Consider the following 230,686-nt stretch of genomic DNA (forward strand, 5'->3'; position numbering starts at 1 on the left):
AAAGTCTCTGTTATTGGTAATGTGCGTGCTAATGGTATTGTAAATGCTCTCATAATAATACCGCTGCACAGCTAGCATAAACACAAACTCAACAAGCACCAGAGCGAGGAAAACGACAATAAAGTAGTGTAATACGATTTGCCGCGTGATCCCCTTTTTGATCATTGATCCCGGCCCTTCCATTTGTACCCGTGACCCCATACAGTTTGCAGGTATTCAGGCTCAGAAGGATTGTTCTCAATTTTTTGACGTAGACGACGGATGTTAACATCAACAATTTTGGGATCACCCATATATTCTTTGCCCCACACATGGTCCAGTAGCAAGTCACGGCTCAGCGGCGTATTTTCTTTTTCCAGGAAGAACTGAATTAAAGAAAATTCCGTAGGTGTTAGTTCAATGGCTTCATTATTCTTTTTAAACTGTTTGGAGATCAGATCCAGTGAAAACGGCCCCGATTGGAACGTTACTTTAGCCGCAGTTTCACGATGTACATTGACACGACGAAGAAGTGATTGAATCCGTGCAATCAGTTCAGTCGGGCTGAAAGGTTTGCTTACGTGATCGTCTGCCCCTACTGAAAGAGCGTATACTTTATCCTGCTCCTGAACTTTGGCTGTCAAGAAAATAATACCGAGCCGTTCGTTCGTTTCACGAATCCGTCTGCATACTTCAAACCCATCAATGCCAGGAACCATAACGTCCAGCAGTGCAAGATCAATATCGGGTACAGATTGCAAAATGCGTAAGGCCTCATGACCATCGCCCGCTTCCAGCACTTCGAATCCATTTCTTTTTAAATTAATGACGATAAAACTGCGGATAGATTCTTCATCCTCAAGAATAAGTACTTTACTCATCAAGTTCTTCCTTTCTATTCAGCTGAGAAGTTTTTACTTAATGCATCCTTGCCCGCCTCAGATTGTGCAACACGCGATGCAATCACCCGATCTTTTGTTCGAGTAATTTCCTTCCAGCTCTTTCCCTTTTCAAGATCCCACTGAGAAAACGTGAAATATTTGATTTCGGCCACGGTTTCATCCGTTTTGATCATCTTAAACCGAATGTATTTTTCCTTCTCCGATTTGGTGTCAATCGTGATCTTGCCATACCATTCCGGCTTTAAGTTCAAATGGAACAAATCCGCATCATCCCGGAACTGGAACGACACAAACTTTTTCCCCTCTTTGCCATCCCACTGGTAGAATGTATAAAACCACATGCGCGAATCGAATACGTAGTGCTCCCAACCTTTTGGTGTTTCTTTTAATCCAAACTCAATAATACCATCATTATTCACATCACCGCTTAAAATTTTGTCATCTCTGTACGTTTGATCCGGTGATTTAAAAGCACTAACAAGTTTATTGTCTTTCACATACATGATCTGTGTAAACGAACTGCGATCATCCAGATCCGCATCAAGTACGATCCCCATTTTTCCGTCAGCGATCTCACCGCCAAGAGCGTTATACACTTCTTTAACCGTATAGTCAGTAACAACACGATCCATTTCCTTAAAGCTGTCATCCTGATACTGATACAAGGCTATGCTGGCAAAACCACTGGCGTTTAGCGAAACAACAACAAAATCACTCTTGCCATCTCCACTTAAATCCAGCGCGTTACCCTGCATATCATCGATAATGACCTGATTGTAAGGCACGCCGCCCAGCACTTGTTCCAAGACTCCGCCTTTATATGAATATGCCGTTAAGGCTTTCTGATCCTGCAAGCTGACACCTACGATAATGTCCGGGTTCCCATCATTCGTAATATCCATTACTTTGAATGATTCCAACTCATTGCCCGGTACATCAAACGTCAGTTTTTTGACCCAGGTTCCCCCCTGCTCTTCCAAAATCATACCGTGGATACGTACATTCTCATTAGGCGTCTCGTAGAAAACAATGGCCTCGCGAATCCCGTCACCGTTCAGATCTTCCACACGAATCATGCTGGTATTGCTCATATCTTTGGGCCGAATCAATTTACTTTCAGGCGGTGTTTCCTTCTGCACAATATTATACAGTTTCTCTTTGTCCGTCGACATCATCGGCGGCTTCATTAGAAGCTTGGGGTCACTGATCACGGTACAGCCACTTAGCACGGTTCCGAGCAAAACAGCCATTGTACCTGCTGCCATGCAGCGTCCCCATCGCGAATTAAGCAATTTCATCACTCTTTTCATTAAGCACTCATTTTAAATCTGATTTTTCTCCTGCTGTGTTAATCTCCGTCCTCGTATATCAAAAGCGATCCGGCCTTCTGCGATTCCCCAGATTCGCGAAGCATGTTTCTCTGCTAGTTCAATCGGTAACACGGCAATGACCGTAGCTCGTTCCTCTTCACACAATTTGCGTAACGTTTCCAGCACGGCATCAGCCGTATGAGGATCAAGTCCAATGACAGGTTCATCCGCCAACACAACCTTGGCACCATGAGCAAGCGCCCTTGCAATAGCAACACGCTGCTTCTCGCCGCCGCTCATTTTTTCAGCAAGCTGATGCGCTTTATCCAGTAAACCTAAACCTTCGAGGTGGTCCATCGCTCCCATGTAGTCATCCGAACGCACCATGCCCGTTGCCATCCTCCATAATGGAGTTTGACCAAAACGCCCGATAAGTACATTCTTCAGCGCCGTTTTTCTGGGATATAACTGTGGGTTCTGTTCCAAGTATGCCCATTCCCGCCGAATTTTCTGTTTACCGCTCCAGCCTTCTTTCAAAATATCCATGCCGTCAACAGTAAAACGCCCTGAATCCCACGTCTCCTTCATCGCCAAACATTTCAGCAACATGCTTTTGCCGCTCCCGCTGGAGCCGACTACCGCAATCATTTCCCCTTGTTGCATATCAAAACGAATATCACGTAGAATCGGAATACGATCCGCTCCAACGGATTTACTCAAGTTCTCCACTCTGATCATCGCGATGTCTCCTCTTGTCCATGTTTTTCCCTACTACTAGTGTACTCGGAAATGGACATCAATTTCCATGCGAACACCAGCTTCTATTTTAACACAAATTCCGTTTCGCGTTTACGCCGAAATAATAGTCCTGTAACACCAAAAATGAAATACAAGCAACCAAGCATCGTAAACATACTGCCAGGTGAAACCCAGTTGATCAACTGACCTCCCAGATTCGGTGCCACGATACTTCCGATCGTAAAGTGAAAGGACGCTACCACATTGGCTGCAGGTAACAAAACTTTAGGTAAAATATCTGCGGCATAAGCGAGTCCCAGCGAGAAAAATGAACCTACGAGTCCTCCGGCGATAAGCAGCAGTACAAGTGTCAGCCAGAAATTCGTACCCGCCAAAGGAACTAGCATAAATGCTAAACCGCCACCCATTCCGGCTATCATAAGAATTACTTTTCGACCATATCGGTCACTTAATATGCCGAGCGGAAGCTGCAGGAACAGTCCACCAATCCCTATAAAAAGAAGCAAAGAGGCTATCTGATCCGTATCATATCCCACACGAAGTCCGTAAACGGGAAAGTTGCTGTTCATGCCTGCTTCCATATAACCGTATAAAAGCGCTGGCAACAATGCATACCATGCCCAAGCGAAACTGCGGCGAAAACGTCGTTCCGGCAAATGAGCATGCTCTGCTTTTTCCGGCTTGGTGTCCGGAAGCTTCATAAGAACCAGAAGAAGCACGGCCGCCATGCCTGCAAACAGCACCAAAAACGGAACAACATCACCAAAAGCGAGCAGCTTGATTCCTAATGGCCCAATACTGAAACCCAGCCCATAAGACATGCCATAAAGGGAAATATAGCGCCCTCGCTTCTCAGGCGTAGTGACTAACAGCACCCACAACTGGGCTGCATAGTGTAAAGCGCTGTCTCCGATGCCAACAACCAGGCGTAACACAAACCATATTTTAATATCAGGAAAATACGGGAACAGGATCAAGGGAAGCATAACCAGAATCAAGCCGCCAACAATCAATTTTTTGAATCCCAACGCTCCCAGTAAACGTTCGGCTGCCAGCGTCATGGCAAATGAGCCAATGTAGAGCGCAGCAGCATTTAACCCGTTTACCCCGGGAGAAACGCCTTGCTGTTCTAGAAAAATGGATAATACGGGCAGCAACAATCCCTGACTGATCCCAGCTGCAACGATCACGGTAATCAAAATTAGATAATTAAGAGTTGAGGGTGATATTTTAGATTTAAACGTCAGTGCCAAGATATTTCATTCCTCCTGTAAGCGCAAACAAAGAAAAATCGCCATCGCTGACGATCTTTAGGCTGTTATTTATATGGGTATATACTTTCTTCACAAATCGGGGCTATGCCCTGGACTTGAACATTATAGTGGACAACGCCCGGTAAAACAAGCCATAATAGTACATAAGTCGCTGTGTATATCTAGATGTGACGGGAGGATTCTGCATCATTATGGCTTATCACGTTAAAATTGATGTTTCACCGATATATGAGATGCTCAACAGCTTTTTAGTTTACGTCACGAAAAAGTGGATTCAGCATCTGGACATTGGTCCTGAATGGATTCTGGACGTTGAGCGCAAGCTAAGTTCCAACGTGCGGGCTGCCCTTGCACCTGCCGCTACGTGGCCTTTTGACGATTTTGATGTCCTATTCGCCTGGGCAGCATATCAAAATAATACTTTGGAGAATCAAGACTTTCTGGACATGCTCACAGAGCTTTCGACTGACGAATTATTTGCGCGCGTATCCCCATTAATGCCTGAACTTACAATAGAAGAATCGACACGTATTCGGAACAGCTACGTCCCATTACTGCGACTATGGGATCAGCACTATTGCCGGAACATTAGCGAAGATCATCGGGTATGGCTCGAAGAAGATGCTGAAGAAAAACGCATTCTGCTTGAGAAAATGGGCCCTGAACTGTTAATCGAATATGCCACTGCGGGTGTTATTGTGGAACCCATCGCTGGTTTAAACGAAGTGATTCTGTTCCCAACGGTGCATAACCGTCCTATTAATATGTACTGTTTCTATGAAGGTATGATGATTATTCAGTATCCGGTAGATATACCGGAAGAGAGTGAAGATGAGCCGCCAACGTGCTTGCTAAGATTCACACATGCATTGGCAGACCCGGAAAGACTTCGCCTGTTAAGATACGTCTCAGACGAACCGAAGTCACTCTCGGAGATGTGTGAAGAGCTTGGTAAAGAACAAGATCCTGTGAAAGATCAGGTCACAGCTCTTCGAATCGCAGGGCTGCTGCGCACACATTTGCTAGGAAGTAATCGTAAAGAAAAATATAGTATCAGACCTGACGGAGTATCTGAATTGAATATGTTTTTAGAGTCCTACATTCGCATCTAAGGGATAATGGAAACAATATGATATTGATGAATGACTCGCAACAAGCGTAGGCAAGGAGTGAACTAGCTTTGACCTTATTAAAACAACATATCTTGTTTGACCTTGATGATACACTAGTGTATTGCAATAAATATTTCAATCTTGTTCTGGGAGAGTTCTTTGAGAACATGCAACAATGGTTTGACGGACATGCCCTGACTACACAACAGATTCGGGAGAAACAACTCGAAATCGATGTGACTGGCGTGAACAAAGTTGGGTTTGCAAGTCACCATTTCCCACAGTCCCTGATTGATACGTATCGATATTTTTCTCAGAAATATGCGCGTGCGACATCACCCAAAGAAGAAACCTATTTGAGCAAACTGGGCATGAGTGTCTACACCCAGGAAGTTGAGCCGTATCCACATATGGTAGAAACGTTAGAAGAACTAAAATCGGCTGGGCATTCTCTTTATTTGTACACTGGCGGTGAGACCGTTATTCAGCAGAGAAAGATTGATCAGATGAAGCTCTCCATCTATTTCGATGATCGAATCTATATTCGTCAGCACAAAAATATTGAAGCACTGGAAGGCATCCTGTCCAGAGGCCCGTTTGATCGGCAAGCAACCTGGATGATTGGCAACTCGCTTCGCACAGATATTATGCCTGCCGTGAATGCCGGAATTCACAGCATCTATATCAAGCAGCCCAATGAATGGCAATACAACATTGTTGAGCTGCAACCGAACCCCGAAACGTCCATGTATACCATCACAGCACTGGAAGAAGTTCCTAAAGTTATCCACGAGGATATACAGCAAAAGCAACAAAAAAGAACCCTGGGTTAAAGGGTTCTTTTTTCTGTCCACTATACTTGTACCGAGCAATGATTAAGCTTCCTGTTTCTCCCCGGATAATTGACCCGTAACTACATCTTTTAAAATAATTCGAGCTTTCACCGTGCTTCCATCCTTGCGTTTGAACGAGAGAACTTGCGTACTCCCCTTCTCTACCAAAGACCTCAGCATCGTACTTGTTATTTTTTTGCCAGCATATTCTTTCCAGACAACAAACGTACATCCCTCTTTGAAACGTGAACAGCCATAACCCTTCTTGCCCTCAATAATATTTCCGGTGCAGCCAGGTGAAGGGCATGGAGCAAGCACTTCCCGTGCGCCAGAACTTGCAGTGCCCGATTGTGCAGTTGTACCTGCGCTTGAAGATGTGTTTGCTGTTGAAGACCTGGACGTTTTACCACTACTGGTTGCCTTGTTACCTGCTTTGTTACCAGTTCCTCTCCCTTTCCCCTTACCCTTGCCTCTCGCATCTTCACCAAAGGCATCAGCAGCAGCGGGAGCCTGTACACGCACTTTTTCAATGATAGATAACGTGAATTTCTTGACGTTTTCCATGAACTTGTCCTGTCCTGCTTCACCTTTAGAGATTTGATGTAACCGACGCTCCCATTGTCCCGTCATCTCAGGCGAAGTCAGCAAATCTACACCGGCACGGCGAATTAATTCAATCGCTGTTCGTCCCTTCAGCGTCAACTGCATCTTTTTACCTTGCATCGTAATGTAACCTACATTTTTGAGACGTTCAATTGTAGCCGCTCGTGTAGCCGGAGTTCCCAGACCGCTGTCCTTCATCGCATCACGTAGTTCTTCGTTTTCGATCTGTTTACCTGCACTCTCCATAGCTTTGAGCAATGTGCCCTCGGTATAACTTTTGGGCGGTTGAGTAGCTTTTTCCTTAAACTCACTCTTCGCACATTGAACAGGCAACTCAGGCTGTACAGCGAAAGCCTTGTCCGTCCATTCCTCTGCTTCCTCTTCCTCGTTGCTGTTTTTCTTTCCTTTTTTCTTAATCGAAGCACCTTGTTCTTGATCGCCAGAACCAAGCACTACTTTCCAACCGATGGATAATAGTTCTTTTACAGACGTCTTGAACTGATGTTTCTCGACCTCCGTAAGTACCGTATGCTGTTTATATTCGGCGGCGGGATAGAAATGAGACAGAAAACGTCTCACAATTAAATCATAAATATTTTGCTCATCCTTGGACAGTGTCCCTGGTCGTTTCAGTGTTGGCAAAATGGCATGGTGGTCTTCCACCCGGCTCGGATTGCAGACCCCTTTATTATTTTTGTGCACCAATTCCGGCTTTGCACCCAAAGCTAGCTCACGGTACGTTCCGTTTTTGAGCAGATTCAGCGTTTTGTGCATGCCTTCAATGTTCTGCTCCGTTACGTAGTTGGAATTTGTACGCGGGTATGAGATCACTTTATGTTTTTCGTACAGAGCCTGAGCAATATCCAGCGTTTTTTTCGCGCCGTAGCCAAATTTTGCATTCGCTTCACGCTGTAAAAGAGTTAGGTCATACAACCGGTATGGATACTCCTTGGTTTGTTTGGCTTCATATTTAATAATCTGACCTGTCTTACCCTTCACACTGGTTGCAATAGATTCTGCTGTTTCTGCATCCGTGAGTTTATCCCCTTGACGAACGCCGCGGTATTCAACATTTTCCTGCCGAAACCAGGCCGCCACTTCATAGAAGGTCTGTGACTGGAACGCCTCAATCTCGATCTCACGATCATAGATGAGCGCTAACACGGGTGTCTGCACACGTCCAACAGACAGTAGTGCGTTATGCCTTGTTGTAAATGCCCGTGAAGCATTCATGCCAATCAGCCAGTCCGCTTCACTGCGTGCCCGGGCAGCATAAGTCAGATTTTCGAATTCTGCGGCATCTTTCAATCCATCAAATCCACGCCTTATACTTTCAGCTGTCAAATCCGATATCCATAGACGTTTTACAGGCTGGCGCAGCTTCAATTGTTGCTGAATCAGGGCAAAAATATATTGCCCTTCTCGCCCAGCATCACAAGCGTTAACGATAGCTGAAGCGCGCTTTGCAAGTTCTCCGATGATTTTGAGCTGATCCTTTGTCCGCGGATTCGGTACAATTTTGAATTGATCCGGAATGATCGGCAAGTCCGCAATATTCCAGCGTTTGTATTTTGAATCATAGGCATCCGGTTCAGCCAGTCCAAGCAAATGCCCAATCGCCCAGGTGATAATATACTGTTCACCTTCCAGATATGTGCGATTATTTTTTGCTTTTGGTTCTATGACGGCGGCAATGGTTCTCCCCATATCGGGCTTCTCCGCAATAACCAGTGTCTTCATCCGTCCATCTCTCCTCCTAAACCGCCAGTATGACGGCAAAAAGGGGCCTTCCGCCGACGGAAGCCCCTGCTTCTGAAACTTATTATATCAGATTTTGGATTCAAGAGCACCTATCCGGGATGAATTAACCGGCTGCTGGCTCATCAAGCTCATGTTTTTGTCTGCATTCTTTACACACACCTTGAAAATCAAGTCGATGGTCGGTCACAGCAAAACCATACTGACGCAACACTTGTTGCTCCAAACGAAGCAGTCCATCTTCCATAATTTCTTCCACACTGCCACATTCCGTACAGATCAAGTGATGATGATGGTGCGAGCCGTCTGTGCTACGCAAATCAAAGCGTGCAGCTCCATCACCGAAGTTAATTTTCTCTACAACCTGCAGGTCACTGAGTAGCTCCAAAGTGCGATAAACGGTTGCGAGCCCAATCTCCGGAAACTTATCTTTCACCAGAAGAAACACTTCCTCCGCACTAAAATGATCCTTCTCATGTTCCAACAGGACACGTACCGTCACTTCACGTTGTTGGGTTAGCTTATATCCTTTATCAACCAATTGGCTTTTAATTTGATCAATTTGCTCTGAAATGGACTTGTCCCGATTACTTGCCATACGGGTGCACCTCCGTTATATGTTATGTTACCTATCTTTACTTAAACGTATCTACAATCATGTACTCAATTCAATGTCATGTTTAGACAGCATCATCAAAGTTAAAATTCTATTTCCCATTATGAATCAATCCGACTTCAATCTTATTTATAATAATTATAATCTAATAATAAGTCTTTATCTTAGAAAATGCAATGCTCTTATTCACATTGTCATCGGAAATTAAAAAATTTAAAGAAAGTTTATTGATCAAAATATATAGCAAATACCCCTCGCATATACGAGGGGTATTCATCGCTTTGTTTATAATGTAAATACTTTATGATGTAAATTAAGAAGACAGAAAGATTGAACAATGGTACTGGTTTATACCAGTACTGTTGCGCCCATCAAATATTTATCCACTTCACGAGCGGCTTCACGGCCTTCATTGATAGCCCATACGACTAGACTTTGACCACGGCGCATGTCACCTGCTGCAAATACTTTATCTACGTTCGTGTTGTATTTGCCATAACGCGCCTTCACGTTCGTGCGGGGATCCGTTTCAAGTCCCAACTGCTCAACCAGCGTTTGCTCCGGTCCGTCAAAACCGATCGCAATCATTGCCATCTGCGCAGGGAATACACGCTCTGTACCTGGAACTGGCTGATAAATCTTGCGGCCTGTCTCATCGACAATACGTTCGATTTGAATCGTGTGCAGTTCTTTGAGATTGCCCTCTTCATCACCCACAAATTTGGTAGTCATGATGGAGAATTCACGTGGATCTTGACCAAACAACGCTTTGGCTTCTTCTTGTGCATAATCCAGTGTGTATACGTTCGGAAATTGTGGCCAAGGATTATTAATTGGATCACGCTCAAGCGGAGCCTGAGTATGCGTACCGAATTGTGTGATCGTGCGACATCCGTGACGCAGCGATGTAGCCACACAGTCAGAACCTGTGTCCCCGCCACCAATTACAATGACATCTTTATCCTTTGCAGAAATGTAGTTGCCATCCTCCAGGTTAGAGTCCAGGAAGCTTTTGATGCTTCCATTCAGGAAGTCCATCGCATAGTGCACACCTTTCAGGTCAGCACCTTCAATGTTAAATTCACGTGGCTTGGTTGCACCGCCACACAGAACAACAGCATCATAATCATTAACAAGTTGCTCAGCCGGAATATCTTTTCCGATCTCTGTATTCGTAATAAACTGAATTCCTTCAGCTGCTAGCAGGTCTACACGGCGTTGCACCACTTTTTTATCCAGCTTCATCGTTGGAATTCCATACATTAATAATCCACCGACACGGTCTGAACGTTCATATACCGTTACCGTATGTCCAGCCTTGTTCAATTGAGCCGCTGTTGCAAGTCCCGCCGGACCTGAACCGACTACAGCTACACGCTTACCTGTGCGTTTCTCCGGTGGCTGTGGTACAACCCAACCTTCTTCGAAACCTTTTTCAATAATAGCTTCTTCAATCGTTTTGATCGTTACAGGCTGACCAATCAGGCCCACTGTACATGATCCTTCACAAGGAGCTGGGCAGATACGGCCTGTAAACTCCGGAAAATTGTTCGTTTTGTGAAGACGCTCCAGCGCTTCCTTCCACAAACCGCGATAAACGAGATTATTCCATTCTGGAATCAGGTTATGAACCGGGCAGCCTGACGTACCGCCAGTCATATCTATACCTGTATGACAATAAGGGGTACCACAATCCATGCACCTTGCACCTTGTGTTCTGAGTTCTTCTTCAGCCATATGTTTATGAAACTCTTCCCAATCCTTGATGCGCTCCGCTGGCTCTCGATCGGCAGGGAGCTGCCGTTTGTATTCCATAAATCCAGTAGGTGTAGACATCTTACGTTTCCCCCATCCGTTCTTGTCTTAATCCCTTCATGCGTATGGCTCTATATGAAATGGATTACTCTTTTACTTGAGTTTTTGTCTATTGTATCACAAAATCTACTCAAAGATATTTCAATTATAGTAGCACTTACGACATTGAATATTAAATGGATTATCCGCATAATTATTTGTATTTTATACATCATAGCGTTCAACTGAACGTATGGTCAATAGCTTAAATTTGGTCTTAAACCAGAGTATAATGTTTTTTCACAAGCGAAAGTTGAGAATAAAAAAAGCGATAACGTCATATAAATGTAAGATAAATTGTCATTAAAATCAAGCTTTTTAGTGAAATTTATACTCATTTACGAAAATAAAGCTCAATTTAAAGCTTTACAACGTTGAATCCCTACAGTTTTTAGACTATTCGACCATAAACGAATGTTGATCCAATGTATATTATGCAAAATTCACCAGTGAATGTGTCATATTGATGTAATGGAATACGATTTGAAATGATTGTTCACAATCAATACAAAACATTATATTAAAAAAAGACACTGCTCACGGAAAATTCCTGTGTTCAGTGTCTTTACATGTTTTTCTAACGTTTACGCTCGTAAAACTCGAATGTAAAAGGATATACATTTTTCTCATCCTGCTCGCCTTCGATCTGCTTCTTTAACTCCCACTCGCTCCAGTCCACTTCCGGGAAAAACGTATCTCCCTCAAATTGCTCATGAATCTTGGTGACGACAAGCCGATCCGCAAACGGTAGAAACTCCCGATATACCTGAGAACCTCCAATTACGCAAAGTTCTTCACCTTGAGCAGCCTTCAGACCTTCTTCAATCGTATGTACGATCTCTGCTTGATCCGCTCTATAATTCAAGTCTCGAGTCACAACAATATTACGACGGTGAGGGAGTGGCTTGCCGCCGAATGATTCCCACGTATTACGTCCCATAATTATCGTCTTGTTTATCGTTTGTTGCTTGAAAAAAGCCATATCTTTTGGCAATCGCCAAGGAAGAGAATTATGATGTCCAATCACACCATTCTCCCCCATTGCCCATACCAATTCAATACTCAAAGGCCGCACATCCCTTTCATCGAATACGTTATTGTGTTTATACTGCAATCGGTGCTTTGATACCTGGATGATGTTCATAATTTTCAAATTCAAAATCTTCAAATTTGTAATCAAAAATCGAATCAGGCTTACGTTTGATCACCAGCTTAGGCAAAGCAAAAGGCTCGCGCTCTAGTTGCGTTTTCACCTGCTCCACATGATTGGAATAGATGTGCACATCACCACCAGACCAGATGAAGTCGCCCACTTCCAGATCACATTGCTGTGCAATCATATGTGTCAGAAGTGCATAACTGGCTATATTAAACGGTAAACCAAGGAAGGTATCCACGGAGCGCATCGTCAGCATACAAGATAGTTTACCCTCAGCCACATAAAACTGAAACGCAAAATGACAAGGCGGTAATTTCATGTTGTTAATTTCGGCTACATTCCACGCACTCACCAGATGACGGCGGGAATCGGGATTATTTTTGATTGAATCCACTACAGCAGCGATCTGATCTATTTTCTCCCCGTTCGGCGCTTCCCATGTCCGCCATTGTGAGCCGTAAACCGGTCCAAGATCGCCATTTTCATCTGCCCAGTCATCCCAGATCTTCACACCATTTTCTTTCAGATAAGAAATATTCGTATCCCCACTCAAAAACCATAGCAACTCATGAATAACGGATTTGAGGTGAATTCGTTTGGTTGTTACAAGTGGAAAACCTTTCGATAAATCATAACGAAGCTGTCGGCCAAACACGGATTGTGTGCCCGTTCCGGTACGATCTCCTTTGTGAACCCCGTTATCCAATATATCTTGTAATAAATCGAGATAGTTTTTCATGTTGGTATCTCCTCGCATCTCTATATATGTTTCGCACTCATACCCATCTGGGCCACAGACTTCGAGAGGTCTGTTCATTACTAAAGTGTACCACAATTGAGTACTAGGAAGAAATGAATTCGCTAAACAAGTTGAGGCGTGTATGCTTCTATCATTCTATGGACACCGATATCTTGATCTTCTCAATTACAACTCAAAAAAAAGAGACAAGCAACGCAATTAGCGCCACTCGTCTCTTTCGAATCTACATATAATGCCGGACGAATCCGATGCTTCGATGATCTTAACGGGAGATGATGTGGATCGGGTGACCCATTACCAATTCCGCTGCTTCCATCACGATTTCGCCCAAAGTTGGGTGAGCGTGAATAGTAAGCGCCAGATCTTCCAACGTTGCGCCCATCTCGATTGCAAGACCAAGCTCAGCAATCAAGTTGGAAGCTTCCAGACCAACGATTTGGCAACCCAATACAAGGCCACTTTCTTCGTCAGCAACGATTTTCACGAAGCCTTCTGCATGGTTCAAAGATACTGCACGGCCATTACCCGCGTAAGGGAATTTACCTGCTTTTACTTTGTAACCTTTTTCTTTTGCTTCTTTCTCCGTGTAACCTACGCTGGAGCACTCAGGATCTGTGAATACAACAGCTGGCATACATTTGTAGTCTACTACAGATGGTTGTCCAGCGATTGCTTCCGCAGCCACTTTACCTTCATAAGAAGCTTTGTGTGCCAGAGCAAGACCAGATACGATATCACCAATTGCGAAGATGTGCGGGATGCTAGTGCGACCTTGGTGGTCAACCTTAACGAATCCGCGCTCATCAACGTCAACACCGATCATGTCCAGACCAAGTTCTCCGTCTGTATTAGGACGACGTCCTACAGTAACGAGCAGGTAATCTGCAGTTACTTCTTTGGACTCACCATTTACAGAATATTTAACAGTTACATCTTTATCCGTTTGCTCAGCGCTTTCCGCTTTTGCACCCGTTACGATTTCGATGCCTGTTTTCTTCATGTTTTTAGCTACAAGGCTAGTCATGTCTTTATCGAAACCTGGCAGTACCGTATCCAAACCTTCGATGATTGTTACTTTAGCACCGAATTTGGAGTACATTTGACCAAGCTCAGCGCCGATATAACCGCCACCGATTACGATCATGCTTTTTGGTACTTCAGGCAAGTTCAATGCTTCTGTCGAAGACAAGATGCGTCCGCCGAACGGGAAAGGTTTCAGTTCGATTGGACGGGAACCTGTTGCAATAATTGCATTTTTGAACTTGTAACGTGGTGACTCGTGATCGTTAAAAACACGCGCTTCGTTTTCGTTGATGAACATACACTCACCGTTAAAAACTTCAACTTTGTTGCCTTTGAGCAAACCAGCTACGCCGCCAGTCATTTTCTTAACAACGCCGTTTTTGAATTCTTGAGTTTTAGCAAAATCTACTTTTACGTTCTCGGCGGAGATACCGAAAGCATCGCCGTGAAGAGCAGACTCATATTGATGTGCAGCAGAGATCAGAGCTTTGGATGGGATACATCCGCGGTTCAAACATACGCCGCCCAGCTCGGATTTGTCTACGATCAATACGCTTTGGCCCAGTTGTGCAGCACGGATGGCAGCTACATAGCCGCCAGGTCCTGCACCAATTACTAATGTGTCGATATTGAGAGAAGCGTCGCCTACTACCATATCTTACACCTCCATAACAAGCAACTCAGGGTTAGCGAGTAGCTGTTTAATGTAATTCATAAAGTTTTGTGCTGTTGCGCCATCGATGATACGGTGGTCGAAGCTCAAGGACAATGCCATTACAGGTGCTGCAACAACTTCGCCGTTTTTGATAACCGCTTTTTCGCTGATGCGTCCTGTACCCAAGATAGCAACTTCTGGGAAGTTGATGATTGGAGTGAAGAACATACCGCCAGCAGAACCGATGTTACTGATGGAGATTGTGCTTCCTCTCATTTCGTTCGCGCTCAGTTTACCGTCGCGTCCACGAGCTGCCAGATCACGAATGGAATCAGCGATCATCCAGATGGATTTACGATCAGCATCTTTGATTACAGGAACGATCAGACCGTTGTCTGTATCTGTAGCGATACCGATGTTGTAGTATTTTTTGTACACAATTTCATTTGCTTCTTCATCAATCATTGCGTTCAACGCCGGGAATTGACGGGAAGCTGCAACCAATGCTTTAACGATAAATGGCAAGTAAGTAACTTTTGTGCCTTTTTTCTCTGCAATTGGTTTCATGCGTGTACGGAATGCAACCAATTCCGTTACGTCCACTTCGTCCATGATAGTAACGTGCGGTGCAGTGTAAGCCGATTTAACCATTGCATTGGAGATCGCTTTACGGATACCTTTGAATGGTACGCGCTCCTCTTCAAGACGTTGATCAGCTGTTGCAGCTGCAGGTGCTGCGGATTTTTTCTCTTCTTGAGCCGGAGCGTCGGAAGATGCCGCTGCGGAAGAACCGCCACCATTTTTAAAGGATTCTACATCTTCTTTGGTTACTTTACCGTTGTTGCCAGTACCGTTAACCTGAGCGATGTCTACACCTTGCTCACGAGCAAATTTACGAACGCTTGGCGTAGCCAAAACGTCTTTTGCAGGAACTGCAGGAACGCTGTTGTTGCCGCCTTCTTGAGCTGCATTGGAGCTGGAAGCTGCTGCGGAAGAACCGCTAGTGTCTGCTCCACCTTGTGCTGCGTCTTTCTCTTGTGCACCTTGGTCCTCAGCGGGAGCGTCGTCTTGCTCAGGCAGCTCGCCTTCTGCATCGATAACCGCTACAACTTCACCAACGTGGCAGATTTGACCGTCTTTAGCGAAAACTTCAGTTACTGTTCCGTTTACCGGACAAGGAACTTCAACAACCGCTTTGTCGTTCTGTACTTCCATGATGATATCGTCGTCAGTTACTTTGTCCCCAACTTTGATGTGCATCTTGATGATTTCGCCTTCGTGAAGGCCTTCGCCCAGTTCAGGGAATTTATATTCAAATTTAGCCAACTGAAAAACCTCCTTGATTATTTGCTCCATCCTGAAAACAACCCTTAGCTCCACAAACTAACTGTTACTGCGAGTGCAAATAACTGTCAATCAAGGGGCTAATGGCTGTTTACAGTGCAGCTGCGCTGCGATGTGAATCACCATACTGCGCCTTGCGGCATGTCAGATGATTGATATTAGAAGTTCATGACTTTGTTAACCGCAGCAACGATACGCGCCGGGTTAGGCAACCATGTATCTTCGATTTGTGCAAAAGGATATACTGTATCCGGGCCAGCTACACGCAGAACCGGTGCTTCCAAGTGCAGGATTGCCTTTTCATTGATTTGCGCAATGACTTCAGCTGCAACACCTGCGCTCTTTTGAGCTTCTTGTACAACAATTGCACGGTTTGTTTTCTTAACGGAAGCAACAACCGTATCGATGTCGATCGGGCTGATCGTACGAAGGTCGATAACTTCAACTTTGATCCCTTGTTTTTCAAGTTCTTCTGCAGCTTTTACAGAAGTATGAACCATCATACCGTAAGTAACGATGGTAACATCGGAACCTTCACGAACAACGTTCGCTTTACCCAATTCAACAACATAGTCTTCTTCAGGTACTTCTGCACGGAAAGCATGGTACAGGTTCAAGTGTTCCATGAAGAATACTGGATCGTTGTCACGGATGGAAGCGATCATCAAACCTTTCGCATCGTAAGGATTAGAAGGGACTACCACTTTAATACCCGGAGTTTGCGTGAGCAAACCTTCCAGAGAGTCTGTGTGCAATTCTGCCGCTTTTACACCGCCACCAAATGGTGTACGGAATACGATCGGAGAATTGTATTTACCGCCAGAGCGGAAACGCATACGAGCAGCTTGAACCACCATTTGGTCAAGGGCTTCGAAAATAAAACCTACGAATTGAATCTCAGCTACCGGACGGAAGCCTTGAATACCCAAACCTACAGCCAAACCGCCGATTGCGGATTCAGCCAGTGGTGTATCAAATACACGCTCTTCGCCAAACTCTTTTTGCAAGCCTTCCGTTACACGGAAAACGCCGCCTACATTACCAACGTCTTCACCGAAAAGCAGAACGTTAGGATCACGTTTCAACTCTACGCGAAGCGCATCACGAATTGCTTCTTTCATGTTCAATTGTGCCATTTGCTTCATTTCCTCCTTAAACATTGACAGTTCACATTTGAATTCATACATGTATACCGAGACACCAGTGCCGGCGCCGGATGTTTATGCTTTATCGGAAAAAACTTATTGGAAATCAGCTTTTTGCTCTTCCAAGTGCTTAGGCGTTTGTTCGAACATGCTGTCGATCAAGCCTGAAATCGTCATTTTCTCGGTTTTTTCCGCTTTTTTGATCTCTTCGTTCACTTTTGCTTTTGCTTCTTCTTTCACACGTGCTGTATCTTCTTCAGTCCACAGACCTTTTTTCTCCAGATATTTAGCAAAACGTGCGATTGGATCTTTTTCGCTCCACTCAGCCTCTTCTTCTTTCGTACGATACTTGGACGCATCATCAGAAAGGGAGTGTGGACGGAAACGATAAGTTACCGCTTCGATCAAAGTAGCGCCTTCTCCGTTACGTCCGCGTTCAGCAGCTTCCTGAACCGCTTTGATAACAGCGAAGATGTCCATACCGTCAACTTTAACACCTTTGATCCCTGCTGCTACCGCTTTGTGAGCGATGGACAGAGCTGCTGTTTGTTTAGCAAAAGGAGTTGTGATGGCATAACCATTGTTTTGTACAAAAAAGATCACTGGCAGTTTGTAAACACCAGCGTAGTTCAGACCTTCGTAGAAGTCACCTTCGGAAGATCCGCCATCACCTGTGTACGTGATAACCACTTGTTTTTGTTTCTTCAATTTGTAACCCATAGCAATACCCATTGCGTGCAGGATTTGTGCACCAATGATGATTTGCGGCATCAATACGTTAACGCCGTCCGGAATTTGTCCACCATGTTGGTGTCCACGGGAGTACAAGAACGCTTGATAAAGAGGAAGTCCGTGCCACACGAGTTGCGGAATGTCGCGATAGCCTGGAGCGATAAAATCTTCTTTTTCAAGAGCAAATTCACTACCTACCATTGTAGCTTCTTGACCAGATACTGGGGCATAGAAACCAAGACGACCTTGACGGCCGAGGTTTACTGCACGGTCATCCCAAGTACGGGTAAATACCATGCGATACATAATTTCTTTTAATTGATCGTCGGAAAGCTTAGGCATCATGTCTTTGTTAACAATTTCGCCGTCAGGAGACAGCACGGACAGAGCTTCTACATCCTCCGTGTATACTTCATAAGGAACCTTGCTCATTTTTTTCTTCACCTCAACAAAAAATTTGAATATCAAGTTCCGCTGTTATATTATTATTATACACCTGTTTCACTGCATACGTCAAAGAAATCCGTAATATTTTTATGTTTCCTTTTGGATTGTATGTATAACAGGGGTTTAATATTGGTATAACAGCATAATACATGATTGCGTGTTTGACCCATCCCCGCACCAGGTTAATCTTACCGTATTGCGCGGGTGAATGCAAAAATAACCCGGAAAGGTGACGTTTTATGACGGATTCCCGCTATTTGAAACGTACAATTGTTAAGGAAGAGATTGAAAGCCGTTATCTTGGCGAGAAACGAACCTTGCGTATTTATCTTCCCCCAGGCTACAACGAACTTCTAAGCTACCCTGTCGTTTATTGTCAGGATGGTGAAGAGTTTTTCAATTTTGGCCGAATCGCTACCACAGCTAACCGCATCATTCTCGATGAAGGTGCAGAACCTTTCATTATTGTAGGGGTTCAGGTAGACGTCTCTGTAAGGACTCAAGAGTACGCTCCGTTCGGCAGCCGGTTTGAAGCTTATACGAAGTGCTTTGCAGAAGAGATTATTCCCTATGTAGAAGAGAAATATCCTGTAAGACGCTCCCCGCAGGAACGTGTTCTTGCTGGTGATTCATTGGGAGGCAGTGTTTCATTGCATCTTGCACTGAAATATCCTGAGTTGTTCACCCGCGTTATCAGCATGTCTGGTGCCTTCTACTCCGCTTCTCAGGAAATCTATGCTGCAGCCGAAGACTTGTCATGGTTGTCGATCTGGATGATTGTTGGTTTGCAGGAGACGGCCTTTGAAGCCGATACCGGAACGTATGATTTTGTACAGCTGAGCCGGGATACTCGTGATCTGCTGGAGAAACGTGGTGCTCTCGTCTCCTACCAGGAAAAAGACGGGAATCACCAATGGGGCTTCTGGCAAAAGGAACTGCCTGATGCCTTGCTTTACTTTTTACAAGAAGGTTAATAGAAGATTGTCTCAAAAAGTTAATGCAGGAATGGCTAAAAGGTTCTAGCTACAATTAAATATTTCGTTGAACAGGCGGCTGCATAGCCGCTTTTCTTTTTACGATTTTTTGGACAACACGTTGTTAACGCTTACATTCATTCCCTGAAAAAGAAGCAGGAGTTCTAATTCGTTCCGTTCCTGCTTCTTTGCCATTTCACCAATAATAATGAGCTACTCAAGCTTGGCTTGTATTTTATCTAATTAAAATCAGGTTAAAGGATGATCTTCTTGAATTCTGTTCAGCAAGACATCGCAACCTGCATTCACCAGCTCGTACACTTCTTCAAAGTTCCCTGTGTAATACGGATCAGGCACTTCTCTCAGCTTTTCGTTCGGCAGCAAATCCATGAACTTGATAATCTCTGCCTCTTCTCCACCTGGCAGGCTACGTACATTCTCTGCATTAGAATTATCCATACATATAATGTAATCAAATTCAGTGAAGTCTGCACTCACAAATTGTCTTGCTGTCATGTTGGCATAAGAGATTTGATAACCATCAAGCAACTTACGGGTACCCTCATGCGGAGGTTTGCCCACATGCCAGTTGCCTGTACCAGCCGAATCAATCCGAATCTGTTCGCCAAGCCCCTTCTCCATCACTTTATGACGCATTACTGCTTCCGCCATAGGGGATCTGCAAATGTTACCGAGACATACAAATACAACGTTAATCATGATAAGTTACTCCCCCTTGCTCAAAGTCCCTTGAATTACGGATGGTGCATGTTGCGGAATAAGTTTCTCCGGCTTCAAAACGACGGTTTCGTTAGGCGTCAACGAGCGACGCGGCAGCTTCCATTTGTAGTGCACGGAACACATCCGGAAAAAGACAACTGTTGCAAAACAGATCAGCAAACCGATGTTCGTTGTAAACCAGCCCATTCCGATGGCAAACCCCGCTGCCATTGCCCATACCGCATAGATCTCATCACGAAGAACAAGTGGTTTACGTCCGGCAAGAAGATCCCGAATGATTCCTCCGCCAATTCCCGTCAGTACAGCTGCAACGATTACAGCACTGATGGGATGACCCATATTAGCCGCATACAATCCGCCCTGAATTGCAAAGGCAGCCAGTCCAATTGCATCAAACAAAGCTTCAGTCCGTTTCCAGTGACTGATCCACTTCAAGGGCAATACAAAAGCAACAGCTACAGAAACCAGCGCAAGCATGATTAACGAGCCCTGACTCCATAATGTTGTTACAGGCACGCCAATAAGCACATTCCGGATCACTCCGCCTCCGAATGCTGTCACAAGCCCAAGTACCAATACACCCAAAATATCATATTCCTCTTCCATAGCTACAAATGCACCGGACATTGCAAATGCGATCGTACCGATAATGCTGAATACTTCAAAAATGTGTAAGTCCAACCTGTTCAAACCTCACTTTTCAAGTCATCTTCATGTCGCTCTCCCCATTGTATCCGCGAGTACGGAAATTGTGCAACCACATTTTGTCGATTATACTGGTTTGGTGTATAGTTTTATACCTTAGCTCAGGATTTCGCTTCAAATATAAATCAAATGTTTTCCCTCTATAAATAAGGAAGGATGAAATAGAATGGATTATAAACGGATTGTCATCTTCACCGGCGGCCAACTCACGCAGGAATTCCTTCAGGAGATTCAACCCGATGACGTTGTCATTGCGGCAGATCGTGGTGCCTTATATTTAATTCAACATGGCATCAAGCCACACATCGCAGTAGGCGACTTCGATTCGATAACAGAAGAAGAGCGCGAGATTGTAAACAGTAATAGTATAGAATTCATTGCTTGTGATCCAATCCATAAAGATCTGACAGATACCGAAATGGCGTTTGAAACCGCTCTGGATCATGAACCCACTCATATTCTCATCTTTGGTGCAACGGGCACACGAATGGATCATACCCTGGCGAATGTCCATATCATGGTTCGTGCTATGCAGCATCATATCTCTTGTGCGTTGCAGGATGAGCATAATTATATGACGCTGACCACCTCAAGTGCCGTTGTCGAGCAACGCGGTTATACCTATGTATCTTTGCTGCCATTAACGCATGAGGTCACAGGGATCTGCCTTGAAGGATTCATGTATCCTTTGGATCAAGCCACTATACGTATGGGACAATCTCTAGGGATCAGTAACAAGCTACTGGACCAATCAGGCACAGTAACGATTGATAGCGGCCTGCTGCTCATTATTCAGAGCAAAGACTGAACACTAAAGTGCGAATATAGTAAGGGATTCAAAAGAGTTACGGGGTCAAAACCTACAGCTCAACGTTCAATTATTACTTTTTTGTAACCAGTTATTTTGTGTTCTAAATCAACTCAAATGAAAAAATCCCCTTGATAATCAAGGGGATTTTTGTTTTTTATCTATTTCTCTATTCGTCAATGATTAATTTTTTGACATTTTTAATCGTATTTTAATAATCACATCTAAACCACTGCCCTATCAGCCTTTTCGCTTATGTATCCAATTTCTAGGGTGTTACAAACCTGTTATACTCGCTCTAGCAACTTAACGAAAACGAATTTTGGAGGTACTAACTACATGAAAACAAACTTCTTCATCCAAAAGGCCGTAACCGTCGGGTTGTGCGCTACACTAGGTTTTGGAGCTGTATTAATGACAAATGCACCTGTTGCACAAGCCGCAACGGCATCCGTATCAACAGGACAGCAAATTGTAAACTATGGTAAAAAATTCACTGGAACTCCATATAAATTTGGTGCTTCAACAACAACAACCAGATACTTTGACTGTTCTTCTTTCATGAAGTACATTTTCAAAAAATATGGTGTAGATCTTCCGCGCACTTCCGTACAACAATCCAAAGAAGGTAAATTCGTCTCTAAAGCCAATCTTCGTGTCGGTGATATGGTGTTCTTCTCGAGCGGCAGCCGCTCTACGGGATCTAACATTACTCACGTTGGTGTGTATGCTGGAAACGGAAAAATTCTTCACACGTACGGCTCTCCAGGTGTAACGCTGTCAGATCTGAACTCCGGTACGTGGAAAAGAACGTACATTACAGCTCGCCGCGTCCTGTAGTCTATCTGTCCCCATATAACCTAAAACTGACGACCGGATCAATCGATCCGGTTTTTTTCATATCATCCTATCTTTAATTACCCGAATCAATCCTGGATTTAAACAGGAGAATGGTGGAATATTTAATCATTAGCTATCTACCAGCATATAACCTATCCCTCGAACCGTCTGAATCAACTTCATCTCCCTGCCTCTATCCACTTTCACCCGCAGATGTTTAATGTAGACATCGACAACGTTCGTATCCATGGCAAACTCATACCCCCATACCTCGCGTAAAATATCTCCCCGTGTGCACGCTTCATTTAAATGCAAAGCTAAAAACTCCAATAATTCATATTCTTTCGGAGTCAGGTTCAGATATTGTCCTCCACGGCTCACTCTTCGCGAACGCAGATTAAGTCTGAGGTCTTGAACTATAATGATTTCCTCACCTTCATGGGAAACACTTGCAAACAACCGAAGTAGGCTGCGAATTCTCGCAAGCATAACCTTCCAATGAATAGGCTCCTCCATTACATCATTCGCTCCAAAATCAAGCCAGTCAATAACCCGTTGCGGCGAAACTTCAGGAATAATCACCATTAAAGGGGTAGATGAAATTGAATTCATCCATTTCTTCAATGTTATTTTATCCTGTTCACGCTGATGCACGTCCTCAAACTCTCGCTCCACCAAAATAATCAAATGCGGACGAACAACCTTAAAATCCACTATGTCGTTTAATTCAAACCATTCTACACGCTTCACCTCATAGCCCGCTTCTTGCATGATGCGCTCTATACTTCCCACTAATTCCCCAGTACCAACTAATATGATCGCTGTTTTCATCGTTTCTCACCCGGCCCGTCTGGTTTCCGTTGCTACTTGGCATGGATTGTACCGTTAGGATGCCTTAAAAAGAAAAAGTCCATCCCCGAGGGGAACAGACTTTGTCCATGAATGAGTTTTAATATTTCACATGATTGACTATGGTTTAGCCGAAATACCGATGAACCAACGTACGTGCCTCCGACGTATCTTTCGTGCCGTGAACAAGCACACGGCCATCCTGAAAAATGACCAACCGATGTTGGCCTACTGTGAATGACACCAAGAAAGGATTCATTTCCACCTTTCCTTCACCAAGCCGTTCCAATCGCTCTGCTGTCTGCGGAAGGTCCAGTTGCATGCGACGTGCAGGACGAATCTGAACAGTATCCCTACCACACAACACATCGGTTTTCTCCAGGTTGGATGCGGAAAGAAACGGATACGTAGCTGCCGGGCTACATGATGCACATTCTTGCTTTTTCGCCCCATCTACATTAATGGATATGTACTCGTTCCTCCACACATCAAATGACAGCAATTTACGCCGAAGAGCAGCTCTGTTACCACTCAGCAGTTTCATTGCTTCCGCTGTCTGATTGGCCGTCACCATCTGCACCGCTTGAGGAATGATCCCCGACGTATCACAAGTATCCCCACCAAGCGGCACTTCTCCTAATAGGCAGTTCAAACAAGGTGTATCACCAGGCAAAAACGTATACGTAATACCATAGCTACCCACACACCCTCCATATATCCATGGAATGTTGTGTTTCTGTGCCATATCATTAATCAGTAATCTAGTATCAAAATTATCCGTTGCATCCATGATCAAATCGGTGTGCCCAACTAGTTCTTCGAGTTCATCCACTCGCACATCCATCACTTTGGCTTGAATACGAACGGTTGAATTAATTGCTGTTAACCGTTTGGCAGCCGCCATCGCTTTTGGCATGCGTTCAATCGCATCCTGTTCAACATAAAGTTGTTGCCGCTGGAGGTTACTCCACTCCACATAATCCCGGTCTACAATGGTAATTTGCCCGACACCGGAACGCGCTAAAGTTTCTGCAATACCCGTTCCAAGTGCCCCGGCTCCGATAATTAAAACTTTGCTGTCTTTCAGCCTCGCTTGACCTTCTTTGCCGAACGGAGCATATCGTTCCTGTCTGGAATAACGATCCCTCTGCTCCGCATGATGTAACTGATCTGTCATGTATGAACCATTCCTTCCACCGGACTGCTTGCTGCTGCATAACGTTTCACAGGAATCATGCCTGCAGTGTACGCCAGTCTGCCCGCTTCAACCCCGAGCCGCATCGCTTTTGCCATAACCACAGGATCATCTGATCCAGATACAGCAGTGTTAAGCAACACACCGTCTGCCCCGAGTTCCATGGCATAAGCGGCATCTTTGGGAGACCGTAACCCTGCATCTACAATAACAGGAACTGCTGCTTGTTCTATAATGATTTGGAGATTATAAGGGTTGATGATGCCTCTACCAGCTCCAATCGGTGAAGCTCCCGGCATGACTGCATGTACACCAAGTAACTGGAGCCGTTTAGCTAGAATAACGTCGTCCGAAATATAGGGCAACACGGTGAATCCTTTTTCAAGCAACATGCTACAAGCCTTGTACGTTTCAAGCGGATCAGGCAGTAACGTTACTCCGTCACCGATGACTTCGACTTTTATCATATCACAAAGCCCCGAAGCCCGCGCAAGTTCAGCGATTCTTACGGCTTCCTCCGCAGTCGAAGCACCCGCTGTATTGGGTAGCAACGTATATTGGCTTAGATCCAACGTATCTAAAAAGTGCTGCTTGCCCGCCGCCTCCAGATTTAGACGACGTACAGCAAAGGTCAGCACTTGGGTACCGGAGGCTTCCACGGCCATGCTCTGAACTTTCATATCGCTGAACTTGCCTGTTCCAAGCAGCAACCTTGATTCAAACGAGTATTTACCAATCGTTAACATCTTTTAACCTCCTCGGTTTTAACCAATTCGCAACCAACAACCACTAAACCAACACGAAGATTCAACTCTCGCCCGTGAAATCCGTTGCTTAGCCCCCTCCGACAAAATGAACAATCTCAATCCGATCGCCTTCTCTTAACGTTGTTGTTTCATGGTGCTCTTTGGTCAAAATATTGCGATTCAACTCAACTACCACGGTTTTTACTTGCAAGTTGAATGATTGCAGTAATTTGTCAACACGATTTAACCCGTCGTCAACCTCCATCTTTTGGCCGTTCACAACAATGTTCACAACATAGCCTCCCTTCTGTTCATTCGGTCAGGCGATAATGCCTCAATCCCAATCTCTTCAGCACTCTTGCCATCTAGCATATCTGCGATCCAGCGACCTGTTATTGCACTGAGCAATATTCCATTACGAAAATGTCCATACGCTGCATACAAGCCTGAAATCCCTTCACATTTGCCTATATACGGCAGTCCATCAGGGGTGGAAGGTCTTATACCTGCCCATGCCCGCACAAAGTCCGCCTCCTTGATTCCCGGAACCCAATAACTTGCCGCTCCAAGCAATCGTTGCACACTATTTACCGATACGCTGTGATCTTTTCTTCCTGGCAAACTGGTTGCACCGATCCACACCTCTCCGTTTGCTTTCGGAACAATATAGACATCTTCTGCATATACCGTGCGATCGGGTCTATCTCCAGCCTGATCTGTAGTAAACCGAACGGCCATAATTTCACCTTTCACCGGACTTGAAGGCAAAGCGACCCCTACTTGATGCATGAGTTGCTCCCCGTGTAAACCAGCAGCTATGATGATATGTTTGCAACACACCTCTCCCTTAGCCGTTTTAATCCCTTGAACACCATGCTTATCAACGATCAGCCGAACATCTTGAACTCCTTCTAAAATGCGGGCACCCATCATTTCAGCTGATCTCGCATAAGCTCTTGTCAATGACACGGGCAACACTTCGCTCTCCAATGATCGGTAATAAGCGCCGTACGTATCCCGATTCAACCACAACGCTTCTCGTTGCACTATGCTTCGATCCCACCAAAGTTGCTGCACTCCGGAAGTGGTATTTCGTTTATCCTTGTATTTACTTAGATCACCGTATGAACGAAACGGTGTGATAAATCCGTTGCGCCGTAAGCCAAGATCCATTCCTGTTAAAGCGGATATTTGCTCTTTGTGCTTATGAAGTAATTCCCTACTGTCATATGCGGCTTGTGCCATGAGTGGATGAGCAAAATCCTCACTATCTGCTGCCAGCATGCCGGCAGCTGCACATGAAGCTCCGCTAGCAATTTCCGACTGCTCAACAAGCAGTACTTCCTGACCTCGGGATGCCAGTTCAAAAGCAATCGCACAGCCTATGACTCCACCGCCCACAATGATTGTTTCTGCATGAAAGGTTTCTGGTTTCTTAGTTGAAGTTTCGGATAGCGATAGCCGCTTAAACTTATCTTGTTCACACGATGAGTCGATCACTTCCTCGGGTTGACTCGGTCCTCTCTGTACCATTTTGTCATCTCCTTGTTTGAACAACATTCCGATCTTATTAGGTTGGCGTCATTTCCAACTTTTTGATCGAGAAACATTCACTTCACCGCTTCCACAGCCTGTTTAAGAAGCGCAGCAGCATGAGCAGGGTTTGCATGTTTTAACACACTTGAGATCACAGCAGCACCCCTGGCTCCCGCAGACCTGACGGCCCGAATGTTATCCGGCTGAATCCCCCCAATTGCAATAACAGGTACCTTGACACTGGAGCACACTTCCGATAACACATCTAATCCCCTCGCTACAGAATCCGGTTTGCTTGCACTTGCGTACACATGCCCAAAAAAAAGGTAATCCGCGCCATACTCTTCGGCAATTGTCGCTTCATGCAACGAATGCACCGATATCCCCAATCTAAGCTGCAAATTATGCCTGATTTCCGTTGTTTTCGTTAATCGTGCTCTTTCCAGCATGGCCTGACTCCAATGTATCCTTTGAAAAACATCACCAGGAGCAGTGCTTTTCGCGCCATTAATTACAATACGGGATGCCGGAACACCAGACTCTACCATTAACTTTGCCCAGTTGTAACGTTCATACAGGGGAAGGTGTTTTTCCCGGATATGAATGTAATGTACGTAAGGCCAAATTTCCTTGGCTGCCTTCAACATGGCTACTTGTTCACCTTTATTCGTGGATATGACATGCAGCTCAAAAAAGGGATGATCTTGTTCGCGCTCTAGTCTAAACGTTGGTTCAGATCTCTCTGTCCGATTGCGCCGCTGGCTTGTCGACGATTTGCGTGATTCATGTGCTTCATCCTCAAACATTACGGTATTCATTCTCGTTCTCTCTCCTTTCAGCTACAAGCTTGCAGAAGTGGCAATGACAAATATAAATCAAAAAAAGCCACTCCCGTAGGGAGTGGCTGCGTATAAACTAAGGTTCAGTTCAAGAGCAAGCGTGTGACAAATACCTGGTAAACAGTTAATAGTTATATCTATATCTATTAGTTACAACTATAGCTGTATGCTCGATATCGAAACGCTTGGCATTACGGTGTAATGACATCCTATTTCAATTACTACCGTTTTCGCTGAAACGCGCCACTTCCCTACGCTGGTATGATCCAGATCAGGTGCAAAGGGTCCGGAATCGCATTCTTCCATCTCAGCCGCATCGTGCGGCCCCCCTAGTGTTCATATGAAGTTGTAGCCTATATTACCACAACCGGTTTTTTTTGTCATCGTGCTTTTTCGGACCACTCTTCTACATCCCACGTTTTGGTGACCCAGCCTTCATAAAAATCCGGTTCGTGCGATACAAGTAAAACGGTTCCTTTATATTCCTTCAGCGCCCGCTGTAGCTCAGCCTTCGCCGTTACATCCAGATGGTTTGTCGGCTCATCAAACAAGACCCAGTTGCTCTCACGCATCAATAGTTTGCACAAACGGACTTTGGCTTGCTCCCCCCCGCTCAGCATGTTAAGCGGACGAGTAATATGCTCATTTTTGAGCCCGCAACGTGCAAGATGTCCTCGTACCTCGTTCTGCGTTAGATGTGAAAACTCGTTCCATACATCATCGATCGGTGTAATATTCCCGGCTCGCACTTCCTGTTCAAAGTATGCCGTCTCCAAATAATCTCCAAGAAACGTTTTTCCGCTTATTGGCGCGATTTTACCCAAGATCGTTTTAAGCAGTGTTGATTTACCTACCCCATTACACCCCACAATCGCGATCTTTTCACCACGTTCAATCGTCATGGTCATCTTAGGTAGTAATGGGTACGTATAACCGATCTCAAAATCAATACCTTCAAAAACGGTTTTGCTACTTGCGCGGGCATCCTTGAACTTAAATGTTGGTTTTGCTGCTTCGTCTGGTCGATCAATTCGCTCGACCTTTCCAAGTTGTTTTTCCCGGCTTTTCGCTCGACCAGAGGTCGAAGCTCGAGCTTTGTTGCGTTGAATGAAATCTTCCTGCTTTTTGATATACTCCTGTTGCTTCTCATAGGCATCAATATGCTGTGCTTTCTGCATATCTGCCATTTCAAGAAATTTCTCATAGTTGGCCGCATAACGCGTCAATTTTGCAAATTCCAGATGATAAATGACATTAACCACTTCATTCATGAACTCTGTATCATGGGAAATCAATAGAAAAGCATATGGGTAGTCTTTCAAATATCTAGTTAGCCACTCAATATGCTCTACATCCAGATAGTTTGTCGGCTCATCCAACAAAAGGGCAGTGGGTTTCTCCAACAACAATTTTGCAAGCAGGACTTTCGTACGTTGTCCACCACTGAGAGCCGCAACATCTCGATCAAGGCCTATTGCATTTAATCCCAAACCGTTTGCCATTTCTTCCACTTTCACATCGATCAGATAAAAATCGCCCTGTTCGAGCTGTTCCTGAATATCGCCCATTTCTTCAAGCAACTGCTCAAGTTTGTCTGAATCGGCATCAGCCATCTGATCGGTAATTGTCATCATTTGCTTCTCCAGTTCCAGTAGCGGCAGAAAAGCATCTTTAAGCACATCACGAATGGTCTTGCCTGGTGTTAACTTCGTATGTTGATCCAAATAGCCATATCGAACTTTTGGCGTCCATTCCACTTTACCGCTATCCTTAAGCAATTTTCCGGTGAGAATATTCATTAGGGTTGATTTTCCGGCACCATTAGCTCCAACCAGACCCACTCGTTCTCCAGCAAGCAGACGAAACGAAACATTTTTAAATAACGTACGGTCTCCAAAATTGTGACTGACGTTCTCTACTGACAATAAACTCATAAGATGAGACTGCTCCTATCTATTTACATTACTTTTAGCTCACGTTCCAAAACCCTATTTTAGCACAGGTTTAGCCTTTTCTGAAAGTAATGACACATGGGTGGAGCAATCATATTCGAAATAACCTCTGGCGGCCGCCTGCTTTGCAGTTGTAAACACCTCTTCAGCACGAAAACCGGGGTTACAGGTGGCAGGATAATGATATTTAATGCTTGTTGCGGGGTCAATCCCGCCAATGATCGCCGTTTTTTTGACCAGCCGACCTCCACCAATGGCATAATTGTTAATCTTCTGATCTCCTACAGCGATACCCTGTATAAAAGCCATAATGCCCGTATCATTGATCGAATTGTACCAATCTTCCTGCGAGACCAAAGGCATCGTGAATACATAAGAGACACCATTTCTCCTGGCAAATTCATTATGTCGATTGATTACATCCGCAAGCTCGCTCTGTATCCGGGTCACGATCCGGCTGCGCCGCACCTGTTCAAAAGTTGTAGATTCCTGAAGCAATGTTATCGTGGAATTCCCGGCTAGCTCCTGCTGAAACCCTTCGATCCATTCCCCTGCACCAGCATCATAAGCATGCACATAACCGTCAAGTGTGAAATTAATGCTATTTCCGTCTGAATCTGAATATGTATAAAGTTTTTTGGGACTCCATACATGTCTATAAGAGTTTTCCAACTCCCCGGTCATCTCGGCTTCTTTGGCAAAAATGTAGTAACCATCGTAATCCAGAACTATAATTGCTGGAATATAATCAAACATATGTTGAATTGCTGCCTTGTCCTCCTGTATTCCCATGTTTAATGCCATCGTTTGGGTAAAGGTAGTCAATGCCAGTTCCTTATCCGCTCTAACAAACTTGGCAGAATCATAACCTGCTTCAGCATGTTGTTTTTCATTCTGGTGCATGACCGAGCCAGCATCCATCACTGCGGTTTGTAACGCTGTTTTGTAGCGATAAGCCAGTTCATTGGCTTCTTGCGCATCTTGCGCATGAAACGAGAGGATATAAAATAACGGAAAGAAAATGAGAATAAATACGATAGAAAGCTCAGTAATCTTCATTCAGTACCATACCTCCATAAGATGCAAAAACCGCAGAAGCCTGAACTGTACCTTGTAACCATTCTCGTATCATCATGGAAGGTGTGCGGTTGGTACTTTTAAGACTCACGGTGAAGAAGTCACCCATATTGAGCGTATATCTGCGCCCGGGATCATTGACGGACAATGTGCTAGAAAACGGATATAACCGCTCCTGAATCTGTGACAAGTAGTATGCATCATGGACAACCTCGTATGTACCCGTGAAGCTACTCTGAATCATCGGATCTGAATACTGTGGGACATATTTTTTGTGTAAATGTTCCATGGATATGTCATAGTTGTTGCCCGTTTGGGCTAACTGTTCTTGAAACTCCGCGAGCATTCGAGGTGAGATATATCCCTTGGTGCGGACAGCATCCACAAATCTTATGACACTCTGAGTCGCTGTCAAGCGTGCTATATCATCCTGACGTTCAGCAGTCTCGGCTGCAGGATACACATAGAGCAGTAAAACGGCAAGCAATACCGCAAACAATTTGGATACTGCATTGATCACGGTCTCTGTACCTCCTTCCTAAAAGAAAGCTTTAACAATTCACCGGATGCACTTCGGTTATATTCAGCTCGATAATTCCCATCCAGCTCAACCGGAATCATAGCTGATCGATGTTCAAGTGGATCAATCACATACTCATGACCGTCTAACTCAACATGAACCCCTGTACCTGTCATTTGCCGCACCGTATGAAGAACCTCAGCTCCGGTGTATCCGACAAAACCACCTGTAAGAAGTGTCGTATGAACTCTTCCTTCCATAGCCGCATTTGTTTTCACCCTGTCATTCAAGGCTTCGTTTAAAATACGGATATTCCACTGCCCGTACAGGCAGGCTGTCACAAAAAGGACAACCGCCGTACAGAACAGCATCATATGCTGTGTGTTCCGGGTCATATTCAACCAGCTCCAGTCAGGATTGCTGGAATATCAGACCTCTAACCACATTGGATCGGTCTTTAACGATAATGGCCTTAAATTTACCGCTTGGATTAACGTATTGATTTTCCTTTTCACTCATCGTCTGATTAATACTACCTACCTTGTCATCAGGTGCAATGACAGAACCATAGTCCGGGTTATTAACATCCTGAGAGATGTTAAGCTGATTACCGTACCACTGTCCGCCTTTGTTTTTACCCGTAATAACCTGGATGCCAAACTGGTCCTTGTCCGCATATTTACGTAAAGCGTTAGTCACTTGTGATCCACTGATGGTTGTTCCGTCATATACCGTGAACGCTGCCTGAGAAAGCTCGGTTTGAATATCAGCAAAGTTATTTTGCGCTGTTTTGGTTGCCTCCTGTGCCGAAATAAATAACAATACTACGATCGTAATCAAAGCAATCGTCAAAAATATCCCCGCTGCCACCTTTAAAGCGCTTGATGCATTATTCATACGAAATACCCTCCTAAAATGTTATGAATGATTGTTTTTCAGTTCTTCGTAAAAGCCAAACGCTAAAGTTTCTGGATTTGTTCATAATAGATGTTCATTTGTACAAAACTCATGCCGACCAGCGGAATAACGAGGTACATGAAAATCAGAGCATACATGGGCGTGAAACCAATCGTCCTTCCCCATCCAGCCTTGATATCAATGATTTTGCTGTACTCCTGTTTGCGCTGTTCAAAATAAAAGGCCAGCATGCTTTCTAGATCATCAAAAGCTTCGCGAATGGATATTTTACCTAAAGCGAGCTGCAGTTTATCAATTAAACGTTGAAATTCAGGTAAGCCTACTTCCTCTTTTAATTGTTCAAGAGCTTGTTCAGGACCATGTTCGAAGTGCAACAGACACTTTTGCAGCGGTATTTTGAAAATAACAGCGAACCGGTTGAGCCATTCCACAATCTCCTCGACAGACATCCGTTCCATCTCTCGCAAAATCGAAATGACTGTCTGAAATTGATAAATTTCATGCCTCATATCGAGCCTTCGCATCTTACGCTGGAACCACATAAGCCAGATGGGCAGATTATAGCCCCCTATCCCTAAGAACAGTGCCAAAACAACCTGCCACCAGCGCATATACTGGTTGTTATATGCTTCTATTTTATCTGTAATCCGCTGAATTGTTGCTGTCTGAGCGTCGTGATCGAGCTGGACTGGTGCAAGTTGCAACAGCGCATCGGAAATCTCTTCGAATGTGGCTGCCTGCTGCATCTTAACATACGCCATAACCGCACCATCCAGCTCCGTCTTCTCTCGGGCCACTTTCAAATCTACTTCTGACATTGCACCAAACATGCGATCATCCCTGATTGGATCGTGCAGTATGTGATTACGTTCGACATGATGTAGTAAAAGAATCAAGCCTATGGTCAGAATCAGACAACTTGCGAATAGCAATAATCTGCGTATAGCTAACCATTCATATTTTAACTCAGTACCGCTCTCCCGCATTAATCTGATCGTCTGATTGTAAGGAGTTGTTCCTGGTTTGGCTGCAAAGAGCATCGCCAGCCTCCGCAAAAAAATATGCTTATACAAAAAACGATCCAGTCTGGATTGTTTCTTCCCGGAGCGGTAGCGGGTTTCATCATATTGCTGAAGACGCTGTAATAGCAAGTAAGCAACAATGATGATAATGTATATGGATATTTTAGTGATAAAACCAAGTTTGCTACGATAAAAATCATCCATCGTCGGGAAACTGACCCGAGCCCAACGCTCAATTGGCCCTGTAAAGAGTACAGGTACAAGAGCAATCACGTTTAACCCTTGCAGCAGATAATCAAGCCTGTCACGCCTTAATATCTCCAGGTGTATCTCCTGAGTAAGATTACCTATACCTTTCAGATAGATGGAGCCCTGATCCTTCACCTTATCTCCAAACTCCATCACCATATACGATACACCGGCAAAACCTTTGAGAAAACGGTTTGGCGCCACTTCATAATATCGTTCAAGTGCTTCATTGGGGTCGGGAGAAGTCAACGCTTCATAGATTAGCCTGCCCTGCTCGGCGGCTTCACCTGTACCTGCTTCGGACGCTTCATAGAGCGCTTCCTCAACCATGCCATGCTGATGATACCGGTGTCTCACATCGGCAAACAACTCTAACATTTGCACCAGTAGTTTTTTCTCCATACGACTCAGGCACATATCTAACACAAGACTGTTCAGCACGGTAGCACACAGCGTAGCCAGAAGAATAAAGGTGATACCTGGCTGTAACCAAAACAACACCGTACTTACACTTCCGTACCCGCCCATAATAATCAGAACAACAGTCATCGTGACTCTGCGAAGCGCTGGTTCATCACTGGCATAACGATATGAGATTCTTTTTTGCACTTGCAAAATATACGTGGAAAGCAAGGGTATCTTCATACCGACTTGATATGCCTGCAACAGGAAACTTCCCCAATCTCTATACTTCTTGCCTTGAAAATTCACGATTTTCCCCGCAGCGTACATCGAGGTTGACTCTCTCTGCCTCAGCATACGAAGAATGGTCAGCGTGATGACTAAACCAACTACACAAAAACCGACTACAACCAACAATAGCCATTTAATGCTCATAGGTTTCACCCCAGTGTTGTCCAATAAACCGCCCAAACTTCTCGGCATCTGTTAACGTCATCTGCTCCTGCATGTCTTCGATGCTAGAAGCCGAGATCGGAGCAGTAGCCACATATTTCCCTTGGCGATACTGTACGACATTTCTAAATGTGAACCCCGCCCTTTCTTCCATACTTTCCGCTTCACGGGAATGGGGAATACATTCAGTAATCCGCTCAATATATCTGTGGCCCTCTGCATCTTTTTTCATATGAACATCAAAGTTAATGACACTGACAACCTGTTCTTCGGCAATATGTTCATGCTGAAACATGCCTGTTTTAAGTAATGAATTCCGGAGTGAAAACACCAGATCACGGAATGTCTTGGCGTGATGCGTAAACAGGGTAAACAAACTCGCCACCTGTGACATCTGAATCATCCAGGCAGCCACCTCATCACTCGCAACCTCACCAAGAATGTTTACTGTCCCATCTGTTTTTTTCTGTAAATCCAGTCCCTGCTGACCCGATATATGTTCCGTTTCCCGAAAACTCAGAATGTTACGGCGACTGTATATCCGTCTTAATTGCAACTCAAATGCCATCTCCTGTACACGCAAAGTATAGGAAGCATAGATATGTTTCACCATCGCCATCAGCAATGTTGTTTTACCGGAGCCCTGTGCACCGGTTACTGCCGTGATCCGACTACCTTTCATCAAATATTGCAACAGTTCTATTGGTAATTGTGCGTTGTTACCTGTGATCAATTGTTCAAGGGAGGCGTTGGGAATATCAAACTTCCGAACAAAGAATGCCCAGGATTCCGCAAAAGGAGGACGCACAACGACAACACGTGAGCCGTCTTTCATCTCATTCACTTTATAACCACTTGCTTCCGATAATTGACCAGGATAATTGTATTTATATATGTTCTGACACACTCGTTTCAACTCCCGGATACTGCCAAAGCTTAAGAAAGACAAATGAATAGACTTCCCTTTATAAAAAATCCATACACTCTCCATCCCGCTTAGCGGTTCCTCGTTATGATCATCCTCAAAAGCATGTTCCAAAAAATCATTCCATGAAGCCGGTACATGATTTCCCGTATATGGCAGTATTTCAAGAGCTCCGCTGACTCCGCCGCTGACACCATCGATCCGTTGATCTCTGATTTCATCCACTACAGAGAACCCTTTATATTCTTGATATATACGCTGCACGATAATTTCTACCTTTTCTCTGAATCCCAATTCCCGGTATTCACAATCAAAAACATGCTGGATATCTTGATCGGAAATATAGTAACTTCCACCATCTTCTGAGCCTTCTTCCAATCGGAGTTTACCTAAATCATAGGTATCAATCATTCTGGAAAGAGCATCTACCCCAAATTGCTCACGGTATAAATAAAAGATGATCTCGAAGCGGTCTTGCACGCTTAATCGTTCTGGTTCAGCAAACATCATCACTTCGTCGACGTTGGATTTATTCAAACCAATACTTCGTGTCAACAAGTCACTAATCAGGTTTTTGACATACGTCTTGTCACTGATGCTTCCTGATACACAGCTTTTGAGCGCCTTTCTCATCTCAGCTCGTTGATTGATTCTGCGGCGATACTCTTCTTCATGTAAACCGGCATCGGCAAGCTGGCTATGGCTTATTTCATGCAATGAATTTTTCACTTGTTCAATCAATGTCTCAAACGTAAAGTACTCTTGCTCAGGTATACGTTCATTTTTTTCCCGGATATAGGCTCGATATTTGAACCACACATACCATATACCTGTAATTAGAATCATTGTTATGAATATCGCATTCCAGACCACTAGAGATTCAGGCTCCCCTTTCCAGCCTCTTCAGCACAGTACGCATGCCCGTACCATCCATAATCAGGCGAGCGAGTTCAGCCATAGCTGAGGCAAAACTCCCTTTTTGAACTTGTTTTTTCTCAGTCAGACTCTCCAGTTGCAAGTATCTGGCGACATCTCTGCGGTTGATCGCATCCAGATACCCGGTCGTATACGGGACTGCGGAAAGACTTCCCTTGTATCTAAAACCACGCTTTATATTGGAGAGTGTAGCACGAGAATGTGAATCATATTTATTAATAAGTACATGTAGCTTCCGTTCCGTTATTTGTTCAGGCAGGATCTCTTCGAAAAAGTGTTCCAGATGCCTCATATTCTGATTCAGAACAACGACAACAACATCAGCCTGCTGCACAATAAGCTGTGAATCAACATGAGATTGCCCTGCATCCAGAAGCACAAGATCATAACATTGATTAGCAGTCTCCAGCAGTTTTTTTAACAACTCCTCTTTTTCACTCACAGAGCGCTCCTTTCTATACACGCTCCCAGTCAGTAGATCAAGCTGCTCTTTCAACAGCGGTTTGGTGTAATCTTTCAGGTTGTGCTTGTTAAGGCTACCACTAATAAACAGCCGTTCGACAGCATCCCAACCATTTTCTTCAAAAGAATACAAGACATCGGCTGAACTCTTCTCATCCTGAAATATGCCTGATTCTACACCATAATTTGCCGGACCTGTGTTGACAAGCAATACTCTGGCTCTATACTGGAATGCTGTCGCATAGGCACTCATTAATGCACTTGAGGAACATCCCGTTTCAGCAAATGGACTCCAAAAAGCAATCGTACTCATGCCCTCATCCTCCCCGCTTCTTTGATCGCACGGCGGCTGCGAACGCTCTCCCACCCGGTCAGTTGTTCCACAACACGACATAAGGATTTTTTGTAATTTCTGGACAGTGGGCCGAGATTCACACGGTGATAATGTTCATTTTCAAGCTTGACCGCAGCACTCAGTTCATCCCACGGGAGGATCAGGGACTCTCCAGTCCAACGAAAGGGGCCACCCTCAAGGTAGGCCCACAGATATTGGGCTTCAAGTCTACAATCCACTCCATTAATCAGCATTCGTTGGAAAGCCAGCTCTTCAGGAAGCTCATGCTCGTTGAATAACTGTTCCAGCCACCCTTTCCCTCGTTCCAGATTATATCGTTCATAATCGCTCACCCATACGCGAACTTCTGCGGTAATCCATAAATGACGTGAAGCAAAGTGCAAGGTCTCGATGTCATATAACACATAATCATAATTGTCCAGACTTTCACCGCTAATCTGCAAATGGTGTTCTACCGCCATTGAAGTAACAAAATGACATGCAATATCAAATCCCTCAAATTCCACAACTCGTAATGATTGCTGATGATCTCCGACACCGTATCCATATTTTTGTTGCAACGTACCGTCCACTAAGAGAACCCGCTTACCTGTTGAAGCAAGTATTTTACTCAGATATAACATCAGATCATTTTTCTCACATAATCCTGCAAAAATCCAAATGTGCACTGATCAGCGCCCCTCAATCTCAATTAAATGTTGTTATAAGAATTAATGATTTAATGCAAATTACTCATTTCCCGTCAGCAATTGCTGTTGCTCGTTCAAAGTTGAAGATTCAATAGCGTCCGGTGCCTCTCCCGTGTGATCTGTTCCCCTATTGCCTGATCCGTCGTTCCAGATCGTTCCTTGATGCTCAGATGAATCTTGAACTGTTGGCCTTTTATTATACGTAACAGAAGACTGTGCCACATCTTGTTCGACACCATTAGATGGGGCTGACATGGAGGCAGCGAGCGAACTTTCGAGTGAACTTCGAACTTGTCTCGATAATTCCTGCTCGGCATGACGAACGATGTTCGGATCACTCTCCAGTAGCTTTAACACTTCGGAATTGGCTGGATATGTCGGAATAGCTGCTGTCTGAAATTGTGGTTCTACATAGGTTAGAGCGTAGATTGAAGCTTTATGTAAATAGGCATCCACGATTGCACTGGACAACGACAAAATTTCTTCTTCTGTCATCGTAATCCATAGTGTTGCTGCGTTTAACCGTTCCACCTTTTTCTTGGACAAGAGAATGTAGTCTTGACCTGTAGGAAACTGAATACGTACGTCGATCATGTCTCCTTTGGCTAGCGAAGATGGTAGCAATACCACTTGCAACTCGCGATTTCTTAAATCAGCCGATGCAGGTATTCCCTCATATACCATCTCCGTTGTAATCGCCGTTCCTTTTTTAAGCTCAATTTTAGCTGAATGCCCTTCCAGCTTCTGCGAACTAGACCATAGATTGCGTGGAGCCTGAGCATCCGGTATCGCAATCAGTTTCAGATCCTCTGGTGAGATAAGTTCTCCCGCTTCGATATCCCTGATGGTTACCCACCCTCGGGCACCAGAATTCCACTGTTGCAACAATTCCGCTTCTTTCTCCTCATACGCTGACAGATAACGGGCCTCCATAGCTGATCTGACATCCTCTTTGGTACTCAGCTGATATACCACATAACCTCCAAAAATCATACCGACAGCTCCTGCTCCAATCAGTCCTGCATAAATCAGTTGACGACTTTGTTTTCTTAATTTGGACAAAAGAGGCTCTCCTTTCCTAATCTCCTCTACTCATGTACTTTTTAAGTGAAAAAAATGAACGTTTTGGGGTCTGCCTTACCATTAAATGCCCTAGAATTTGTGAGAATACCTTATCCATATGAACATCCTTGTCAAATGGGTCCAGTTGCAGTGGTAATCCATATACGTGGGATGTATCCAGTGTTCTACGTACACGCTCCACTGCGTCTGTTGCGGCGAGCGGAAGGCAGTATATCCATTTCTCACGGGGAAAGCGATAATGCGTGCGTACAAAAGCTCCAATCTCCGCTTGTTTCCATTCTGCACCAGAACCAATAATGATAGGCAGATCTGCACGCAAAAGCTCCTCTAATCGATTCTGATCATGTCCGCTTCCTAGATCCATCACAATAAATTGATAGCTGCCGCCCAGCAGGGATAAAATATCGGCCCGGCCAGACTGCTTCCAATAATGCACGCCATCCACCGCAAACTGCCTGCTTGATGCTACAGGTTTACCACCTAGCGCAATATGCTGGATACGTGTAAATGATTGAGAGCGAGGCGACATTTCGATCACCGCGACCTTAAAGTTCTGCCTCTCCAGATAATGGCTGATCGCTATAGCTGTATGAGTAACACCAGCACCCGCTGAAACCCCGGTAAGAGCAATCACTCTCGTGCCCCCGCCAAGCGTTAGCTGTTGATCTACAGGCGAGGACATCATTCCCGGTATTCGAAGCAGCTCCTTCCTCACCTCATTCGCCGTTTGAAACCTTTCATTCACGTCATATCGTAGCAATCGTCTGACAACAGGGGCGTATGTTCGCGGGACATCACTCCGTATAGAACTTTCTACGCCTTGAATCCATTCGGTGTAAGCTCCACTCGTCATTAGATACAGCATCAGGGCTCCAAGACCATATAGATCTGAACGGGCATCCGTTTGTCCGGAACCATATTGTTCTGGTGCCGCAAATCCGGCAGTCCCGAGTTTAACCGTATCTTCAGCAAGATGCGTCTTATAACTGCGGGCAATGCCAAAATCAATCAAGCGCACTTCATGCTCTGGTGTAATCATAATGTTGGACGGCTTCAGGTCTCGGTAAATGACAGGAGGATCCAAGTTATGCAAATAACTTAGAACATCCAGTAATTGAAGTACAAATTCCATCAACTGTTCCACCGGAACTTTACCCCGGCACTGTTTGAAGTAGTCGCTCAGCGTTAACCCTTCAATATATTCCATGACAAGGTACGTATAACCGTCATCGTCAGGAGCAAAAAAATCAACAATCTGCGGAAGTCTCGGATGCCGAAGTGATGTCAACAGAGCCGCTTCTCTCTTCATACTGTCTTCATAGGGCATCTTCGTGACACTTTCCTTCACAGCCCAGATCTTCCCTGGCAGCTTCAAATCCTCTGCCTCATACACATGGCTCATTCCTCCTGAACCAAGAATCGATAGGATGCGATATCTTCCTCCCAGCAGGCTCCCGCGTTCCAGCCTCGCCGGATGTCTCATAGGTCTACCTCCTTCCAAACAACATAAAAAGGGAAAGCTTCACCGATAATGAGCACACTGGAATTCCAGTCATGCTCACTTCGGGATGCTTTCCCTCAAATTTATTGTTGTTATGGTTAATATTGGTATCATTATAGTACACATAATCAACCGTTGTAAAGCAGAATATTTTATAAGTTAAATGACTTAATATTTAATCATATATAATGTGATCTCTTCACGATTATGAAACAGCTGCTTTGAACGCTGAATCTGCATCCGTGAACGCTCAAACGTATCGATCACTTCTTTTATAAGCGCAAGTGGTTTTTTGTGAAGCAATTTCACCGTAACAATGGCTGTCCCGCCGGATTTGAGACTATACAGAAGGTCAGATACCAGTCTGCTCATCAGCTTCGGACTCCAGCTCATATCACATACAAGCAGATCGAATTCACCTTCGCGGAAACGCACATCGCCTGCATTTTTTTTCAAAAACGTCAATTTAGGTGAAGTGAGCAAGGTTGCATCCATCTTTGCCGGGTCTACTGCTGTTACCTCAAGCCCGCGCTCAAGCAGAAATGATGTCCATCCCCCAGGTGCTGCGCCAATATCAAGTGCCTTGTGAAACGAAGTAAAATCAATACCAAACGTTTGCTCCGCTTCAAGCAACTTAAACTTGGCTCGTGAGATTTGTCCTTCTTCCTTTTGAAAACGGATCGCTCCACCACTCCAGTCGGACAGATTCTGTTCCGGTCTGGATACACCTGCATATAACATATCTTTAGCAGCAAATACCGAAATGACATATTCCGCATCCCGAATAACCCATTCACAGCCCAGATCACCCAGTTTTTCCGTCAGCATTTGTTTCAATGAAGCTGCGTTTTCGCCCCAAAAAGAACTCTCCGTTTTGCGAGTTTGCATGACTACTTTAGCCCCAGACAATTCCTTATGGTTCAGAATAAATGCAATCAATTTCTCCAGAGACTGCTCCATATCCTCTGTATTCTCCTGAAATTGAACAGGCTGGATGTGACGCAAAAACGTTGGAGATTCTTGCAGAAGTCTAATCGAGACTTCTTCCTCTGCAACTGGTAAACCAGCCAGTAGAATCTCACCTGGAACCAGCACCGTGCTCTTCACTGCTCCAAAAGTGCGGCGCAGTTCCTCCTGCGCATAAGGTGCAAAGCCGTGATTGGCCGTGCATATAAAACGGGAAAAGTCTGTTTCTCCCGAAAGTGATTGTGTACTCAACTTGTGTTACCCTCCAGAACGTACGTGTATCCATGGACGATCCTCATGCCACTGAATTTCCACCGGAATATCATACGTATGCTTAATTGTATCTTCTGTTAAAATCTCATGTTTTGGCCCCGCCGCAGCAATGCGTCCATCACGGATCAATGCGACATGAGTAAACAACGGCACGATCTCTTCCACATGATGGGTGACGTACACCACCGTCATATTCCGCTGGCGCAGACGATCAATCTCAATCAGCATCTTCTCACGTTCATACAGATCAAGGCCAGCACAAGGCTCGTCCATAATAAGCAGCTTTGGTTCAGCCATTAACGAACGTGCCAACATGACTTTTTTGCGTTCTCCCTGGGATAACGTTCCCAGCGGGTGATTTGCCAGTTTTGCGAAACCCATCTCCTCCAGCAGCTGCATCGCCTTTGTTTTCACTTCATCTGGAATCGTCTGATAAAAACGCAAAAAGGCATAGGCTCCTGTAGCGACAACCTCCCATACCGGATCACGTAAGGTCAGTTTTTCAATCAATGTTTGGCTGATATAACCGATCTCTTTGCGAACCTCCCGGACATCGCATTGCCCGTACACATTACCGAGCACTTCAATGCGTCCCGAACTTGGAAACATATATCCATTCATCATTTCCAGCAGTGTAGTTTTACCTGATCCATTACGCCCCAGGATGACCCAATGTTCGCCTGGTTCAATGCGTAAATGAACGTTATCAAGTATCTGATTTTCTTCGCGACGAAGCGAAATGTTCTCCATCACTACAACACTCATTTTAACACCGCCTTCCGAATCTCATTGAGCAGATGCTCAACCGAGTTCATCCGATAGACCATCCTTGGTACATCTTGGTCACCATCAAATAACATTAAAGCCGGTACACTCGAAATCTGAAACTGCTGCACAAGCTCCGGAATATCATGAATATTCATCTCATATAAAACACCTTCTGGCAACATATGCTCAGCGACCTCCAGCATACGACGTGCCGCTGCACACGTTCCGCATAACGGAGTATATATAAATACCGCTTGAGGCAACCCTTCCCATACACCGCGCATTACCATTTTAGACGTAATCGGCTTCATAACTTTTCAGCCTCCGCAGCCACTCGCAACATGACTTCACCTGTCATCGGACCGTTATGAATTATAACGGAATCAGGTTTGTTGCTATACAACATCTCGTACATCTGGCGTTTTCCGTACATACTCGACGTATGTAAATAGATCTCACGTGGATAGAGCCCTTCCCGTACAATCGCTGCAGCTACTTCACCGCCATTCATCGAATCCGGCCCCAGTTCATAGTCCAGTGATAGAATGTCTACTTCGCCGTCTCGCAATAACAAAAGGCATTCCTCAGCATTGGTAGCCAGAACAAACCCTTTTGGACAAGAACGATAGTCATCAAGAAAAACATGCATCGTCTCCGCACCTCCCCACTTATAACCAGGAACGCATGAGCTGTATATCTTCACGGTGCGTCCCATCTTCTCCAGTTTCCGTCTCCATTACAACAACCGTTTGCTGAATATAAGGCGATTGTAGTAGTCTCTGCAACGATTTATAGCCAATATGTCCTTGACCGATTCTCGCATGTCTGTCTTTGTTCAGACCGGATGCATATTTGGAATCATTAAAATGAACAGCCGCCAAGTTATTCCAATATCCCAGCTGACTGCCTTTCTCCAACAAAACGGCCTCATATCCGGCCTTCCACATCCCTGAAGCAAAAGCATGACATGTGTCGAAACAAAATGCAATATGCTCAGGGAATCGACTCAGCTTGCGAATCTGGATCATTTCCTCCATCGTTGTGCCCATGGGTCCATGATCCCCCGCCTGATTTTCGAGCAAAATCTTGGATTCGCCTTGCCAACCTTCCAGTGCAGTGTCCAGACAGTGAATCAAATTACGATACCCCTCTAGCCGATCTTTCGTTTGAATATGGCCAAAATGAACAACGGTTCCAACAGAACCGCATGCATCAGAGATTTCAAGATCATTGCGAATCGATGAAACAATAGCATGAAACCCCGCCTCTCCACGGGTCATGCCTAGTGCCGGATTCGTAGGATAAGGTGAGTGAGCAATGGATGCTAAACCATGTTCTCCACACCAGTCCCTGCACAGTGCAGCATCTTTATGATCAAGACTTTTCAGACTAAGACTGCGCGGATTTTTCGGAAAATACTGAAAAGCCGTCGCTCCCATCTCATACGCTCTCTTGGCCGCCTGTAAAAGTCCACCTTTAGTGCTTACATGTGCGCCGATGCCGGTTTTAGGCCTCATGCTGACATTGCGGACAGAAAAATGCCTTTTTGCCCGTAATTTCTACTCGTTCAATCGTTCCCCCGCAGCGAGGACAAGATTCACCCTCCCGGTCATAGACCCGGCACTGCTCGTCGAACTTTCCTGTTTTGTTGTCACCTTGCATTAGCGGCATTTCCATATAACCGCCCTCGTTTGCAGCCTCACGCAACACTGATTGCATAGAATGATACAATCGCTCTGTCAGTTCAGTTGAGTTCGCGATGTTCTGCGTTTTTGAGCTTGGTCTAAGTCCCGCAGCGAAGGCAATTTCATCCGAATAGCAATTGCCGATACCAGCGATAATATGTTGATTTACCAAGGTGGTTTTGAGTGTCCCCCGACGACCTTTGAGTAGCGCACCAAAACGTTCTTTGTTCATCCGGCGATCTAGAGGCTCCGGACCCAAATCGGACATAGCTTCTTCCGTTTCCTTGGAAGACATCAGATGCAGATAACCAAGACGCAGACCGATGAAGAACAGAATGTGTTCTCCGAATTGAATTTCTACCTGTGTGGTGCGGTTAGGACGCTCGTCCTCTGTCCCCCAGAACAACATGCCACCCAGCATAAGATGCAACACAAGACGTTTGCCGTTTGCAAGGTGAAAGATCAGATGTTTAGCGCGCCGTTCTACAAATATAATCCGATTGCCTGTTAACTCATTGATGAACACATCAGCAGTCGTATTGATCGTCTTTTCACGGTTCACAACTACCCCTGTTATCGGCAAATCAAGTATATGTTCGGACAATAACGTCCTGTAATTTTCCATTTCGGGTAACTCTGGCATTCTTTATCTACTCCTTCTTGGAAACATGTTCAGCCTTTTCGACTAACCATGCAGTCAGTGTATGCAAATCTTCAAAAACATGATCTGGACGTGCTTTCACGGCCTGAATATGTCCATCCATATTTTCATGTGTAGTAATACCTGTCAGAACAAGTATCGTTTCACAACCTGCTGCCACGCCTGCAGCAATATCCGTGCGCATATTATCTCCGATAACAGCCACTTCTTCCGCCTTCAAATTCAGCCGACGGATGGCTGATCTCATAATAATGCTTGAAGGTTTGCCGATCACCGTTGGTTGCACGCCCGTCGCTGCCTCGATGGCAGCTCCAATCGTACCCGCACCGGGCGTTAATCCATCATCAGCGGGAAGTTGAAGATCCGGGTTAGTCATAATAAACGTAGCTCCCCCATTGATCCAGCGGAGTGCTTTTGTTAATGTTTGATAGGAAAAATCACGGTCAATACCTTGAATGACAACATCTGGCTCAGCCTCCGTCAGAATTAAACCCGCTTCTTCAATGGCGTGTACTAGCCCGCGTTCCCCAATACATGCCACCTTCGCGCCGGGAGAATCTGAGGCAACGTATTCAGCCGCGGCCACCGCAGAGGTGCATACCTCGGAAGCATCCGCTTCTATCCCCATGCCATTCAAATGATCGGCTACACCTTGAGGTGTACGGGAAGAATTATTGGTAACGAACAAATAAGGTACCCCCTGCTTTCGCAACGTGCGAATGAGCTCATCGGCTCCATCAATACGATGCCTGCCATGATACAACGTACCATCCAGATCGATCAGATAGGCCTTAATCATACATTGCACTTCCTTTCTTCATTCTGTTAACATTTCATCCCCTTAACAAAATTAGGCGATGCAAACAAACCTTTATACTATGTATTCAAGCATGTAGGATGGTTCAGCCTCATAAGAAAGAAGCACACAACAAGTCGAACTGGATCGAACACGGACGGTTTGACTCGCGCGCCTTCTGTACAAGCTTGTCATTTCCTGCGCTTTCCCGGAAAATAATTCAGAATATTTCCCTGCTCATATTGCCCATCCTACACGGTTTTTGAACAGATTGCAAAAGGGACCTCGGGAATATTTCCCCTCAGTCCCGTCTCACTCGCCGGTTGTTAATATGGCCTGCGTCCTGAATCAAGCTTTTTGCTTTATTGCGAGGAATGGCCTTTCCCATGAACCACAGGAATCAGTTGGTGCTCGCTCGCAAGCCTTGTGTTCGGAAAGATGCTCATCGCTTCTTCGAGTAGTGGCTGAAGTTGTTCCTCATCCTTATATCGGGAGCTGAAGTGAGTCATAATGAGTTGACCCACATTCGCCGCTAGGGCCGCTTCTGCCGCTTGTCTGGACGTACTATGATAGTACTCATGAGCTGTATCGGCCAGATCGTGCATAAACGTCGCTTCATGAACAAGAACGTCAGCGTCCTGAGCCAGAGGCTTCACGTTTTCGCAAGGACGTGTATCCCCCAGAATCGTAATCACCATTCCGCGTTTCGGCGATCCCAAAACATCCTCAGGACGTACTGTTTCACCACTGTCTAATGTAATCGTCTCTCCGCGCTTTAACCGCCCGAACAACGGGCCTGGTTTCAGACCGTAAGCTGCTAATTTAGCCGAATCGAGACTACCAGGGCGATCTTTCTCGGTAATCCGATACCCGTAACTGTCGATACGATGTTCAAGTAAGGCAGACTCTACAGTAAAGCTGTCATCTTCAAACAGAACACCGCCAGTATGCTCCACAATATTCAAATCATAATTCAGACGAGATTGGCTAATCTCCATCGTTGTTGCAATCATACGCTCCGTCCCTGGCGGTCCATACACCGTAAGCGGAGTCGTTCCACCCTGATACGCTCTGCTGGACAGCAAGCCAGGTAATCCAAACACATGGTCACCATGCAGATGGGTAATAAATATTTTTTCCAATTTGCTTAGTTTAAGCGGAGAACTTAAAATCTGATGCTGTGTCCCTTCCCCGCAGTCAAACAACCACAGCGCTCTGCGCTCATCCAACATGCGTAGTCCAATGGACGTTACATTCCGTTGCAGCGTAGGTACACCAGCATTAGTTCCCAGGAAATATAGTTCCATTCTGGATCGCACCTCTTTCTGTTGCCAGCAAAAAACCTCCGACCATGCGGAGGGCTTGCCTGAACAACTTATCAATTTATGCTTTTTCGACGTTAAAATATTTGGCCTGCGGATGACTAAATACCATCGCGGATACCGACGCCTCAGGTTCCATCATGAAACCTTCCGTCAACTCTACTCCGATATCCTCAGGCTGCATCAGCTTGAATAACGGGCCCTGATCCTCCAGATCCGGACAAGCCGGATATCCAAAGGATACTCGAATACCCTGATAACGTGCCCCATGACGCTGTTTCATCGTCATATCAGCCGGGTCCGGGAAGCCCCAGATGTCCCTCATCATATGATGCACACGTTCGGCCAGTCCTTCCGCCACTTCCAGTGCTACAGACTGCAACGCATGTGAACGTAGATAATCCCCTTGATCTTTCCATGCCGTTGAAAGCTCGCGCACACCATGTCCCGCAGTGACAACGAGGAAGCCCACATAATCCATTTCACCGGATTCAACCGGCTTCAGGAAGTCGGACAAACACAGGAACGGCTCCACCTTCTGACGTGGGAACGTAAAGGTATGCAGGATGTTGCTCGTATTTTGCGGATCATAAATGATGACGCTATTGCCGCTCGACTGCGCCGGGAAGAAACGATACATCGCATGAGCCTGAATGATTCCGTCACGAACCGCTTCCTGCATAATGCCATCGACGACCGCTTTCAAATCGGTTGCCTTCTGATCACCCGCAGCGAGCAATTGCTCTACTGAACCACGAAGTCCCAAATGATGCCCGAGCAGCATCTGCATGTTCACATAAGGCAGGATGTGTGATAACGGGTAATTCCGCAATGTATGACGATCTAAATCAGGTGGTACAAGCACAGGATGATCAGCTGAAATGGCCGAGCGTTCTACCCGGGTTAACTCAGGTAGTGCTTGAACCTCTCCCGCATTGGAAGCATCGGCTTCTTTTTCCGCATCCATCTCTGCTTGCATGGCTTCCCGTGTCACAGGATTCATCAGCTTATTGGCCAGATCCAAACCATCCATTGCATCCTTCGCATAGACTACCATCCCGTTATATTCAGGACGAATTCGGTTTTTGGTAAACTTACGAGTCAATGCCGCTCCACCTACCATAATTGGCACATCAATGCCTGCAGTGCGCAGATCCTGAGCGGTAAGAATCATCTGTTGAGCAGACTTAACGAGCAAACCTGAGAGGCCGATGGCATCCACCTTTTCTTCCCTATAGGCTTCAATAATACGCTCTGGTGGTACTTTTATACCCAAATTAATGATCCGGTAACCGTTGTTGGACAAGATGATCTCCACCAGGTTTTTACCGATATCATGTACGTCCCCTTTAACGGTAGCGAGAATGATCTTTCCTTTGACAGAAGTTTCGTTCTTCTCCATGAACTGCTCCAAATAAGCGACGGAAGCCTTCATCACTTCTGCACTCTGAAGAACCTCCGCTACAATTAACTCATTGTTGTTAAAGAGACGCCCGACTTCTTCCATGCCGCGCATCAACGGACCGTTGATGACTTCAAGCGCTGTATATTTGGCTAGAGCTTGCTCCAGATCGGGCAACAAACCCTCTTTGCTTCCTTCAACCACATAAGATGCGAGACGTTCTTCTAATGAAAGGTTCGAGATTTTTTCTTTCTTCTCTACCTTTTTGTTACGGAATGCCGCTACGAAGGCAGCCAGCGTATCATCGTTTGTATTATATAAAAGCTCTTCCGAGAGTCTGCGTTCTTCTTCTGGAATGGACGCGTACCGTTCCAGCTTCTCGGTATTCACGATGGCATAATCCAGACCTGCTTTGGTACATTCGTACAGGAAAACAGAGTTTAACACTTCACGGCCTGCTTCAGGCAGACCAAAGGAAATGTTACTAATACCTAGAATCGTATGACACTGAGGTAACGCTTCTTTAATGATACGTATACCTTCAATCGTTTCTTTCGCAGATCCGATGTACTGCTCATCCCCTGTACCTACCGGAAAGACCAGTGTATCAAAAATAAGGTCTTCTGGCTTCAGCCCGTATTTGTTAACTAGTAAATCATAGGAACGTTTGGCTACTTCAAGCTTGTCCTCGCGGCTGATCGCCTGACCACGCTCGTCAATCGTTCCGACAACTACCGCTCCGCCATATTTATGCAACAAAGGTGTTACCATTTCAAATTTCTCTTCGCCATCCTCAAGGTTAATGGAGTTAATAATCGCCTTCCCTTGAGAATATTGAAGCGCCGTGTCGATAACCGAAGCATCTGTCGTGTCAATCATCAGCGGAACCTTGACCTTTTTGACCACAAGTTCAAGGAACTTGATCATATCCTCCGTTTCCTCACGGTCAGGATCCTGTACGCAGACGTCAACGATATGTGCTCCGTTTTTCACTTGAGCCCGGGCAATTTCGGAAGCCTCTTCGTACTTGCCCTCGACAATTAGCCTTTTGAATTTACGTGAACCTAGCACGTTGGTGCGCTCACCAACCATATATGGACGATTATCCTGTTCGACATATACCGGTTCAATTCCCGACAATGCAGGCGGATGTGTTCCGTTCAATTCTCTTGGGGGGTACTTGGCGAGTGTATCACGCATGGCCCGGATATGTGCTGGCGTGGTGCCGCAGCATCCACCTGCAATGTTTAACCAACCCTGTTCTGCAAAAGCGCCGATCTTCTGCGCAAGTGAATCTGGTGATTCGTGATAGTTACCATTCTCGTCAGGCAGACCTGCGTTTGGATAACAACTTACAGCTACAGATGCCATGCCGGACAGAGATCGAATATGGTCACGCATGAACTCCGGACCTGTCGCACAGTTTAGTCCAACCGAAATTGGGTTAAGGTGTTCTAGGGATATATAAAAAGATTCAATGTTTTGACCAGCTAAGGTCGTACCCATCGGTTCAATGGTTCCTGAGATCATAAGAGGCAGCTTAATACCGCTTTGATCGAACGCTTGCTGAATGCCAATACTACCTGCTTTGACATTAAGAGTATCCTGTGAGGTTTCAAGCAGTAGCGCATCAACGCCTCCCTCTATTAAAGCGAGGGCCTGCTCGAAATAACTGTCCACCAGCTCTTGGAATGTCACCCCGCCAGTCACAGACAGCGTTTTGGTTGTTGGTCCCATCGCTCCGACCACATATCGTGGTGACTCCGGTGTGGAAAAACGCTCTACCGCAGCTTTGGCAATTCTGGCTGCTTCGAGATTTATTTCACGTGCACGATCTTGAATATCGTATTCAGCAAGAACAACTGAAGTTGCACCGAATGTATTGGTCTCAATTAAATCGGCACCAGCTTCCAGATAATCTTCATGAATACGTTGGATCAAGTCTGGACGGGTAAGCACCAACATTTCATTACATCCATCCAGATCATCGCCGCCAAAATCTTCGCTGGTCAGATCCACTTGTTGAATCATTGTCCCCATTGCGCCGTCGAGGATTAATATTCGTTGTTTTATTGCATCGTGTAGACTAAGCTTATCCAATATCTTCACCCCCGCAAAACGTTAAATCTTAGTTTAACAGAAACTTACTTAATGTGAAAGATCGGTTTTGCTCCCGAAAGGTCTCGAATTTGCAGGAATGAAGCAGAAATGTGAATCGACAAATTTTGAGCAATCCGATATAATATCACTTAATCCAAGTGGAAAAGAGGGAAAGCGCATGGCTGAAATTGTTATCCGAAATACGAACGAACGAATCACTGGAGACGAGAACGTTCGAAATTTCTTGAACAAATATGATGTATTATATGAGAAGTGGGACGCTTCCAAATTAAACACTGAACTGCAAAACAACTTCGGTTTAACGGATGATCAAAAACAAGAAGTATTAGAAACTTTCGATTACGAGATCAAAGACCTGGCAGCACGTCGCGGTTATCAAATCTGGGATGTCATCACTCTTTCCGAGCAAACACCAGACATCGAAGAGAAACTGGCCAAGTTTGAAGAAATCCATACGCATGCGGAAGATGAAATCCGTGCAATTGTTGCGGGTAAAGGTATCTTTGTTATTAAAGCAACCGATGATACAGGTTACTTTAATGTAGAATTATCTCCAGGTGACGTCATTTCCGTTCCTGAAAATACACCACATTTCTTTACTTTAATGGAGAACAAACAAATTATTGCGGTTCGACTGTTCATCGAAAAAGATGGCTGGATCGCCGATCCGTACCCTGATCCAACGTTTATCAAAAACGCCTAATACATTGATCTAATGCTTCTGTACTTAAAACGGGACGAACAGAGCTGGCTTCGTTCCGTTTGTTTGTGTTCTACCTATTTTTTCTGTAATTCCTCTGATAAAACGTAAAAAGCACCCATAAAAGTCTTCACCAGATAAACCAAAGTTCAGGTTTATCCCAATGCCGCTTTTGAAGGTGCGATTTAGCCAAGCAGAAAAGGATTTGAAATGTTTTAAGCTTATTTTGTTTCTTCGATTAATTGGAATAATCGTTCTGTAAAAAGCATTTCTTTTTGATGTATAGCATGAAGGATTCGAACACATTTGAGAACGCTTTCATGATTAAATCTTTGAGAATATACTGCTTTAGTAGAGATTGCTCTTAGATTTGTCCAATCGTCAATAATTCCATCCAATAGAGTATTGATTACTTCGTCTGCTTTCTCGGCAATCTCAGGATTATGGAGAAAAAGAACTGCTAATCTGTACTTTTCGGAACATTTTCTATAAATGGTACTACTTAACGTTTCAATGATGTCTTCATTTTTTATGATGTCTTCATAGTGCTCAGCTAACGATTCTATACTTTGTAATCCTTCCATTATCTCACTCTTATAGTTTAGCATAACATGTTTATACTTGTTGAAACTTTCCTTATATATTTCTTCAATATTCCCAGCATCCGTATAGGTAGAATTGAGTGTGAATTCCAAAAAACGAGGCTGATTTCCCTCTATATATTCACTCATGCAAGCTTGTCTGATTTCCTCAAACGGTACTGTGTACTTTTTATACTCCGTTATGTCATCAATAATATAAACCTCATTCGTTGATGAATTAAATCCATAAACTAAAACAGGGTGCGGCCCATGTTGTTTAAAATAGTACAATTCCCGTCCTCTCTGATAATATAAATCAATATAAATTGCAACTGGATTTCCTTTTGCAAGAGATGTTCTGATTTGTGATTGTAAATTTTCCGTATCAGGTAGCATAGGATTCACAGTAATACCAATCTCGGCTAATACTTCATCTAAAATTTTAAAATTAACTACTTCCAATTTGAAAAATCCGCGATCTTTGATCTTGTTTTTATCAAATCGGTAAATAGTTACGAAATTATTAATGATTGAAAATGTATCTTTATGATAATAATCAGCTATCGTTAATAGGGAATTATAGCTACAATTTAAGAAGGGATAGTCGCTTTGGGGAAACATCTTTTTCATGCCTTTGAAATATTCGAAATCGGGAAGAGATACCACATTATCCATATCAAATTTGCCTCCAATCAAAGAATGAGTGCTCAGTTACGAGATCAGAAGTGTGAAGGTAAGATCATTAAATACTGATCTACTAAGTGCCATTGTAATTTAATTGCACATAATTTTTCTCGTGGTCAACGCGGAGGCAATCATAGATCCTTTGAAGAATAGGAATTTTATAAGATAGCTCTAAATCCTTAACATATAAACAGTCAGTTGTAATGCCTCCCTTCGAGTTCTCTTTTGGCAATTATATGTTAATCTTTTTGGAGATATTTTTCAACAAAATTTTCCATGTCAGAATATACATAAAATTAAATAAAACCATTTTATGGTAAAACAAAAGCAATCTTCACTAACAACGATAACTATCGTTGTTAGTAAAGATTGCTTGAAAAATTGTTTCAAATCAGGCACAGATTTAAAAATTAGCAATTAAACCTTCTATTTCAGACAAAGATTTGATTTCATGATCGGGCGAGTAACTTTCATTGTTCGTTTTGTTCTCCCGGTTTATCCATACTGCACGAATACCTGAAGACAGCGCACCACGAATATCTGTTGTTAACTTATCGCCAACCATCATGCTTTCTTCTGGCTTCACACCTAGTCTGCTTAGAGCGTGCTCAAAAATGGACGGATCGGGCTTACCTTTCCCGAAGCTGCCAGAGATAATAATCTCATCAAAGAAAGGAGATAACTCCGGAACGCCATCAAGTTTCTCTTGCTGTAAAGCAGGACACCCATTAGTCAAAAGCAACAATTTGTACTTTCCTTGCAGATGACGCAATGTTTCCATCGTTTCTTCATAAATATGAGGTCTCGATCTACGTTCTGCTCCAAACTGCGAGGCCAAGCGCTCTGCAAGCACTTTTTGATCTACACCCAGCTTTAGTAAACCACGGCGCCAAGATTCTTTACGATAAATTGGAGCCAGTTGTTCAAGCTGACGAAACTCCGGTTGTTCTCCACCCGTGAAGTTCGCCCAGAGTCCTTCGAAAGGATTAATTCCAATCATTTTGGTAAAAGGGAACGTTTCGTAAGATTCGTATAGTTCACGTGCTTCGTTACGAACAGCCTCTTCCAGTGCCTCAGCATTAACTCCTGTTTCTGCTGCCGCAATTAGACAAGTTTCATGAAAGGCTTCTCGAACACTCCGTTCGTCCCATAATAAAGTATCATCCAGGTCAAACATAATCGCTTTCAGCGCCATTCCGATCATCTGCCCCTTTACACGTTAATTACTTATCAATCGTTTCTACGGTAATTTGATGTGCTTTTGCAAATTTCAGCAATCGCTCAGTGATTGCCTCTGTATCGTAACGATTTAACAACTTGGTGAAAACCCATCTTTTCCCACGACTATTGTGTTCAATAACAACAGTTCCTGGCTCAAATCGGAACTTGATAATATCGTCAACCCCGATGGATCTCTCACGATTCCCCTTCGTTGTAATGATCCGATTGCTGCTGATTTTAACGTAAGGACGGCGAAGCATAAAAATGACGGCCAAAAATACATAGAGTAGCATGGTGACCCAGTCCCAGGTTGTCATCGGTTTTTGTACTAAAAAAGTACTCATGAACAGATACAAAAACGCCAAACCAATTAAAAAAATGGGGAACAAAAGGCTTCTGCCTTTATAAATATCCTCACCTGGATTTCCTGTGATTGGTTGACCGCTCTTTTTACGTTGCTGATTCAATTGCTTCGAATTTTTCCGAACCGTTCTCTCGAACGAACGCCGCGACATGTGAATCCCCCTTATGTGTCTTGTATCGGCTTACATAAATATATTGCAAACCGATATTCCCCCTTATAGTAAGCATCCTCAGATAACATGAAGAAACCTAAATATCATAACGATATGTTTAGGTTTCATAAATTAATGTTTGAGTTTGCCTTGGTGGCCTTGCCCTTTGTCATCGTCAACAATCTCAATTGAATCGAGTTGCTGTCTGAAGTTGTTACGAATGTTTCCCAGATAAACCTCTCTTAATTTGGCACGTTCAACAAGTTCTTCCTCTGACAGTCCAGTGGATTTCTGCTTGCGAGCCAATTCGTTAATACGTGCTACCAGACTATCTATATCCAAGCTTGTCCCCTCCAAAAATACAAAGTCATATTAACTTTGACATGATAAAGGCAGCTTGTCAAGTTGGCACGCAATAACCCAAGGTGATCAGCATTTTATTTCGTAAACTGAGGTAATATTAGAACTTGTCCTGTCTGGATTGTTGCTGATTCAAGTTGGTTTACTTTTTTGATTGCTTCTATATATACACGTGTATCCATCGCTGTTGGTTTATGCTCCAACGATATACTCCACAACGTTTCTCCCTGGGATATAACAATCTTTCCTCCAGGTAATAAACCATTCTCGTTACCGGCAAAGACAGTTAGAACCGTACTGCATCCAATAAATATAATTAATGAAGCAATCACCAGTTTAATTAATCCCTTAGAAAAATTAAAACGTGCCATGAACGTTCTGAATTGCCCTATGTTAGACTTAACAGATTCTGAATTTACTGGTTCATAAATGCTCTGATACGTAGAATATCTCATTCGATCCGCCTCCAAACGTTTGTTCCTATCTCTTGGAATCAATATAACACGAACGTTTGTTTTGTTCAAGATCTTTTTAGAACAATTGTTCGCTTTTTTTCAAAAAGATAGAACGTCTCTTATCCAAATCGATAGTTCTCATAAAACCACTCAGACCCTCTTTTTCAACAAATTAATGGGTTAGACACGAAAAATATTGAAATATTACGATTTCTTTAGAACTTATGTTTGTACGAACGGAGGTTCTATGTTATAATTTTCCCAAACGTTACTAAAATGGGGTTGATACGGTATGTCGAAGATATCCAGCAGGCAACAGGCTATCCTGGAGTTTATACGAAATGAAGTCCGTTTGAAGGGGTATCCTCCTTCCGTAAGAGAGATTGGCGAAGCCGTTGGACTGGCTTCCAGTTCCACAGTGCATGGACACTTGGATCGTTTGGAGAAGAAAGGGTTAATTAGACGTGACCCAACCAAACCAAGAGCGATTGAATTGTTAAGCCAGGAAGAGTCTGAGCATTCTCATCAGTTCGCCCACAGCGTTGCACGAATACCGGTCGTGGGTAAAGTTACAGCTGGTGTGCCGATTACGGCAACAGAAAATATTGAAGACTACTTCCCACTTCCTACACACTATGTGGGAGAACAAAAAGTGTTTATGCTTTCCGTTGTCGGGGACAGTATGATTGAAGCCGGTATTGTTAATGGAGATTATGTAATCGTGCGTCAGCAACAAACTGCTGACAATGGTGACATTGTCGTGGCCATGACTGAGGACGATGAAGCAACAGTGAAGACCTTTTATAAAGAAAAAGATCATATTCGCCTTCAACCGGAAAATGCTACCTTTGAACCGTTACGGCTGAAACACGTTAGTATTTTGGGTAAGGTCATTGGTCTTTTCCGCGATATTCATTAATGCATATTGATTTATTAAATTGTTCATACGTTATACCCGATAGAATTCGAAAGAGGTTGCCCTGATCAACAGGACAACCTCTTTCTTTTGATTTAATAGATGGAGCATAGCACATACTAATATATCACTCTATTAAAAATATGCGCTAAACTAGAATTTATTTGGTACGTTTCAGAATGCTCTTGTGATGTGAGAATACTTCAAAACTTTGTTTTCCATGGTAAGACCCCATGCCGCTCTCTCCCACACCACCAAATGGCAAATAATGCGAGGTCATATGAGATAGAGTCTCATTAATACAGCCTCCACCAAAAGAAACCTTATTCAATACCTGCTCCTGTAAAGTTTCATTCTCAGTAAATAAATACAAAGCGAGTGGTTTAGGCCGACGAACAATTTCATCGAGCATTGGATCCAGCTCACCATACGTAAATACCGGAAGAATAGGTCCAAAGATCTCTTCCTGCATTACTGGTGAATCCCAATCAATATCGCCTAGAATGGTCGGTTCAATCATAAGCTGATCCCGATTGGAACGCCCTCCCATTAAATTCTTGCCATTCGTGAGGAAAGCGGACAAACGATCAAAGTTACGTGCGTTAACAATATGGGGAAAATCTTTATTTTGCATTACATCATCCCCAAATTTATCACGAACCTCCGCTCTGATTTCCTTAATTAGTTGATCACGTACCTGTTCATCTACTAATAAATAGTCCGGTGCAACACAGGTCTGACCTGCATTCAGAAATTTACCACGCACAAGACGTTGTGCTGCCAGTTTCAGATCAGCATCCTGATGCACAATCGCCGGACTTTTACCGCCTAACTCTAGCGTCACTGGAGTTAAGTGCTCTGCTGCAGCTTTCATTACTATACGACCAACCCCAGTACTACCAGTGAAGAAAATATAATCAAATTTCTCATTGAGCAGTGCTGTACTCGTTTCAACCTCCCCTTCCATAACAGCAATGTACTCCTCAGGATATGTTTCATGGATGAGATCGTAGATCAAACGAGATGTAGCTGGCGTAAGCTCAGAAGGTTTGATAACTGCACAGTTCCCTGCCGCAATCGCACCGATCAGCGGCCCAAATGCCAGTTGAAACGGATAATTCCAAGGCGCAATAATCAGAGCAACTCCATAAGGCTCAGGGTAAATCGTACTAACCGCGTCCGGGATTGCCGAGCTCGTTGGAACGTTACGTGGCGCAGCCCACTCACGCAGATGTTCCAGCGTATAATCCAGCTCACCCAGTACTATGCGAATCTCCGAGCCATATCCTTCTGCCTCTGATTTATTAAGATCAGCACGGAGCGCATCCAAAATGCGCTGTTGGTACTTCTGAATCCCTTTTCTCAAGTTTTGCAAAGCCTGAATCCGATACTCCACCGGTTTAGTCTGCCCAGTATTAAAAAACGTACGTTGTGTAGTTACAAGTTGTTTCGCTTGTTGTTCCAAAAATATCATCTCCAATAAATTTTTAAAAATTATATTGTATAAAATCAAATTAATTATATCTTTTATATATGAAACTATCAACATATATCTGAAACAAAAATATGTAAAAAGACAAAGAGAGTCATGATTACGAATAGTTCCTAGTTATTTTCATTGATTGTTTGTTCCATAATCTCTTTTATAAATTTTTCATATGTTGAATTTATCACCTTTTTTAATCTGAAAATTTTTAATTAGTTTAGTTTCGTATTCCTATAGAGTTATCAACGATATAACTATTTATATTTCTGCACAAAAAATAAATCATCTCCTCTAATTTATGTAATGATAAAGCTTATTTTTGGCTCTTATTTTATCTCCGTATATAAGGGACGTAATCTGAAAATAAATCTAGTAAACCATGTTACATATGTCATTATTTTACATTGAAAAATATGGTATTTTTAGAGAGTAAAGTTTTATAAATGCATTACAAATCTTAGGAGGTATTTATATGAAGAAGAAATTGTATTCATTTGGAGCTTTAACTGTTATTGTAGCAAGCATCGCTGTTCCAACATCATTCGCCACCGCTTCACCTTCTTCTCAAGATTCGTTAACTTCACAAAGTATTACGATTCAGGCAACCCAGAAATATGTGAGATATTCAGATGTAAACAATAAATATGGAAATGCGAGTTATGTTCCACAGACCTATACTTATGCTGATGGTGTTTGGTATGGAAGACTAACATTAACATCTACTACCTATTCTAACGGGTTATATTACGGAAACTATGAGGGTTACGTAACTAAGATGGAATGATTTACTCCTTTAGAATAAATTCATTATCATAATAAAAGGGAGCGAAGATTGAATGATGAAGAAATTACTTGCTGGCTTATTGGCTGTATCTGCATGTTTTTCAATTGGTTCTACCTCCTTCGCTGCGGATGTCGGTATTTCAACAACGATTTCATCACTATCGGAAATTTCTCAGGTGACAGCGCCTCAAGCTTTTTTTGAGCGAGACATTTACCTAAAAGTAGGCCAACCAGGTCAATGGTATAGCGGCTACACTTATGATGTAATCTATAGTGATGGCGCTTGTGATATTGGCCCTGATTTTTTAGTTACCCCTATTCGACCAGGGCTTACTGTTGCAAGTGCAAATCATGGTACTTATATCATACTTTTCAAGTTTCATGTGAGTTATTAATTCATTAATGAACTAATACAAACTCGGTGAATTTATTTTAATTCCACTGTTTCGAGTTTAACAAAATAGCATAGGCACTGTTAGAAAGCTCACAGTAGTGTAAATTAAATGCAAAATAGCGTTCTCATAAAAGAGCGCTATTTTGCATTTTTCCTGAATTTTATTTAATGCGGGCATTTTGTGGGCACTTTCATTTTATTTCACCTAGGAATGATTTGCCCACAAAAAAAGAAAAACCCCTTACGCCAGATGGCGCAAGGGATTCGGGCATTAATACAACGTGATATATTGATCGCGTTCCCATTGGTGGACTTGTGTGCGGTACATATCCCACTCAATTTCTTTTAGCTCGTAGAAGTGAGCCAGGGCGTGGTCGCCGAGAGCATCACAGATCACTTCGCTGCGGATCAATTCGTTCAATGCTTCTTTCAGGTCAGCTGGCAAGCTAGGAATGCCTTCTTCCACACGCTCTTCTTCTGACATGATGTAGATATTGCGATCAATCGGAGCTGGCAAGGAAAGCTCGCGTTTGATTCCGTCCAGACCTGCTTTCAATAAAACAGCCAAAGCCAGGTAAGGGTTAGCAGCCGGATCTGGGTTACGCACCTCAACACGAGTACTCAGACCACGTGAAGCTGGGATACGGATCATTGGGCTACGGTTACTTGCAGACCATGCTACGTAACACGGTGCTTCGTAACCTGGCACAAGACGTTTGTAGGAGTTCACCGTCGGGTTCGTGATTGCTGCAAACGCACGAGCATGCTTCAGCGTTCCAGCCATGAAGTGACGTGCAGTTTTGCTCAGTCCCAGTTCGTCCGACTCGTCAACAAATGCGTTCTCATTACCACGGAACAAGGATTGGTTACAGTGCATACCGGAACCGTTCATACCGAACAATGGTTTTGGCATAAATGTAGCATGTAATCCATGCTGACGTGCAATCGTTTTAACAACGAGTTTGAATGTTTGAATCTGGTCTGCCGCTTTCAATGCATCCGCATATTTGAAATCGATCTCGTGTTGACCAGGAGCTACCTCATGGTGAGAAGCTTCGATCTCAAAGCCCATCTCTTCAAGCGTAATAACAATGTCACGACGACAGTTTTCACCAAGATCTGTTGGTGCAAGGTCGAAATAACCACCTTGGTCATTCAGTTCATTCGTTGGATTTCCTTTTTCATCCGTTTTGAACAAGAAGAATTCCGGTTCAGGACCGACGTTAAAGGAAGTGAATCCCATTTCTTCGGCTTCCTTCAGGTTTCGCTTCAAGATGCCACGTGGATCACCTGGGAATGGGTTGCCATCTGGCAGATATACGTCACAGATCAAACGTGCGACGCGATTATCGGATACCCATGGGAAAATAAGCCAAGAGTCAAGATCCGGATAGAGGTACATGTCGGACTCTTCGATACGAACATAACCTTCAATGGAAGAACCATCAAACATCATTTTGTTATCCAAAGCCTTCGTTAACTGGCTTACAGGAATCTCAACGTTTTTAATCGCTCCCAGCAAGTCGGTGAATTGCAGTCGAACGAATCGTACGTTTTCTTCTTTGGAGATGCGGAGAATGTCTTCTTTTGTATAACTCATGATTCCTCTCCCTTTCTTATCTGCGTATTTGGCTTGCATGTTATATTTGTACATTAGAATGTGCCACGGGTCAAGGAGTCTGACATCAGAAGTTTGAAATTTACCTTACCCGCCTCGTTAGGTGAATCGATTACTTTTTATTAAAAAACCGAGAAAGTTCACCTTGGATAAGAGAAACTTGACCTGGCCTTTTGCCTGACACCAGCTGTTGCTTCAGCAAACGGTGCAGTTGTGTATCGGACAGCTCTCTGCGCTTAACTTCGGTATCCGGTGTAATCACCGTAGCTTCTTCAGACTCTTTTGAAACTGGATTCATCACTTGCTTAATGCCTGCAATGTTAACTCCCTTTTCAATGAGAGCTTTGATCTCTAGTAATCTCTCAACATCGTTAAAGGAAAACAAGCGCTGATTCCCTGAAGTTCTTGCAGGAACAATCAGGCTGTGCTGCTCATAATAACGAATCTGTCTCGCGGACAGGTCGGTAAGCTTCATTACGATACCGATCGGGAATAAGGCCATATTTCTGCGGATTTCGTCGCCCATGTTCATCAACCTTCCAGTCATCTATTCTTGACCCTATTGTACATTTAGTTGTTACAAAGTGTCAATGACGTGTTAGATAAACTCACAATAATTTGCGATCTTTCATCGCTTGTAATGCCATCAAAACGCCATATTTAACATGAGAGTACGTTAACCCCCCCTGCATATAACCGATAAAAGGCTCTCGAATCGGCGCATCGGCGGATAACTCCAAACTTCCTCCTTGAATAAACGTACCTGCCGCCATAATGACAGGATGCTCATAACCGGGCATATCCCAAGGCTCAGGAACAACATGGCTATCCACAGCAGCTGCCTGCTGAATGCCTTGTACAAAAGCAATTAAATGCTCAGCTGAACTGAATTGCACCGCCTGGATCAAGTCAGTACGCGGCTCATCCCACGCAGGCTTGGTCACAAATCCGGATTCAGCAAACATCGCCGCTGCAAAAACACTTCCTTTAATCGCTTGACCTACAATGGTCGGAGCCATGTAAAGTCCTTGGTAGATGCCTCGCGTTGTCCCCAGCATAGCCCCTACCTCACCACCAATGCCAGGTGCAGTCAAACGATATGCTGCCAGTTGTACATAATTCTCTTTACCACATATGTATCCTCCGGTTTCTGCTAGCCCACCACCAGGATTTTTAATCAACGAACCTGCCATCAAGTCCACACCTACTTCTGTAGGTTCACGTTCCTCCGTAAATTCGCCGTAACAATTATCCACAAATACGATAACGTCTGGTTTCAACACTTTAACACGCGCCACCATATCTGCAATCTGTGCAATTGTAAACGAAGAACGCCAGTCGTAGCCACGAGAGCGCTGAATACCTATAACCTTCGTTGCCGGAGTAATAGATTTTTCCACCGCTTCCCAATCTACTTGTCCTGCCTCTGTCAGTGCAGTTTCAGCATACCCAATCCCAAAATCACGGAGAGATCCTGTTCCGTCACCAGGCTTGCCAATTACTTTATGTAATGTGTCATAGGGCTTACCCGTGATGTACAACAGTTCGTCTCCTGGACGCAATACGCCAAACAGAGCGGTACTTATCGTGTGTGTTCCTGAGGCAAAATGAGGACGCACCAGTGCAGCTTCTGCACCAAACACATCCGCATATACCTCATCGAGCACCTCACGCCCACGATCGTTATATGCATACCCCGTGGAGCCTGCAAAATGAAAATCACTTACTTTTCTGCGTTGAAAAGCATCGATAACCTTCCATTGATTGTGATCAACAATACGATCAATTTGTTGCAACTGCCCTTCAATCTGACGCTCCACCTGATGTTGCAGTTCTACAATATGTGAATCAAACCTTGCCATCTTGCTTCATTCCCCTTTTATAGCACGGAACTGACGCATTCGAATCAATTCTCGTGTCAACGTATCACATTAATATGTCATGAATATTACAGTTCGATGAAATCTTCAAGTAGATATGCAAATTTCTCATATTCACCTTTTTGCAACTCAACTTGATAGATGACGTCATTCTCATCATATTCCGTTCCTACAACATCACCGATTTTGTAGAGTACAGATGTCAGATCCCCACGTTCTGCCGGGATTCGGAACCGCTTCGTGTCACCTGTCAGTTCAGCCTGAATCAATTCACGAACCTTGATCAAGTCTAATTCATCAAGTGCACTTATTTTAATATGTTTTTTATCCAAAGGAAGCATTTGTAGTTGTTCTGGCGTGCAGGCATCTTTTTTGTTATACAGCACAAGCTGAGGCTTGTCCCCTGCACCAAGTTGCTGCAGAATGGCATGAACTGTATTCATCTGATCGTCACGCATTTCGGATGAAGCGTCTACAACATGTAAAATCAGATCAGCCTCATTCACTTCTTCCAGTGTCGCGCGGAAAGCCGCAACCAGATCGTGAGGTAGGTTCTGAATAAAACCAACGGTGTCCGTCAGTACAATTTCTTTACCACTTGGCAATTCCATCGTACGTGATGTTGGGTCGAGTGTAGCAAAAAGCTGATCCTGAATATATACATCCGCAGCGGTTAACTGCTTCAGCAGTGTTGATTTACCTGCATTCGTGTAACCTACTAAAGCAACTTGAATAATCCCCGTTTTTTTACGACGCTCTCTATGCAGTTTACGATGACGTGTGACTTCCTCGAGGTGACGTTTTAGATCATCGATTCGTCCTCGGATATGACGACGGTCTGTCTCCAGCTTGCTCTCACCAGGACCTCTTGTTCCTATTCCGCCACCAAGTCGTGACAGGTTTTTACCATGCCCCGACAAACGCGGTAACAAGTAGCTATGCTGCGCCAGTTCGACCTGAATGATTCCTTCTCGTGTACTCGCACGTTGCGCAAAGATATCCAGAATCAGCTGTGTACGGTCAATGATCTTCAGATCCAAAGTCTCTTCCAGATTTCGAACCTGCGCACCAGACAACTCCTGATCAAAAATAGCTGTCGTTGCTCCCAGCTCGTCCGCAACCAAACGCAGTTCTTCCACTTTACCTTTACCAATAAACCATTTCGTATCCCTTGTTTCCCGGTTCTGGGTTAATACACTGAGAACTTCAACGCCTGCCGTTTCAGCCAGCTTCACAAGTTCCTGTAATGAATACTCATGATTAATCCCTGAACGCTTCACTTCATCGGTAACCAGACTGACCAATATTGCTCGGTCTTTTTTGGTTGTATCTGTATCGTGCGTACCCATTGTCATATATATACCAACTCCCCTGCTCCGTATAAATACATTAAACCACGAAATGCCCGTGGCATGGTTAAAGCCGAACCGGTTAGCCCGGCCGGCTCTGTTAAAAGGTTATTATCGCTTACTTTCGTTCAAACTTCAAATCCTCTGTACGAATAGTCATTAGTTCCAGCTTACCCGGACTTCCTTCCGAGTATTGTTCCAACAAACGAACAGCTTGATGCCGGATTGACCTCTCAATTGCATTCCTTACATACCTAGCATTACTGAAAGCGTGCAACGAATCATCCTTTTCCTGAAGAAGATGCTGCTTTAACTTGAGTATAGTCTGCGGCATTAAAATATAATCACGCTCTTTGGCCATAATCTCAGAGATTTGAATCAACTGGTCAATCGTATAGTCTGGAAATTCAACCTGGATCGGAAAACGGGATGGTAAACCCGGATTCGTTTGTAGAAAAAAATCAATTTCCTCCGAGTATCCGGCTAATATCAAAATGAACTGGTTTTTGTGATCCTCCATTGATTTTACAAGTGTGTCGATGGCTTCCTTGCCAAAATCCTTCTCCCCGCCCCGAGCCAAACTGTACGCCTCATCAATAAACAGAATACCGCCAAGGGCTTTCTTGACCAAGTCCCTCGTCTTCTGTGCCGTATGACCGATGTATTCCCCTACAAGGTCAGCGCGTTCTACTTCAATGAGATGACCTTTACTCAGTACGCCCATTTTCTGAAACATTTTGGCTACGATTCTGGCTACTGTTGTTTTGCCCGTTCCAGGGTTACCTTTGAAAATCATATGATATACGTGTGCACCGCTAAGCAGACCTGCCTCGGAGCGCATTTGCGCAATCTGAAGAAATGCATAAATCTCGAACACTAGTTCTTTAATGTTTTCGAGTCCAACCAGCTGCTCCAGTTCACCCTGAATCTCCTGAAAATGAGCATGCTTTGTTATACTTTTGGCCGCTTGTAATGAGGTTGCTTCATCTTTAGCGAGAATTTGAGGTTCCTGGTTACGTAATACCACATTAATTTGTCTGGATGGTCTGCCTCCCGGTTGCCCTCCTGCAGCCATGACCCGTCCGTTCATTCGCCATCACCTCTATTTTATCGGGCTGATCTCTCCTGATTATTAATGTATTCTATCAGGTGTCCAGATATTAGAAGGATGTACAATAAAAGTTCTGGCCAGAACAATTCGTTTCGTTTTAGACCTGGATATTTTTGCGAAACTCACCATTCTCAAATAACGTTTGTCTATGCTTCAGTGATAACTGAAAGTATGGGAACACATGAGCATCAATGGCATGGAGCAGTTCCTTCGCCGTTTTATTCGCGAGATCATAATCTCCGGTTGTAATATGTTTCCGTGACAAGGCATCCTCAAGCTCATCCTCATCTAGCAAAAAGATTTCTCCGTCCTTAAGCACAACTACGTCCAAGTAGAGATCATCAAACCAGGGAACGCCCTGATCCGTAATTCCCTGGCTACGGCAAGTGTCGATGTACCATTCTACAATCCGCTGCTGATCATCAAACATCGCTGTAACCACAAAGTGTTCTCCCTTCGGATAATACTGAAGCCAGGAATACCCCTTGTCTGCGATACAAAAAGTTGTACCTCCATACGTCTTCCACAAAGGTTCTTTCAAATCCTGTATGGTATACAACGTGATGTAGCCTGTAAAAATTTTGGACTGCACGAACCGGCATGTAAATTGTCGGTTCGTAATCCGGCGCCAGTTTGCGCGATCCCCGAATTTCCGTTTCATACGAACCCCTCTTTGCCGACTGCAGATGTATGATCTGCATTTTGGATTGGTGAACATTTATACGTCTGCTAGAGAACAATCGCTAAGAATAGGCTCTATACAACGTATTACGAATAGCTACAGCTTACCATATTTAAAGGATACACTCAAAACTAAGCTTGTTATGTCGCTATTCATGGTTCACATGGTCTTGAATATTGAAGCACACCCTCTCTTATACACATATACAACAACAAAAAAAAACTGCTTCACCGGCGAACCGGGAAGCAGTTTAGAGAAAACAAATATACTATCGTGAATTACAATTCTTATCCTCCCGAACCGGATTGAGGTGTAGAAGGAGCTTCTGTTCCTCCGCCGTCTCCACTGGTTCCACTATCCGGAGTAACGACTTGACCCGGTGTACTCACTCCACCTTCACTTGAGCCGTCACTTCCAGGATCGGTGGTTCCTTGGCCTGGCGGGGTACCGCCACCATCCGGTTGGCCATTGCCAGGACCGGATCCACCATTGTTGCCGTTTCCGTTGTTGCCGTTATTTCCAATACCATTATTGCCATTGTTGCCATTCTCGTTTCCATTGCCATTGTTACCATTCGGGTTGCCATTATCGCCCCCGCCATTGTCCGGATTATCCGTGTCTGGTACTTCAGGATCAGTACCTGTTCCAGGGTCTGTACCCGGATCTGGCTGCTGTGGATCAACCTCCTGCGCTTCAATCATAAGCGAGACGGTATTCGATGGGCTGGTCTCCTGTCCGGAAGCCGCATCATAGGCCGTTACATAATACTCGTAGGTCAGCCCCGGTAGAGCACTTAAATCCTGCGCATTCGTTGTTCCCACAGAATCAATTAGATGGGTGAACTGAGCTTCCGAAGTCTCTTTGCGATAGACACGGTATTGTGTGTTCGCGTCGCCTGTTCCCGTCCAACTGAGGGAAACAGTCTGTGCAGAAGGATCATAGGATGCATTCAATCCGCTAACCGATAATGCAGGCTGCTCTGGTTGCTCCACAGGTGGAGGTGCCTGACCTCCATCTGGCGTTTTGAATTCCTTCACAGGAACACCTTTTAAAGCATCGCCCATAACTTTGGCAAAAAACGCTGCAGATAGCTTACTGCTGTTCTTCAGCATATGTTTTGCATCCGGATTGTCATAACCCATCCAGACAGCAGCGGTCCACTCCGGTGTGTAGCCAACAAACCATACGTCACGGTTCGAACTGTTTCCAGCGATGCCACTTTGCACGGTTCCCGTTTTACCGGCTACCGGTCGATCCAGACGAGCAGAGCGTCCGGTACCGTCATTAACTACGTTTTGCAGCATCTGTGTAAGTTGGTATGCGTTCTGTTCGCTCATCACACGTTTGGTTTCTGACTTATCATGTTTATAGGTTGTTTTGCCTGAACTATCCTTAATTTCTTTAATGGAGTAGGCTTGCTGATACTCTCCAAGGTTAGCAAATGAGCTGTAGGCTTGAGCCATCTCCAGTGTATTGGTACCTTTACTAAGACCACCCAGAGCAATGGCCAGGTTTTTATCCTGGTCGGTCAGCTGAATACCTACACTTTTTGCAAAATTAACTCCGGTATTGACCCCGATCTTATCCAGTAACCATACAGCAGGAATATTTTCAGATTTCGTAATCGCATCCGTCATACTGATCGTGGAAGAATATCCATGCAGGTTGCCTGGACAATAGTTTCCGAAACACTGCTTCTGATTGCTCAGCTGTGAGTTCGCACTGTATTGCCCTGTCTCCAGCGCCGGAGCATAGGATACAATCGGTTTAAATGCTGAACCTGGCTGTCTTCGGCTTTGCGTTACACGACTATAACCTTTGGTTTGGTAATCACGTCCGCCTAATAAGGCAACAAGGCCGCCATTTTCATGATTCATGATGACCATTGAACCTTGAACCTGTTGATCATCCTTGCTGGCTTCAAACAAACTGTCGTCCGAGAATGCACTTTCCATAGCGGTCTGAGCCTGCGCATCCATCGTTGTATAGATTTTGAAACCGCCGATATTGAGATCATCTTCCGTCATACCCGTTACTTGCTCAGCTTCACGTAGAACGTAGTCAATAAAGGCTTGATATTTTCTATCTTTCTCGGGACGTTTGTAGTTGTAATTAATTTCCTTAGCTTCATCCATCTCCGCTTTAGAGATGTAGCCTTGCTCATACATTAGTTGCAGAACAACACCACGGCGTGCCTTGGAATCATTCGGATTGCTGACTGGATTGTAAGCCGATGGTCCTTTTGGCATAGCTGCCAATGTCGCAATCTGCCACAATTTTAATTTATTCAGATCCGTAACCCCAAAATAAAACTCTGATGCTGCCTTGATCCCGTAACGTTGATGACCAAAGAAAATTCGGTTCAGATACATCGTCAAAATTTCATCTTTGGAAAATTTACGTTCCAGTGCCATCGCAATCGATACTTCGGTTGCTTTACGGAAGAACGTTTTGTCACGCGACAGGAACATATTTTTGGCAAGTTGTTGAGTTAGCGTACTACCGCCCTCTACCATGGAACGTGCCATAACGTCTTTGACTGCCGCACGACCGATTGACCAAATATCTACGCCCTGATGATCATAGAAGCGTTTATCCTCTGTTGCCACAAAGGCTTCCTTGACCAGTTTCGGTATATCATCAGATTCCACAGGTTCCAGCTTTTTAATTGACAGTTCGCCCATAATGTTACCGTTGCGATCATAGACCTTTGACGTTTCATTAATTGTTGTTTTATCCATGTTGGCTGTAAGCAGACGTTCACCACTAATTAAAATAAACAAATATCCGCCTAGCGCACAGAATATGGCGACTGCCATGGTGAAAAATAAAGTCCATCCAACGCGTTTCCCCGTAATTTTTTTCTTTTTAGAGGTCTTTGGTTTCGCTTTTTGATTTGACTTGTTATTGGTGTTGCGATTATTAGACCTCGATAACGGATCGTTTGGCATGTTACCTCCTGACTCCCTTTCAGTTGCATGTTTTCTATTTCTCTGACGAACGAAAGCATATATTAAACCTATTTTGCCCGGAATGAAAAGAACAACCCTTATTAGGTTGTTCTGTTTCAATACCTATACTTGTAGACGAAATGGTGTGTGAAAAGGTTTCGGATTTTTTTAAGCTTCGCCGCCGTTGTCTTGCTGCATCAGCGATACGCTGCGTTGCGGCGTGAACGTGGAGATGGCATGCTTGTAGACCATTTGCTGGCGTCCGTCGCTGTCAATGACGATCGTAAAATTGTCAAATGCCTTGATCGTCCCGCGGATTTGGAAGCCATTGGTCAGATAGACCGTAGCCGGAATGTTTTCTTTCCGCAGTTGGTTCAAGAACGTATCTTGGATGTTAATGGACTTGTTCATTAGCCGTACCCCCATTGGTTCATTTGAATTCGTAATGTAAGTATGATTCAATATCGCTGAGTAGCTTTCGTGCTATTATATCATGAACAGTTTCATATAATCCACAAAAACCCCTTGTCCCCTTTTTCGCGTCTCTTTGAGGAGAGGCTTTAAAATTAGAAGACTTATCCATTATACACTGCCTTATAGATTTGCAAAAGAGGAACAAATTTCGTGTAATAACCGTATAACAAGGCTACATCATACAAGTTTTATTTCGTAATCAAGTGTTAAGTAACATCACACAACCGGTAAATAGCTCCATATACAAACAACTATTTGCTCTATGAAAATGTTGCGTTGGAGATTGATTAACAGACCTGATGCTCTTAACTTCGATCTCAAAACTAAATATTCGAATGATGATCACTTAAATTTTATCCTGAAATTAGCGATTTGAATCAGATTGAGAAATCTCTTTTTTTCATATACGGATAGCAACCGAAATAAAAATAAAAAACCTCCAGCTTTTCAACGAAAAGTAGAGGTTGTGTCTGACTAAGTTTAATTCCATGTATGTGTAATCAATTCACTTACTTGCTTATACTGGCCTTCGAAATTTCCGGTGTCCGTCATGTCCATCCACTGAATATCTTTCATATGACGGAACCAGGACAACTGACGTTTAGCAAAACGACGTGTATCCCTTTTAAGCCACTCTACTGCAGCATCCCAGCTAACCTCGCCTTGCAAATATGCGGCAATCTCCTTGTATCCCAAGCCCTGCATAGAGATATGGCCTCGCGCGACTCCGCGATCCAGCAACGCTTTTACCTCATCGACCAGTCCTTGCTCGATCATCAGATCGATTCGCTCTTCGACTCGTGCATATAACTTCTGACGATCCATCGTCAAACCGATGATGAGCAGATCATAAGGAGACTCTTTTTTTTGAACAGCCAGTTGATCCGACCATTTCTCTCCTGTAAGATGGAAGATTTCGAGCGCACGCACAATTCGCCGCTGGTCGTTCGGATGAAGACGATCCGCACTAGCTGGATCCACTTCCCTGAGCCGATCATGAAGTGCATGTGCCCCATGCTGCTGAGCATATCTGAACTGCTCTTCCCTGAATACTTCATCTGAGCCACTGTCCGAGAATTGAAAACCATAACAGACCGATTCCACGTACAAACCCGTGCCGCCCACAATAAAAGGCAGTTTACCCCGTGCATGAATTTCAGGAATCAAACGTGTGCAACTTTCCTGAAATTCGGCTACAGAGTACGGATATTCCGGCTCATGAATGTCAATCAGATGATGGGGAATGCCCTTCATTTCTTCCGTCGTTATTTTCGCTGTGCCGATATCCATCTCACGATAAACCTGCATGGAATCTCCCGAAATGACTTCACAGTTAAAAGCCTGTGCCAGCTCAATGCTCAATCTTGTTTTGCCTACAGCTGTCGGTCCAACTAGCACCAGCAACTTTGGTTTTGTTTTAACTTCCGGTCTCAACATTAATCACTCCGTACAAGGTTTTTGCATTGGCCCGATCCAGCACCTGGAATCCAAGCCTTTCAAACTCTGCGCTGCCGCGTTTTTCTTTCATGACCACACGCTTGCGGGCGACTCTCTTCGCCTCTATAATGCTCTCTTCCGCTAATGCATGGGCATTTGCGTAGTTCCGTAAAGGCTTAATTGCACTTGAATCCATCATCGGCTCACGAAACATCGGATCAAAATAAACCGTATCACAGCTATGGTCAGGCAATGAACGAAGCAATTCCAGATGATCCTGATTTCGAAGCTCGATGCGCCTGAAAGCCCCGTCTATGGAAGGTTCATTACTCTCATAATGGGACATGCCATCAAGTAAAAGTGTATAGAGTTGCTCGGAGCTTTCACATGCAATCACACGCCCTTGAACACCTGTCGCCACCGCAAAAACGAGTGAATCCGAGCCCAGTCCTGCGGTACAATCCACAACTGTGTCTCCTTCGCGTACAGCACCTGCTTCAAGCATTGGATCAGGTTCTCCCCTTAACACACGTTTGGCACGTACGAATCCCATACTCGGATGAAATTCAAGTTCCGACGCATCTTTCCGGAACAAGCGCGCTCTCCCTTTCAGCACCACCAGAATGTCTTGAATTCCATATTGCTCAAGCATTTTGGGCAGAGATGTTCTGTTGCGCGCTACATAGGTGCCGCCAGTCGCAGCAGCCAATGCACGCGCACGTTCCACCAGAGAGGCCGCCTCCTTGTCACCCGTTGTTATATACATAATATCCCCCTATAAAACTACATCACTCGTTTAAATAATTTTTCCAGATCATAAGTGGAAAAGGAAATCACAATCGGTCGCCCATGCGGACAAGTATATGGCTGCCGGCATGAACCCAGACGCTGAATCAACACTTCAGCTTCTCGATCGGTAAGCTTTTGATTCGCTTTAATGGAAGCTTTGCAGGAGCACATAATCGATGCGGCTTCACGCATTTTAGCCACATCAATACTTCGTTCACTGAGCACCCATTCCGACATTTCCTCGATAATGTCTTTTTCGTCCCCTTTAGGGAACCAGTAAGGATGAGAACGCACACGGAAAGTTTGGCCGCCGAAATGCTCCAGATACACCCCCGCCTGTTCAAACCAGGAGATTCTTGCTTTTAACTTTTCTGTCTCGGAAGGAGTGAATTCAAGGGTAATTGGCAGCAGTAACTCTTGCGAGGCCTGAGCCGGATTTCCAAACTTCTCATAATAGTACTCGTAGTTCACACGTTCGTGAGCGGCATGCTGATCTATCAAAAACAGACCTTCATCGTTTTGTGCGATCAAATATGTTCCATGATGCTGACCAATCAAACTAAGTTCGGGGAATGCAGGCATGGAAGGATCTGAGTGCATAGCAGCTGAAAGCTTGGCTGGATCAGGCATAGAAGTCTTTTTCCAGCTTCGTTCTCCTTTTTGAGCTGCTGAATCATACGGAGCACGGCTCTCCCTTACTGGAGAGCTGTAGGATGGTGAGCGATATGCTCCTGTTTGACTCTGCGCAGCATCTCGGGTTCCAGTTTTACTCGCAGCGTTCCCTTTACCGGTATTAACCTCTGCGCTTACGTCCGCATTCTCCCTTGATGGTTCATCGGAATTTACAAGTTGACGTTCAGTCATATTGCTGTTCGAATTTAAGCTCGTAGCTACACCTTGCTGCTCAACATTCGTTTCTCCGTCCGGTCGAATATGTGGCTCACCCAGTCTAGCATCAGGCAGATTAGAATTCCTCAAACCCTTTCCTTGCTCAATCAGCGCACCGTTCCACGAATCTAGCGATTCATAAACGGATGCGGATTCTGGAGGTGCTTCAGGCAAAGGAGCCGATTGCAACAAAGTAGAAGGATTCTGCTGTAATACTGGCTCTGACCCATTACCTGCGCCTGTTCCTTTACCTGTTTCAAGTTCCGCCGGAGCATCCAGATCGGAATGATCTTCTTCTAAAACTTGTTTACCGAGCGGGCCTTGTTGACCGTATCCTTCGCTTACACCCTGCTCTTTCACAGGTCCACGAGGGAACAGAAACTGTTCCTGAATAAATGAACTGTCATCTCCACGTCTAATCTGCTGTTTTCGTACTTGTGGAATTAGTACCTCTTGCCTTAATATCCCACGCAGGGTGGTTTCCACAAACTCGTATAGTTCCGCCTCTTTGCTAAAACGAACCTCCAGCTTCGCCGGGTGAACGTTCACGTCCACAAGTGAAGGGTGCATCTCCAACTGTAACACCACGAGCGGAAAACGGTTAATAGGCAACAACGTATGATAGGCTTTCAGAATCGCCTGATTTAACCCATAGTTACGAATATATCTTCCATTCACAATCGTTGACATTCCCGCACGGTTCGCACGCGTCCACTCCGGTAGACTGATCAGGCCGCTGATCTTGTAATCCAGATTTTCTCCCTCAATAGGCAACATCGCTTTAGCCGCACTCGTACCATAGATCGCCGCAACCACTTGTAACAGATCACCATTACCCAGCGTTTGCAGTAACGTATTCTCATTGTGCCGGAGGGTGAACGAAATATGTGGATGCGACATCGCCATGCGATATAACACATCTGAGATATGCCCCAGTTCGGTTTGAATTGTTTTCATATACTTTAATCTTGCAGGTGTGTTGTAAAATAACTCCTTCACCACAAACTCCGTCCCCTGTGGTGATGCTGCGTCCTCGTGAGTGCAGAGCTTGCCGCCTTCAATCACGATTCGTCGTCCCCGCCCGTCGTCTCCACTAGCGGTCAGCACTTCCACCTTGGAGACGGCTGCAATACTCGGCAGCGCCTCTCCGCGGAACCCGAGACTTGTGATCTGAAACAGATCACGTCCGTGGGTTATTTTACTGGTCGCATGGCGGTAGAAAGCTGTCTCCAGATCATCCGGCTCTATGCCTGAGCCGTTATCCTTTACCCGAATGCGAAGCAGACCGCCTTCCTCCACCGCCACTTCAATCTTGGAGGCCCCTGCATCCACTGCATTCTCCAGCAGTTCCTTTACGACAGATGCAGGCCGTTCAACGACCTCACCCGCCGCAATCTGGTTGGCAATATGTTCATCAAGCACATGGATTTTCGCCACAGATTCTCCTCCTCCCGGTTACTCAGGATAATTGCTGTGCCTTCATTTTAAGTTCATTCAAGATTTGCATCGCCTGCAAAGGCGTCATATTCATCACATCAATTTCTCTCATATGACGAATCAGTTCACGTGCAGGTTTATCTTCCACGATAACTGTTTTGGTAGGTTGCACAGTTGCTGGCTGCTCGTCGTCGAAGATCGACAGCTGGACTACCTCATGTTGTCCATGATTGGATAGATCCTTCGTGCTGGACCTGTCACTACTAGCATTACCATATCCTGCCGTCGTCTCCTCAGAAGCGGCCTTCTCTTCTAACGTTACCGTCCCTACTACCGTAGCAAGTTCACTTTGAGTTCGTTCCCGAATGAGCTTGTCCTCCGCAGAATTCGACGATTCCAAACGAGTCGCCGCCTGCAACTCTGACAACTGTCTGGATGATGTTCTGCTTTCACTCGCACACTCACTGCCAACCGCCACCTGTGACGCCGCTTGTTCGAATCCATGCAGTAGTCCGTTTGCACGCTCAATAATGCTATCAGGGAGACCCGCAAGCCTTGCACAATAGATGCCGTAACTGCTACTTGCCGCACCAGGAATCAACTTGCGCAGGAAGTTTACTTTGTCACCGCTCTCCTGAACCGCCATCGAATAATTTGCCAGCTTGTCCAGACTTTCCTCCAGATGAGCCAGCTCATGAAAGTGGGTGGATACAAGAGCTTTACAGCCGATCACGTCATGTACATATTCAATGACCGATTGTGCTATAGCCATGCCTTCACTGGTGGAAGTCCCTCGGCCCAACTCATCGATGATGATGAGACTGCGCGGCGTTGCTTTTTCGGTCATGACCTGAATATCAGCCATCTCCACCATAAACGTACTCTGACCGCCGATCAGATCATCCGCAGCACCGATCCGTGTGAAGATACGATTCATGATCGGAACTTCAGCTTGACCCGCAGGGACAAAACAACCAATCTGCGCCAGAATCGAGATGAGTGCAACTTGTCTCATGTACGTACTTTTACCAGCCATATTCGGTCCGGTAATCAACAGAATACGTGCCTCTTCCTCAGTCATCGCAGTATGGTTCGCAATAAACGCCCCATCACGCATGACGGCCTCTACGACCGGATGCCGCCCTTGCTCGACGACCAGATTATATCCATCCGTCAACACGGGACGCACAAAGTTACGCTCTGCACTAATCACTGCAAATGATTGATATACATCAATCTCAGCGACCTGCTCAGCAAGCTTCTGCAACCTCGCAATCTCCTGGTTCAGACGATCACGTAGCTCTGCAAACAAGCTGTACTCGATATCGACCATTTTGTCCTGGGCTTCAAGAATGAGTGTCTCCTTCTCTTTCAGTTCAGGTGTAATATATCGTTCCGCGTTCGCAAGTGTTTGTTTGCGCTCATAACGTCCTTCCGGAAGTGAAGCAAGATTCGATTTAGTGATTTCAATATAATAACCGAACACCTTGTTGTACCCGATTTTCAGCGAGCGGATGCCCGTTGCTTCACGTTCTCTTGCTTCCAGCTCGGCAATCCAATGTTTACCATTTACCGAAGCTTCCCGAAGCTCATCCAGACGGGCGTGGTATCCTTCGCGTATCAGACCCCCGTCTTTAACCGACACGGGCGGTTCGTCCACGATAGCCTGTCCAATCGCATCACGCAAATCAGCGCAATCATCCATCATTTCAGCGATATGCTGGAGCGTTACAGACGAAGATGCCGCACAGTGGTGGCGCAGACTCGGAATTTTGTCCAGTGACGATTTGAGCGCGTTCAGGTCACGACCATTCGCATTCCCAAAAGCAATTCGTCCCACCAGACGTTCCAAGTCATAGATGTCTTTCAGCTCAGCTCGCAGATCCTCACGCAGAATAAACTGGTTATACAACGTATCTACTGCTTCCAGTCTTTCATTGATCTTCCCTTTTTGCAGAAGAGGCTTATCGACCCAGCGCCGCATCATACGGGCACCCATGGACGTCTCCGTACGATCCAGCAACCACAGAAGCGAGCCTTTTTTGGAACGTTCACGCACCGTTTCAACCAGTTCCAGATTACGGCGTGTAAACGGGTCCAGAATCATATAATGATCTGGCTCATACGTAGAGATTTGTGTCAATTGTCCAAGCGAGCGCTTCTGCGTTTCGCTTAGATACGAGAACAGGCGTGCTACACATGCCTGACGCTCCGGCTCCAACCTTGCCCATACCGACTCGCCAAACTGCTGACGCACGAGGTCTTCCTTGCTTTTAGTCCATGCGGTGTAGACTACCGGACGACCAATCGGAGATGATTCGGATTCTACGAGCTCCAGCAGAGCCGCATCTCCCACAAGTTCAGACGGCTCATAGATGCCAATTTCGTCCTTAAGCCACTCCTTGGAATATGGAACTGAGGTGACGTACAGTTCTCCCGTAGACAGGTCACAGGCAGCAAGAGCGAGCGTGTTTTGGTTACCGGTTAGACATACCATATAGTTGTTGGATTTGTCCCCCAGCGTCTTGCCTTCCATCACCGTTCCGGGTGTAACGACACGAACAATCTCGCGGCGTACCATGCCTTTGGTAACTGTAGGATCTTCCATCTGCTCGCAGATGGCTACTTTATACCCTTTCTCAATCAGACGCTGTATGTAATTTTCAGCCGAATGATAGGGCACACCGCACATCGGAATTTTATCGTCTGTACCTCCGTTGCGTGCGGTTAACGTGATCTCCAGTTCTCTTGCCGCATTGATTGCATCATCAAAGAACATTTCGTAGAAATCACCTAGTCTGAAAAAAAGAAATGCATCCTGCGCTTCGGCTTTCACTTGCAAATATTGTTGAATCATTGGCGTATACTGAGCCATGATATCCATCCACCATCCGTTCCTATGATGTCAAAAAGATATGTGTCCTTGGAAGGCAATAAGGCGGTAAGGCACCAAAAACGCACCTCCGCCTTATGTTTGGGTTATCTACCTGTTCCTTCAAGGTTATATTGCTTCATATCTTACGAATCTTAACGTATTAAAAAGTCCTACATTTCATTATAACAAAAAAATGTCGCTTCTTCATGAGCCTGCCCGAATATTCCAAAGTTTACGGATATCCCGGCTCTCATCCCAGGTGTGCCCACGTTTGAATTGCCGCATCAGGGGCGCCGCATATCGTTCATATCGAGCATATCCGCTCAACTGTTTCAGATCATCCATTAGTGAAGGGATATATGTCATCATAACGTCCCGCTGTCCTTCATAAAACGCAGAATGAACCTCCGTCTTCAATAGGGGACGCTGTTTTAATTGATCGTAGCTACACGCAATCAGACCTGCAAGAGCAACGACCCCTTTGGCCACAACCGGAGAAACTAGAAAACTCGGCAGTGTCCGGTATTCGAATCCACCATAGGATTTCAGGCGAAAGTCACCTAACGTTCCGTACTTGGGTCTTCTTCCTGACCCTCGCGGATCTTGCAACACTGCCAGTGGCAGCGCCAAATAATTATCCAGCGCACGCAGTAACCCCCCGGTTAGTTGCAAGCCACTAAAATGAATATGACCGCCCAGCGGCAATCCTCGTTGCGGCATCCCACCTGCCTGCCAGATCAAAGAGGAGTCACTGATGCTGCGTGAAGCAACCGTGAAGGCTCGCAACAGATGCGACAACAACTCACGCGGTTCTGCACTTGGGGCAGGACGAAGCTCGGCAACGGGGTACACCCGTCTGCCACCGATCGTTACTGAATCACAGCCTGCGATCCCCGTACGTTCGAGAAAACGAGAGGCAGGTATAATTTTGGACTCAGGCATCTGTACCAGAAGAAATTCTGGGTCCATGCCGAGCACAGGAACTCGCTTCTCCTGCCGATCCCGGTTTAATAACGTCTGATGTTGCTGCCAGCTTTCCCTATAAAGCAGAGAAAGGTCTGTTACACCTTTCCAAGGGTCGGGATGAACCGAAATGACTGCACACCCGCCATTACCCGAAGCTTCCAAACGGACAGCCCCATGATCTAGACCTAGTGTATACAACGTCTTGATCGCAAGGCGCTCTACCCGTTTATAAACAGAAGATGCCGCTTCACGATCCAGTTCACCTTCTTGTCTCGCTCCCATTCCGCTGGTATCTCTGCGTATAATTCGAATCGCCTGAAGACAGCTGATATGCACGTCATACCGTACACGTAGCCCCGCTTCTCGCTTACGTTGCTCACTCGCGGACAGCACTTCGATGCCTGCCTGCTTTAATCGCGTTATCCGTTCGCCAGAGCTCAGACGTGTATACGCTTGAACCCCCTTCTCGGCTTCTTCCATGACGTCCATTCCGTTCCTCCTTTCGCCATGTTTTTGCTTATCAAAAAAAAGACCCCGCAGCTGCGAAGCCTTCCCGTTAAACTCTTCAGGCACATGATCAGGCTCGTCACAACCCATTTTTTGTACTTTATGAAAGAAAGAGGGCTTACGCCCTCTTCACCGCACCTTATGATGCATATGATACCTTAGGTTATGAACATTTACTTTTGCTTTTCGGATGGCGGTTTACAACTCATCATCCAGCAGGTCTGGATCGAGATCATCATAATCTCCATCCGCGCTGCCATAATCATAATCCTTGTCTTCGTAATCACCGCAGCCATCCGTGCACACCTTGACACAGACTTTTGTTTCAGCTACAAGCTCTACAGCGAATTCCCGCTCAACCCGGATAATTACGCTGCCGCCGCCCGCGGACACGGTGGCTTCCACACAGCTAGGCTCCTGCGTTGCATCCGCAGATACCTCTACTGTGGAAGTCCGGTGTTTCGGGTCCAGATAGGACAAAGGCACATGTTCTACATACGATACCGTCTCTTTAGCTACATCTGTCTGCGAATTTTTGTCGTAGGAATACCAAATGTTGATATCGTAAGTACCAATAACTTCAATCCCGTCCCCCGCTGATACGGCTTCATACTGGTGGTTGATAATCCAAGCCCCCAAAATACTGGTCGGACCATTGGGCGGAGTCACGGTATGTGTTACGGTAGAGAACTTACGACCTTTGCCGCAGATCGCCTTCGTGATAATCTCTCTACATTGATGTTTATGACTCAATGACATCTTTAAACCTCCTCCATACAATCATTCACTACAAGTGTATGCAGGACATCCGTCTAGGGTGACAACTATTTTCTATGATTCGTTTACAGATTGGGAGCGATCCGAGATTGGAGAAGGCGCTTTGTCCTTCTTGGCGATTTTCAGATACATGGAGAGCTCGCGACACAGCTGGAGAATAGCGGAACGCATCTCGAATTCTTCCCTTGTATCTGGTAATTCCATTTGTCTGAATTCTTCCTGCACGTCAGCAAGCAACTTTTCCGTTCGTCCCGTATACGATTCGGTCAACACGTCCTGACTAAGCTGGTCGAACAGCTCCGCCACCATCTCGGCATGCGGCATTTTCTGATAGACCTGGGATACAAGATGCATCATGTGCTGTATAGAATCCAGTTGGGTTTTACGCATATAAAAGTACACACTCCAGCCCTCATTCGGATGAATGACCTGGTTCTCCAGTGAACGTTTGGCCGCTTCAATTCCGCCGAGTACGGCTTTATCCGCTTCAATTAATTCTTTGCCTGCCCATACTTCATTGGGGTTACGCAAGGTTGTGGCGAACTCTCGGAAAATTTTCGAGAACAATTCGTCAATCCGTTTGCGTATCCGGAACATCTGTGGATCAGCCGCCGGCATATACGCCAGGTTCACGACCATCGCTGAACCAAGGCCGATCAAGAGCAGCGCAATCTGTACAAGAATGACATGCACATCCATCTCTCCACCGCTAAATACCCGAAACACCACGACTGAACCCGTCACAATGCCTTCCTTAAAGCCCACCCGAACAATCACCGGAAAGGCCGTTAGTATGTATACGCCCAGTACCCAATAATGGAAGCCGAGAAAGTGAAAAAGTACACTTGCAAACAAAAGGCCAACCACGGACGCAAAAAAACGTGCCGATATCGTTCGAATACTCCTTTTTCGTGTAACGTCCACACCCAAAATCGCAAGCAAGCCTGCTGACGTTGGTCCTGGCAAACGGCACCAGTCCGCAATCAATACAGCCATCAGTGCTGCGATTGCCGTTTTAATAACTCTAAACCCCATTTAATATTCCATCTCCTCTAAGCTGTAAAAAAGTTCGCGGCCCGTATTGTCGCCTGTTTAGTATGACTCAACCGGTTACAAACTAGACGACATCAACCGGCATGCAAAAACATGCCGGTCACAGAAACATGCCACGAAGAAGAAATACTTCCCTTTCAATTGCGGTAAAAACCTGCAACCGACCTATACTCATCCCATGTGTTTCTGCCCGGCATGAAGGTTTTCCTTCCATCAAATATCCTACTTGATTTTACAATTGGGGGCAACGTGACACCTCTTGTGAAATTGTATACATATGATGAATACTTGTAAAATGGCTCTGTCAGTCACTTTTCATTTTCGAGCTATGATCTACGACCAGACGATAGTAACTTGCGTTCTGCATATACAACCAGTTGATACATCGCGGTAGCTACGACTGCAATAATGAGCAGGCTTGATAACACAAGTGTGAAGTTGAACACCTGGAATCCGTAGATGATTAAATATCCCAGACCCTGTTTGGCGACCAGAAACTCACCGACGATGACCCCAACCCAGGCCATACCCACATTGACTTTTAAGGTAGATACAATTGTGGGGAATGAAGCAGGAAACACAACCTTGGCAAAAATTTCGGAACGTTCACCGCCAAACGTGCGAATAACCTTCACATAATTGGGATCCACTTCATTAAAGCTGTTGTACACAACGAGCGTTGTAATGATGACCGTAATAGAGAGGGTTGTCATCACAATGGCTGTAAATCCTGCCCCGAACATGACGATAAAAATCGGACCGAGCGCGACCTTAGGCATGCTGTTGAACACAACCATATAAGGATCGAGCACTTTGGACAAAAAAGGAGACCACCAGATCAGAACAGCAAGCAACGTTCCGACAAGTGTCCCCAGTAAAAATCCAACGACCGTTTCACCTACGGTTACCCCGACATGTGCCCATATTTCGCCGCTGACGACATCCTTGCCAATCTGAGCAAAGATTTTACTCGGATAACTGAAGAGCAATACATCAATCCACCGTAATCTGCCCGCCAGCTCCCAGAGTAAAAACATAGCGACTAACATGGACAGCTGAACCGCAAAAATATGTTGCCGCCATCTAACCATCTTACGATGATGGTCACGATGGAGTTCTTCCAACCAAATTTCACGTACTTCCTGCTTTCCTTGATCTGGAATTTTCTGACTCACGTATCTTTCTCACCTCCTCCAGACTGAACAAGTTCATCCCAGAGTGACTGGAACAACTCATTAAAGCCTGCCTGCTCCCTTGCATGGAAAGGCTGTGCCAGCCGAATCTGTTCAGGAATATCGAATTCACGCCGAATGCGTCCGGGGTTGCGGTCAAGTACGATGACCCGGTCGCTGACTGCAATAGCTTCAGACAAATCGTGTGTGACCAGCACGGAAGTTTTGCCATACTGTTTTAACGTATCCGATACAAGATCTTCCAGTTGTAGTTTGGTTTGATAATCCAAGGCCGAGAACGGCTCATCAAGCAAGAGTATCGCAGGGTCTGTGGCCAATGTTCGAACGAGGGCTACCCGTTGCCTCATGCCACCCGACAATTCAGAGGGGTACTGCTCTTCTGTCCCGCCAAGTCCCATACTAACGAGAAGTTCACGGGTACGCTCTCTGCTCTGTGCGTCCAGATTTCCTGTCAACTCAAGCCCGATCAGTGCATTATCCAGAATCGTCCGCCAGGGGAACAGATAGTCCTGTTGCAACATATAACCCATATTGGCAGAGGGACCTTGAACATGCTTGCCTTCGACTTCAACCTTTCCCCGAGTCGGTTTTAGCAGTCCGGCGATGATCGACAATAACGTTGTTTTTCCGCAACCACTCGGTCCCACCAGACTGACGAACTCTCCTTGTTTGATCTCCAGATTCAAATCCTCGATGACGAGTGATGCTTCGCGTTCACTGACATACACTTGAGAAATATTGTCCAGTCGAATTACGTTCCCGGAATCAGGCATTGCTCCTCACTTCCTTCCCTGGAGCGCCTGTTCTGCAAAAGACGGATCAACAATGGTGTTCAATTCAACCCGCTCTTTTAATTCTCCGGCAGCGCTCATGACATTCAGCAGATTGTTCCACTCATCGCCATCAATGATCGGATCTGTGGCATACGTGCCTTGTTCCTTATACCGGCTTACGCTGCTGGTCAGAATGGCAGGATCAATGTCTTTGAAAAATGGGGTGATCACTTGTGCAATCTCCTCCGCTGTATGAGAATCTACCCAAAGTTGAGCCTTGTGCAATGCATTCGTGAATTTTTGTACAAGTTCTTTGTTTTCGTTCAAATAACTTTGTTTGGCCATAAAAACCGTATAAGGCAGATGCCCGCTTTCCGTTCCGAACGATGCCACCACTTTCCCTCGGCCTTCCTGTTCAAAGATCGATGCCTGTGGTTCAAATAGTTGAACATAATCCCCTGTGCCTGAAGCAAAGGCAGAAGCAATATTTGCGAAATCCACATTCTGAATTAGTTCCAGATCACTGGACGGGTTAATTCCATGTTTGTTTAAGACAAATTCCCCGGCCATTTGAGGCATACCGCCTTTTCTCTGTCCGAGAAATACACTCTGCCTTAATTGTTCCCAATCAAAGCTGCCCTGGGCATTTCGTGCGAATAAAAACGTTCCGTCCGTCTGGGTGAGCTGAGCAAAGTTAATGACCGGGTCTTCCGCCCCCTGTTGATAGACATAGATGGACGTTTCTGCACCCACCAGTGCGATATCCACTGAACCCGCGAGCAAAGCCGCCATCGTTTTATCTCCACCAGCCGTTGTTTGGATATCGACTTCAAGCCCTTCTTCTGCAAAAAAACCTTGAGCCGCGGCTACATATTCCGGTGCATAAAATACAGAACGAGTCACTTCACCAATCGTAATCTTGGCTTCATTCTCTTCCTTATTGCAGCTCGTCAGCGCTACAATGAGAATCAACAAAATTACAATCCCCCGGACAAACCATGGCGTATATTTCATTCGATTTCCCTCCTTTTCTGAGTTCAGCAGTTTCTCTTTACTATGAATATGCCGAGGCCCAGTAAAAGGTTAAGAACTTGCACACAAAAAAAGGTCAACCAGAATTTTCTGGCTGACCTTCATTCAGACGCTTTATAATTTATAAATCTCAGCATACTTGGCTTCCAAATAGTCTGCCAAATAATCCGGATTCAGTTCTTCACCTGTCACTGCAACTATGAGTTCGGAAGGGGTGCGGCTCTTACCGTAGCGATAAATCTTGTCTGTAAGCCACTCTTTGATTGGAATCAGATTCCCTTCTTCAATCAGACGATCCAGCTCCGGCATCTCCCGACGTAACGTATGCATAATCTGTGCAGCATACATATTGCCTAAAGAATAAGAAGCAAAATAACCGAAATCTCCACCGGACCAGTGTACATCCTGAAGCACACCCTCACCATCGTTGGTTGGCAGAATTCCGAGGTATTCCTTGTATTTTTTATTCCATGTTTCTGGCAGATCCTTCACTTCCAACCCTTCATTATAAAGCATTTTCTCAATCTCATATCGAATAATGATATGCAGATTGTAAGTCAGCTCGTCTGCTTCAATCCGGATCAGAGAACTCTCCACCCGGTTTATTGCACGGTAGAAATCTTCCAGCTTCACTTCGCTCAGCTGCGGGAAATGCTGTTGTAAATCTTTATAATAACGCGTCCAGAACGGTAAACTGCGTCCAATCATATTTTCCCAAAGACGGGACTGGGACTCGTGGATCCCCATCGATGTGCCTTCGGCAAGAAGCGTACCGGCGAGACTTTCATCAATATTTTGCTCATATAGTGCGTGTCCGCCTTCGTGCAGAGAACTAAAGATTGCACTGGTTACATCATCCTGTAAATAGTTCGTCGTTATTCGAACGTCACCGGGATTCAAACCTGTAGCAAATGGATGTACACTTTCGTCAAGACGGCCTGCTTCAAAGTCATATCCCATCTGTTCCAGAATAAACAGACTGAACTTCTCCTGCTGTTTGGTGTCAAAAATTTGACTCAGAAAATCAGTATTAGGCTTATTCTCCGCCGCATTGATTTTCTCTTGTAGTGGAACGAGACGCGCTTTGAGGCGGGCGAATACAGCATCTACCTTTTCCACCGTCAATCCGGGTTCGTACATGTCGAGTAGTGTATCATACCTTGTATCCTTGACACCCCAATAGTCAATAAACTCCTGTTTAAGTTTCACGATGTCGGTGAGATATGGAGAGAATCCGGCATAGTCACTGTTATGTTTGGCATCTTCCCAAGCCGTCTCCGATTTGGCAGTAAGTATGGTGTACGCCTGAACTTTCTCAGGTGGAACCGACTGACTGCGATCATACTCCTTCTTGCACTCCTCCACTTGGCGGCGGTCGGTGTCTTCGAGTTGCTCCAGCACATCCGGCTCAGTCAACGTATCTAGATAAGCTTTCATCTCAGCGGAGGTTTGCAGTTTGAATGCCTCAGTAGAGAGCAAGCCCAACGTCTCCGAGCGAGTTGGAACGCCTTTTTTCGGTGCTCCTGTGCGTAAATCCCAGTGAAGCAAACCAATGGCTTCGTGATAACTTTTTATTTTACGGGCCAGAATAAGGAAAGATTGCAAATGTTGCTGTGTTTGTTTGTCCATGGTTACCGTTCACCTCTTCAAAAAAAATTTGTACACCCTATTGATGATACTTTTTGCATTGCGTATAATCAACTTTTGACAGAAGTATAATGCATTATGCTTCTAAAATAGGGATAGCGCGGTCTACTGACTGCGTTGCTCTAATTAATCAAAGGCGTGTAGGACAAGCTGCATCTCATGCAAATGGCCGTGCTCGTCGTATTGGATAACAGGAGGCAATGGACATGAACAACATTCAAGAGATTTTGGCTTACAACAAATCATTTGTCGAGACTAAAGAATACGAGAAGTATACGGCTAGCAAGTTTCCAACCAAAAAGATGGTCATCATCACTTGTATGGATACCCGTCTTGTAGAGATGTTGCCTAAAGCGATGAACCTGAAAAATGGCGATGTAAAAATCATCAAAAATGCAGGTGCAATTATCTCCCAACCTTTTGGTAGTGTTATGCGTTCTGTATTGGTTGCTATCTATGAATTGGGCGCCGATGAGGTGCTCGTGGTAGGTCATACAGAATGTGGTATGGCTTCCCTGCATGCCGAAACAATGATTGGTCACATGACAGAACGTGGAATTTCCGAAGAGGTCATGTCTACGCTTGAAAATTCCGGCATTCGTCTGCAAAAGTGGCTGCGCGGGTTTGATAGTGTTGAAGAAGGGGTAAAAGGAACTGTGGACGTGATTAAAAAGCATCCATTACTTCCTCCCAATGTACCTGTTCACGGTATGGTGATTGACTCTGCCACAGGCGAGCTTGATCTTGTCGCTGACGGGTATGGACAACAGGCATCTCTCTAAAATGGTTTGGAGTGCGGACCTTCTTGGTTCGTACTTTTTTTTGTCTAAATTAAGGCAGTTATCCTGTCAGGTTGTCAAACCATACAGTTTCAGTGTACACTTTTATGAAAGCGGTCAACGAAACAAAACAAGGGTTGTTTCGTTGGCCCAGCCCTAATATTAAGGAGACATGTGCATGAACATACTTTCCTACGGATTGCTCGGGCTGCTTACCCGCGAGGAGTCTTCCGGTTATGATCTGATGCTGAAGATTCAGCCGCATTGGCAGGCCAAACACAGCCAGATCTACCCGCTCCTGTCCAAGATGGAAAACGATGAGTTACTCGCCTCCCGCTGGGTACAACAGTCTGACAAACCGGACAAAAAAATGTATGCAGTTACGGAAAAAGGCATTCAGAAGTTACTGGAGTGGATGATTACTCCGGTTACGGCGCCCGTTACGCGCGATGAATTTAATCTTCGCATTCTCTGTGTAGGTATTGCCGAAGATGGCAGCATGAGACGCATTCTGAACGAGCGTAAAAGCTGGTTCATGGAGCGCATACGGTATTTCGAGGATTTGAAATCACGGATACCACAGGATAATCTTCGAGTAGGCAACCGGGATTTTGGAAGCTACATTTTGGTGCAAAAAGGGTTAATGCATGCCCAGACGGGGTTGGAATGGTGTCATTGGGTCACCCAGCTTCTCGATGGTCAAGCGGCTATTCAAGACCCGAGTCCAAGTATTTCAGAAATTTAAATTAATTTTGAAACGTTCCAGCAGGTTGACCCGTATTACTAGAGTAAGGCCCATTTTGGGGAGTTAAACAAATTTATTCAGGGGGTTACGATCTATACAATGAAGAAAAAATTCGGAATTAAACATCTAATGATGGTTTTTATGGCATTCACACTACTGTTCGCAACGGTTGGTGTTACGAATCCGGACAGTGCTGATGCAAGACGAGGCGGCGGTGGGTTCAAATCCGGTACGAAGAGTTACACGAATACCCCTAAGAAATCAGACAATAACGTAAGTCAGTCCAATTCCCGTAACAATTCCAATACTGGCGCAGCGGCAAATAACCGTGGTGGATTCTTTGGCGGTGGCGGCGGCTTCATGAAAGGTATGATGCTGGGTGGTTTGGCCGGTATGTTGTTCGGCGGACTGTTTGGCGGTATGGGAGCACTGGGTAACATTCTTGGATTGCTCGTGAACGTAGCAGCAATTATGTTGATTGTTATGCTGGCTATGGCATTGTTCAGAGCCATTACAAATCGCCGTAAGCCTGCTGCGGATGGTCGTTATGACCGCCGTGACGATCGTGATGATGATCGTAACAGAAACGGACGGTACTAAGCTCTATGGTTCTAAGTATGGATGAGATTGTGAATGCCATTTGCATTCACATGGCAGAGCGTAAAGGTGTGCGTCCTACGGACGTAAATGTGGAGTTAAGCTGGGAAGAAGATACAGGTTATTCCGCAGAAGTCTGGATTCAAGGTCGCAGTCAGTTCCTGGTAGAATCCAATATGATCGAAGCGATTCTTCGCTACTTGCACAGCGAGTACAACATTCGTGCGTATCGTGAAGATGTTACCTTGGATCTGGATGAAGAGATCACTGCGATTGTCAATCAACATTAAAATATGGCTAGCTTCTAGCTTGTTATACAAAAGACCGTCTCCCCTCTGTCATCTGACAGCATGGGAGACGGTCTTTTTGGTTGCTTGATTTGCAAATAACTATGATTGAAGCTTAACCAGGCTGTAGTTCTTTTTACCTTTACGGATGATGATAAATTTTCCGCCAATCGCGTGCTCTGCAGATACCGTAAATTCAAGATCGGTTATTTTTTCGCCGTTCATAGAGATGGCACCCTTGGTCACATCCTCACGAGCTTGGCGTTTGGAAGGCTCCAAACCAAGATCCACAAGCCAGTCTACAATATTTTTAGCTTCACCGTCTGTTTCGTATGTTGGCATTTCCTTGAAACCCTGCTCGATCTCATCTGCTGTCAGGGAACGAATATCTCCGCTGAACAAAGCTGCTGTAATACGTTTTGCCTGCTCCAGCATCTCTTCGCCGTGAACGAACTTGGTCATTTCCTCTGCCAAGGCTTTCTGTGCTTCACGTTTATGCGGCTCTGTCTCCACTTTCTCAGCCAAGGCTTCGATTTCTTCTTTGCTCAGGAATGTGAAATATTTCAAGTATTTAATCACATCCCGATCATCTGTATTCGCCCAGAATTGGTAGAATTCAAACGGTGTCGTTTTATTCGGATCAAGCCAGATCGCACCACCAGCTGTTTTACCAAACTTTGTACCGTCCGACTTCAGCATCAGTGGGATGGTCAAGCCGTAAGCTTTCGATTCTGAGCCTTCTTTTTTACGAATCAGATCCAGACCGCTCGTAATATTACCCCATTGGTCAGATCCACCAATCTGTAGTTGTACATCCTCCGTTTGGAACAGGTGAAGGTAATCTAGTGATTGCAGAATCTGGTAAGAGAATTCCGTGAATGAAATTCCGCCTTCAAGACGGCTTGCTACGACATCTTTTGCCAGCATGGTGTTCAGGTTAAAGTTTTTCCCGTAGTCACGCAGGAACTCGATAACGTTAATCTTATGTGTCCAGTCATAGTTATTAACCATGCGAACCTGATTGTCGCCTTCGGTAACAAACAACTTTTTCATCTGTGCCGTTAACGCGTCTACATTCTCTTGCACTTGCTCCAACGTCTGCAAAGAACGTTCGGACTGACGACCACTCGGGTCACCAATCGTACCCGTTGCGCCGCCTATAAGAATTACCGGACGGTGCCCTGCCAATTGGAAACGTTTCAGCATCATAAACGGAATTAAGTGTCCGATATGCATACTGTCACCTGTCGGGTCTACACCGCAGTACAGGGAGATCGCTTTGGTCTCCGTCAGTTCACGTAGCCCTTCCGCATCCGTTTGTTGATTAATGGCGTCGCGCCACTGTAGTTCGTCAATAATGTTCATTGTAATAACCCCTTTTCATCATCAAAATTCAGGCATGACTTACGTTCTATATAAGTTGAACCAAGGAATTTACACCGTCCACTTCGATGACAGAATAACCCTCCAATCGCTGTTATCCCCAGATTTTTTTGGTTCCCATTCCCAAAGGGGAAAATCCGGTGATAAAGGCGAACACTTCGCTTTTTCAGGTTTTTTCTGTCCTCTCCGTTAAAGTGTAAAATTAGTTCAACTTATCTGGAACTAACATTGCAAGTGGTATTTTGGACACAAAAAAATCGCCGCCTTGTCTTCACAGACACAGGGACGATTAGAATAACCGTGGTACCACCCAATTTGCATGGACAACCTCTCCGAACATTCATATGTTCAAGAAATAGCGATCCATACCACTTTCAGCAAGTTATCGTTTGCCCATCCGCTTGGCATTACCCAAGTACTCCAGAGTGTAATTCGCAGCCCTTGTATGTATCAGGTTCCATCAACCCCTGACTTTCTGTAACAGGGACAAAGCCGCTACTGCGCTCTATCAACGTAATTCATGTATTTAATTATAGCCAGTATAGCGAAACGTTCTGCACATTGCAAGCGCAAGTATTCAAACCATCAACAAAACTATAACCTGATCCGTAGCTCGTCATGGTAATGAGCGTAAGCCTTCTCCGCAACCTGATCTTCGTTATTCCAGAGTTGCTGGTCCAGCTCATCCAAACGTTCTTCTTGCTCCGTCTCCAGATATTTTGGGATCTCCCACAACCCCGTTAGTCTAGAATCGTTTTCCAAATGCTCAAAACAAGCATACTGCTGCTTCACATTACTCAGAACCTGGTTTGCCCCGATCGTTTCAAGTGCCTTGCATGCGAACTTATAAGCCTCTTCTCCCCAGTTGCAGAAGAATTGTATAAAACCACCATTATAGACATCTGCCTCAAACAGCCACAACGCTGCAATCTCTTGTTCCGTCTGGGAAAGCGCAGTCCATCCTTGCGCAGACTGGTTCTTTTTTTCCACAAAAGTCAATGCGTAATCATACCACACATCCTGAATGTCCCGTTCGCTCATATCAAGATTTCCCCTTCCTGGGTTGAACCGTTTCCAGTTCCCGGCGTTTACCCTCTTGATGCCAAGTTAAATATGGTTCACCGATCCTTCGAAAAGCTGCCCGTACGTTGTCTTCGATCTCTTGCCACACTTCACTTGTATAATCGAGATGGGTGTTAACGTTATCGACACCATACTTCTTAAGCAGGCTTACATGGGCGGCTGTAAAAATCATATCTTCCAGCAACCAGTAGAGGACCTCCTCCACGTGCTTCAGCTTTTTAATCAGGGACGGTACACCGCGTTCATAGATTGTAACAATATAATGTCCATCGCCTATTTCGACATAGGGTGCACCTTCCCATTTGAACGACTCTCCCAATCGGTTCACATAACTTTCCATCTGTTCCATCGGGTAAGAAGTGCGTGATAACAATTCAAGGAGTTGCTGAGCTAGCTCCTCCATGCTTAACAGATTTGACACAAGATTCACCTTCCTTCTCTCTAACATCTAGGGTGTGAGATCAACCTCATATAATCGATTATAACGGCTAACAATGAAAAAGCTGCCTCTCGGCAGCCCACACCTTTTCCTCTCAGGTTCACAGAGAGGTTAAGTCCCGCAAAATGTCTTATACGAAGGGTCACAGGACACTGGCATTGCACCAAATACTTCCTGTTCAGGAGTATACGCATAAGGACGCTGGAGAATATCCAGCAAAGGCTGGATCAAACTGTAGTCCCCGTCCTGCTCTGCTCGCTCCAGTACTTCTTCTACCTTCTCGTTCCGCGGAATCACTACGGGATTGTTTCGTTTCATCTGTTCCATCACTTCATCGCTGGATTCCGGCTGTCTAACTAATCTGTCTTGCCAGCGTGTATGCCACTCCTTGAAGTCGGACTTGTCACTAAGTGTGGAGGTTTCCAGTTTATTCAGAGTCAATGTCACAAACGTATTTGTGTAATCTGCAGCATGCTTTTCCATCAGATCGAGCAGGTCCTTAATCAAGGTCTCATCTTCCGCTTCTTCCGTAAACAAACCGAGTTTGGCTCGCATACCCGTTAACCAGTGATGATGATAGTGCTCCGAAAATTGTGCAATGGCATCCTGAGCGATTTGAACAGCCTGCTCTTCATCTTCATGTAGCAACGGCAGTAAAGTCTCAGCAAAACGAGCCAGATTCCACCCCGCAATGTATGGTTGATTGCCATAAGCATATCGGCCTTGTCTGTCAATTGAGCTGAACACTGTCGCTGGGTTATACGTATCCATAAAGGCACAGGGACCATAATCAATCGTTTCCCCGCTAATCGCCATATTGTCCGTATTCATGACCCCGTGAATGAAACCTACGTGTTGCCATTTTGCAACAAGCTGCGCCTGAAGTTGGATCACTTTCTGTAGGAAGTTTAGATAACGCTGTTCGTTACCCTCTACTTGCGGGAAATGGCGACGTATCGTGTAGTCCGCGAGTGCACGTAAATCCTCTACCGAACCAAATTGGGCTGCATACTGAAAAGTTGCGACTCGAATATGACTGGACGCGACTCGAGTGAGAATAGCCCCCGGACGCTCTGTTTCACGATAAATGTTCTCTCCCGTGGAGACAACGGCCAGGCTGCGTGTCGTCGGAATTCCAAGACCTGCCATGGCTTCACTGATAATGTACTCCCGAAGCATCGGGCCTACGGCAGCACGTCCATCCCCACCGCGGGAATATGGCGTACGTCCTGAACCTTTTAACTGAATATCAACGCGGTTCCCTTGAGGAGTAATCTGTTCACCCAGAAGCAAAGCGCGTCCATCCCCAAGCATATTAAAGTTACCAAATTGATGACCTGCATATGCTTGTGCAAGGGGCTCCGCTCCGTCTGGTATGTGATTACCCGCAAAAATAGCTGAACCTTCGGGGCTTTGCAACACATCTGCATTTAACCCCAGACTAATCGCCAGTGTTTGATTAAAAATGATCATGTCTGGAGACTGGACAGCCACAGCTTGCTGTCTTGTATAAAACGTTTCAGGCAGTTCTGCATAACTGTGTTCCAGATTCCAGCCTGCGTTTAAATCGTTTTTTTCCATGGGTCACACTCCTTCTCCTAACAAAGAAATTCCTTTGTTTATCTTCATGTAGCATTTGTGGACCCATGCTCATTTATGTCATCGCATGGAAATTCCAAAGTGTAAACAGTTTTCGCTTGACGCAATCATCCGAAATGAAGCCAAGCATTCGTTGCTCCTTTTATTTCGCAGGGATCGGGTAATCTGTCACAATCACGTTCTCAATCCAGCCATCCAGAGAGGATACGAATGCCTGATGTGCAGGGTGCGGACCGTATGCTCGCAAGGCTTCCTGATCTTCAAATGTCACTCTTAATCCAAGGGTAAATCCTTGAATACGATCAGTTTCCTCCGTTACATTCACGCCAGCCGTCAGATCAACAATTCCAGGAATCTGATCCTGTAACGCAAGCAACTGAGCTACAAACTCCTGTTGCTTCGCAGGTGTGATTTTATCGTTAAATTTAAAAATAACCAAGTGTTCAAACATATTATCCCATCTCCTTATCCATTGGAGGAAAATCTTACATTAAGTCTCATTCTTATTTTAAATTAAACCTAAACTGAACTCAAATAGATGTTCTCGATTCACCGCTCCGGTAAAATAAGCAATATTGTTCAAGAATTCAGCCTCAGGTGCACGTTATAATCACCTAAACATACCAGAAAGAAGGTGCATCATGAGTCGCGAAGTGTGGCTCTTACATTTCGGAGAGCACGGCGAGAGGCAAAAACCGCAACGTATTTTCGGCAAAATTACGTCGCAACACTTAAATCACTTCTAGTTTAGAAGTTACGTCATAACGTCACGATGTAAAAAACACGATCCCTAACAAACGGGGTCGTGTCTTCTGCGTCCTTTTCAAATAAGTAACTTATACGACAGAGCTGGGGCAAACTAATCACTACTCATCCACCGCTTCGTTATGATCTAGCTGAGACATAAGTAACTCCAACTCCTGTTTCTCCAGATGTCTCCACTCTCCCCTTTTCAACCGTTCATCCAGTGTAATGTTCATAATCCGAATTCTCTCCAGCTTTAAAACCCTGTACCCCAGCGCTTTACACATTCGGCGGATTTGCAGATTAAGCCCCTGTGTCAAAATAATTCGAAAAACGTTCTCGTCTTGCCTACACACCTCACATGGTTTGGTAACCACATTCAAAATCTCCACACCTTGTGACATGGATTGAAGAAATGCATCAGTGACCGGCTTGTCCACGGTGACGACATATTCTTTCTCATGATGATGCTCCGAACGCATCATTTTGTTCACGATATCTCCGTTATTGGTGAGTAAAATCAACCCCTCTGACGCTTTATCCAACCGGCCGACTGCAAAAATGCGTGAAGGATAATTCACAAACTGAATGATATTGCCCTCAATATGTTCAGCTGCCGTGCATGTAATGCCAACGGGTTTGTTCAGAACGATATACACGGCCTCAGGATTCCGCTCTGGAATGCGCTCCCCATCCATCAGCACGATGTCTCCTGGTGCAACCGTATCTCCTTTTACACATACCCTGCCGTTGATTGTAATTCTTCCGGCTGCAATGCGACGAGTCGTTTCCCTGCGGGAGAAGTGCCCCGTCTCACTTATGTATTTGTTGATTAACATATTTCACCGCTTCTCATTATTTAATCTGTATATTCAGCCGTTCTTTCATTCCTTTGATCAATCATTCCGTCTACTTTAAAGAGCGCTGAACCTCATCTTCTCATGAAACGAAAAGTGACGCAACAGAGTCATCTTTGACATAAATCTTGTGATCGGACAGGATGAACCAAAAAAAGAATGACCCCGCCAAACTTTAACATAATTTTACAATAAAAAGCTTGTACAATTTCAAAAATATGGTATAAGTTAAATATAAAATAAACATTTATTTCAATTTATAAAAATGTTATCCACTTCGAGGAGGTAGACATTTGAAAAGAATATTCGTTTTAAGTTGCGGCTTCTATCTGTTGATTGGCATAACCAGCGTAGTACTTGGTGCGCTTCTACCCGTTTTATTACCTCATTATGAGCGCGGTTACAGTGACGGGGGATTTCTACTATTTTTGCAGTTTCTCGGGTTTCTTGTCGGTGTACTTGTGTCACCGTCCATGACGGGTAAAATTGGTCGAAAATGGATGCTCACCCTTGCGTTAATCTGCATTATTGCAGCTTATTTGCTGCTCGGATGGTTGCCTTCGTGGAACGTTCTGCTTCTGTTGACCATTATTGTGGGGTTTGGCTCAGGCATCATCGAACCTTCCGTTGGCGCCTTCACTATCGAATTCACAGAAAATCAGAAAGCGGTAGCCATGTCCAAGCTGGATGTATTCTTCGCCCTGGGCGCACTTCTCATCCCCGCGGCGGCAGCTCTGTTCATCTGGTTGGGCCAGTGGCACTTGACGTTCTTCACGGTTGCTGCCTGCGCGCTTATCCTCATGGTTCCATGGGTCACCATGCCTCGGCCTGCCGCACAATACCTCGAACAGGCTGGAGAAAACACGACACAACAGGGGGCAAACAAAGCCAGTTATTCCAAAAAACATCTGGGGTTGCTCTCCCTCTTCGTTGTCTTTTTCTTTGTTTACATGGGACTGGAGCTTGGACTGATGAATTTCCTGCCCTCCATTCTGGTAGAACGTTTGGAACTGAAAGAATCTATCGCCTCCCTAAGTGTATCCATTCTGTGGATTGCCATGATTGTAGGACGCCTGTTCTCTGGCAAAATCGCTGAAGCCGTCAATTATATGCCTTTCTTGATCTGGAGCACGATAGGTACATTGCTGTTTACGGTATCTATGGTATTCGTGTCCGGTCAATGGGTAACATATGGGCTAATCTTTGGAACAGGATTATTTATGTCGGGTTTATTCTGCATCGCACTCGTCTATGCGAATGTGCTGATTCCTGGCATGACTGAAAGGACAACGAGTATATTGATTGCCTCCGGCGGTATTGGCGGTGCAACGTTACAGTATCTCACGGGATGGAGTATGAGTGCATGGCCGATCGTCGGCACCATCATGATTTTAGCGGGATTTTGTATGCTTTTATTGCTGACATTGATCCTCTCCCACCTGTGGAACACTCGGAATGAATCGTTGAGCTCTGCATACCCGCATCAAACCAAAGAAATATAACTTGTAAGGCTTACAGACTTCCACACTTGAAAGGGGGGATGCCCAAACCATCCGGAATGTCATATTGTTCACCTAGCTAGTACACTAAACTATTGGAGGAATCCGAATGCAAACTTTAACCAATAACCGCTTTACAGTCGGAAAAGGGATTAAGTTGATTGACGATGCAGGTGTGGAATATCTAGATGGCGTCTCGGGTACGTTTAATCTGTCCTTGGGATATAATCATCCACATGTAGTCAATAAAATTCAGGAACAAGTCGGCAATCTTACGCATATGTCTTCCTCCTTCACGGAACCTTACGTCAATGAAGTATTGGAACACTTGATTGAGTATGCTCCGAACAATATCGATGCCGGATGGATGCGGGATATTACCGGGTCTACGGCCAATGAGTGCGCAACTAAAATTGCCCAGAAGTATACAGGATCAACGGACATCATCAGCTTGTACCTTTCTCATCATGGACAGACCCAATTCGCAACGGGCATCTCAGGTAATGCCTTTAGACGCAAGCGTTTTCCTAATTCGTCAGCCCCTAATGCGGTTCATGTACCCGCACCATATTGTTATCGTTGCCCGTTCAAAAGTGAAAGTAGCGAGTGCGGATATCAATGTGTTGAAGCGATATCTGATGCTATAGAGTATGCCAGCTCAGGCTCGGTTGCTTGTATGATTATTGAGCCTATTCTCGGAAATGGCGGCAACATCGTTCCACCGTTAGGATATTTCAAGCGCCTTCGCCAATTATGTGATGAGAACAACATGCTTCTCATTGCTGATGAAGTCCAAACGGGTGTCGGACGTACGGGTACGATGTTTGCTAGCGAATTATTTGATATCCAGCCCGACATGATTACACTTGCCAAAGGCCTTGGCGGTATTGGTGTACCTGTAGCTGCAGTTCTGATGCAATCTCGATTAAATGTACTGGAAAAACATGAGCATTCTTTTACCTCGGGCAGTAATCTCATCTCGGTCACCGCTGCCAAATCCACACTGGAAGTGGTCTCAGAACCGGGATTTTTGGATACGGTCAAACGAAAAGGTATTTTGCTTGGCGGACTGCTACACGAGCTCGCTCTGAAATATCCTGGCATCGGAGAAGCCCGCGGAGTGGGACTCATGTGGGGACTTGAAATCGTGGGTGATCAAAATGAGCCAGATACTCCAAAAACCAATGCGATCATCGACCGTGCCTTTGAAGATCAACATTTGATTCTACGCAGTTCACGGTACGGCTTTGGCAACGTCGTTAAAGTACGCCCTTCTCTGACAACGACCGAAGACGAACTGGTTGAGATTGTGGATCGATTGGATTCTGTCCTCGCCAGCGTTCATTAATGATCGGAAGTTATTTTAGCGTCGAAAGTAGTTTGAAAAAATGTAGTTCCTACAAAAAAAGGAGGTTCCATCATGCTTGCATTAGTATATAAATCTGCGTGGGATGTCGCACTTGAGGAACGACCTGTTCCCGAAATTACCAGAGATAATCAGGTGCTTGTGCGTATACGGGCAACCGGGGTCTGTGGAACAGATTTAGGCATTGTTAGCGGAAAATATCATGCGATTCCTTCCGTCATTCTTGGACATGAATCCGCAGGTGAAGTAATTGCTGTCGGCTCCGCCGTCACCACACTGCAACCAGGAGATCGTGTCGTGATCGACCCTACATATTACTGTGGTCAATGCGAGATGTGCAGAACAGGAAGGCAGAACCACTGTACTCACAAGTCCGTTACGGAAACGGGAGTAAGTGCAGATGGCACGTTCACGGATTATTACGTGACAGAAGATCGCTTTTTATATCAATTAAAAGATCATGTTAGTTACGAAGAAGCCACTCTAACCGAGCCGCTAAGCTGTATGTTGACAGGCATTAACCAGATTCACTTGTTGCCGAATTTCAGAACGATTATTCTTGGGGCCGGACCCATTGGCATCCTATACAGCTACGCACTCGCTTCCAAAGGCGTAACGGGAAGTCTTGTCGACATCTCGGAAGAACGCTTAGCCATTGCAGGCTCTATAGCACCAGACCGCTGGCAAGTTCATTCATCTTTTGAGCAGGCCATTGCAGACATCGCTCCGACAACCGGACAAGTCGATATGATTGTAGATACCACTGGTGTAGTAGGCACTCAAGTACTGTCACAACTCGCTAGTGGCGGCTATCTGATGCTGGTTGGTTTACGGGATGGAAATACGTCATTTAACCCGAAGGAAGTTGTGGATCGCAGCCTGAAGATTATCGGCTCTATTGATTCGCTTGGAACGTTTGCCACCGCACATTATATGATTGAACAACAGATTATTCCTGCCAAAAAAATTATAACCCATTCTTTTCCGCTGGAAGATTATGAAGAAGCATTCCGCACACTTGGATGCGATATACGGGGACGCACCTTACAAGCCTCCTCTCATGCCATCAAGGTTGTACTGCAATCCAATTAATTCGTTTTTCGTAGCTTGCTGGAATGCTGAATAAAAAGCAGTTACACTAAAACATATGAGACATCATTCAGAGGAGGAATGCAGCATGACAGCAGATCAAGTGGCTGGACGTCTGGACAGGAATCAGATGCAGGATGAACATCGTCATCTTTCTATTCAAGGGGTCATTTTTGATATGGATGGCGTTCTGATCGACAGTGAACCGATTTATTTCGAGATAGAGCGGAGTTCATTTGATCATTTTGGGGCAGCCGTGACGTTGGAAGAACATCATTCTTTTGTCGGTGTCACGCTAGAATCCATGTGGCAACAAGTTATCGACAAATATCAGGTCAAGGTGCCGCTGGAAGAGATTCTTGCGTATCATCAACAGCATGTCATGGAAAAGATGTTAGCTCATGCCAAGCTTGTGGCTATGCCTGGGGTAGAACGGTGGATTCGCTGGCTACATGAGCAACACATCCCGATTGCCGTTGCTTCCTCATCCCCTCGGGCACTCATTGATCTAATCATGGAGAAAACGGGATTAGGGCCTTACTTTGAAGTACGCATGACAGGCGAAGAGGTTGAACATGGCAAACCGGCTCCGGATATTTTCCTGGCCGCAGCCGAGCGAATCGGTGTATCTCCGGCGAATTGTCTGGTTATAGAGGATTCTCGCAACGGTGTTCAAGCCGCCAAAAGTGCAGGAATGCGTTGTATCGGATATCATAATCCGGGGTCAGGCAATCAGAATCTGTCCAAAGCAGATGTGCAAATTTCCAGCTATGATGAGCTATGGACATTGAAAGATAATCTGCCTTTTGAGAACGTAGCACCGGACTTACCAAGATCAGTTTAATATAGATTTTGATAGAGATGATTCTGGTAAGAAATCTGTTTATTTATTAATTCATGCTAACTGACTTTATCGGGAAAAACAAACGTGAAGCCGTTCCAATTCTTTCGAATTGAAACGGCTTCACGTTCTGCTTGCTGCATGTTTTGTGAAACAAAACATCTTGATCTTCATCCCGAAAGGGATTATACCGAAATATCAAAACTTCTGCCTAGATTGGGGTGAGGAGCCGAGGCTGACTTCAACATCTCGGCCATCTGCTGACCTTGTTGCTGTGCCATGTCTTTGGCCATTGACATCACTTGCAGACTTGCTGCTTGTGCCACCGAAGCTTGACTCATAGCCGTAGATAATGCTGCGATATCCATTATGTACGCTCCTTTCGCCTCGTCTTATTATTCGTGTCCCTCTTCATATATCGGTCAAAGAAAGGCAAATGTTATACGAGATTCAATAACGTATCAAAGTTATTCATCAGTCATATCCTCCTACTGCTTCAGGCAAAGCTTCGTAAGCATCTTTAGCTTCAACGATTTCATGAATATATTCCCGTAAATCTAATAGTTGCTTTGCGTCACTTGTGATCTCACAGGATTCGTCCGACCATAACCAAGTCTTCGTTTTCCCATCCACCGTAATGTTCCAGCTTTCAGTCATATACGGGATTTGAGTACAATTTGAAGTTATCGATCCGACATCTCTCATCTCCATCACATTCATTTCATACATTTTCGTATAGATCCTACGCATTTCTTCCATGGTTAGCCTGATTGCGGCCACCCCAGTTCCGTTTTGAACCAGATCCTTACGAACCTGATCAATGTATTGATTTCGTTTTTATTGGCCTCCCCATACCCGTAACGAACTTTAAAATTAAAATCTGCGGGCATTTCTCTAGGCATAACTTGAACATGAGCTTCAGCCACTGGTCTGGATTCTGCCACACAACCAGTAATCAGGCACATGATTCCAATGAACAGTACAGCTATACGTTTCATACAGCACCTCCCAACTCTATTCCCATCATATATATGGACGGAAAAACGTTCATTTGAGTTGCTTAAACAATACAAAAAGGAGTAGTTAGTAACTACTCCTTTGTTCAACAAATGCTGTTAAGTTCGTTAATCATCAGCCAAGATATGTGAATACGCCATCTGTTTCTTTGGCTCTTAATGTAACTTTAACGCCCAACTGCTCTGGCTGGGGATATACCTTTTTGATATCTGCGATCATCTCTTTTACCATTGCTTCGAGCTGCTCAAGCGTGATGTCTTTAGATACCGTACGTATTTTCAACAGCTCATGTTTTTGAAAAGAGCCTCCTCCATCTTGCGTGTTTTCCTGACCCCAAGCACTAAGTTCAAATTCCACTTTTATGCTCTCAGGCATGTACTCTACTCTCCTCTCTGGTTCCATACAAGTAACCTTACGCCTCTATTAATCCATATTTCACAAAACTGTGATACAATCCGTCTTCTTTCACCGAATCCGTAATATCATCAGCAATAGCTTTCAGCCCAGGCTTCGCATTGCCCATCGCAATCCCTACAGCACAGAACTCCAGCATCTCGGCATCGTTCATGCCATCGCCGATGGCCAACGTATCATCTCTCGACATTCCCAGATGCTCTAACAGATCAGCAATCGCAATCGCTTTGTGAATTCCCGGAATCATCAATTCTCCACTACCTTCTCCGAAGACAGGCACGGTACACTGAATTACTTCAAATTTGCCTTCAAACTCCTGTTTAATTCGTTCAAAAGGAACCTCCGAGCTTTCTAAAAAACAAACTTTGTTGACGTCATCTTTATACAGATCGGCTTCGCCGTAAGTTAATCCTGCAATAAACGGATGAGGTTTTGTTTCCTTTTTCTCCCGTGCAATTGGATCATTCTCGATATCTCCATAGATACGCCGTTCCAAATGGGATTGAAGATTACTGCTTGCGTACAATGCCGAGTTGGATTCAAGATAGAAATCAATGCCGTGTTCATTGAAGAAATCGACCATATGACGAACATCTTCTGCCGTTACTTTTTTATGATATAACACGTCAGAGCCATACTCCACGTATCCGCCGCCTGCTCCAATCAATCCGTCAAAGCCTACTTCCCAGATCGAATCATAGATCTCAGCCTTAGAGCGGCCTGTGCATAAATACAGCAGATGTCCATTCTTACGCGCTTGTTTACAAGCCTCTTGAGCAGACAATGGGATATTACCGTCATCGTCTACCAACGTGCCATCAATATCAATAAATACGATTTTTGGTTTTATGTTGCTCATCTGTTATTCCCCCAGTTGTATTCTCTGTCTGCAACCTTACGTTTTACTGTACTACGCGTTCCGAGGTGTCCGTTGATCAATCAACTTTTCTAGAAATTCTGTAAAACAATCCGCATACACTTCAGGCTCTCCATTAAAGTAATCTAAACGCATCACCTTGAATTCTCCGCGTGCATCAGCCATTCTTGTATCAAAATAGTAATATTCATCCTCATCCGGGATAAACAATTCCAGCTTGCCTTCCTGCTTTGCCTGTTCGGAAACCATTTTAACGCCTTTGTGTGGGCCAGTTTCTCAATCAGACTTGTGTACATTCCTACATCTCTCCGATCTAATGTTGATGGGTTTATCCATATGCACGATTTGCCATTCATTTTGCTCTTCCGTAATAAATGTAAACCCTTGACGCTCCCAGAAATTCACGGCTCCTGGCAGAAAACGATGGGTATGCAAATATAACGTTGTATACTGCATTTTAGTCACGATCCGTTGCAGTTCTTGTACCAATCTTGAACCAATGCCATACCTTCGGTAGGCAGGATCAACGTAACATTTTACAATCTCAGCTGCGGTATGAGCCGAGTAACGACCTTCAATAACCTGAATTCGCCCATCATAAGGAACAATACCAATCGAACCGATAATACCTGCTTCATCCGATCGTGCAATCACAAAAACAGTATCATTCCGGTTCATGTAATATTCGTCGAACTGCTCAAAATCCTTAGGCAATACGCTATGACTCATCATCGGAAATACTTCACTACGCACACGCATAGCAAAATCAATCGCTTCCTGAATCTCATAGGATCGAACAGGTCTTACTTCGGGCTTCACCTGATGTTCTGTCAACCATATCACATTCCTTATTTTCTTTTATAAAATACTTCTCTTCATCTTAACGAATTCTTATAAACCTATCAATTAACTATATTCAAACCTATGAATCTATCTGTACTCACGACCAATTTGGAAGCAAGCCCGCGCATTTTCATAGATTCCGCATAGGATAAGGCGTGTCAGAATCCAATATGGAAAGGGGTAAAGCCGATGTGGTTATGGTTAGGCATCTTGGCCGTTTTCATTTTGATCTCCACCTGGCTCACCCTTCGTTATATCGACCAAAGGGAAGCAAATACATTCGATCCTCACACCCCACATCAACTGTTACTCAAGTTCAAAGAAGGTACAACCCCTGATCAGATGCACACCCTTCATCGAAAAACGAAATGCAAAGTCGCTGAAACCTATGAAGACCTCGGGTGGTACCGAATCGAATCTCGCAAAAAAATGCACAGGATGCTCAAGCAGTACAAGGATCATGATCTCATTGAACATGCACATCCCAACTATCTGGTTGAAGCTTCATTTATACCCAATGATCCCTTCTTCCCTTATCAGTATAATCTCACCAAAATCAATGCGCCTGCTGCATGGGATATCACTCAGAGTAACAGCTCGATTAAAATTGCCATCATCGATACGGGTATACAGTTGAATCATCCTGAACTTGCATCCAAGCTCTTGCCCGGTTACGATTACGTCGATTATGACAACATCCCTGAGGATGGAAATGGCCATGGCACCCATGTTGCTGGCATCGCCGCTTCCATTACCAACAACGGTGTTGGGATTGCGGGCACAGCACCTCTCGCTTCCATCGTTCCGCTTCGTGTGCTCGACAACAACGGCCAAGGGACGATTGGTAACGTGGGCAATGGGCTTGTTTTTGCAGCCAATAACGGCGTTCAAGTGATCAATCTGAGTCTGGGTGGACCGACAGGAGATGCTTTCCTTCAGGCTGCCGTTCAGTACGCATGGGATCGGGGAGCTGTCATTATTGCAGCAGCAGGTAATGACAATACGTCATTTCCGATTGTTCCAGCATCGTATGCTAACGTCATCGCTGTTGCATCCACTAACTCATCCGACCTGAAATCGAATTTCTCCAATTACGGTTCTTGGGTGGATATGGCTGCACCGGGTGATACTATTCTCTCCACGTACCTTGGTGGATCGTACGCTTATCTTAGTGGAACATCAATGGCCGCTCCGCAAGTTGCTGGCGTGGCTGCTTTACTCGCATCCCAAGGCAAAACGAATGCCCAAATTCGGGATGCCCTATGTTTCGCTTCAGACCCTGTATCGGGTTCAGGCATCTATTGGACGTACGGGCGGCTGAATGCCAATCAAAGTGTGCAAGTTCCTTAACGATGCGTGTGTTCATTTACCGCTAACCTATTAGGTTGACCCTTGTTTCCTTATATTTCATAGCAATATGCAAATAAAACGATGGAGCTTCTACAAGATAGAGCTCCATCGCATTTATAGAAATGTATTTGGTTTTATAGTTTTGCAGCCCAAATTTCGATTTCAATCTTGATCTCAGGCAGACCTAACTCTGTAATATATCCAATCGTCATTGCAGGATAATCATGATCGAATAATTGCTCCCATTCGCTGTACAGGTAATCCCAGTCTATTTTCTCCGTTGCCCACACATTCACTTTTATAATATGTTCAGCATGCAAATCTTCGGATTGCATAACGGTTTTGATATTGTGAAATGTATTGGTGACTTGTTCATTCAACGTATTCGGAAATTGACCATTCACATCTACGCCAACCTGCCCTGATGTTACAAACAACTCTGCATTTCTCGGAATTTTTGTGATATGCGTATAATTCCCTACAGGGGGTGGCATATTGGTTGGATTTTTTCTCGTAATTTTTTCATTTGTCATGTTCATTACCTCATCATTCCTAAGATTTTTCTACGGTTTTTCATTATTTAGATCTCCATTCGGGCAGACTTGTCCCGTGTTTTGGATTCTAGAAAAATACCGCAGTGGAGTATCCATATCCTGAAGATATAAACGCAAGTGATTTTTTCTTCATGGCTGATGACTCCCCCTTCTTAGTTGACAAGATTTTCTACATCTATAAATTATAATAAAACTCATAACGCGAGTCAAACGGACGTCAAGCCATTGATTCCTTATCAAAACCAAAAACAATCCCGTGCGAACGGGACTTTTCTTGGTCTAGAAATATTTTGCGCCATTACTTGCAATAACCTCTTTGTACCAATGGAAGCTTTTCTTTCTTACCCGACGAAGTGTTCCGCTTCCATCGTTATTTCTGTCTACATAAATGTAGCCATACCGCTTCTTCATCTCACCCGTACCTGCGCTAACCAGATCAATGGGACCCCAACTGGTGTATCCGATCAGTTCTACACCATCCTGAATCGCTTCGGCCATCTCAGCGAAGTGGCTATTCAGATACTCAATGCGATAGTCATCTTCAACCGTGTCATTATCCAGCAACACATCGGTCGCACCGAGTCCATTTTCGACAATAAACAACGGTTTGCCGTAGCGATCATGAAGCTGGTTACACGTAATACGAAGCCCTTTGGGATCAATGGTCCAGCCCCATTCGGACGCTTGAAGATACGGATTCTTCACCGATCCAAACACGTTGCCTTCGGTGGAGTCCTTCAACACTTCAGGATCAGCACTTGTACAGCGGCTTGCATAATAGCTAAAACCAATGTAATCCACTGTATGATGCTTCAAAATTTCGGCATCTTCCGGTTGCATCTCAATACAGATATTATTCTCTCTGAAGAAACGTTTGGTATAACCCGGGTACTCTCCTTTGGACTGTACATCAATAAAGAAGAATGATTCCCGGTCTTTATCCATCGCTTTCCACACATCATCCGGATGTGAACTGTAAGGGTACACCGTACCCGCGGCCAGCATACATCCAATCTGTGCACTCGGAATAATCTCGTGACAAGCTTTAACAGCTAGCGCACTTGCAACCAGCTCATGGTGAGCCGCCTGATACAACACTTGCTCTTTGTCCTCACCTTCCTGAAGCACGATCCCCGCACCGATATAAGGCAGATGAAGCAGCATGTTGATTTCGTTAAATGTCATCCAGTATTTCACTTTATCTTTGTAACGAGTAAACAGTGTTTTGGCATAGGTTTCGAAAAAGCCGACCATCTTGCGGTTTTTCCAGCCACCGTAGTTCTTCACCAAATTCACAGGTACATCAAAGTGACATATGGTCACGACGGGTTCAATATTGTGTTTTAACAGTTCATCAAAGACATCATCATAAAACTGAAGCCCCGCTTCATTCGGCTCTGCATCATCACCGTTCGGGAAAATCCGTGCCCAGGCTACCGAAAGCCTGAGGCACTTGAATCCCATTTCTGCAAATAAAGCAATATCTTCCTTGTACCGATGATAAAAATCAATCGCGTCATGTGAAGGATAGAATTCTCCTTCTTTGGGTTCAAACGAATCCAGATTACCCAGCGCAATCGGAAAACGATTGGCTCCAATCGGGATCAGGTCAACCGTAGTTAACCCTTTCCCCCCTTCAAGATAAGCACCTTCCAGTTGATTCGCTGCCGTTGCTCCTCCCCAGAGAAAATCATCTGGGAAGGCCTTCTTTTTTTCAACCATTTGAATAATTCCTCCTATTCATCATAGGCATTTATGATCCAGTTCGATCCGTTCAAGCACGTATTAGTTCAGTACTGTCAGCAGTTTATCCTGCTCGTTCACAGTCTGACTTTTAGTAGGGACAACGTCGAGATAACTGGAAGTATTGGTGATGATTACCGGGGTTACGATCTCGTATCCCGCATCTTTAATCGCTTGCAGATCAAACTCCATGATCAGATCACCTGCATTGACACGGTCACCATCTTTGACATGTGCAGTAAAGTGTTGGCCTTTCAATTGCACCGTATCTTGACCAATGTGAATCAGCATCTCTACACCATCATCTGTAACAAGACCAATTGCGTGTTTGGTACGATACACGGTTTGCACAACACCTGTTATCGGGGACACAACTCTACCACTGGTTGGACGGATGGCAATGCCTTTACCCATATGTTCTCCTGCAAACGTAACATCGTTAATTTCTTTCAGTTCAACCACTTCACCAGCCATTGGGCTAACGATTTCATAACGGTTATTCGGGTTAGGATCAAGTACAGGTGCCGGAGCGGCTGTTTTTTCAACTGGATCTTTGAAGCCCACAACATAAGTCAAGATGAAACCAAGAATGAATGCGATAATTGTAGCTGCTACAACCCAGAAGAATACGGAATTCATTCCTTCTGTAGGGCTTACATAGCTCGGATAACCGAAGATCCCTAGACCACCAATGATGTAACCTTTCGCTCCGAACAAACCAAGGATACCTCCACCAATACCACCAGCAATACAGCTCATGATAAATGGTTTTTTGAGTGGTAGTGTCACACCGTAAATCGCTGGCTCAGTTACACCGAAGATACCGGAAATGAATGCAGGTGCACCGAGTGTTTTGACTTTTTGGCTTTTCGTTTTCAGCATAACCGCCAGCACGGCACCGATCTGAGCAAAGGAAGCTGCAAAAGAAAGTGCCAGAATCGAATCATAACCAAGCGTTGCAAGGTTAACGAATACCAATGGAACGAGTCCCCAGTGGAGTCCGAACAAGACGAATACTTGCCACAAACCACCGATTACAAGACCTGTAAGTAACGGACTCAGTCCGTAAATGGAAGATGTAAATGCACCTAACAGTTGACCTGCCCATGTCGCAATCGGGCCAATAACCAAAAATGTAAGGGGTACAATAACGAGCAACGTACAAAATGGAACCAAGAAGTTACTGACTACTTTAGGCATAACTTTTTTGAAGAAACGTTCAATTTTAACCGCGAAGAACGTGGCGATAATAATCGGGATAACGGATGAGGCATAATCCATCAAAATGACCGGAATACCTAGAAACTCTATCCGGATCGGTGATTCAAACAAAGTGCCTGCAAACAAAGTGTACATTGGTTCCCCAGCGCGTATTCCCGCAAGTGTCGGGTAGACTAACGATGCACCGATGGCCATACCGAGGAACGGGCTTCCACCGAATTTTTTAATGGCTGTGTATCCAAGGAAGATCGGGAAGAAGTAAAATAAACAATCTCCAATAGCGTTTAACAACGCATACGTACCTTCCGTATTATTAATCCAACCAAGGGACACGAACATCGCCGTGAAACCTTTGATCATCCCTGTTGCTGCAAGCAATCCGAGAACCGGAGTAAATACACCGGAGATCATATCGACAAAACGGTTAAACAAATTGCCTTTTGGACCGGAGTCTGCATCATCCGCATCGACTTGACCCTCAGCAGACAGATTGCCTACTTTAACCACAGCTTTATAGACGTCCGGCACTTCGTTGCCGATTACGACTTGATATTGTCCTCCGCTCTGCATAACGGTAATTACACCAGGCATATTTTTCAGTTCTTCTGTTTTGGCTGCGCTTTCATTTTTCAGTTTAAAGCGCAATCTCGTTACGCAATGGAATACACTGTTTACGTTCTCAGGTCCACCAACCCGTGACAGAATGTCTTTTGCTAATTGATCGTAGTTGCTCATTGTCATTCTTCCTCTCTAAGTATACTCCCCATGCTTGTGAAACAAAGAAAACCTGAACTACTGAACAATCACAACGTACCGGAGATCCGGAAATCAGTCATGTTATTCAGCAATTCAGGTTTTGCCCTTAACGGTTGCAACCCTGTAAGGCTGTACACATTGATATTTGATTATAAACTGCAAGCACATTGATTCATCCTCAAACCTTGCGGCCCGGCATTGCCTGATTGAACAGTAACAATCCGTCCGGATAATGTATGCGCTTACTTCCTGACATCATCATAGTACATCCGCACTATGTTTGCAAGCACTTTTTTATTATTGGTTAATCGTCATGATTATTCAGAAGTTGCATTGACCACTCGCTCAATATGAATGGTTAAATACATCATTTCTTCGTCAGTCAGTTGATAGGTGTAGTTATTTTCAATGAATTTTTTAATTTTAACAGAGCACTTATGTGCATCCGGGTATTTTTTCTGAATCATCTGGAACAATTCATCATCATTGTTGCTCTTATAGTGTTTCCCTTTCACCATCCGCTGCGCGAAATACTTCAGGTGTGTAACAAAACGAGTATAGTTCAACGCATTCTCATCAAAGTCTATTTTAAAGTGATATTTAATAACGGTCAGAATCTCCTGCATCACCTGCGTCATGCTACGTATATTAGGCATCTCTTCGTTAAGTGCTGCATTCACAAAATGCAATGCCATAAATCCGGCCTCATCCTCCGGCAAAAGCACTCCAAATTGATCACAAATCATATTTAACGCTTCAAGACCCACTTCATACTCGTCTTTATACAACTGCTTGGTTTCCCATAACAATCCATTCCGAATCGGAAGATTGTTGCGGTACCGCTCAATGGCAAAATGAATATGGTCCGTCAAATGCAGGTAGATACTCTCATTCAACTTTTTACCGAGCTTCAGCTTAGCATACGCGATAATTTCTTCGGAGACCTTCATATATTCAAGTGGAATGCTGGCAATTAATGCCTTGAAGTTTTCCTGAATATCTTCATTCTGTAAAGTAAAGATCTTGTCAACATGCTGGTCAGAGATCAGATCACCCGCCTTTTTTTGAAAAGCGATACCTCGACCAATAACAATAACTTCCTGTTCATCTTTGATGGCGACTACCGCATTATTGTTTAACACCTTCTCGATTCTCACTTCATCACTCCAATATACAGAAAAAGGCAAACCATACCTGCGCCTTGAGGTTACTGGACATGCCCTTATCTCTTCAATGTGAACTATATGTGCGTTCATGGTATTACATTTCACTGTTTTATGCAACTAGAAAACGCTAACAGCTCTGATGAGTATTATGTTTTTCTATTTTTGCTGTCCCGCTCCAATTCCGCCTCAATCTTACGATTGATAACCTCCATTCTCTCGGATGAGATTCGATCTATATCTTTGTATGCCTGATCCGCCTCGTAATCTTCTGACTCTTCCTTTGTCATTAATTTCAGATGATTTTTGATCGCCTGAATATCTTCACGCATATATATCGTCTGTCTGTATTGATCTATAACAACAGCAAAGACGACACCACCAACGATGATTGGGCCATAAGGAAACAAAATACACAAAACAACGCCTACTAGTAAAAGCATAAAAAAATACATGCGTATCCCCCTGTTTAGTAGAGTATTTCGATTTTGGCTGAATATTCTTAAGCAAGCTGGTCAGATGCATCAAACTACAAATTAAAATGTTGCCGAATCCATTGCGCCGTTTGCTCAGCACTTTGATTTGTATTATCTATTCGAAGATAATGCTCATGTTTAACTTCTCCCGGTTCGGAATTCAATCGGTATTTTCTTATACAATCCAATAATTCTCCCTCAGACCAAGCAATGTCTCTTTTGGTTGGTTTATGAAGTAAACGATTGGCGCTTTTGTTCCGTTCCAGTCGTTCTGCAACGTTCGCTTCTAGTTCTACATAACATACTTCCGCACCTTTGGAAACAAACATATCGGTAAGATGACGAATATATGCATGATCTTGCTCCACGTCAAAAGCCCATACAAAAGTAAAAATAAGACCCGGAAGCTCACTCTGAGCAACTGCACGAAAAATCTCCTCCCGAAACAATCCTACAAGTCTCTTCCCCTCTGAAGTGCTATAGCTAAAATAGGGGGATACAAGATCGATCGTCATATGATTATGAAACAGCTTCAGATCGGTGATCTTCTCCAGTTCCTGTCCAACGGTCATTTTACCAACTGCTTGCGGTCCAAAGATAATAATTAGTTTCATTGGTTCCTCCACCTAAATGTAATCGGATGTGACTCCTTAAACAGTATATATTTAATCTATTTTTCCATTCATTTCTTTTTAAGGGTATTCTATTATCTTATCTTTCTTATGGCAAATAAAAAAGAGATTTCAGAATCTCCTTGTTAAAGGGAAGAAATCTCTTTGTACTTTTTAACATATTTTATTAAAATAATGAACATATAATTACCGTCCGATGAGAACCCATCCCCATTTTAGTCGACGTAACCCCATCGCGCAGAGCCACGAAAGCAACAATGCTGCGATAAATGATAATATAACGCCGAGGCTGAAATGACGGGCAAAATCGTCTGTAAGCACGTGTCTCCAGACCATCAAAATTAAAGGATGAATTAAAAAGATTCCAAATGCAACTGTACCCAGAGAATCTGTGAAGCGTGACACTTTGTATTCGCTTCTGCGCCCTCTTGTACCTACTTTTTCACTCACAACCAAGAGCACGAGACAAGCAGATAGTGTAAATACATTTCGCACAATAAATAGCACGCTATACATTAAAATCGGCCATTCGATTAATGTTGTTTTAATAATGCCTGAAGCGTACATCGAAATCGCTGCTCCACTTATAAGTGACACCAGCAGCACATAGCGAAGACGCATCATTTTTTTCATTAGCCATTCGAAGCTCAGTCCCATCCATGCTCCAAACCCGATCACAATCAAATAACTTGGCAATAGACTCCCTGTTCGTTCGAAGTGAAACTTTACATTCAACACGTAAAACAGCGCTTGCGCTGCAATAAAATACAAAGGTAAATATTTTTTAAACCAAGGTTGCTTTGTTAGGTACAGTATCCATGGAAAAACGATATAAAACTGAAGAATAATGAGAAAAAAGTACAAATGCGTATGAGCGGTACCCAGGGCCAATTGCTTCACAAACTGTATACTGTCTGCCAATGGTTCCTTTCCTACAGCAAGTTTCTTGATGACGAAATAGATCAGTGACCATGCGACATAGGGCACAAATATATAGAACATTCGCTTCTTGTAAAATGAAACGATCCAACCCTTCTCATTCAGCTTCGCACTGTAGTTATAAAAGAGAACCAGCGAGGATAAAAACAAGAAGGCAGGGACTGCAAATTGCAAAAACGTATTCCAAAAGTAAAACAGGTCATGATCCCATGTATTTTTGGGATAATGCGCAACAGCAGTTGATGTTGCATGGATTGCTACAACTGCCATAATCGCGATAGCACGATAGAGATCGAGATACTCTATGCGCCGTGGGCGATTAACCGGTGGACTCATACATATAACCTCACTTGTGTCTAAAATAGAAAGATAGTCTCCGGCAATCCAGATTCCAAATCTTATTTTAATCAGCTAGCGAGTAGATTACAATCTTAATTTGTAATATATTCATATTCAATAAACAAGGTTTAGTTAAGCTCACCATCTTCCGTCATCATCCTATAGGTGAAACTATATTTCCCAGAGCCTACAGTTATAGCCACTTCTGTGCCTGAGTTGTTCAAAAATGGATATTCAGCAGATTGATGAATCAGACTGCCGTTCTCCCTAATCGTATGACGATCGGCATTTGGCAGATGTACTTCCGCTCTCGTATTGGCAGGAATCTGAATACAGAGTTCCATTTCCCCATGTGTCTGTCGACGCCAGCCAGACTTCACTTGGCCATACATACTCTCAAAACTCGCCTCTGCCCATTCCAGTCCCGGACCTGGATATGGCTTGATATAAACCTTCTTAAATCCGGGCTGCTTTTCATCAGGCTGAATACCTGCTACATAACGATACAACCATTCTCCTATAGCACCATAGGCATAATGATTAAACGAATTCATATCAGCACTCCACAGGCTCCCATCCTCTCTCATGCCATCCCAATGCTCCCACACGGTTGTTGCTCCCTGCGTCACCTGGTATAGCCAGGACGGATAATCTTCCTGCAACAATAATTCATAGGCTAGATCATTCCTGCCCATATCACTTAATACCAGATTCAAATAAGGTGTTCCTACAAAGCCGGTTGTAAGATGATTCTGTGTTTCTTTTAATAGTTCAGTCAATTGTGCAGCAACACGTTTAGAGGCTGATGTCTCCAGCAAATCAAACTGTAAGGCGAGCACATGCGCTGTTTGTGTTGGAACCGCTAGTCTGCCTGCAGGAGTGACATATTCATCTTGAAATGCCTTGACAATATTTCGATGCAGTTCATCATAAACCTTAACATCTTCCAATTTACCGAGTGCAGCCGCAGCTTTACGAGTCAATGAAACGGAGTATGCATAAAATGCAGTCGCGACATAATGAATGTCCGTCGCCCCAACGTAACTGCCTGGCTTGGAATCCAGTGCAAGCCAATCCCCGAAATGAAACCCTGTATTCCAGAGGAAGACATTCTCTCCCTGATCATAAATATACGCAATCCATCTCTGCATACTTTCATATTGCTCCTTGAGCAATCGCATGTCCCCATACATTTCGTACATGACCCATGGACAGATCACCGCCGCATCTCCCCAAGCAGATGAGGAATGACTTGTCTCTCCCCAGCCTTCAGGGATCAAGCTTTTCAGATCTGGGACAAAAAACGGCACGCTCCCATCTTCTCCCTGTTCCGCTCGCAAATCCCGAAGCCACTTCGTAAAAAAGGGAGCTGTATTCATCAGATAAGCGGAGGTTCTAATGAACATTTGCGCATCTCCTGTCCATCCCAGCCGCTCATCCCGCTGCGGACAATCCGTGGGCACGTCAACAAAGTTCCCTTTTTGTCCCCATAAAATATTGTGATGGAGTTGATTAACCAACGGACTGGAGCAAGAGAAGTGGCCCGTGCGTTCCATGCTGGAATGAAGGACAACTCCCGTAAACTGATCTAAAACAACCTCTTCCGGGAACCCAATTAATTTTACATAGCGGAATCCTTGAAAAGTAAAATGAGGTTCATATGTCTCCATCCCTCCTCCTTTGAGGGTGTAATGTATCCTTTGTTTGGCAGCACGAAGATTATCGATATAAAAATTCCCGTGGTGATCTAATATTTCGGCATGGTGCAGTTCAACCGCCCGCCCTGCATCCCCCTCAATACTGAATCTCACCCAGCCTACCATGTTCTGTCCCATATCGAGTACCCGATCTCCTTGCGGTGTTGTCAGTAAAGCTATGGGCTGTAGTTGCTCTATCTGCATGACAGGTACATTCTCTTGCGCAACGATGATGTCCTTCGGATAGGAAAGGACCTGAGCAGGTAACCATGTACCTTGAGATTGATCCCCCCAGTCGCTCTCCATACGCGCATCATAGGTTTCTCCCATATAAATGTCTGACATGCGAATGGCACTTGGTGCAGTAGACCACTCCTCATTCGAGCCGATGATCTCTTCCGAGCCATCAACATATCGAATGTGAAGCTCCATCAGTAAAGCAGATGTAGAACCGTAATTCTCTCGTTCAATTTTCCAACCAAGATGCCCTAGGTACCAACCATCTCCAAGATAGGCTCCAAGCACATTTTCTCCAGTCTTAAGCTGATGAGTCACCTCATAAGTCTGATATTGCAAACGCTTACTATAAGTCGTCCAACCTGGCGTAAAATAATCCTCACCTACCCGGGTATGATTCAAATGTAACTCATACATTCCAAGTGCCGTAGCATAAATGGTTGCACGTAGAACAGGTTTCACAATGTGAAAGAATCTTCTCATGCGTGGACAGGATGACTCAGGTTCACGAGATCTGTTGGCTGTAATCCACTTTCCGGTCCAATCGGTGCTGAGTTCCATGCGTCCCATCTCAAAATATGCGGCGTCAGACCACCCTGAGGAATTTTCAAATGCATCCCAAACTTGAACCCGGTAAAAATACCGTGTTCGAGCAGCCGGTTGAAAACCTTTGAGCTCGACATGAACAGACTGATCTGATGTCAGCTCTTGTGAATCCCATATGATGACTGCAAAATCAGGTGTGTGAGATAGCTGAACATGATAAGACGCCTGTATACAATTCCTACGATCTGATTCCAACTTCCAGCTCAGTCGGGGCGATTTGACATCCAGACCAATTGGATTCAACCGATATTCACACCGAAGGTCACTGATCTTTAACATATTGTGATCATCCTCTCCATCATGGCTTCCCTTGGTAGGTTACGATATAATTATATCGATTCCAGGGTGTGAATTATCCGGTAAAACGGACTCTTTTACCCCCTTATACAGCCATCTGTGGGAAGGAGAAACGGTGTATGAAAAGGTCTGTAGAACTATTGAAAAGCGAGACATTCCTGAACCGTCCACTACAGTTATTCGTTAATCGCTGCTTTGAGAACTTTATAATGCCCTTTCACACCCATGATTTTGTTGAATACAGCTATGTTGCCGAAGGTAGTGGGTTTCACCACATCGGTGAAGATATTGTACCTGTCAACAAGGGCATGTTATTTGTCATTCCTATCGGAATCCCTCACGTCTTCCGCCCCGTGAGTACAGATGCAACAAAAACACCCTTGGTCATCTATAACTGCTTGTTTAACGCCGAATTAATACAATCTTTGAGACATATTCTTCGGGATGAGGACATTATGCAACATCTGATGGACCTTGAGCAAAATCGGCAGAAGTATATCTCCGTGACAGATCATACAGGACGTTTGGAAGAATTAATGCATCAGTTATACCGTGAATTCTCCGTTCCCGGACCAGGTTCACTTGCGATGTTAGACACACTGGTTAGCCAATTAATTATCATGACTTACAGACAGGATCAACAGAAGAAGTGTATGGACTCCACTCCACATCCCCCTATGTTTCATGACATGGAAGCCATTCTTCATTACCTCAGGCAACATCTTGGCGAACGTATCCTCATGAGTGATTTGGTTCAGTTATCGCGGTGGAGTGAGAAAAAGATTGGAAGAATGTTCGTCCGTTATACCGGGCAGACATTTAGATCCTATGTACAACATCTACGCATTCAAAGAAGTTCTGAGCTGTTAAAGCGATCGGACCATAAAGTGGGTATGATTGCTGAAATGGTTGGTTATCAGGATATGGATTCCTTTCATGCTGCCTTCAAAAAAATAACGGGTGACAGCCCGCTAGCCTATCGCAAAAAATCCAGAGTATGACTTCTGCTCTGGATTACGGTAGTATTTTTTAATATTAAATATGAAGACCTGAAGGCAGCAACATCTCATCGATGTACAGCTTCGCATCTTTCCAGGACGACATTAGAGGAAAGCCATACTGCTCACGATGTAGTCTGTTCCACGGATGCGGAATACAGATTACTTTCCGACCACTTTCCACAGCCGGAATCAGATTATGTGGCCCATCATCGATTAAAAGATCAAATGTGAGCAAGTTTTTGCGTTTACACGTAATGAATTGCTCCAGTTTAATAAACGGCATATGTAGTTGCAGCCAATTCCACTTTTCATTGACCGTTCTCGGTTCCGCTGCTGTAACAATAATAAGATCATATACCTCGTTTAACTTGCGCATCTCTTCTACCACATACTCGTCATATAATTCCAGTTCTTCGAACAGACCAGGACGCCCGTAAAACACCTCATGTGTACTATCAGGGTGACGCAAGTGCGTTGTATCCCAGTCGACCATATCTTCATATTGGAGAGGGTGCGTCGGGAAACTCCTGTTGTTATGGTATATAGCCCGTTTAACCAATTGACAAATCGTGTCATCCATATCTACGGCAATAATCGATTTTCTCATTTTCATTCCTCCCTGATACGAACACAGTATATCATCTCATCCGGGACTCAGTCATTCATTTTCATAGGAACAATCCGAAAAAGGCTCTGCTCCGTAGCAAAATTCTACGAAACAAAGCCCTTTAAGTTCGTTCTAGGATCAATCCATATCCTCGCCGTTTGAAGCAATTACTTTTTTATACCAACCAAAACTTTTTTTCTTATACCGGTTCAATGTCCCCTGTCCGTTATCATCCTGGTCCACATAGATTACACCGTATCTCTTGGACATTTCCGAGGTGGACGCACTGATAATATCAATAGCTCCCCAGTTGGTATACCCCATTAGATCTACACCGTCCATAACCGCTTCCTTCATTTGTGTAATGTGTTTACGAAGGTAGTCAATCCGGTAATCATCCTGAATGGAGCCGTCTTCCTCGACTTTATCTTTCGCGCCGAGTCCATTTTCCACCACAAATAGAGGTAGCTGATAACGGTCGTACAGCTCTTTCAGCGCAATACGCAGCCCAACCGGATCAAGCTGCCAGCCCCATTCCGTACGCTCCAGATTCGGGTTTTTGATCGTACTGTATAAGTTCCCGCCCGTAACACCGTAATCCTCAGGATTCACCGCAGACACCAGGGAAGTATAATAACTGAATGAGATAAAATCTACCGTATGCTCACGTAGTATTTGCTCGTCTCCTGGCTCCATAACCACGTTAATTCCATGATCTGACCAGTAACGAGTCATAAACGCCGGATAACTCCCTCGAACTTGTACATCCGTATGCAAAAGGTTGAGTTCATTGTCGATTTGAGCTTGCAGCACATCTTCCGGATTGGAGGTCGCCGGGTAATGGATCATACGGGCCAGCATACATCCAATCTGGAACTCTGGATTAATCTGACGCGCTCTCTCGGTCACCAAACTACTGGCTACAAACTGATGATGAAGCGCCTGATAGGACGCCTGCATAACGTTATCCACCCGATCCTCGATGATGCCTCCACCTGTAAACGGCTCGATAATCGTGGTATTGATCTCGTTGAACGTCAGCCAGTATTTTACCTTATCCTTGTACCTTGTCATGACCGTTTCTGCATATCTCACAAAATGATCAATAACCTCACGACCTGCCCAACCATTATATTTCAGTACAAGCGACATGGGCATCTCGTAATGAGAGAGGGTTACCAATGGCTCAATATTGTGCTTTCGAAGCTCGGAAAACACCTCATCATAAAAACGAAGTCCTTCTTCGTTTGGCTGCTCATCATAACCGTTCGGGAAAATACGCGGCCAGTTGATGGACAGACGGAATGTTTTGAAGCCAAGCTCGGCAAACAGGGCAATATCTTCTCTGAAACGATGATAAAAATCAATACCATATCGTTTCGGATAACCTTCCGCACTGTGATGTGCCATCGCTTTCTCAACCTTGGCAGTTGTGACATGCATCAATTCCCGCAGATTCGTGTAGTCCTTCTTTTCAAAATAAGGAACCATATCTGCCGTAGACCAGCCTTTACCGCCGACATCAAACGCCCCTTCGGCTTGATTGGCAGCAATCGCTCCGCCCCACAAAAAATCTTCTCTAAACCCTTGTCGATTGTTCATATCGATCTCTCCTTGTTCACAGATTTGCTTTCAATGCCTTCTCACCCATTTGCATATTTCCAAGTTGTATAGGCATAATCTCTTTATAATCGGCTGTATTGGTCACAACCATAGCGGTGGTTATGTCATATTCCTTCGCAATCTCATCCAGTTCAAAGGTTAGCAATAAATCACCAGCTTGCACGCGAGTCCCCGTTGCTACATGGGCTTCAAAGTATTGTCCGCGTAGTTTCACCGTGTTGATCCCAACATGAATAAGAAGCTCCATACCCTCATCACTGCGGACAACAATCGCATGTTTGGTTTTGAATACGTTCATCACCGTGCCCGTAACCGGGGACACCAGTTCACCCAAAGTAGGAACAAACGCCACACCTTTGCCCATCAATTCATCACCAAAGGTCGGATCATTCACTTCTTGCAACGGGATGGTTCTGCCTGTCATCGGAGCATAAGCGATAGCATCACCCGTGGGTGCAGGGACACCAAGATCCTCTATGTTGACAGGCGCATCAACCATGTTAGCCTTATCTGTTGATGAGGTAGCGTTAGAAGCACCTGGAGCGAATTGGGCCAGCGCCTCTGCATCACCCTCTTCTTCCTTAATCCCGAACAGAATGGACACTATCGTACCTACAACAAAAGCGATAATCATGCCTCCGAAGGAATACAGGAAGGTCTGTCCAACAAGGGACGGTAACCCCGGAAGTCCGCCATTCCCCGCGAGTACATAAGCTTTAGCGCCAAAAGCCAAGGCGAAACCGCCACCTACTGCACTACCGATCATCGCAGCGGCAAATGGCTTTTTATATTTCATATTAACCCCGTACATCGCCGGTTCGGTTACACCCATCAGGGCCGTGAAACTCGTGGATAAGGCCACGGTTTTGAGTTTTTTATCTTTAGCACGGAAGAATACACCGAGTGTTGCACCAGCCTGACCCATATTGGAAATGAACGTCAGAGGTAGGAATTTGTCAAAACCAAGTGTAGCAATATTGCTGAGAATAATCGGTACTAGAGCGTAGTGCATACCGGTCATGATAATCAGTGCCATGGCACCGCCAAGTACGATACCAGCGATCAAACCACCTTCGTTCAGTAGCCAGTTAATCCCACCGGACAAGCCATTACCAACAAATGTACCCAATGGACCAATCGCAATCAGTGTGACAGGAACCATCACCAGGAGCGTAATCAGTGGCACAAGCAAGAGTTTGAGCGCTGCAGGGATGATTCGATCCACCCATTTTTCAACATAAGACATCAACCATACCGCCAGCAAAATCGGAATAACCGATGAAGCATAGCTTACCGCTGTGACCGGAATGCCTAGAAATGCAACCTTTTCTCCGCTGGAGAGCAAGGCCCCCATGTCGGGATACATCAAGGCTGTACCTAGTGCAATCGCTACGAATGGATTACTGCCAAACTTGCGCGCAGCGCTGACTGCAATCAGCAGTGGCAAGTAATGGAACACACCATCACCAATCGCGGACAGGATACGATATGTGTCTGTACCAGCGGACATCCATTCCAGTGAAACGAACAGGGCCAGTAACCCTTTTAACATACCTGCGGCTGTTATGGCCGGCAGCATGGGAGCAAATACACCAGCAATCGTTTCGAAGATGTTCAGGATTACATTTTTACTTTTCTCCGGCTTAGCCTGCTTGTTATCTGCGTTTTGCTGAATGGACGGTTCTTCCTTCACCATCGCATCAAATACTTTGGACACATCGTTACCGATAATGACCTGGAATTGATCCCCCGAAATGTTAGTACCCATCACTTTGTCCAGCTGTTTGAGCGCGCCGTTGTCGACTTTCTCATTGCTCTTCAGATCAAAGCGCAGCCGAGTAACACAGTGATACACCGAATTAATATTGTCTTTTCCACCAACGGCTTTGATGATTTGCTGTGCCGTGTCTTGATGTTTCATCTTCATTTCCTCCTTAATTTCCCCATAAAAAATACCCGAACAAAAATACGCAGATGTACCTGCATACTTTCATTCGGGTATTGCCTGATTAAACAGTAACAAGCCCATAGCGTTTAGGAAAACGTTACGTTTCCCGTTTTGTTTTCATGAGACGCTCCAGATGCAGGGTAAGGTACAGCTGCTCCGAGTGAGTCATATCGTATTGATAATTTTTATGGATAAATGTCTCAATCTTGCCGATACATTTGAAGGTCTCCGGATAGTTTTTCCGGACCACCTCATACAGATACTCCTCCGCATCATCATGAGTCGAATGTGTAATGACTCGCTGACAGAAGTATTTTAGATGTGTGATAAAACGGAAATAGTTCACGCTATCCTCATCCAGTTCGACATTAAAGTGATATTTGATAATGTTCATAATCTCCTGCAGCAACTGCATCAGATGTGTAACATCATTCATGGAGTCATTGACTTCCGCATTGATGAAATGCAGTGCAATGTTACATATTTCATCTTTAGGGAATTCGATATCCAGTCTTTCCTTTAGCAAGGTCAACGCCTCTTTGGCCACATCGTATTCTGCCTTATAGAAATGTTGCACTTCCCACGAGAGCGGATTGCGCGTAATCATTCCCTTCTCCAACCGCTGAACAGCAAAATGAATGTGGTCAGACAAGGAGACATAAATCCCGTCACTAATCGTTTTACTCAGCTGTGTTCGCGCCAACGTTACAATGTCATCGGTTGCCTGCAGAATCTCAATTGGCACTTCAGCAACGATGGATTTGAATTTCTCATAAATCGATGTATCCTGAAGACGAAACACCTTTTCAATTCGCTCTTCGTCAATCTCATCGCCAGCTTTAAACTTAAACCCGATACCCCGGCCGAGGATCAGCAATTCCTGATTTTTATCATCCACTGTGCTGACGATATTGTTATTAAATATCTGTTTAATAATCATAATGGACCCACCTGGTTTATTTTGAGACATAAAAAAGGGCAAAACCAAAATAGAAATAATAAAATCATTTCCATTGTGGTTTTGCCCGCTTTACCGGTAACAAGCCTCGCAAATAGTCTAGCATAAGCTGAAAACGGTGTCAACTAAAGGCATAAAGTAAAAATTTAGAGTATGCAACATTTTCCTTTTCATCCACGTTAATAGTGTATCCAACTATATATATCTAATGCAATCACAATTACATTTACGTAACAGGAGGAATACGTCTTGAAAAAATTGATCTCGATCACCGCAACGGTCACATCCATGTCACTATTATTATCCATTGCTCCCGCCGCTTGGGCAGAATCAAGTCCTACTTCCGTAGTTCAGGATGTTTCGAATTCGCTGAATCTCGATCCAAAAGTGACTGAACAATTAACCGATGCCATCACAGCACTGGCTGGAAAACAAACGATTCAATTCACATCGGCAGACACTGCATTTGATGATTGGGTTGTAAATAGCACATTAACTGGCGCAGCCGAGGCTGATGTCACTCAAAATTATAATTCCAAAAAGGCAAAAGTTACTTCTACCTTAATCAATTATAAAGCGGATGATCTTAACAAAGTATTGGATCAAGCTTTATACAACAAAATACAATTGTTCCTGAAGTCTTTCGATAAAGACAACAAATTTAAAGCGGATGCCTTCTGGCGAGTTAAACAAGATGTAAACGACAGCGGACTCAAAAACTACTGGGTGATCTGGGGACAGGACCAAAGTTTATACGTCGATGTGGATCATAACAACAAATTGTCAGCAAGCATTCAATATAACCTGAAAGATGCACGAGCTGCGCTTACGAACAAAGCCCGAAACTCACTCAAAACCCTTGGCATTGCATCCGTTAAGGCATTTGATTATGCACTTCTTACCAAAGAAAACAAAGATACGCTCTGGATTTACAAGGATGACAGCAGTGTGAACTCTGTGCACATTGGAAGTAGCACCGGCAAAGTGTGGAAGGTAGACAATGAATTCGGCAAGGACTGGAACAATGATGCAGATTTCAAAAAGTCTTTTGCCAAACCTAAGCTAAGCAAAAGTAAAGCCCTCTCTGCCGCGGCTCCCAAAATAAAATCAATTTTTGGACTTCAGCTGAAAGGATATAGCGTTCGTATACAGGATAACCAGTACACCTTTACAAAAAAAGGAGCCACCACCCTCATCGGTAAAATCAATAAAAAAGGTGCTTTTTATTCGTTTGAAGCCATTCCCGTGAATGGAGTAAGGAACTAACGGTACGTTTTGTAGAAAAAAGCTTTGTAGGAAAAAGCAAAGAAGCCCCTTCTACCACGAAGGGGCTGTTTTTTATTGCGCAAAGGTCACGTTAATCTGCACAATCTCGGAACGACTGCTTGTCCGGATTGGCGGTCCCCAGAAACCGTATCCTGAGGTTACAATCGAGTGCATGGAGCCCTTTTGCAGATAACCCCAATCATTTTCATAGATCGCTTGAGTTATAAATTGAGCCGGAGCAATCTGTCCCCGGTGGGTATGGCCCGATACGACTAAATCTACTTTGTTCTTCTCGGCAATATCCAGATCGTACGGCTGATGATCCAGCATGATTACGGGCTGATTCAGATCTGTATTTTGCATAAGCGTGGCTACGTCTGCCCGATCTTCTTCCGTTCGGTCTTTCCGTCCGATCAACGTAATTTTGTTATCCAGTACGATCTTGTCATCATACAGCACCTGCATATTGCTTTTTTCCAATGCGGCGATCAGATCCTGAATAGGTCCATCAAACTTGTCATGATTCCCCAATGAAGCATATACGCCATAAGGAGCCTTGATTTCACTAATAATGTCGGCAATGCCACTCTTCTCATACATCGCCAGATTGTCATCGATTAGGTCACCCGGATATAAAACGAGGTCTGGCTTGAGGGCGTTGATCTCCTCTACCATCCGTCTCGCATGAGCTGGACCAGATAACAATCCAAAATGCATATCCGCAGCCATGACAATATTCAGCTTGTCGATGCCTTCCACCTTTTTATCAATCTGAATGTTATATGGTCTGACGACTGGACTGTACGCGTTGAAAATTCCGTATCCCATTGTAGAGATAAGTAAAACCAGCGTAACTACACCCGCCCATTTATGAGCGTGATGTCTAGGAATTCGCGTCAAACGCAGAAGCCACAACGTCAGGTGTACTACAGGTAAGATGAGCAATAATAGCGAGAAAACCGCCAGCCAATAGGAACCGATGACACCGAGAAACGAAATACTGCCAAATATGCGTGCCAGAATAAAGGAAGCCGCTAGAAAAACCAGTGCTACGATATACAACCAGCGAAATCTGGTTGCCACTACGGGTTTCATCCAACTCCAGCCGCTCCAGCCTATGTAGAAGACTAATAATCCATATACGAGCAAAAACAAAATACCTACGAGTACAAACATGCCTGGCCTGACCTCCACCTTCAAAAAGTTATGTACTGCAATTTTAACGGATACATTTCCGTCTGAACCAGTATAACGTAAATGGAGGTGTCTCAGCATCTTTTACAGACTCCAGATAGGTACATTTTATTACAATTTGATGATGTTTAAATTTTTGAAGAGTTTCTCCCTCTTTATTATCAACCATACATACAGAAATTTTGCCAAAATAAAAAACACCTCCGCAACCCTCCCCTGAGTAGACTCAAAAGGATTGTTGCAGAGGTGCTTATATTTTAAAAATTACTCGTTGGTATCCATCCATTGGAAGTGGAATGAACCTTCTTTGTCCACACGTTGGAACGTGTGTGCGCCGAAATAGTCACGTTGTGCTTGCAGCAAGTTTGCTGGCAAACGCTCTGTACGGTAGCTGTCGTAGTAGGACAACGCGCTGGAGAAGCCTGGTACCGGAATACCTTGTTTCACCGCAGCGGATACCACTTCACGCCATGCATCCTGGTAGGATTCCACGATATTTTGGAAGTATGGATCAAGGAGCAGGTTTTTCAGGGCTGCATCTTTGTCGTATGCTTCCTTGATGTTTTGCAGGAACTGTGAACGGATAATGCAACCGCCGCGGAAAATCATCGCGATGTTGCCGTATTTCAGATCCCAGCCATATTCGTCGGATGCGGCACGCATCTGTGCGAAGCCTTGAGCGTAGGATACGATTTTACTTGCGAACAGCGCTTTGCGCACGTTCTCGATGAATGCTTTTTTGTCACCGGAGAATGCTTCTGCCTTAGGTCCGTTCAGGATTTTGCTTGCAGCGATACGCTCGTCTTTCATCGCCGACAAGAAACGGGAGAATACGGATTCCGTAATCATGGACAAGGGTACGCCGAGATCCAGCGCGCTCTGGCTTGTCCATTTGCCTGTTCCTTTTTGTCCAGCGGCATCCAGAATGACATCAACCATCGGTTTGCCTGTTTCCGGATCGTATTTGGAGAAGATATCCGCTGTGATCTCGATCAGATAGCTGTCAAGTTCACCTTGGTTCCACTCTGTGAAGATTTCATGTAATTCTTCTACGGAAACGTTCAGTACGGATTTCAGCAAGTGGTAGGCTTCACCAATCAACTGCATGTCACCATACTCGATGCCGTTATGCACCATTTTAACGTAGTGTCCCGCACCGTCAGGCCCGATATACGTACTGCACGCATCATCGCCTACTTTGGCAGAGATTGCCGTCAGGATCGGTTCTACAAGCTCATATGCGCTTTCCTGACCGCCTGGCATAATTGCAGGACCTTTCAGTGCACCTTCTTCACCACCGGATACACCTGCACCGATGAAACGGAAACCTTTGGCTTCCAGCTCTTTGCTACGACGCTGTGTATCAGGGAAGTACGCATTACCGCCATCGATAATGATATCTCCTTGATCCAAATGAGGAAGCAATTGCTCAATCGTAGCATCCGTCGCTTTACCCGCTTGTACCATGATCAAGATTTTGCGTGGTGATTCCAAAGAAGCTACGAACTCTTCGATGGAAAACGTTCCGATCAGGTTTTTACCGTCTGCTTCTTTCAGAAGATCATGTGTTTTCTCCGGTGAGCGGTTAAATACCGATACCGAGAAACCTTTACTTTCAATGTTAAAAGCCAGGTTTTTCCCCATTACTGCAAGTCCAATGACACCAATCTGCTGTTTACTCATTATGTCCTCCCGAGACTCCATGATTTATATATATTTTGATAAACCTTTTCCACACGTAACGCTGTTATTGTACTGTTTTTTTCCAGTCTGCTGCAAATTTCTCCATGCCTTGATCTGTCAGCGGGTGTTTGGAGATTTGTTCAATGACTGCAAATGGAACTGTTGCAATATGTGCTCCAGCCATCGCTACACGTGTAACGTGATCCGGATGTCTCACGGATGCAGCGATGATCTGTGCATCGAGATTATGTGTGCGGAACAGTTCAGCTACTTTGGCTACCAGTTGTACGCCGTCTTCGGAGATATCGTCCAGACGTCCCAAGAATGGAGATACGTATGTTGCACCTGCACGAGCCGCAAGCAACGCCTGATTCACAGTGAAAATCAAAGTCACGTTTGTTTTTACACCTTTTTTGGTCAAGTAACGGCAAGCCTCCAGACCCGCAAGCGTCATTGGCAATTTAATGGTGATGTTTTTGTCATTGTTGTTGATTTTGATCAATTCGTTCGCTTGAGCAATCATTTCTTCAGCAGTCAGCGCATCTGGCGTTACTTCAGCGGAAACAGACTCCACTTCAGGCACAAGCTTCAGAATTTCTTCGATGCGGTCTTCGAATTTCACGCCTTCTTTGGCTACCAGGGAAGGGTTAGTTGTTACACCAGACAATACACCGATTTTGTACGCTTTTTGAATGTCTTCCACGTTAGCTGTATCGATAAAAAATTTCATGATTAAATAACCTCCGATTAGTTTGATTTTTTAAGTTGTTTTGAATTAAATGTTGCCGTTAACTGCGATCGGTACATCGCTGTCTTGCTCAGAAATCAGTTCACTTGGTTCATCAAACCACCAATGATGACCTTCTGCCTCAAGCATAGCATCCGACTCCGCTGGTCCATAGCTTCCTGCCGGATATAAGTGAAGTGGTAGCAGATTTTCAATGAATGCGTCCAGAATCGGTTGCACCCAAGCCCAGGATAACTCAACTTCATCCCAATGTGCAAAAAATGTCGGATCACCATGCAGCGCATCGCGAATCAAGTTCTCATAAGCTTCTGCCAAATCTCCCTGATTAGGAGCAAGATCAATATGAACGGGTTTGAATTCCCCTTTATTTTCAGGATCACTTGCGTTCAGTTGCAGTGTCATGCTTTGATCCGGGCTCATCTCAATCACAAGCAGGTTCGGCTTCGAACCGTTGTTCTTGATCAGGTGGCCTTGGCCTGAAGGTTCTTTGAACTCAATCACGATTCGTGTTGATTTCTCCTTCATTCTTTTACCCGTACGGATGTAAAACGGAACACCTCTCCAGAAGAAATCATCAATTTGCAGCTTCGCCGCAATAAATGTGTCATTCATCGTGTTCTCGGCAACACCTGGTTCATCTGTATAGGCATGTACCGGTTTTCCTTGAATGCTGCCTGCAGCGTACTGTCCACGAATGATGCTTGCGCCAACCGTTTGCTTCTGCAGCGGTTGAATGGATTCCATAATATGTTTTTTCTTCTGGCCCACATTTTCGGAAGTGCTGTTATATGGAAGTTGAATCGCCATCATCATAAGCAATTGCAGCATATGATTTTGGAACATGTCACGCACAGCACCAACATGATCATAATAGGATGCGCGTTCTTCAACACCTACAGTCTCATTCGCGGTAATTTGCACGTTAGAGATGTAACGGTTGTTCCAGAGAGCCTTCATAATCGGGTTGCTTTGATGCAGTGTCTCCAGTTTCTGAACCATCGGTTTACCGAGGTAGTGGTCAATCCGATAAATCTCTTCCTCTGTGAAGGATTCACTCAGCTTGCGGTTAAGGTCACGTGCTGACTGCAAATCATGACCAAATGGCTTCTCGATGACGAGACGTTTCCACCCTTGCGTTGAACCAAGCCCGCTTGCCTGAATATTTTCAGCGATCGGTTCGAAGAATTCCGGACCAACCGAGAGATAAAACAAGCGATTGGATGGGATGCCCAGTTCAGCCTCTCTTTGCTCAACCAATTGAAGTAACTTTATATAATCTTCCTTATGTGTGATATTCAATACACTGTAACGAAAAGCTTTTACAAATGATTTGACGGATTCATGATCTCCTTGACGTCTGGAGAACTCATGCAAAGATTTTTCCACTTGAGCTTGGAAAAATTCATCCGACCATTCTCTGCGGCCCATGCCGATCAGGGAGAAGGTTTCAGGAAGCTTTTTCTCAAGGTACAGATTATATAGGGCAGGATATATTTTTCTTTTGGCTAAATCTCCAGTAGCACCAAATAAAACAATTGTTGTTGGTTCCATCTTACCGTGCTCCTTCCAAGTAACTCTGGTTTCTTTGTTGTAGTTACACTATAATACGTTTTATAGCTATACAAGTAATTAATATATTTCACAGGAGCTATAGACGATATCTATGACAACAAATTACGAATTATATAAAGTCTTTTACTGGGCTGCCAAAACAGGCAGTCTGACCCAAGCCGCCAAAGCCCTTTACATCACACAACCTAGCGTCAGTCACGCGATCAAACAGTTGGAAGACAGCTTCGGACTCACTCTTTTCTATCGTAATTCCAAGGGGGTTGCGTTAACCCAGGAGGGTGCCAGCCTGTACTCCTATATTGAACAATCCCAGATTCTCATCTCCCTTGCAGAAGAAAAAATGGCTGCGCTAAAAAATCTGGATAACGGGGAACTTCGGATTGGCGGTAGCGACTCCCTCTTCAAACATTACATGTTATCGTATCTGGAGGAGTTTCACATTCAATACCCTAATATCAAGTTGCATCTAAGCCACGGAACGACACCGGAAGTCATTACGTTTCTAAAAGAAGGCAAAATCGATCTTGGCGTTGTCCGTATGCCCATCGTTGACCCACAGCTGGAAGTACGGGAGAGCATTCAACTTAAGGATTGTTTTGTCGCCGGTGATCGATATGCCCAGTTGAAGGGAAAAGTGCTGACCCTAGAACAGTTGCTTGAACATGAGCTCATCCTATTTTCCCGGAACAGTCGGGTTCGTATGGCCATCACAGAACTCTTCAATCATTACAATTACACGTTAAAACCAGAGATCGAAGTTGGTAGTGTTGACCTCCTGATTGAATTTGCTCGCCGCGGTTTGGGGATCTCCTATGTCACTCGAGAATTTATCTCCAAAGAGCTGGAAGAAGGCTCTCTCTTCGAGATTCAGCTTGACGTTCCTCTTCCTCCATCTCATGTAGGCATCATGACAAAACGCAATATGCCGATCTCTTCGGCCGCGAATCACTTTATGGACTTGATTTTCAAAGGACAGGCGGATTCGAGAACATGATCCGTTGAGAACAAGATAAAGAGCCTCAAGGCCCTGCATGCAGGATCTTGAGGCTCTTTATCTTCTTTATTTTAAATAAATTATAGTGATTACTGAATGAAGTGAGTTCTTTAACTTTTAATGGCTGACTAGATAGGAAGCGTCCAGAATGAGAGCCACTTTACCGTTCCCCAGAATGGTTGCACCAGATAGGTGATTCATTGCTCCGAGATACGTTCCAAGCGACTTAATTACCACTTCCTGGTTTCCGATGATCTCATCCACTGCATAAGCTGAGATTTTATCAACGGAGCGCACAATAACGAGTGGAATCGTCTTGGACTTGCGATCTTTACGCGGGTACTGCAATTTGTCACACAGCCGGTAAAAAGGCACAATACGTCCGTGATTTAGAATAGACTGCTGTCCCTGAATCATCTGGATCTCTTCGGGTTTAATGCGCACGATCTCCGCTACGTTGTACATTGGCAAAATCAATACCCTTCCAGATACATTCACCAGAAGCCCTTTGATAATGGCTAAGGTGAGCGGTAACCTAATCGTAAACGTTGTTCCGATACCAACCTCTGTATCAATATCTATGATGCCATTCAACCTTCCGATCTGGCTTCTTACGATGTCCATGCCAACACCTCGACCAGATACATCGCTAACGGTTGAAGCCGTAGAGAACCCTGGTTCAAAAATCAGATGAACGGCTTCCTGTTGATTTAAACGAGCCGCTTGCTCTTCAGTTATAATGCCTTTTTTCAATGCGGAAGCTTTGATTTTCTCCCCATCAATACCCTTACCATCATCGGAGAAACGTATGACCACATGATTTTCCTCGTGGTATGAGGTCAGTTTGATTCGTCCTTTGGAAGGCTTGTTCTGTTGGGCACGAACCTCAGCACTCTCAATGCCATGATCTGCACTGTTCCGAATCAGATGGATTAACGGATCACTGAGTTCTTCGATAATCATGCGATCCAGCTCAGTCTCTCCGCCTTTAATAACCAGTTCAATATCTTTGCCAAGCTTCTGGGACAAGTCCCTAACCAGCCTCGGGAACCTGTTTAATAATTGCTCGATAGGCAGCATTCGCGTTTTCATAACGCCATCCTGAAGTTCCTTGATGACTCTGCCCATATGATCGGACACCCCGCCAATACTTTGAATCACTGAGGAAGGCTCCTTGCGTGCACCGGAACGGCTCAAATCTGCAAGAGAGGTCTGATCGATAAGTAGCTCACCGACGAGATTCATCAAATGATCCAGACGCTCCACACTTACGCGCACGGTGGGCTGGGTCGACTTCATTTTATCTTCTTGAAGAGGTACTGACACGTCAGGTTTTTCGATTGCAACTGTCAATTCAGTCTCTTTTATTTCAGTTGTTACAGCAACCTCTTCTGTCCCCAAAATGTACGGACCTACATCAATGCTTTGAATATCAGAGTCCCCGGATAGCGCACTCTCAATCTGAGCTTGATCCAGAGAAGATGCTGTAACGATCACAAACTCGTTATAGTGCGCCTCTCCCAGTTCCTCATCAAGACCCTGCTTTTCAATGGATGTGGCTAGTACACTGCCACATACATCTTCAACCCGTTTACACAAAATATGATATCTAGCTGCTTTCATCAAACAATCTGAGCTTAATACAATGCGAATGGAAAAAATCTGCTGACCTGGTTCAAGTACTTCATCGAACAGATTCGACTCCATAGACTGTAGAACGGGTGACTTGGGCTGCTGAGCCAAGGCCGGTTGATGAATCATGTCTTGTATTTCTTTAACCACTGCACGGAAATCAGTAAAACTTTCGCCTTGCACGTATTGATCCCTAAGCACTCTCATGGCATCCAACGAACGAAAAAGGGTGTCAACGAGTTGTGCGGTAATTTCCGGTTTCTTGGATCGCACCCATTCCAATGCATACTCCACTTCATGTGTCAGATCACTTAATTCACGAAAATCCATAGTCGAAGCCGAGCCCTTAATCGTGTGAGCCGCCCGAAATAAGGTCTGCACAAGTTCCACAGAAGGTGAAAGCTCAAGTGCAAGCAAGGACTGATCCATCCGTTCCAACTGATCATTCAGTTCTTCGATAAATATGTCGCGATAGGCGGACAAATCCATCATTGGTGCATTCCCTCCTAACCGCCCAATATTTCATCCAGTTTCAATATACCAACCAGACTATCTCCCTGTTGGCCCACACCCTGAAAAAATATCTCAAGGTTGCGTCCATGACCTCCAGTAGGCGGATGTATTTCCGAATAAGTTGTGACTTTGCTGACTCGATCTACAATTAAACCGATATACTCATCTTGATAACGTACCACAATGATTCTGGTCGCCCGGGTAGCCGATTCGTCTGGCATGCCAAGCAAATTACGCAGGCTCATGACGCAGACAACTTTACCACGCAGGTTCATAACTCCTTTGATTTCGGTACGACTAAACGGAATATCGGTAATACTTTGCATTTTTATAATTTCATGAATTTCTTCGATTCGAATGGCACAGGTCTCTGCGCCAACAGATAATTCGATATATTGTTCTTTCTGAAGTGAAGACATCGTTTCACCCTCAATTCGTTATTATGACTGGGTTTTGAAAGCAGACGCAGATACAGACAATTCTTCTGCAAGATGTGCCAGTGATTGACAAGTGGCCGCCGTTTCTTCCGATGCCGCCGCAGATTCCTCACTGGATGCAGAAATCGACTCTACCGAGCTCATCACCTCAGCAGCTTGTGCCGCCTCTTCCTCACACGCAGCCGCGATTTCATTGACTTTCTGAGAAGAATTATTCACCATCTCAATGATCTGATCAAAGGCTTGTCCTGTTTTGGATGATTGCTCTACACTATCCGAAACGGCTTGCACGCTTTGTCTCGTATTCTCCTGCATCACTTTGATAATTGTTGTGATTTCCTTGGTCGCTTCACCACTACGTTCAGCTAGTTTGCGAACTTCATCAGCTACTACTGCAAATCCTCTTCCTTGCTCCCCTGCACGCGCTGCTTCAATCGCTGCATTCAATGCAAGCAGGTTCGTCTGTTCAGCGATATCATCAATCACTTCAATAATGTCGCCAATTTTGCGTGAATCTTCTTCGAGCTTCGCCATTTTCATATTCACGGCTTGCATACCTTCCAGAGAAGTCTGCACAACATGACCGCCTTCACGTGCCGTTTTCACTGTATCATTGGACAACTCAGCGGCTTCTTCAGCACTTGCAGCTACAGAGTTAATAGCCAGAGACAATTCCTTAAACAATTCGGAGATGTTTGCTGCTTCACTCGATTGACTTGTGCTTGTACTTGCAATTTCCTGTGTACTTGCCGAGATCTGTTCAGATGATGCTGCAACGCTCTGTGAATTCATGACAATGTTATTAATTAACTCTCTCAGATTGTCTACCATGCGATTAAGCGCAAAGGCCAGTTGCCCAACCTCGTCTTTTGAGGAGATATCAGACTTGAGGGTAAGGTTTCCGTTAGAAACTTCTGTAGCTAGACCAAGCATAGCCATTAGAGGTCTGGAGATGGAACGGGAGATCACAAATCCAATGATAATACTAAAAATAATCGAACCAATGACCAAAGCAACGGTAACTGTGAATGCACTTGAGTAAGCCGTTTCTGACTTGATATTATTCTGTTCCGCCAATTTCACATTCAATTCCACCATTTCACCCATCGTAGCGAGGGCTTCATCACCAGGAGGTTTGAGTGTATCTTTCAAGAAAACGATAAATCCTTGATCGTCATCACTTTTTGCCAGCTCTATACCTTGCTCAAAGATTCGCATGTAATTTGAGTACTGTGTATCGAATTTGCTAAGGAGCTCAGTTTCTTCGGGGGTCGTTGCCAGAGGACGATAGCCTTCAATTTGACTCTCGATGTTACCTTTAATGGTATTAATATTATCGACAATACGAGTTTGCTCTGTGGCATTTTTCTCAAAGTTGAGATCACGAATGTTAACCCGCATCCTCTGGTAATTCATTTGTGCTCCGCTCAATTCTTTTACTGAAATCAGATTGCTGTTATACATTTCTTTCATGTGCTCATTGGTACTTCTAAGTGTCGTGATTGAATACACTCCCAGAATCGCAAGAATCAGAGATACTACCAAAAATGCTGAGATAATCTTTGTTGCTGTTTTCAAGTTGCCAAACCACTTCATTTTATCTCCCCCTAAGTTTCTTCGTGTCCAGTTATGTAAATAAAGTTTGCTAATCCATTCTATGGATCGCTCTCCAGACAACATACGATGTATTTCGACAGAAATATTAGAAAACTGAATAGATAAATTTTATTTTTGCAAACTTTCATTTTTATGTAAAATTTTTATGATAAATAAGACTCTTGTGTTTATATTATTAAATACTATTAATTTAAATTTAATAGAATAAATATTCATATTAACGAAATTTATATATACATTTTTGTACATATCTCTTTTTTTGATGATGTGCGCTCAATGTTATCTTTTTTACTTGGACCTATATGTTAGTTCATAGTTCTTTGGACTAATTCATATGATAACTAATCGAGATAGTTCTACTCACCTGTTCAAAATATGTAATAAACACGACTTAAGACTAATAATAAAATTAAAATACATGATTCAATTGAACTAAAAAAACAATCAAATTCACTATACAGGAGTCTGATTGTTTTCTAGATTCATATGCAATTTTTAAGTTCCTTTGATTCAATCGAAATACGATTTATTCATATTATTCCATCTGCTCCAGCTCTGTCAGACGGTCTTTGATTCGCTGTGGAATAAGTTCAAACAGCTTGTCCCATGTCATAAACATCTCCGGTCTCAACAAATACTCTTCAAACTGCATCGAGGGTACAAATGCTTTGGTTTGCAGATATTTTTTGACACGGGCATCGATCTGTTCACTGGTTTGAAAAAACGGTTCAAACATTTCATTTACAAGCAAGCCATCACATCCTGCCTGGGCGCCTGCTGCACTATACAGATTGGGCAACAATTCAAATACAACCGGTAATGGTGAAAAGGCATGCTTCCCCGGCTGGGAGTACAGACACACATGATGGCCCACCAGATTAACTCTATCTTTTAACAGCCCTCTTAATACTCTCCCATGAAAGCTCGCTTCGCAGTCCACGACCTCTCCATCATGTCCTACATACACCCATACATGCTCCATCTCATAGAGATGCCCGATCTCGTAATCCCACCATATTGCATATTCAATAACATACTTTACTGCTTCAGTAGGAAATTGCACCTCTCTGCGAAAAGATGGGGACGGCCCAGAATGCTCAAGCACGGACACGCCAACGAAATCCGGATAAAAAGGTTCATTCTGATCAAACATGATTACTGGTGCATAACTTAACGCTGTTTCCAGCCACTCATTTTTAGCAATAGTCATAGAAGAAGCCCCCGTTTTTCATTGTTGTTATATCTATTTGCATTATCATTATTGTTATACCTATACTAACAGAGATAGGGTCAATGGCGTCAACTTATGCAACTGTAAAAAACCTGCAACGAGATTTACGTAGCTGCAGGTTCGGGCATTATATTCGGTTAAGACAGGTTAAACAGCCCTGATGATTTCAGATATTAACGTTATTCCCTTATCGCCTTAGAAGCCTTGGAAGCTTGAACGGAGGTATCCGAAACGTCTGTTCCGCAACCCATATTAGGGCCAAGAATGGCATCATTTTGAATGGAGGCAACCGCTTTGGCATAGGCTTCTTCATCCAGACAATATGCGCGGTGAGCCACCTCTGGCGGTGTAGCGGCAAGAAAATCTGCGCCAAATACAATATCCGGTGTCGGTTGATCAAATATGGTCAGCACATATACGCCATCGGTCTCCGCAACAAACCAATGAAACCAACCTTTTGGAAAAACAACCACTTGCCCTGGCTTCAAACGATATGTTATCCGTTCACGTGTGAACGGATTGAATACGGAAGCCGTAATCTCACCGCTGATTACCACAACCATCTCGGTTACATTCGGGTGCCAGTGAGGCTGCACAATAATGCCTTTACTCAGATAGACATTAAAAAAACCATTCTCAATCGTCGGCAACTGCTCTCCAAACAACTGAGTGACGTAGTTGCTTGGATCTCTCCGGTAATTCACCACAGCGTTGGAATCTGCGGCCAGCGGAACATTAGGCGATTTCAAGATCGGATTGATCATCTGTTATATTCTCCTCCTTGGGCAAAAATCTCGTTGTTGTACTGTATGCTGGAGAATCATGAGATAATACTGTATCCAAGCTATGAACGTTTATTGAGGCAATCCGTTCTTGCTAATTATAATAAGAATCCTAGTATGTACTGAACCTGAAATGGAATTTTGTGAGATTTAGATGATATAATTTGGATACTGAAATGGAGCTTCATTTTCTCATTGCATTCTCTTTACGTTGAAAGGAGTTTATTATGTTTCCATCCATCGGGGATATTTATTGCGTTTATGATAAGCTAATGCAGCAATATACGGCATGTCAGATCACTGCTTTGAAAGAAACGGAAGATAAAAAACCACGTCAACTAGCCGCGATACTGCAATTGAACTGGTCTGGAGATCAACTCCCAACGAAGACTGAGCTTGACGTGATGAAACCGCTGATCTGCAATTACTATTTTTGGAATGGTACCCTAGAACATAACTATGTACAAGCGGAGGTTCCTGCATCTTATATTTTTGTCGGCAACCGCCCCCCCTTAATTACCGAAGAATCACGAAGTTACAGTGCGGGTTGGCCTGCCGGAGAAAGCCTGTATCGTCAGCGTCAATGGGAACTCATCGATGTAAGGCGCAGAGCTCTTTTTAAACAAGCAGCTAATGACCACAGTGAAATCATCGCCTGCGGGATTAAAACGCGACGTAACACCAGCACAATTCGTAACTTCTTTCCCACCTCAGCTGACGATGTGGCTGAACTTAAAGCACTCCCGTGTTTAACTCATATCGAGATGAATGGATACCATGAAGCTATCATCCCTTTTCTGAAAGAAAATCCCTTCGTTTATGAACTCCACGCACAGAACCATGGGCAACGTATACTGAATTTCAGTCAAACGCAGTTGACCAGGCTTGTTGTGGATGCCAGCGGAGTCGAAAAAATCATACCGGGTGACAAGATAAATTTTCTAAGTCTCACCGGAGAGATTAGTCCAAACCTTCTTATTGATGCCAATGCAGAAGGAAAACGGCTGACCTTGAGCATAGCGGAAACCGTTCCAGCAATTCGCGGTCTTTCTCGTTTAAGTAGCCTTCAATTGCATAAAGTCAAGGAGCTTGATATTGAATCTGTCGTTCAAGCATATCCTGAACTTTCCGAATTACGCTTGTGGGGTAACCCTGGGACGGTATCGGGTATTCAGTCCATTCAACATCTAAAATCTTTGCAAATGTTCAGCACAAATGATCTATTTGGCTTCGATGGGGAACAATTCCCGGATCCAGAGATGTTACCGGAGTTGCACACGCTTTGGATGAGTAGTCTGCCGGCAGATGCTTCCAAGTCAATTAAAGCTCGATATAGAAAAGTGGCTGAAACCCGAATCGATCTTGATATCACTCAGCCTCGTAAACCGGAATGGCTCGCAGAAAATCTGAACAATCCGTTTCGGGATTGGGACGGCAGGGAACAGATCAAGGCAGTACATGCCAAAAAAGCCGCGCAGTTGTATAAACAATCGTTGAAGCGGATTCGTGAATTGAGCCAGAGAAATGATTATGAAGACACACTCTCCGATCAGCTCATTTCTTTCACTCAGGAGTATACACAGACGTTTAATCAAATGGATGCCAAATCGCAATGGATTGAGACGATTGAGCGCGAAGAGATTGCCGGGGCTCTTGAGGGCTTGATCGATCAATTAGAGGAGCAGTTGGAAATTAACCAGTCCGGGTCCTTCAAAATTAATCGAGAGCACTTATACGAGGTTTTCGATCAGACGAGAGATTTTTAGAGCAGAGTATAAAAATAATACGGATCTGCCTATCGTTCTGATGTCCCAAGATGCGGACGGCACACCGAAATATTGCGGCGATTCCGAGTATGTGGCTTATCTTACCGAACTCGGCGCGGCAGCGATTCTTGGCAGACGTATACCTCGGTTCCTCAAGTAGAACTTGCACTCCGGTCATTGCCGGGGGGTTTTTTTTATGATTCAGGTTTTTTCATCATTTAGCTTGCTTGCTTATAGGGATAAAGAGATAATAGAGCGTACATATTTGGAAACGGGAGGATGAATCTTTGAAAAAAGAGATTAAAGGTCTGCTCGTTCTGCTCCTGCTGTCGGGTCTGTTCGGAAGTTCGGGTATACGACCGGCAGAAGCTGCGGAAACCGGCAAACCGTCTTACAACGTCGGAACGAACATTTCGATCAAAGGTCTGGGCGGCGAACTTCATTATTTGGGCAGCCGTCCGGACGGCGTTTTCTATCTGGGGACTTCCGGCAACGGCACGCGCAATTCACAAGGAAATCGGTTGCGCAACTACGTGCTCGCGGTCAATCCGAACACGTCGAAAGTCCTCTGGAAACATGCGGTCTATGGAAGTTTCGGCTTTCAGTTGAAAAACAGCTTCGTGATGGAAGACGGCCGAATTTACGGAGCGATCGGCTTTAATCCGCGGCCGATGTCGAGCGGGACCAAATTCTATGCGCTGAACGCCGCGGGCAAACAAGAATGGGAAGTCGTGGTCAACGAATTCGCTTACCTTCACGGCTTCGTGAACGGCAAACTGCTCGTCTACAGTTCAGACGCGGCTTACGCGATCGATAAACAAGGCAAGATCATCTGGACAAAAAAAGTCCCAGCGTCTTCCGGCGCCGAGTACAAAGTAATCCAACATCTGTATGACGGCGGCTACGTTCTCTCAAGCAGCTCCGGACGTTATCATCTCGCTGAAATCACGGACTGGAACATGAAAACGCAGGTTCGTTACGTTATCCCCGAAAACAGCAGGCTGCTTAAAGTTAAACCTTTCGGCAAAGACCTATATATCGCGCATATCGAACTATCGAACAAAAAGCAGCTTCTAGTCGCGATCGACGCCAAAAGCCAAGTTAAATGGACACGATCGGTCGACCCAACTACCGGCGACTTCTCGATCTTGGACGGCAAGCTGATGTTCGCGAACAATACCGGATTCTATGTGTTGGACAACAAAGGAACGACCGTCCGTCATATTAAGGTTGACTTGCTGCCGAACGTTTACTCTTACGAGCTGGAAGCCGATAAAGACCGGATTGTCCTGCGTTCGTCTATTCTGTCTTATCCGCTGGATAGTTATTTGCGCGTCTACGACCGCAAAACGTTCGTACTTCTCGAAACGTTAGATAACCCTTCGCTGCGTATTCAGGATCCGGCATCGAAAGAATCGGAAAGTGGCAGTTATTATGAAGCTCTGTTCTATGTAGGGCATCAGCTCTATGCTTCGATCGACGGAAGTCTCAAAAAGCTGAATCCGATCAAAGAGTAAATAGCTAAAACAGCCGAACGAACGCCCAAGAGCGAATTCGTTCGGCTTTTCTTTTCATCGTTTTTCGTTCAGCCCTCTATTCTTCCAACAAATATTGCACGTCCCTGCCATCCTTCGGATAAACGAACAGCATGTCCGCGAGCTGAGAAGCTTTCAAGCCGTGCCGCATCGCGATCGCGAAATAATTGATCAGATGCTCGGCTTCTCGTCCATGCGTTTATACGTATACCAGCTGGACATGTCCACAAGGTTCACTTTGATCTCCCGCCGTGTCGCCCTAATTCAAAAAACGTTCGATGTAAATCTCGGGCTCGTCCAGAAATTGTTCGAATGTGCATAATGTACCCTGCTCCTGATGTTCAATATCGGCATATCCTATCATCTTTTTGCTCGGATTCCAGACGATGAGCATATGAGAGTACTGATCCAGTTCAGAGGATAAACGCAGCAGTTTCTGCCTGCCCATCTTCAACTCCACTGTATCAACGAATGAAAAGAATTCTATGTAACCAACGCCAGCGGGAGAGCTCGGCAGATCCATTCGACGTGGCCCTTCGGTCAAAAAACGGATTAATGTCTCTGGAAGTTTGTATGATTTTAGCGCATGCAGCTTATTGCTCAGATTATGGAACTCCTCCGGCTCGTGTGATTTCAAGTATTCAGCCATTTCATTATTTTTCTGACTGACCGCGATTGTATATGCCCGCTCCCCATCCGTCTCCTGCAGGGTCACATCTGCACCTTGTTCTACCAGATATTTGACCATCCGCATACTATTCTGGCGTGCAGCCACGGTAAGCGGTGTCGCCTTGTACGGATAAACCATATCCGGCTCATTGTAGTTGATGTCCACACCCTCATTCAACAGGTATTGGACCATTTTCATATCATGATCCGATACTGCTTTTCGTAACGTTTTGCCGCCATATGTGCGAAGGTCCAGCCCAAGCTCGTGCAGCACTACGATATTCTTTTTGTTTCCGTAGTATGCCTCGTCGTATGCACTTGATTTTAACCGGCTTAATCCGTTCAATTTCGCTCCCTGCTCAACTAAATAACGAATTATATCTGCTCCGCAGTAGCGCGCCGCATATAAAATAGCTGGATGGTCTTTGGCATTCAATTCGGCACCTCGATCCACCAGTAGTCTCACTATCTTCGCCTTGTTGCATATCAATGCCAGGTCTAGCGGACGAAGCGTACAATTTTCGCTCAAAGCTATGTTTTCTTCTAAGTCCATACCCTGCTCTATGTACGTTTCAACGCTGGCCACATCTTCTTGATAGATTGCGAGGGCTAGGTCAGGCAACGTTTTGAACGTCCCTTGATTACCGATTTTGTACATAAGATTGGCCTCCTCTGCAATGATAATAATGAAATTCATGTTTGTTGAGCTACCCCAATGAATATGCTAACATAGTGGGCAACCCTTTGGAATCTACATCCTAAATAACAACGAGCACAGAAAGGACACTATGAATTCCTCAAACCTTCATCATACATTGCAACACATCATCCCCCCGCTGGACCTGCGGAGCTGTCTGGTCAGTGTGCGTGGAGAAGTCGTTTACAAATATTATCGGAATGCACAGGCTGAGACAGATATCGCTAAAATTAATTCATGTACCAAGAGCATCATCTCCGCGCTCGTCTGTATCGCCATGGATCAAGGGCTACTGCCCGGGGCGGGCACGCCCATTTCTACCTTTTTCCCGCAACTTACTTCTGATCCTGACCCGCGTAAACCAGCGATTACTCTGGAGCAACTACTTACGATGACAGCCGGATTCAATTGGGACGAGTTTGGCGGACAAAATTCGTTTCCACGGATGACACGTACGGATCACTGGGTCAATTTCGCTTTAGAACAGCGTTTGCGACATGAACCCGGCACACATATGGAATACAATTCGGGAGTTTCCCAGATTTTGTCTGCAATCCTGATGCAACATGTAGACATGAGTGTAGCGGCGTATGCTGAGCGTTATCTTTTTGGCCCACTCGGCATTCAAAATTATGAATGGGAACAAGATCCCCAAGGTGTGCACACGGGTGGATTTGGCCTGAGACTGCTGCCAACCGACTTGCTCAAATTCGGACAACTCTATCTTCAGGAAGGCAAGTGGGAAGGAAAACAGCTTATGTCCAGCCAACTCGTCAAACGTTCGACGCAGCCCTTCATCACAGTTTCTCCGCCTAACCATGGCAGTTACGGCTGGCACTGGTGGGTGGACCAATATGCAGGTCAACATCTTGACGATAACTCGGCACCTCAACCTACGGATTCAGAGCGTCACAGACCACTACAGTATTACTATGCGAGAGGCTTCGGTGGCCAGTATGTATATGTTGTTCCCGAGTTGGAACTTGTGACCGTGCTGACTAATGACAAACGCAAGAAGGAAAAGCCACCCATCGACGTATTCCCCAGATTCATTGTGCCTGAATTATGGAAGCTAGCTACCTTTTCCGAATAAATTTACAATGACTCGAAGAGAGATATTTCAAACATATACCCTTGCCTGGATTGCGTGATCGTTAAACGGAAAGGCAAGGGTACTCCGACATTAGGAATTCACCTGCTACGGCGTTCTCCCTCTGTCCGTTTCTAGGCAATGGTCTACGATCCCCAATTATTCAGCCTCATCACTCCTTTTACGCCATTGCTTCCTCTACAGCCAACGTTATAGGATAAGGCCCTGACTCCTGATTCGATATAACCACAAGTTGAACCTCATGCTGTGGATATACGCCAGACATAAACGAAACACCTGGGTCAAAACCCATGACATGCGTTTTAAATATCTCTTTTTCACGTAACTCCAGCCATATCCCCAAACCATAAAATTCCTCGTCCTCATCGTGCGCGTAGGGTGTCAACAGATGCCGTGTCATCTCCTCACCTAACAACGTGTGTCCCAGCAGAGCATCCCAGAAACGGATCATATCTGGTGCAGTTACATAAGCTCCACCATCTGCTCCACCTTGAACGGGGATCGAAAAAATATTACTAGTCCATGTCCCGTCGTCAGCATCGATATAACCAATAGCCGTATTACGCGGAAGCTGATCTGTCAGGAAATAACCTGAATCTTGCATGCCGGCTCGTTTAAAAATATGTTCCTCCACGTATGTGGTGAACGTCATGCCCGTGTATTGCTCCACAATGAGTCCGAGTACGATAAATGCCGCATTGTTATAATGAAACTTCTCCCCAGGAGCAGACTTCATGGGCAGATGTTGAAACATGGGCAGAAAATCACGGAGCTGTCGCATCGCATACACGGGTCTGTCTTTCCACAATGCTGAAAAATCATCCATCACGTCCTCATCAAAATAATCAGGTACGCCAGAAGTATGGGTTAGCAATTGGTGTACTGTAATCTCTGAATCCCATGCCGGAAACGTGAGGTTTAGGACATCCTTTAATTTGGAGTCTAACGTAAAATGTCCTAGTTCAATCAACTGGCCTATACTTACAGCTGTGAAAACCTTACAGCCCGACGCGATACCAAAACGTGTATTCACATCATTCAGAAGCTCATCACTACGGTTCGCGTACCCTCGCACGATCTGAAAAAGAGTCTCCCCCTCCTGTTTGCACAGCACAACACCCGAAAAATCCTTTTGTTCCATAACCTCTCTGACGTTTTCCGTGATCTTTACTGCATCCAGCATATCGAATCACCTACCCTTTCTTATCATTGGTTTGTAAACTGCGTTGATCTGGTCCAGACCCTCTCGCATTCAGCAAATAATATAACGTGAGATAGATGGTAAGAAGAAACGTTCCAAAGAACATACAAAACGCCAAGGAGGGCCGACTAACACTTTCGTGCATCAGTCTAATTAACAACTCGCGATTGGTTAATGCATCCCAACTGTTTAACCGATACACTCGCCCAAGCAAAACACCATAACTGCCAAGAGCTGTTCCAGCCAGTACAAATATCCATGACGCCGCACGCCCCAAACGGTCATAGACGACTTCCTGAATCTGATACATCGATAGGAAGCCAATCAGCAGTCCTGCCCACACAAACATCAGTACAACCATCAGATCATACCAGTAGTGGAATGCCGCGCCGTTTCCCGAGAAATACCTTGAGCTCCTTGACGTCAAATGCAATAAATCCGTAACGATATAAGAAGAGTTAGGGAAAAACAATAGCCACATCATCGCACTTGGTACGGCAATCCATGCAGCTCCTTTCCACTTCAGACGGCCCAAACCATAGGTTAGGGATGAGAATGCAAATGGAATCCAGCCCAAGAACAAATTCCAGATCAGGAAACGGAAATACCGCTGATCCAGCCAATCGGCCGCTATGTAATACAATCCCAGCGTAATAACCGTAACTGCACTAAGAAAAACAAACATGTGTACATAATTCAGTTTTCTCAAAACGGTTAACCTCACTTGTGTTGAATTCAAAATTTCATTTTATTCATGGCATATATTTACTATTCTTGAAATCTATTAGATCATACCATGTATAACCATAGAATCAAATTTGGAATAGATAAACTAGAGTTGATCAAAGATCAAAACGCGTAAAAATAAAAAAAACGACTGTCCTTTTTACAGGATCATGTCGCTTAATTGAGAAGTTACATTTAAATACTTCATTCACATTTTAGTTCATGATTGTATGGTTGCAAGCTTGTCTGGATTGACAATAAGATATACGCCATGAATTCGCTTCCCTGAAGCATCCATTTCCAAACATAACACTTCAGTGACCTGCCCATCTTTAAATAAAGCGAGTTGGAGCTCGCCGTTAATGAATGCAGGCTGCCATACTCTTTCTCTTAACGAACGAAGCACGCTAGGAGAGGTAAGGATGGCGAGCACACCCTTATGTACATGCATTGTTCGCATAATGGTGCGCACTACGCCGCCACCATCCGCTGTAAATACAGGCTCATCTGTCAGCAGCTCCAACATAGCTGAAACGTCATGTTGTAGAAATGCCGTGGTGAAACGGCTAAGCACTTCTTTTTTTGTTTTCCAATTGGCGCTCGCGTGCTCCATCGCTGGAAGTTGTTCAGGCAAATTTCGTTTGGCACGACTGTAAATCTGTCGACAGTTGCTTTCTGTTTTCCCCAGCCATCCCGCAATCTCAGAATAGTCATGCTGAAAGGCTTCGCGTAGCACAAAAACTGCCCGTTCCAAGGGTGACAGACGTTCAAGCATCACCAGATAGGCGTACGAAATCATTTCTTTTTGCTGTATCGCTTCCTCTGGCGTATTGACTAATTCATGAACACCAAGCGGCTCGGGAAGCCATTCCCCGACATAATGCTCCCTCTGGTTACGAGCAGAATTTAACAGATTCAAACAGCGGTTCACGATGAGTTTTCCGATATAAGACTTGGGTTGATGAATATGCTCATTCGTCAACCTATGAAGTCCTGCAAAGCAGTCCTGTACGATATCTTCTGCCTCGGTCACACTGCCCAGCATACGATAGGCGATGGAAAAAGCATAATTTTTATACAGTATATACAATGCACCAGCATCCAGAGAAGACGTTTCCGGTATATTTTTTGGTTGATTAGCATCAGAATTAAGATTCGACTGCATAGGATCGCCTCCTCTGGCTTGGTTTGTTTAGCATTTATTTTTCTCGTTTATCTCTTTAGTTAAAACAACCGGGGTACATGCCTGTCGTAATGGCTATGCGATTCCAACTATTAATCGAGTTGATTGCCATAATCAGGTTAACGATTTCAGTTTCGCTGTAGTATTCACGAACTTTATTATATAGCTCAAGCGGGACCCCATGCTCCGAAATTCGCGTCACAACCTCGGCCAATTCAAGCATAACACGTTGTTTCTCCGTAAATATAGGCACTTCGTGCCACACACTCAGCAAAAGAATATGATCCCCATAATCGCCAAGCTTCATCAAGTCCTTCGCATGCATATCTATACAAAAGGCACAGCCATTGATCTGAGACACACGGATTTTCAACAGCTCATATAACACCTTATCTTCAAATTGCCCGGATACATGTTGCTCCATCGCCATCATGGCCTTGAAAGCACCAGGGTTTGCCGCTCTGTAGTTCATACGTAAATTCATATTCATTCTCCTCCATCTTCTGATCTCATTTGGTCTACATACTGAAGACAAACAACACATAAAATTTGTGACATCTTATGAGAAAAAATAATAAAAAACAAAAAAGGCGCTCTGAATTGAACGCCTTTAACCAGAAATACATAGGGGAGTCTTATTCAATTCAATTTACACTTTATCATCCGAGTTCAGTTGTACCGGGAGTTCGCTATAGTATGGGCACCCTGGTTCGTGGACAATACGCGGATCTACCCACGTACCCCAATGTGGGAGACGATTTACATAAGGAGGCATATTGGGTTGCATATTAGGGTTTACATTCGACTCGATGTTGGGTTGAATATTAGGCTGTAAGTTCGGTTGCACATTCGGTTGAGCACTAGGTTCGATCTTGGGTTCAATATTGGGTTTGATACTAGGTGGGATATTAATTGGTTGGATGTTTGGCCCTATATTAGGCATGTGGTTGGATGTCGGTGCAACCTGCGTTTTACAATCTGTAGGCGGGCCGATAATCACCGTTTTTTTAATCGGAGCCAAGGCTTCCTGTACTTTGTGTTCATCCAGACAATAGGTATGAGCCAGCACATTCGCAGGTGTCAATCGTAAAATATCAGAGCCGAAGATCGCTTCAGGCACAGGTGCATCAAAGATCGCGAGCAGATGTGTGTGATCTGCCGTCGCCACTTCATAGTGCCACCAACCTTGAGGTACGTTAGCGGTTTGCCCCCGTGTGATCGGGAAGTGAAGCAGTTCGTTCGTGAACGGGTTAATGTGGGAAACGACCGCCGCACCGCTGATGCAATATACAAGCTCGGTCGCGTTTTGATGGATGTGAGGTTCAACGACATTGCCTGCACTCAGAAAAATATCCAATAAAGAGGTGTTGCCCAACGTATTGAGCTGTTTAACCGAAAGTGCATTAATATAATTATGCTCATCTTTCTTGAAAAGCGGATTGTTGCTCAGATCATACGTAAACTGCGTAGTCGGTAAAGTGAAATCCATGTACGAGGTTGCCAAAATAAAACGCCTGCCCTTCGCTCTCGGTTTAGGTGGTACCCTATACCTCAGCGTATGCCCAGCGCCCAGATCGGTGAGCCCATTTCGACCGGGCTAAGTTGCTGTGTCAGCGAGTGAAGAATCCGCATAGGCTGATATCATCAATCCAGACATTGGAGGCTTGTGATATGTCATATGTTCCAGGTTCATCATCAACCCAGCAATCTGTAGGCTATCCTTATCCTTATTATCCGCCACCGCCACCCCCTTACCCTTATCCATACCCCTATCCTTATCCACCGGTAGTGCCATTTCCTCTTCCTTTTCCTATTGGGGGATTTGGACCATGGTGGCATGGTGGTTATCCAGGACATTATCCGGGATATCCGGGAGGCCCTCACGGCGGCGGTCCAGGAGGACACGGGGGCCATGGCGGACCGGGCGGACCCGGTGGGCCTGGAGGCCCCGGCGGATTTCATGGTCACCGTTTTTTTCAGTGGTAGACGGAAGCCTTTACGTTTTAGTCAAAAAGGCAGGAGCTATTCATGTAGCTCCTGCCTTTTGGCTATTTCATCTTTTTATATCCATAGTGGTGTACAACGAATATCAAGGGCCCTAGTATTCAATCTCATCCATTAGGTTCAAATTGCGGTTAGACATACGGAGAAGCTCCGTAAACGATGATGTAACGTAATAAACAAAGTCCGGATCATGCACATACATAATAATCTGTCCGTATGTCCCCGCCTCTGCTGGATCAAAATCAAACATCAAGTAGAGCGAACCTCCAGCCATTGTGGCAAAAGGAATCCATGATTTATGGAACAAATACGGTTTGATCTCAGGATCTAACTGGCGAATCTCTTCATTCCCGTAATGCTCCTCCAGCTTCTCGTCCACATCACAGAAATATTGTTTGGTCTCGACTATCTCATCAAGTGACATTAGATAGAACGGTTGACAAGACCCCTGCTCTACATCCCCCGGGTACAACATATGCAGACCATAACCACTGCCATCCGTATGGCGGTAAAAAGCACGGAAATCAACGGGCAGACGGACCCCGTACTGTTTCTCGAACTGATCCAGTTCCGCCTCGGATGCTCCTGCCAATTGAAGATACGTGTCATACAATGACCGGATCTCTTCATCTTGTATTTTCCGGTCTAACAGATGGTTCAGTTCTATCCGTAGATCATTGATAACCGTATCCACTCCAGACTTCATATCCCGTCACCTTCTCCTTTCTGCACACTTCGGTCCAACACATATTGTTCATATCCCCAGAACGCCTCTTGTTCATCGCCGCCTTCAATCAGGATCATAACTGCATACGAGAACAGATTAAGCCATTCCTCCATCACTGCAACCTGCTCATCTGAGATGAGTTGGTTACTGCGAAGCATACCCTCCGGTTCTACAGCCCAAGCCCTCGCCAGATGATTAATGCTCCATAGGCAAGCAATTACTTCCCGATCCAATGCTGCATGTGAAAGATCTGGAGCGAGCGTGCGTAATATGCGTATTAATTCATGGAAGTTCTCTTCAATTAATTGACCGCGAAACGGACGTAAGCTACCGAGAAAGCCATGTTCCATTTTCGGATGATTCACATCATCGTGAGCAAAGGCATGATATTTTAACAATATTATAGCCTCTTTACTTTCCACCCTCATCATCCTTTAGCAAAATCAAATTCATTCATTCAAGGCCTGCCAGTCTATGCTACCAGCGCAGCGGCTCCTGTTCACGCCATAATACGTAACGCTCCCGTTCACGCAACGTACCTGTGCCAATTCCGTATTCGTCCATCCGTTCCGAACCCAGATCAAGGATGTGCAACATACCGCCATATGTTCCCACAGCAAGCTGAGACTGCTCAGGTGACACAGCCAGAGAACAGATCGTTGAGCCCACAAAATGGCGCCATAGCTCTTGTCCTCCGCGGCTGATGCAATACAAATAACCGTATGCATCACCAATCACCATTCCTGCCTCCATCTCAATCATGGTATACACACGAGCATTCTCTTCCATAATAGGCCACTCTTCATCCTGTTTACGATTAGCAATACTGTCTAGCGGAACTTGAATCGTTACTCCATTGTAAAAATGGCAGGCATTAAACCAGACAACTTGATTGTCCTGACTGAATGCCGCACAGTGCGGATAACTCGACTCCGGCTTCACCTGATACGTCTTGTTACTTTCCCGATCCAGCACCGTATGGCTACTCATCTGGCTTCCCCAGGCAATCCAGCGCTCATCCGAAGATACTGCGGTATGTCCCATAGAAAGATGGGTGTCTTCATATTCGTACTCCTGAATCTCCGCCACATCGGGATGAAGAATGACCACCTGTTCCCGCTCTATCAGATAGATGCCGTACCGGGATTGAAGCAGCAGCGCCTGTCCTTGATCCATGGGGATCAGCTTTTCAATCGTGTTCTCGGGATGTATCGTATCTGCCAGGGATTCAATTTCAGGCAATTGAGCTTTGATTCGATCTTTGATCTTGTCCCACGGGTAGTATGCGACTTGCTCCCCTTCCAGCTTGCGGTCTGGTTCACGAATGACGCGAATACCTTCATGACTCGCCAGAGCTACGTAAGCGCCGCCCGCTGAATAGCCTACCATGGTGTAATCCGGACTACACCACCATCCCTGCTGATCCATCGTATATACCTGCCCGTTATTCGACAATACTCCTGTATTACAGAGCATCGTATCCTCATTCAAGTAACCTACAACTTGCACGGCCTGCATAGAATCCTGAAAATGATTGCTCAGCGGCCACGTCGCCGCAGGTAATTCTTCTCGAAGACGCTCCACCTCACCTTGAAGATTAGCCTGTTTTACCAATTTCATCACTTTGGAACTGAGCGAATGCCGGGCATCATCTGCCAGTTCAGATTCATCCGGATGCTCTCCCTGAAGAATTCTATGTACAAATGCATTTACATCGCTGGCATACCGCTTGCCTTCCTTACGCCACTGTTCTGCAATTTCTGTATCCAGCCAATCCATAAAATCTCCTCGCCCTCTGCTGTTCTCTATTCCAATGCAGTGCAATGATGTGCCTGCAAAAACTGTTGTATCGCCTGCACCTGCTGCTGCGCTTCTTGCGCCTCCGTTGCATGATTATTTTTTTCATAAAATAAAACTATTTCGCGCTCACTCGCCATATTAAAACGAACATACCCGCCAATCATGGCGCTGAACAGCTTGCATGTATATTCATTATCAATGACCAGATCCCATGAAAAGTGCGACTGACATAGACTTGCCAGTTCTTTCATCGATATTCCGTTCTCTTTTCCTGTAAAATGATAAAAAATATGTTGCCGCTCCTGATTCCACGGTTCGAAATACGCAGGTCTGAACGGCTCGTCCCTGTGGTAATAACCGCAGTAGATATGGTCAAGAATATCAGCGAACGACGCCTCATTCGACGGCCACACCGTAATCTGATCATCATGCCGCGGGAGCCAGATCAGACCTTCCACATCTGCATGAACAACTAGGAAATCGCCATCTATTGAACTTCCAATGCTAATGCACTCTTCCAATTGGGGCTGGCTGATGACCGTTTCGTCCTTATGCTCCCAGAGATCATATGCTGCAAATGATTTTAAAACCTCAGGATCGGGACGCTGAATGTTTATCCAGCCTGAATACGTTCCTTCCCCGTATTGTTGCATCCAGCGTTGGTAAGCCGACGGCAGGCGAACGGATTGCGCTTGCTGCATCTGCTCTAGTTCCTGATGAGAGACAAGCTTTAACATACGAGACACGATATACATTCAGCATCAGCTCCTAACATTAGAATCATCAAATTCATAAGATGATGGATAGACAAAACACATTAGGCCAACTCTTCTTGTACAATTTCAGTCTCTACGCCTTTGCGATTACGAATGCGGATGGCAAAAGCATCATAACCATTACGCTTTACTTCATTGAAATGCACTCGTTCACCTGTAATCAGCTCATACGTCCCATCTGCCTCCACATCCTCGCCAAACTCTTCATCCCATGGCACGTTGTAATATGCCGTCAGAAATACTTCAAATGTATCCTCACCCTCAACGTCGAGATATGGACGAAGCGTCCTGTTGCTCAATTCTTCCTGGGGATACGTCTCACACACCATCGCATCATAACCATGCTTCGCTGCATCAATAAGTAGATAACGTTCCCCAGTAACCGTGTGTTCTGCATAAACCAACAATGGTGTCATATCATGCCACATAATCAGATCATCTTCATCCAGGTCACCATAATAAAAAATATGAAACTGATCATGTCCATCGCCGGTTTGTAATTTTCCTTGCCATTTCACTTCATGTGTTTTTTCTGCCGCCACGCTCTTTGTCAGCCCTTGCAGATATACAGGTCCATGCTCTACACCATACATATTCATCATTTTGCCTCCACTTTGTTCATTCGAATTGTGACAACCTTATGCTCATCATCCACGGTCAATTTTACATCAATGCCCAGCTTTTCACGAAACAACGCCGTTATATTCAGGTAGGGATCACGTGCGGCTTCCATGCCGCGATTGCTAGTCCTGCTCATGCCTTGATGAATGATAGACTTCACCAGCTTATCGTCCCCTTTACCCGTTTGTTCATAGGTATAGATTATCTTTCCCTCACGGTCTAGCAGCGTGATTACCGTAACAAAGTCATTCGCATTGGTATATTTGTTTTCGCTTCGCACATACACATGATCGCTCTGCGAGTAATCGATTTGACCTGCTAAATACGGGTTGTTTCCCCCCGGTTGAACCTCGTACTCCCTATAAGCCAATTGAAACAAATATTGCAGGCCACTCGTGTCAATACGGTAATACAGCTGGCGGTCGTCTCCTCGTTTGTCCATTGCTGTATATCCGTTGATCAGCGGCCATGTCTGATAAGATTTACCTTCGACATCCACAGCAACGGCGTAGCCTGATAACACCTTTTCTTTTTGAAATACACCATACGTCTGCATAATAAAATAAGCAGGTATGCACATCATGGCAAACACAAACAGAAAAACACTAAATTTAATTCGCTTATTCATCTTTTTTCCCCTGTTCCTGATGATAATCATTTATCTGAAGTTATGCTGCATCTTCGTTAACACGCGGGTTACAGCTTCCCTGTTCTTGGCCTCCTTGATGTAGACAGGAATACTGTGAGATGCAGTCTTCTGAGATCTGCCTCCATATTTCACACGTAAATCAGCCGATACATACTGCAGAAGATAATTGAGATGTTTCCGATTGACCGCCCAGATCTGTTTGCCTCGAATGTGGTCCAGAAAATAGAGTTCCAGACCAAAAAGCGGGTCCCTGCCCTTTTGAATTTCGTTGTAATAACCTCGACTGACCTGCCTTTTGTGCAGTGTAGCTCGATTGTTCGCCCCGCAGTGTGGACATGTAATATGGACTAGCGGATGAGGTGTCATCTTCTCATCGGTTACCAGCACCGTAAACCACCGCTCACATACTGTACAATATCCCTTAGCTGCATACTCGTAGTCAGCTTCTTTGACTGCATGAGCGTAGCACTGACTACATCTCCACTGCACTTTTCCATTAGAGCGTTCTATGTAAGCGTACCCGCCGCATTCTGGACATTTGACTTCAACTCGCTCTCCCCGGTAAAGCACAGAATAAAAGCTGTATTTGTATGCCCCTTCGTCTTCGAAACGTTTCACATTCACCCTCTCCTTTCATTGAACCTTACGCTGAAACAGTCGTTTATCCCACATTGTTCCAAATGAGCCGTTAATAAAATTATATGAAACTCTTTACCCAAGCACAACAAATGCTGGCACATTGTCTAAAAATAACGCCCTTGGTCCTACACAAATGTGTGCTTCATCACACCGATGATCCCATCGATATCGTAATCTGGACTTAGGAGATTCCTGAAATATTACTTGCACAAGTTCGTTTTTGTGAAAATCATCACTTGCTAATTGAAAGGTTGTGAATCTATGCTCTCGTTTCCCAACATTTATAAATACACGCTGATCCTGACCATCTTTACTGCTGCACTCTCTCATTGCAGTTCGACAAGTCCAATTCAGCAGAGCCAAAATGAAGAAGCCTTTTCAAGCACTGCACCCAGCCAGCCGCCCGTTGATCCGGTTATTCGCAGAGATGGCCAAACCGTATATATCGAAATGACCTCACAAGTGACAGATATTGAAATTTCAAAAGGAGTCATCTATAACGCCTGGACGTTTAATGGAACGTCACCTGGCCCAGTCCTGCGTGTGAAGGAGGGCGACACGATCGTTTTTACGTTAAAAAATAAAGATACGCGCATGAATCACTCGATGGACATGCATGCTGTACATGCTTCTCCGAGCAGTAAATTCATTGATGTCATGCCGGGGGAAGAAGGTACTTTCACTTATCCGGCCTCCAATCCCGGCGTATTTATGTATCACTGCGGTAGTAAACCAACCCTAGCTCACATTGCCAACGGCATGTACGGCATGATCATTGTTGAGCCCAAAGCAGGATATCCTTCGGATCACCTCGTTGATCGTTCGTATACCCTTGTGCAAAGCGAATGGTACAAAGAGCACGATTACAATTCATTTGTTAACGGGGAACCCGAGTATGTTGTTTTTAATGGCAATACCTTTACTTTGAAAGAACATCCCTTACTGGCCAAAGTAGGAGATACCGTGCGCATTTATGTCAGTAACGCTGGTCCAAATGAAGTCTCTTCCTTCCATGTCGTAGGGACGATTATGGATCGTGTATACAAGGACGGCAATCCAAGAAACATCGAGTATGGTATTCAGACCGTTATGTTACCTGCCAGCGGAGGCGCAGTCGTTGAATTTACTGTCACCGAGGAAGGCGACTATCCCATCGTAACCCACCAATTCAAACATGTAGACAAAGGTGCTTCTGCCGTACTCCGTGTCACGAAAGATGGTAAAAATCACGGTGGTAAGACCATGGCTCATTAATTTAGAAAGCTCATGATTGAAAACAATATGATAGATACAATCTGAAAGTGTACTACATCAAACTATCCATTTCGGAAATATAACGAGGTGACTACAAGATGATCTGTGACCATCAGAAAAATGATCCCTGTTTCACCAAAGTTTCGCTTTTTCAGCATTTGGATCCTGCGGACGCTGCATTACTGACCTCTATTCTCCATACCCGCAAATATCATAAAGGCGAAAATATCGTTCAAGAAGGCGAACGTTCGGATACCCTTTTTGTGATCCATCAAGGCAGTGTAAAGCTGTCCAAGTATAATGAGAATGGCAAAGAGCATATTATCCGCTTTCTGTTCTCCGGCGATTTTTTCGGACAGCATTCGTTGCTTCATCAGACACCGCATCAATCGAATGCGGAGGTTCTTGAGACCTCGTCGATATGTTCTATCCGCAAAGAGGATTTCGACCAATTACTTGAGCAAGACCCCAAACTTGCTTACCATTTCCTGCTTGCCATCACCCGTCTGCTCAATGAGACCGACGAGTGGAACAGCTCCCTCAGCGCTATGACGACGGAGCAAAAAATTGCAAAGCTTCTTCTTGATTTCCATAACCGGAATCATGCCAACCCTGAGATCCGACTGCCTGTTTTCAAAAAGGATATAGCCTTGCTCTTAGGAATTACTCCAGAGACGTTAAGCCGGAAATTAAACATAATGCAACATCAAATGCTGCTTCAAGTAAACCGCAATGAGATTCGGATTCTGCAGCTACAGGAGTTGAAAGATATGATCTCCTGATCGATTCGTCTGCTTGCATATGTAAACTATTTAACCCAGGTTGTGAGTATCGTCACAGTGAACGTCTGATTTACAGTATAAAGTGAATAACAAGAAAAGAATTTTCAGGAGGCTAACCTTATGACGACTACCGTTGTTAAATTGGACAAACAACTCATTATGCATAAAATGCAGGAGCTATGCTCCCTATTGTTACAGGATGAAGGCTACAAAGAGATGCGTGAGATGATCGACCAATTTGCCGCAGATGAACAAGCGACAGAGCAGTATGAACGCTTTATGGAGAAACATCAGGCACTCGAAGAGAAAGAACGTCAAAATATGGAGTTGCTCGAATCCGAGATCAAAATCTATGAAGAAGAAGAACGTGCGCTCTACGATCATCCGCTGATCCGCAGATTTATCTATGCACAGCGTGAATTCAGCCAATTGCATCAGCAGATCAGCAACTATTTTACTAAATCCGTTGAATTAAATCGTCTGCCCGAAGCCAAAGAACTGGGTAAAGAAGCTTGTGGCTGCGGCGGAAGCTGCTCGGGTCACTAATTTCTACTTAACTTTTAAGCAAGATCAAGCTACAAGAAAGAGTATCCTTAACTCAGAATGGCTCTGAGGGGATACTCTTTTTTCGATTATATATCCAGCAGTAAAGAAACCAGTAGTCCCATCGATGCGATTAACCCTACTACAGGGCCCCCTTCTTCGAAAGCCTCAGGCATCATCGTCGAACAAAGCATGGCTATAATGCCTCCTCCCGCAAAAGCACCGATCACTGCTCCCATCTCCTTCGGAAGTTGCTCCAGAAACAGATATCCGCCTAAAGCGGCAAGTGCAGAGATCAGTAATACACCAAGCCACATCAATAGAATTTTGCTTTTGCTATATTTACTATTCTTCAGTCCCACTGTACTCGATAACCCTTCAGGAATATTGCTGACAAAGATCGATACCACCAGCACCGCACTGACACCATTACCTGCCAGCAAACTGGCACCCAGCATGATGGACTCGGGAATGGCATCCATCACTGTACCTGCGAATATGCCAAGCCCGCTTTGCTGGCTTGAATCCTTCTTGCTGGAACGTTTCCGATTGGACCCGCCTTTGGCCGAGATGAGCCAATCAAACAGGGTATATACCACAGCTCCTGCGGTAAAACCGATAGCGGTTGGCAACATGCCCCCATCATTCAAGGCGTCTCCAAGCAGCTCAAACGTTGCTGCACCAATAAGCGTGCCTGTTCCAAATGCCATAATCCAACCGATAACCCTTTTCGGAATCTTCATGAATAAGGCGGCAAGCGCACCGATTACAACCGCTGAGGCAGAGATGCCGCCCCACATCAATGCAGTCCACATTAGGGTAGCCCCTCCCTTGTTCCAGATTGTTTTACCTCCCATTAACCCGGGTTGACAGAATAAAAACAATCACATGGTTCAGTGGACTTTATTTTCACGAAATAATCGCTTAAACGAGCCCTTCTGCTCTGTAACATTCATCATCATTTCGTGTCAATCCAATGACGTGTGACCTATATCACCTGATGTGGACTTAAATCACGCTATGATAAAATGATGTCATTTACAGCAGGATGAACCAGAGCAGGAACTGTACCGCTCCAATGATCTCGATGATCCCTACCTTCATGGGACGCAGGGTTTGACCTGCATATCGAAATGCCCGCGCAGCGGAATAAACGTAAGCCAGCCCCATCCATGGGTACCCAACGATAGCCGGAATAAATAGCAGTATAACATGCACAAGACGTGACAACCTGATCCAGCGAGGATTGTTGCGTTCCCGAAAGACGGATTTCACAAAGAACGTGCTTCCTGTAAAATGTAAAAAGGAAAATAATACTACGATCAACATCCCATAATCCCATTTACCACTGCCGACTAAATAAGCTGCTGCCCCGCCCAGGGAGAACACCAGCATCGCACAGAGATCATTCGTGAGAGATCTTTCGGCCTTATGTCTCACATGCCAGATGTTCACCAGAAGCAGTCCTACGAGCATAGGACCGAACCATAATAACGATGATTGACCAACAACGGCCGGGATGAGACAGACCAAAGCTACCGCGCCGTATATGGCCGCCCATGTATACAAGCGGTGCCGATTCGCGTTACGTTTGAGCGATTGTAGTAAAGGATATGCGGTCAGATATAGCCCAAGCCAGGCTATGAAGAGAGGCACATGAAGCCACTGTGGGCTGCTTGCCACCACACCGACGAGAAAAGGTACACTGACCATCGCCCACCCACCGTGCTCATGAGGAATAACGATTGGTTTTAAATTCGTACTTGCATTGATTTTCAATTCAATCATAACCTCCTATCCGATTTACCATTACAAAATTAGAGCTTTAGAGAGGATGAACTCTTATGACCCGGGTAAATAAAGAAAACGCAGCAGAATTTCTGCAGCAATTCCCTATTTTTCAGGATCTCAGTCCCGAAGAGTTGAAACAGGTTGAAGAAATCGCCATATCCCGCAGCATCAGTAAAAAAACAGTCATTTTTAGTGAAGGTAGTGAAAAAGAAGCGGTGTTCTTTATCCGCACCGGTATTGTCAAAGCGTACAAAACGGACGAAAACGGACATGAACAGATTGTCTCCTTTCTCAAAACAGGCGATATGTTCCCACATACCGGATTTTTCAATGCTCATCCATATCCTGCTACCGCTGTTGCGATTACGCCGACAAGTCTGCTAGCGATCCCCGTCCGGCATTTTGAACGACTTATGCTCAGCACACCTTCGATTGCCATCAAAATCATGCGTGTACTCGGCGATAAAATACGCGAATTACAAGATAGATTACAAGTGCTTTCGGGTCAGGATGTGCGCAATCGTGTGCTCTCCTTTCTTCTCATGCTGGCAGAACAGCACGGTCAGCAACAAGCAGATAAGATCATCATCAATCTGCCCATGACCCACCAGGAATTTGCCAATTCCATTGGAACGACTCGGGAAACGGCCAATCGATTGCTGAACCAGCTCTCCAAAGATGAGTTGCTTGAGGTTGATCGCAGTCGCATCATCATTCATAACCTGCAAGCGTTGAAGGAACAACGAGACGCATGAGCATAACGATAAACGCCGCATGCATTTTGCTTATTCTTACTTTTTTCTTCTTACTTCTTACCTCTTCTTCTATCCGAGTATGGAGACTGCCACTTGTGCAAAAAGAGACCTTAACTACTGTAAATCAAGTTAAGGTCTCTTGCTGTATGTTGGATCACTTTTTTAAAACCTGTTCCGTTTATGTGATTTGCTCAGGCAATCGTAAGATCGGGTTTACTCATGTCACTGAACATACCGGCGTAATATTTGACTTCCCCAGCTTCATTACGAATCGCTGTAATACTAAGCCATTCCTGATAGACCTCACCGTTTTTCTTCCGGTTCCAGATCTCTCCCTGCCAGTATCCTTTGTCACGCAGTTCCTGCCACAACTGATCATAGAACTTTTTATCCTGCTTGCCTGATTTCAACATGCTTGGCTTCTGCCCTACCGCTTCTTCAGCCGTATAACCTGTAACTGCCGTGAAGGCTGGATTCACAGAACGAATAACACTGTTCGTATCTGTCACCAGAATCGCTTCAATTGTATTCTCCAAAATGCTGGCAGACAGTTGAAGTTTCTCCTGATAGAACATCCAGATGACAAGCACGAGACTTACCAGTGCAATCTGGGATAACGCCATGAATCCAATCGCATAATGCCCTGTCATACTGTACAACAGTGTCAGCATCAGTGGAGGGAAGAAACCACCCAAACCACCCATAGCTGAGATCATACCATTCGCGATACCCGCTTGTTTGACGAAATACATTGGCACTAATTTGAAAATCGTACCGTTGCCTGTCCCTGCGCAAAGCGCTACAGTCAGACAGCCCACTGTATAGATATAGAAGGATGGCGCGAAAGATAACACAATCGCCGCTACTGTCAATCCGCCAAATACAAACATTAATATTTTGAACGGATTAAATTTATCACCCAGCCATCCTCCAACTGGACGCATGATTGTTGCGACCAGGATAAATCCTGCGGTGCGAAGTCCGGCATCAACCTTATCCATCTGGAAATTGGTTACGAGGAAGTTCGGCAAGTAGACGGTGAACGCCACGAATGAACCAAACGTTAGGAAATAAAAAAGACACAAGAGCCACAGTTTATTATTGCGTGATACGTCTTTTAGCTGCTGCATCAGAGGAAGGGTGACACGTGTTTCTTTTTTGTCTCCCAAAACAAAGTTGAGTGCCGCCATACCAATTAAAAGAATACTGTAAAATAATACGGTTTTGGACCAACCCACCTGGGCAGCAACCAAAGGAGCTCCAAACGCCGAAAGCGCCGTACCCAGGTTACCAATACCATAGATCCCGTTAACAAAACCGTGACGCTCTTTGGGATAATACTTCGGTAATGAGGTTACGCCAACAGAGAACACCGCTCCACCGATCCCGAGGAAAAATCCCCCAATGATCAGATCACTGAAAGATGTTGCACGGCTTACCCACCATACGGGGGCGAGTAACAATACAAAGCTGATCATGAAAATGTTACGTGCCCCGTATCGGTTCGTCCAATACCCAATCGGAATACGGGCAATCGAACCGATCAATACTGGAATCGCCGTTGCCCAGGCCAGCTGTGATGACGTAAGTACGATGTCTTCTTTAATGAAAGGCATGAGTGATGACAGAATCACCCATACCATGAAACCGAGAATCAGACTTGCGGTTTGCAAGGGCAGTTGAACTTTACCTTTTTGCTGCATTTACATCGCCCTTTCCTTTTGTTGTTCTTGATTCTGATTCGGATACACGGCTCCGTCTCTTCTGCGATACAGCACGTAGCTACGTCTGAGATATCCGAGAGGCATACTCAGCATGTGAACGAGACGTGTGAATGGGAACACACAGTACAGCACAAATGTAAGTAAAATATGAACTTTGAAGTTCATTGGCACAGTCTGCATTAGAGCCGGATCAGGTTGGAAGACCAGAAGCCCACGCAGCCATGGATTAATCGTCGTACGATAATCAAACCCACTGTGGTTTACCGCATTAGCGGATGTTGCCAGAATGCCAGTTACAATAACAATGATCAACATGGCGAGGGCTAACCAATCGCCAACGCTGCTTGTCGCGCGCACTCTACGAGCCGTATAGCGGCGTACCAATAGAATAACCAAACCGGCAAATGCAATAATTCCTGCCGGTAATCCGCCGAACACAGCGCCCATATGATAGGCTTCGTCACTCAGACCGATCCAGTGGTAAAATTCGATCGGTACAAGCAAACCGGCAATATGTCCGCAGATGACGGCGAAAATGCCGATGTGGAAGAGTAAACTTCCCCATCGCAGCAACCGTTTCTCCAGCATCTCACTTGACTTGGATGTCCAACTAAACGGATTGGTTACATATCTCCAGATGGTCGCTGTGATACAAAACACGATGACCATATACGGGAGAGCACCCCATAACATGAATTCCAGTGTACTCACCGACTGCCCCTCCTCATCAGCTCAACGATCTCGTTCAGACCGCCAAGCGGTTGTTTCTGTTCTTCTTTGCTTGGTTCAGGTACGTCCGAAACAGACGGCTCGGGCATCACCTGTAACATCAGCGTAAGGAGCGGCCCGTACGGACTGTTTTGTCCTGCAATGCTTTCGGTCATCGATACCAGTGCTTTATGGCAACTGTCCAGAACTCCAATGGCATCCTGCTCCGGAGCCTCGGCAATGAATTCAAGCACCATGGGCAAGTAATCCGGGAGTTCGGTAGCTTCCATATAGAAACCAGCCGCTTCATATCTGCGTTTCAAATCAATCAGTGCTGGCCCGCGATCCCTCTCATCGCCATGCAAAGCATACGTCAGATAGAGATTCGATTTTTTATCAAAGTCAAAAGAACGAACATACGCGTCTTGCCACCGTATGGCATCTAGAGCCTGAGCACTACTGATGAAGGTTAACACGGTCTGCTTCACTTCTTCATCAGAGATCGAAAGAACAGCTTCCTGTACCCCTTGTAATCCCTCTCTCCACTCGGTATCCGGATATTGCAGCAGATAGGAGATCAGTTTGCAGACCATTCGTCTTGTTTCCGTGTCGTACACCGGCTTTACGATTGGTTCTGGATGTATATCAATTGTCATCGTTGTTGTCTCCTCTCCTATGAGAATACGCCGCAAGAACCCGGGCCGCCTGCGAAGTCAAGACCGCAGCTGCCTTGTTCACTGAAGAGATCCGCCACTTCCTCACGGTGAGCTGGCGGGATCACAAAACGATCATCGTATTTCGCGATAGCGAGCAGACGATACATATCTTCAACTTCCTGCGCACTCATGCCTACCATATCCAGCAGGTCGGACTCACTTGTTTTGCCGGTTTGCTGGTTACGCATATGAATACGCATGACAGCCATTTTGCGCAGTACTTCACGAATACGTCCTGTATCTCCAGCAGTAAGCAGGTTCGCCAGATATTCAACCGGAATACGCATGTTATCAATCGCCGGGAAAATATCGTTTGCTTCGAGCGAGCTTCCTTGGCCTTCTACCCGGTTCGTGATCGGGCTCAGCGGCGGAATGTACCATACCATTGGCATCGTGCGGTATTCAGGGTGCAGTGGCAGTGCGATCTTCCAGTCAATCACCATTTTGTAGATCGGGGACTGCTGCGCTGCTATAATCCAGTCCTCTGGAATGCCTGCTGCCCGTGCTTCACGGATGACTTCAGGATCATTCGGATCAAGGAAAACATCCATTTGTGACTCATACAGATCCTTTTCATTCTCAACCGATGCTGCCGCTTCAATGCGGTCTGCATCATACAGCATCAGACCGATATAACGGATACGCCCAACGCAAGTTTCGGAGCAGATCGTTGGCAGACCCGCTTCAATCCGCGGGAAGCATAGTGTACATTTTTCGGCTTTGTTCGTCTGCCAGTTGAAATATACTTTTTTGTAAGGACAACTGGATACACAGAATCTCCATGCACGACAAGCATTCTGGTCAACCAGTACGATACCGTCCTCTTCCCGTTTGTACATGGCACCTGATGGACAAGAGGACACACAAGACGGGTTCAGACAGTGTTCACAGATTCGCGGCAGGTACATCATAAATACCTGTTCAAAATCCATTTTGATCGATTCCTCGACACCTTTCATGTTCGGGTCTTCCATCCCCGTTATATGAGCACCGGCGAGGTCATCTTCCCAGTTTGGACCCCATTTGAGGTTCATGTACTCTCCCGTGATTTGGGATTTCGGTCTTGCGACCGGCTGGTGTTTTTTCTCCGGACTGTTGGTCAGTTTTTCGTAATCATAAGTCCAAGGCTCGTAGTAGTCGTCAATCGTTGGTTGATCCGGGTTGTGGAAAATGTTAAGCAAACGTCTGGCACGTGTACCGGATTTCAGCTCCAGCTTGCCATTTTTCATCTCCCAGCCGCCGCGATAACGCTCCTGATCCTCCCATTGTTTCGGATAACCGACACCTGGTTTCGTTTCGACATTGTTAAAATACATGTACTCTGCACCTGGACGATTCGTCCAGGTGTTTTTGCATGTAACGCTGCATGTATGGCATCCGATACATTTGTCCAGGTTCATGACCATACTGACTTGTGCTTTAATCTTCAAGCCAATCCACCTCCTGCAGTTTTCTAATGATGACGTTCAGGTCACGCTGGTTGCCTGTCGGGCCATAATAGTTGAAACCATAACTTAACTGGGCGTAACCACCGATCATATGTGTCGGTTTCACGTGAATACGAGTCGGACTGTTATGCGTACCACCGCGTGTCTGTGATATTTTCGTACCCGGAACATTAATATGGCGATCCTGAGCGTGATACATAAAGGCTACTCCTCGCGGAATACGGTGTGTAACTACTGCTCTGGCCACAACGACCCCGTTACGGTTGAAACATTCGATCCAGTCATTGTCCACCAGGCCGGCGTCCTCAGCATCTTCATGATTCATCCAGATCGTTGGACCACCGCGGAACAACGTCAGCATTGGCTGTGCATCATAGTACATACTGTGAATGGACCACTTGTTATGCGGTGTCATGTAGTTCAGTACGATTTCTTTGCCGCCCTCGATCGGACGTTTGCTGTTTGGATGGAACGGTGTATGTTTCAGAATCGGTTTGAAGGTCGCCAGCGTCTCACCGAACTCACGCAGCATCGCATGGTCGATATAAAACTGTTGTCTGCCCGTCAATGTCCGCCATGGAATCAGACGCTCTACGTTGGTTGTAAACGGTGAATACCGCCGTCCGCCTTTTTCCGATCCGCTGAATGCAGGTGATGTAATGACTGTTTTCGGTTTTGAAGTAATCTCATCAAATGTGAAACACTCCTCCGAGCGCTCTTCTGCCAGATCCTTCAAGTGCAGTGCCGTCTTCTTCTCAAGTGACTCCCACGCACGTACAGCCATCTTGCCGTTTGTGGTGGTAGAGAGCGTCAGAATTGCTTCAGCAACGTTGCGATCTGTACTCAGATCTGGACATCCTTGTCCAATACCATCTTTTCGGTTAACACCGAGAATGCCTTTCAACTTCTCATACTCCTCGGTTGCAGACCATGAGATCCCCTTCGTACCAATCGGTTTATCCTTCACATTAGGTCCGAGACTGATCATTTTGTTGTAAACCGCAGCATAGTCACGTTCTACCACATGAATATGCGGCATCGTTTTGCCCGGAATAGCTTCACATTCTCCAGCACTCCAGTCTTTGATCTCACCGTACGGCTGCGCGAGTTCATCCGGTGAATCATGCAGCAACGGTGTAGTCAAAATCTCCTTCTGCGGTCCGTCGAACTGCTGTGCAGCCATGTCGGAGAACACACGAGCAATCTCCTTGAACGTATCCCAGTCGGAACGGGATTCCCATTGTGTGGCTACTGCCGGGTTGAATGGATGCACAAACGGGTGCATATCCGTACTGCTCAGGTCGCTTTTTTCATACCATGTGGCTGCTGGCAGTACGATATCGGAATACATTGCTGTACCCGCCATCCGGAAGTCCATGTTGACCATAAGATCCAGCTTGCCTTCCGGAGCATGTTCCACCCACTCCACATGCTCTGGACGAAGTCCCAGATCATCATCATTCAACAATCCGTTCGTAGCACCAAGCAAATGCTTCAGGAAATATTCATGTCCTTTGCCTGAACTTGAGATAAGGTTGGCTCTCCAGACAAACAGCACACGCGGGAAGTTCGCCGGGTCATCAGGCTGTTCAATGGAAAATTTCAGATTTTTATTTTGCAGTTCGGATGCCACGTAAGCTCCGATCTCTTCATTCGTTTTTGCTCCCGCATCCAGTGCATCCTGATGCAAATCAATCGAGTTCCGGTTAAATTGCGGATAAGACGGAAGCCAGCCCATGCGTGCGGCCATAACATTATAGTCAGCAACGTGCTCGAAGCGCGGATCACCCTCAAGTGCCGAGGTCAGCTCTCCGACCTTAGTCTCCTCATATCTCCATTGATCTGTTGCAAAATAGAAGAAGGATGTGCCGTTTTGCAAACGCGCAGGTCCACTCCAGTCACGCGCAAACGCAATTGTCTGCCAGCCTTCCGCTGGACGTAGTTTCTCCTGACCTACATAGTGAGCCCAACCACCACCGTTAACCCCCTGACAGCCTGTCATCAATAGCAGGTTGATAATGGCACGATAGATGACATCCGAGTTGTACCAGTGATTGATCCCGGCACCCATAATAATCATAGAGCGACCTTGTGTATCCACGGCATTTTGTGCAAACTCACGTGCGATCTGAACGACGGTATCCCGGTCAACCCGGGTGATTTTTTCCTGCCAAGCAGGTGTAAATGGTTTATCCTCTTCCGCTTCTAGAACGACTCCTGCAACGATTTCAGTAGAGTCTGCTGAACGCGTCATTTCACGATCAACCCCATACTTCGCCAGCACGAGATCGTAAACCGAAGTAACCGTAATCCAGCGATCATCAACCCAGATGCGGCGAACCGGGATTTGACGTTCCATTACGTGACTTCCTTCGTCATCGAAGTAAGGCAGTTGCACGGTTACGAGATCATGGTGCACACCGAGCATGGAAAGTCTTGGATCAATCGGCTCGCCGGTATCCACCTGCTCCATTTTGAGATTCCATGTACCTTCTTCACCCCAGCGGAAGCCCATACTACCTTTTGGAATCGCATAGGATGCCGTATTTTCGTCATATACAAGGGTCTTCCATGCCATGTTGTTGCCCTGGATGCCCAGGTCTTCCCCTAGCAAGAAACGGCCTGCAATGTTTGCGCCATCCTTCTCTTCCACAATCAACAGATTCGGGAAGTCCGTATATTGCTTCGCATAGGACATGAAGTACTCCGTAGGATGATCCAGATAAAATTCTTTCAGGATGATGTGCCCCATTGCCATGGCAAGCGCGCCATCTGTACCTTGTTTTACGGACATCCATGTGTCTGCAAACTTCACATATTCCGCATAATCCGGACTGATGGATACCACTTTTGTCCCTTTGTAACGGGCTTCAGCGAGGAAGTGGGCATCCGGTGTACGGGTCATTGGCAGGTTGGAACCCCAGACCAAAATGTATCCTGAGTTGTACCAGTCACTACTCTCCGGCACGTCTGTCTGATCTCCCCAGATTTGCGGGGATGCCGGCGGCAGATCCGCATACCAGTCATAGAAACTGAGTAGTGGTGAACCCACCAGAGACAAGAAACGTGATCCGGCAGCATAACTGACCATGGACATCGCTGGAATCGGGGAGAACCCAATGATACGGTCGGGGCCGTAATCTTTGATCGTATGAATCATGGAAGCAGCAATAATCTGTGTTACTTCGCCCCATGATGCACGAACCAGTCCACCTTTACCGCGTACCGATTTGTATCTCTTCACTTTGACCGGATCATTCGCGATACTTTGCCATGCTTTTACTGGATCGCCATGAGTCTTCAGGGCCTCACGCCACATTTCCAGGAGCGCACCACGCACGTAAGGATGTTTCACACGTAATGGACTATATAGATACCATGAGAAGCTTGCTCCGCGCGGACATCCACGCGGTTCAAAATCAGGCATATCCGGTCCGGTTGATGGATAGTCCGTCGCCTGTGTTTCCCATGTCACGATGCCATCTTTCACATAAATCTGCCAGCTGCACGAACCCGTGCAGTTCACGCCGTGTGTGGAACGCACCACTTTATCATGCTGCCAACGACGGCGATACACATCTTCCCAGTCCCGGTTAACCGGGGACATCTCACTCCAGCCTTCCGCGTTTTTTTCACGTTTGGCAAAATACTTCAGTTTGCCCATCCAGGGCATGCTTTTGCTGCTCATTGTTGTCCTCCCACAATTGTGACCTGTTGATGCGATTTCGTACCCGAAATGAGTTCGAGATTGAACTGCATTCGAAGCTCTATTTGAAGCACTTGCTGCTCTTCCTATCCTCCGATCTGCGACATATGCCGCAGCGTAGGGGTTCCGTTAATCTGCTGCCCTTTTAAGGCTTTTACCATGTCATGAGTTTCGGGTTTGGAGCCGAGCGCTTTGTAAAATAAATCCTGAACCGCCTTGTTATCACCAACGAGTGATCGAACATTGTACTCATCCGACCAGTACAGACAAGGTTTAATGTTACCGTCAGCTGTTAACCGGAGCCTGTTGCAACTGCCGCAGAAATGACTGCTGACTGGATGAATCAGGCCAAACGTTCCAGCGGCTCCAACGATCCGGTAACTATCTGCCGGACCATTACCGTACACATCCCCGCAGCTTTCGTAATTCCAATTGGCTCCACAAGTGTTCAGTACATGTTCAAGCGGCAAATAACCCGACTTCCAACCCGTTCCGCTGTCTCCGATGGGCATGTATTCAATAAAACGAATATCGATCGGTTCCTCCAGCGTCATACGTAAAAAATCCTCTACCTCATCGTCGTTTACACCCTTCATCAGGACAACATTTAGCTTAATGGGCTTGAATCCAGCCTTCTGACTGGCTTGGATGCCCTCCAGCACACGTTGTACCTTACCGCCCCGTGTAATACGCGCAAATCGCTCCGGCTTGAGCGAATCCAGACTAATGTTCACGCGTGTCAGACCTGCAGCTTTCAGCATCTCGGCATGAGCTGCCAAAAATATGCCATTGGTTGTCAATGCAATGTCTTCAATCCCTGGAATAGCGGATAACATCGCAACCAGTTGATCCAGCCCCTTGCGAACGAGAGGTTCTCCGCCAGTCAATCGCAGTTTCCTTATGCCTAGCGGAGCAAGTGCCTGGACAATCGATGTAATTTCTTCATAGGACAAAATGCGTTCTGTCGGTTCAAACTGCATTCCTTCTTCCGGCATGCAATACACACACCGCAGATTGCAACGATCCGTAACGGATATACGCAAGTAATCGTGCACACGTCCAAAAGGGTCTATTAGTTTTGATTCCATACACGTACCTCCTTTCTCTCGGGTGCTGTCATGACATCGCTAAAGGAGAACACTCGCTTCCTCACATGTATTGTCAATCATGGGCTAAGCATAATGATGTCTGGCTTTGCTAACTGTGCAAAATATCACAAGAACTGAAACATAACGCACAGTTGCACATTTATGAAAGCTCCGCAAGCCTTTTCCGAACAGGATTTCAGTCCAAATAAGGCGAGATTATGACAAAAATAAAGGTGTGAGCAGGCTCACACAGCCCCGCTGTCTGCTTTTCTATAATCAAGTTGCAACACCACACTAATCCCAATTTGGAGGAATGACCCATGAACACATACGCTGCAACCATTAATGCCACAGAGTATCCACCTCATTTGAAACATAAAATTATCTTTGAAACGTTTGAAGCTCTTCAGCCTGAGGAAGCGATGTTACTCGTTAACGATCACGATCCAAAACCGCTCCGCTTCCAGTTTCAATCGACACATCCTGACGGCTTTGACTGGGAATATATCGAACAAGGTCCTATAACGTTTCAGGTCAAAATCACTAAACGATAGATTGGAGTTGAACGGGAATGGCGCATGTTGAAATCATGAACGAGACTACACTGCGTCTGACGCTGGGACTCGAAGATGCTGTATCCATGATTCAGATCGCTCAGCGTGAGCAGGCAGCCTATGCACAGGAGATCATTACGATTTACGAGAAAATGCCCGTGTTCGAATTCACTCATTTCTGCTTTTATGCCTATGACAGTGCGAGACTGTTTGAGCGTGTGCTTGAGATGGACCCCAAAACCTATCTCTCCTTCTCCCTGGATGCACCTGATTCATTCTTCTATGCCCTGTACGGAGGCATGGCCGCTTTATATGAATCTTCGATCAAGCTGGTTCAGCAGACGCAAGCAGCTACGGCAATCAGCACCGAAACGGATGTGAACGTTCATGCTTGAAACCGACGTTAATATTGTTGAACTGGACGTACGCCCTCATCTGAGCAAAAAACTGGAGCCTTTTCAGCTCATTATGGATACCGTTAAAGAACTGAAACACGAAGATGTATTGGTCCTGCATGCGCCGTTCAAGCCGACTCCATTGCTTGGCATTCTGAAAATGAAAGGATACTCCAGTACATCGGAGCGTCTGGAATCCAATCATTGGGTGACCACATTTGTGCATAAAAAAAATAAAACCGCTGCAGAGAAGATTTCTGAGGCGGTTCAATCCAATACGTTGGCTCGAACTGAATTAACTTCATCGTCGATTGAGGATTCGGGTTCAGAGGATGCCATGAATTCCTGTGAAGGGCAACCTCCAGCAATAGCTGAAACTTCGACATCCGAGGTCTTGTCAGATGAGCCCATAACACAGGAACTGAAAGAGCCAACCATTGTACTGGACAATCGCGGACTGGAGCCGCCCCAGCCAATGATGCGCACATTAGCTGCACTTGAACGTTGCAAACCGGGAGAAGTTGTACTTATTCATAATGACCGCGTACCCGTTTTTTTGATCGAGGAACTGAATCAGCTCGGTTGTCTCTACAGCGTTGAGGACCAGACGGATGGCACAGCCAAAGTCAGAATTGAAAAAGGGTAAGGGGGCGAAAGCCATGTCCAGGTTGCCGTTTCTTTTTATCATCACGGGCATCGTTGGATTTGTAATGTATCACGCCTTTTCCTTGCTCTCATTGACAGGCTGGCTAGGTGATGAATTAAGGGGACCCGAAGGCTGGTTTCATGCGCATTTGTTCGTACTCGGATGGGCCACCATGCTGGCGATGGGTGCCGTTTATCAGTTGATACATGTCATTTTACAAACGAATATATATAGTACAGTGCTTGGTTACTGTCACTATTTCTTGTTCACCGTCGGTGCTACAGGCATGTTGATTGGTTTTATTCGCACAGATGTAATCTGGATTGCAGGTTCAGCAACGCTTGCACTATCCGGCATTTTGTTATTTGGCTTGAACATGGGTATCACCCTCTACCGTGCTTCCATATGGAACCCTGTAACGATCAGTGCAGCGTGTGCCTGTCTGTACCTTGTACTTACCGGTTTATCGGGCATGCTGATGGGACTGAATTTTGCTTTTGGTGACTGGAATGGTCTGCATCAACGATTGTTTGGCGCACATATCTGGATGGGAACCCTTGGATGGTTTGGCATGTTAATTACCGGGTTCAGTTACAAAATGCTGCCGATGTTTTATTTGTCCCATGATTTCTCTATCCGATTGCAAAAGATGATTCTGGTCCTGTGGAATGCTGCTGTTATTACAGGAGTGATCGCATTCCTGACAGGTATCCAAGGTGGCTTGCTCTGGTTTGCGCTTTTGCTTTTGACAGGAGCATTAATCTGTTACGTATACCACCTGGAGCAAATTCAGGAGAAACGGCATAAAAGCAACCCTGGCCCCGGAATCCGCTGGACGGTCTATGTAAGCCGTGCCTTGCTCGTATATTCCATGGCTCTGTTAATCTATAGTGCGCAAGATGTAGAGCTACTCCTTGATTCACGCGTTGTGCTTCTGACTGGCTGGGTATACCTTGGAGGCTGGGTATCTCTGACGATCCTCGGGTATGCTTCCAAAATTGTGCCTTTTCTATGGTGGACCCACAAATACGGCAAGCTTGCCGGACGTCCTGGCACTCCACTCATGGCTGGCATGTTAAGTGAAAAAAGGATCAATCATGGAATACTTGCGATGGTCGCAGCCAGTCTGCTCTTAGTCAGCGGTATTCTGATTAATTTGGCGGAAGTGATGATGGTTGGCGGAACATTACTGTCTATGATCTCTATCGTGTATATTTCAAATATAGCCTTGGTATTCAGACGTTAACAAGATGGATTGGAGCGTGGAAAAGATGGAACAAACCTCACATTTACTCGAGTATTTAAAAGAAGTATATGACCCGGAGCTTGGTGTCAACATCGTTGACCTCGGCCTTGTGTATGAAGTAAAGGAAGAACCTGAGCGCATTCAGGTGCGAATGACGCTGACTACGCCAGGATGTCCGCTGCATGACACCATCGTTGGTGCGGTGAAATGGGTTTTACAAGAAAATACCGACAAAACCGATATTGACGTACAGGTGGTATGGGAACCGCAATGGTCTCCGCAGCTGATGTCCAGAGAAGCCAAAGAAATGCTCGGATATTTTTAAACAGGTGTTTATAATTAAGGATGTCGGCACAAGGATATATGTCCAAACAACTCTGTCTGATGAACATCAATACCCGAAAAAACGTACCCAAGCTCTGATCCAGTCAGGCCAAGGTGCGTTTTTGTATGTGTTCCTTTTCACACGGAAAGGAGAGGCACTTCACCAAAGAAAAAGAACTCCTCGCGGAGTCCCCATTCCCTATTATTCATCCGGCTCTATCGGATATTAGATATCCTTGGCGTAAGAAGCTTCCGGCACTTTATTCAATACCACGAACAAACGAACTTCCGCATCACTTGTGTTATGGAACGCGAATTCCGTCTCTCCTCCGCAGGATACCACATCTTCTGCCTGAATCTCATGCTCTGTTCCGTCCAGAATCAGTGTGCCCTTGCCTTCAACAACAAGCAACGTGAGGTCTGCACCGGGATGTTTGTGAACGGGAAGCTGTTGTCCTGGCAGAAAATGAAGCATGAAGGTTACACCGCCTCCTTGTTGAAACAACACCCGTTTCGTGAAACGGTCTGTACTGTATGCTTTAACTTCTTGTAATGACGTGATACTCATGATCATCATCCTCCTGTATTTGTTCTGGTTATGTATTCATCTTAACGCGAAAAAACCTGCAACTCCTTGATTCAAATCAAGAAAATGCAGGCGTGAATTCAGGATTTACATTCTAAAATATCACTTGTTTTATATATCAGTAAATACAATTACAAATACCAATACCAATACCAATACCAATACCAATACCAATACCAATACCAATATAGTATATATCCATATTATAATAGAAGAAACTCATTCATATTACCAATTGTCCTCTCTTTTCCGCCAAACCAATCGTTGCGTGCACACCCGAGTTAAATTCCAGAAAATCCTGCTCCACCCCGTCACTGAAAATAACTCCATCCTCCGGCATTTGTGAAACAATGTGAAGGGGTTGCTTCGCATGAATCTGTCCAAACACGAGATTTGCCGCCGTGGTTCGACTCGGGAACGGTTCACGTACCGTAAAATATAAATAAGGGGAATCCCACGAAAACTCGTTCTTGTTCAATCCTCCCTCAGAAGCCGTTCCTCTTAAATCAACTGATCTTTCATGACTAGTCAATTGCTGGTGCTCCCCCCTGCTCACATGTTGCCAAGCCGCTGAACGGACAATACCTGAAGCACCAGCCAGCACACTCTTAAACCATCCGGTTGATCCCATGCCTGTAGATACAATAATACCGCTGGATGATTGATTTTCAGTGGAGGCTCCCAAACGCACTTCATAACGGGCAGATACATGTGTCTTCCGACCAATAAAGAGATCATTGACACCGTACAGCACCTGCCCGTCATTCAGCTCAACTTTGGCAAGGGTGACTTCCTTAAGCGAGCGCTGTCTACGTATCACGTCTGGAACAATGAAGCTTAAATCCTCCACTGTAAAAGGTAACAGCACCCCGTCCCACCGCATCGGATCTGGATTTACGCCGATAAGCGGCTGCTCGGTAACATATTTCAACGTATTGGCAACCAGACCATCCTGTCCGACCACTACCACAATATCTTGCTCTCCAAAAATAAAGTTTGGCACATGCTCTCGGTCAATCATCTGAACACGTCCAAGTTGACTCAGTTGTTGCTGAGCAAGCTGTATCGATTGCTTGTAACGGCGATCTTCCTCGACGTAATCGCTAAAGTCAGCACCAAGACGTTCAATGTAAAACTGAGCCTGCTGTACAGTGTTGTAACGTACAATCAATTCCTCCAGCCGGGTTCTGCGCTTAACCAAAATTAATTTATGCTCACTCATGGGTTCATTTATCTTAACCATCTGTGATTCCACCTCCCGCTTTCCCTTTGACTTAAGGAAAACCATTATTGATTTTTTTGGTTTTTTTGAATTTTTGAACTTGTCTCACTTGTCTCACTTGTCTCACTTGCCCGACTCACCAGATTGACTTGATTATCTGACACGTTTTGACTAACTCGACTGGATCGTATAAACCGTGTTCTGGAAGCGGATAGATTGGTTTGTTTCCCCCATCCAACAATCATCGTGTTGCCCCTCCCTTACCTCTTCCTTCTGCTGGTGCCATCAGACCCTGTAGCAGATCTGGTGAGATATTCAGTTGCCCGATTTTGCCAGCATTCTCGGCCAGTTCCTGGAACGCAAGTGCAATCAGTTTATCCGAATTCATGCCCATATTGGCCATGGCCTGTAATACGTTCGGCTGTACATGCTGAAGCGAATTCATGACTGCTGCAATCTCATACGCTTTGGCATCCGCTTCCGCATTCTGATTCGCAATGGTGAGCTCGATTAACTGTTGCTTGCGCTCTTCCATCGCGGTATTAAACTGGAGCTGCTCCTGTTCCATCTCGTTCTGCTTCTGTTTCACCGAGCGTTCGGCCTGTAATTGGGTTTCCCGAATCTGTTGTTTCTTCGTCTCCACCGCAATCTCGGTATTCAGTTCATTTTCTTTCACACGGCGTTCCTGCTCAATGGAAGCATTGCGCCGCACATATAAAGCTTCGTCGGCCTGCTTCAGAATTTCTTCCCGCGCCTGTGCTTCCAGCGCACGCATCGTTTCCTTATTAGGCAAAATAGCCAAAATGGACAGATTCATCAGCTCTACGCCCAGCTTTTCCAACTCTTCATGTTGTGCGACCTCTCGTTTCATGTTGCTGGCAAGCCGTTCGCTGGATTGAATCGCTTCTTTTAACGGCAACTGCTCCAAATATTTCTTCGTGAGCACTTTTGCTATGGTAATCACCCGCTGATCCAGCTTGTGAGGATCGTCAGACATATATTGATTTTTGCGCAAATTGTACGTGTAATTCAGGCTCTGTGTAATCTTGCTGTAATCCATAATGCGATAGCTAAGCTGTCCCTGTACGGTAACCGTCTGATAATCCGCTGTAATCTCTTCAAACATAAACGGCACATCCACCGAAGAAACAGGCAATACAACCACCGAAGTCGTCGGCTCATAATAATAAAAAGATAAGCCCACGCCTTGGCGCTGTACCTTGCCGTTCTTCACTTTCATAACATATTCACTCGGCTGAAACTTTACAAATCGGAATCCAAACATAGCTCATTCCTCATTTCTTAATATTGTCGTTTTGATATTATCGAAATGATAACAAATGATTTTTATATTGTCAATACGACAATATTGATTTCCGATCAACTTTTGTATGACAAAAAAAGACCGAATCATGGATTCGGCCTCTTTCTTCACTACATGTCATTCACTTTTTTACGAATTCCAGTCACCGTTTTTTAATATAGTCGTTCCAGCAATCTCGCTATTGCAACGGCACCTTGCGCACGATTAGCGGTTTGTTTCGGAGCAAATGTGCTATCAGGCAAGCCGTTTAATACACCCAGTTGCGACATGAATGCCACGGCGTCTTTGGCATAATCGGCAATATCTGCTTGATCTCTGAACTTCACCTGACCCGTGTTTACAGTAGCAGAGTTGTTATTACGTTCTGCTGCTTCCATAGCTCGATGTAACATAACACCCATATCCTGCCGGGAGATGAGATCATTCGCACCGAATGTTCCGTCGGCTCTGCCCTGAATAATGTTCATTGCAAGACCTGCGCGAACCGCATCCGCATACCATTGATCTGACTTGACGTCTGTCGGTAGTTGGGTAGCCGAAGAATCAGTGAGATTTGTTTGGCCAATCCCTTTAACGAGCATCTGTAAAAATTGGGCACGGGTGAGTTCACCCTGCGGTTCAAAACGTGTGTCACTCATTCCTGCAATGATGCCTTTGCTATAGAGATGTTGAACCTCTTGAATTGCCCAGGCATGTTGCTGCAAGTCGGTTAACGGCACTTCAACATTCGTAATAACGTAACTGCCTGGCTTAGACGGCTTGAACGCCATCGAAGCTGTAGCCTGCTCATACTTCGTATAAGTGACCGGGTGTAGTTCACCGTTTGTTGAGATGGAGTTGACGACCATGACCGTATGATCTGTTTTGACAGGTTGCACATCGGACAAAAACACTTCAACGGTCTTGTCAGTCCACTGGATTGACTTGTTATTGAGCATCATCTGCACATCAACTACAGGATGATTGCCCATATTGGCTCGCTGGGTATCGTTCACTTGCGCAGCTGAGCCTTCCGCCACGACAACGTCAAACGTACCTGTGTTCTCTGCAATCGTGAGCGGCAGAGACCGAAGCGGGATCCGGACTGTCGTTTTGCCTGCAACCACCTCAATAGACTGCACTTCCTCCGAACGAATCCATGAAGAGAGCTGACCTGCTGGTACTTGGAACTCCACTGTTTTGGAACTGTCTGGTACATCGGCCACCAGTTTCAATGTACGTTTACCTGCGTTCATTGATTTCAAAACCTGAGCAAGATCAGCCACACTTGGGTGCACCGCATATACACCATCTCCTGTTGCCGTTCCTTTTACAGTAATGGAACCGCTCGCAGTTTCGCTCCCAGGTGTTGGCTGCGGGGTAACTACCGGATTGTTCGTAATTATTGAAGGTGCCGATGACCCGGAGGGATTACTTGGCTGAGATGGTTGCTCGGTGCCCGGACTGGTCGTCTGACGTACCAGTTGCGCAATGGCTTCCTTCAGAAGTTGATCCGTATTAATGAGTTCTTTTTCTGAAGCTTCCGCATCCAGAACAAGTTGCCGAGCTTGCCCCAGTACTTTGCTGAATACAGTCCAGCTCGCAGTCGTGTAGTCCGCTTGTTTCAAAGTTTCCGCAGCTGCCACTGCAGATTTTAATACGGTTTTGTCAGCCGGAACGGTACCATAAGCCTCAAATTCCATGAATCCAACCCATGTCGGTCCAGCGGTAATCGTTACACGAATATAACGTCCCTCGGTTCCCTCCGGGAGAATATGACTTGGGGAAGTGGATACTACAACATCACTTGTCGTATCAACGACTTTCTTGAAATGCTCATTATCATCCGATATATCAATTCTGTATTTAATCCCACCGCTCCACATCGACATTTCGATTTTACGGAGATTTGCAACGTGTTTAAGATCCACCGTCCACCACGGATTCTCATTCGGTTTCCGCTCTGTTCCCCAGGACGTATTTGGATTATCGTCGATCGCACCTTCCGGCGAGTTGTCCTTATCACCGCCATTTCCTGCACTGCTTGAAGCTATAGCTTTTTTACCTGTTGTTAAGGCATCCAGCTTTATTAGCTCTCCAAAGGCTTGTTTCAAAGTATCCAGCCCTGCATTCACATCAGACTGTTTAGCTTCCGCATTGTCTCTGACTTGAATAGCGGCCTCTAGCGCCTGTTGCAAAGCAGACCAACTACGACGTGTATATGAAGCTCCATTCTCCTGTTGCATCAACTGAATGTAATTATGCAGTTTTGTTTTATCCACGTTAGACATGCCTCTTATGGCTGCTTCAAGACGCTCTACCGCTATATTCGCATCTGTCTGTGTAGCTCTTGGGTCATCCACAACGGATTTTGCATATTCCAGCGCTTGACCTAACACAGCCCAAGTTGCTGCCGACCAGTCACTCTGCTGATACGTCTCAGCTTTTACAATTGCCGCTTGGAGAGGTTGAAGGTTCGGTGTAATCACGCCAAGCTCTGACATAACACGTTCCAGAGATGTTTTCGCTGCATTGGTTTCCTCTTGACTTACACCGCCCGGTGTATAGGCCTGAGCATATACATTTTCTGCTGCGGAGATTGCCGGAGCCAGACTGCCCCAAGTTTCTGATGTGAAATCAGTTTCTACCAGCGATTTCGCTCGTGTCAGTGCTGCTGCCAGCTGCTGCCGGTCTGTCGGCACCTGTTCAAGTCCTCTTTTGTACACATCGAGAGACCATAACGCTCTTCCCTCATAGGAATGTCCACCATTTGCGGGATACTCATCGTAATCAAACATGCCCTGGTTCTCCCAAGCATCGCCTTCGGATGCAATCCAGCCTACACCTGCCGGAATCCATGCCGGCTCCCAGTAGAAGAAACCTGCCCCGCGATTATTCGGTACATCGGCAATCAAATCCATGATGCCCGCGATGGCATCGTATTGACCTTGCTCCGTTGCAGGGAATGTTGCTCCCCCTTGAAAGAGCGCCTGATCCGACCCGATAATATTTCCATGTGCGTCCCCGTTTTTATAAGTGAACGGATAGGATGTTTCTGCAATAATCACGTCCTTACCAAACGCTGCTGAAACTTCGTTCATCGTTTTCTGCACATCGGCAAATGTACCGTGCCAGAACGGATAATACGATAGTCCAATAATGTCATAATCGGAGTCAAGTCCTTGTTTTTTCAACTCATCAAAATACCATTTGAATGTCTCTGCCTTGCCACCTTCAGCCAGATGAATCATGATCTTCGCCCGATCAGCTGCATTAATATTTCCTTCAACTGCTCGAACCCCATTAATTCCCTGCTTCAGCAAAGCAGCATTTTCCTTAAAATTCACATCGCTGCTCAATCCATTGAGTAGACCACTGTTGATCTCATTACCGATCTGCACCATATCCGGCATGGCTCCCGCCTTCTTCAGATCCCCAACGACTTCCACCGTATAATCGTACACCGCTTGCTTAAGCTCTTCGAAACTTAACTTTTCCCACGCTTTCGGTCTGAGCTGTTGACCTGGGTGCGCCCACTCATCAGAGTAATGGAAATCAAGCAGCACCTTTAACCCCTTTTGCTTCGCGCGTACTGCCATGGTAATGACGTCAGCCTTATCATTAAAACCGCCTGATTTTTGTGGGTCATTCCACAAACGCAGACGCACATAATTGACACCGCGATCCTTGAGGATATCAAGCAAGTCCCGCTCGGTTCCGTTGCTGTCCAAATACTTCCCGCCCTTAGCTTCAATCGCCGTAAGAGTCGAAATATCGACGCCCCTCACATAATCGGAACGATACCCTTGTACAACAACCGTTGCTTCAGGCTTTTTCTCAGTCCCATATACGGTACCCGTTACAGAGAATGATCCTGTTTTTTCATATTGTGATGGATCGATGCGGTCCCATGTGACAGGAACGAGACCAGACTTCCCATTTTTAAAATTGGCTTTGATCTCCTCAGGCAGAACTGGTGCACTTCGTGGAAGTGTATTAGCTTGAATGAGATCAAAATCGGTAATATTAGCTGGTTCCATGCCCTCCGATTCTCCCCACACTTTGAATTCCAATATTTGTGGCCACGCTCCGGCCTCTTTATAAAAAGAAATGTTGAGCCTAACGTATCGCACATCATTTTGTTGAAATGTCAGCTCGGCTATCTGTTTCACATCTGCATTATCACTTTGATCCGTAAGGGTAGACCAATTCTGCTGATCAGCAGACGTTTCAACCGTATACTTCACCATGGTGTTGTCTTTCCAAGTGATTTCCGCTCCAGAAAGATTGTACGCTTCGCCCAGATCTATGATGACCCACTCCGGTTTTTCAGAAGTCACTCCCGTTTCTGTACTCCAAAAGGTGCTCGCATCCCCATCCACCAAGTGGGTTTTATCGCCTCCCCATCTTTTTTCATCGGAACTGACCGTTACCGTTTTGTTCAGCGCCACATTATTTTTTGCCGCCTCTGCGGGCCTTGCGATCAGACCCAGATCACAGAATAACAACAACAAAACAAGACAGCCGCTTATGTACCTTTTATTCACCCTTGATCTCCCCTTCTCGTATTTATTTGTGCTTGGATCAATGAATGTCATGAATCTTCCTCATTGTAAGCGCTTCATGATCCTCGGCAACACGGCATTATCCAAAGGAAACAGCAGTTTTTTTAACAATGTCGATTTTTCTAGCCCTTGTCCTGCCTAGCGTAATCCTTATTTTCCAGCCTCAGGGAGATGAGCAGGCCTAATAATTTTTTTCAGGCAAACCCTATCAAAAGCAAAAAAATCTGTTAGCCCGCCCGGAGGCGGAACACAACAGATTTAATGGATTACTATGTCTTTCATCATTTAATAAAATCGTAAAGATTTATCTATTATTTTGCCAGCTTCAATTCAAGTTGAACCTGAATATCATTTTCAGTTGAAAGCACAACCGAGTGTGGATTTTTCATGCCAAAATCTTCAAATGTAACCATCGTTGTGCCGGACAGCAGCACTTCATTATTTTGATAAGCCGCTTTAGCGTCAAACGTAACTTCCTTTTCAATACCTCTTACGGTAAGTGTGCCTTTCATTTTCAAATCAGCCGTCTGTCCTTCTGTCCATTCGGAAGGCATATCTTCAAATGAAGTGGCTTTGAATGTTGCTTGCGGATGTTTAGCCATATCGAAGAAGTCTGCACTTTTCACATGCTCGTCGCGCTGTCCATTACCGGAATCAATGCCGTTTACCTCGATTGTTCCTTCTGCTTTCGACTGGGCCGGGTCATTCACATTAATCGTCCATTTCCCGCTAACCTGCTCGTCCACAAAATTCACGGTTTCTTGTGAAGTGGTTACTGAGAAATATACTTTCGATCCCTGGCTGATATTCCAGTCTCCGTTCAGCTGGTCTGCTCCAACCTTTTTATTTTCCACTGCTTTGCCCGTGCCGCTATCTGCAGCTGTAGTGGATGCAGCCGCGTTTGCCGGAAGCACCTGTTCAATCTCAACATTGTTACCCAAGTAACTATTTGCAAAGTAATAACCGCCCCCACCAATGATGGCTACTGCTGCTACCCCTGTAATAATCCACGTTTTGGCCTTTTTACTCATCTCTATTATTCCTCCAGTACAGTATGGTTTCGTTAGCTCTTATATGGATCGTAACAGTCCAATGTGTCAGGAAGAAGTCAAGATTCAATTCTTTTTCATTTTTTTTCATAATGTGAAAACAGGATTGGCTTTATGCCGCGCCTCATGTAAAATCAGTACACAAGCTTGTCTGTGAAAGGAGAACACCCTGTTTGAAATCTGTACTCATCGTAGAGGATGAGCAAGCAATCGCACGCGTTCTAGCTGCTTATCTGAGAAAAGCTGAATTTGAAGTTCATCACGCAGCGGATGGCCACGCCGCTTTAACCCTTTTTGATTCCGAAAATCCTTCAATCGTATTACTTGACGTTATGTTACCCGGAATGGATGGATGGGATCTGTTACGAATTATTCGGGAAAAGAGTGCTTGTCCCGTCATTATGTTAACTGCACTGGACGATATTACGGATCGGCTAAACGGTCTAAATGCTGGTGCTGATGATTATATGAGCAAACCGTTTGTACCCGAAGAAGTGGTTGCACGCGTGAATGCTGTACTGCGGCGGAATCCACACTGGACTTCCGGAGGGCAGGACAAACGTTCTTTTGGCAATCTGGTCATTGACCTTGCTGCCAAGCAAGTGCTACTGAACGGTGCAGAGGTCGCACTTACACCACGTGACCTGTCTCTGCTTATTTTTCTGTCCGAGTATCCCAACCGTACATTCACTAGAGATCATCTGATTGAACAAGTCTGGGGACTCGATTATGAAGGCAGTGATCGTGCTGTAGATCTATCGATCAAACGACTGCGTCAGGCACTCTCTCACTGGACAACAGACACAGGAGAAATCCGGACGTTGCGAGGAATGGGGTATCAATTTTGGATCGCCAACTGACATCAAATAAACCAATTAAATCTAAGCGAACGACTTCTATCTTGTCACACTGGACACTCCGTTATTTTCTGATTTTGTGTATCGGCTTCTCCGTGATTGCAGCCGGCGCACTCTACTGGATACGAACAACATCGATTGAAAAAAGCCTAAAAACCGCTGAGCTACTCGGGTGGGAGATTGCTGACCGAGTAACCGTGAAGGATCACAAGCTTCAGGTTCCACCTGATTTGAACACCATTGTAAGCAGCCGGGAGAAGCTGTTTAATACCGACAATTATTTTTGCGTCATGGTGCTCGACAATAACAACAAACTGGTTTTTTCTCAGCCAAAAATGCAGCAAGAGGATGTTTATTACCGACTATCCGATGATTTTCTTGAACCGCGTAACAGCAAGTATGCAGGTGTGACGGTAGATATTGCTGACGGGAACCAAACGATTGGAAAAGTATGGGTCATGCAGTCCAAACAATCCATTACGTTCGGTCCTGAAACGGTCTGGCTGGTCGCCTTGATTTTTGGAGGCCTTATTCTCTGCGGCTGGTTCACGATTTATCTCCTGTCGAGCAAACTATCCAGACCGATTCGGCAGGTCGCTTATGCGGCAGAGCAGATCCGCGGTGGAAATTATGATGTAAACCTAGATATTACAACACGTGTACGGGAAATGAACGAACTTGTAGGTTCTTTTGGGGATATGGCAACACGTCTGCGTCAACTCGAAGAATGGCGTGCACTTTCTCTTGCAGGCGTAAGTCACGAGCTCAAAACGCCTGTCACCTCCATCAAAGGATTGGTAATGGCTGTTCGCGACGATGTCGTCAGTCCGCAGGAAGGCAAAGAGTTTCTGGATATTGCTCTGAAAGAATCAGAACGCATGGAACGAATGATTGCGGATCTGCTGGATTATAATGCCATGACCGCTGGAAGTGTTGCTGTTCGGAAGGAACGTACCGACCTGAAGTTGCTTGTAGGTGAGATCATTTACCAATGGAAAATTGCCTATGAGGAACATATGCCAGAAGTTCAGCTTCATGCGCCGTCAGACGCACTATACGTGATGGGTGATGCGCTCCGGATCCAGCAGATTATTGTAAATTTGCTTAACAATGGACTGCATGCCACAATGCCAGGCCAACAAGCCCTCTTCCATATGCATTTACGCGTAGAGGAAGACATGTTACATGTCGATGTGCAGGACAACGGCACGGGAATTTCCATAGAGGATCAGCGTAACATATTCGAACGATTCTATCGGGGAGAGTTGAAAAAACGCCGTAATCGTGGCTTGGGTCTCGGTTTAACATACAGCCGTCTTCTTGCACAGGAGCAAGGTGGTACGTTAACCCTCGTTTCCAGCAGTCCAGATGGAAGTACGTTTAGATTAAGCTTGCCACGCTGGATTGCTCAGCAGGAAGCGTCTATTCCAGAGAAAACCTATCGTTCACCTGTCAAAGCCAAATCAGCATTGTAATAAAAAGGCCCGGTATTCCTTACAAAAAGGAAGCCGGGCTTTCATTATTCGCCGAGGTACTGACTTCACCTCTACCCTTGTAGCACTCGGGGTCTGTATTCCTCGTACGCATCAGAGATCAACTGCCTGTGCAGAGCACTGCTTCCAATAATAGCTTTACGCTTTGCTTTTAACACAATCTGCTCCACATCCGCATAGCTGCAGCCAGCCAGACGTTCACAGATATAATCCTCCAGCCTGTGCTCCTGTTCAAACGTTCCAACCAGTTTACTAATGTACAGTCTGCGGCTATCTTCATCTGGCATCGCGTACGTCATCTTGGTATCAAATCGGCGCCAGATCGCATGATCAAGTTGTGTCTCCAGATTCGTGGCAGCAACTAGAATGCTGTCTCCTTCGAATTCATCCAAACATTGCAAAAGTGTATTAACCACCCTTGCCATTTCTTTTACCTCGTCGTTACTTTCCCGCGTTCGGCCAATGGCATCAAACTCATCAAGAAATAATACGCAAGGATTAAGGCGAGCATATTCAAACAACTTGCGTACATTGCTGCCCGTTTCTCCCAAGTGGCTTTGAATAAGTGCATCCAGCCTGACCAGTACAAGTGGCAGCTCCAATCTTTGAGCCAGATATGACGCGGTTAACGTTTTTCCTGTACCCGGAGGGCCAAACATAACCATTTTATTAGGGATGGATACATCATGTTCCCTGAACTTCTCCTTCATGCCCAGAATCGTAATGAACTCTTCGACAATGCGTTCATTTTCAGCCGAGAAGACAATATGTTGTGCTTTTCGTTTACATTCCTTCGGCGTGTAGAATGCCGCCATATCGATTCCTTTTGCACGAGGGATGCGGTTTGCGTGATTCATTTTACTCATGTGTATATGTAGCTCCTTCAAAAAAGATAGTCATTCGTATCGTCGTTATTTATTGTTAAAGATTTTGTTGTTGCGGGACTGCTTGCTAATTAATCGTAATTTTTACTATTAAATAATAACATACAGATGCCTCTTTGCAAAGATTAGACTCCTGATCTGCATCCGTATGTCTCCTGAGCCGCCATTCAGTTGCATGGGAAAGCAAAATTTGCTATTCTGAAAGTGCATCGTTGTGTATAACACAAAAAAGCCCTCCAAATTCATGAGAGCGTGAAAATGGTTCCAGATTCTCAAGCGGCAACTTGCGAATCCGGATCTTTATACCAACGAATGTAAATCCAACTAAAAGTGAGGTTAACAATCATGGCAAAAGACGTATTGTGTGAAGTAAACTCCTGTCGTCACTGGGCTCAAGAAAACAAATGTAATGCTTCTTCCATCTATATCGTGAGCCACGCTTCCAAAGAAGCAAGCGAGTCTGCTGAAACAGACTGCAAAACGTTTGAAGTTAAATAAAAAGATCTGTTTCATTCCAAGGAGCCCACTCGGGTTCCTTTTTCTTTGTTTATTGTAGCAAGAATGATAATTATTATCAAGCCCTCGATGCAAATTTTTCACCCCATGGTCCGTAGCACATTAGACAACAGCTTCACGTAGTATAGGATAGAAATAAATGTGCTCATGAACCATGACCAAGAGGTGAAGAACTATGCCCGCTAAAACCGGCATGCAGTATTGTGAACGAATTAACGCCCAGACCGTACCCTGCTGGTATAAAGGAGAACTGCTTACTGCTAAACGCTCCGAGCACATCGCCTTCTCCGGTTTGATGAAAACTCAAATGAATATGTACGACCTGCAGTATGACCCTCAGCTTACAGAACTTATGACGTATCCTTCTCCTACCGATGGAAAGCCTGTAGGCATGTCCTTCCTGCCTCCAACCAGCGTCAACGATCTCCGCAAACGCCGTGAAGCGATGACGATATGGGCTCAGACTCATCACGGTTTTCTGGGACGCTCACCCGATTACATGAACACAGCGATGATGGCGTTTTTTACCGCTGCCGACTTGTTGAACGATCTCTCCCCACAATATGCTGAAAATCTGAGAAATTACTACGCCTATTGTCGTGATCATGACATCACACTATCCCATGCCTTTATTCAGCCACATGCCAGTAAAATTTCAGGACAGATGGATGCTACTGAAGATGCCATCGCTGCCAAGGTTGTTGATCGGACTGATGAAGGACTCATTATAAACGGTGCATTTATGATGGCCACACAGGCTGCTACTTCAGATGAAATTTTTGTCTATCCATCACCTTCTCCTGCACCTTTTGATGATGAAAATCCATTTGCTTTTTCGTTTGCTGTTCCTAATGATCTGCCTGGCATCACTCTGATCTGCCGAGATACGTATGCAGCTGAGTCCAACTACAATTACCCCTTAAGCTCCAGATATGAGGAGATGGACAATATCGTCATCTTTGACCACGTGCTTGTGCCGCATAACCGCATTTTTTTTGCAGGTCATGAGCAGATGTCTTCGACTCTTTTCAGCGGCAGTAACTTCCATATCCATGCGGGGCATCAGGTGTTATGTCGTTATATTGCCAAAACCGAATTTATGCTCGGCACCATTCAACTATTAACCGATACGCTTGATCTGTCGAACGAGGCGCATGTTTTAGAAAAAACTGCACGTGCTCTCGCAGGTCTTGAATCCTTAAAAGCACTTGCTCTAGCTGCTGAGGCAGGCGCAATACCGGACGGACGAGGATATATCCTGCCAGCGCCTAAACCGCTTATGGCTGCCAATCTTCTCTATCCGAAACTGTATCCTGAAATGATCGAGATATTGCAGTTGCTCAGTTCCAGCGGCATGATCATGGTTCCTCAGGAAGAGGATTTCCAGTCCGGAACAGCTGACTCTTTAAACGTCTACCTCAAAGGCTCCGACATGGAATCCAAAGAACGAAACGCACTGTTTCGCCTGATCTGGGAACTTGGTGCAGGTTCATTTGGAGGCAGACAGACTCAGTTTGAACGATTTTTCTTTGGTAACAACATTACCGTTTCAAATCGCTTATATAAAGCCAGTTCTCAAGATCATTCTCAGCGAGAACGTGTTCGTCAGTTCCTCGGAAACCTTGCACGGTAACATTCACTGAATCAAATATCCGTAAGCGCACCCCGGCAACGCAGCTGTCAGGCTCGTTGCCCTTCACACCAAATGGTCATATACCGTCATGAGTTCTGAAGCTGGTCTACCTGTTGCCACACTGGGTAATCCACACTGCTCACCGTAACCGATGTGAAATACGCCAAGCACCCTTTCGCTCGATGTAAGTCCCATCAAGTTCATGAATACGGGATGTTGCTGATAATCATTCATCTTCCAGACGGCGTGTACCCCCTGTTCAGCAGCCAGAATAGAGAATCGTTTACTCCATGCCTTCGCAGGCAAAACATGATCCTCTGGAGAATTGCCGGGGGCAACCACCACCAAATGAGCTGGGATCGCTTCCGTGTATTGATACGCAGCCCAGCTCCCGTGAGAATCTGCAAGATGAGGCGGATAGCTCTGTCTGACAGCTTCCATATAGAGCTGTCGCCCTTCACCGGAAAACAGCATAAAACGCCAGGGCGCTGAACTCATAACATATAATGATGGATCAGCTTCATCCAGCAACTTTCTTATGACAGCTTGAGGTACAGGCATGGAGCTGAACTCACATGTTCCTGCTCTTCTTTTTCCATTACCGATATCTTGCCTGAATAACGTCGTCACCTGTACTCCCTCCTCCGAAATAAGTGTTATCAACAGCTTCGAGTGTCACATCAACCATGTTTTTTGTGGCTTCGTCCCTTCCGTTCTCCAACGGTCCACTTCTTCATGCACACGGATCTTATCCTTTGAGGTAAAGTGCTCTGATTCTTGCTCTTCGGCAATGGGTATACTGTCCCGAACAAGACGGATATAATCCATCGAACGCTGTAATGATTGGCGACCTGGTATGTACCTGATCTTCCGCCCTTCCAGCAGACAGTAAATTTCAATCATGCCTGGCAACTTGCCAAATGCTTCCCAGCAAAACACACTGACCATATGTTGAAAGGCTTCCACAACGTTGGCATCATGAACCACCATATATTTCTGAACAAGCAGTGCATCCCAGCCTTCTGGTTGCCAAGCCGCCTGAAAGATGACGGATAAAGACATTTGTAAATAAGGTACTTCTGTTTTCCATTGTTCGAACAAGATCGCAGGCCGCTTCAAGTCATCATTCGCTGCAATGGCCAGCGACAGTTCATCGATCATTTTCTGCTTCACATCCCAATAATGAAGAACGGAATCAAAACCGTCCGTTTTTCTAGGCCACCATTTTTCGAGTACATATTGAATCGGGATTTCTTTGCGTACGTCAGGGTCCACACTGTAAAAATGATTAATGGCATGACTCACCGCATATTGCACGCGATGTCTCCATTGTAGCGCTGGACGTTGCTCAGCCGAAGGTTCAGGGCGGATAAACCGGTGCGGGCTACGCAACATCTCTTCCAGCTTATAGTCCTCAAGCAAACGTTCAGGGAGCCCATCGCTCCCCTGAGCCTTTGCTGTATAGGCATCACGCTGTAACATTTCGATCAGGATATCTCCGCACCAGCAGTAACAAAACGTCTGCCGAAATCCCGGCATGATTCTTTTTCCTGCTCGAGCGGACTGTATTCAATTTTCAACATCTCAGGTGATACTTCCGCCCCACGTTCCTTCAGCTTCTCCGCTGTTAGATCAACTGCTCCGCAAAATTGTTCATAGGACGTATCTCCGCTTCCGAAGACAGCCGCTCTCTTTCCATGCAAATCAAGCTCATCCAGTTCTTCATAGAAGTCCAGAAATTCATCCGGCAGTTCACCATCTCCCCATGTGTACACACCAATCATAAAGCCCTCATAATTCAAAACTTCTGCGGCATTAAAGTCGGTTACGGATTTCAAGTCAGCTTCATGACCACTTGCTGTAATGCCTTCCACAATGAGTTCCGCAATCTCTTCTGTGTTGCCTGTCATACTGGCATACGCCACTAACCATTTAGCCATCTATTGTCCCTCACTTTGGTTTCGTTATATGGATTGAATTCCCTTAAAATACGTCTCGCATAAATTGCATATTGCAATATCAAAATCATAAGTGATAATGATTATCATTGTCAAATTAATTTTATTCAGATCTTCATTTTATGTTATGTCGAAATTCGTCTGCACATTGCCTTAATCCCCTGAGGCTAACTGGCGTACAGCCCCTTTTTTGTTGTACAATAGTATCCAAATGAATTTTGAAGGATGGATAAACCACTATGTACGTAGCTAAGAACTGGAAAGACTATGAAGTAATCGATACGGGAGGCGGCGAGAAGCTGGAGCGCTGGGGAGATGTCATCTTGCGCAGACCTGATCCACAGATTATCTGGCCGCTTGAACAAGAAACCCATGAATGGCGCCAAGCTCACGGTCACTATCACCGCAGCTCTTCTGGCGGCGGAAACTGGGATATGAAAAAACCCATTCCTGAACGCTGGACGATCGGATATGAAAACCTGAAATTCCATATTAAACCGACAAGCTTCAAACACACCGGATTGTTCCCCGAACAAGCTGCCAACTGGAGCTGGATGATGGATAAAATTTCGAATGCAGGACGCCCCATCTCTGTCTTGAATCTATTCGCCTACACCGGCGGAGCAACTGTAGCAGCGGCTTACGCTGGCGCTTCTGTTGTACACTGTGATGCAGCGAAAGGCATGGTCCAATGGGCGAAAGAAAATGTGCAATTGTCCGGACTTGCTGATCGACCTGTTCGTTTCATCACCGATGATGTGTTCAAATTTGTACAGCGCGAACAGCGCCGTGGTAACAAATACGATGCGATTATTATGGACCCGCCTTCTTACGGACGTGGCCCGAACGGGGAAACATGGAAACTGGAGGAAAACCTCTATCCTTTCCTGAAATCCTGTATGACGATTCTTTCGGATAATCCGTTGTTTATGCTGGTGAACTCTTATACCACAGGTATCTCTTCAACGGTATTACGAAACATGCTGACGATGACGATGTCTGCCAAGTATGGTGGAGAGATTACTGCCGGAGAAATCGGATTGCCGATTACACGCAGCGGTCTCGATCTGCCTTGCGGTATTTTGGGCCGCTGGGAGTCCTGATTATGTCTCATGATGTGCAAAAAACTGGAGATATCGAGATTCTGTATGAGGATAATCATCTGTTAGGCATCACAAAACCGGTGAATGTCCCTACGCAGGAAGATGCTTCCGGTGATCCGGATCTGCTCACTTTACTCAAACAGGATCTGAAAGAACGTTATAATAAACCTGGCAATGTATATCTGGGACTGGTGCATCGTCTGGATCGCCCGGTTGGAGGTGCCATGATCTTTGCCAAAACCTCCAAAGCAGCTTCCCGATTGTCCGAAACCGTGCGTGGACGTCATTTCCGTAAAATCTATGCAACTGTTGTTCATGGCAAGTTGCCAGCACGTCAGGGCACGTTGAAGCACACGCTGCTAAAAGACAGCAGAACAAACACCGTAACCGCTGTACCCAAAGGTACGCCTGGCGCTAAAGATGCCGTTCTAGACTACGAGGTCGTCGGAGAAACTGATCGTTACAGCCTTGTGCATATCGAGCTTCATACGGGTCGCTCCCATCAGATACGTGTGCAGATGAAAGAAGCGGGCTGTCCACTATTCGGAGATCAGAAATATGGCGCCAAAATAAACAAACCGGGACAACAGATCGCGTTATGGTCTGTCATTGCTGCACTCCCCCATCCTGTCACCAAAGAGGAAGTTGTGCTGCAATCCCTGCCTGCACGAGAATTTCCTTGGGCTGAATGGCCTATGGATATATACGAAAAAGCTTTCACATTGAAGATATAAACTGCATATAAGCAGATTGGATCAACTAGAAGCAGTAGCTTTCTGCACCTGTAACGTGTCGTTCGGATGCTACATCCGGGCGACACTTTTTTAATCGAAAAATCATATAACAACTCTTTCTATCTGCGTTCAATATTTTAATCTTCTAAGACAGGAGCCGATATTCATGACCCCGTTCACACAGCAGGTTGTCGCCATTATTGCTGCGATCCCTGAAGGAAAGGTAATGACGTATGGACAGATTGCAGCCTGCGCTGGGAGCCCAAGGGCGGCAAGACAGGTCGTTCGTATTCTGCACTCTATGAGCCGGAAGGAACGCTTACCCTGGCACCGGGTCGTTAATGCGAAAGGACAAATTGCCATAACCGATGAAGAATCACGCATGATGCAGGAAACCGAGCTTGTCAGTGAAGGCGTGGAATTCCAGCTGGATGGGAGCATTGATCTCCAACGTTTCGGTTATGAACCTGATCCAGATTGGCTGCTGCATGATGTGACTTCAATTAAAGATGAAAATGAATGACAGTATATTCTATCGTTTGCTTAGTGATATGTCATCTGTAAAACAAAAAAAGAGAACTCTCGTTGCCGTAGAAGATGTGTCCTACTGGCAGCCTGAGAGTTCTCTTTTTCTTATTTATTCGTTATAGATTTCAAGTCTAATTTTAAGCTGTTGCTACTTTTTTGGCTTTTTCTTTCTCTGCGTTTACCGGCTCGGTAGCCGGTTTGGTTTTCTGAATGAAGAAAGCCATAATCAGCGCTGCAATTGTCATAAAGGTGGCTACCGTAAAGGCATAGTTGACACCATAGATCGTTGCATCTGCTGTAGCAGCCAGCACCGCTGTTTTGTTGTTCGGGTCAATTGTACCCGTAGCCATCGTTTCCGCCAGATGCGACTTGAGCTTGCTACTCATGATCGTTACGAGAATCGCTGTACCAATCGCACCTGCCACTGTACGCAGTGTGTTCGACATCGCTGTACCATGAGCATTAAGTCGTTGAGGCAACTGATTCAGACCAGCCGTCTGAATCGGCATCATCAGCATCGACATACCAAACATACGAGCAGTGTAGATAAACATCATATATCCATACGTGGTGTCAATGGCCAAACGGCTGAGTCCCCATGTGGTAACCGCTGTAATAGCCAGACCCGTAACGGAGAGCCAGCGTGCACCGACTTTATCGAAGATGCGACCTGTAATCGGAGACATAATTCCCATTAGGATGGCACCTGGCATCATGAGCAAGCCGGATTCAATCGGTGAGAACCCACGGATATTTTGCAGAAAGATTGGGAGCAAGATCATGCCTGCAAACATCGCCATCGTAACAAGCATATTAATGATCGTTGTTAAGGTGTACATGTTGTATTTGAAAATACGGAACTCCAAAAGCGGATGATCCGTCGTCAACTGACGAATAACGAACAGAATTAGGGAAATAGCGCCAACGACGAGGCAGCTGATGACAACAGCACTTCCCCATCCGTCTGTACCTGCATCACTAAAACCATACAGCAAGCTACCAAATCCGAGTGTGGATAGAATTACGCCAACAGAGTCCAGTTTCGGCTTGGATTGACGTGTTACGTTTTTGACAAAAGCAATACCAATTGCTGTCGCGATCACGGAGAATGGCAGAATGATGTAGAATAACAATCTCCAGGAATAGTGCTCGACGATATAACCGGATAACGTAGGCCCAATCGCTGGTGCGAGGATCATCGCGATCCCCATCGTACCCATCGCCTGTCCACGCTTCTCAATCGGGAAAATCGTCAGAAATACAACGGTCATTAGCGGCATCAGAATACCGGCTCCTGCAGCTTGAATAACGCGGCCGACCATAAGAATCGAGAAGTTCGGACTAAGTCCGCAGACTAGCGTACCGATCGTAAATAATGACATAGCTGTTATAAAAATTTGCCGTGTTGAAAATTTGGCAATCAAGTATGCCGTAACCGGGATTAACACCCCGTTGACAAGCATATATCCCGTAGTAAGCCACTGGGCTTTGTTCGGCCCGATGCCGAGATCCTCCATAATTTTAGGAAGAGCCACGTTCATCAGGGTCTGGTTCAAAAATGCCACAAAGGCACCAATTAACAAGGCCGCTACAATGGGACCTTTCTTGATGTTGTCCATCGCAGAGGACGGAGCTGTAGCAGTTGTTGTGCTCATAAGTTGTTCATCTCTCTTCCTTGTAACTTTTCAATCATCAGACTATGAATACGAAGCAGGTGCTCTAGATCTTCCTTCGAAATATCCAGTATAGGTGATACACGCTCCATCCAGAGCTGTTGTGTCTCCTGTTGAGCCTTTTCCCCTTTGGCTGTAATCTGTAGTACCACAGAACGGCGATCTGCATCAGATCGTGTCCGTACGATGTACTCGCCTTTCACGAGACGTTCTACTACAGCGCTCATCGAACTACTACCCATATGGCACAGATCAGCAATCTCGTTAATGCCAAGTGCAGGTCGCTCCTTAAGGATGGATAACACCATAAACTGGATCGAAGTGAGCTCGATCTCCTTGTTTTCATTCCAGAATGCCCGGAAGAGCATCTGATTCACTTGTCGAAATGAGTTGATAATGTAAAATACCTCGTACGTATCCGTCATTGTTTCACCCTTTTACTTATGGAATATAATATTTCGTACACGAAATATCAGGGGAACAATTACTTATTATAACAAAAATATTTACATAGTCAACTCTTTACATATGATTTTAAGAAAATAATATTAAGACATATTATATTTGATATATACATTATATAAGCAAGCCCAATAGCAGCTAATCAGTTTGGTTGTAGCTTTTCCCTGAGTGATGAGATTATGCACCGGAGTCTAGACCTTTGATGTTGATGTTCTTGTCATCATGTAAAATAAAAAAAACTCCATTCCACTTTAGGTGAAATAGAGGTTTGATACGGTTAATAAGTTTGAACATAAGATCAGTTTTAGCTTTTGATTAATATACACGCTCTAGATAAACAAATTATGATTTGCATGATCCGCTTGTCCGAGATAATAACCCACACCGCCAATGACAGCCTGATCGATCAATTCCTCACGTTGTATGCCCATCAGATCCATCGACATCTGACAAGCTACGATCTCAACCCCTTGAGCGATAGCCGATTGCATGAGTTGTTCCAGCGAAGCTACGTTATTTTTTTTCATTAACCCTCGGATCATTTTCGGTCCTGCACCAAACATATTCATCTTGGAGAGTCCCAGCTTCAGACTGTTGCTCGGCAACATCAGATCAAACATACGGGCCATGCCTGTTTTGACAGGTGCCTGCTGCATCTCTTGTTTACGAATCATGTTTAAGCCCCAGAAGGTGAAAAACATCGTAACTTTCCGCCCACTGGCTGCTGCTCCATTAGCAATAATGAAGGAGGCGATGGCCTTATCGAGTTCACCACTGAATACGACCATTGTACTTGCTTTTTCAAGTCGCATTGAACCGCTTGTGACAGGCGAAGTATTCTTGGCCAGAACTGCCTCGATTACCCCGCCCTTATCCCGCTCCAGCTTGAGTACGTCAGACCCCGACATGGTTGCCCAAGCCTTCACATCCTCATAAAATCCTGGATCTGAAGCTTTGACCCGTAGGGTCTGTCCGTCTGCCAACTGATCCATTTTTTGTTTAACCTCGATTAGCGGGCCAGGGCAACTCAAACCACATACATTCAGTTCATTATCAATATGGAGCTCCCTAGATGCATCTTCTCCTGAGCCTTTGTTTTCATTTGCATTCCCATTCATCAAAATTCTCCCTTGCTCTTTTTGGGGTTCTACGCCTGCAGGTTTGAATTGTGCCTGACGATACGTCTTATAACCCCCGCTTAAATTCTTCACCTGATAGCCATGCTGACGTAGAATTTGTGTAGCGGTATAACCCCGAAGTCCAACCTGACAATAAACCCAGATTTCTTTGGTTACATCCAGCTCTCCAAGCCGCTGACGAAGCTCATCCACCGGAATGGATAGAGACCCGGGAATGTTACCGTTACGGTGTTCCAGATCACTCCGAACATCCACTAATACGGACTGGGCAGGGTCACGTTCTGCAAGTTGATCATACGAGTAAGAATACACTCGTTCATCCAGAATATTTTCGGCAGCATATCCAACCATATTAACCGGGTCTTTCGCAGAAGAGTATGGCGGTGCATAACTGAGTTCCAGTTCCGTAAGATCTCGTACATTTCCTCCGAAGTGGATCGCCACTGCAATATCATCAATTCGTTTGTCCACACCTTCGTAGCCCACAGCTTGTGCACCTAGAATCTTCCCATCCGGAGCAAAGAGTAATTTCAACGTAACTGCACTAGAACCAGGATAATAGGAAGCATGAGATGCAGGGTGTACGATAACACTTCGATAGTCTTTCTGCATTCGTTTCAGCGTTTTTTCATTAGTGCCCGTAGATGCCCCTGTCAAACCAAACACTTTGATAATCGATGTACCCTGAGTGCCTTTATAGGTGGTGGGAAGACCAGCAATCTGATCCGCTACAATCCGTCCCTGTTTGTTCGCAGGACCGGCAAGCGGAATTGCTGTCTGCGTGCCATGAATGTAATCCTTCACTTCGATGGCATCGCCCACGGCATAAATATGCGGAACACTGCTCTCCATTTTGTCATTAACTATGATGTGTCCGCGTGAACCAAGAGCTAGACCACTGTCCTGCAAAAATGAGGTGTCGGGTATAACCCCAATGGCCAGAATGACCATATCTGCAGATAATATCTTGCCATCGGACAATTCCACACCAATACCTTGATCTAACGTACGGAAGCCTTGAACCCGCTGTGAAAATAAAAGATTTACTCCATTTTGCTCCATCTCTTGAGCTAGCATAGCTGCGAGTTCCGGATCAAACGGGGTTAACAGCTGATCATTCCCCTCAATCAAAGTTACATCCAGTCCAGCTTCTTTCAAATTTTCAGCCATCTCTACACCGATAAACCCACCGCCAATCACAATCGAAGTACGGTTGTTATCAGAACTTATCTGTTCTTTGATTCGATCAATATCAGGAATATTCCTCACGGTATATATCAATGGATTCTCTTTGCCGGGCAGATCGGGTACAAGTGGACGAGCACCAGGTGACAAAATTAATTCATCATAGTTTTCCTCGTATAAACCACGCTCGGCACTACGTACCTGCACGGTTCGTTTACTTGGATCAACAGCGATAACCTCACTTTGTGTACGAACATCGATATTGAAACGATCCTCCATCCCCTTCGGTGTCTGTACGAGCAATCGCTCCCGTTCTTCAATCGTACCTCCAATGTAATAAGGCAATCCACAATTGGCAAATGAGATATATGGGCCTTTTTCAAACATAATAATCTCGGCATGTTCGTCCAGACGACGGAGGCGTGCAGCAGCAGATGCACCGCCTGCTACGCCCCCCACGATTAACACTTTTTTAGGTTTATTCATCTTCGCAACCATCCTCTTTAAATAAAATCATGACTAACTGCTCCGCGCGTGAGTCAGCCAGTACGTAATTGACTTCAAGGCCATTTCGCTCTGTAGCAACGATACCCGCACTGCGAAGCTTCTGCAGATGCTGTGACACCGTCGACTGCGGGAGATCCAGACAATCCTGCATATATGAAACATTACATTTTTTTTTGCGCATCAAACCACGGACGATACATAAACGTACGGGATGAGACAGCGCTTTAAGAAACTCTGCTGGCTCGTCAAACTGTTTTAATTGATTCCGATCGAACGCAGGCAACTCCAAAATGATTCCTCCTCAAACGTTATAACGTAATATTACGATATAGTGATTTAATTGTCAATGTGTATTCTTTACAAACCATACTCAATAACGAATTGAGTTTCAGTCTTATTGGCTGTACATAAGAATAGTTTCAAATAACAAGAAAAAATAAAAAGACAAAAGCATACACCTGGCCCTAATGACCAGAAGTATGCTTATTTATGATCATTGCATTATTCGTTTTGTTTTTTAACATCATCAGATTATTTACTACACTCATTTCACGATCAGATTTTGCTCGTTTAACCTGAACTCGTTAAGGCAGGCTCTTGCGCATTCGTTTTGGGTGCAGTCATTTTCCCAAGCAGATATACAAGCAATTGTTGATTGTGCATCGAGATGTTGCTCAGTACGGAATTCATAAACTCATTGCGGATCGTGATACCACGCGTGGTTTCCATTCTGCCCTTATCGGATAATGAAACCCACACAATCCGCCTGTCCTGATCATCACGAACTCTGCATATGAGGCCATTTTTCTCCATTCGATCCAATAACATCGTTACTGCAGCAGGTGTTGTCGCAAGAAATGGAATCAAATCAGATGGTTTCATCTTTGCATGATCTTCGAGCACCTCAAGTACCGCAAGCTGTGCCTCTGTTAACGAAGGGGCTAATTCCTGATCCATATGCAGTTTATAATCTTTGGTTAATCTGGACCAGCATTTAGCAAAATCGGAATTATACATCGAACATCACTCCTCCTGCAACGGATAATCATTTCATTTGCTTAAGTTTTCGCGCTTCAAAGCCGCATTCCTGCTGCATTTTTTCAATTTCCCAGCGATCGACTGTAATCGACGAAGGTTGTTAAACTTCGCTTTATGATGCACTTCTCATCCGCCCAAGAACAACAAAAAAAGACTCTTCACCCGACAGAATCAGCACTGCCAGCGAAGAGTCTTTTATCTTTTTTAGGAGGTTGTCCCCGGTTGATTCTCATTAAAATCCTGAATAAGCTCGGTAATTTCGTCCTGTTTGTCTACAGGAACAAGTAATTTACCGATGTGTTTACGTTCTGTGAGTGGAACGCTCTCGGATGAGACCGCATGGCCCTGTCCCTCTTTGGTCATCACCGTCAACTGACGTTGCTCTTTACAGTAGAATGCACCTGCAATACGGCTACCATTCGGTTTAACACGTTTACCTTCCTTGAATTCAAAGGTAACCACGCCTTTACCACCACGGCTCTGCGGGGCATAGTCCAGAAGCAAGGATCGTTTACCATAACCGAGGTCACTCAATACAGCTACCTCTCCCTCATCTCCCTCTACCCATAACACAGAGACTACTTCATCCGTATCTTTCAATTGAATACCACGAACACCACCAGAGACACGTCCCATCGGATTCACTTCATCTTCACGGAAACGAATCGCCATCGCTTCTTTGGTAATCAGCATGATATCTTTCCCGCCCGTACTTAGATGTACGGACAGCACTTCATCATCCTTAGCAACCTTGCATGCCGCTACGGCACCCGAGCGCTTTGTAATGTATTCCTTAAGTTCAGTTCGTTTGACCTGTCCCTTGCGGGTTACAAATACCAGACTGTGATCTGGTTCCTCGAACGATTTGATCGCCAGTACACTGGTGATCCGATCATCCTTCGCCAGAGGAATTACATTAACGATGGCGGTACCCGGATCTTTCCACTTAAACTCCGGCACCTGATGCACAGGCAGGAGGAAATATTGCCCTTTTTGTGTGAAGACAAGCAAATTCTCCAATGTATTTACTTCAAGCACCTGGGAGATATAATCTCCTTCTTTCACGCCGCTGGCACTTCGCTCACCGCCAGAACGTGTGAAGGACTGCATACTCGATCGTTTGACATATCCTTCTTTCGACAATGTCACAAATACATCTTCTGCGTTGACCAGTACTTCGAGATTAACCTTGAGTTCCTCTACTTCACCCTGAATCGCGGAACGACGCTCTATTCCGTACTTCTCTTTGATCTCCAGCAGTTCTTTACGAATGACCCCGATCAGCTTGCGATCACTGTCGAGAATCGAGCGCAGTTGTGAAATCTTCTTCATGAGTTCATCCAGCTCTTTTTGTAGCGCATTAATCTCCAGATTCGTCAAACGATACAATTGCAAGGTGAGAATGGAATCTGCTTGACGTTCCGTGAACCCAAACATCCAAATCAGATTGTTTTGAGCATCTTGACGATTCTTCGAAGCTTTAATCGCTGCGATCACTTCATCCAAAATGTTAAGGGCTTTCACTAGCCCCTCTAGGACATGAGCACGGTCTTCCGCCTTTTCCAGCTCATACTTGGTTCGGAAAGTTACTACTTCGCGTTGGTGAGCGATGTAAGCTTCTAAAATCGCTTTTAGACCAAGCTGCTGCGGCGCTTTGTTCACAATCGCGACCATATTGAAGTTGTAGGTGACTTGCAGGTCGGTTTTTTTCAGCAAATAAGCCAAAATCCCTTGTGCATCCGCATCTTTTTTCAGCTCAACAACAATCCGTAAGCCTTCGCGTCCACTTTCATCGCGGACTTCTGCGATACCCTCAACCTTTTTCTCCAGACGGATGTTTTCCATCGCCGTAACAAGACGTGATTTGACCACCTGATAAGGAATCTCCGTTATAACGATCTGCTGCTTGCCGCCACGCATATTTTCGATCTCGGTTTTGGAACGTATGTAGATGCGTCCTTTACCTGTACGATATGCATCCAGTATACCGTCGCCGCCCATAATTAAGCCGCCTGTTGGAAAATCAGGTCCTTTGATGAACATCATGATTTCGTCCAGTTCAATGGATGGTTTCTCCATTACAGCAATACAAGCATCAATCGTTTCGCGCAAATTGTGCGGTGGGATCTCTGTTGCGAAACCGGAAGAGATTCCGCTTACCCCATTAACTAGCAGGTTGGGATAACGGGAAGGCAACACCACAGGTTCCTTGGCTGTATTGTCAAAGTTATCTTTAAATAACACGGTGCGTTTCTCAATATCACGAAGCATCTCCATCGCAATGGATGACAAACGTGCCTCTGTATAACGCATAGCTGCAGCGGGATCATCATCTTGTGAGCCCCAGTTGCCATGCCCGTCTACAAGCATATGGCCCATTTTCCATGGCTGTGCCATCCGCACCATACCTTCATAGATCGAAGAGTCGCCATGAGGGTGATAATTACCCATAACGTCTCCTACCGTTTTGGCAGATTTACGATATGGCTTCTCCGGTGTATTGCCCGAGTCGTACATGGCGTAAAGAATACGCCGCTGTACTGGCTTTAATCCATCCCGCACATCGGGAATCGCTCGATCCTGAATAATATATTTGGAGTAGCGACCAAAACGGTCACCAACGACCTCTTCCAGAAAGGCCGGCATAAATTGTTCTGATAGACTCATTCCAAGCACCTTCTATTCTTCGTACTCTGTAAAGTCGACATTCTCTACAATCCAGCGTTTGCGTGGATCCACTTTGTCACCCATCAATGTGGATACACGACGCTCTGCTTTGGCTGCATCCACAATCTCCACTTTCAACATAGCGCGTGTCTCCGGGTTCATCGTTGTTTCCCACAGTTGATCCGGGTTCATCTCACCAAGTCCTTTATAACGCTGTAACTCGACATTATTTCCGAACTCTTTCATATAATTCGCAAGTTCTTCATCCGTCCAGGCGTATCTTACCGTTGCCAACTTGCCGGATTTACGAGTGAGCTTATATAAAGGCGGTTGTGCAATATATACTTTCCCTGCATCAATTAACGGTTTCATGTAACGGTAAAAGAACGTAAGTAGCAACACCTGGATATGTGCGCCATCCGTATCTGCATCCGTCATGATAATGATTTTGGAATAATTGCTGTCCTCTACGGCAAACTCCGTTCCGATTCCTGCGCCTATTGCTGCTGTAATTGCACGATACTCTTCATTTTTCAGAATATCCGCAAGCTTCGATTTTTCCGGATTCAACGGTTTTCCCTTTAACGGCAGAATCGCCTGTATTTTGGAATCCCGTCCTTGCTTGGCTGAACCACCTGCAGAGTCGCCTTCCACAATAAACAATTCATTGCGTGTAAAATCTTTCGATTGCGCAGGCGTCAGCTTGCCATTCAAGTTAGAACTTTCACTGCGCTTTTTTCCTGTTCGCATCTCGTCACGGGCTTTCCGCGCGGCTTCTCTCGCTTTGGACGCCTGCACTGCTTTGCGAATCAAGGTCTGTGCGACCTGCGGGTTCTCTTCCAGAAAACGTTGAATATTTTCGGAGACCACTGAATCAACTGCACTTCTAGCAGAAGCACTTCCGAGCTGATCTTTGGTCTGACCGACAAATTCCACTTCAGACATTTTGACGCTAATTACCGCCATCATGCCTTCACGCAGATCATTACCTTCCAGATTTTTATCTTTTTCCTTGATCATGCTGGTACGCCGAGCGTAGTCGTTCATTACACGGGTATAGGCTGCCCTAAATCCGGTCTCATGCGTACCGCCACCACGTGTAGGAATGGAGTTAACAAATGAAGCGATTGTCTCGGTATAACCAGCGTTGTATTGAATCGCAATTTCCACTTCAATGTCATCCTTCTCCGCATAGAAGTGAATGACATCATGGAGCACATCCTTGTTTTCGTTCAAATATTCAACAAACTGGCTCGCGCCGCCCTCATACATATACTCATCCTGATTGCCTGAACGTTCGTCCTTAAGCACAATTTTCAATCCCGAGTTCAGGAAAGCAATCTCCTGAAGGCGCTCAGCCAGCGTATCATAATTCAACTGAATTCCATTCTGAAAAACGCGAATATCCGGTTTAAACGTAACTTTGGTGCCTGTGCGATTGGTGTTACCCAATACTTCAAGACCAGTCACGGGTTCTCCTACATGTTCGACGCCTTTTTTGTCCTGCCAATATTCAAAACGTTGACGATGGATCTTGCCATCACGGAAGATTTCGACTTCAAGCCATTCTGACAATGCGTTGGTGACCGAGGCCCCTACACCGTGCAGACCACCTGATTTTTTATATCCTGATCCACCGAACTTACCGCCTGCGTGCAAAATCGTAAACACGACCTGGGGAGTGGGAATCCCTGTTTTATGTATGCCTGTCGGAATTCCCCTTCCGTTATCCTGAACCGTAATAGAACCGTCCTTATGCAGCGTGATATCGATTTTGGAGCAGAATTTGGCTAGGTGCTCATCGACAGCGTTGTCTACGATCTCCCATACCAAATGATGTAGACCTGAAGTACTGGTGCTGCCGATGTACATCCCCGGCCTTTTCCGAACCGCTACCAGTCCTTCAAGTACTTGAATGTCGTCCGCGTCGTAGCCCGAGGCGCCCTGTCCTCCGCCTGTCGAACCTGCCGACATATCGATTTGCTCGACCATTCATGCTCCCCCTTCTTAACTTGAAACTACAAAAATGCCTGAAATGCAAACAGATGTTTTCTTATCCTTGTCCATTTTAATTCAAGATATCCCGTTTCGTAAAGACAAGGAATGATACAATGAGTGATGCGACGCCCCAAACACTAAGCACAATAAGGGAAAATCCAAGGTTCATGCCTTCAATTGGCGGTAATCCGCCGGACAAATAATCAGGCAGTTCCAGGTTCACCATAAACAAATACTTCGCCGTTTCCCACGAAGCCGCCATGTTGGTTAGAATCGTTCCAGCGATCAGCGCAGCCATCATAATTACGATACTTGCCGCTGTACTGCGAACAAGAACCGATACCATAAACGCCAGCATAGCCACGATGATACTTACAAACCAGATCAAACCTGCCTGCATCAGCATGTACTGCCATTGACTTACGGCATGTACGGCAGACATATCCACTTCGGTGCCAACCACTTTGAATCCAGTGAAGACAGGCATGCCGAAACCTTTGTAACCAAAAACGGCCCCGGATATCCCGTAACAGATCACATAAGCAGAAACGACGATGATCGAGACAAACATGATCAATGTAACCAGTTTGCTTAGAAGCACTTTCCACCGTCTGACGGGGCGAGTCAGTAGCATTTTGATCGTACCTGTCGTCCGCTCTCCTGACACCAGGTCTGAAGCAATCGCCATAATCAAGAGCGGGATAAACAATCCAACAGCATTGTTCATAAATTCCCTTGTAAACGTCACACCGCCTGGTTCTTTGGGATTAATGTTATTTTCCAGATAGTATTGCATCTGCTGGATATAGACGGTTCTGTACTTTTTGTATTCCTCGGGAACCCGATCACTGCCTAGCGAGTTCTGATTATCGGTAATAGCCTGTTGTAATTCAAGCCTCCAGTCACCACCGAACTTGTCTTGATTATTTTGAGCCGATTTCATCTGTGCATACGTGAACATCGGAACAAGGATGGCCAGGACGATAAAAATAATATAAAGGCGTTTCTTCTTGACCATTTTAATGGTCTCGTTGCGAATGAGCGGCATGATATTATTCAATGGATTCACCTTCTGTCATTTTTAAGAATAGTTGTTCGAGTGTAGGCTGAATCCGTTGTACGCCCTCAACCTGAATGCCTGCTTCAACCATCTGCTGTACCAGCTCCGGTATCCGTTCTTCATGCATCTCGGCAACAACAGCATTCGCACCGAGCCCTGCAACAATCGTATCATCCATGACATCACCGGGGCGGCTAACCAGCGTAATCCCCTTATCAAGTAAAATCTGACGGCCTGCATCAAAAGGTGTAAGATGCCATATCGCCACCTTGGAATGGTCCTCAATCAGTTCATTCACACCACCAACTGCGAGCACACGGCCGGCACTGATTATGGCTACCCGATCACAGAGAAGTTGAATTTCACTTAACAAGTGACTGCTGACGAACACCGCCATTCCCTCACTGGCAAGCTGTTTGATAAATTCTCGTAACTCCTTAATGCCTTTGGGATCAAGTCCATTCGTTGGTTCATCCAGAATCAACAGCCGTGGTCTTCCAAGTAAAGCCTGGGCAATCCCGAGTCGCTGCCGCATACCCAGTGAATACGTCCTAACCTTATCATGAATACGTTGATCCAGACGCACAATATTGACCACTTCCTGAATACGGTCATGATCAACGCCTGGCTGCATCCGGGCAAAGTGCTCCAAGTTCTCCCATCCGGTCAAATATGTATATACCTCAGGATTTTCCACAATGGAACCAACATATTTGAGCGCTCGTTCAGGATCACGATTTACATCGTAACCACAGACCGAAATCTTACCTTCTGTCGGTTTAATCAGATCAACCAACATACGAATCGTTGTTGTTTTCCCCGCACCATTCGGTCCCAAAAAACCGAAAATCTCACCAGGTTTGACATCAAAAGTGACGTCTTTAATAATCCATTTTCGTCCAATCTTTTTCTTCAAGTTTTGTACGGACAAGACGGAATCATACTGCTTCTCTGCCATTTATTTCGCGCTCCCTTCTGCCGGTTTAGTCCCATGATATTCCTGTGCTATTCGAACCGCCATCTGCTGATAACCTTGTCCATTCGGATGGAAGTGGTCAGATGAAAGATACTCGTCCAAATGATTCTCAAACAGATCAAAGGTTGGCACGAGTGTCATGTTATCTTCATTATTCAAAATGGACATCGCAGCATCATTCCAGGCCGCAACAACAGCATTGCCCGGCTTCTCCAGTTCCTTTACGTTACCAAAAGGATTATATAATCCGATGTATGCAATCTGGGCATTTGGATTGATTTCTTTCACTTTCTTCAAAATTTCCTGGAGCCGTTTGGATGTTTCTGGCAAGGCCGCAGCCAGTTTCTCAGCGGTTGGCGGGTCTTCACCTTGAAGAACCTGCCCACCTTGAAACAGGTCATTCGCACCGATGGAAAGCAAAATAAAGTTGGATTGCTGCAAGACATATTGAACCCCTTGTTCGTCCAGCTTTTTTAACAGCGCATCTGTTCGGAGACCGTTTACGCCGAGATTGTTAAGCACTTGTACATCTTTACCTTCATCTTTGAGCAGGTTAGCCGCCCGTCTAACAAATCCAAGTCCTTCATCATCCCCTGTGCCTCTTGCAAGGGAATCGCCAATGACAGCCATTCGGATTTTCCCGTCTTCTACAATTGCTTTATTACCGCCATTTGGAGCTTCTTGAGCTGGCGTGGCCGTTTTCTGCCCCTCACTTAGCGTTGAATCCCCTTGCGGAAAAATAACATCTTTTATGGCGTAAGCAAATCCAAATATCAATAGCAGTGTTGCTACAATGGATATCGTGCTTACACTTCTCCAGATCCAAGGCGCTGAATCAAGATTTTTGTTCTTTTTCATCCATCACATCTCCAGTCAGTTACAAATAATTTATAATAGCTTTCACATCAAGATATTGCTTATTCTAAATAACATAAGTCTTCTGTCGTTAATTTGCAAATTTTGCCGCTATATTCGGAAAGCAGAGCATTTCTCAACTCAAAAAATGGAAAAAAGCCATAGCACACACAGCTTTTCGGCCATGTACGCATATGACTTTTTTTATTATAAAATAAATTATATATTATTCATTTCCAACTCTTATTTACCGATAAACTCTTGAGCCCAATATCCGTTATAGAAGCCTACACCGATATGCGTAAAGTTTTTGCTCAGGATGTTTGCACGGTGACCCGCACTGTTCATCCAGGCTGTCACAACTTCCTGAGGTGTTTTTTGACCTTTAGCGATATTTTCACCAGCGTAGCTGTACGTTACTCCGAATTGTTTCATCATATCAAACGGAGAACCGTACGTTGGAGACTGATGATCGAAATAGTTGTTGTTGCTCATATCTTTAACTTTCGCCACAGCGACCTTGTCCAGAAGAGCGTCGGATGACAGTGCACCCAGACCTGCCTTGGCACGTTCAGCGTTCACAAGTTTCACCACTTGTGTAGCAAAATCGGATTGTGTGCTTTGTGTGCCACCGTTATTACCTGTGCTTGAAGGATCTTTAGCTGGTGTTGTCGTAGCTGGTTTCTCTTCTTGTACCGGCTTCGCAGGCGTGCTTGGTTGTTCAGGCTTAGTCACAGGCTGTGTAGTTGGTTGCTCAGCCGTTTGACCTTCAGAGACGTTATAGCCGTTCTGCTTCAGCCATTGCTCAATATAAGCTTTCAAGCTATCCGCATTGACCACTTTATACGTTGTAACCGTCGTTGCTTTATATGTTGAATCTGCAGCAGACGCGGAGGCAGGAAGCATAATCCCTACGGCGAGCGCAGCTGTCAGACTGCCTGTCACAACTTTTTTCATCCAGTTCTTCTTCAAATTCATTCATCTCCTTAGAATTAATTGTTACAACTTTGTAATGTCTACTCTAGCAGTATATCAATCCATTAGGAGATTGTGAACCCGTAAATACTGGAAAAATGACTTTTTTGTCATCATTGATTGTTTCAAAGCAACTATGGAAAGTTTATATATGTAAGCTTTACTGAGGCCCTCAAGCCACAAATAACGGAGTTTCATACCCAATCTTTATTGAGTTCAAGCAGTGCAGACCAAATAAAAAAGGCACTCAGTCAAGCTCACACTTGCTGAATGCCGTTTCATCTATTATAAAAGAACTTTACTGAAGCGGTAGCCTTTTTTCTGGAAACCAATATGCTCATAAAAGGAATACGTCGTTGAAGTGACTTCACGATTCGCTCCAGTGACAAACAATTGCTTACCACCTTGCTTTTTGCCCCAGTCTTCAGCACGAGCCATTAGACGACGGCCGATTCCGCTACCACGATGCTCCTGACCTACGATTAAAGAAGTAATCTGGGCAGCAGGTTCCGGATAGGCATGACTTTGAACACATTGCAAGCCAATCACACCAATAATCTGTTCATCCACTTCGGCAACGAGCATGCACGCGTTCGGATTGCTTTCCAAACCTTCAATGCGTTCTTTCATTACATTGGTTGTTGTCGGATAGCTGACCTCTCGCATCAATCCTGTCACCGCTTCAGCATCTCGCAGTTCACACTCTCGGATCATCAGTACAGGGGCCTCCACATTATTGGACATGATTTACCTCCACTTTCAGCATATTTGCGGCTTGAACCGCTGTTTTACGAGCTTCTTCCACATCTGTTCCAGCACTAAGGGCTACAGCCATTCGGCGTCCTTGTTTCGTTTCAGGTTTGCCAAACACACGAACCTGAGTACGAGGTAATGCAAGTGCATCTTCAATTCCACCGATAGTGAAATCAGATGTTTCGACATCGGCCTTCAGCGTGGCTGAGGCTCCTGGTGTTAGCAAATGTACTTCTGTGACGGGAAATCCAAGAATAGCGCGCACGTGAAGCGCGAACTCTGAATTATCCTGTGTAACCATCGTGACCATACCTGTATCATGTGGACGTGGTGATATTTCACTAAATACCACGCCATCAGCCGTGAGAAAGAGTTCAACGCCAAAAAGGCCGTACCCGCCCAGCTCATCCGTAACGGTCTTTGCAATGTGACATGCTTGGTTCCATTGCTCTGATGTCATCGCATGAGGTTGCCAAGATTCGACATAATCCCCATCTTTCTGAACGTGACCAATCGGCGGACAAAATACAGTGCCCGATGCCGATCTGACGGTGAGTAGCGTAATTTCACTCTCAAACTTCACAAAGCTTTCCACGATAACGCGTACAGACTTGCCTCTGGCTCCCGAAAGAGCAATGTCCCAGCAACTGGCTGCATCATCCGGTATACGGCATACACTCTGACCTTTACCAGACGAACTCATCAATGGTTTGATAACACAAGGTGTACCTAGTTCGCGAACAGCCTCTTGCAACTGTTCTAAACTATCAGCAAAGAGATAAGCGGCTGTTGGAAGATTCAATTGTTCGGCCGCCAGACGACGGATGCCTTCGCGATCCATAGTCAAACGAGCAGCACGAGCCGTTGGTACGACACAAAAGCCTTCTTCCTCAAGTTCCAGCAATGCCTCAGTAGCAATGGCTTCAATCTCAGGTACGATGTAATGCGGTTGTTCCTTACGGATCAATTGTTTCAATGCCTCGCCATCTAACATGTCGATGCAGTAAGATCGATGTGCGACTTGCATGGCCGGTGCGTTCTCATAACGATCAACAGCGATCGTTTCCACACCGAGACGTGCAGCCTCAATCACGACCTCTTTACCCAATTCTCCGCTGCCTAGCAGCAGCATTTTTTTGGCTTGAGCCGAAAAAGGAGCACCCCACATGTTCTTTCCAATCCTCCCAAAGAGAAATCTTCTATATCTGTCTCTCTATTTTCGGGGTTTTGGTTAAAGATTGCAAGAGCACTCCCTATTTTTCTTGTGAATTTTACAAGATTTTTTGTGTTTTTTCGATCAAATTTTACAAATTACATTCTCGGATTCGATACTCTTTCCATTCCTCCCATTTTTAAGGATATAAAAATTAAAGAAGCTTACAACCTAATTTTTCCTGTTATTTCTTTCATCCATTTGCCGAGTCACTTTTCTCTAAATCACGATTTTTCTCCCGAAACAGCTCATTATGGGACGAAACGTAGGCCATTCCAGCTGCCTTTGGTTCAACGTATGTTTTGGCACTGTTGACCGCCACAATCGCATCATTAAAAGCTCCCGCAATCAAACGCACTTTGCCTTCCCGTAACGCACAGTCTCCAGCAGTAAAAATACCAGGTATATTGGTTTCACCCCATTGGTTCATGGCAATCATGCCTTCCTCCATAATCAAACCGCAGCGAGCAAGGTTGCTTGCTTGACTCGAATAACCATGATTTATGATGATCTCATCTACTTCCAGGTCTATGTTTTCACCTGTATCCGAATGGGATATGGCAACTCGGTCTATACGTTCCCCATTGCCATACAAGCGATCAATCTTAAAGGGTGTAAGCACCTTTGTCCTGCTTTTCATCTGTTTCACATTATGCTCCATTGCACGGAACACATCCTGTCTATGAACTACGGTTACCGTGTCAGCCAAGTCCGCAAGTTCAAGAGCCCAATCCACGGCGCTATTGCCACCGCCCGAAATCAATACTTTTTTACCTGCAAAATAGTTCAGATTCTGTACCGTATAATGCAAATTACTCCGTTCATAATGATGTGCGCTGTCCACTTCCAGCTTCTGCACCTCGGCGATGCCCCGGCCAATGGCAACAATAACAGTTCTCGTATAATGCACTTCACCTGTGAGTGTGTGTAGTGCAATTACTCCATCGTCCTGCCGGGTTAATGCATCAACGCTCTGGCCAAGCACCACATTCGGCTCGAAAGTACCCGCTTGCTGAACAAGCCAGTCGATCAGCTTGGCACATTTCATTGGAGGGAGTCCGCCAACATCCCATATCGTTTTATCGGAATACGTGTGTAAAAAACCGCCTAACTGATCCTTTCCTTCAATCAGCTTCACTTTCATTTCGCGCATGCCCGCATAAAAAGCCGCATACATTCCTGCCGGCCCACCGCCAATAATCGTTACATCAAAAATATCCTGATCATGCATGACTAAACACTTCCTATCTAATGGTCACCGCTATTATCTGCGCGGTTTCAAAAGCCATTCCTGGATGTTTATTTGTTTTTCTCTTCAAAAGCAGCGACAATATCATCGATTACATAATTGTCCGCGAGCGGCGCCATTCCGAGATTAAACCATTCTTTACCGCCTACAAGATATACATGATTGTTTTTGACGGCCTTCAGGTTTTTCCAAATGGATGTACTCATCATGTCTTTATATTTCTTCTGAATTTCCTGATTTTCGTCATCATCAAGCTGGATAATCAGATGATCTGCATCATACTCTGGCAATACTTCCATGGAAATAGACAATCCCGTTTCATCTTTTGGAAAATTGCTTACAGGTTTTAAACCCAACCGTTTGTGGATAAAAGCACCCCGAGAAAGATTGGGACCATTTAAAACAATCTCTTTCTCCATCACTCGCGCATATAACACTGTTTCATCACCGATGAGGCTGTGCAGCTTGTCTGCTCCTTCTTTTTCATGTTGCTTGAGATCTTCCAAAACCTGTTTGGCCTCTGTTTCCTTGCCAAATACCGCAGCGATATCCTGTAGTTCTTCAGGCCATTCTTCACGCTCTGGCAGAAGCACCGTCGGTGCAATACTTGAAAGCTGATCATAATCCTTCTTCGACCACCATGCAGGTGCTATGATCAAGTCCGGATTCGCCTCCAGGATCGCTTCAAAATTGGGTGTCTTCGCAATCCCCATCTTCATTGTATTTTTGAAAGGCTCCTGCAAATACTTAGGGAAGTCCTCATGATAATTTTGAACAGCTACCGGAACAATACCGAGTGAATATAACAGCTCTGGATATACAACAGATAACCCAACCACACGCTTAGGAGACTTGGGAATCGTGATTTCGCCCATCTCGGTCTGAACGACTTTCACTTCACCTTTGTCATTCGTTGTATTCGTTGCGGCGCTGGATGAGCTTTTTTCACTCTCTCCAGAAGCAGAAGTGTCGGGCCCAGCAGCCTTCCCACATGCACCCAGTAATAACACCATTAACATAACACCTGTAATAACCCACCATTTTGACTTCACTTCTTATGTACCTCCTATATATGAAAAGATATGATAAGTACCAATCAATAATAATTATCATTATCAATTAGACATAGGAGTAGTATATTAAATAACGGCGTTCCAAGATATTGACGATTCTGACTTTATCTTATGGACGATGTCGCCACAACTTTAACACTTCATCCAGCATCAATTCATGGGTAAAGGCCGTATAATCCAGCAGAACACTAGGGATCAACATATCGATGCAGTCATTTTGCGCCGCTTTTGTCGCCATCCATACCTCTGATTGTTGAATTTTTGCCCACGTCTGTCTTGATTCCTCGTCTTCACTCACAATAAGCAATGCCCTATCTATGGTTAATTCCGCTAGATCACTGATATTAAAATGTGGCTTGTGCCAAATATACTCCATACCCTCTGGCGCCATTAACTGCATGTCGTTATAGAACACCGAAGCGATGGTTTGCGGATTCATAACCTGTATTTCCGTACCATGCACACGAAGCACGATTAACCGGTCTTGACGCACCTGCTTGGATAGCTGTGATCTAATTACGTCAGCCTTTTGTTCATATCTTTCGAGCCACACCTCAGCCGCCTCAAGCCGATTCATAAATTCAGCTACCGTTCTCAGATGATCCCGCCAATCTCCTTCCGACTGAGTTAACACACAAACAGGTGCGATTGAACTTAAACGCTGCATCATACTCTCAGACATTTCCTCACGAACAGCGACAATATAATCAGGACGAATCGCTTCTAATTGCTGCAAACAGCCATGCTCATTATCGATCAGAGGTATTACCTTATCTGTTTGGTATTTTCGTCTGTAATACGCTGTCCAGGGATGACTCGCTTGAGCAGCGGCAGGAATAATCTGGAGAGCCAGTAATGTTCCAATACCAAGCGAGTGAACCGCAGCAATACGTTGCTTGCTATTTTGTATAAAAGCTGCTGGCGGGAGACCTGTAATTTGTTTGAATTTTCGGCGGAAGTACATCTCGTCTTGAAACCCTACGCAAGCTGCAATTTCCTTTAGCCTTGGACTATGATCATTCCTCATCATGATCTGAGCCTGTTTGATCCGGTATATTGTCAAATAATCCATTGCGCTACAGCCATACATTTTCTTAAACAACCGCATGAAATGACGAGAACTCATTCGTGCAACCTCAGCCAAATCCTGAATCGTTATTTTCTTCATATACTGCTGTTCGATATAATGTCTAACTTGTTCAATAGGCAATGCTGGTTGGTGGGACTGTACATAAACCATATCATTAAAAATCTTATACAGTAGCTCCTGAAAACGAATCTGACCTAAAAAATGCTGCAGCCTGTCTTCCCCACGGATCAGCTGCTCGATTTCCTGACATAACAAACTCACGGCAACCGGTGAGCTACATTGAATCACACGACCATTCGTCTGCGTACACACTTGCTTCATCATACCTAGAGCGGATACCACGTTTGAATTTGACTGTTCGCCTAAAAAAACGTTAAATCTGATCTGATAGAGTCCTCCTGCTTCTTTTCCCCTAAGCTCTGCTTCAATCAGTTGTCCAGGCAGACCTAGATATACTGCTCCGCTCCGAAGTTCAATAAACTGACCGTCCACCGTAAGCCATCCTTCACCATCAGTAATAAATAGTAACAGATAACGATCCAGGAAGTGTTTTCCGAGACGCCAGTTTGATTCAGAATGACTTGTAACTGCTGACTCCAATTCAACCAACTTGAAATGCAGCAGATCCAGCTGATCAAAAGATGTATATAAATTAGCCTCATCGGTGGCTTTCATCTGCATATTTTCCTCCACATATCTCTATTGTGCTTCCTTCAATTATTTAAAATATAACATAATTTCGTTATTCATTTTTGAACAATAAAAACGATTCATCTTGCACTCAAGTTGATCCAGGAATGCCCAATGATTATATTCAAAAAAACACTTCAGCCTTTGTCTCAGTGTTCTCATCAGGACCGTCCGATGAAAGGGTCACCCAAACAAAATAAGCTGAAGTGTCTGTAAACCTGCGTTACTCGCTATGTTTATTACAAAAACCGATACTGTGCTTCAATCAGACCGTTGTAAACTCCTTGTTTCTGGATAAGCTGTTCATGGTTGCCCTCTTCCTTGATCTCCCCATGATCCAGCACAATAATATGATCGGCATTACGAATGGTGGAGAGTCGGTGAGCCACCATAAAGGACGTTCGCCCCTGTAGTAATACTTTGAGGGCTTCCTGAATTTTCAACTCCGTTTCCGTGTCAATGCTGGCTGTAGCTTCATCCAGAATCAAGATGCGCGGATCAGCGAGCAATGCCCGGGCAAAAGATAACAATTGCCGTTGTCCCATCGACAACACATTACCTCTCTCTTCCACTTCGGTATCATATCCACCCGGAAGCTTCATGATAAACTCGTGCGCGTTAACGGCCTTCGCCGCTTCTTCCACCTCTTCGTTCGTCGCATCCAGCCGTCCAAAGCGGATATTGTCCCGGATCGTGCCCGAGAAAATGAATGTATCCTGCAGCACAATGCTGATCTGACTACGCAGGCTTTCCACCGTCACATCACGCACGTCATGTCCATCGATGGTCAGGCAGCCGCCCGTGATGTCATAGAAACGGCTAATCAGATTGATGATTGTACTTTTACCCGAGCCTGTATGACCGACAAGTGCGATGGATTGCCCTGCCGCCGCCTTGAAGCTAATGCCTTTCAGCGCCTGTCTTCCCTTTTCGTACTCAAATACGACATTATCGAATACGATATCCCCTTTAATAGAAGGAAGCGGCTTGGCACCCGGTTTATCGGCGATATTCGGCTTTTCATCCATGAATTCAAAGATCCGCTCCGAGGATGCCATGGCAACCAGCAACTGATTGTACATCTGTCCCAAACGGTTAATCGGGTCCCAGAAGTTGCCGACATAGTTGGCGAAAGCCACGAGCAAACCTACGGTCAACATTTCATTTTGAATGAGATGTGCGCCGTACCAGAACAGAATTAACGTCCCGAAACCACCCGTAATTTCAATCAAAGGACCAAATCCCTGGTTCATTGCTGATGCTTTGTCCCACGACTTTTTGCTGGACATATTCATGTTGTCGAAGTATTTCATATTTTCTTTTTCTTGAGTGTACGCCTGCGTAACCCGGATTCCTTGAATGGATTCATTCAAGTGAGAGTTAATCCGAGAGTTCTTCATACGAACATCCTGCCACGCCCGGCGAATCAGCACCCGCAATTTCGTAGATATAATGAACATAATCGGTACCGTAATGATTACAGCAAGACCGAGTTTCCAGTTAATCAACAGGAGAATGACGATGATACCAAGCAACTGAACGCAGTCGATCATGACGTTAACCGCACCATTCGTGAACAGATCCTGTAAAGAATTGATGTCATTCGTTACACGTACAAGCACGGAACCTGCGGGTCTTTTATCAAAAAAGTTAAAGGACAGCTTCTGAATATGTTTGAACAAGTCTGAGCGAAGATCGTAAATCACCCGTTGCCCAATAATATTCGTCAGTTTAATACGGTATGTGTTAGCTGCCCACTGGATGAGATACAGTAGCAAGATTGAACCTGCGATAATATACAGCAGTGTCATGCTAGGTACTCCGGTCTGAGGTGCAATAGCTCTATCGATTGCAAGACTGATTAGAAAAGGTACGGCTAATTTCGTAATCGTTCCAAGAATCATCATTAGAATCACAAACGGCAGGAGCTGCCTCGCATACGGTTTCATGTAAGCAAACAATCGTGCAAACTCTTTCCAGTTAAACGGTTTTTCGATCACTTCATCATCCTGATAGACAAATCGTTCATTCATTTTTTTATTAGAGGTTTCCTTAACCTCTCGCCTGTCTGTTATTGTTTCGGCACTCATGAGTTCACCTGCTCCCCAGCCTCCCGCTTCCCGCGGGCAATGTAGTCTGCATATTGAATGTTATAGACATCCTGGTACGGTCCAGGTACTTGAATTAACTCCGTATGTTTGCCGCGTTGCACCACGCGTCCTTCGTCCAGCACCAGAATCTCATCTGCATGTCGCAGCGAAGAGATCCGATGGGCAATGATAAATGTCGTTCTGCCGCGCATAACCTCTTGAAAGCCCGACTGAATCTCATGTTCGGTTTCCATGTCAACGGCACTTGTGGCATCATCAAGGACAAGAATCTTCGGATTTTTCAGCAAAGCCCGCGCAATAGCAATCCGCTGCTTCTGTCCTCCGGAGAGTCCCATACCGCGTTCACCGACGACCGTATCATATCCTTCGGGAAACTCCATGATAAAGTCATGAGCCTTCGCCAGCTTGGCGGCGCGGATAATCTCTTCCATCGTCACATTTTTCAACCCGTAGGAGATGTTGTTACGTATGCTAGAGGAGAACAGGAACGTCTCCTGGAACACGGAAGCAATCTGACTTCGCAAGCTACGAATGCCCATATCTTTAATGTTTCTGCCATCGAGCTTGATCGAACCGGAGTTCACGTTATAGGCACGCATCAAAAGCTGGATAATCGTAGATTTCCCTGATCCTGTTCCTCCGAGGAAACCGATTACAGAACCAGGCGGAGCATCAAAATTAATATCGGTTACAGCAGGCATTTTGTTACCATAAGCAAACGTTACCGATTCAAAGGTCACATGACCTTTCACCTGATCTGTCTCCACAATAACCGGGTCTTCGGTCTCTTGCACATCCACAGGGGTGTTCAGCAACTCAAGCACCCGTTCACCTGAAGCTTTGGACTGAGTGTAGTTGTTAATGTGAAAGCCGAGGCCCCACATTGGACCAATTATGTACCAGATCAAACTGAAGAAGGCAACAAGTTGACCCAAGGTCAGGGTTTGCTGGATTACCATTCTGCCACCGATCACAAGCAGTAGTACAACACTCACCGAAGCCAGAATCTCCATAATCGGAAAATAGCGGCTCCACAACGTGGCGGCATGGATCTGATTCGTTTTGTAGCGTTCATTTCGTGTGGAGAACTTCTCCACTTCATAAGGCTCACGTGCAAACGATTTAACCGTTCTTACACCTGTAATGTTTTCTTGCACCGCTGTAGTCAGCGAGCTTAATGCCAATCTCATTTCCTGAAATGCCGGATGAATTCTGGATTCGAATCGAAGCGCAACGAAGGCAAGCAGAGGGATGCAGACGAGCGTCAACAGTGTTAACTTCCAACTCATCGTCATCATCATGATTGCGCCGAATACGACCATTAGAACCATGTTAAGAATCTGGGCGAAACCAAATCCGATAAAGTTACGGATGGCCTCCAAATCTCCCGTGAGGCGGGACATCAGATCACCTGTTTTGGCCGTATCATAATAACGGAAGGATAAAAATTGAAGTTTTTCATAACAGGCATTACGTAACCGATACGCCAAATAATTGCCTAGACGTCCGCCAAAGAAACCGTGTAAAAATTGCATGCCTGCTTTCAAAATAACAACACCTAACACCGTCAGGGCAAGCATGGGAACGTCTTCAAAATTACGTGGCACAATAACGTCATCGATTAAAATTCGAAGCAGGTTCGGATAGACTAATCCAAGTGCGGTCGCTAAGGCGAGAAACAAGATCGATACCAATAAATACGTTCGCTTCTCCCAAAAATAGGTTTGCAGTTGCCTGAGAACATCCATGTGTCTCCTCCTCTAATGTTGCTTGAAATGATATGAACATTTATGAAGTTTATCACCGTCCCTCATTCGCGGCAAAGCGAATAATAGACCATATTCAGGCGACTTTCAGCTAATTATCGCATTAACGGATGCCAATAGCCGACTTTCAATCAAATGTTTGAATATTCTCTATATTTCAGGTTGTTCATGCCAAAAAAAGGCTCCCTATATGCCTTTGCGGCGGGAGCCTTTTTTGACGCTTTTTTGCAACATTTTCACTGGGTTATGGAAGAAATCAATTATTTTACAAACGTTTCCAAAATATTTGCAGATGTGATCAACCAACCTTGTGGCAATATAGCGTATCACTTGTCAGATGTTTCACACGGTGATGCAACCCCCATGACCATCTATTCCTGCATTTGTTCAAGCTGTTCGGATAAGGCCACCCATTGCTCAGCCTGGATTCCACTTGTAAGGGTATCCTGTATGCCCGTAACGGCTTCTTCCAGCCTTTCGGTGAGCTGACGAGAGTGATGCTGTACCGATTGATGAACCTGTGTATCATAAAATTGCACCAGCTTCTGTTCCGAGGCTGGAAGCACTTCAATCATCATCTGTTTGAGCACCGGCTCAAGTGCCTCCTGAAGGCGCTGACGCCCGTCTCCTTCAAAGAACTGCTTCGGATTCCGGAAGTAACTCCAGTAGTTTTTCCAGCCCGACGGTTCTTCTAGCCGGATTTCATCCAGCACAGGGGTACTCCACTTTTCATCCAAGGTTAAGGACAAGTCGATACCGCCTGTCAGCTGCTTTACTTCATTAATACATTCAGTTACTTGCTTGCCAACCCACGCATGACCAGTCTGCTCCAATCGCAGTGTTGTGGCGAGTAATTCCTGCTCAAGCTCAATGCCGATCATACGCAACAGCTCCCGGCCGCAAGCTGCGAACGCCGTTTTCAAGTTGCCCTGATCTTCACGTAATACGGATGGATGAAACGCTTCTGCCATAAACTGACCCAGTCGGAAGGCTAAACGCTGTCTGACATGGAAAAGCAATTCATTCGTTTCCTGTGACAGTTCATCCTTCATTGATCGCTGCGCTAATCGCTCAATCCGCAAGCGTGACTGCTCCGAGATCGTGCCCAGTTCATCTCGCCGCTGACGCAGTGTTTCTTCCCCCTGTGCCGCATCCTCTGCACGTTGCTTTAACCGCTGAATGACACGCGCCAGCTCTTCGGAGGCTCCACCAACTGCGAGATCAGCCAATTCCTTGCCTGCAAATTGATTAAACTCTTCTTCGAAACGCATAAAGCCCGATTGTTGCAATCGATCAACGTTTCCATCCATTTTACCTTCCATCGCAAGCATGCTGGATACCGGGAAAAGACGTGGTGAGCGAATCCCGTTTTTCCGCAGTTCTGTCCCTACATGATCGAGCACCTGTTCCAATTCTTCTTCCGAGGAAGATAAATCACTCGCATTGACAACAAAGAACATCTGATCCATCGCCGAGCTATCTTTCACTCGCCCAAGTTGATTCAGGAACTGCCGATCTCCCTGGGAGAAGGCGTGATTATAATAAGTTACAAAAATCAATGCATCTGCATTTTTCATATAATTAAACGTTACGCCTGTATGCCGGGCATTGACTGAATCCGCTCCAGGTGTATCCACAAGCACTATGCCCTGTTCCGTCACGTCACAGCTGTAATACAGATCAATGGAATCTACAAAACAAGATTTCTTCTCATTGGCTACAAAATGGCGATATCCGTTCAAGTCCACCAGCACATCTTGCCCAAGTTGATCCGCTGTTTCCTCCCAGCCAGCCGCCGCGGCCTGTAAGAAGCTGTAATGCGGACGCCCTGCTGGGTGCACATCCTGAGGCGTGAGTGATTGCACCCGCTTTTGCCATTCCGTGACCGGCTCTCCAAGACCAAGCAGACGGAAGGAGTAGGCAAGGTCCTCCTGGAAGGCCTCCCGGGTCTTCATGCGAACCCGGGCAGTACCATGCTCCATGCCACCGGCCGGAGCCATAATACGGTTGATCGCCGCTGTCGTTGGATGCGGCGATACCGGGAGGACCGCTTCGCCCAGCAATGCGTTGGCGAAGGAGGATTTGCCCGCGCTGAACGCACCGAACAGCGCGAGCGTGAACGTGCCACCCGCAAGCGAAGCCGCGCGTGCACGCAAATCCCGTACCGCCGACCCCATGGCGGGGTACGGCTCCACCAGCGCAGCAGCGGCTTCCAGCCGTGCCGCTGCTGCGTCCAGGCGCCGGCGGCGTTCCGCGCCAGCCGCCGCCGGTGCGCCCTGCGCCGCTGCTGCGCGCGGCGGCGCAGGGGCCTGCGTCTGTGGATGCGCCGCCACAGACGCGGACGTGCCCGCCTGCAAACCGGGAGCTTCGCCCGGTTCAGGCGCGGGCACGTGCGGGCCCTTCACCTCCGGCAATAGCCCGGAGGGGAGGGGGCCCGCAGGAGGCAGCAGGCTGCGCAGCCCTGCTGCCTCTTCGGCGGCGGCGCGCTGGAGCGCCGTGTAGCGCGCCGCCGCCGCGGATTGCGCCAGCAGCGCTGCGCGGCTGGCGTCCAGCGCCTGGAGCGCGGCTTGACCCTGCGCAGCCAGCGCCTCCAGGATGCGGTCGGCCAGCAGCATGGCCGACTTACGGTACCGGGCCTCAATCTCGCCCCGGACATCTTTGCTGAATTGCATGACATACTCAGGCGATAGTTCTGCACTCGCACTTCGCTTCAGTTCAAGCAATTCTTCATTAATTGCAGGCAATTCTGTGTTAAGCGCCTGCTCCCAAGCGGCATCCCAGACCTGATAAGCTTCCCCTAGCTGTCTGAGCATCGTCCGAATATGAACCTCCAGTTGACTGGAAGTCTGATCCTGAAGCAGTCTCACCAGTTCCGAAGCCCGGCGCTGTTTCTCCTGTTCCGTTTTGCCTCCTGAAAAGAGCAGACCTACCCGGAATCCCGGCTTGCGGCTCTCCAAATAATGACCAGCCGAAGTTCGGATATCCGCTGGGGTCAGGTTTGCGTTAGCAAGCAAAGAGTCCACCTCTGCCCTGAATTTCTCACGGACTTGCGACGGTTTGGCTCGAAGCTCTGCGACTTGTTCATCCAGTAGAGCAATCTCACGCTCCAAACGTTCGATACCTTCTTGTCCTCCTACTTGTTCAAGCAGTGCAGTTTCTTCATCTTCTCTCATCCCGGCTTCCCGTCTCAGATGTTGCTCCGTGATATGACTGGCTGAACTGGCTAAACTGTGAGAGATCAGCTCTTCTTTCTTGGTCATCAGCTCAGTAATCAGTTCTGGTAATTGACCCCACTGATTATATCGATGCTGCTGGTCACGCAAGGAAGTGAATAACAGACCGTCATAACGGACTTCCCATGCGGCAAAAATCGCCTCTACCCCATCCACATATTGATCAAACGAAAGCTCCCGTTCCCGATGTTTGTCAATCTGATTCACAATCAAAAATAGTGGCTTCCCCCAGTCGGACAAACTTTTGGCAAAAGAAAGATTTGTCTCCGACTGAACATGATTGTAATCCATCACATAGAACACAACATCAGCCAGATGTAAAGCCGAATGCGTAGCCAGGCTATGTCCGCGATCTGTGGAATCCACACCTGGCGTATCCAGTAGTACGGCGTCATCTTTCAACAACGGAATGTTATCCCATACTTCTATGGAGGTGTATGCCCCGCCATTTTTACAATACGCCTCCAATTCTTCAGGTGAGACCTCAAGCGTTCCTACTTTATTGTCAGCGCTTACGTTCGGCGAAGTATAAATACGTGCTCTCGGTGTACCATTGCGTATCGCGACGACATTCGCACTGGTTGGCACAGGACTAGATGGCAGTACTCGCTTGCCACACAAGCTGTTAATCAAACTCGACTTGCCTGCCGAGAAATGCCCGCAGAACGCAATCGTCAGATGTTTCGTTTCTGCCTTGCTAATTAAATCTGTTAGTGCTTCAACAGCGGTATGATCCCCTGACTGCTTCATAGCTTCACGCAGCGGTAACAAAGGTGTGGCCATTTCTGCTGGATAATCTGTTTTGGACATGACTGGCCTTCCTCCTGGCTCCTCTAATTTGACATCCGTTTCGACGTCAATATCTGATTTATCTCATTTAATACAAGTTGAACTAAAAACGGTTTACACGGACACTCCGAAGACAGAATAACCTTCCAATCGCTGTTATCTCCAGATTTTCCAATTTCCTTTTAAAGGGGAAATCCGGTGATAAGGGTATGCTTCCGATGTCGCTTTCTTGCAGAAAGCTTTTAGGCGAACGCTTGGCTTTTTCAGGTTTTTTCTGACCTCTACCGTTACTGTGTAAATAATTTATTCAACTTATAGTTTAACATTATCATGTTTGAATTTGAACGATTTCACTCGAATCTGCATGTAGATGGATTCCAGATTAATATAAGTTCAAATCGAGATGATTTCCCTCATGATCATGTCTGAACTTCCTGCTAAGTCAACTCATCCTCCGGTTCTCCACGTTTCCGTGTACATTGTTTGTTATGTCCATCCGCTATGTATCTATAAAAAAATAAAACCGAACATGTCGGTTTTATTCAGGTGATGCTTTGAACTCCCGCTGATCTCGGGATGTTTATCATCAAGTTACTGGCTCAATGACATGGCGGATAGCTCATACTTAAGAGTGCTACTTCCCGATGTTCATTAAGCCAGCTTCTTGACTATAGGTTAACAAAAGTTAAGATACTGCGTTTTCCATTGTAGGCAACAGGATTTCAAAAACTTGACCATGTTGCAAAATCGTAATGCCACGACCTTTGTCTCTCATTACCACAACCTCAGGCTTTGTAGACATACGCTCCAGATAATGCTCCGGTACGTCGCCAGAGTGACTCACAGTAATGCCTTCGACTTCTTTTTCTTCATTCTCCGCCATTTCCTGCTCAACGATTTGTTCAAAAATATCGGAGAAGGCTTCAAAATTGTCAGTGTACACGGAAATGCATTTCATTGTTATTCATCCTTTTCTGCTTAAGAATTTAATTTTCGTTTTCGGGTGGTGATACGTTCCTTATCTTTCCTGATCTGGGACGTTTTCATACGTTTTTTCCCTTCCCTGCATATGTCTAATAGCGGACAGATATGACATTGGGGAGTTTGAGCCTTGCAATGGTAGCGTCCAAAAAATATAAACCGGTGATGAGTTATAGTCCACTCATCCCGAGGTACGCGCTTCATCAGTTTCTTCTCGACTTCAAGTACGGAGTCATCCCAACCAGCGAGCCCCAATCTCTTCGACACACGTTCAACATGAGTATCTACAGCAATAGCTGGTACTCCAAACGCATTCGAAACGACAACATTCGCGGTTTTACGTCCGACACCTGGCAGGGTAACAAGCTGATCATGTTCCTGCGGTACATCGCCGCCATACTGCTCTATTAAAATTCGGCACATGTTCTGGATATGCTTGGCCTTGTTTCGGTACAACCCGATGCGCCGAATATCCTGCTCCAACTCTTCAAGAGGAACCATCAGATAATCCGCCGGGCTTTTGTACTTTTGAAACAAATCTGCAGTGACCTTGTTCACCGTTTCGTCTGTGCACTGCGCAGATAAAAGGACAGCTACCGTTAGTTCGAATGCATTGCTGTGATTTAATTCGCAATGTGCATCAGGAAACATGGCTTCCATAGTTTCGAGTATATGTCTTACCGTCGCTGCATTCATGAAGAGCTACCTCCCACAAGTCCGCTCTACACTGTAGAGCCTTACTTCAAGCTTCAGCCAAGTAGCTTGGCGGGGATCGAAAAAGCTTGCAAAAAAAACGTCTTGATGCGGGAAAGATCCCGTATCAAGACGGTCATTCTTTTGATCCTCGAAAAGAAACGATTACTGTTTTTGAATCTCCATCACGACATTGTTCAGAAGATACAATACAATATTATCATTATCTCTGAGAGATTGCACGCTTAAAGTGTTGTCGCCCTGGTGAACAAATACGTTAGAACCCAGTGCAAAACGGTAGTTCATGTCAGATGTCGTTTCGCGTTTAACCAAAATTTGGTTACCCACGCCATCATAAGACCAGAACTGTTTACTCATGACAGTAAGCACTCTGAAACGCGTGGAATTATCTGTATCTTTAGTCATCTCCACACGATCACCAACCGTAAGGTTGCTCAGGGATGTTAATGTCGAACCGGATTTTACAACCTTAACAGGACCACTAACAGATACTTTATCTGTCGTGCCACTATACTGTTTCAGTGTGACCGAAGTTGCATCCACTGCAGTGACTTCTGCGAGCGTACGTTTAACAACTTGAACTGCCTTCGGTGTAGCTCCTTCAAACGTTACGTTAATCAAATTGCCCGTAGTCAACTGGGAAGCCGTAATGGATTGACCACTTTCGCCAGTCAATACCGCTTGATCCACATAGAACTGACTTGTCAACAGATCTGATTTTACCCGAACACGACCGTTCGATTCCATGGAGACCACTTCGAATTGAGCGACTGTTTTCAAAGCAACTTTCTGCGCTACATCCTGATTTGCTCCAAGGGTAACCGTAACATTGTCCCCTACCTTCAAATCAGAGAGACTAGCCGTTGATTTGTTATACATTTCAACCGCTGGTGCCGTCGTGTAAGGAACAGTAATCGTCTGGTTGCCAGATAACAAGCTGATTTTGCGGTTTGTTGTATCAATACCGCTAACCGTACCTTCGTATTTGTAAATCACCTTCACAGACAACGCACGGGTTCCCACATAAGTCAGATCCAACTTGCGCCCGTCATTCAGCAAGGACTCCAGTCCTGCCAAGGTCGGTTTGGCTGTGTTATAATCCATTTTCGTTTTTTCATCCAGTGTAAATACATAAGGCTTTTTATTTGCATCAAGCACAGTAAGCACTTTGGTTTTACTGTTATAGGATACAACTGTAGCCCCGTTCAGAGGCTCCATCTGCCGGCCAATCACCTGAATGCGAGTTACCTGGTCATCACTATTTAATGTTAATTCAACTTTATCACCATTGTTCGCATCTGTGATCAGGTCATTCAGCGTTGCATCTTGAATGCCATTAATGATCACTTCCGGCTTATCGCTCAGCAATTTCGCTTCAAGTGAACCTCCATCACGTTTAAACGTCAATGTGGATTGGTTGCCGCCGATCTCAACCAGTGTTCCACGAACGGATTGTTCAACGCCCTGAGCCAGCTCAATCGTCTGCAGAACACTGTCTTTGACAGTGTATTTCACAGTGCTGCCTGTCTTCAAATCAGCCAGAGACAAAATGCGGTTTTGATAACGAATGATTAGATTATCTGTATACGTATACTGCTCTGTTGCCCCCGCTGTATTCACGAGCTTGATCGTTTTTCCAGAAGTAACGACTTCCGCAACTACACCGCTATCGCTCTTGTTAACGATACCGGATTTAACCCGGATCACCACTGTTTTTTTGTCAGCCGAGAACGTCTCGCGCTGTACTTCAATGATGCTGTCTACTGTAATATCAGACAGTTTAATCGCTTTTCCGTTTTGATCCATGAATGCGGTGTTTTCATCGTAAGTATATGTTTCATAGTTTTCGCCTACGAAAAGGCCGATTTTGTTTCCAGACAATGCACGTGCAAATGTTCCTTCAATGCTCTCCACTTGTGGTTTAGCATCAACAACCTCCACATAGGAAGCTGCACCTGCCGAACCAACAATAAGAACTTTCGTATATAGTTTCACATCCGATGCTGATGCACGGGTTTCACTATCTTTGGTAAAGTAAGGGGTACTGCTGTTCACTGCATAGTTAACCGCTTTGCCGTCAACAACCAGCGTGATCTGCCCGTCTTTCAATCCGGTAACGTAACCCGTAGAAGTATTCGGATACTTCGTATCCGTCAACGATTCACCACGGCTAAAAAACGTTGCAAGTTGCGCACGAGTTACGGAGCCTGTCGGATTGAACTTGTTGTTTTCCAAACCTTTGGCCAGATCCAAACTAACAGCCAGGTTTACGTACCCTTTCGCACCGTCCGAAATATTAGCGTTGTCAGCAAAACCTGTGGATTGATTACTCTGTGCCTTCGCTTCAGCATCTTTTTTCAACGAGCGGATTAACAGTTTGGTAATCCATTCACGAGTTGCCGGCTTTTGCCCCCATGTTGTTTTGGACACATCAGCTGTTGCTTCTTCCGTTTTATCTACGAGTCCCAATTGAAGTGCAAGCGCAACATATGGCTTAAAGTAGTTTCCTACTTCCATATTTGTCGGTAATGCCGCAGCCGTGCTCGTATTCAACTGCGATTCCATATCCATAAAACGGATGGCCATCGTTATCGCTTCTTGTTGCGTTACCGCGTCCCCTGGACGGAATAGGCCGTTATTGCCGAGAAGAATGCCTTGATACGCCAGCTTGTATACATGTTTCTCAGCCCAGTATCCAGCTTTGATATCACTAAACAAACCTGTTGGTGCAGCCGTGCTCTGTACTGCCGCATTTTGGCCCTGTCCCGTTCCTGTTGTGTCTGCTGCCATAGCAGCTCCACCCGCGCTAAGAGCCATCATGCCTGCAAGCACGGCTGATACTACTTTTTTAGAGTGTGATGGATGATTATATTTAAAAGTCACCTATGATTCCCCTCTCTCATATAAAAACGACCTCATTCCGTGAGTCCACGGTAACACAATTGAAACACAGCTTAGTTGGATCTTGTCATTGGATGTTCCAAATCCACATGTCCCATCAAACTTTCAGTTGATTTACCATCAACCAGCAGATCGAGTGATTTTACTTCATCGAACTGGAAGAACGTTTGTTTCAACGCATCGATGGCAAACGATTCACCACCAGCACCAAGACGTGCGGTATCTGGCATGTGTATATCCAATGTGAGTGCTCCATCCTTGAATTGAACTGATTTCAGCTCGATATCTTTGGACCAGAGTGGAACGAGTTTTTCATCTTTGCTTTGCTGCAAGGAAGCAAACGCCTCTTTATATTTGTCATCTTCCGATGCAAACGTAATGTCCGCTGATGCTTTGTGAAGTTCCAGCTCCTCCGGATCGGTATAAAACACTTCGATGGACTTCGTCTCTTTGCTATCGGATGTTGAAGGTTTGTCCGTAGATGCTTCACCAGAAGAAGCCCCACCAGAAGACGTTGTTCCCTCCGAGCTTCCGTTCGCTGAGTTAGATGGTGTTGTATTATCCTCGGAACCAGCAGTCGCGGGGTCGGTAATGACCTGACCTTCCACCTCTGTTACGCCGTTCCCTGTTTGTGTCTCTGATCCCGCACCTTGCGTCTGGTTTGGAGCAGCAGTCGGTTTACTACCACATCCAGCAGCTACGGCCATGACCGTTACCAGCAAAGCTGCGATCCATACTTTTTTGTTCATTCTAACTCCGCCTCCTCAGCATAAGGGTTGTCCCTTATTGAATTCCCAAATACTCCTTGATCCCGGCAACAATACCTTTGGCTACATTGTTCTGGAAATTTTCCGTAAACAATACAGCTTCATCACTCTTGTTGCTAAGGAATCCTCCCTCTAACAGCACCGCTGGCATTGTTGTTTCACGGGTTACATGGAGGCTGGCCATTTTTACGCCCCGGTCTTTCAAACCGGAAGACTTCACGAGATACTTGTGCATGATATTAGCCAATTCCTTGCTCACCGAACGCGAATAAAAGGTTTCTACACCCGTAGCCGCGACAGGGCCGCTGTTCGCATGAATAGAGATGAAGATATCTGCGTTTATTTTCTGTGCAACCTTCACACGTTCTTTCAGCGCGAGAAATGTATCGTTGCTGCGTGTTAATACCACATCAATCTTAGGCTCCTTTTTCAAAAGGGCCTCCACTTTCAATGCCATGGCAAGATTGAAATCTTTTTCTCTTTTGCCTGTAACACCGATTGCTCCGGGATCTTGATCTCCATGCCCTGCATCGATGACAACAACCTTCTTGCCATTTCCTCCAACGGGCGGAGCAGGTGTACCTGTTTGATTATTCAGATCAACGATAAGTAATCCCGAATCATTCTGTACACTGTATCCCTTGGCACTCGTTAGATCGATAACAAATCTAATGGTAGAAGGACTGTTGCTATATAAGGAATAACGAATTTGAGACACGTCCGGATAACCGCTAACAACAAGCTGACCATTTTGATTACTATCCAATGCCTGACCTTGACTGAAAGAATCAGCGAATGCGGTATTTGGCAAATCAATAACAATTCGATCCGGTCCGGTCATCGTAAAGATATTTGGCTTTGTGCTTCCGCTTGTAGCCACCATGAACCGATTGTCACTAAAGCTGATGCCGTTTACCTGTACAACGCCTTCTTGATCTGTTCCTCCACCAGCGTTACCTGAGTTCGGGGGAGTGGTTGTCCCGTTTCCGGAACCTGCATTCTGGGTAACTAATGTTACCGTCTTCGTGGTGTTGTTCCAACCCACCTTAAGACCCATTTGCTCTCCGATAAAACGGAGTGGTACTAAAGTCGTACCATTTTTTACGAGGGGCGGGGCATCCAGGTCTACGTTACTGCCGTTCACTGTTGCCGTCTTCTGTCCAACAATCATCTGCATGGCAGTGTTGTCTTTGCTAATCGTCACCGTTTGCGACTGCTGTTTCCAATCGACGGAATATCCCAAACTTTCGGAAACCGTACGAATCGGCACCATCACCTTACCATTGATGTTCTCCGCTTTCGCATCCGAAGGCTGTACGATCTCATTCCCGTCTAGGATAATTTTCGTGTCTGCTGCTGCATGACTATAGCCCGGGAAAACGAGCCCAAAGACAAATAACAGTACCAAAAAACCGAACTTCTTCATCCTTCACCCCTACCAATCTCATATTTTTTTGCCGCATGTTGTAGGCTTGCAACTTTTACTGAACACTTGGGCATTACCAGACACCTATTAGACGCCTCCCAATCTCAAAAGTTGCGAATATATTCCAACATAACAGAAAAAAAACGTTGACAGATCAAGCTTTTTTTACATTTTAATGTCTGATTTTTTCCTAATTTATCAAATATGCATCTTGAAACAACGAACTTCCCTAATCTGCATATTTACGAAAATCGCTGTTTTACAATCTCAAATAATCTAAAATTCCGTCGACAATCGCTTGGGCACACTGATTCTGATATGAATCTGTAAGCATCAGAGCTTCATCTGTTGGATTGCTCAAAAAACCTAATTCAAGGAGTACAGCCGGCATCGACGTTTCTCGGGTCACATGAAGACTAGCCACTTTCACGCCACGATCTTTAAGTCCGGTAACAGGCAATACGTGCTTATGAAGAGTCTCCGCTAAACCCTTGCTCTCCTTTCGTGTGTACAAGGTTTCAATCCCGTTTGGAACCGGCGTTGTAAATTTGTTTCCATGAATGGAAACAAAAACATCGGCTTGGTTCAGCTTGGCTATATCTACACGTTGTTGCAAGGACAGTTCCGTATCATCCTGACGGGTAATCACGGTCTGAATGTTGGCATGCTGTTCCAGAAGCGCCTTGACTTTAAGTCCTACAGCTAGATTAAAATCTTTTTCGTAAGCACCTGTTACACTGACCGCGCCAGACTGACGTCCGCCATGTCCAGGGTCAATAACGATCACCGTTTTACCGTTATTCTCTGGTAAAGCTGGCTGACTTCCCGAACTTCCACTCGCAGCTGATAGGTCAACGAGCAGCACGTTTTTCTCTCCAAGTGACCAGTTTGCTGTTGCACTTTGAGACAGATCCAACACCACTCGCACCGTTGATGGCGACTGGCTGAACATGGCGAATCGGACTTTTGAAACAAGAGATGAATCCGATACATCGATTTGCCCACTTCCATCCGGATTCGAAGCCTGTCCCTGCACAAATGTCTGTGAAAAGGTGGTATTCGGCAGATCTACAATAATTCTTTCAGGCCCGCTGATGCTGGATACTTTGGGACTGATGCTTCCATTCGTTGCTAAGATCAAACGGTCTCCGCTATAACTAATACTTTGCAGTTCCGTCAGACCAACGGGGACTGGAGTCACCACCGGATCACTGTCAGGCTCCGTGTCCACGACAGGCGGGATACTGAACAGACTGACCGTTTTAGTCCCGTTGTCCCAACCAACCTGTAGTCCCATCCCCTCCCCTACAAAACGCAAAGGCACTAGTGTTGTCCCCTGTTTAATCAAGGGAGGTGCGTCCAGATTGACGACATTTCCATTAATCCTAGCTGCATCTTTGCCAGCCGTCATCTCGATAGAGCTATTGCCTCGCTGAACGTGCACCGTTTGCGTTGCCTGTTCCCATTTCACGTCATAACCCAGGTTTTCGGATACAATCCGAATGGGAACCATGACCGTTTTCCCAATATTCTCTGCAGGCGCTCCTACTTTCTGATCAATGGTTACTCCATCAAGCACGATCGAAGGCGCACGGTCTGCATGAGCCATCACTGGGAAAAGACAAAGGAACAGAAAAAAAATGACTGCTGCCGACCATTTCTTCATTCGTCATCCACCATTCTTGTTAAGTTATATAGATTTGAGACTTGATTCTCTACCTGTATTACGTTATGTACCCTTCCATAATCTACTATCCAGTCTATCAGATATTGTCTAACGATCCGGTTACAACGTTGTCATATTTAGTGGGAAAATAACAAATCAAAAAGCCTCCACCTGGTCAAAGGAACGCGAACATTCCTTGTCCAGATGGAGGCTTGGTGTTTAATCACTCTTTTAGCCAAAAAGTTTAGCTGCATGACGCTCTTCATAAGCGGCAATCGCATCATCATGTTGAAGTGTCAGACCGATGTCATCCAGTCCTTGCAGAAGGAATTGACGACGGTGTTCATCCAAATCAAAATCGATATGCAATCCGTGTGCATCTGTAATTGTTTTGTTCTCCAGATTCACATTCATCTCATAATTTTCATGGTTTGCTGTACGCTGGAACAAGTCTTCTACCTGTTCTTCGGACAGTTTGATTGGCAAAATACCGTTTTTGAAACAGTTGTTATAGAAGATATCCGCAAAAGATGGTGCAATGACACAGCGGAATCCATAGTCCATAATTGCCCATGGTGCATGCTCACGGGAAGATCCACAGCCGAAGTTAGCACGGGAAATCAGAATTGATGCCCCTTCATAACGCGGTTTGTTCATTTCGAAGGAAGGATTGTTGTTTCCCTCTTCATCAAAACGCCATTCATAGAACAAAAACTGTCCAAATCCGGTGCGTTCAATCCGCTTCAAAAATTGTTTTGGGATAATCGCGTCTGTATCTACATTGACCCGGTCTACCGGTGCCACGATGCCTTGCAGTGTTTTAAATGCTTCCATATATTCCGTTCTCCCTTCTGGCGATTATCGCTTAGATTGCTGCTTCTGTTTTGAAATTCCAGTCACGTACATCTACAAAATGACCTTTAACTGCCGCCGCTGCTGCCATTGCTGGTGAAACCAGATGCGTACGTCCGCCGCGACCTTGACGTCCTTCAAAGTTACGGTTGGAAGTCGATGCACAGCGCTGTCCTGGCTGCAAGACGTCCGGATTCATCGCAAGGCACATACTGCATCCTGCATCACGCCATTCAAACCCAGCTTCAGTGAAGATTTTGTCCAATCCTTCTTGTTCCGCCTGGATTTTAACACGTCCAGAGCCTGGTACAACAATTGCAGTTACATTGCTGGAAACGGTGTGACCTTTGGCAACTTTGGCCGCTGCACGCAGATCCTCAATCCGTCCGTTTGTGCAGGAACCGATAAATACATAATCAACCGGGATTTCGGAGATTGGTGTTCCTGGCGTAAGACCCATATATTCAAGTGCTTTTTCAGCCGCTTTGCGTTCATTTTCAGTAGGCAGTTCTGCTGGTACAGGAACTTTCGAAGAAATGTCTGTTCCCATCCCTGGGCTTGTACCCCAGGTCACTTGTGGAATCAATGATTCCACATCGATTTCAACCACACGGTCAAACTCGGCACCTTCATCGGTCACAAGTTCTTTCCATGCTGCAACCGCTTCGTCAAACTTCGCACCTGCAGGTACGTACTCACGTCCGCGCAGATATTCAAATGTCGTTTCATCCGGTGCGATCATACCCGCTCTTGCTCCACCTTCAATGGACATGTTACATACAGTCATACGCTCTTCCATGCTCAGTTCACGGATGGATTCACCTGTATACTCGATAACATAACCTGTAGCAAAGTCTGTGCCGTACTTGGCAATGACCGCAAGGATCATGTCTTTAGCCGTAACACCCGGGTTTCGTTTGCCGACAAAACGGACTTCCATCGTTTTTGCTTGTGCTTGTTGCAAACATTGGGTTGCCATAACGTGTTCTACTTCACTTGTTCCGATACCAAATGCTAGTGCACCAAATGCTCCGTGAGTAGATGTGTGGCTATCACCGCATACGATCGTTTTACCTGGGTGAGTCAGACCCAGTTCAGGACCCATAACGTGTACTACCCCTTGATCAATCGTATCCAGATCGTATAATTTCACGCCGAAATCGCGGCAATTCTGAGAAAGTGTGTCAATTTGCTGTTTGGAGATCGGATCTGTAATGTTGAAACGATCCTTCGTTGGCACGTTGTGATCCATCGTTGCAAATGTCAACTCTGGTCGGCGAACTTTACGACCGCTCAGGCGAAGACCTTCAAATGCTTGCGGGGATGTTACTTCGTGCACCAGATGCAAGTCGATATACAGAATGCTTGGTTTTCCTTCTTCCTGATGAATTACGTGATTTTCCCAAATTTTCTCAAACATCGTTTTTTTACTCATCATTTTCACCTCATCATAAGTTCGGTCCTTGGAAGAGCTTCGTGCATCTTTGTCTAAAAGTGAAGCTCTTGAATGACCTAAATATATCACCCCGTCCTTCATTGTTCCAAGATATAATATCTATAGATGTAATAGGTATAACCTATAATAAGACAAACAGTAATAAACCGCTGCATTACACAGAGGTTTTAATTGATAACAATTATCATTATCACATATAACTTATACTACGTGCATGTCTGTATTCTGTCAATGCTTTAATTTTCACTTTTCGACAGGTCCATGCTTCCCTGACTAGAATAACGAACCCTTGCGTTTTAATGTTATAATAACGACATCGATGAAAGGAATGACATGTCATTATGGAATTCAGACAACTTCAATATACACTGCAGATTGCTGCTGAACGGAACTTCTCAAGAGCCGCTGAAAAATTGCATATTGCCCAACCTTCACTCAGTCAACAGCTGTCCAAACTTGAGAAAGAACTTGGCGTATTGCTTTTTCAACGGAACACAAGCACCGTTGAGCTGACTCACGCGGGGGTTACTTTTGTTGAGCAGGCCCAAAAGATTGTGGATGCCATGGAACTGCTGCGACAGGAAATGTCGGATATCTCTCAGCTTCGTAAAGGCAAGGTTGTTGTAGGGAGTATGCCGATTACCGGTTCACATTTACTGCCGCATGTGCTTCCAGCCTTTCAACAAGCTTATCCCGACATCGAAGTAACTCTTTTAGAAGATTCCGGAATTACACTGGAAAAATTAACAGCCAGCGGCAAAGCTGACCTCAGCCTGCTCTCTCTACCTTTGCAGGAGCCCAGTTTGTCTTATGTTACGATTGGCGAGGAACGCATAGATCTGGCCGTGCCACCGAACCACCCCTTGGCTCATCGGGGAACACCGGGCCATCTTCAACCCGTTCGAATTGACGAGCTTCGGGACGAACCCTTTGTTGTATTAAAAAAAGGACAGGGCTTCCGCAAGTTGACGTTTGATCTCTGCGAACAGGCCGGGTTTGACCCGCAAGTGGTATTTGAAAGCACCAACATAGAAACGCTGCAATCGCTTGTGGCAACGGGCATGGGGATCACATTGGTTCCCCGTTTTATCGCGCGGGCGCCCCGCAGTGAGTTTGTACCTGTATATGTTCCTCTTGCCGACCCAACGCCGAGTCGCACACTCGTTGTCGCTTATCGTCAGGGGCGAGTCCTATCCAAGGCAGCCGAAGCTTTTATACAGACTTTTCAACAAACCGTTGCGGAGCTTTCCAAATCAGATTAAACCGATGCCGCAACTAGTTCGTGAATTTATGTTTTACCTTGTGCAATCGACAGCTATGGAGAAGATACACGAAGTCATACCAAAAAAGCTGTTCTGTAGTCTAGTGTCTACAGAACAGCTTTTTTTAGAGGTCAGTTAAACGACTAACCGCCATAAAATGCAGCATCTTTTGTTACAGTACAATGTTGCTTGTTAATTCATTGAATTATGGCAATAAATCACTCATGATTCACGTATTAACCTTCATTATTACTGTCACACTGCTCTAAAATTTGTATGAATTAGATACATTATATAATCATTGCTTATCCAGCATGTCTCACATCATCTTCATTTGTAGCCTTCATCTGCTCTGCGCAAGCATCATTCAATGCTATACTTTACCTTCGCAGATTACGATCACTGGTCAGCCTGTTCTGTTGATCCAGGGCACGGCCATCTTCCTGCGAATTCTCAGGGGGTGATAAGCCTCCTGTCCCATTCTCTAAGAATGCTCTTAAGTGATCTACCCTTCTGTTGCCTTGTTCCAGTCTCCTGAGCGTATCTTTCACATGGTTGTCCATTGATTGATCATCCTCCTTGGTGACGGGATAGTTATTATTACCCGCCTCCTGGAACGATAAACAGCATATATCATTTTTTTAGATAAAACTATTTCCCGCTAAAATAAATGCTTGGTCTGCGATCCTCAAACACCGGGATACGTCCGCGAACTTCGTCAACCAAACCAGGACGGATGACTCCAGATACAATCTCTTCGCCTTCACCGCCTTCAGCTACGATCTCGCCCCACGGATCGACGATCATCGAGTGTCCAAAAAACTCAGTGTCTTCCCCTTTGCCGACGCGGTTACATGCAATAACATACATCTGGTTCTCAATAGCCCGGGCGGTCAATAACGTGCGCCAGTGGTGCAAGCGCGGATTAGGCCATTCAGCAGGTACAATTAATGCACGTGCGCCATTCAGAGCGAGGGTTCGAGCTAATTCTGGAAACCGTATATCGTAACAGATCGATGCCCCGGCAGTCAGACCGTTGCCAAGTTCAAACATTTCAGGCCGTGCACCCGGCTCCAAGTATTTTTCTTCATCCATCAGACGAAACAAATGAAGTTTATCATAACGTGATACTTCTGTACCTTCTTGATTATATGCATACATCGTATTATAGATCTGTCCGTCGCGCTTCTCCGCAATAGAACCGCCAACGATCGACATACGATGTTTTTTCGCAAAAGCGGACAGCCATTCTCTTGACGTCTTTCCTTCCGGGTCAGCCAGTTCATGAATTTGCGGCAAAGCATATCCGGTATTCCACATTTCGGGCAGCACGGCCAGCTTTACATCCGGATATTGCTCGACTGCACGTTCGAGCAGCTTCTGCATATGTCGATGGTTAGCTTCCGGATCTCCCAATTTAATATCCCCTTGAATCAAAACAACCCGCATTTCTCCTTGTTCAGTCATGACCCAACACTCCTCCGAACTGTATTACTTGATATCATAGCTTGATCCCTAGAAAATTCGCAACCGTATTAACTCAAATGACCACCTAACAGTTCAGGCAACCTCTCCAGCAATTGGTCACATATCTGTGCATCACCTGAATTCCAGTCCAGTTCCTCCAAAGGATACACACGTCCTTGTTCTACAGCCGTAAGAGCTCTCCACTCTGGACTTTGCATCAGCCTCTCTGTCGCCTGCCGTGCATCTGGCTCCTGAGGTAGCATGAGAAACAAATGATCTCCAGCATATTCTTGAAGCGTATCAGCCGAAATCTCTTTATATGCTCTGCCTGCTGCGAGAGCTTCCTGCACTTTATGAACAGGCCTGAAACCAAACGGGTGATATAATAACGGCGCAAGCCCGATATTTCCCATCACAAACAAGCGAGCTCCCCGATGGTATGTGAGTACTGAGGCTGTTTCACCCAGATGAATCATTCTGCTAATCCTCTCCCACATCTGCAATGTACGTTCTTCATAGGATCTCAGCCATCGCTTGGCTTGTTTCTGCCTGCCAAACCAGTTCCCTACTCTCGTCAAACGTTCATGAAGAGGCGCATGTGAATTGTAAGCCAGTGTAGGCGCAATGCGCGTTAATTGCTCATACCGATGTTCATCTTCACTATCTATAATAATCAGATCCGGCTTCAAACGCGCTGTCTTTTCAACATCAATCGCATTCATAGCATCGTACTCTTCGTTCCCAATCAAATGGACACCTAGTGCTCTCAAATCCCCTGCAGTATCTCCATAATAGATCACTCGCTCTGGATTAGCGGGAATACGTACATCGTGTCCTAACCAATCCTGAACCAAGGTCCGCTGTTGAATAGATCTGTCATACTGGCGAGGAGATAGTCCGGTAATCTGGCGAAAACGTCTGTTAAAATAATATTCATCTTTGAATCCGACCCGGCTCGCGATATCACGTAAAGGCTCATCTGTCTTGCGTAACCAATCTTTGGCATGCTGAATTCGAACATGATTGATGTAATCAAGCGGTTTCTGACCAATACGTTGCTTGAACATTGTCGTGTATCGTTTAGGGCGAACACCAGCCATATTTGCAAGCTTATGTACTGTGATTTCATCTCTGTAACACTCATTAATATACTGAATAGTCCGGGTCAACCCGGAGTCCAAATCGGTATCATTGCCTTTTGAAGTATAACGGGTTATGACCCTTTCCATCCATTGCTGAAACCGCACGTTCAGACGGCAATACTCCGCATCATTTTTATAATTCCGGGATGCAAACAATTCGACTAACACTCTGCTCACAGACTCATATGTAGCATCGTTGAACTGAGCGCGTTGCTGAAATAAAGGCGGTGAATACCACTTGAGATGGCCGGACAAAACCTGAAAAGCATCATATGCCATAACTGTATAAGTCAAATGGTTTGAATTCCTGTGTTCCAGCTGGTATGCCTCGCCCGGAGAAATCGGATAGATACATCCCGCAGTAAAAGGCCAATACTCTTGGCCGATGTACAAGTGCCCTTCTCCTTCTTCACAGATTAAAAATGTATGTTTATTACACTGCACTTCCAGCATGATTTGATTAGATGGTTCTATTCGTCGCTCCAGATACTCCAGCCGAAACAGGAATGTCGAAAAAAATAACTTATCTTGATTCACACCCAACGTTCTCATATTAATTTAACTCCTATCATTACTGAGAATTATTATCACTCATAACTTCATGGACTCATTATAGTCTAGTACTAATCCTATATCTAGATCATTTTGCAATGCCACCCAGAGAGATTTAGTATAAAAAAAGCGCTCAACCAAAGTTGATCGCTTTTGGGAATTTTATTTAATTTGACTTTCCGATTCAGTTCTTGAAAGTTTAATATTTCATTTGCTGATGCTTAGATTGTAAGATTCCCTTGAAAATTCTCATTGAATCATCTGTTCGGGGAGCTCTTTCAACAACCATTCTCTAGACATCGCATCACCAGAAGCTTTGACGATATCAAAATGATATACCTTGCCAGCTTTAACCGCTGGGAGTTTTTTCCAGACTGCGTTATCCATCAATTCCTTGGTGGATTGCTTGGCATCATCCGTTACTGGTTCAAGGATAAATATCCGATCGCCTGCAATTTCTGTCATTTTTTCCGTAGAAATCTCCGCAAATCCCATTCCCTCATCCAATAACTTCTGGATTTCAGCTGTTGGTTTCATACCATCTTTCCCATATAACAACTGAGGTAACCCTGCTCCAGCCATCACAAAAAGACGATTCCCCGGATACATCGTAAACACCGATGCGGTTTCTCCTTCTTTCAAACCATTCTTACGGAGCTGTTTCCACATTTCTTCTGTTGCAGTTTGATGCGCTGTAATCCAGTCCTCAGCCTCCTGTTTTTTGTTTAACAGTTCGCCTAGCGTTCGCATGCGCTCCTCCAAAGTTGCAAAAGAATCAAAGGTTACTGTAGGTGCGATCTTTGATATCTGATCATACTGTGCCTCATCACTATTCGAAAAAATAATCAGATCCGGGTTCAGTCCAACGGCCCTCTCTACACTAAACGGAAATCCTACGTCTTCCGCATCCGCTACCTGCTCGTCAAACACCATGCCTTCCTGCCGAAGTATGCCTACCGGGATAACGCCCAGAGCAACCAGATCACCGGTAACCTCTCCATGATAGATTACACGTTGAGGAGTAACAGGCACGGTCACGGTATGACCTGTCCAATCCTTGAACTGCCTTGTCTGTCCCACGTTATCCTCGTCCGCCGTAGTCTGTTGGTTTGTATCTGTATTTTTATTTGCCGGATTAGTCGACTCAGTACCCTGATTTGCTGAAGTTGATTCTAATGTTGATGCCTCGTTGCCACATGCAAGTAAAAGGACAGACAACGCTGCGACAGACATTAAAAGGACCGTACTTCTGAATTTGTTTTGGAATTTGCTATGCATCTTTATTTCTCCCCCTGTTAGATATGCTCTCAAAATTTAATTTTAAATGATATTGATTATCATTATCGTAAAATATCTTAACTCACGGATTTTCCGATCTCAATGGATAAACAAGAAATCTGCATTTCCTTTTTGTACAACAATGTTTTTCCTTACTCCCATCTCCCTCTATACAGCTCGGGATTGACGTGATAAATTAATGAGAACGTTTTGCTATTAATAAACATCCGGAGTGATATGACCGATGACTAATACTGAAAATAAACCATCTTCTTCTGCTTTTCCCATTCCTTCAGCGAATGTGATGTCAAAGCTACCAACACAATTTTTCGCAACGCTCGTTCAAAATGTGAACCGTGAAATTGCAAGCGGTCATGACGTCATCAATCTGGGGCAAGGTAATCCTGACACCCCTACACCACCGCATATCATACAATCTTTACAGCAATCGGCTGAGAATCCGCTTTATCATAAATATTCTCCGTTTCGCGGGTATGCCTTCCTGAAGGAAGCCGTTGCCAAACGTTACAAAGAAGATTACAACGTTGATCTGGATCCCGAGACCGAGGTCGCTATTCTTTTTGGTGGCAAAACCGGACTGGTTCAATTACCTCAAGTCTTACTGAATCCAGGAGATGTATGTCTTGTTCCCGATCCTGGGTATCCTGATTATTGGTCAGGCGTTGCTCTCGCGCAGGCGCGCATGAGCTTCATGCCTTTATTGAAATCCAATGCATTTCTACCCGATTACGAAGCGATCTCCGCTGATGATCGGCAAAAGGCCAAGCTCATGTTCCTGAACTATCCCAACAACCCAACCTCGGCCACGGCTCCCCTTTCCTTTTACGAGGATACTGTCGAATTTGCAATTCAGAATCAGATTGTCGTTGCTAGTGATTTTGCTTATGGCGCGATTGGATATGACGGCCGTCGTCCTGTCAGCTTCTTGCAAGCTCCAGGAGCCAAAGAGGTAGGCATTGAGTTCTATACTCTCTCCAAAACGTATAATATGGCGGGATGGCGTGTCGGATTTGCGCTGGGGAATGCGGAGATCATCTCCCAAATCAATCTGCTGCAGGATCATATCTATGTCAGCCTGTTCGGCGGTATCCAAGCGGCAGCTGCGGAAGCTCTGACAGGCCCGCAGGACTGTGTCACTTCGCTAGTTGCACGTTATGAATCTCGTCGTGATGCATTTTACGAGGCGCTTTCCGAGATCGGTTGGCAAGCGTCCAAGCCGGAAGGTTCATTTTTTGGATGGTTGCCTGTGCCGGAAGGATATACCTCCTCTGCTTTGGCTGAACTTCTGTTACGAGAAGCGAAGGTTGCTGTCGCGCCTGGCATCGGTTTTGGCTCCCACGGGGAAGGTTATGTACGCATAGGTCTTCTGAGTGATGAGCAACGACTGCGTGAGGCAGCAGAGCGAATTGGCAGGCTTCATCTTTTCAAATAAGTGAAAGCTGAATACATGGTTACAATCTCTTTGCATATGCCAACTTTCCATGGTATGTTATAAGAAATAGTGAACGAAACGTGATGACGGGACCAGTAAGAGAGAATCAGCTGCGCATAGAGAGTAAATTCCATCTGGCTGCAAGAATTTACCGTGGCTTCTCTCCGAAACCTACCCCTGAGCGGCCTGTAGTGTACAGGACAGTGC

At 45.2% G+C, this 230,686-nt stretch carries 206 protein-coding genes, 1 riboswitch and 2 other annotated features (2 of these 209 running past the window's edge); of the genes, 43 read left to right on the plus strand and 163 right to left on the minus strand.

What is annotated here, in order from left to right; genetic code table 11:
• From M3629_RS09485 to M3629_RS09505, 5 genes are all read right to left on the minus strand, one after another.
• Window positions 1-165: the 5' end (the start) of a sensor histidine kinase gene (locus M3629_RS09485; RefSeq protein ID WP_251505144.1), read on the minus strand. It extends 1,389 nt beyond the left edge of the window; only the first 165 of its 1,554 coding nucleotides appear in the window; it begins with the start codon at window positions 163-165; its stop codon lies beyond the left edge, outside the window.
• Entirely contained in the window at window positions 162-860 is a 699-nt protein-coding gene (locus tag M3629_RS09490) for a response regulator transcription factor (RefSeq protein WP_090916668.1), read from the minus strand. Before M3629_RS09490 ends, M3629_RS09485 begins: the two co-directional genes overlap by 4 nt.
• Window positions 861-874: 14 nt before the next feature.
• Window positions 875-2,146, minus strand: a complete 1,272-nt coding sequence (locus tag M3629_RS09495; protein ID WP_090916670.1) for a hypothetical protein — start codon at window positions 2,144-2,146, stop codon at window positions 875-877.
• Between the two features lie 57 nt (window positions 2,147-2,203).
• A complete protein-coding gene (locus M3629_RS09500) occupies window positions 2,204-2,929 on the minus strand; it encodes a phosphonate ABC transporter ATP-binding protein (protein WP_154890435.1) in 726 nt (241 codons plus the stop codon).
• 83 nt (window positions 2,930-3,012) lie between these two features.
• Window positions 3,013-4,197 (minus strand): MFS transporter, encoded by a 1,185-nt coding sequence (locus M3629_RS09505; protein ID WP_435368206.1) that lies wholly within the window; start codon window positions 4,195-4,197, stop codon window positions 3,013-3,015.
• A gap of 218 nt (window positions 4,198-4,415) precedes the next feature.
• Here M3629_RS09505 and M3629_RS09510 point away from each other — a divergent pair, with 218 nt between their 5' ends.
• Complete coding sequence (locus tag M3629_RS09510; RefSeq protein ID WP_251505150.1) at window positions 4,416-5,336, plus strand: ArsR/SmtB family transcription factor; 921 nt, start codon at window positions 4,416-4,418, stop codon at window positions 5,334-5,336.
• A gap of 68 nt (window positions 5,337-5,404) precedes the next feature.
• Entirely contained in the window at window positions 5,405-6,169 is a 765-nt protein-coding gene (locus M3629_RS09515) for an HAD family hydrolase (protein ID WP_251505153.1), read from the plus strand.
• A gap of 42 nt (window positions 6,170-6,211) precedes the next feature.
• Here M3629_RS09515 and M3629_RS09520 read toward each other — a convergent pair whose 3' ends face one another.
• The 9 genes from M3629_RS09520 to pdhA all read right to left on the minus strand — a co-directional run bounded on the left by M3629_RS09520 (window position 6,212) and on the right by pdhA (window position 18,250).
• Entirely contained in the window at window positions 6,212-8,512 is a 2,301-nt protein-coding gene (locus M3629_RS09520; protein WP_251505156.1) for a type IA DNA topoisomerase, read from the minus strand.
• 124 nt (window positions 8,513-8,636) lie between these two features.
• A complete protein-coding gene (locus M3629_RS09525) occupies window positions 8,637-9,128 on the minus strand; it encodes a Fur family transcriptional regulator (protein WP_285888496.1) in 492 nt (163 codons plus the stop codon).
• A 366-nt stretch (window positions 9,129-9,494) separates the two neighbouring features.
• Window positions 9,495-10,982 (minus strand): glutamate synthase subunit beta, encoded by a 1,488-nt coding sequence (locus M3629_RS09530; RefSeq protein WP_251505159.1) that lies wholly within the window; start codon window positions 10,980-10,982, stop codon window positions 9,495-9,497.
• Window positions 10,983-11,577: 595 nt separating this feature from the next.
• On the minus strand, window positions 11,578-12,066 hold the full coding sequence (locus M3629_RS09535) for a dihydrofolate reductase (protein ID WP_090917302.1): 489 nt from the start codon (window positions 12,064-12,066) through the stop codon (window positions 11,578-11,580).
• 37 nt (window positions 12,067-12,103) lie between these two features.
• A complete protein-coding gene (gene thyA, locus M3629_RS09540) occupies window positions 12,104-12,898 on the minus strand; it encodes a thymidylate synthase (protein ID WP_090916685.1) in 795 nt (264 codons plus the stop codon).
• A 283-nt stretch (window positions 12,899-13,181) separates the two neighbouring features.
• Window positions 13,182-14,597, minus strand: a complete 1,416-nt coding sequence (gene lpdA / locus M3629_RS09545) for a dihydrolipoyl dehydrogenase (RefSeq protein ID WP_145331519.1) — start codon at window positions 14,595-14,597, stop codon at window positions 13,182-13,184.
• Between the two features lie 3 nt (window positions 14,598-14,600).
• A complete protein-coding gene (locus M3629_RS09550; protein ID WP_251505162.1) occupies window positions 14,601-15,923 on the minus strand; it encodes a dihydrolipoamide acetyltransferase family protein in 1,323 nt (440 codons plus the stop codon).
• Window positions 15,924-16,099: 176 nt separating this feature from the next.
• Window positions 16,100-17,077 (minus strand): alpha-ketoacid dehydrogenase subunit beta, encoded by a 978-nt coding sequence (locus tag M3629_RS09555; protein WP_090916689.1) that lies wholly within the window; start codon window positions 17,075-17,077, stop codon window positions 16,100-16,102.
• Between the two features lie 105 nt (window positions 17,078-17,182).
• A complete protein-coding gene (gene pdhA, locus M3629_RS09560; protein WP_095286477.1) occupies window positions 17,183-18,250 on the minus strand; it encodes a pyruvate dehydrogenase (acetyl-transferring) E1 component subunit alpha in 1,068 nt (355 codons plus the stop codon).
• 254 nt (window positions 18,251-18,504) lie between these two features.
• Here pdhA and M3629_RS09565 point away from each other — a divergent pair, with 254 nt between their 5' ends.
• Window positions 18,505-19,239, plus strand: a complete 735-nt coding sequence (locus tag M3629_RS09565) for an alpha/beta hydrolase (protein WP_154957386.1) — start codon at window positions 18,505-18,507, stop codon at window positions 19,237-19,239.
• Between the two features lie 249 nt (window positions 19,240-19,488).
• Here M3629_RS09565 and M3629_RS09570 read toward each other — a convergent pair whose 3' ends face one another.
• Both M3629_RS09570 and M3629_RS09575 read right to left on the minus strand, forming a co-directional pair.
• Window positions 19,489-19,959: a low molecular weight protein-tyrosine-phosphatase gene (locus M3629_RS09570; RefSeq protein WP_251505164.1), complete on the minus strand. Its 471-nt coding sequence runs from the start codon at window positions 19,957-19,959 to the stop codon at window positions 19,489-19,491.
• Window positions 19,960-19,965: 6 nt separating this feature from the next.
• Window positions 19,966-20,661 (minus strand): trimeric intracellular cation channel family protein, encoded by a 696-nt coding sequence (locus tag M3629_RS09575; protein WP_090916699.1) that lies wholly within the window; start codon window positions 20,659-20,661, stop codon window positions 19,966-19,968.
• Window positions 20,662-20,851: 190 nt separating this feature from the next.
• On the opposite strand from M3629_RS09575, the gene M3629_RS09580 reads away from it, so the two are divergent.
• Window positions 20,852-21,493, plus strand: a complete 642-nt coding sequence (locus M3629_RS09580) for a thiamine diphosphokinase (RefSeq protein WP_251505166.1) — start codon at window positions 20,852-20,854, stop codon at window positions 21,491-21,493.
• A 339-nt stretch (window positions 21,494-21,832) separates the two neighbouring features.
• Entirely contained in the window at window positions 21,833-22,333 is a 501-nt protein-coding gene (locus tag M3629_RS09585; RefSeq protein WP_090916703.1) for a C40 family peptidase, read from the plus strand.
• Between the two features lie 129 nt (window positions 22,334-22,462).
• On the opposite strand, the gene M3629_RS09590 is transcribed toward M3629_RS09585, so the two are convergent.
• The 26 genes from M3629_RS09590 to metH all read right to left on the minus strand — a co-directional run bounded on the left by M3629_RS09590 (window position 22,463) and on the right by metH (window position 49,955).
• Window positions 22,463-23,164: a winged helix-turn-helix domain-containing protein gene (locus M3629_RS09590; RefSeq protein WP_251505169.1), complete on the minus strand. Its 702-nt coding sequence runs from the start codon at window positions 23,162-23,164 to the stop codon at window positions 22,463-22,465.
• Window positions 23,165-23,309: 145 nt separating this feature from the next.
• The gene (locus M3629_RS09595) at window positions 23,310-24,359 is read right to left on the minus strand and encodes a ThiF family adenylyltransferase (RefSeq protein WP_251505172.1); all 1,050 of its coding nucleotides are present in this window, start codon (window positions 24,357-24,359) and stop codon (window positions 23,310-23,312) included.
• Window positions 24,356-25,123 carry a thiazole synthase gene (locus tag M3629_RS09600; RefSeq protein ID WP_251505175.1) on the minus strand — a complete coding sequence of 256 codons (768 nt, stop codon included), beginning with the start codon at window positions 25,121-25,123 and terminating at the stop codon, window positions 24,356-24,358. Before M3629_RS09600 ends, M3629_RS09595 begins: the two co-directional genes overlap by 4 nt.
• An 88-nt stretch (window positions 25,124-25,211) precedes the next feature.
• Window positions 25,212-25,415: a sulfur carrier protein ThiS gene (gene thiS, locus M3629_RS09605; protein ID WP_251505177.1), complete on the minus strand. Its 204-nt coding sequence runs from the start codon at window positions 25,413-25,415 to the stop codon at window positions 25,212-25,214.
• Window positions 25,412-26,656 carry a glycine oxidase ThiO gene (gene thiO, locus M3629_RS09610; RefSeq protein WP_251505180.1) on the minus strand — a complete coding sequence of 415 codons (1,245 nt, stop codon included), beginning with the start codon at window positions 26,654-26,656 and terminating at the stop codon, window positions 25,412-25,414. The genes thiS and thiO overlap by 4 nt, the downstream gene beginning before the upstream one ends.
• Window positions 26,657-26,733: 77 nt before the next feature.
• Complete coding sequence (locus tag M3629_RS09615) at window positions 26,734-27,477, minus strand: thiamine phosphate synthase (RefSeq protein ID WP_251505183.1); 744 nt, start codon at window positions 27,475-27,477, stop codon at window positions 26,734-26,736.
• Window positions 27,478-27,729: 252 nt separating this feature from the next.
• Window positions 27,730-27,839: riboswitch (TPP riboswitch) on the minus strand.
• Between the two features lie 39 nt (window positions 27,840-27,878).
• The gene (locus M3629_RS09620; protein WP_251505186.1) at window positions 27,879-29,432 is read right to left on the minus strand and encodes an ABC-F family ATP-binding cassette domain-containing protein; all 1,554 of its coding nucleotides are present in this window, start codon (window positions 29,430-29,432) and stop codon (window positions 27,879-27,881) included.
• A 54-nt stretch (window positions 29,433-29,486) separates the two neighbouring features.
• Window positions 29,487-30,509 carry a hypothetical protein gene (locus tag M3629_RS09625; RefSeq protein ID WP_251505188.1) on the minus strand — a complete coding sequence of 341 codons (1,023 nt, stop codon included), beginning with the start codon at window positions 30,507-30,509 and terminating at the stop codon, window positions 29,487-29,489.
• Window positions 30,496-31,047 carry a hypothetical protein gene (locus tag M3629_RS09630; protein ID WP_251505191.1) on the minus strand — a complete coding sequence of 184 codons (552 nt, stop codon included), beginning with the start codon at window positions 31,045-31,047 and terminating at the stop codon, window positions 30,496-30,498. Before M3629_RS09630 ends, M3629_RS09625 begins: the two co-directional genes overlap by 14 nt.
• On the minus strand, window positions 31,044-31,442 hold the full coding sequence (locus tag M3629_RS09635; protein WP_251505194.1) for a hypothetical protein: 399 nt from the start codon (window positions 31,440-31,442) through the stop codon (window positions 31,044-31,046). Before M3629_RS09635 ends, M3629_RS09630 begins: the two co-directional genes overlap by 4 nt.
• A 16-nt stretch (window positions 31,443-31,458) precedes the next feature.
• Window positions 31,459-31,944: an ABC transporter permease gene (locus M3629_RS09640; RefSeq protein WP_251505198.1), complete on the minus strand. Its 486-nt coding sequence runs from the start codon at window positions 31,942-31,944 to the stop codon at window positions 31,459-31,461.
• A 62-nt stretch (window positions 31,945-32,006) separates the two neighbouring features.
• The gene (locus M3629_RS09645; protein WP_251505201.1) at window positions 32,007-34,073 is read right to left on the minus strand and encodes a hypothetical protein; all 2,067 of its coding nucleotides are present in this window, start codon (window positions 34,071-34,073) and stop codon (window positions 32,007-32,009) included.
• Window positions 34,063-35,862, minus strand: coding sequence for an ATPase, T2SS/T4P/T4SS family (locus M3629_RS09650; protein WP_251505206.1), 1,800 nt, complete (start codon window positions 35,860-35,862; stop codon window positions 34,063-34,065). The genes M3629_RS09645 and M3629_RS09650 overlap by 11 nt, the downstream gene beginning before the upstream one ends.
• Before the next feature lie 34 nt (window positions 35,863-35,896).
• Window positions 35,897-36,727, minus strand: a complete 831-nt coding sequence (locus M3629_RS09655) for a hypothetical protein (protein WP_251505209.1) — start codon at window positions 36,725-36,727, stop codon at window positions 35,897-35,899.
• Window positions 36,724-37,437: a hypothetical protein gene (locus tag M3629_RS09660; protein WP_251505212.1), complete on the minus strand. Its 714-nt coding sequence runs from the start codon at window positions 37,435-37,437 to the stop codon at window positions 36,724-36,726. Before M3629_RS09660 ends, M3629_RS09655 begins: the two co-directional genes overlap by 4 nt.
• Before the next feature lie 60 nt (window positions 37,438-37,497).
• Window positions 37,498-38,520: an SAF domain-containing protein gene (locus M3629_RS09665; RefSeq protein ID WP_251505215.1), complete on the minus strand. Its 1,023-nt coding sequence runs from the start codon at window positions 38,518-38,520 to the stop codon at window positions 37,498-37,500.
• 16 nt (window positions 38,521-38,536) lie between these two features.
• Window positions 38,537-40,024: a serine/threonine protein kinase gene (locus tag M3629_RS09670; protein WP_251505217.1), complete on the minus strand. Its 1,488-nt coding sequence runs from the start codon at window positions 40,022-40,024 to the stop codon at window positions 38,537-38,539.
• Window positions 40,025-40,210: 186 nt separating this feature from the next.
• Window positions 40,211-41,260 (minus strand): SAM-dependent methyltransferase, encoded by a 1,050-nt coding sequence (locus M3629_RS09675; protein ID WP_251505219.1) that lies wholly within the window; start codon window positions 41,258-41,260, stop codon window positions 40,211-40,213.
• A gap of 6 nt (window positions 41,261-41,266) precedes the next feature.
• Complete coding sequence (locus tag M3629_RS09680; protein ID WP_251505222.1) at window positions 41,267-42,046, minus strand: ABC transporter ATP-binding protein; 780 nt, start codon at window positions 42,044-42,046, stop codon at window positions 41,267-41,269.
• Window positions 42,043-42,360 (minus strand): thioredoxin family protein, encoded by a 318-nt coding sequence (locus M3629_RS09685; protein WP_090916746.1) that lies wholly within the window; start codon window positions 42,358-42,360, stop codon window positions 42,043-42,045. Before M3629_RS09685 ends, M3629_RS09680 begins: the two co-directional genes overlap by 4 nt.
• Window positions 42,357-42,698, minus strand: a complete 342-nt coding sequence (locus M3629_RS09690; RefSeq protein ID WP_154957402.1) for a cyclic-phosphate processing receiver domain-containing protein — start codon at window positions 42,696-42,698, stop codon at window positions 42,357-42,359. The genes M3629_RS09685 and M3629_RS09690 overlap by 4 nt, the downstream gene beginning before the upstream one ends.
• 19 nt (window positions 42,699-42,717) lie before the next feature.
• Window positions 42,718-43,566, minus strand: a complete 849-nt coding sequence (locus tag M3629_RS09695; RefSeq protein ID WP_251505226.1) for a deoxyribonuclease IV — start codon at window positions 43,564-43,566, stop codon at window positions 42,718-42,720.
• On the minus strand, window positions 43,556-44,377 hold the full coding sequence (locus M3629_RS09700) for an Fpg/Nei family DNA glycosylase (RefSeq protein ID WP_251505229.1): 822 nt from the start codon (window positions 44,375-44,377) through the stop codon (window positions 43,556-43,558). Before M3629_RS09700 ends, M3629_RS09695 begins: the two co-directional genes overlap by 11 nt.
• A gap of 7 nt (window positions 44,378-44,384) precedes the next feature.
• On the minus strand, window positions 44,385-45,194 hold the full coding sequence (locus tag M3629_RS09705; protein WP_251505232.1) for a TIGR01457 family HAD-type hydrolase: 810 nt from the start codon (window positions 45,192-45,194) through the stop codon (window positions 44,385-44,387).
• A gap of 359 nt (window positions 45,195-45,553) precedes the next feature.
• Window positions 45,554-46,498, minus strand: a complete 945-nt coding sequence (gene rnz, locus M3629_RS09710) for a ribonuclease Z (RefSeq protein ID WP_251505235.1) — start codon at window positions 46,496-46,498, stop codon at window positions 45,554-45,556.
• 76 nt (window positions 46,499-46,574) lie between these two features.
• Entirely contained in the window at window positions 46,575-49,955 is a 3,381-nt protein-coding gene (gene metH, locus M3629_RS09715; protein ID WP_435368207.1) for a methionine synthase, read from the minus strand.
• Between the two features lie 238 nt (window positions 49,956-50,193).
• Between metH and M3629_RS09720 the strand changes: the two genes are divergently transcribed.
• Window positions 50,194-50,739: a cupin domain-containing protein gene (locus tag M3629_RS09720; protein ID WP_090916759.1), complete on the plus strand. Its 546-nt coding sequence runs from the start codon at window positions 50,194-50,196 to the stop codon at window positions 50,737-50,739.
• 218 nt (window positions 50,740-50,957) lie between these two features.
• On the opposite strand, the gene M3629_RS09725 is transcribed toward M3629_RS09720, so the two are convergent.
• The 5 genes from M3629_RS09725 to M3629_RS09745 form a co-directional block, all read right to left on the minus strand.
• Complete coding sequence (locus M3629_RS09725; protein WP_251505241.1) at window positions 50,958-51,992, minus strand: BtrH N-terminal domain-containing protein; 1,035 nt, start codon at window positions 51,990-51,992, stop codon at window positions 50,958-50,960.
• A 412-nt stretch (window positions 51,993-52,404) separates the two neighbouring features.
• Window positions 52,405-53,196: an HAD family hydrolase gene (locus M3629_RS09730; RefSeq protein WP_251505244.1), complete on the minus strand. Its 792-nt coding sequence runs from the start codon at window positions 53,194-53,196 to the stop codon at window positions 52,405-52,407.
• 28 nt (window positions 53,197-53,224) lie between these two features.
• Complete coding sequence (locus M3629_RS09735; RefSeq protein ID WP_251505246.1) at window positions 53,225-53,737, minus strand: hypothetical protein; 513 nt, start codon at window positions 53,735-53,737, stop codon at window positions 53,225-53,227.
• 132 nt (window positions 53,738-53,869) lie between these two features.
• The gene (locus tag M3629_RS09740; RefSeq protein ID WP_251505248.1) at window positions 53,870-54,079 is read right to left on the minus strand and encodes a DUF896 domain-containing protein; all 210 of its coding nucleotides are present in this window, start codon (window positions 54,077-54,079) and stop codon (window positions 53,870-53,872) included.
• Window positions 54,080-54,174: 95 nt separating this feature from the next.
• The gene (locus tag M3629_RS09745; RefSeq protein WP_251505251.1) at window positions 54,175-54,552 is read right to left on the minus strand and encodes a LysM peptidoglycan-binding domain-containing protein; all 378 of its coding nucleotides are present in this window, start codon (window positions 54,550-54,552) and stop codon (window positions 54,175-54,177) included.
• Window positions 54,553-54,844: 292 nt separating this feature from the next.
• Here M3629_RS09745 and lexA point away from each other — a divergent pair, with 292 nt between their 5' ends.
• Window positions 54,845-55,471: a transcriptional repressor LexA gene (gene lexA / locus M3629_RS09750; RefSeq protein WP_056689962.1), complete on the plus strand. Its 627-nt coding sequence runs from the start codon at window positions 54,845-54,847 to the stop codon at window positions 55,469-55,471.
• A gap of 157 nt (window positions 55,472-55,628) precedes the next feature.
• Here the strand turns inward: lexA and M3629_RS09755 are convergent, their stop codons facing one another.
• A complete protein-coding gene (locus M3629_RS09755; protein ID WP_435368204.1) occupies window positions 55,629-56,942 on the minus strand; it encodes an aldehyde dehydrogenase in 1,314 nt (437 codons plus the stop codon).
• Between the two features lie 484 nt (window positions 56,943-57,426).
• On the opposite strand from M3629_RS09755, the gene M3629_RS09760 reads away from it, so the two are divergent.
• Both M3629_RS09760 and M3629_RS09765 read left to right on the plus strand, forming a co-directional pair.
• On the plus strand, window positions 57,427-57,738 hold the full coding sequence (locus M3629_RS09760) for a hypothetical protein (protein ID WP_251505257.1): 312 nt from the start codon (window positions 57,427-57,429) through the stop codon (window positions 57,736-57,738).
• 52 nt (window positions 57,739-57,790) lie between these two features.
• Window positions 57,791-58,132 carry a hypothetical protein gene (locus M3629_RS09765; RefSeq protein ID WP_251505260.1) on the plus strand — a complete coding sequence of 114 codons (342 nt, stop codon included), beginning with the start codon at window positions 57,791-57,793 and terminating at the stop codon, window positions 58,130-58,132.
• Window positions 58,133-58,402: 270 nt separating this feature from the next.
• Here the strand turns inward: M3629_RS09765 and glnA are convergent, their stop codons facing one another.
• From glnA to M3629_RS09860, 19 genes are all read right to left on the minus strand, one after another.
• Window positions 58,403-59,731, minus strand: coding sequence for a type I glutamate--ammonia ligase (gene glnA / locus M3629_RS09770; protein ID WP_090916813.1), 1,329 nt, complete (start codon window positions 59,729-59,731; stop codon window positions 58,403-58,405).
• A gap of 130 nt (window positions 59,732-59,861) precedes the next feature.
• A complete protein-coding gene (locus M3629_RS09775) occupies window positions 59,862-60,275 on the minus strand; it encodes a MerR family transcriptional regulator (protein WP_056689944.1) in 414 nt (137 codons plus the stop codon).
• An 82-nt stretch (window positions 60,276-60,357) separates the two neighbouring features.
• Window positions 60,358-61,611: an aminotransferase class I/II-fold pyridoxal phosphate-dependent enzyme gene (locus tag M3629_RS09780; protein ID WP_251505264.1), complete on the minus strand. Its 1,254-nt coding sequence runs from the start codon at window positions 61,609-61,611 to the stop codon at window positions 60,358-60,360.
• Between the two features lie 86 nt (window positions 61,612-61,697).
• Window positions 61,698-62,984 (minus strand): GTPase HflX, encoded by a 1,287-nt coding sequence (hflX, locus tag M3629_RS09785; protein ID WP_251505267.1) that lies wholly within the window; start codon window positions 62,982-62,984, stop codon window positions 61,698-61,700.
• Window positions 62,985-63,096: 112 nt separating this feature from the next.
• Window positions 63,097-64,068 (minus strand): AAA family ATPase, encoded by a 972-nt coding sequence (locus M3629_RS09790; protein ID WP_251505269.1) that lies wholly within the window; start codon window positions 64,066-64,068, stop codon window positions 63,097-63,099.
• 118 nt (window positions 64,069-64,186) lie between these two features.
• Window positions 64,187-64,750: a DUF402 domain-containing protein gene (locus M3629_RS09795; protein ID WP_110899344.1), complete on the minus strand. Its 564-nt coding sequence runs from the start codon at window positions 64,748-64,750 to the stop codon at window positions 64,187-64,189.
• Between the two features lie 308 nt (window positions 64,751-65,058).
• Complete coding sequence (locus tag M3629_RS09800) at window positions 65,059-67,722, minus strand: transglycosylase domain-containing protein (protein ID WP_251505271.1); 2,664 nt, start codon at window positions 67,720-67,722, stop codon at window positions 65,059-65,061.
• A 168-nt stretch (window positions 67,723-67,890) separates the two neighbouring features.
• A complete protein-coding gene (gene hfq, locus M3629_RS09805) occupies window positions 67,891-68,133 on the minus strand; it encodes an RNA chaperone Hfq (protein WP_090916826.1) in 243 nt (80 codons plus the stop codon).
• Window positions 68,134-68,676: 543 nt separating this feature from the next.
• A complete protein-coding gene (gene miaA / locus M3629_RS09810; RefSeq protein WP_251505273.1) occupies window positions 68,677-69,633 on the minus strand; it encodes a tRNA (adenosine(37)-N6)-dimethylallyltransferase MiaA in 957 nt (318 codons plus the stop codon).
• A complete protein-coding gene (locus M3629_RS09815; protein WP_251505275.1) occupies window positions 69,614-70,399 on the minus strand; it encodes a class I SAM-dependent methyltransferase in 786 nt (261 codons plus the stop codon). Before M3629_RS09815 ends, miaA begins: the two co-directional genes overlap by 20 nt.
• Before the next feature lie 17 nt (window positions 70,400-70,416).
• The gene (gene mutL, locus M3629_RS09820; RefSeq protein WP_251505277.1) at window positions 70,417-72,747 is read right to left on the minus strand and encodes a DNA mismatch repair endonuclease MutL; all 2,331 of its coding nucleotides are present in this window, start codon (window positions 72,745-72,747) and stop codon (window positions 70,417-70,419) included.
• A gap of 22 nt (window positions 72,748-72,769) precedes the next feature.
• Complete coding sequence (gene mutS, locus M3629_RS09825; RefSeq protein WP_251505279.1) at window positions 72,770-75,622, minus strand: DNA mismatch repair protein MutS; 2,853 nt, start codon at window positions 75,620-75,622, stop codon at window positions 72,770-72,772.
• A gap of 204 nt (window positions 75,623-75,826) precedes the next feature.
• On the minus strand, window positions 75,827-77,077 hold the full coding sequence (locus M3629_RS09830) for a putative amidoligase domain-containing protein (RefSeq protein ID WP_251505284.1): 1,251 nt from the start codon (window positions 77,075-77,077) through the stop codon (window positions 75,827-75,829).
• Window positions 77,078-77,293: 216 nt separating this feature from the next.
• Window positions 77,294-77,854: an outer spore coat protein CotE gene (locus M3629_RS09835; protein ID WP_123065763.1), complete on the minus strand. Its 561-nt coding sequence runs from the start codon at window positions 77,852-77,854 to the stop codon at window positions 77,294-77,296.
• Window positions 77,855-77,926: 72 nt separating this feature from the next.
• Window positions 77,927-78,907: an aromatic acid exporter family protein gene (locus tag M3629_RS09840; RefSeq protein WP_090916842.1), complete on the minus strand. Its 981-nt coding sequence runs from the start codon at window positions 78,905-78,907 to the stop codon at window positions 77,927-77,929.
• Window positions 78,908-79,251: 344 nt separating this feature from the next.
• Window positions 79,252-80,016, minus strand: a complete 765-nt coding sequence (locus tag M3629_RS09845; RefSeq protein WP_090917310.1) for an ABC transporter permease — start codon at window positions 80,014-80,016, stop codon at window positions 79,252-79,254.
• Window positions 80,017-80,096: 80 nt separating this feature from the next.
• Window positions 80,097-80,891: an ABC transporter ATP-binding protein gene (locus M3629_RS09850; protein WP_090916844.1), complete on the minus strand. Its 795-nt coding sequence runs from the start codon at window positions 80,889-80,891 to the stop codon at window positions 80,097-80,099.
• Between the two features lie 6 nt (window positions 80,892-80,897).
• Window positions 80,898-81,905: an ABC transporter substrate-binding protein gene (locus M3629_RS09855; protein WP_251505287.1), complete on the minus strand. Its 1,008-nt coding sequence runs from the start codon at window positions 81,903-81,905 to the stop codon at window positions 80,898-80,900.
• A 132-nt stretch (window positions 81,906-82,037) separates the two neighbouring features.
• Window positions 82,038-83,552, minus strand: a complete 1,515-nt coding sequence (locus M3629_RS09860; RefSeq protein ID WP_251505291.1) for a carboxypeptidase M32 — start codon at window positions 83,550-83,552, stop codon at window positions 82,038-82,040.
• Between the two features lie 224 nt (window positions 83,553-83,776).
• Between M3629_RS09860 and M3629_RS09865 the strand changes: the two genes are divergently transcribed.
• The 4 genes from M3629_RS09865 (at window position 83,777) to M3629_RS09880 (ending at window position 85,981) form a co-directional block, all read left to right on the plus strand.
• A complete protein-coding gene (locus M3629_RS09865) occupies window positions 83,777-84,352 on the plus strand; it encodes a beta-class carbonic anhydrase (protein ID WP_090916851.1) in 576 nt (191 codons plus the stop codon).
• Window positions 84,353-84,527: 175 nt separating this feature from the next.
• The gene (locus tag M3629_RS09870; RefSeq protein ID WP_251505293.1) at window positions 84,528-85,094 is read left to right on the plus strand and encodes a PadR family transcriptional regulator; all 567 of its coding nucleotides are present in this window, start codon (window positions 84,528-84,530) and stop codon (window positions 85,092-85,094) included.
• A gap of 99 nt (window positions 85,095-85,193) precedes the next feature.
• Window positions 85,194-85,694 (plus strand): hypothetical protein, encoded by a 501-nt coding sequence (locus M3629_RS09875; RefSeq protein WP_090916855.1) that lies wholly within the window; start codon window positions 85,194-85,196, stop codon window positions 85,692-85,694.
• 5 nt (window positions 85,695-85,699) lie between these two features.
• On the plus strand, window positions 85,700-85,981 hold the full coding sequence (locus tag M3629_RS09880) for a YxcD family protein (protein ID WP_090916857.1): 282 nt from the start codon (window positions 85,700-85,702) through the stop codon (window positions 85,979-85,981).
• Between the two features lie 99 nt (window positions 85,982-86,080).
• On the opposite strand, the gene tyrS is transcribed toward M3629_RS09880, so the two are convergent.
• The 6 genes from tyrS to M3629_RS09910 form a co-directional block, all read right to left on the minus strand.
• A complete protein-coding gene (tyrS, locus tag M3629_RS09885) occupies window positions 86,081-87,343 on the minus strand; it encodes a tyrosine--tRNA ligase (RefSeq protein ID WP_251505296.1) in 1,263 nt (420 codons plus the stop codon).
• A 296-nt stretch (window positions 87,344-87,639) separates the two neighbouring features.
• Window positions 87,640-87,882 (minus strand) — a binding site (T-box leader).
• Between the two features lie 73 nt (window positions 87,883-87,955).
• A complete protein-coding gene (locus M3629_RS09890) occupies window positions 87,956-88,402 on the minus strand; it encodes a DMP19 family protein (RefSeq protein ID WP_251505299.1) in 447 nt (148 codons plus the stop codon).
• Window position 88,403: 1 nt separating this feature from the next.
• Window positions 88,404-88,865 (minus strand): Imm63 family immunity protein, encoded by a 462-nt coding sequence (locus M3629_RS09895; protein ID WP_251505302.1) that lies wholly within the window; start codon window positions 88,863-88,865, stop codon window positions 88,404-88,406.
• Window positions 88,866-88,994: 129 nt separating this feature from the next.
• Window positions 88,995-90,464: a protein adenylyltransferase SelO gene (locus M3629_RS09900; protein ID WP_251505304.1), complete on the minus strand. Its 1,470-nt coding sequence runs from the start codon at window positions 90,462-90,464 to the stop codon at window positions 88,995-88,997.
• 160 nt (window positions 90,465-90,624) lie between these two features.
• The gene (locus M3629_RS09905; protein ID WP_251505307.1) at window positions 90,625-90,933 is read right to left on the minus strand and encodes a Dabb family protein; all 309 of its coding nucleotides are present in this window, start codon (window positions 90,931-90,933) and stop codon (window positions 90,625-90,627) included.
• A gap of 415 nt (window positions 90,934-91,348) precedes the next feature.
• Window positions 91,349-92,065 carry a pseudouridine synthase gene (locus M3629_RS09910; RefSeq protein ID WP_251505312.1) on the minus strand — a complete coding sequence of 239 codons (717 nt, stop codon included), beginning with the start codon at window positions 92,063-92,065 and terminating at the stop codon, window positions 91,349-91,351.
• Window positions 92,066-92,376: 311 nt separating this feature from the next.
• Here M3629_RS09910 and M3629_RS09915 point away from each other — a divergent pair, with 311 nt between their 5' ends.
• From M3629_RS09915 to M3629_RS09930, 4 genes are all read left to right on the plus strand, one after another.
• Window positions 92,377-93,585, plus strand: a complete 1,209-nt coding sequence (locus M3629_RS09915) for an MFS transporter (protein WP_251505315.1) — start codon at window positions 92,377-92,379, stop codon at window positions 93,583-93,585.
• Between the two features lie 106 nt (window positions 93,586-93,691).
• The gene (locus M3629_RS09920) at window positions 93,692-94,930 is read left to right on the plus strand and encodes an aspartate aminotransferase family protein (RefSeq protein ID WP_251505317.1); all 1,239 of its coding nucleotides are present in this window, start codon (window positions 93,692-93,694) and stop codon (window positions 94,928-94,930) included.
• A gap of 72 nt (window positions 94,931-95,002) precedes the next feature.
• The gene (locus tag M3629_RS09925; RefSeq protein ID WP_251505320.1) at window positions 95,003-96,040 is read left to right on the plus strand and encodes a zinc-dependent alcohol dehydrogenase; all 1,038 of its coding nucleotides are present in this window, start codon (window positions 95,003-95,005) and stop codon (window positions 96,038-96,040) included.
• Window positions 96,041-96,167: 127 nt separating this feature from the next.
• On the plus strand, window positions 96,168-96,881 hold the full coding sequence (locus tag M3629_RS09930; RefSeq protein ID WP_251505814.1) for an HAD family hydrolase: 714 nt from the start codon (window positions 96,168-96,170) through the stop codon (window positions 96,879-96,881).
• Window positions 96,882-97,063: 182 nt separating this feature from the next.
• On the opposite strand, the gene M3629_RS09935 is transcribed toward M3629_RS09930, so the two are convergent.
• The 7 genes from M3629_RS09935 to M3629_RS09965 all read right to left on the minus strand — a co-directional run bounded on the left by M3629_RS09935 (window position 97,064) and on the right by M3629_RS09965 (window position 100,020).
• A complete protein-coding gene (locus tag M3629_RS09935; protein WP_251505323.1) occupies window positions 97,064-97,246 on the minus strand; it encodes a YjfB family protein in 183 nt (60 codons plus the stop codon).
• 106 nt (window positions 97,247-97,352) lie between these two features.
• Window positions 97,353-97,607 (minus strand): hypothetical protein, encoded by a 255-nt coding sequence (locus M3629_RS09940; protein ID WP_251505326.1) that lies wholly within the window; start codon window positions 97,605-97,607, stop codon window positions 97,353-97,355.
• A 32-nt stretch (window positions 97,608-97,639) separates the two neighbouring features.
• A complete protein-coding gene (locus tag M3629_RS09945) occupies window positions 97,640-97,876 on the minus strand; it encodes a hypothetical protein (protein WP_251505330.1) in 237 nt (78 codons plus the stop codon).
• 133 nt (window positions 97,877-98,009) lie between these two features.
• Window positions 98,010-98,270: a hypothetical protein gene (locus tag M3629_RS09950; RefSeq protein ID WP_251505333.1), complete on the minus strand. Its 261-nt coding sequence runs from the start codon at window positions 98,268-98,270 to the stop codon at window positions 98,010-98,012.
• A 37-nt stretch (window positions 98,271-98,307) separates the two neighbouring features.
• Window positions 98,308-99,168 (minus strand): Cof-type HAD-IIB family hydrolase, encoded by an 861-nt coding sequence (locus M3629_RS09955; RefSeq protein ID WP_251505335.1) that lies wholly within the window; start codon window positions 99,166-99,168, stop codon window positions 98,308-98,310.
• Between the two features lie 51 nt (window positions 99,169-99,219).
• Window positions 99,220-99,435, minus strand: a complete 216-nt coding sequence (locus M3629_RS09960; protein ID WP_251505338.1) for a hypothetical protein — start codon at window positions 99,433-99,435, stop codon at window positions 99,220-99,222.
• Between the two features lie 27 nt (window positions 99,436-99,462).
• Entirely contained in the window at window positions 99,463-100,020 is a 558-nt protein-coding gene (locus M3629_RS09965; RefSeq protein WP_251505341.1) for a GNAT family N-acetyltransferase, read from the minus strand.
• A gap of 198 nt (window positions 100,021-100,218) precedes the next feature.
• Between M3629_RS09965 and M3629_RS09970 the strand changes: the two genes are divergently transcribed.
• Window positions 100,219-101,379 carry a S8 family peptidase gene (locus tag M3629_RS09970; RefSeq protein ID WP_251505344.1) on the plus strand — a complete coding sequence of 387 codons (1,161 nt, stop codon included), beginning with the start codon at window positions 100,219-100,221 and terminating at the stop codon, window positions 101,377-101,379.
• Window positions 101,380-101,513: 134 nt separating this feature from the next.
• Here M3629_RS09970 and M3629_RS09975 read toward each other — a convergent pair whose 3' ends face one another.
• From M3629_RS09975 to M3629_RS10010, 8 genes are all read right to left on the minus strand, one after another.
• Window positions 101,514-101,912 (minus strand): RidA family protein, encoded by a 399-nt coding sequence (locus M3629_RS09975; RefSeq protein WP_251505347.1) that lies wholly within the window; start codon window positions 101,910-101,912, stop codon window positions 101,514-101,516.
• Window positions 101,913-102,212: 300 nt separating this feature from the next.
• Window positions 102,213-103,655 carry a 6-phospho-beta-glucosidase gene (locus M3629_RS09980; protein ID WP_251505349.1) on the minus strand — a complete coding sequence of 481 codons (1,443 nt, stop codon included), beginning with the start codon at window positions 103,653-103,655 and terminating at the stop codon, window positions 102,213-102,215.
• 63 nt (window positions 103,656-103,718) lie between these two features.
• Entirely contained in the window at window positions 103,719-105,632 is a 1,914-nt protein-coding gene (locus tag M3629_RS09985) for a beta-glucoside-specific PTS transporter subunit IIABC (protein WP_251505352.1), read from the minus strand.
• A 338-nt stretch (window positions 105,633-105,970) separates the two neighbouring features.
• A complete protein-coding gene (gene licT, locus M3629_RS09990; RefSeq protein WP_123065793.1) occupies window positions 105,971-106,810 on the minus strand; it encodes a BglG family transcription antiterminator LicT in 840 nt (279 codons plus the stop codon).
• A gap of 155 nt (window positions 106,811-106,965) precedes the next feature.
• Window positions 106,966-107,271, minus strand: a complete 306-nt coding sequence (locus tag M3629_RS09995; RefSeq protein ID WP_251505354.1) for a hypothetical protein — start codon at window positions 107,269-107,271, stop codon at window positions 106,966-106,968.
• Window positions 107,272-107,345: 74 nt separating this feature from the next.
• A complete protein-coding gene (locus M3629_RS10000; RefSeq protein ID WP_251505357.1) occupies window positions 107,346-107,906 on the minus strand; it encodes an AAA family ATPase in 561 nt (186 codons plus the stop codon).
• A gap of 204 nt (window positions 107,907-108,110) precedes the next feature.
• The gene (locus M3629_RS10005) at window positions 108,111-109,199 is read right to left on the minus strand and encodes an acyltransferase (protein ID WP_251505360.1); all 1,089 of its coding nucleotides are present in this window, start codon (window positions 109,197-109,199) and stop codon (window positions 108,111-108,113) included.
• A 131-nt stretch (window positions 109,200-109,330) separates the two neighbouring features.
• Complete coding sequence (locus M3629_RS10010) at window positions 109,331-112,021, minus strand: family 78 glycoside hydrolase catalytic domain (RefSeq protein ID WP_251505362.1); 2,691 nt, start codon at window positions 112,019-112,021, stop codon at window positions 109,331-109,333.
• A gap of 137 nt (window positions 112,022-112,158) precedes the next feature.
• Here M3629_RS10010 and M3629_RS10015 point away from each other — a divergent pair, with 137 nt between their 5' ends.
• Window positions 112,159-113,040 carry an AraC family transcriptional regulator gene (locus M3629_RS10015; RefSeq protein WP_251505365.1) on the plus strand — a complete coding sequence of 294 codons (882 nt, stop codon included), beginning with the start codon at window positions 112,159-112,161 and terminating at the stop codon, window positions 113,038-113,040.
• A gap of 34 nt (window positions 113,041-113,074) precedes the next feature.
• On the opposite strand, the gene M3629_RS10020 is transcribed toward M3629_RS10015, so the two are convergent.
• The 4 genes from M3629_RS10020 to licT (M3629_RS10035) form a co-directional block, all read right to left on the minus strand.
• A complete protein-coding gene (locus M3629_RS10020; protein ID WP_251505368.1) occupies window positions 113,075-113,647 on the minus strand; it encodes a 5' nucleotidase, NT5C type in 573 nt (190 codons plus the stop codon).
• A 138-nt stretch (window positions 113,648-113,785) separates the two neighbouring features.
• Window positions 113,786-115,249, minus strand: a complete 1,464-nt coding sequence (locus tag M3629_RS10025) for a glycoside hydrolase family 1 protein (RefSeq protein ID WP_251505371.1) — start codon at window positions 115,247-115,249, stop codon at window positions 113,786-113,788.
• 16 nt (window positions 115,250-115,265) lie between these two features.
• The gene (locus tag M3629_RS10030; RefSeq protein ID WP_251505374.1) at window positions 115,266-117,191 is read right to left on the minus strand and encodes a beta-glucoside-specific PTS transporter subunit IIABC; all 1,926 of its coding nucleotides are present in this window, start codon (window positions 117,189-117,191) and stop codon (window positions 115,266-115,268) included.
• A gap of 124 nt (window positions 117,192-117,315) precedes the next feature.
• Complete coding sequence (licT, locus tag M3629_RS10035) at window positions 117,316-118,158, minus strand: BglG family transcription antiterminator LicT (protein ID WP_090916914.1); 843 nt, start codon at window positions 118,156-118,158, stop codon at window positions 117,316-117,318.
• A gap of 267 nt (window positions 118,159-118,425) precedes the next feature.
• Here licT (M3629_RS10035) and M3629_RS10040 point away from each other — a divergent pair, with 267 nt between their 5' ends.
• Complete coding sequence (locus M3629_RS10040) at window positions 118,426-119,442, plus strand: hypothetical protein (RefSeq protein WP_251505377.1); 1,017 nt, start codon at window positions 118,426-118,428, stop codon at window positions 119,440-119,442.
• 72 nt (window positions 119,443-119,514) lie between these two features.
• Here M3629_RS10040 and M3629_RS10045 read toward each other — a convergent pair whose 3' ends face one another.
• The 4 genes from M3629_RS10045 to zwf form a co-directional block, all read right to left on the minus strand.
• Window positions 119,515-120,618, minus strand: a complete 1,104-nt coding sequence (locus tag M3629_RS10045) for a metallophosphoesterase (protein ID WP_251505819.1) — start codon at window positions 120,616-120,618, stop codon at window positions 119,515-119,517.
• 282 nt (window positions 120,619-120,900) lie between these two features.
• Complete coding sequence (gene gndA / locus M3629_RS10050; RefSeq protein ID WP_251505380.1) at window positions 120,901-122,319, minus strand: NADP-dependent phosphogluconate dehydrogenase; 1,419 nt, start codon at window positions 122,317-122,319, stop codon at window positions 120,901-120,903.
• Between the two features lie 64 nt (window positions 122,320-122,383).
• Window positions 122,384-123,049 (minus strand): fructose-6-phosphate aldolase, encoded by a 666-nt coding sequence (gene fsa / locus M3629_RS10055; protein WP_090916923.1) that lies wholly within the window; start codon window positions 123,047-123,049, stop codon window positions 122,384-122,386.
• 45 nt (window positions 123,050-123,094) lie between these two features.
• Window positions 123,095-124,618 carry a glucose-6-phosphate dehydrogenase gene (gene zwf / locus M3629_RS10060; RefSeq protein ID WP_251505383.1) on the minus strand — a complete coding sequence of 508 codons (1,524 nt, stop codon included), beginning with the start codon at window positions 124,616-124,618 and terminating at the stop codon, window positions 123,095-123,097.
• Between the two features lie 112 nt (window positions 124,619-124,730).
• Between zwf and M3629_RS10065 the strand changes: the two genes are divergently transcribed.
• Entirely contained in the window at window positions 124,731-125,633 is a 903-nt protein-coding gene (locus M3629_RS10065) for a LysR family transcriptional regulator (RefSeq protein ID WP_251505386.1), read from the plus strand.
• A 117-nt stretch (window positions 125,634-125,750) separates the two neighbouring features.
• On the opposite strand, the gene M3629_RS10070 is transcribed toward M3629_RS10065, so the two are convergent.
• From M3629_RS10070 to M3629_RS10090, 5 genes are all read right to left on the minus strand, one after another.
• Window positions 125,751-127,757 (minus strand): chemotaxis protein CheA, encoded by a 2,007-nt coding sequence (locus M3629_RS10070; RefSeq protein ID WP_251505389.1) that lies wholly within the window; start codon window positions 127,755-127,757, stop codon window positions 125,751-125,753.
• 14 nt (window positions 127,758-127,771) lie between these two features.
• Window positions 127,772-128,197: a chemotaxis protein CheW gene (locus tag M3629_RS10075; RefSeq protein WP_154890524.1), complete on the minus strand. Its 426-nt coding sequence runs from the start codon at window positions 128,195-128,197 to the stop codon at window positions 127,772-127,774.
• Between the two features lie 21 nt (window positions 128,198-128,218).
• Window positions 128,219-129,811, minus strand: a complete 1,593-nt coding sequence (locus M3629_RS10080) for a methyl-accepting chemotaxis protein (RefSeq protein WP_251505391.1) — start codon at window positions 129,809-129,811, stop codon at window positions 128,219-128,221.
• A 556-nt stretch (window positions 129,812-130,367) separates the two neighbouring features.
• A complete protein-coding gene (locus M3629_RS10085; protein WP_251505394.1) occupies window positions 130,368-131,042 on the minus strand; it encodes a hypothetical protein in 675 nt (224 codons plus the stop codon).
• A 200-nt stretch (window positions 131,043-131,242) separates the two neighbouring features.
• Window positions 131,243-131,827: a cupin domain-containing protein gene (locus tag M3629_RS10090; protein ID WP_251505396.1), complete on the minus strand. Its 585-nt coding sequence runs from the start codon at window positions 131,825-131,827 to the stop codon at window positions 131,243-131,245.
• A 245-nt stretch (window positions 131,828-132,072) separates the two neighbouring features.
• Between M3629_RS10090 and M3629_RS10095 the strand changes: the two genes are divergently transcribed.
• On the plus strand, window positions 132,073-133,611 hold the full coding sequence (locus M3629_RS10095; protein ID WP_251505400.1) for a hypothetical protein: 1,539 nt from the start codon (window positions 132,073-132,075) through the stop codon (window positions 133,609-133,611).
• Window positions 133,612-133,898: 287 nt separating this feature from the next.
• Window positions 133,899-135,128, plus strand: a complete 1,230-nt coding sequence (locus M3629_RS10100) for a PQQ-binding-like beta-propeller repeat protein (protein WP_251505402.1) — start codon at window positions 133,899-133,901, stop codon at window positions 135,126-135,128.
• 277 nt (window positions 135,129-135,405) lie between these two features.
• Here M3629_RS10100 and M3629_RS10105 read toward each other — a convergent pair whose 3' ends face one another.
• Entirely contained in the window at window positions 135,406-136,473 is a 1,068-nt protein-coding gene (locus M3629_RS10105; RefSeq protein WP_251505404.1) for an ankyrin repeat domain-containing protein, read from the minus strand.
• 130 nt (window positions 136,474-136,603) lie between these two features.
• Here M3629_RS10105 and M3629_RS10110 point away from each other — a divergent pair, with 130 nt between their 5' ends.
• The gene (locus M3629_RS10110) at window positions 136,604-137,605 is read left to right on the plus strand and encodes a serine hydrolase domain-containing protein (RefSeq protein WP_251505407.1); all 1,002 of its coding nucleotides are present in this window, start codon (window positions 136,604-136,606) and stop codon (window positions 137,603-137,605) included.
• Window positions 137,606-137,783: 178 nt separating this feature from the next.
• Here M3629_RS10110 and M3629_RS10115 read toward each other — a convergent pair whose 3' ends face one another.
• The 5 genes from M3629_RS10115 to M3629_RS28820 all read right to left on the minus strand — a co-directional run bounded on the left by M3629_RS10115 (window position 137,784) and on the right by M3629_RS28820 (window position 142,237).
• Entirely contained in the window at window positions 137,784-138,806 is a 1,023-nt protein-coding gene (locus M3629_RS10115) for a serine hydrolase domain-containing protein (RefSeq protein ID WP_251505410.1), read from the minus strand.
• A 10-nt stretch (window positions 138,807-138,816) separates the two neighbouring features.
• Window positions 138,817-139,533, minus strand: a complete 717-nt coding sequence (locus tag M3629_RS10120) for a DUF1361 domain-containing protein (protein WP_251505413.1) — start codon at window positions 139,531-139,533, stop codon at window positions 138,817-138,819.
• Between the two features lie 237 nt (window positions 139,534-139,770).
• Window positions 139,771-140,715, minus strand: coding sequence for a sigma-70 family RNA polymerase sigma factor (locus tag M3629_RS10125; RefSeq protein WP_251505416.1), 945 nt, complete (start codon window positions 140,713-140,715; stop codon window positions 139,771-139,773).
• A gap of 55 nt (window positions 140,716-140,770) precedes the next feature.
• Complete coding sequence (locus M3629_RS10130) at window positions 140,771-141,217, minus strand: carboxymuconolactone decarboxylase family protein (RefSeq protein WP_251505419.1); 447 nt, start codon at window positions 141,215-141,217, stop codon at window positions 140,771-140,773.
• A gap of 165 nt (window positions 141,218-141,382) precedes the next feature.
• Window positions 141,383-142,237 (minus strand): cupin domain-containing protein, encoded by an 855-nt coding sequence (locus M3629_RS28820; protein ID WP_251505422.1) that lies wholly within the window; start codon window positions 142,235-142,237, stop codon window positions 141,383-141,385.
• Window positions 142,238-142,404: 167 nt separating this feature from the next.
• Between M3629_RS28820 and M3629_RS10140 the strand changes: the two genes are divergently transcribed.
• Window positions 142,405-142,719 carry a hypothetical protein gene (locus M3629_RS10140; RefSeq protein WP_186812252.1) on the plus strand — a complete coding sequence of 105 codons (315 nt, stop codon included), beginning with the start codon at window positions 142,405-142,407 and terminating at the stop codon, window positions 142,717-142,719.
• Between the two features lie 112 nt (window positions 142,720-142,831).
• Here M3629_RS10140 and M3629_RS10145 read toward each other — a convergent pair whose 3' ends face one another.
• The 7 genes from M3629_RS10145 to M3629_RS10175 form a co-directional block, all read right to left on the minus strand.
• Window positions 142,832-143,443 carry an SMI1/KNR4 family protein gene (locus tag M3629_RS10145; RefSeq protein ID WP_251505425.1) on the minus strand — a complete coding sequence of 204 codons (612 nt, stop codon included), beginning with the start codon at window positions 143,441-143,443 and terminating at the stop codon, window positions 142,832-142,834.
• A complete protein-coding gene (locus tag M3629_RS10150; RefSeq protein ID WP_251505428.1) occupies window positions 143,440-143,862 on the minus strand; it encodes a hypothetical protein in 423 nt (140 codons plus the stop codon). The genes M3629_RS10145 and M3629_RS10150 overlap by 4 nt, the downstream gene beginning before the upstream one ends.
• Window positions 143,863-143,941: 79 nt before the next feature.
• Window positions 143,942-145,243 (minus strand): hypothetical protein, encoded by a 1,302-nt coding sequence (locus M3629_RS10155; RefSeq protein ID WP_251505431.1) that lies wholly within the window; start codon window positions 145,241-145,243, stop codon window positions 143,942-143,944.
• Between the two features lie 26 nt (window positions 145,244-145,269).
• Complete coding sequence (locus M3629_RS10160) at window positions 145,270-146,019, minus strand: hypothetical protein (protein WP_251505434.1); 750 nt, start codon at window positions 146,017-146,019, stop codon at window positions 145,270-145,272.
• 62 nt (window positions 146,020-146,081) lie between these two features.
• Window positions 146,082-146,642: a hypothetical protein gene (locus M3629_RS10165; RefSeq protein WP_251505436.1), complete on the minus strand. Its 561-nt coding sequence runs from the start codon at window positions 146,640-146,642 to the stop codon at window positions 146,082-146,084.
• Window positions 146,639-147,289 (minus strand): hypothetical protein, encoded by a 651-nt coding sequence (locus M3629_RS10170; protein WP_251505438.1) that lies wholly within the window; start codon window positions 147,287-147,289, stop codon window positions 146,639-146,641. The genes M3629_RS10165 and M3629_RS10170 overlap by 4 nt, the downstream gene beginning before the upstream one ends.
• A 30-nt stretch (window positions 147,290-147,319) precedes the next feature.
• The gene (locus M3629_RS10175) at window positions 147,320-147,928 is read right to left on the minus strand and encodes a hypothetical protein (RefSeq protein WP_154890548.1); all 609 of its coding nucleotides are present in this window, start codon (window positions 147,926-147,928) and stop codon (window positions 147,320-147,322) included.
• Between the two features lie 282 nt (window positions 147,929-148,210).
• Here M3629_RS10175 and M3629_RS10180 point away from each other — a divergent pair, with 282 nt between their 5' ends.
• The 3 genes from M3629_RS10180 to M3629_RS10190 all read left to right on the plus strand — a co-directional run bounded on the left by M3629_RS10180 (window position 148,211) and on the right by M3629_RS10190 (window position 150,531).
• Window positions 148,211-149,203 carry a multicopper oxidase domain-containing protein gene (locus tag M3629_RS10180; RefSeq protein WP_251505439.1) on the plus strand — a complete coding sequence of 331 codons (993 nt, stop codon included), beginning with the start codon at window positions 148,211-148,213 and terminating at the stop codon, window positions 149,201-149,203.
• A 98-nt stretch (window positions 149,204-149,301) separates the two neighbouring features.
• A complete protein-coding gene (locus M3629_RS10185; protein WP_251505441.1) occupies window positions 149,302-149,985 on the plus strand; it encodes a Crp/Fnr family transcriptional regulator in 684 nt (227 codons plus the stop codon).
• A 120-nt stretch (window positions 149,986-150,105) separates the two neighbouring features.
• Window positions 150,106-150,531, plus strand: coding sequence for a YlbF family regulator (locus M3629_RS10190; protein ID WP_251505443.1), 426 nt, complete (start codon window positions 150,106-150,108; stop codon window positions 150,529-150,531).
• Between the two features lie 86 nt (window positions 150,532-150,617).
• Here M3629_RS10190 and M3629_RS10195 read toward each other — a convergent pair whose 3' ends face one another.
• The gene (locus M3629_RS10195) at window positions 150,618-151,343 is read right to left on the minus strand and encodes a ZIP family metal transporter (RefSeq protein WP_251505445.1); all 726 of its coding nucleotides are present in this window, start codon (window positions 151,341-151,343) and stop codon (window positions 150,618-150,620) included.
• 223 nt (window positions 151,344-151,566) lie between these two features.
• Window positions 151,567-152,316 (minus strand): YwiC-like family protein, encoded by a 750-nt coding sequence (locus M3629_RS10200; protein ID WP_251505447.1) that lies wholly within the window; start codon window positions 152,314-152,316, stop codon window positions 151,567-151,569.
• Between the two features lie 56 nt (window positions 152,317-152,372).
• Between M3629_RS10200 and M3629_RS10205 the strand changes: the two genes are divergently transcribed.
• Complete coding sequence (locus tag M3629_RS10205) at window positions 152,373-153,074, plus strand: Crp/Fnr family transcriptional regulator (RefSeq protein WP_251505448.1); 702 nt, start codon at window positions 152,373-152,375, stop codon at window positions 153,072-153,074.
• Between the two features lie 191 nt (window positions 153,075-153,265).
• On the opposite strand, the gene M3629_RS10210 is transcribed toward M3629_RS10205, so the two are convergent.
• From M3629_RS10210 to moaA, 6 genes are all read right to left on the minus strand, one after another.
• Complete coding sequence (locus M3629_RS10210; RefSeq protein ID WP_251505451.1) at window positions 153,266-154,777, minus strand: nitrate/nitrite transporter; 1,512 nt, start codon at window positions 154,775-154,777, stop codon at window positions 153,266-153,268.
• On the minus strand, window positions 154,778-155,491 hold the full coding sequence (gene narI / locus M3629_RS10215) for a respiratory nitrate reductase subunit gamma (protein WP_251505822.1): 714 nt from the start codon (window positions 155,489-155,491) through the stop codon (window positions 154,778-154,780).
• Window positions 155,492-155,505: 14 nt separating this feature from the next.
• Entirely contained in the window at window positions 155,506-156,162 is a 657-nt protein-coding gene (narJ, locus tag M3629_RS10220) for a nitrate reductase molybdenum cofactor assembly chaperone (protein WP_251505453.1), read from the minus strand.
• Between the two features lie 17 nt (window positions 156,163-156,179).
• The gene (gene narH / locus M3629_RS10225; RefSeq protein ID WP_251505455.1) at window positions 156,180-157,652 is read right to left on the minus strand and encodes a nitrate reductase subunit beta; all 1,473 of its coding nucleotides are present in this window, start codon (window positions 157,650-157,652) and stop codon (window positions 156,180-156,182) included.
• Window positions 157,642-161,358: a nitrate reductase subunit alpha gene (locus M3629_RS10230; RefSeq protein ID WP_285888538.1), complete on the minus strand. Its 3,717-nt coding sequence runs from the start codon at window positions 161,356-161,358 to the stop codon at window positions 157,642-157,644. The genes narH and M3629_RS10230 overlap by 11 nt, the downstream gene beginning before the upstream one ends.
• Window positions 161,359-161,462: 104 nt before the next feature.
• Window positions 161,463-162,464, minus strand: coding sequence for a GTP 3',8-cyclase MoaA (moaA, locus tag M3629_RS10235; RefSeq protein WP_251505458.1), 1,002 nt, complete (start codon window positions 162,462-162,464; stop codon window positions 161,463-161,465).
• Between the two features lie 320 nt (window positions 162,465-162,784).
• Between moaA and M3629_RS10240 the strand changes: the two genes are divergently transcribed.
• From M3629_RS10240 to M3629_RS10260, 5 genes are read left to right on the plus strand one after another with little or no spacing between them, the layout of a single operon-like run.
• Complete coding sequence (locus M3629_RS10240; protein WP_090917009.1) at window positions 162,785-163,018, plus strand: DUF2249 domain-containing protein; 234 nt, start codon at window positions 162,785-162,787, stop codon at window positions 163,016-163,018.
• Between the two features lie 17 nt (window positions 163,019-163,035).
• Window positions 163,036-163,413, plus strand: a complete 378-nt coding sequence (locus M3629_RS10245) for a hypothetical protein (protein ID WP_251505460.1) — start codon at window positions 163,036-163,038, stop codon at window positions 163,411-163,413.
• A complete protein-coding gene (locus M3629_RS10250) occupies window positions 163,406-164,059 on the plus strand; it encodes a DUF2249 domain-containing protein (protein WP_251505463.1) in 654 nt (217 codons plus the stop codon). Before M3629_RS10245 ends, M3629_RS10250 begins: the two co-directional genes overlap by 8 nt.
• Before the next feature lie 13 nt (window positions 164,060-164,072).
• Window positions 164,073-165,305, plus strand: a complete 1,233-nt coding sequence (locus M3629_RS10255; protein WP_251505466.1) for a hypothetical protein — start codon at window positions 164,073-164,075, stop codon at window positions 165,303-165,305.
• 25 nt (window positions 165,306-165,330) lie between these two features.
• Entirely contained in the window at window positions 165,331-165,630 is a 300-nt protein-coding gene (locus M3629_RS10260; protein WP_145413227.1) for a metal-sulfur cluster assembly factor, read from the plus strand.
• Between the two features lie 225 nt (window positions 165,631-165,855).
• On the opposite strand, the gene M3629_RS10265 is transcribed toward M3629_RS10260, so the two are convergent.
• From M3629_RS10265 to M3629_RS10290, 6 genes are all read right to left on the minus strand, one after another.
• Window positions 165,856-166,197, minus strand: coding sequence for a cupin domain-containing protein (locus M3629_RS10265; RefSeq protein ID WP_251505469.1), 342 nt, complete (start codon window positions 166,195-166,197; stop codon window positions 165,856-165,858).
• A gap of 241 nt (window positions 166,198-166,438) precedes the next feature.
• Window positions 166,439-167,458 carry a sugar kinase gene (locus tag M3629_RS10270; RefSeq protein WP_285888542.1) on the minus strand — a complete coding sequence of 340 codons (1,020 nt, stop codon included), beginning with the start codon at window positions 167,456-167,458 and terminating at the stop codon, window positions 166,439-166,441.
• A 44-nt stretch (window positions 167,459-167,502) separates the two neighbouring features.
• The gene (locus tag M3629_RS10275; RefSeq protein WP_251505472.1) at window positions 167,503-167,682 is read right to left on the minus strand and encodes a hypothetical protein; all 180 of its coding nucleotides are present in this window, start codon (window positions 167,680-167,682) and stop codon (window positions 167,503-167,505) included.
• Window positions 167,679-168,722, minus strand: coding sequence for an SPFH domain-containing protein (locus M3629_RS10280; RefSeq protein WP_154957531.1), 1,044 nt, complete (start codon window positions 168,720-168,722; stop codon window positions 167,679-167,681). Before M3629_RS10280 ends, M3629_RS10275 begins: the two co-directional genes overlap by 4 nt.
• 191 nt (window positions 168,723-168,913) lie before the next feature.
• Complete coding sequence (locus M3629_RS10285; protein WP_251505474.1) at window positions 168,914-173,287, minus strand: glycosyl hydrolase 53 family protein; 4,374 nt, start codon at window positions 173,285-173,287, stop codon at window positions 168,914-168,916.
• Between the two features lie 329 nt (window positions 173,288-173,616).
• Window positions 173,617-174,336 (minus strand): YceI family protein, encoded by a 720-nt coding sequence (locus tag M3629_RS10290; protein ID WP_251505481.1) that lies wholly within the window; start codon window positions 174,334-174,336, stop codon window positions 173,617-173,619.
• Window positions 174,337-174,527: 191 nt separating this feature from the next.
• Here M3629_RS10290 and M3629_RS10295 point away from each other — a divergent pair, with 191 nt between their 5' ends.
• Window positions 174,528-175,214 carry a response regulator transcription factor gene (locus M3629_RS10295; RefSeq protein WP_251505518.1) on the plus strand — a complete coding sequence of 229 codons (687 nt, stop codon included), beginning with the start codon at window positions 174,528-174,530 and terminating at the stop codon, window positions 175,212-175,214.
• Entirely contained in the window at window positions 175,199-176,686 is a 1,488-nt protein-coding gene (locus tag M3629_RS10300; RefSeq protein WP_251505521.1) for a HAMP domain-containing sensor histidine kinase, read from the plus strand. The genes M3629_RS10295 and M3629_RS10300 overlap by 16 nt, the downstream gene beginning before the upstream one ends.
• A 71-nt stretch (window positions 176,687-176,757) precedes the next feature.
• Here M3629_RS10300 and M3629_RS10305 read toward each other — a convergent pair whose 3' ends face one another.
• Window positions 176,758-177,570, minus strand: a complete 813-nt coding sequence (locus M3629_RS10305; protein ID WP_251505524.1) for an AAA family ATPase — start codon at window positions 177,568-177,570, stop codon at window positions 176,758-176,760.
• A gap of 363 nt (window positions 177,571-177,933) precedes the next feature.
• Here M3629_RS10305 and M3629_RS10310 point away from each other — a divergent pair, with 363 nt between their 5' ends.
• The gene (locus M3629_RS10310) at window positions 177,934-178,086 is read left to right on the plus strand and encodes a DUF1540 domain-containing protein (protein WP_090917035.1); all 153 of its coding nucleotides are present in this window, start codon (window positions 177,934-177,936) and stop codon (window positions 178,084-178,086) included.
• A 193-nt stretch (window positions 178,087-178,279) separates the two neighbouring features.
• Window positions 178,280-179,737, plus strand: coding sequence for a 4-hydroxyphenylacetate 3-hydroxylase family protein (locus tag M3629_RS10315; protein ID WP_154983632.1), 1,458 nt, complete (start codon window positions 178,280-178,282; stop codon window positions 179,735-179,737).
• Window positions 179,738-179,800: 63 nt separating this feature from the next.
• Here the strand turns inward: M3629_RS10315 and M3629_RS10320 are convergent, their stop codons facing one another.
• Genes M3629_RS10320 through M3629_RS10330 form a run of 3 tightly spaced genes read right to left on the minus strand, consistent with a single transcriptional unit; the run spans window position 179,801 to window position 181,677 of the window.
• A complete protein-coding gene (locus tag M3629_RS10320; RefSeq protein WP_154957536.1) occupies window positions 179,801-180,367 on the minus strand; it encodes a nitroreductase family protein in 567 nt (188 codons plus the stop codon).
• 45 nt (window positions 180,368-180,412) lie between these two features.
• The gene (locus tag M3629_RS10325; protein WP_251505527.1) at window positions 180,413-181,276 is read right to left on the minus strand and encodes a hypothetical protein; all 864 of its coding nucleotides are present in this window, start codon (window positions 181,274-181,276) and stop codon (window positions 180,413-180,415) included.
• Window positions 181,225-181,677 carry a flavodoxin gene (locus M3629_RS10330; RefSeq protein WP_221788235.1) on the minus strand — a complete coding sequence of 151 codons (453 nt, stop codon included), beginning with the start codon at window positions 181,675-181,677 and terminating at the stop codon, window positions 181,225-181,227. The genes M3629_RS10325 and M3629_RS10330 overlap by 52 nt, the downstream gene beginning before the upstream one ends.
• A gap of 257 nt (window positions 181,678-181,934) precedes the next feature.
• On the opposite strand from M3629_RS10330, the gene M3629_RS10335 reads away from it, so the two are divergent.
• The 3 genes from M3629_RS10335 to M3629_RS10345 all read left to right on the plus strand — a co-directional run bounded on the left by M3629_RS10335 (window position 181,935) and on the right by M3629_RS10345 (window position 184,055).
• On the plus strand, window positions 181,935-182,798 hold the full coding sequence (locus M3629_RS10335) for a class I SAM-dependent methyltransferase (RefSeq protein ID WP_090917045.1): 864 nt from the start codon (window positions 181,935-181,937) through the stop codon (window positions 182,796-182,798).
• A gap of 2 nt (window positions 182,799-182,800) precedes the next feature.
• A complete protein-coding gene (locus tag M3629_RS10340; RefSeq protein ID WP_251505529.1) occupies window positions 182,801-183,532 on the plus strand; it encodes an RluA family pseudouridine synthase in 732 nt (243 codons plus the stop codon).
• Window positions 183,533-183,698: 166 nt separating this feature from the next.
• Window positions 183,699-184,055 carry an MGMT family protein gene (locus M3629_RS10345; protein ID WP_090917050.1) on the plus strand — a complete coding sequence of 119 codons (357 nt, stop codon included), beginning with the start codon at window positions 183,699-183,701 and terminating at the stop codon, window positions 184,053-184,055.
• Between the two features lie 142 nt (window positions 184,056-184,197).
• Here the strand turns inward: M3629_RS10345 and M3629_RS10350 are convergent, their stop codons facing one another.
• The 27 genes from M3629_RS10350 to leuC all read right to left on the minus strand — a co-directional run bounded on the left by M3629_RS10350 (window position 184,198) and on the right by leuC (window position 223,304).
• The gene (locus M3629_RS10350) at window positions 184,198-185,715 is read right to left on the minus strand and encodes a DHA2 family efflux MFS transporter permease subunit (protein ID WP_251505531.1); all 1,518 of its coding nucleotides are present in this window, start codon (window positions 185,713-185,715) and stop codon (window positions 184,198-184,200) included.
• A complete protein-coding gene (locus tag M3629_RS10355) occupies window positions 185,712-186,158 on the minus strand; it encodes a MarR family winged helix-turn-helix transcriptional regulator (RefSeq protein WP_090917054.1) in 447 nt (148 codons plus the stop codon). The genes M3629_RS10350 and M3629_RS10355 overlap by 4 nt, the downstream gene beginning before the upstream one ends.
• A gap of 366 nt (window positions 186,159-186,524) precedes the next feature.
• Window positions 186,525-189,005, minus strand: a complete 2,481-nt coding sequence (locus M3629_RS10360) for an FAD-dependent oxidoreductase (RefSeq protein ID WP_251505534.1) — start codon at window positions 189,003-189,005, stop codon at window positions 186,525-186,527.
• Window positions 188,998-189,315 (minus strand): ArsR/SmtB family transcription factor, encoded by a 318-nt coding sequence (locus tag M3629_RS10365; protein ID WP_251505537.1) that lies wholly within the window; start codon window positions 189,313-189,315, stop codon window positions 188,998-189,000. Before M3629_RS10365 ends, M3629_RS10360 begins: the two co-directional genes overlap by 8 nt.
• A 281-nt stretch (window positions 189,316-189,596) precedes the next feature.
• Window positions 189,597-190,043, minus strand: a complete 447-nt coding sequence (locus tag M3629_RS10370; protein WP_154890571.1) for a MarR family winged helix-turn-helix transcriptional regulator — start codon at window positions 190,041-190,043, stop codon at window positions 189,597-189,599.
• Between the two features lie 225 nt (window positions 190,044-190,268).
• Window positions 190,269-192,731 carry a DNA gyrase subunit A gene (gene gyrA / locus M3629_RS10375; RefSeq protein WP_251505539.1) on the minus strand — a complete coding sequence of 821 codons (2,463 nt, stop codon included), beginning with the start codon at window positions 192,729-192,731 and terminating at the stop codon, window positions 190,269-190,271.
• Between the two features lie 12 nt (window positions 192,732-192,743).
• Complete coding sequence (gene parE, locus M3629_RS10380) at window positions 192,744-194,723, minus strand: DNA topoisomerase IV subunit B (RefSeq protein WP_251505542.1); 1,980 nt, start codon at window positions 194,721-194,723, stop codon at window positions 192,744-192,746.
• 76 nt (window positions 194,724-194,799) lie between these two features.
• Entirely contained in the window at window positions 194,800-195,789 is a 990-nt protein-coding gene (locus M3629_RS10385; RefSeq protein ID WP_251505545.1) for an ABC transporter permease, read from the minus strand.
• A complete protein-coding gene (locus tag M3629_RS10390) occupies window positions 195,782-196,747 on the minus strand; it encodes an ABC transporter ATP-binding protein (protein ID WP_251505548.1) in 966 nt (321 codons plus the stop codon). Before M3629_RS10390 ends, M3629_RS10385 begins: the two co-directional genes overlap by 8 nt.
• Window positions 196,748-197,623 carry a GDSL-type esterase/lipase family protein gene (locus tag M3629_RS10395; protein ID WP_251505551.1) on the minus strand — a complete coding sequence of 292 codons (876 nt, stop codon included), beginning with the start codon at window positions 197,621-197,623 and terminating at the stop codon, window positions 196,748-196,750.
• A 240-nt stretch (window positions 197,624-197,863) separates the two neighbouring features.
• The gene (locus M3629_RS10400; protein WP_251505553.1) at window positions 197,864-198,592 is read right to left on the minus strand and encodes a CAP domain-containing protein; all 729 of its coding nucleotides are present in this window, start codon (window positions 198,590-198,592) and stop codon (window positions 197,864-197,866) included.
• A gap of 288 nt (window positions 198,593-198,880) precedes the next feature.
• On the minus strand, window positions 198,881-199,339 hold the full coding sequence (locus M3629_RS10405; protein WP_090917074.1) for a GNAT family N-acetyltransferase: 459 nt from the start codon (window positions 199,337-199,339) through the stop codon (window positions 198,881-198,883).
• Entirely contained in the window at window positions 199,329-200,516 is a 1,188-nt protein-coding gene (purT, locus tag M3629_RS10410) for a formate-dependent phosphoribosylglycinamide formyltransferase (protein ID WP_251505556.1), read from the minus strand. Before purT ends, M3629_RS10405 begins: the two co-directional genes overlap by 11 nt.
• Before the next feature lie 238 nt (window positions 200,517-200,754).
• Window positions 200,755-201,792 (minus strand): NAD(P)/FAD-dependent oxidoreductase, encoded by a 1,038-nt coding sequence (locus tag M3629_RS10415; RefSeq protein ID WP_251505559.1) that lies wholly within the window; start codon window positions 201,790-201,792, stop codon window positions 200,755-200,757.
• Between the two features lie 68 nt (window positions 201,793-201,860).
• A complete protein-coding gene (locus tag M3629_RS10420; protein WP_251505561.1) occupies window positions 201,861-202,862 on the minus strand; it encodes an ABC transporter substrate-binding protein in 1,002 nt (333 codons plus the stop codon).
• A 130-nt stretch (window positions 202,863-202,992) separates the two neighbouring features.
• Window positions 202,993-204,654 (minus strand): AraC family transcriptional regulator, encoded by a 1,662-nt coding sequence (locus M3629_RS10425; RefSeq protein ID WP_251505564.1) that lies wholly within the window; start codon window positions 204,652-204,654, stop codon window positions 202,993-202,995.
• A gap of 248 nt (window positions 204,655-204,902) precedes the next feature.
• Window positions 204,903-206,753 (minus strand): ABC transporter ATP-binding protein, encoded by a 1,851-nt coding sequence (locus M3629_RS10430; protein ID WP_251505567.1) that lies wholly within the window; start codon window positions 206,751-206,753, stop codon window positions 204,903-204,905.
• On the minus strand, window positions 206,750-208,522 hold the full coding sequence (locus M3629_RS10435) for an ABC transporter ATP-binding protein (protein ID WP_090917085.1): 1,773 nt from the start codon (window positions 208,520-208,522) through the stop codon (window positions 206,750-206,752). Before M3629_RS10435 ends, M3629_RS10430 begins: the two co-directional genes overlap by 4 nt.
• A gap of 389 nt (window positions 208,523-208,911) precedes the next feature.
• Window positions 208,912-212,583 carry a dynamin family protein gene (locus M3629_RS10440; protein WP_251505570.1) on the minus strand — a complete coding sequence of 1,224 codons (3,672 nt, stop codon included), beginning with the start codon at window positions 212,581-212,583 and terminating at the stop codon, window positions 208,912-208,914.
• 664 nt (window positions 212,584-213,247) lie between these two features.
• Complete coding sequence (locus M3629_RS10445) at window positions 213,248-213,520, minus strand: NAD/NADP transhydrogenase alpha subunit (RefSeq protein WP_090917088.1); 273 nt, start codon at window positions 213,518-213,520, stop codon at window positions 213,248-213,250.
• A gap of 20 nt (window positions 213,521-213,540) precedes the next feature.
• Window positions 213,541-214,239, minus strand: coding sequence for an endonuclease III (gene nth / locus M3629_RS10450; RefSeq protein ID WP_251505573.1), 699 nt, complete (start codon window positions 214,237-214,239; stop codon window positions 213,541-213,543).
• 162 nt (window positions 214,240-214,401) lie between these two features.
• The gene (locus M3629_RS10455; RefSeq protein WP_251505576.1) at window positions 214,402-217,140 is read right to left on the minus strand and encodes an S-layer homology domain-containing protein; all 2,739 of its coding nucleotides are present in this window, start codon (window positions 217,138-217,140) and stop codon (window positions 214,402-214,404) included.
• A 71-nt stretch (window positions 217,141-217,211) separates the two neighbouring features.
• On the minus strand, window positions 217,212-217,907 hold the full coding sequence (locus M3629_RS10460; protein ID WP_251505579.1) for a GerMN domain-containing protein: 696 nt from the start codon (window positions 217,905-217,907) through the stop codon (window positions 217,212-217,214).
• A gap of 34 nt (window positions 217,908-217,941) precedes the next feature.
• Window positions 217,942-219,351, minus strand: a complete 1,410-nt coding sequence (locus tag M3629_RS10465; RefSeq protein WP_251505582.1) for an N-acetylmuramoyl-L-alanine amidase family protein — start codon at window positions 219,349-219,351, stop codon at window positions 217,942-217,944.
• Window positions 219,352-219,610: 259 nt separating this feature from the next.
• Window positions 219,611-221,017: an N-acetylmuramoyl-L-alanine amidase family protein gene (locus M3629_RS10470; protein WP_251505583.1), complete on the minus strand. Its 1,407-nt coding sequence runs from the start codon at window positions 221,015-221,017 to the stop codon at window positions 219,611-219,613.
• Between the two features lie 231 nt (window positions 221,018-221,248).
• Entirely contained in the window at window positions 221,249-221,851 is a 603-nt protein-coding gene (gene leuD / locus M3629_RS10475; RefSeq protein ID WP_123066072.1) for a 3-isopropylmalate dehydratase small subunit, read from the minus strand.
• A 31-nt stretch (window positions 221,852-221,882) separates the two neighbouring features.
• A complete protein-coding gene (gene leuC, locus M3629_RS10480; protein WP_251505832.1) occupies window positions 221,883-223,304 on the minus strand; it encodes a 3-isopropylmalate dehydratase large subunit in 1,422 nt (473 codons plus the stop codon).
• 362 nt (window positions 223,305-223,666) lie between these two features.
• Here leuC and M3629_RS10485 point away from each other — a divergent pair, with 362 nt between their 5' ends.
• Window positions 223,667-224,587 carry a LysR family transcriptional regulator gene (locus tag M3629_RS10485; RefSeq protein ID WP_251505585.1) on the plus strand — a complete coding sequence of 307 codons (921 nt, stop codon included), beginning with the start codon at window positions 223,667-223,669 and terminating at the stop codon, window positions 224,585-224,587.
• A 380-nt stretch (window positions 224,588-224,967) separates the two neighbouring features.
• On the opposite strand, the gene M3629_RS10490 is transcribed toward M3629_RS10485, so the two are convergent.
• The 4 genes from M3629_RS10490 to M3629_RS10505 form a co-directional block, all read right to left on the minus strand.
• A complete protein-coding gene (locus M3629_RS10490; protein WP_251505588.1) occupies window positions 224,968-225,150 on the minus strand; it encodes a hypothetical protein in 183 nt (60 codons plus the stop codon).
• Between the two features lie 88 nt (window positions 225,151-225,238).
• The gene (locus M3629_RS10495) at window positions 225,239-226,054 is read right to left on the minus strand and encodes a carbon-nitrogen family hydrolase (protein WP_251505590.1); all 816 of its coding nucleotides are present in this window, start codon (window positions 226,052-226,054) and stop codon (window positions 225,239-225,241) included.
• A gap of 68 nt (window positions 226,055-226,122) precedes the next feature.
• A complete protein-coding gene (locus M3629_RS10500; protein WP_251505593.1) occupies window positions 226,123-227,748 on the minus strand; it encodes an ABC transporter substrate-binding protein in 1,626 nt (541 codons plus the stop codon).
• Between the two features lie 249 nt (window positions 227,749-227,997).
• On the minus strand, window positions 227,998-229,026 hold the full coding sequence (locus M3629_RS10505) for an ABC transporter substrate-binding protein (RefSeq protein WP_251505597.1): 1,029 nt from the start codon (window positions 229,024-229,026) through the stop codon (window positions 227,998-228,000).
• 244 nt (window positions 229,027-229,270) lie between these two features.
• Here M3629_RS10505 and M3629_RS10510 point away from each other — a divergent pair, with 244 nt between their 5' ends.
• Window positions 229,271-230,479: a pyridoxal phosphate-dependent aminotransferase gene (locus M3629_RS10510; protein WP_251505599.1), complete on the plus strand. Its 1,209-nt coding sequence runs from the start codon at window positions 229,271-229,273 to the stop codon at window positions 230,477-230,479.
• Window positions 230,480-230,553: 74 nt separating this feature from the next.
• Window positions 230,554-230,686 (plus strand) — a binding site (T-box leader); it runs 87 nt beyond the window's last position.

The organism is Paenibacillus polysaccharolyticus (assembly GCF_023714295.1).
In the GTDB taxonomy this organism is placed as follows: Bacteria; Bacillota; Bacilli; order Paenibacillales; family Paenibacillaceae; genus Paenibacillus; species Paenibacillus polysaccharolyticus_A.

What these genes read in the sequence shown, in the direction of transcription:
- M3629_RS09490 (WP_090916668.1), bottom strand. Translation starts at nt 860, where the DNA reads ATGAGTAAAGTACTTATTCTTGAGGATGAAGAATCTATCCGCAGTTTT.
- lpdA (WP_145331519.1), bottom strand. Translation starts at nt 14,597, where the DNA reads ATGGTAGTAGGCGACGCTTCTCTCAATATCGACACATTAGTAATTGGT.
- M3629_RS09995 (WP_251505354.1), bottom strand. Translation starts at nt 107,271, where the DNA reads ATGTATTTTTTTATGCTTTTACTAGTAGGCGTTGTTTTGTGTATTTTG.
- M3629_RS10020 (WP_251505368.1), bottom strand. Translation starts at nt 113,647, where the DNA reads ATGAGAAAATCGATTATTGCCGTAGATATGGATGACACGATTTGTCAA.
- M3629_RS09875 (WP_090916855.1), top strand. Translation starts at nt 85,194, where the DNA reads ATGAAGAAAAAATTCGGAATTAAACATCTAATGATGGTTTTTATGGCA.
- M3629_RS10180 (WP_251505439.1), top strand. Translation starts at nt 148,211, where the DNA reads ATGCTCTCGTTTCCCAACATTTATAAATACACGCTGATCCTGACCATC.
- M3629_RS10145 (WP_251505425.1), bottom strand. Translation starts at nt 143,443, where the DNA reads ATGAAGTCTGGAGTGGATACGGTTATCAATGATCTACGGATAGAACTG.
- M3629_RS09680 (WP_251505222.1), bottom strand. Translation starts at nt 42,046, where the DNA reads ATGAGTGTTGTAGTGATGGAGAACATTTCGCTTCGTCGCGAAGAAAAT.
- M3629_RS10080 (WP_251505391.1), bottom strand. Translation starts at nt 129,811, where the DNA reads ATGAAGTGGTTTGGCAACTTGAAAACAGCAACAAAGATTATCTCAGCA.
- M3629_RS10505 (WP_251505597.1), bottom strand. Translation starts at nt 229,026, where the DNA reads ATGCATAGCAAATTCCAAAACAAATTCAGAAGTACGGTCCTTTTAATG.
- M3629_RS10195 (WP_251505445.1), bottom strand. Translation starts at nt 151,343, where the DNA reads ATGTGGACTGCATTGATGTGGGGCGGCATCTCTGCCTCAGCGGTTGTA.
- M3629_RS10105 (WP_251505404.1), bottom strand. Translation starts at nt 136,473, where the DNA reads ATGTACAAAATCGGTAATCAAGGGACGTTCAAAACGTTGCCTGACCTA.
- M3629_RS09725 (WP_251505241.1), bottom strand. Translation starts at nt 51,992, where the DNA reads ATGGATAATGTGGTATCTCTTCCCGATTTCGAATATTTCAAAGGCATG.
- M3629_RS10335 (WP_090917045.1), top strand. Translation starts at nt 181,935, where the DNA reads ATGTACGTAGCTAAGAACTGGAAAGACTATGAAGTAATCGATACGGGA.
- M3629_RS10435 (WP_090917085.1), bottom strand. Translation starts at nt 208,522, where the DNA reads ATGGATGTTCTCAGGCAACTGCAAACCTATTTTTGGGAGAAGCGAACG.
- M3629_RS09950 (WP_251505333.1), bottom strand. Translation starts at nt 98,270, where the DNA reads ATGCCTGAGAGCATAAAAGTGGAATTTGAACTTAGTGCTTGGGGTCAG.
- M3629_RS09985 (WP_251505352.1), bottom strand. Translation starts at nt 105,632, where the DNA reads ATGAGCAACTACGATCAATTAGCAAAAGACATTCTGTCACGGGTTGGT.
- M3629_RS10070 (WP_251505389.1), bottom strand. Translation starts at nt 127,757, where the DNA reads ATGATGGATTTGTCCGCCTATCGCGACATATTTATCGAAGAACTGAAT.
- M3629_RS09730 (WP_251505244.1), bottom strand. Translation starts at nt 53,196, where the DNA reads ATGGCGCTGAAAGCGATTATGTTTGACCTGGATGATACTTTATTATGG.
- M3629_RS10065 (WP_251505386.1), top strand. Translation starts at nt 124,731, where the DNA reads ATGACAACAAATTACGAATTATATAAAGTCTTTTACTGGGCTGCCAAA.
- M3629_RS09565 (WP_154957386.1), top strand. Translation starts at nt 18,505, where the DNA reads ATGACGGATTCCCGCTATTTGAAACGTACAATTGTTAAGGAAGAGATT.
- M3629_RS09960 (WP_251505338.1), bottom strand. Translation starts at nt 99,435, where the DNA reads ATGGTTTCCGAACAGGCAAAGCAGGAAGGCAAGCTGGAATTGTTTATC.
- M3629_RS09590 (WP_251505169.1), bottom strand. Translation starts at nt 23,164, where the DNA reads ATGAAAACAGCGATCATATTAGTTGGTACTGGGGAATTAGTGGGAAGT.
- purT (WP_251505556.1), bottom strand. Translation starts at nt 200,516, where the DNA reads ATGTGGGGTGCTCCTTTTTCGGCTCAAGCCAAAAAAATGCTGCTGCTA.
- M3629_RS10325 (WP_251505527.1), bottom strand. Translation starts at nt 181,276, where the DNA reads ATGCCGGGATTTCGGCAGACGTTTTGTTACTGCTGGTGCGGAGATATC.
- M3629_RS09500 (WP_154890435.1), bottom strand. Translation starts at nt 2,929, where the DNA reads ATGATCAGAGTGGAGAACTTGAGTAAATCCGTTGGAGCGGATCGTATT.
- M3629_RS09835 (WP_123065763.1), bottom strand. Translation starts at nt 77,854, where the DNA reads ATGTCATTGAGTCATAAACATCAATGTAGAGAGATTATCACGAAGGCG.
- licT (WP_090916914.1), bottom strand. Translation starts at nt 118,158, where the DNA reads ATGATTATTAAACAGATATTTAATAACAATATCGTCAGCACAGTGGAT.
- M3629_RS10085 (WP_251505394.1), bottom strand. Translation starts at nt 131,042, where the DNA reads ATGACTATTGCTAAAAATGAGTGGCTGGAAACAGCGTTAAGTTATGCA.
- M3629_RS10010 (WP_251505362.1), bottom strand. Translation starts at nt 112,021, where the DNA reads ATGTTAAAGATCAGTGACCTTCGGTGTGAATATCGGTTGAATCCAATT.
- M3629_RS10265 (WP_251505469.1), bottom strand. Translation starts at nt 166,197, where the DNA reads ATGAGTATCACGTCATTACAAGAAGTTAAAGCATACAGTACAGACCGT.
- M3629_RS09530 (WP_251505159.1), bottom strand. Translation starts at nt 10,982, where the DNA reads ATGTCTACACCTACTGGATTTATGGAATACAAACGGCAGCTCCCTGCC.
- nth (WP_251505573.1), bottom strand. Translation starts at nt 214,239, where the DNA reads ATGAATGCAGCGACGGTAAGACATATACTCGAAACTATGGAAGCCATG.
- narJ (WP_251505453.1), bottom strand. Translation starts at nt 156,162, where the DNA reads ATGACAATTGATATACATCCAGAACCAATCGTAAAGCCGGTGTACGAC.
- glnA (WP_090916813.1), bottom strand. Translation starts at nt 59,731, where the DNA reads ATGAGTTATACAAAAGAAGACATTCTCCGCATCTCCAAAGAAGAAAAC.
- M3629_RS10510 (WP_251505599.1), top strand. Translation starts at nt 229,271, where the DNA reads ATGACTAATACTGAAAATAAACCATCTTCTTCTGCTTTTCCCATTCCT.
- M3629_RS10440 (WP_251505570.1), bottom strand. Translation starts at nt 212,583, where the DNA reads ATGTCCAAAACAGATTATCCAGCAGAAATGGCCACACCTTTGTTACCG.
- M3629_RS10430 (WP_251505567.1), bottom strand. Translation starts at nt 206,753, where the DNA reads ATGAGTGCCGAAACAATAACAGACAGGCGAGAGGTTAAGGAAACCTCT.
- M3629_RS10355 (WP_090917054.1), bottom strand. Translation starts at nt 186,158, where the DNA reads ATGACGGATACGTACGAGGTATTTTACATTATCAACTCATTTCGACAA.
- M3629_RS10395 (WP_251505551.1), bottom strand. Translation starts at nt 197,623, where the DNA reads ATGAAAAAGAACAAAAATCTTGATTCAGCGCCTTGGATCTGGAGAAGT.
- M3629_RS09705 (WP_251505232.1), bottom strand. Translation starts at nt 45,194, where the DNA reads ATGATTAAGGCCTATCTGATCGATCTGGATGGTACGTTGTATCATGGC.
- mutS (WP_251505279.1), bottom strand. Translation starts at nt 75,622, where the DNA reads ATGGCTCAGTATACGCCAATGATTCAACAATATTTGCAAGTGAAAGCC.
- M3629_RS10170 (WP_251505438.1), bottom strand. Translation starts at nt 147,289, where the DNA reads ATGAATAAGCGAATTAAATTTAGTGTTTTTCTGTTTGTGTTTGCCATG.
- M3629_RS10485 (WP_251505585.1), top strand. Translation starts at nt 223,667, where the DNA reads ATGGAATTCAGACAACTTCAATATACACTGCAGATTGCTGCTGAACGG.
- M3629_RS09975 (WP_251505347.1), bottom strand. Translation starts at nt 101,912, where the DNA reads ATGACAAATGAAAAAATTACGAGAAAAAATCCAACCAATATGCCACCC.
- moaA (WP_251505458.1), bottom strand. Translation starts at nt 162,464, where the DNA reads ATGGAATCAAAACTAATAGACCCTTTTGGACGTGTGCACGATTACTTG.
- M3629_RS10045 (WP_251505819.1), bottom strand. Translation starts at nt 120,618, where the DNA reads ATGTTTGTACTCGTAGGTATTTTGTTTTTGCTCGTATATGGATTATTA.
- M3629_RS09690 (WP_154957402.1), bottom strand. Translation starts at nt 42,698, where the DNA reads ATGCATGTTTTTCTTGATGACTATCGTTCTTGTCCAAAAGGGTTTGTT.
- M3629_RS09765 (WP_251505260.1), top strand. Translation starts at nt 57,791, where the DNA reads ATGATGAAGAAATTACTTGCTGGCTTATTGGCTGTATCTGCATGTTTT.
- M3629_RS09555 (WP_090916689.1), bottom strand. Translation starts at nt 17,077, where the DNA reads ATGGCACAATTGAACATGAAAGAAGCAATTCGTGATGCGCTTCGCGTA.
- M3629_RS10030 (WP_251505374.1), bottom strand. Translation starts at nt 117,191, where the DNA reads ATGAAACATCAAGACACGGCACAGCAAATCATCAAAGCCGTTGGTGGA.
- M3629_RS09695 (WP_251505226.1), bottom strand. Translation starts at nt 43,566, where the DNA reads ATGAGGCCTAAAACCGGCATCGGCGCACATGTAAGCACTAAAGGTGGA.
- hflX (WP_251505267.1), bottom strand. Translation starts at nt 62,984, where the DNA reads ATGACAATGGGTACGCACGATACAGATACAACCAAAAAAGACCGAGCA.
- M3629_RS09940 (WP_251505326.1), bottom strand. Translation starts at nt 97,607, where the DNA reads ATGTATGAAATGAATGTGATGGAGATGAGAGATGTCGGATCGATAACT.
- M3629_RS09720 (WP_090916759.1), top strand. Translation starts at nt 50,194, where the DNA reads ATGGCTGAAATTGTTATCCGAAATACGAACGAACGAATCACTGGAGAC.
- M3629_RS10500 (WP_251505593.1), bottom strand. Translation starts at nt 227,748, where the DNA reads ATGAGAACGTTGGGTGTGAATCAAGATAAGTTATTTTTTTCGACATTC.
- zwf (WP_251505383.1), bottom strand. Translation starts at nt 124,618, where the DNA reads ATGGAACCAACAACAATTGTTTTATTTGGTGCTACTGGAGATTTAGCC.
- leuD (WP_123066072.1), bottom strand. Translation starts at nt 221,851, where the DNA reads ATGGAAGCATTTAAAACACTGCAAGGCATCGTGGCACCGGTAGACCGG.
- M3629_RS10230 (WP_285888538.1), bottom strand. Translation starts at nt 161,358, where the DNA reads ATGAGCAGCAAAAGCATGCCCTGGATGGGCAAACTGAAGTATTTTGCC.
- M3629_RS10260 (WP_145413227.1), top strand. Translation starts at nt 165,331, where the DNA reads ATGGAACAAACCTCACATTTACTCGAGTATTTAAAAGAAGTATATGAC.
- M3629_RS10390 (WP_251505548.1), bottom strand. Translation starts at nt 196,747, where the DNA reads ATGGCAGAGAAGCAGTATGATTCCGTCTTGTCCGTACAAAACTTGAAG.
- M3629_RS10490 (WP_251505588.1), bottom strand. Translation starts at nt 225,150, where the DNA reads ATGGACAACCATGTGAAAGATACGCTCAGGAGACTGGAACAAGGCAAC.
- lexA (WP_056689962.1), top strand. Translation starts at nt 54,845, where the DNA reads ATGTCGAAGATATCCAGCAGGCAACAGGCTATCCTGGAGTTTATACGA.
- M3629_RS09645 (WP_251505201.1), bottom strand. Translation starts at nt 34,073, where the DNA reads ATGAGCATTAAATGGCTATTGTTGGTTGTAGTCGGTTTTTGTGTAGTT.
- M3629_RS10280 (WP_154957531.1), bottom strand. Translation starts at nt 168,722, where the DNA reads ATGTTTGGATTCCGATTTGTAAAGTTTCAGCCGAGTGAATATGTTATG.
- M3629_RS09510 (WP_251505150.1), top strand. Translation starts at nt 4,416, where the DNA reads ATGGCTTATCACGTTAAAATTGATGTTTCACCGATATATGAGATGCTC.
- M3629_RS09640 (WP_251505198.1), bottom strand. Translation starts at nt 31,944, where the DNA reads ATGAATAATGCATCAAGCGCTTTAAAGGTGGCAGCGGGGATATTTTTG.
- M3629_RS10460 (WP_251505579.1), bottom strand. Translation starts at nt 217,907, where the DNA reads ATGAACAAAAAAGTATGGATCGCAGCTTTGCTGGTAACGGTCATGGCC.
- M3629_RS09735 (WP_251505246.1), bottom strand. Translation starts at nt 53,737, where the DNA reads ATGTCGCGGCGTTCGTTCGAGAGAACGGTTCGGAAAAATTCGAAGCAA.
- M3629_RS10415 (WP_251505559.1), bottom strand. Translation starts at nt 201,792, where the DNA reads ATGCATGATCAGGATATTTTTGATGTAACGATTATTGGCGGTGGGCCG.
- M3629_RS09830 (WP_251505284.1), bottom strand. Translation starts at nt 77,077, where the DNA reads ATGGACGTCATGGAAGAAGCCGAGAAGGGGGTTCAAGCGTATACACGT.
- hfq (WP_090916826.1), bottom strand. Translation starts at nt 68,133, where the DNA reads ATGAACAAGTCCATTAACATCCAAGATACGTTCTTGAACCAACTGCGG.
- M3629_RS09845 (WP_090917310.1), bottom strand. Translation starts at nt 80,016, where the DNA reads ATGGTTAGATGGCGGCAACATATTTTTGCGGTTCAGCTGTCCATGTTA.
- tyrS (WP_251505296.1), bottom strand. Translation starts at nt 87,343, where the DNA reads ATGAACATTATTGACGAACTACAGTGGCGCGACGCCATTAATCAACAA.
- gndA (WP_251505380.1), bottom strand. Translation starts at nt 122,319, where the DNA reads ATGAGTAAACAGCAGATTGGTGTCATTGGACTTGCAGTAATGGGGAAA.
- M3629_RS10470 (WP_251505583.1), bottom strand. Translation starts at nt 221,017, where the DNA reads ATGAAGAAATGGTCGGCAGCAGTCATTTTTTTTCTGTTCCTTTGTCTT.
- M3629_RS10000 (WP_251505357.1), bottom strand. Translation starts at nt 107,906, where the DNA reads ATGAAACTAATTATTATCTTTGGACCGCAAGCAGTTGGTAAAATGACC.
- M3629_RS09595 (WP_251505172.1), bottom strand. Translation starts at nt 24,359, where the DNA reads ATGACAGATCAGTTACATCATGCGGAGCAGAGGGATCGTTATTCCAGA.
- leuC (WP_251505832.1), bottom strand. Translation starts at nt 223,304, where the DNA reads ATGAGTAAAAAAACGATGTTTGAGAAAATTTGGGAAAATCACGTAATT.
- M3629_RS09930 (WP_251505814.1), top strand. Translation starts at nt 96,168, where the DNA reads ATGCAGGATGAACATCGTCATCTTTCTATTCAAGGGGTCATTTTTGAT.
- M3629_RS09955 (WP_251505335.1), bottom strand. Translation starts at nt 99,168, where the DNA reads ATGAGCAACATAAAACCAAAAATCGTATTTATTGATATTGATGGCACG.
- M3629_RS10405 (WP_090917074.1), bottom strand. Translation starts at nt 199,339, where the DNA reads ATGTCCAATAATGTGGAGGCCCCTGTACTGATGATCCGAGAGTGTGAA.
- M3629_RS09755 (WP_435368204.1), bottom strand. Translation starts at nt 56,942, where the DNA reads ATGATATTTTTGGAACAACAAGCGAAACAACTTGTAACTACACAACGT.
- miaA (WP_251505273.1), bottom strand. Translation starts at nt 69,633, where the DNA reads ATGTTGAGACCGGAAGTTAAAACAAAACCAAAGTTGCTGGTGCTAGTT.
- M3629_RS09880 (WP_090916857.1), top strand. Translation starts at nt 85,700, where the DNA reads ATGGTTCTAAGTATGGATGAGATTGTGAATGCCATTTGCATTCACATG.
- M3629_RS09790 (WP_251505269.1), bottom strand. Translation starts at nt 64,068, where the DNA reads ATGAACGGACGGGTCATGGCTGCAGGAGGGCAACCGGGAGGCAGACCA.
- M3629_RS09795 (WP_110899344.1), bottom strand. Translation starts at nt 64,750, where the DNA reads ATGAAACGGAAATTCGGGGATCGCGCAAACTGGCGCCGGATTACGAAC.
- M3629_RS10210 (WP_251505451.1), bottom strand. Translation starts at nt 154,777, where the DNA reads ATGCAGCAAAAAGGTAAAGTTCAACTGCCCTTGCAAACCGCAAGTCTG.
- M3629_RS10090 (WP_251505396.1), bottom strand. Translation starts at nt 131,827, where the DNA reads ATGATCAATCCGATCTTGAAATCGCCTAATGTTCCGCTGGCCGCAGAT.
- M3629_RS09920 (WP_251505317.1), top strand. Translation starts at nt 93,692, where the DNA reads ATGCAAACTTTAACCAATAACCGCTTTACAGTCGGAAAAGGGATTAAG.
- M3629_RS10095 (WP_251505400.1), top strand. Translation starts at nt 132,073, where the DNA reads ATGTTTCCATCCATCGGGGATATTTATTGCGTTTATGATAAGCTAATG.
- M3629_RS09945 (WP_251505330.1), bottom strand. Translation starts at nt 97,876, where the DNA reads ATGAAACGTATAGCTGTACTGTTCATTGGAATCATGTGCCTGATTACT.
- M3629_RS09685 (WP_090916746.1), bottom strand. Translation starts at nt 42,360, where the DNA reads ATGAAGCCGATTACGTCTAAAATGGTAATGCGCGGTGTATGGGAAGGG.
- M3629_RS10315 (WP_154983632.1), top strand. Translation starts at nt 178,280, where the DNA reads ATGCCCGCTAAAACCGGCATGCAGTATTGTGAACGAATTAACGCCCAG.
- narI (WP_251505822.1), bottom strand. Translation starts at nt 155,491, where the DNA reads ATGTTATGGGGTGCTCTCCCGTATATGGTCATCGTGTTTTGTATCACA.
- M3629_RS09925 (WP_251505320.1), top strand. Translation starts at nt 95,003, where the DNA reads ATGCTTGCATTAGTATATAAATCTGCGTGGGATGTCGCACTTGAGGAA.
- M3629_RS10190 (WP_251505443.1), top strand. Translation starts at nt 150,106, where the DNA reads ATGACGACTACCGTTGTTAAATTGGACAAACAACTCATTATGCATAAA.
- M3629_RS10370 (WP_154890571.1), bottom strand. Translation starts at nt 190,043, where the DNA reads ATGTATAATTCCGATTTTGCTAAATGCTGGTCCAGATTAACCAAAGAT.
- M3629_RS10330 (WP_221788235.1), bottom strand. Translation starts at nt 181,677, where the DNA reads ATGGCTAAATGGTTAGTGGCGTATGCCAGTATGACAGGCAACACAGAA.
- M3629_RS10310 (WP_090917035.1), top strand. Translation starts at nt 177,934, where the DNA reads ATGGCAAAAGACGTATTGTGTGAAGTAAACTCCTGTCGTCACTGGGCT.
- M3629_RS10255 (WP_251505466.1), top strand. Translation starts at nt 164,073, where the DNA reads ATGTCCAGGTTGCCGTTTCTTTTTATCATCACGGGCATCGTTGGATTT.
- M3629_RS10360 (WP_251505534.1), bottom strand. Translation starts at nt 189,005, where the DNA reads ATGAATAAACCTAAAAAAGTGTTAATCGTGGGGGGCGTAGCAGGCGGT.
- M3629_RS09580 (WP_251505166.1), top strand. Translation starts at nt 20,852, where the DNA reads ATGGATTATAAACGGATTGTCATCTTCACCGGCGGCCAACTCACGCAG.
- M3629_RS10205 (WP_251505448.1), top strand. Translation starts at nt 152,373, where the DNA reads ATGACCCGGGTAAATAAAGAAAACGCAGCAGAATTTCTGCAGCAATTC.
- M3629_RS10115 (WP_251505410.1), bottom strand. Translation starts at nt 138,806, where the DNA reads ATGCTGGATGCAGTAAAGATCACGGAAAACGTCAGAGAGGTTATGGAA.
- M3629_RS09655 (WP_251505209.1), bottom strand. Translation starts at nt 36,727, where the DNA reads ATGAGTACGATTGCTTTTTGGAGTCCATTTGCTGAAACGGGATGTTCC.
- M3629_RS10445 (WP_090917088.1), bottom strand. Translation starts at nt 213,520, where the DNA reads ATGAAATGCATTTCCGTGTACACTGACAATTTTGAAGCCTTCTCCGAT.
- M3629_RS09905 (WP_251505307.1), bottom strand. Translation starts at nt 90,933, where the DNA reads ATGTTTGAACACTTGGTTATTTTTAAATTTAACGATAAAATCACACCT.
- M3629_RS09760 (WP_251505257.1), top strand. Translation starts at nt 57,427, where the DNA reads ATGAAGAAGAAATTGTATTCATTTGGAGCTTTAACTGTTATTGTAGCA.
- M3629_RS10130 (WP_251505419.1), bottom strand. Translation starts at nt 141,217, where the DNA reads ATGAATTTACGTATGAACTACAGAGCGGCAAACCCTGGTGCTTTCAAG.
- M3629_RS10155 (WP_251505431.1), bottom strand. Translation starts at nt 145,243, where the DNA reads ATGGATTGGCTGGATACAGAAATTGCAGAACAGTGGCGTAAGGAAGGC.
- M3629_RS09910 (WP_251505312.1), bottom strand. Translation starts at nt 92,065, where the DNA reads ATGTTAATCAACAAATACATAAGTGAGACGGGGCACTTCTCCCGCAGG.
- M3629_RS10240 (WP_090917009.1), top strand. Translation starts at nt 162,785, where the DNA reads ATGAACACATACGCTGCAACCATTAATGCCACAGAGTATCCACCTCAT.
- thiO (WP_251505180.1), bottom strand. Translation starts at nt 26,656, where the DNA reads ATGGTACAGAGAGGACCGAGTCAACCCGAGGAAGTGATCGACTCATCG.
- M3629_RS10495 (WP_251505590.1), bottom strand. Translation starts at nt 226,054, where the DNA reads ATGACTGAACAAGGAGAAATGCGGGTTGTTTTGATTCAAGGGGATATT.
- M3629_RS10165 (WP_251505436.1), bottom strand. Translation starts at nt 146,642, where the DNA reads ATGATGAATATGTATGGTGTAGAGCATGGACCTGTATATCTGCAAGGG.
- fsa (WP_090916923.1), bottom strand. Translation starts at nt 123,049, where the DNA reads ATGAAATTTTTTATCGATACAGCTAACGTGGAAGACATTCAAAAAGCG.
- M3629_RS09980 (WP_251505349.1), bottom strand. Translation starts at nt 103,655, where the DNA reads ATGGTTGAAAAAAAGAAGGCCTTCCCAGATGATTTTCTCTGGGGAGGA.
- metH (WP_435368207.1), bottom strand. Translation starts at nt 49,955, where the DNA reads ATGGGGACAATGATTCAACAAGTGGATCTGACCAGCGAAGATTTTGGC.
- M3629_RS10200 (WP_251505447.1), bottom strand. Translation starts at nt 152,316, where the DNA reads ATGATTGAATTGAAAATCAATGCAAGTACGAATTTAAAACCAATCGTT.
- thyA (WP_090916685.1), bottom strand. Translation starts at nt 12,898, where the DNA reads ATGAAAAACTATCTCGATTTATTACAAGATATATTGGATAACGGGGTT.
- M3629_RS09840 (WP_090916842.1), bottom strand. Translation starts at nt 78,907, where the DNA reads ATGGGGTTTAGAGTTATTAAAACGGCAATCGCAGCACTGATGGCTGTA.
- M3629_RS09585 (WP_090916703.1), top strand. Translation starts at nt 21,833, where the DNA reads ATGAAAACAAACTTCTTCATCCAAAAGGCCGTAACCGTCGGGTTGTGC.
- M3629_RS09625 (WP_251505188.1), bottom strand. Translation starts at nt 30,509, where the DNA reads ATGAAGATTACTGAGCTTTCTATCGTATTTATTCTCATTTTCTTTCCG.
- M3629_RS09865 (WP_090916851.1), top strand. Translation starts at nt 83,777, where the DNA reads ATGAACAACATTCAAGAGATTTTGGCTTACAACAAATCATTTGTCGAG.
- M3629_RS10350 (WP_251505531.1), bottom strand. Translation starts at nt 185,715, where the DNA reads ATGAGCACAACAACTGCTACAGCTCCGTCCTCTGCGATGGACAACATC.
- M3629_RS10275 (WP_251505472.1), bottom strand. Translation starts at nt 167,682, where the DNA reads ATGATTGTTGGATGGGGGAAACAAACCAATCTATCCGCTTCCAGAACA.
- M3629_RS10075 (WP_154890524.1), bottom strand. Translation starts at nt 128,197, where the DNA reads ATGTCTTCACTTCAGAAAGAACAATATATCGAATTATCTGTTGGCGCA.
- M3629_RS09525 (WP_285888496.1), bottom strand. Translation starts at nt 9,128, where the DNA reads ATGGCAAGTAATCGGGACAAGTCCATTTCAGAGCAAATTGATCAAATT.
- M3629_RS09890 (WP_251505299.1), bottom strand. Translation starts at nt 88,402, where the DNA reads ATGAGCGAACGGGACATTCAGGATGTGTGGTATGATTACGCATTGACT.
- M3629_RS09495 (WP_090916670.1), bottom strand. Translation starts at nt 2,146, where the DNA reads ATGGCAGCAGGTACAATGGCTGTTTTGCTCGGAACCGTGCTAAGTGGC.
- M3629_RS10245 (WP_251505460.1), top strand. Translation starts at nt 163,036, where the DNA reads ATGGCGCATGTTGAAATCATGAACGAGACTACACTGCGTCTGACGCTG.
- M3629_RS10250 (WP_251505463.1), top strand. Translation starts at nt 163,406, where the DNA reads ATGCTTGAAACCGACGTTAATATTGTTGAACTGGACGTACGCCCTCAT.
- M3629_RS09570 (WP_251505164.1), bottom strand. Translation starts at nt 19,959, where the DNA reads ATGATTAACGTTGTATTTGTATGTCTCGGTAACATTTGCAGATCCCCT.
- M3629_RS10345 (WP_090917050.1), top strand. Translation starts at nt 183,699, where the DNA reads ATGACCCCGTTCACACAGCAGGTTGTCGCCATTATTGCTGCGATCCCT.
- M3629_RS09650 (WP_251505206.1), bottom strand. Translation starts at nt 35,862, where the DNA reads ATGATTCTAATTACAGGTATATGGTATGTGTGGTTCAAATATCGAGCC.
- M3629_RS09670 (WP_251505217.1), bottom strand. Translation starts at nt 40,024, where the DNA reads ATGAGACATCCGGCGAGGCTGGAACGCGGGAGCCTGCTGGGAGGAAGA.
- M3629_RS10015 (WP_251505365.1), top strand. Translation starts at nt 112,159, where the DNA reads ATGAAAAGGTCTGTAGAACTATTGAAAAGCGAGACATTCCTGAACCGT.
- M3629_RS09615 (WP_251505183.1), bottom strand. Translation starts at nt 27,477, where the DNA reads ATGAATACCGTAATGTTTGAGGATGAAGCACATGAATCACGCAAATCG.
- M3629_RS09855 (WP_251505287.1), bottom strand. Translation starts at nt 81,905, where the DNA reads ATGAAATATACGCCATGGTTTGTCCGGGGGATTGTAATTTTGTTGATT.
- pdhA (WP_095286477.1), bottom strand. Translation starts at nt 18,250, where the DNA reads ATGAGCAAGGTTCCTTATGAAGTATACACGGAGGATGTAGAAGCTCTG.
- M3629_RS09780 (WP_251505264.1), bottom strand. Translation starts at nt 61,611, where the DNA reads ATGGCAAGGTTTGATTCACATATTGTAGAACTGCAACATCAGGTGGAG.
- M3629_RS10465 (WP_251505582.1), bottom strand. Translation starts at nt 219,351, where the DNA reads ATGAAGAAGTTCGGTTTTTTGGTACTGTTATTTGTCTTTGGGCTCGTT.
- M3629_RS10185 (WP_251505441.1), top strand. Translation starts at nt 149,302, where the DNA reads ATGATCTGTGACCATCAGAAAAATGATCCCTGTTTCACCAAAGTTTCG.
- parE (WP_251505542.1), bottom strand. Translation starts at nt 194,723, where the DNA reads ATGGTCGAGCAAATCGATATGTCGGCAGGTTCGACAGGCGGAGGACAG.
- M3629_RS09635 (WP_251505194.1), bottom strand. Translation starts at nt 31,442, where the DNA reads ATGACCCGGAACACACAGCATATGATGCTGTTCTGTACGGCGGTTGTC.
- M3629_RS10290 (WP_251505481.1), bottom strand. Translation starts at nt 174,336, where the DNA reads ATGAGTAAAAAGGCCAAAACGTGGATTATTACAGGGGTAGCAGCAGTA.
- M3629_RS09860 (WP_251505291.1), bottom strand. Translation starts at nt 83,552, where the DNA reads ATGGACAAACAAACACAGCAACATTTGCAATCTTTCCTTATTCTGGCC.
- M3629_RS09620 (WP_251505186.1), bottom strand. Translation starts at nt 29,432, where the DNA reads ATGAGTTTATTGTCAGTAGAGAACGTCAGTCACAATTTTGGAGACCGT.
- M3629_RS09935 (WP_251505323.1), bottom strand. Translation starts at nt 97,246, where the DNA reads ATGGATATCGCAGCATTATCTACGGCTATGAGTCAAGCTTCGGTGGCA.
- M3629_RS09600 (WP_251505175.1), bottom strand. Translation starts at nt 25,123, where the DNA reads ATGTTAACGATTGGTAAATACTCGTTTGAATCAAGGTTGCTGCTTGGA.
- M3629_RS09775 (WP_056689944.1), bottom strand. Translation starts at nt 60,275, where the DNA reads ATGGGCGACGAAATCCGCAGAAATATGGCCTTATTCCCGATCGGTATC.
- M3629_RS09800 (WP_251505271.1), bottom strand. Translation starts at nt 67,722, where the DNA reads ATGCCAAACGATCCGTTATCGAGGTCTAATAATCGCAACACCAATAAC.
- M3629_RS10110 (WP_251505407.1), top strand. Translation starts at nt 136,604, where the DNA reads ATGAATTCCTCAAACCTTCATCATACATTGCAACACATCATCCCCCCG.
- M3629_RS09870 (WP_251505293.1), top strand. Translation starts at nt 84,528, where the DNA reads ATGAACATACTTTCCTACGGATTGCTCGGGCTGCTTACCCGCGAGGAG.
- M3629_RS10025 (WP_251505371.1), bottom strand. Translation starts at nt 115,249, where the DNA reads ATGAACAATCGACAAGGGTTTAGAGAAGATTTTTTGTGGGGCGGAGCG.
- M3629_RS10125 (WP_251505416.1), bottom strand. Translation starts at nt 140,715, where the DNA reads ATGCAGTCGAATCTTAATTCTGATGCTAATCAACCAAAAAATATACCG.
- M3629_RS10160 (WP_251505434.1), bottom strand. Translation starts at nt 146,019, where the DNA reads ATGTATATCGTGTCTCGTATGTTAAAGCTTGTCTCTCATCAGGAACTA.
- M3629_RS09900 (WP_251505304.1), bottom strand. Translation starts at nt 90,464, where the DNA reads ATGGAAAAAAACGATTTAAACGCAGGCTGGAATCTGGAACACAGTTAT.
- M3629_RS09815 (WP_251505275.1), bottom strand. Translation starts at nt 70,399, where the DNA reads ATGTATATAACAACGGGTGACAAGGAGGCGGCCTCTCTGGTGGAACGT.
- M3629_RS10005 (WP_251505360.1), bottom strand. Translation starts at nt 109,199, where the DNA reads ATGAGTCCACCGGTTAATCGCCCACGGCGCATAGAGTATCTCGATCTC.
- M3629_RS09970 (WP_251505344.1), top strand. Translation starts at nt 100,219, where the DNA reads ATGTGGTTATGGTTAGGCATCTTGGCCGTTTTCATTTTGATCTCCACC.
- M3629_RS10140 (WP_186812252.1), top strand. Translation starts at nt 142,405, where the DNA reads ATGTCATATGTTCCAGGTTCATCATCAACCCAGCAATCTGTAGGCTAT.
- M3629_RS10425 (WP_251505564.1), bottom strand. Translation starts at nt 204,654, where the DNA reads ATGCAGATGAAAGCCACCGATGAGGCTAATTTATATACATCTTTTGAT.
- M3629_RS10305 (WP_251505524.1), bottom strand. Translation starts at nt 177,570, where the DNA reads ATGAGTAAAATGAATCACGCAAACCGCATCCCTCGTGCAAAAGGAATC.
- gyrA (WP_251505539.1), bottom strand. Translation starts at nt 192,731, where the DNA reads ATGAGTCTATCAGAACAATTTATGCCGGCCTTTCTGGAAGAGGTCGTT.
- M3629_RS09745 (WP_251505251.1), bottom strand. Translation starts at nt 54,552, where the DNA reads ATGAGATATTCTACGTATCAGAGCATTTATGAACCAGTAAATTCAGAA.
- M3629_RS09850 (WP_090916844.1), bottom strand. Translation starts at nt 80,891, where the DNA reads ATGCCTGATTCCGGGAACGTAATTCGACTGGACAATATTTCTCAAGTG.
- M3629_RS09520 (WP_251505156.1), bottom strand. Translation starts at nt 8,512, where the DNA reads ATGAAGACACTGGTTATTGCGGAGAAGCCCGATATGGGGAGAACCATT.
- M3629_RS10270 (WP_285888542.1), bottom strand. Translation starts at nt 167,458, where the DNA reads ATGGTTAAGATAAATGAACCCATGAGTGAGCATAAATTAATTTTGGTT.
- M3629_RS10340 (WP_251505529.1), top strand. Translation starts at nt 182,801, where the DNA reads ATGTCTCATGATGTGCAAAAAACTGGAGATATCGAGATTCTGTATGAG.
- M3629_RS09700 (WP_251505229.1), bottom strand. Translation starts at nt 44,377, where the DNA reads ATGCCAGAGTTACCCGAAATGGAAAATTACAGGACGTTATTGTCCGAA.
- rnz (WP_251505235.1), bottom strand. Translation starts at nt 46,498, where the DNA reads ATGGAACTATATTTCCTGGGAACTAATGCTGGTGTACCTACGCTGCAA.